This window comes from Arthrobacter sp. PTI12 (genome assembly GCF_056679915.1).
This window is the reverse complement of sequence record NZ_CM155256.1, coordinates 1,413,965-1,644,650: the sequence shown is the minus strand read 5'-3', so window position 1 is coordinate 1,644,650 and position 230,686 is coordinate 1,413,965. Positions and strand designations below refer to the sequence as shown.

Here is a 230,686-nt window from a genome sequence, read left to right as displayed (position 1 = left end):
CCGGTGCCGTCGTCGGACAGGAGCCGGCGCGCGATCTTGATGTGCTCGGCACCGAAGGCCGTGCCGCAGGTGGCTACGGCGGTGCCTACTCCGGCGAGGTGGCACGCCATGACGTCGGTGTAGCCCTCCACCACCACGAGCTGACGTGACTTTGCGATCTCCCGTTTGGCGAGATCGATTCCGTACAGGACCTGCGACTTCTTGTAGAGGGTGGTCTCAGGGGTATTCAGGTACTTGGGCCCCGGGTCATCCTCATACAGCTTGCGGGCGCCGAATCCCACGGTGTCCCCGGTGATGTCCCGAATGGGCCACATGAGCCTGCCCCGGAAGCGGTCGTAGAGCCGGCCCGAGTTGTTGGACGAAACACTGAACATGCCGGTCAGCTTCAGCTCGTCCAGGAGAAACCCGCGGCCGGTCAGGTGATTGAGCAGGCCGTCCCACCCCTGAGGCGCGTAGCCGACGCCGAAGTGTTCAGCGGCGGCCCGGTCGAAGCCGCGCTCCTGCAGGAAAGCGCGGCCGGTCGCCGCCTCTGGTGTCAACAGTTGGTCGCGGTAGAACTCCGCAGCAATCTTGTGTGCATCGAGGAGGCGCTGCCGCTTGCCGGAATCCTCGCGCCGGGGGCCGGTTCCGCCATCCTCATAGCGCAGTTCGAAAGAGATGCGTGCGGCCAGCTTTTCAACCGTCTCCGCGAAGGACGTGTGATCCATCTTCTGCACGAAGGAAATGACATCACCACCTTCACCGCATCCGAAGCAGTGATAGGAGCCCATGTGCGGACGGACATGGAACGACGGCGAGCGCTCATCGTGGAAGGGGCAAAGGCCTTTCCACGACCCCACACCGGCGGACTTCAGGGTGACGTACCCGTCCACCACTTCCTTGATGTCGGTGCGCTGGCGAACCTCATCGATGTCTTCACGCTTGATGAGTCCGGCCATATTATCCAGTCTAGTGTTCGGTCTCCGGTTCCGCCGTCCGGTAGCCCGGCCCTGTGAATACCGCTATCCGGGCGTGTGCATAACCCTCTACCAGAGCGCGGGAACGGGCCCGACAACCCTTTCGTGCAGGGCGAGGGCGGAGGCATCCGTCAGGGATGCCACCTGGTCGATCACCACGCGGAGGCGGGCGTCGTCGTCGTCCGCCTGGCGCCAATCGGAGGCGAACATGGGCTCAAGGAAGCTGTCCCCTGCGGCGGCCATCTGTTGCACCAGCGAGGACAGCACCTCACGTTGCCGCTCATAAATGGGCTGGCGGTGGACGCTGGTCATCACGTAGGTGGTTGCAAGGCCCTTCATCACCGCGATCTCGGTGACCGTGTCCTCGGGAACCACCATCTCGGCGGCGTACCGGGTGAGCGGGTCGGTGCCGTAAATGCCCCGTGTTGTCTGCAGTGCACTGAGGCAGAAACGACCGATCAGCTGGCTGGTCATGTTCTTCAGCGCGGCCATGGCTTTGCGGCTGCCGTCAGCCTCGCGAACCCAGACGTCCGTTGCTTCCAGCCGTGCGAGCGCAGCGTCGACGGCGGCCGGATCGGAGTGCGGCAGGTACCACTGCTGGGTGTACCCGACAACGCGGGCGCGGTGGTCGGGGTTGTCCATCCACTTGAGCTGGAAGTGACCGGCCACGATGGCGTCTTCGACGTCATGGACGGAGTAGGAGATGTCATCGGCCAGGTCCATGACCTGCGCTTCAAGGCAGGACCGGCCGGCCGGTGCCCCCTGCCGCAGCCAGGTGAAGACGGGGAGATCGTCCTCATAGGCGCCGAACTTCGAGGTGCGGTGTCCGTGGATCACCGGCGCGTTCACAGCAGTCCACGGGTACTTGCACGCGGCATCGAGGCTGGCTCGGGTGAGGTTGAGCCCGGCCGGTTCGCCGTCGGCACGGATGACTTTGGGCTCAAGCCGGGTCAGGAGCCGAAGTGTCTGTGCGTTGCCCTCGAACCCGCCGATGGAGTGCGCCAGGTCATTCAACGTGGCCTCGCCGTTGTGCCCGAACGGAGGATGTCCAAGATCGTGGGAGAGGCAGGCGGCGTCGACGATGTCCGGGTCGCAGCCGAGGGAGCGACCCAGCTCCCGCCCCACCTGCGCCACCTCGAGGCTGTGGGTCAATCGGGTCCGCACGAAGTCGTCAGTATCGGGGGCGACCACCTGCGTCTTCGCGCCAAGCCGTCTCAACGCCGAGGAGTGGAGGACGCGTGCGCGGTCACGCTCAAAGTGCGTACGATGCAGGCTCTTGGGCGCTTCATCGACCCAGCGCTGCATGTCCGCATCCGTGTAGCCGGGAGTAATCGGCGCTGCATTGCCGACGGGGGAATTCTGCATGTGCTCAGCCGCCCTATCCACCCGATATGTCGACTTCCGCCGCGGCGATGTCCGCCTGCTGTTCAGGATTGAGCTGGCGGGCCTCGAGCCACTTGTCCGGCAGCGACGTGCGCTTGGGTGATCCCGCACGCCCGCGCGGTCCTTCGGCGTCAGTGCCGGGATACGGAGACGTGCGGTCCAGTTGATCGAGCAGACCGCGCAGAACCTCGAGCGTGGGTACGGCGGCGAGCGCTGCACGCAATTCTCCACCCACCACGTAGCCCTTGAAGTACCAGGCCATGTGCTTGCGGATGTCGCGCAGCGCCATCATCTCGTTGCCGAAGGTGTCCACCAGCAGCTCCGCGTGGCGGTACACCGTGTCCGCCACCTGCCCGAGCCCGGGCTGGTGCCGCTCATCCCTGCCCTCGAAGGCGTTCATGAGGTCACCGAACAGCCACGGCCTACCCTGGCAGCCACGGCCTACCACGACGCCGTCAACACCAGTCTGCTGAACCATGCGGATTGCGTCTTCCGCACTCCAGATATCACCGTTTCCCAGTACCGGAACATCCGGCAGGGCCTCACGCAGCTCGGCGATGGCGTTCCAGTCGGCTTTGCCGGAGTAGAACTGGGAGGCAGTGCGTCCATGCAGCGCAACGGCGGCCACGCCGGCATCGCGCGCGATCTTGCCTGCCTCACGGAAAGTCAGGTGATCCTCGTCGATGCCTTTGCGCATCTTGATGGTCAACGGGATGTTCCCCCGCGAAGCTTCCCGGACGGCCGTCTGCACGATGCCGGTGAAGAGGTCGAGCTTCCACGGAAGCGCCGCTCCGCCGCCCTTCCGGGTGACCTTCGGGACCGGGCAGCCGAAGTTCAGGTCAATGTGGTCCGCGCGGTCTTCCTCGACGAGGATACGAACGGCGGCTCCGACGGTCTTGGGGTCCACGCCGTACAGCTGGACGGAGCGCACCAATTCATCCTCGTCATGGGAGATGATGCGCAGGGACTCCGGATTGCGTTCGACGAGGGCGCGGGACGTCACCATTTCGGAGACGTACAGGCCGCCGCCGTACTCGCGGCACAGCCGGCGGAACGCTGTATTGGTGATGCCGGCCATGGGAGCGAGAACCACAGGGGTATCGACGGTTATCCCGCCCAGGCGCAGCGGCGGCAGGTCGAGCCGCGTGGAGGTAGTAGTCGGTGCAATGCTCACCCAACCATTGTCGCAAGACAGGGCAAATCGAGGGGCGTCAGCCCTGCCTCTGCTCGCGCATCTCCCTGCGGCTCGGCAGCGCGCCCGCCGCAACCTGCCCGCTGTGTGCGCCTTCAGCCGGCTGCCCAGGCGCCTCCTCGGCGGCGAGCGCTGCAGGGGTGGGTGCGCCGTCGTGCTGTTTCCTGGAGACGACCGGACCGGCTCCACGGCCGACCGCCTTGACCACCAGGACGGCAACCAGCGTGGTAACCGGGATGGCAAGAACCAGGCCTATTGATCCGACCAGGGTACGAACCACCTCCTCAACGAGTTCACCGCTGGTCAGGGCGGTCATCAGGGAACTGTCCTGTAGCGACACGAGGATCAGCAGTGGAAGGGCGGCGCCCGCGTAGGCAAAGGCAATCGTGTAGACCGTTGAGGCGATGTGGTCGCGCCCAATGCGCATGGCCCCGGCGAACAGCCGCCGCGTGGACGTTCCTGGCGCCAGTTCGTAAAGCTCCCAGACCGCCGAGGACTGGGTGATGGTCACATCGTTGAGCACACCGAGCCCGGAAATGATCAGTCCGCAGAGGATGATTCCGGAGAGCGAGACCTCAGGCGCTGCATTGATCAGTGCACTTGCGCTGTCATTGCCCACACCGGTGAGGTTCGCGGTGTCCGTGGCCCAGGCTGCCAGCAGCGCGGTGATGGCGAGTCCGAAGATCGTGCCGAGCAGCGCCGTCGAGGTTCGCGCCGAGAAGCCGTGCGCAAAGTAGAGGACCCCGAACATGATGACAACCGAGCCCACCAGCCCCAGCAGCAAGGGAGGTTTGCCCTCGATCAGCCCGGGCAGCATGAACTGTGCCAGGACGAAGAGCGCGCCCACCAGTCCGATGATCGCCCGAAGTCCGCGCCACCGGGCAACAGAAACAACGACGACGGCGTACAGCACCGCGAGCGCTGCCACGGGGAGCGTGCGCACGAAGTCCACGAAAATGTAGGGCGTGCCTGCACCGTTGATGACACCGTCGAGATTGAGGTAGCGGATTGAATCGCCCGGTTCCACCTGACCGGAACGTGCAATTTCAGGGTTGAGTTCCACCGGAACGGCTGAGCCGCCGGAGTCAGGCTCTGTGTAGGCGACCAGGCACTGCTGCGCTTCGCCGCCGGCGTCGACGGTTGGTTGGGAGGACGGGCAGTCCTCCGAAACCACGCGCTGCACCGTACCCACATCCATTGAGGTGCCGGGCGCGGTGGCGAGCGGATCGGCAACGGTGATGCCGGACCGGTCGGCGCCCGGCCACAGCATCATCATCGCGACGAGTGTGATGACGCCGAGCGGAACAAGGATCGCCGCGAGGAGAAAATTCGCCCGCCGGCGCGTTCTTGACAGGGCAGCGATCTGCTCCGGGTTGGGTGGAGGAGCGGCCCCGTCAGAAGGATGGATATGGCTGTGGCCCACTCATCGTTCCTTGCTGTCGGTGTACTACTGGCAGGATGGAAACCGGTCTGCCTGGTGCGGAGTCCCCCGAGGATTCTACGCAGGATGGCGGTCGGGAGCAGGGACGCAGTGCATGGCCTGTGTGTATCCGGATCGGAAGTGAGTGGAGGGTGCATGGCGAAGGAAAGGTTCAGTGAAGCCGACCAGGATGCGGCCGACGGGATGGCGCATGCGCCGGAAGTGACGGTCCGGCCGGCGGCTGGCGCCGTACGCGGGGTTGTGCTGGTGCTGCACGGTGGGCGCTCGAACAGCTTCGAGCCGGTGCGGTCACGACACCTGAGCCCGGCACGGATGATTCCGTTTGCCCGGCTGCTTTCTTCCTGGGGATCCCCGGCCGGGCTTGAGACCTGGAGCCTGCGGAACAGGGTGCGAGGATGGAACGGCGAGCACATGTCCGCGCTGCACGATGCGCGATGGGCGCTGCAGCAGATCCGGAAGCGTCACCCCGGCAAGCCTGTCTACCTGCTGGGCCACTCGATGGGTGGCCTGACGGCCCTGTGCGCGGCGGATGATCCGCAGGTCCGCGCCGTCGTAGCCCTGGCACCATGGCTTGACAGCACAACGCCGCTGCAGCAGGTGTCCGGACGAAGAGTGCTCATCGTCCATGGGGACGCGGACCGCTGGACCTCGCCGCGGCAGTCACTGAGATACGCGCAGCGAATTCAGCACATTGCCGACGACGTCCGGTACGTCACGCTGACCGGTGCCGGACACTTCATGTTCACGAAACTTTCCGTATGGCACGAGCTCAGCGCCTCTTACCTGCTGAAGAGTTTCTCCGACGACACCGGCGCACCGGTGGACGCGAAGTACCTCCGGCGCGCTGCGGACGTGCTCGTTGAACCCTCACCGCTCGGCGTCACGCTGTGAACCCGTTGTCCCTATCCCCCCGTTCGAAGCGGGGCGTCTGAACGATGGCCTGGGTTCCGAAGCAGAGCGTTCGGTTCTACCGCATGCTGGTGCACAGCGGTCTGCTGCTGCGGTGGATCTTCCGGATGCGCGTCATGGTCAGCGGCGAATCACATCTGCCTTCCGCGCACGCAGGCACGGGGGTGTCACGAACGCCTGTGCCTGGAGAGGGAGCGGTGTTCGCTATCACCCACTTCGGTTACCTCGACTTTGCGTTTGCCGAGCTTGTGCTGTGGAAGCATACCCGCGCCCAACTGAAGTTTCTGATTACCAAGGCTGCGGCGTCGCACTGGTTTGCAGGACCGGCCATCTCCGCCTGCGGACACGTGATCGTCGACCGCAGCGCAGGCGCGGCGGCCTACGAGGGTGCGCTCGAAAAACTTCGCGCCGGCGAGTACATCGCCATCCTTCCCGAAGCCGGTGTGAGCCGTAGCTTCACGGTGCGCGAGCTCAAGACGGGCGCGGTACGCCTTGCGGCCGAAGCCGATGTGCCGCTCATTCCCGTGTCAGTCTGGGGAGCGCACCGGCTGATGACCCGCGGTCACGGGTTCTCACTCCGCCGGGCCTGGCGTGCACCAATCCGGGTTCACATCAGCGAACCGATCAGGCATACCCAGGACGCGGACATAGCCCTCGAGACGGAACAACTACGTGCGGAACTGCAGGACGGCATTGACCGCGGGATTGCTGATTTTCCGCTGGTGCCGCCACCTGGCGCGTGGTGGCAGCCTGCCCATCTCGGTGGAGGTGCGCTGACCGAGGCCGAGCGTGCTGCAGCGGATGCACGGGACGCCGCGGCCGGACGTTACCGCCGCGGATGATCTAGGCGACGCGGGTGACGCAGGCGACAGGACTTCGGTCAGTCGCTGACAACCCGCGTTTCCGCCACGACCCTGGCGGCACCAGTGGCAAGCAGCGGATCAAGCACCTCAACCAGCGCGGTCATGGAGTCATCAACCTCCAACTGCACGGGGTACTGATACACCAGCATCGCCAGCAGCGACGCGACGGCAGCGCTCTGCTCGCTGGGCCGCAGGCCTGTGTCGCACCCGATGAGCACGTCTGCCGGCGCGTCCGTTCGGCTCTGTGTGTAGCTCAGCGCGAATGCCGCAATCGCACCGCCGGCGCTCCTGGGCTTGTCACGCAGGACCACGGCACCACCGGCACCTGCCGTATCAGCGAGCAGGAACTGCTGCGCCTGGCCCAGCGTCATATCAGCCGGGTCCCACGAGTGCACCGCGTTGTACCACTCGGTCACCGCCCTGGTGAGCTCAACCGAACCGGTTGCAGCCTCCTCAAGCTGGGGGCCGTCGTCGTCGTCGAAGTTCGGTACCGCGAGCGCTCCGGGTGCAACCTCGATGATCCGCGAGCGCTGGATCTCCCGGAAGCCTGCCGCCGCTGCGAAGGCAGCGCCGTCAGATCCGGGGACCACCTTTGCCCGCAGCGTGGAAACGCCCGACGGCGACGAGCCGGCTTCGTGGCGGAGCATTCCCAGGAGCGTGGCGGCAATCCCTGTTCCCCGATGAGCCTGGCTGACCTCAACGTAGGCCCAGAGCCGCTGATCATGAAGCTTCGGCTCGAAGACGTAAGCGGCAGCGACCGGCACGGCCACACCGTCCATTGCATCTTCTGCCACGATGCAGCGCAGCCACGGGGAATCCGACGACGGCCGGAACAGTGCCCGGGACTGCTCCGCCTGCGGATTCGGCGGGCCTCCCCACACCTGCAGGAGTTCGAGGTCGTCGCCGTCACGCCAGGGGCGGTACTGGATTGCCACTTACGCGCCTACCAACCGCTGCGCCAGGTAGCCCTCGACCTTGTCGAGGGAAACGCGTTCCTGGGCCATGGTGTCGCGTTCACGGATAGTGACGGCCTGGTCTTCGAGCGTGTCGAAGTCCACGGTGATGCAGAACGGGGTACCGATTTCATCCTGGCGGCGGTAACGACGGCCGATGGCACCGGCGTCGTCGAAGTCGATGTTCCAGCTCTTCCGCAGCTGGGCTCCCAGATCCTTGGCCTTGGGCGAGAGGTCCTCGTTGCGGCTGAGCGGGAGAACGGCGGCCTTCACCGGAGCAAGACGCGGATCGAGCTTGAGGACGGTGCGCTTGTCCACGCCGCCCTTCGCGTTGGGCGCCTCATCTTCTGCGTAGGAGTCCACGAGGAACGCCATGAAGGAGCGGGTCAGCCCGGCGGCAGGCTCGATGACGTAGGGGGTGTACCGCTCGTTGGTGGCCTGGTTGAAGTAGCTCAGCTCTGTGCCGGAGTGCTTCGAGTGCGTGGAGAGGTCGAAGTCGGTGCGGTTGGCGACGCCCTCAAGCTCACCCCACTCGGAGCCGGAGAATCCGAAGCGGTACTCGATGTCCGTGGTGCCCTTGGAGTAGTGGCTCAGCTTTTCCTGCGGGTGGACGAAGAGGCGCAGGTTGTCCGGGTTGATGCCGAGGCCGGTATACCAGTCGAACCGTTCCTTGATCCAGTACTCGTGCCACTCATCATCGGTGCCGGGCTCGACGAAGAACTCCATCTCCATCTGCTCGAACTCACGGGTGCGGAAGATGAAGTTTCCGGGCGTGATCTCGTTGCGGAAGCTCTTGCCGATCTGGCCGATGCCGAACGGTGGCTTCTTGCGGGACGTAGTGAGCACGTTGTTGAAGTTCACGAAGATGCCCTGCGCGGTTTCGGGCCGTAGATAGTGCATGCCCTCTTCACTGGCAACAGGGCCGAGGAAGGTTTTCAGCAGACCGGAGAACTCCTGGGGTTCCGTCCACTGGCCGCGGGTGCCGCAGTTGGCGCAGGCAATGTCCGCCAGGCCGTTCTCCGCGGGCCTGCCCTTCTTCTCCTCATACTCTTCCTCGAGGTGGTCAGCCCGGTAGCGCTTGTGGCAGGAGAGGCACTCCACCAGGGGGTCGGAGAATACTTCGACGTGGCCGGATGCTTCCCATACCTGGCGGGGAAGGATAACCGAGGAGTCCAGACCGACGACGTCCTCGCGCCCACGGACCATTGACTGCCACCACTGGCGCTTGATGTTTTCCTTGAGCTCGGCGCCAAGGGGTCCGTAGTCCCAGGCGGAGCGGGAACCGCCGTAGATTTCACCGGCCTGGAAGACGAAGCCGCGCCGCTTGGCGAGGGAAATGATTGGGTCCAGGGCTGAAACCTGCTTGGCCACGATGAATGCCATCCTCTACATGTTTGGACAGGCCGCTGGGTGCGGTCGTCGTTGTGCCGTGCGGAACGGCCCAGCAGCCGGAATTCAACGCGAACTGCCGTGCCGGACCGGGCGGGCGAAGCTACTACCTTAGCCTACCGAAACACGCCTGCCTGCTCGCTGGCGCTAAGGTCGTTCCTGTTGGTCCGGCGCGGGAACCGCCCGGGATTCACCGTTCAAGGAGGAACAGCATGGCAGGGAATGTGGTTGTGGGAGTCGATGGCAGCGAAACCGCTTATAAGGCGGCATCACGGGCAGCGACGCTCGCGCAGGGGCTGGGAACCGAACTGGTCGTTCTGAGCGCGCACATCACCGGCAACACGGAGATCGTCAAGATCGGCAGCGAAACCTGGGTGCTGGATGATGCCGAGCGTGCGCTGGAGATGGCAGAGCAAGTGGCAACCAAACTGCGCGGTGAGCACCCGGGGGTGGAAATTCGCCCTGCTGCCGGCCGCGGGAAGCCCCAGGACGTCCTGATGGAAGAGGCCGAGCGCTCGGGCGCCCAATTGCTCGTGGTAGGCAATGTGGGCATCAAGGGGCTAGGGCGAGTGCTGGGGAGCGTCGCCTGGAGCGTTGTTCACAACGCTCCGTGCGACGTCCTCGTAGTGAAAACAGCTTCCTGACTACCGCCGGTTGAGGATGCTGCGGATCATTCCGCCGACTCCACCGGAACCGGGGCGGTTGGCGCCGCTACGTCCCGTTCGCATCCCGCCGGTCCGCGGTGTGCCTCGGGTTGTTCCGGCGCTGCCTCCGCCTGCGAATCGGCCGGCGGCGCTCCTGATGATGTTGCTTAGGCCCATGGGAAATCTCCTTTGCCTCACATAGTTCCCCGCTTCGGGAGTTCCGACCCTACGCGCCTTGGGGGCGGTTTTCTACCGGTGATGAGGCGGTCTCCCACCGGTGATGAGGGCGGTTTCCACCGGTGATCTACCGGCGGGTAGGGAGCCCTTGACGCGGCGGGACAACTGTCCATAGATTGAACGCACCCCTGTGCCGTGATCCGCGTCACAGGGGTTCGAGTGTCTGCAACCGTAGGCACGCCTTTGCGACAGAAGGAACAACGGTGATCCCAAACGCTCTACTTAAGCGCGCCCATTTTGGGCGAGCATCGCTTGCATTTGCCGGTGGACTCGCGCTCGTTGCCTCGGGAGGGCTGGCGGCAACTGCCGGGCCAACCCACGAGAACAGCAACAACAACACCTCTGAAAAGCTCCGCGCCGCCGTCTCGGTTGACCGGGTGGTCGGTCATCTTGAAGCCCTGGACGCGATCGCCGATGCCAATGATGGCACCCGGGCATCCGGAACCCCGGGATATGACGACTCCGTGGCCTACGTGGTCGGGAAGCTCCAGGCTGCTGGGTACTCCCCCGTTGTGCAGGAATTCATGTTCCCGTACTTCCAGCAGCTGAGCCCTTCGGTCCTCACCCAGATCAGCCCGGAATCACAGGTTTACGCAGCGGAATCCTTCGCGACCATGACCTATTCCGGGGCAGGAGAAGCGGTGGGCGCTATCACCGCCGTCGACACCACCGGTACCGCCGGCGCCAACACCAGCGGGTGTGAAGCCACCGACTTCGATGGATTCGCAGCCGGATCAATTGCGCTGATACAGCGTGGCAGTTGTTCGTTCGCGCAGAAGGCCAGCAACGCAGAAGCAGCCGGGGCCACCGCCGTCGTCATTTTTAATACCGGATCGGAAGGCAGCACCGGTCCGATCAACGGCACCCTCGGGGCACCGGGAATCGAAATTCCGGTCCTGGGAGCAAGCTTCGACGTGGGCGTCAGCCTGATCGGCGAGAACGTCACGGGCACAGTGACGGTGGACACCGTCTCCGAGAACCGCGCGACTTACAACGTGCTTGCGGAAACCGCAACCGGCGACGCCGACAATGTGGTGATGGTCGGCGCTCACCTCGACAGCGTGGTGGCCGGTGCCGGCATCAATGACAACGGCACGGGTAGCGCCGCAATCCTTGCGGTCGCGGAATCGATGCAGAAGGTCAAGACTGCAAACAAGGTCCGCTTTGCCTGGTGGGGTGCAGAGGAACAGGGACTCCTCGGCGCGGAGCACTATGTCGCAGACCTCGCGGAAACGGGAGAGCTGGACAGGGTTGGGCTGTACCTGAACTTCGACATGATCGGCTCCGCCAACTTTGGCCGCTTCGTGTACGACGGTGACAACTCGGCCTTCCCTGTCGGTCCCGGCGCTGCTGAGGGTCCTGCGGGATCCGGTCAGATCGAGCAGGATTTCCACGACTACTTCGCAGCTGAGGGACTGGCCTCAGGTGAAACAGCGTTCAGCGGCCGTAGTGATTATGGACCATTCATCGCAGAGGGCATTCCCGCAGGCGGACTCTTCACCGGCGCAGAGGGAATCAAGACCGAAGAGCAGGCAGTGCTCTTCGGTGGCGTTGCGGGCGCACCCTACGATGCCTGCTACCACGCAGAATGTGATGACCTGAGCAACGTCAGCGTTGAGTCACTCGACCAGATGAGCGACGCGATTGCTCATCTGACCCTCACCTACGCCATGAACACGACCGCGGTGAACGGCGTTGGAGACAACGTGAAGGGTAACTTCAAGCAAAAGGGCGGCTTCGAAGGTAACCCGCTGGGCGGCGGCACCGAAAGCGGCGGCGGGCTCCACCCGGAGCATGACCACGATTCCGAACTGGCCGACCGGTAGTATCCCGGGCTAGCCAAAGGCGGGTCGGGACCACTTCTTTCAGGTGGTACCGACCCGCCTTTTCGTTGCCCGCGATCTTTTCCTGGATCAGCGTCGCAGCAGGCGCCGGTTCCAGGGCAGCGTGGTCAGGATGATGGCCCCCAGTGCGAGGATCGGCCCCGCCACGGTGGCGAAGACGACGACGGTCCCCGGCGTGGGGAGCACAAGGTCCAGTGCCAGCGAACCCAGCAGCTGGCCTGCGATCATTCCGAGGCCGGTAAGCAGCACACCCAGGGATCGCACCAGGAGTGCACCGATACCGATGAAGATGCATCCCATCGGTCCACCCAGGTAATACCACCACTCTGCCGGCAGCGGTTCAGGAGGGCCGGTGAGCACCAGTTTCACTAGCCAGGCGGCGAGGAGCACGACCGATCCGGCAATGAAGTTCATCAGGGTGGCGGTAATGGGTGTGCCGTACTGCACGGCGGCGGTTCCGTTCATGGCTTGTTGGAAGCTCACCAGGATGCCGGCTGCGATGGGAAGCAGGAGCGGAAGGATGAGTGCCGCCGTCGTACCTGTTCCGCCGAGGCGGGGTGAGACTGCCCAGATAACTGCCGCGACCGTCAGCGTCACGCCGATTACCCGCATGATGGTGATTATGCGCCGCCCGCCGGGTCCGATCCCGAGCCTGTCCACGGCGAGTCCGCTCAGCGTCTGGCCCATGACCGCGGCGACCGTAAAGAGCGCGACTCCAAGGACCGAGATGGTGAGCGCCTGCGAGAAAACAAACAACGCACCGATGGTCCCTGCGGCCAGGTAGATGCGGGGAAACCGCCGCTGCCGCACGGCAGGGATCAGCTGGCCGAGGCCCGCCCGTCCGCGCGGAAGCAGCAACGAGATCAGGATCATCAGCACCAATCCGGTACCGAAACTGATGAGCGCGGCTGCAAGTCCGTCGTCGAGCGTTTGCCCCAGTGCTCCGTTGATCCTGCTTTGAAGCGGAATGGCTACGCCGGAGGATATTGCCAGCGGGAGGCCGATGACGGCGGGAAGGTGGGGGGCTCGAGACACCCGTTAAACCCTAGGGCACTGGCCTGTTCCGGCCGGTCACTTCCGGCGGGCAGAATGTAACCATGAGCATAAACGATGAGACCAGCGCCGCCACTGAAGTGCCTATCCGTGACTCGATGATCCGGCTGGGCCAGTTGGTCAAGCTGGCCAATCTTGCCGAGGATGGGGTGGAGGCCAAGGAACTCGTCGAGAACGGCCTGGTGAAAGTCAACGGTGAGATCGAGGATCGCCGGGGACGCCAGATTCATCCCGGTGATTCCGTGACGGTGAACGGCGTTACCGTGACAGTGGTGCAGGGATAACGCAGGCATCGCGGGCTTCGGCTTCGCACACCGCAACGAGAAAGTCCGATGTTGGCGTCCAGGCCTGAAGATCCCACGTGGCCAGGCGCAAGGAGACGGAGAAGCCGGCGCCGGCGACGTCAGTGAAAAACTGGTCGAAGGTGTAGCCGCGCCCGGCGCCGAACCCGACGATCAGGCGTCCACCGCGCGCCAGGTGGCGATGCAGGCGTGCAAGAACCTGTGGCGCCGTGCCCGGAGCAAGGAAGGCGAGGACGTTTCCTGCACAGACAATCACGTCAAAGGACTTGGCCACTCCGCGGGCCGGCAGATCCAGCTCTGTCAAGTCTCCCACCAGCCACACAGTCCCTGGGTGTGCTGCCCTCGCCGCTTCGACCAACTGGGCGTCCGCGTCAACTCCCACCACGGAATGGCCACGCAGCGCCAGTTCCCCGCCAACCCGGCCTTGCCCGCAGCCGGCGTCGAGAATACGCGCATTTCGGGGAGCCATTGCGTCGACGCACCGGGCTTCCCCGTGTAAGTCCGCACCCTCGGATATCAGCTGTTCAAAACGCTGGATGTAGGCGGCTGACCTGTTGGGGTCCGCGCGTTTTCCTGCGTCCCAGAGCGTTTCTTTCTTCACATTCGGGAGTCTAACCCGCCACCGTAACGGCGTTACCGTGACAGTGGTGTCCGGCTGACGCCGGGCACCACCATCTGCAGAAATTCCCGCACATGTCCCAGTTCCTGTGCGTTGATGCTGTGGTACATGCCCGCGTAGAGCACCTTGGTGAGCTTGGTGTGGCGGTTCAGCCAGCCGTGGGTGAACTCGATTCGATCGGCGGGAATGACCGGGTCTTCCTGATCCCGGCCCCAGAAGAACGGCACTGGCTTCGCAACAAGCGCGCTGTCGTTGAAGAACGTGCTGCCGTCGGTCGGCACAACAAACCCTGAGAGCCCGACGACGGCCGCGTAGTCTGCGGGCCGGGCACGCAGCATGGAGCTTGCCACTGCCATGCCCATCGAGAAGCCGAGCAGGGTGACGCTCGAGTGCGACTGCTTGATGGAGTCGACCCAGTCAATGACGTCCTGGACGGCGGCGGTGACCTTGTCGACCGAATAGGCGGCGTCCTGCATCAGCGGGAACCAGGTGAAACCTGCTCCCAGGGCGACCGGTGCACGTACGGATGCCACGGTGAACTCGTCGGGCAGGAAGTCGAGGATACCCATGAGGTCTTCCTCGTTGGCCATGTGTCCGTGCAGCAGCACCAGGAGCGGCGAGCCGGAGCGCTCGTCTTCGGGCTTCGACCAGACGACAGTCGGTGCGGTCGAGGCCGGGCCGGTCCCGGGCGGCCCGGTCTCGGGGGCGGAGGCGGAGGCGGAGGAGGAGGCGGAGGAGGGCGCAGCAGAACCGTCAGTCGAGGAAAAATTCGTCATAGCTCCATAGTGGCATGTTGAACTGTGCCGGCGGCGTGCTGCGGCAGGCTGCGTCTCAGCCCGCGCGCAACCGCAGCGCTGAGGCGCTCTCCTTGACATCGCCGTCGTCGGTGTTGCTATAGAACGCTGCTGCCAGCGCGGGCTCAAGCTGCGCAATCTCGGTGAGGAAGGCATCGTGGCCGATGGGAGATTCAATGGTGTGGACGGCAACGTTCCCGGGCAATGCGGACGCCAGTTCAACGGACTGGCGAGGCCAGTAGAGGCGATCCGAATCCACCGCCGCGACGAAGAACTCTGCCGAGGCAGCTGCGAGTGCAGTGCTGAGGCTCCCCCGGTCACGGGCAACGTCGTGGCTCATGAGCGCTTCAGTGAGGATGACGTAGCTGTTGGCGTCAAACCGCCGGACCAGCTTTTCCGCCTGATGGTCCAGGTAGCTCTCCACCTGGTAGCGGCCGCGCCCGCCCGGCGCCGACGACCCAAAAGGCTCTTCCATACCCTGCGCTGCCCGACCGAACCGGTGTACGAGTTCCGCCTCCGAACGGTAGGTGATGTGCGCGATGCGCCGGGCAAGGCCCAACCCATCCTCGGGACCGGCGCTTCCGTAGTAGTCGCCGCCGGTGAACCGCGGGTCGAGGCGAATGGCCTGCACCTGGGCCTGCGCGAAGGCGATCTGCTCCGCGGTGCTCGCTGCTCCGCACGCGATGACGGCGCACCGTTGCACCCGCCCGGGATAGGTGACAGCCCACTCAAGAGCCCTCGCGCCTCCCATTGACCCACCCAGCACGGAGTGCCAGGAGGAGATGCCCAGCAGGTCTGCGAGCAGTGCCTCGGCACGCACGGAATCGCGGATGGTGACGAAGGGGAAACGCGAACCCCACGGCTTGCCCTCCGGATCAAGCGACGCCGGCCCCGTGGATCCGTAACAGCCGCCCAGCATATTGATGGACACCACGAAGTAGCGGTTCGTGTCGATGGTTCTGCCCGGACCCACCAACCCGTCCCACCAGCCATCCTCGGAGGACTCGCCCCGCGCTACATGTGAGCTGCCGGTGAGTGCGTGCTCGATCAGCACCGCATTGGAGGCATCGGCATTGAGCGTGCCCCAGGTCTCGTAGGCGAGGACGACATCGGGCAAATGGCCGCCTGTTTCCAGCGCCAACGGGCCAATCCGGAACCGTTGCACGACGACGCCGTCAACCAGCCCCGCTTCCGGCTGCGGAACCGCTGTGGTGATGCCTGTCAAAACCCTGCCGCCTCACTGAATCGCGCTTGCTCCTGCACTGCATGCAGGGCCTGGTCTTCACCCGGGGCACCCCGCCGCGAGGGAGGGTTGCCGGACAGCAAGCCGGGGCTGATGGCGGGTGGAACCTGCCGCACTGTCACTCGTTACCTCGTATTAGGAAACCTGACCAGCGCGGGTGAGGGCAACTTGTGTGACTCGCCGTGAAATGAAGCCGACTGGCGTAGTAGCCGTGAAAGGCGCGCGTGCGGCAGAGGATGCTTGAGTGGGGCCGTTCGGCGTCTATGGGAAAACGGTCGGCCCCACTCAAGGGGGACACCCAGTGGGCGTCCCTGGCAGGAAACTCCGGCGGTCTCGGAACCGGGCTTCCTGTGTGAAGCAACTATCCGGCTCTGACCTTGGGTTTTGCTTGGAACATTGTCGCCCGCGGTGTGACTTAGGTAACCCTTAGTCGAGGCCTCCATCACAAAGTGCCAAAATGGGGCCATGCGCCTGGATCATGTGTCTTATGCCTGCGAACCTGACGGACTGACTGCTACTGCGGAACGGATTTCCGACGCCCTCGGAGTTGAATTCGTCAAGGGTGGAATCCACCCGCGGTTCGGTACCCGCAACATGATTTTTCCGTTGGTCAACGGCCAGTACCTCGAGGTAGTCGAGGTCCTTGACCACCCAGCCTCGGACAAGGCTCCATTTGGCCGGGCGGTGCGGGCACGGTCCGAGGCCGGCGGCGGCTGGATGGGCTGGTGCGTAGCCGTTGATGACCTCGCCCCGTTCGAGGACCGCCTTGGCCGCAGCGCCGTCCCCGGTAACCGCAAATTCCCGGACGGGCAGGAGCTGACCTGGCAGCAGATCGGCATCAAGGGCCTCATCGCTGACCCTCAGGTCCCCTACATGATCCGCTGGGATGAAGGCACGGAGTCCCTCCACCCATCCCAGGCGCGCACCGCGTCCGTGCGCCTCAGCGCGCTCACCATCGCCGGGTCGGCAGAGCGCGTCACAGAGTGGCTCGGAACGCCCGTCACCCACCCGTTGGACGACGTCGACGTCGAGTGGATCGCCCCCAACGGCACGCCCGGCATCATGTCGGTAGCGTTCGAAACCCCGAAGGGTGCGGTCCGGATCTAATTGGTTCTTTCGGACGCTGGTTCCCCAGGCCGCGTGGCCGGGGGTTAGCTTCCGATGCCGATAGCCGGGCCGAAGAGCGCGAAGCCGACAAAGCCTGCAATGTCCAGCAGCGCATGCGCTATCACCAGGGGCATCACCCGCTTGGTGCGCGTGTAGGCGTAGCCGAAGATCAGCCCCATGATCACGTTCCCGATGAACGGGCCGATCCCCTGGTACAGGTGATAGCTCCCTCGCAGGAGCGCCGAAGTCACAATAATCACCGGGACTGACCAGCCCAGTTCCCGGAGCCGCTCAAAGAGGTAGCCCACCACAATGACCTCTTCGAGCACCGCGTGACGGATCGCCGAGAGCACCAGCACAGGCAGCGTCCACCAGTAGGTGTCGAGCGCCGTCGGGATGATCGCAGTGGTAAGCCCCAGTGCCCGGCCCGCGGCGTACACCCCGAGCGTTCCCACCCCGATCACCGCGGCCAGCCCCACTCCCAGACCGAAGTCGACCTTCGGTTTGCTGAAGGTGAAGCCAATCCGGCGGAAGGCCGACTTCCCCGGCTGGGTGAGCAGGAACAGCACAAGCACCACGGGAACCAGCGCAAAGAAGATTCCCAGCAGCTGGTAGGTGAGATCGAAGTACTGCCGGTTGTCCAGAACCGGATTGAGCCTGGTGGTCTGCGCAGCCAGCGGCGCACGGGTCAGCTTGTCGATCAACTCCACCACCGCGTAAACCCCGGCCTGGCCGAGGGACAGACCAAGGATAATCAGGATTTCCGCTTTGATCCTCTTCCGGCGGGCGGTCGGGGATAACGACGACGGCTGGCTGGTTTTGGCGGTTGGCATGCCTTCATGGTGCCGTACGCTTCGGTGCTTGCCAAAGCGTACAAAAACGGTTCCCCGGGAGGTTTTTGTCGCCTATCTGCTGTTCTGAGCGTCGTGAAACAGCAACTAGGCGACAAAAACTCAACGGAGGCGCTGCCCGGCGCGCCACACCGCATGGGTCAGCTGCATCCCCGGACGGTAAGCCAGGTGGGTTGCGGACGGTGCGTCCAGCAGTTGCAGGTCCGCGCGGTGTCCGACAGCGAGCGACCCAACGGCCAGCCGGCCGCCGTCGTCGGTTGTTTGTTCGCGGTGGAGGGCAAGCGCACCGCCGTAGGTTGCCGCGCGGACAGCTTCGGCAACCGTCAGTCCCATCTGCAGCACCGCCGTAGCTACGCAGAACGCCATGGACGAGGTGTAGGACGTCCCCGGATTGCAGTTGGAGGCAAGCGCGACGGGTACTCCGGCATCCAGCAGCTGCCGGGCGGGCGCGAGGGGTTGGCGGGTGGACAGATCGCACGCGGGCAGGCAGGTTGCCACCGTGCCCCGGCTGTCCGGATCACCCTCCCAGCCGGACCAGGAACCTGCGAGGGCCTCGATGTCCGACAGCGCCAAATGGTTCACGTGGTCGACGCTGGCCGCTGCCTCCTCCACAGCGATCCGCACGCCCTCCCCCGGGCCGAGCTGGTTCCCGTGCACCCGAAGTCCCAGACCCGCGTCCCGGCATGCGCGAAGCACTTCACGGCTCTGGTCCGGTGTGAACGCGCCCGTTTCGCAAAATACGTCAGCCCACTGCACGTAGGGCCGGACGGCGCTGAGCATGGGTCCGGTGACGGTCTGAACGTAGTCGTCCGCTTTCCACCCCTGCGGAACGAGGTGTGCTCCGAGGAAGGTCACCTCGTCCGCTGTTGCGGCAGCGATCCGTGCGCTGCGGGCTTCTTCCTCGACGTTGAGACCGTAGCCGGTCTTGGTTTCGAGGTAGGTGGTTCCGTTCGCTCCGGCTTCGGCCACCCGCTGGGCCACGAGCGAGCCGAGTTCCTCATCCGAGGCGCGCCGCGTGGCGTCCACCGTCACAGAGATCCCGCCCGCGGCATAGGACTGCCCGGCCATGCGTGCCTCGAATTCCGCGGTTCGGTCGCCGGCGAACACCAGGTGGGTATGGCTGTCCACCCAGCCGGGCAGGCAGGCGCGGCCACCGGCGTCGTACCGGGAATCAGCGGCAGGAGCGTTTGCGGCCGGACCGAGCCAGGCGATCCGCTCATCCTCGAGCACGATCGCCGCGTCCTTGAGAACCCGCTGCTCGGCGTCCTGCGTCATGAGCTCGCCGATGCCGGTGATGATCGTTGTAGCGCCCGTCATGAGAGTGCCTTCCCCGTTGTGGCCTTCGTTGTTGGTGCTGCCTCGTCCATCCGCGCAATCGCCGCGGCGAGCAGCGTGCCCGGACCCCCCAGCCGCACATGGCGCCCGTTCCGGGCCACCACTTCCCCACCGACGACGACGGCGGTGACATCCTGCGCTGTCGCCGTCAGCACGAGCTGGGCCGGAGAAGAGCCGGCCGTGCGTGCGGTTGCGGGATCAAGTGCGACCAGGTCGCAGACTTGTCCCGGTGCCAGACCGGCTGCGGGCCGACCCTGTGCCCGCGCCCCGCCGCTGGCGGCCGCGCGCACCAGCTCGGCAGGTGAGAATCGCCCCCGCCCTCCGCTGGCCAGCCGTTCGCCGTGTTCCAGCGCCCGCATTTCAAGCCAGGGGTCGACGACGGCGTGCTGGTCCGTCCCCAGACTCACCACCGCGCCGGCATCCTGCAGAGCGCGTGCCGGACCGATGCCGTCGGCGAGATCCGCCTCCGTTGTGGGACACATGGCTACGGTGACCCGCGCCTGACCGAGGAGATTCATGTCCTGGGCGGTCAGGTGGGTCGCGTGAACCACCGTCAACCGTTCCGAGAGTAGATCATGCCTGGCCAGCAACCCGGTCGGTGTGGTTCCGGTCGCCTCGAGACAGTCACGGTTCTCGGCAGGCTGCTCGGAAAGGTGAATGTGCAGGGGTACGTCTGCGGGAAGGTGTTGTGCAATGTATGCAAGCGCAGGTTCATCCACGGCGCGCACGGAGTGCAGGGCAGCACCGACAGAGACCTGGGATGCGTCGAAGCTGCCCGTGATGGCGGTGTGCAGGGAGTGCCACCGGCTGAGCCAGGCGTCCGCGCTGCCGTCGGTGAAGCGTGCCTGTTCGGGCAGCACCGGCGCGCCGAAGCCGGCGGAGAGGTAGCAGGTGTCCAGCAGTGTCAGCCTGATGCCGGCGGTGACCGCAGCGCGGGCAAGCGCCAGCTCCATGGCATGCGGGCCGTCGTCGTGCGTTGGTGCTGCCTGCGTTAGTGTTGCGTGCGTTGGCGCTGCGGTTTCTGGCGGCCCGATACGCTGCTTGCCGTACTCGGTGCTGTCCTGCCGGTGGTGCACGTAGTGGAATTCGGCGACGCTGGTCCAGCCGGCCGTGACCATTTCGGTGTAGACGGCGGTCGCAAGTTCCTCGTACAGCTCGGGTGTGAGGGTACCGGCCGCCTGGTACATCGCGTTCCGCCACGTCCAGAACGTGCCCGTGCCGGCATGGGTTCGCCCGCGAAGCACCCGGTGAAATGCATGCGAGTGTGCATTTGCCGCAGCCGGGAAGACCACGCCGTTCAGCCGCAGATCATCAGGTTCCGGTTCAGCACCGCGGCTAACGGTGCGGACAACGCCGTTGTCACCGAACTCGGCCCGCACGCCCGCCGCAATGTCCCCCGGTTCCAGCCAGGCCTGCTCGCACCAGAGTGATTTCACAGCAGCCGCTCCAGGGCGTCGGCGAGCGCAACGGCGCCATAGTCGGCGTCGTCGTTTTCAACATGTTCCTCCGGGGAATGGCTGATGCCGGTCGGATTCCGCACGTACAGCATGGCTGACGGTGCGTGGGCGGCGAGGATGCCTGCGTCGTGACCGGCACCGGTAGGCAGGCCGGGAGCGCCCGGAATGGCGAGCTGCAGCTGCCGTTGGAGTTCTCCATCGAAGGTCACGGTGCCGCTGACGGACTCCCGGGTCAGCGCGGCGGTGCACCCTTCGAACGCCGCAGCCTTCTGCGCCTGGCCGTGGATCGACTCCACCAGCGAGGCCGTGGTGGCGTCGTCGGGATGCCGGATGTCGATCCACAGCTCCACCCGGGAAGCGATTACGTTGGTACCGCCCGGGATCGGCTGCAGCCTGCCCACAGTGGCGCGGGCTTCGGGCGTGGCGGCGGCGGTCTTGCGGATGGCGAGGATGACCTGTGCTGCGGCCACCATGGGGTCCGCGCGGTCCTCCATCAAGGTGGTCCCGGCATGGTTGCCCTGTCCGCTGATGGTCAGTTTCCAGCGGCCGTGGCCGATGATCGAGGTGCCCACGGCGATGGCGGAGTCGAGGTCGATGAGTCCGCGGCCCTGCTCGACGTGGAGTTCCACGAAGTCACCGATCCGGCGAAGCGCGTCCTCGTCCCTGCCCAGATGTGCGGGATCCAGCCCGTTGGCGCGTGCGGCCTCGGCGAATGTGACGCCGTCCGGATCCTTGAGATTCCGGGCTGTATCCGGGTCAATGGCACCGGTCAGCAGCCGCGAACCAAGGCACGCCACACCGAAGCGCGAGCCTTCCTCCTCGGGAAATACTGTGACGGCGAGCGCCCGCTGCGGCTGGACTCCGCGTTCCTTCAGGAGGTCCACTGCAGCAAGGGCAGCGGCGACGCCGAGCGGACCGTCAAATGCACCTCCACCGGGCACCGAGTCGAGGTGGCTGCCGGTGACGAGCGCGCCGTCCCGGGTGCCGCCGTCGTTCCGGTCAGCGCCATCGACATCCCTCCAGGCCCAGAGGATGCCGTTGCGGTCAGTTTCGATATCCAGTCCGCGCCGACGGGCCTCCTGCTCGAACCAGGACCGCAGGTCCAGTTCAGCCGGAGAGAACACAGGGCGGGAGTAGCCGCCGCGGACCGTATCCCGCCCCACACCTTCGATTGATTCCAGCAGGTTGCTTACGCTGTCCATCGGTTTCCCTTCCGGTTCTTCAGAGTTTTCCCAGTGCCACAGGTACCCCTGTGCAGACTGATTGATCAGGCCTAGACTCACCAGCATCTCGCTAACCGATCAATCTGGAGGAGTTCATCGTGGCAGGACGTGTTGTACATTTCGAAATCCCTTTTGACAATGGCGATCGCGCCCGGGAGTTCTACCGCGAGGCGTTCGGCTGGGACGTGACCCAAATGCCCGAGTTCGACTACACCGCCGCCGGCACCGGACCTGCCGGAGAACAGGGTCCCACTGAGCCGGGCTACATCAACGGCGGCATGTTCAAGCGCGACGGCGGCCCGCTCTCCGGTCCGATCATCACGATTGACGTCGAGAACATCGAGGAGTCGATCGCGAAGGTCGAAGCGCTCGGAGGGTCCGCCGTCGGCGAGAAGATGACCGTCGGTGACATGGGGTTCGCCGCCTACTTTCGTGACCCCGAGGGCAATGTGATGGGCCTCTGGCAGAACCCCTGACCTTCCGGGCACGAACCCCGGGTCAGCCCTCCATGGGCACACGGACTCCACGCTCATGGGCCACCTCCCGGGCTCGCTCGTAGCCGGCGTCGACGTGGCGGATGACGCCGGTTCCCGGGTCATTGGTCAGGAGACGTTCGAGCTTCTCTGCTGCCAGCGCCGTTCCATCCGCTACGGACACCTGCCCGGCGTGGATCGAACGGCCGATACCGACTCCGCCGCCGTGATGGATGGAGACCCAGGTGGCACCGGAGGCAGTGTTGAGCAGGGCGTTGAGCAGCGGCCAGTCTGCAATGGCGTCGGAGCCGTCCGCCATGGCTTCGGTCTCGCGGTAGGGCGAGGCAACCGAACCCGAGTCGAGGTGGTCCCGGCCGATCACGATGGGTGCGGACACCTTGCCCTCGGCGACGAGCCGGTTGAAGAGCAGGCCGGCTTTCGCGCGGTCGCCGTAACCCAGCCAGCAGATCCGGGCAGGCAGTCCTTCGAACTCCACGAGCTCACCGGCGGCGTCGAGCCAGCGGTGCAGGTGTTCGTTCTCCGGAAACAGTTCCTTGAGCGCGGCGTCGGTGACGGCGATGTCGGCGGGGTCACCGGATAGGGCGACCCAGCGGAACGGGCCGAGGCCCTCGCAGAAGAGCGGCCGAACGTAGGCCGGTACAAAGCCGGGGAATTCGAACGCCCGCCCGTAGCCGCCCTTGCGTGCCTCATCGCGGATGGAGTTGCCGTAGTCGAAGACGGTGGCTCCGGCGTCCTGGAACCCAACCATTGCCTCGACATGACGGGCCATGGAGGTTTGGGCCTTCTTGGTGAACCCATCCGGGTCCCCTGAGGCTTCCCGCTCCCACTCGTCCATCCCGATGCCCTCGGGAAGGTAGCTCAGCGGGTCATGCGCGGAAGTCTGGTCGGTGACGATATCGATGGTGAACTCACCGTTCCGCTGGCGCTCCAGCAGCGCCGGCAGCACTTCGGCAGCATTCCCGACGACGCCGACAGACAACGCACGCTTCTGGCGTTTCGCTTCGAGGACCTGCTTCAGTCCGTCTTCAAGGTCAGCGGCAACGACGTCGAGGTAGCGCTTGGCGGCCCGCCGGCGCAGGCGGGTCTCGCTGACGTCAAGAATCAGCACCGCGCCGCCGTTCAGTGTGACGGCCAGCGGCTGGGCACCGCCCATCCCGCCGCAGCCGGCGGTGAGTGTGAGCGTTCCCGCAAGAGTCCCGCCGAATCTGGCCGTAGCCACGGCGGCGAAGGTTTCATAGGTTCCCTGCAGGATCCCCTGGGTACCGATGTAGATCCAGGACCCGGCGGTCATCTGCCCGTACATCATGAGACCCTCGGCCTCCAACCGCCGGAACTCGGGCCAGTTGGCCCAGTCTCCCACCAGGTTTGAGTTGGCCAGGAGGACCCGCGGTGCCCAGGGATTGGTGCGGAAGACGCCCACGGGTTTGCCCGACTGCACCAGCAGGGTTTCGTCGTCCTCCAGGTCCTTCAGCGTGGCCACGATGGCGTCGTATGCCTCCCAGCTGCGTGCCGCCCGGCCGGTGCCGCCGTAGACAACGAGGTCTTCGGGCCGCTCGGCCACCTCGGGGTCGAGGTTGTTCATCAGCATCCGCAGGGGTGCTTCTGTCTGCCAGCTTTTCGCCGTGAGTTCGGTGCCACGCGGTGCGCGGATGGTGCGCGACGGATCGTGCTGGGTGAAGGTCATGATTGTGCTCCTGACGTTGAGGACTCGTTCGTGGGAGAGGTTTCAGTTTCCTGCGGGGCAGTGTCTGTTCGGGCGGTGAGAATACCTGTGGCTTCGCCGGCGACCTGGCGCCCGATCCGGCGCGCGCCGTCGTCGGTGATCCGGTAGGAGGGCACAACGACACTCAGCGCTGCCACCACGTGTCCGCCGGACAGCACGGGTGCGGCGATCGCGGTGACGTCGGGTTCGATGCCGTTGCTGACCACCACGTAGCCGTCGTCGGGAGTCTTGCCGCTCAGGACAGCACCGGCGGCGGAACCGTCCAGCGGAATGCTCCTGCCCACCCAGCTGGTGTGACGAACCGAGTGGGTTCCTTCCCGGACGGACAGGTAGATCCCGTGGCCATCGTGGGAGGGCACATTGAGGTAGGCGGACTCCCCCGTTGAGTCGACCAATCGTTCCAATGCGCCCTCCGCCAGCGACACCAGCGATTCGTGCGAGAGCGCCTGCGCGCCGAGCTGGACCACGCGCATGCCGGGCCGGTAGCCGTCGTCGTCCCTGCGGACAAAACCGGTGCCCTCGAGGGTGCGCAACAGCCGTAGCGCAGTCGATGCCGAAAGTCCGGCATCACGGGCAGCATCGGCCAGGGTCACCGAACCACGGTCACAGACCGTGCCGAGCAGGAGCAGGGCCCGCTCAACGGTGCGGGTGGAGGTATCCGCCACGAGTTCTTCCTTGCGTTCGGTGGAAATATGTATTTCACTTATTGAAACGCTCATTTCATCTGTTGGCAAGAGCGGTCGATTGCGGGACGAGAAAAGGGACAGGTCATGCCAGAAGAGAGCACCGTGACAATCGGTTTAGGAGCACTGGCGCCGGCGGAGGTTGTTGCCGTGGCCCGGTACGGTGCGCGGGTGGAGCTCGGCGACGACTCGCTGTCTGCCATGCAGGACAGCCGCTCGGTGATTGATGCGCTCATCGATGATCCGACACCCCACTACGGCGTGTCCACCGGCTTCGGCGCCCTGGCAACCAAACACATTCCCGTCCAGGAGCGCACGCACCTGCAGCGCAGCCTCATCCGCAGCCACGCGGCGTCGTCGGGCGCGGAAGTCGACCGCGAGGTGGTGCGCGGGCTGATGCTCGGGCGGCTCTCCACCATGGCTACCGGCCGGACCGGCGTGCGGCCGGTCGTCGCGCAGACCTACGCGGACCTGCTGAACGCAGGCATCACTCCCGTGATCGGTGAATACGGGTCGCTGGGCTGCTCCGGCGACCTCGCTCCCCTGTCCCACGTGGCGCTGGCCCTGATGGGCGAGGGAGAGGTAAGGAACGACGACGGCGCGCTGCTGCCCGCCGCCGAGGCGCTCAGTGCCGCCGGAATCACCCCGGTCGAACTGCGCGAGAAGGAGGGCCTCGCCCTCATCAACGGCACCGACGGCATGCTGGGCATGCTCGTTCTCGCCTCTGCGGATCTGCACCGGCTGCTGCGGACCGCTGACCTTGCAACGGCAATGAGCGTGGAGGGCCTGCTGGGAACCGACAGTGTCTTCGCGGAGGATCTGCACCAGCTTCGGCCGCATCCCGGACAGATTGTCTCCGCGGCGAACATCCGTCGCGTGCTTTCCGGGTCGCGCCTCATCGGCGAACACGCCTCTGATGAGCGCAAGGCACACCGGTTCACGCGGGTCCAGGACGCCTACTCGCTGCGCTGCGCGCCGCAGGTTCACGGGGCCGCGCGGGCAACGCTGGCACACGTCGAGTCCGTCGCGGCGATCGAGCTTGGCTCCGCCATCGACAATCCGGTGGTGACCGTTGACGGCCGCGTTGAGTCGAACGGCAACTTCCACGGCGCGCCGATCGGCTATGCGTTGGACTTCCTCGCGATCGCCGTTGCGGACCTCGCGTCCATGAGCGAACGCCGGACCGACCGGTTCCTGGACAAGAGCCGAAGCCACGGGCTCAATCCGTTCCTCGCGCATGATCCGGGTGTTGACTCCGGGCACATGATCGCCCAGTACACCCAGGCCGGCATTGTGTCCGAGCTCAAGCGCCTGGCTGTTCCGGCCTCCGTCGATTCCATCCCGTCCTCCGCAATGCAGGAAGACCATGTGTCAATGGGCTGGTCCGCCGGTTTGAAGCTGCGGCGGGCGCTGGACGGGCTGACCCGGGTGGTGGCGATCGAGCTGCTGACCGCGGCCCGCGCGCTGGACATGCGCGACGGCGGAATCAGCACCTCCTGCAGTTCGCCCGCCATCTCTGCGGCGCGGGCCGCGCTCCGGGAGGTGGTGGAGGGACCGGGGACGGACCGGTATCTCGCGCCTGAAATTGAGGCAGTGCGGAAGCTGGTGGAGGCCGGGGCGGTTCTTGCCGCCGTCGACCGCGTGTTGGGCGAGCCGCTCGCCTAGGTCGTCCCCATTACTCCATTACCCCATCGCACGCGCAGTAATGGCGCTTTGAGTAACTCAAAGCGCCATTATGTGACTCCACACGCAGGAGGGTTGGGGGCGGATCCCCTACCAGCGATGAGCCACATCGATGACCAGCCGGGATGAGGTACCCGGCCCGTCGAGTGAAAAGACCCGGAACGGAAGGCGGGCGCGAACGCCGAGGCCAAACGTGGTGCGGCTCTCGAAGCTGTCCACGTAGGCCACCTGCCGGAAGGTTGTGAAACCGGCAACATTGACCGCTTCGGACCTGACGGCCGGACGGTAGGTTGCGTTGCCCCGTCCGTCCTGGGCCGGTGCGTTGACGGTCACCTGGATGTCGGCCCCACCGCGCAGCGGCGTGGCCAGGCCGGAGGTCCCGACGACGGCGCTTACGTACCGGACGGTGTAGCCGGCACCTTTGCCCCGAACATCGATCACGAGCCGGTCAAAACAGGCATGGCGGCCGGCCCGTGCGTTCACCACCGGGGCGCTGGTCTGGGCCGTGCTGGTCTTGGCCAGTGAGCCCCAGGTTATTCCGCAGTAGGGAGCAGCGGAGGCGGAAGACGGCACTACCAGCCCGAACCCGACAATAAGTAGCAGGCTCGCCAGCAGCGCACGGAGTGTGTGCATGATGCACCACCTTTCAAAGAAGTAGGTGGGATCATCGTAGGGCCGCGTTTCCGGGGAAGATCCGGTCTGTGAACCATCGGCGCCCAACCGTTACGGGCGGCGCATGTGCCGGATGTTCACCGGGCTTTTCGGCGGTAAATCGCAATCATTCGGACACCGCAATGACACCGTGTGTGTTGCGGGATCCTGTGTTGCTTCTGCTGGTTTACGCAGGGTTCTAGGCTGGCTGCGGCGTCATGCGTAGGACCAGACGCATGGCTGGTTCTGCGAGCCGTGCCGCAATTGGACCAAGGATGGCCATTAGCAGCACGTAGGCCGTTGCCAGTGCAGCAAGCTCGTCCGTGATGGCTCCGGACGCCACGGCAAGGCCGGCAATGACGATGGAGAACTCGCCGCGGGCGATCAGCGCTGCACCTGCGCGCGCACGGCCCAACTTGCCGACACCCTGCCGTTTCGCCGCCCACCAGCCGGTTGCCACTTTGGTTGCAGCCGTGATGGCGGCCAGGAGCAACGCGTAGCCGAGCACCGGAGGAATGGTCGCGGGGTCAGTATTGAGTCCGAACACCACAAAGAAGATGGCTGCGAACAGATCGCGCAGTGGTTCCAGGAGGCGGGTGGCATTGGTGGCAGTGGCCCCCGAGATCGCAATGCCGAGCAGGAAGGCGCCGACGGCGGCTGAAACCTGCATCGCCGCTGCAAAGCCCGCGACAAGCAGCGCACCGCCGATCAGCGTCAGCAGGAACACCTCGCGGTCCTTGGAGTCAACGATGGCGGAAACTGTGCGGCCGAAGCGGAGCGCGATCACCAGGACGATGGTGACCACCACCAGCGACACGCCGACTGCCTGAAGCCCGCCGGCAAAGCTGACCCCCGCGAGCACCGTAGTGAGGATGGGAAGGTAGATGGCCATTGCGAGGTCCTCGAAGACCAGCAGTGACAGGATGACCGGGGTCTCACGGTTCCCGAGGCGCCCCAGGTCCGTCAGCACTTTGGCGATGATGCCCGACGACGAAATGTACGTCACTCCGCCGAGGACGAGTGCTCCGACACCGCCCCAGCCGAGCATGAGGGCAACAATCGCGCCGGGCAGGAAATTCAGCAGGATATCGAGGACTCCCGCCATCCAGGACTGTTTCAGGCCGGTCACCAGTTCGCCGGCGGTGTATTCCAGGCCAAGCAGCAGGAGCAGGAGGATGACCCCGATCTCACTGGCTATCTCGCTGAACTCCTCCAGCCCGTCCAGCTCGACAAAACCGCCCTGCCCGAAGAACAGCCCTCCGATCAGGTAGAGCGGGATGGGCGAGAGACCGATCCGCCCGGCGAGCCTTCCGAGGATACCGAGGCCAAGGAAAACCGCTCCCAGCTCAATGAGGACCAGCGCGCTGTGATTCTCCACGGGCGGCTCAGCCGCCGCTAAGAATCTCGGCCGCGGCGTCGAGCCCTTCGGAGGTTCCAACGGCCACCAGCAAGTCGCCGGCAGCCAACGTGAAATCCGGTGTGGGCGAGGCCTGGACCTGCCCTCGCCGGAGCACCGCAACCAGCGAGACGCTGGTGCGCGTGCGCATCTTCGTGTCACCGAGTTTGCGTCCGTCATACGGGGAGTCGACATCGATGAGGAATTGCCGGGTGTTGACCCCCGGCAGATCCCGGTGGTCTTCCGTCAACTGCGCCACAATCTCGTGGGCTCCGAGCAGGTTACCCAGCGCAGAGGCCTCCTCGGCAGTCAACGGGATCGATGCCAGACACGCATCGGGATCATCGGCACGGGACACGATCAACTCCGTCTCTCCGCTGCGCTGGGTGACTGTGCCGATCCGGCGGCCCGACGCCGTCACAATGTCCTTGCGCACGCCGATTCCCGGCAGCGGCGTCTCTTCAACCTTCATGGTTTTACTCTAGACCCGCCGGTGCACTCGGGATGCTCAGGATTCCTGATTCAGCGTCCGGCGGCGAGCGCTGAGGCGAGAGACTGGCCGGCGGCGGCTCCTGCTCCAGTGCCGGTGATGAGCCCGGCCGACAGTTCGGCAATGGCCGACGACGTCTGGAACCCGTAGCCGCCCTGGCCCGCCAACCAGAAGAATCCCTCGGCTTCCGGATCGAATCCGACAACCGGGAGACCGTCTGCCACCTGGGTCCGCAATCCTGTCCAGGCGCGCATCACGCTCCCGATTCCGAGTGTGGTCATGGAATCAAGGCGAGCGATCAGTGCCTCCAGGTCCTCGGGACGCGGCTGTGCGTCCTCCGGCACGCTCGGGACCGTCTCGGCAGGTGAGATGAGGAGGCCGTCGTCATCCCTGCGGAAATAGAAACTGTCATCCGCCGCCGCTACCATCGGCGAATCGGGGGCGGGGATATTGTCTGCGCCGACAACCGCTGCCGTCCGTCGGTAGGGCCGCATGCCCTGTGTGGCCACACCGGAGAGGACAGCCAGTTCATCAGCCCACGCGCCTGCCGCATTGACGACGACGGCGGCGTGCACTGCCTGCGAACCGGCACCGACTTCCCAGGCCGTCCGGAGCCGCTGGACCGAGTGAACGCGCGCGCCGGTCATGATCCTGGTGCCGCCTGCCTCCGCTGCCGACCGGTGATGATCCAGCAGGACGTCCGTGTTGCAGCCGACCGCCGTGGTGTCGAGTCCGGCGGCGTTGTAACCCTGCTGCCGGGCGGCCGGCTCGATTTGCGGACAAAGCTGCACTGCTTCTTCCCATGGGAGGCGTTCCATGGCGCCGCTGGCTCTGGCAGCGACGTCGTTGTCCGAACCGATCAGCATGAAACTGCGGGGAGTGAGCACCGGCGAGGGTAGCTCATCTTCACGTTCCCGGATGAGCTGAAGCGTCCGTGCGGTGAGTTGCTGGATCGCCTCGGGCCCGTAACTGGGGATGAGCTGCCGGGCCGACCTCGAGGAGGTGTGGTACGCGAGGGAATGTTCCGCCTCGACGAGGATGATCCTCAACTGTGCCCGCCGGTCCGATGCCAGCGCGGCCGCGAGCGAGAGCCCCGCGATACCGCCGCCAACAATCACAACGTCCGCTGTCTCAGTCATTGCGCTCCTTCGTTCCGCTTCCCTGGCGCTTTCACACCAGCCACAGCTACTCCAGTGCGACGCACAGGACTGAGGCGTCATCGGCCGATTCGCCGATCTCATCCTGTGTGGTCCGCAGCATCAGCATAAGCTCCTGCGCGCCCATCGGAGTCTGTACAGCCTCAAGGAAATCCGCCGGGCCGCTGACCAGCCCGAGGTCCACCGCCCGCCACGCGCCGTCGGATGCCAGCGCCACGGTATGGGCAGGCCCGAGCGTGACCAGCCGGGCGTGTTGCGCCGCTGCCGGTTCACGGCCTGCAACCCAGACCCCTTCCGGCGTGTTTCGCTCCAGCCGTGCCCGGCGCAATTCGTCACGCGATGACGGTCCGTCCAGGGCCTGCCCCACGTGTCTGACCTCCCCGTCATTGAGGGCCGCCACCACGTGGCAGTCGGCGAGGCTGAGGACCGAGAGGGCGCCGTCGTCGTCGGTTGTGACCAGGGAGACCGCGGCGCTCGGGAAGCGCTGGGATTCCGGTCCCACCAACTGGTGGCCGAGCTCGTCCACTTTCGCCAGCGCGGCGGCCAGAACGGCGCGGGGGTCCTGTGGTCCGGCGCTTTCCGCCAGCGCCAGCCCCAGGACCTGCGCATACCAGGAAGGGTTCGACGCGCCGGGGAGATCGAGTTCGTCGAGCAGCGACGTTGCGCCGTCGATCATCCAGGCGGCGTTGGCGCGGTATCCGCATGCGTCTTCCATGACGTGGTTGTCACCCTCGGTCTGGACCCGCGAGACATGTGTGAATTTCATCGGCAAGGCCCTTCGTCGATCAATATGTCATCGGCGAGAACGTCCTCGAGGATGCGGATCCCCATCGTGTGGAAGGCGGGATTGTCATCGGATGTTGCTGCCATGGCTGCGGCGATACAGAGCGCCCAACCGCGTGCCCGCTGCCAGGTCGCGGAATCCACAGACCGTTCCCTGGTGACCGTCTCGATGAAGGTACGCCTTCCAATGCGGTCGAAGACGAGCCAGGCCGCGGCGAGGTCCGTGGCGGGGTCCCCTGCCGTCAGGTCGCCGAAGTCAAGGACGCCGGCGAGCCTGCCCTGCGGATTCAGGACGAGGTTCGCTGCGTGCAGGTCGCCGTGCAGCCACAGCGGCGGTCCGGTCCACTCGGGTTGGTCCCGCAGGACCCGCCAGAGGTGCAGGAGTTCCTCGGGCTGGCCGGCTGCGGCGATTCGCTCCTCCACAACCGCGCTCCGTGTGGACAGTGGTACTCCGCGGACCGTATTTCGTGGGGCGTCAGCCGGTGCCGGGCGGTGGAAAGCGTTCACGAACCGTGCCAGATCGGCGGCCGCGTTGAACCTGTGCGCTGCTTCGATGTCAGCCGCCACGGTCCCCTTCAGCCAGCGCGTGATGGACCAATACCACGGAAAGTACGACGACGGCGTGCCCGTCCGCACCGGAAGAGGCATGACAGTCGCGAGGCCCCGGCTCACTTCCGGCAGCCAACGCTGCTCGTTGCGGATGAGCTCCGCCGCCGCCTGCCGCCGCGGAAGGCGGACAGCGAGCTCGTCACCGAGCCTGAAGATCACGTTGTCCCAGCCGTTGGCCACCTCTAAGAGCGGCAACTCGGCGAAATCAGGGTGCTGGTCAGCCAGCAGGCGCATGACCAGGGCGGCGGTGACGTCCACCTCTGCTGGCGGCATTCTGGTCACGTTGTCCTCACCGCTGAACCTGATCTTCTGCTGATGCCGGCTAGCCCTCAACCCCGAGGCGTTCGAGGATGAGTTGACGAACTCGCCCGGCGTCTGCCTGGCCGCGGGTGGCCTTCATGACCCCGCCCACAATTGCTCCGACTGCCTGCAGCTTCCCGCCACGGATCTTCTCCGCGACATCGGGCTGCGCGGCAAGGGCGCCGTCAATCGCTTCGAGGAGGGCGCCGTCGTCTGACACGACCTCAAGGCCGCGCTGCGAGACTACTTCGGTGGGCGTGCCTTCGCCGGCGAGGACGCCGTCGAGCACCTCCCGGGAGAGCTTGTCGTTGATCTTGCCGGCGTCGATGAGGCCCTGCAGTTCCACGATCAGCGCAGGGGTTACGCCCAACTCGGCGGGTTCAACATCAGCGACCTTGGCTCGGCGGGAGATCTCACCCATCCACCATTTGCGTGCGGTTGCAGGCTTGACGCCGGCAGCGATGGTCTCCTCAATGGCGTCCATGACACCGGCGTTTACCACATCGCGGAACTCAGCGTCCGAGTAACCCCAGTCGGCCTGGAGGCGCTTGCGACGTGCGGCGGGAGGTTCAGGGAGCTCGCTGCGGAGCTTCTCGATCCAGGCGTCGTCGGTAACCACGGGCACCAGGTCAGGTTCCGGGAAGTAGCGGTAGTCGTCGGCATCGGACTTGGGGCGCCCCGCCGTCGTCGACCGTGTGTCCTCGTGCCAGTGGCGGGTTTCCTGCGTGATGGTGCCTCCGGCGTCGAGCACTGCGGCGTGGCGCTGGATCTCGTACCGGACAGCGTGCTCAACGGCACGCAGTGAATTGACGTTCTTCGTCTCGGTGCGGGTGCCGAACTTCTCCTGGCCCTTGGGCTTGAGGGAGACGTTGGCATCGCAGCGGACGTTGCCGCGCTCCATTTTTGCGTCGGAAACGCCGAGGTTCTTCACGATCTCGCGGATAGCTGCCACGTAGGCCTTGGCCAGTTCCGGCGCGCGCTCGCCAACGCCGACGATCGGCTTGGTGACGATTTCCACGAGGGGTACGCCGGCGCGGTTGTAGTCGACCAGCGAGAATTCGGCGCCCTGGATGCGGCCGGTGGCGCCGCCCATGTGCGTCAGCTTGCCGGCGTCCTCCTCCATGTGGGCGCGTTCGATCTCGATGGTGAACACGGTGCCGTCGGCGAGCTCGATGTCGATGGAGCCGTCGTAGGCGATTGGCTCGTCATACTGCGAGGTCTGGAAGTTTTTCGGAGTGTCCGGGTAAAAGTAGTTCTTCCGCGCGAAGTGGCATTTCTCGGCGATTTTGCAGCCCAGTGCCAGGCCGATCTTGATGGAGGATTCGACGGCTACCCGGTTGATGACGGGCAGAACGCCGGGAAGCCCAAGGTCGACCGGTGTGACGTTGGTGTTGGGTGTGTCTCCGAAGGCGTTCGGCGCTGAGGAGAACATCTTGGTGCGGGTGTTCAATTCAACGTGCACCTCGAACCCGAGGACTGGATCGAACTTCTCCATGGCCTCGTCGAAGGACAGAATTTCGGCGGTTGCAGTGCTCATTTACTTCACTCCAGCGATCTCGGGTGCCTGTGCCAGCAAAGGTCCGCCCCAGGTGTCTTCCAGCAGCGCTTCCAGTGCGGCGCCTGCCCGGTAGAGCCGTGCATCCTGGCGCGCGGGGGCGAGGAACTGGATGCCCACCGGCAGTCCGTCAGCCAGGCCGCCGGGGACCGAGATGCCCGGCACGCCGGCCATGTTGGCAGGGATGGTGGCGACGTCGTTCAGGTACATGGCGAGCGGATCGTCCAGCTTCTCCCCCAGCTTGAAGGCCGTGGTGGGAGCCGTGGGCGAGATAAGAACGTCTGCCTGAGTGAAGGCGGCGTCGAAGTCCCGTTGGATCAGGGTGCGGACTTTCTGTGCGGAGCCGTAATAGGCGTCGTAGTACCCGGCGCTCAGTGCGTAGGTGCCAAGGATGATGCGGCGCTTCACTTCGTCGCCGAAGCCGGCTGCGCGGGTGGCGCCCATGACGCGCTCGATCGTGGGAGCGCCGTCGGGCACTACACGCAGACCGAAGCGGACGCCGTCGTACTTGGCAAGGTTGCTCGATGCCTCCGAGGGCATGATCAGGTAGTAGGCGCCCAGCGCGTACTTGAAATTGGGGCAGGAAACCTCGACGACGTCGGCACCCGCTTGGCGCAGCAGGTCCAGTGCTTCAGTGAAGCGTGCCTGGACGCCGTCCTGGTAACCCTCTCCCTGCAATTCCTTGATGACGCCGATGCGCAGGCCCTTGACGTCCGCGTTGCGTGCAGCCTCGGCGAGAGCGCCGACGGGATCAGTCAGCGAGGTGGAGTCGTGTGGATCATGGCCGCCGATGACCTCGTGGAGGAGTGCGGCGTCCAGCACCGTGCGGGTGACGGGGCCGATCTGGTCGAGGGAGGACGCCATGGCGATGGCACCGTAGCGGGACACGCCACCGTAGGTCGGCTTGACGCCGACGGTTCCGGTCACGGCACCGGGCTGGCGGATGGAACCGCCGGTGTCGGTTCCGAGCGCCAACGGCGCTTCGAAGGCGGCGACGGCGGCCGCTGACCCGCCGCCGGAACCGCCGGGGATGCGGTCGAGGTCCCACGGGTTGCGGGTTGGACCGTAAGCGGAGTGCTCCGTGGAGGAGCCCATGGCGAATTCGTCCAGGTTGGTCTTGCCGAGGATCGGCATCTTGGCGTCGCGAAGGCGCCGGACGACAGTGGCGTCATAGGGGCTGTGCCAGCCCTCGAGGATTTTCGAGCCGGCGGTGGTTGGCTGGCCTTTGGTGACGATGAGGTCCTTGACGGCAATAGGGACGCCTGCGAGCGGATGCATCGTATCTCCAATTGACCGCTCCTTGTCCACCTCGGATGCCACACGGAGGGCTTCATCAGTGTTGACGTGGAGGAACGCGTTGATCGCCGGATCCACTTCACCGATGCGATCGAGGTGAGCCTGGACAGCTTCCGCTGCCGACACCTCGCGGGAGGAAAGCTTGCCGGCGAGCTGGGCGGCGCTGAGCCTGGTGAGATCGGTCATTTCTACTCCTCGTCCAGGATTGCGGGGACCTTGAAGCGGCCGGCTGCGTTGTCCGGGGCGCCGCTGAGAGCTTCCTCGTTGGTGAGCGTTTCACCGATGACGTCATCGCGGTAGACATTGCTCAGCGGAATGGGGTGGCTGGTTGCGGGAACGTCATCACCGGCAACTTCGCTGACCGTCTTGATGGAGTCGACGATGACGGAGAGCTCGCCGGTCATCCGGTCCAGCTCCTCGCCGGTCATGTCGATGTGGGCAAGCCGTGCCAGATGCGCGACGTCCTCACGGGTGATCTCGGGCATGTTTCTCCAGGATCTCGAGATGGCTGGGTTTCGGGTTCTAGTCTACGGGCGGGAGGTGACAGTCCTGTCCGGTTGCAGCCCAAGCCTGAAGACCCATAGCTGGATGTCTTCGTCGCGCACCCACCAGTCACGGCCTGGCACGCGTTCGAACCCCAAGGATTCGTACAGTCGGTGTGCCCGCACCATGTCGGAGCCACTGGTCAGGCTGACGGCGTCGATGCCGTCCAGGGCGCGCGCGTAGTCAATGATCCACTCGACCATCCGGCGCCCAAACCCACCACGCTGGACGGCGGGATCCACAGCGAGCATGCGGAACTCCAGCTCCCCCGCGAGTGCGATGTCGGTGTAGCGCTGACCCTCGAACGTAATGGCAAAGGAACCGACGACTACGCCGTCCTCCTCCCCTACCCATACCTCGGCGTGTTCGGCCCTGTGCTCGATATCGGAGAGAATCTGCACGTAGGGGTGGTCTGGGTCGCTGAAGTAGCCGGCGTGAATGTAGGCGTCCCGGGTGATCCGGCGGACGTCGTCGTAATCTGCTGCAGTGACGCGACGGATAGTGAAGGGCATAACGCAAGCCTTGTCGTGGAGTGGGCGGATCTGAAGCGGGCGGAAGATCCGCCTATCTATTGTGACGCACCCGGTTCTTATTACCGGGCTTCCTGGATGAAAGCCGAGGCGCCCTCGCCACTGAATTCATTACGGTCAACCGGACGGCCTGAGACGCTTCCGATGTTGGTGAGGCGAGCTAACGGTTTATCCCGTTACCCACAGCCCCTTTCTTTCGAAGATGTCTTCTAATAGAATGAGGTATGAGCCTGACAGCCGCACTCGACGTCCTCCCCGGCGAACGGCTGCGCGCTCTCCCAGCCTTCGGATTCGATGATCCGGCCGGTTGCTCCGAACCTTCGATCAGCGAGCTGAAGCAGCTCCTTGCCGCGTACACCTCGCGTTTGGTGGCCGAGTTCGCGGGAATGGGACAGGATAAACTCGCCGAGCATTTGACCGGGATCGAGGATCTGTCCCGGACGGTCGAGTACCTTCAGCTCGTTGCGGCAACGGCAGTGGATCGCAGCAGCGCCGCAGCGGGCGGCAAGCCCACCGACACCAACAACACCACGACCGACGACGACGGGACCCCCACCGGTGGTGTCGGTTTCGCGTTCGGTTTGTCCGGTCAGTCCGGTGGGCGTTCGGCCTACCGGTGCACCGCCGGATACCTGCAGGACCGGCTACGGATCAGCAGAAGCGAAGCCAACCGCCGGCTCCGCCTCGGCGCGAAACTCATCCCCCGCACCACACTCACCGGAGAACCCCTACCCGCCGCCTGTGCACACCTCGCAGCGGCGGTCTCAGCCGGAGTGGTGTCCGGCAAAGCAGCCACCATGATCAGCAGCGCACTGGACCGCGCACAGTTCACCACCGAACCAGCCGTGCTCAACACGATCGAAGCCCAACTCACCGCCAGCGCCACCCGCTTCGATCCCGATTTCCTCACCAAACTCATCGGCCGCGTCGAAGCACACTTGGACCCCGGCGGACCGGAACCGAGCGAGAAGGAACTCACCGCCCGCCAAGGCGTATTCCTCCGCGGCAAAAAACGCGGCCTCCACCTACTCGACATCGCCGCCACCGATGAACAATACGAATACCTCACCACCATCATGAACACCGCCACCAACCCCCGAACCACCAACCCCGGAGACAGCGGAAGCGACGCCGCGGCAATCGAGACCAGAACCCGCGCCCAGCTGCTCCTGGACGGACTCGTCGGAGCCTGCCAACTAGCCCTGGCCACCGACAAACTCCCGGCCACCGGCGGGCAGCGGCCGCAGGTACTCGTGACCATCGACTACCAAACACTCCTCGGCGACCTCGAAATGAGTACCGGCACCTTCTCCCCCACCGCCGGGGCATCACTCGCCTACACCGGGCCCGTCAACGCCCGCACAGCCCGCAAAATCGCCTGCGACGCCGACATCATCCCGGTCGTCCTCGGCGGACAAGGCGAAATCCTCAACCTCGGCCGCCCACAACGGCTCTTCACAGCCAAACAACGCAAAGCCCTCATCGCCCGAGACCAAGGCTGCGCCTTCCCCACCTGCACCATGCCCGCCCACTGGACCGAAGCCCACCACATCCAACCCTGGTCACACGGCGGAACCACCAGCACCGACAACGGAATACTTCTGTGCAGCCACCACCACCATCTGATCCATCAAAACGAATGGACCATCCAGATACGGGACCGCCTCCCCTCGTTCATCCCACCCCACACCTCGACCCACACCAACAACCCCAACGCAACCACTACTGGACACTCTGCTGAACAATCGCACCCGGCTGGAAAGCAGACGGCCGAGCAATCACGCGGCTGAGCGATCACGCGCGAGTAGCAGAGGAGCAGTCCCCAGACCTGTCGTTTACAGCTATTGCGGCCGGCTGATGCTGCCTGCGACCATGATGACGTGCAGCCTGAACCAGTCTCTCCACCCGATCTCTCAGCAGTCAGCCTCATGTGGAACGCTTATGCCCAAGCACATCCCGAAGCAGTAGCTGCCTCGCCCGAATACACGGTTGATCACTTTGGTGATTCGAAGTGGTTGGCCGACGAGCTCCTGAGCCTGGTCATCGGCGGTCGGAAACGGGCTACCGCGGATCTCGTCGCTGAATTCCTGGCACGCGGTGACGAGCTACCGCGCATCGGTTCCCACTGGGTTGCGTGCGACAGCGAAGGAAACCCCCGCATCATCATCCGCAGCACAGAGCTTCGTATCGGCCCTTTCACCAGTGCTGACGCGGCCTTCGCCGCCGACGAAGGCGAAGACGACGGAACCCTCGCAAGCTGGCAGCACGAACACCGGCGCTACTTCACACGTGTCAGCGCCGCTAGCGGCCGGCATTGGTCAGAGGATGACGAGATTATCTTCGAGCGCTTCGCTGTCACCTGGCCACCGGAACACGCTGACTGACTCCGGTGAAACCCGCTGACTCCCGGCGGACTCCGGCACTCCGGCGATCCAGCGATCCGACGACACGGCGATCCGACGATCCGGCGAAACGGTCCTAAAGAGTCAACTTGTAGACGTGCAACGCAAAAGTGTCGGACAAGAGAAAGTTCCGGGCAGGAACTCGGACAAAGTCCATTGACTCGTACAACTTGTGCTGTCCATCCATGTTCGGTGCGATGGTCAGGACAACCGCCGACACGTCAGGATCCATGCGAGCCCGCTCGATCACGGCCGCCACCAGCGCGTGCCCGATCCCCTTGTGCTGTTCGCCGGGCTCAACTGCGAGCATCCGAAACTCGAGTTCACCGTCATGCGCGACATCGCTGAAATCACCGCCGGCCCTCGTAACAAAAACCGATCCCATAATTTTTCCGGCCGATTCCGCAACCAGTAATGATGACCCGGAGTACCCCTCCTCAATCGCCGCCAGGATGTGGTTGTATGCGTACTCATCGTCGATGTAGCCGGCATCCGAATAGGCGGCCACAGTGATACGCCGGATCTCTGCGAAATCGTTCCTGTCCGCCGACCTGATATTAATGTCCATGGACGCCTCCTCTTGCGTTGGACGAGCGATGATCTGAGTGTGGCAGACCAACGAACCGCGAGCGCCGGACGAATGCAACGATCAGATTAATTTAGCCGGCAGGCGCTCTCCGGTACCGCGTTCCGTCTGGGTTGCGCACGAGAAACCCGAAGTCGACAAGCGCACGCCGAAGAGTCGGGATGTCCCCCGTAACCGTCGCTATCAATAGGTTCACTGCCGGCTCATCCAGCTCCTGATCAAGCGGGAACAAGCGATCGGCAAGGTGCTCCAGCACCGCCAACCGGTCCTCCTGGCCCGCCGGCAATCCATCGAGTCTGCCCTCGTGAAAGAACCGGTCCACTCCCCGTGGCCGCGCACCCGCCGCAGAACCCAGTACGTCCTTGAACATCCCGTCATTGACGGATCCATCGCTCAACAGCAGCGCCGATTCAACGAGCTTCGAAAACTCCCTGGACCGGGCGCTGACGTCCTCACCAAGAATGGCCCGCGCATACGCTTCCCGAAGAGGTTCTGAGGCCAGCGTCGAAAAGACCTTCTGCCAACTGACCGTCATGTCCTGAGCTCCAGACGTTCCGTAACATCAATAACCGACTGCGGACCAGCCACTGTGAAAGCCGAGAAGCGCTCGGCTTCATCCGGCCCGCCATCGAGGACGGACGTAATGCCGGGCCGACGTACGGCCACGCCTGCTTCCTCGGCAATCAGCGCACCGGCCGCCCAGTCATGCTCGTTCAATCCTCGCTCGACATAGGCATCCAGCGTGCCGTCAGCCACCATGCACAAATCCAGAGCAGCCGACCCGATCCGCCGCAGATCACCGTGCCCCGCCAGCAGCTCACCCAGTTCACCCAGCTGCTGGGAACGCTGCCCCGGGTTGTAGGTGAAGCCACTCCCCACCAGCGTGCCCGGCCTGCCTTCAGCCGGACCGTGCAGCTGCCGCACGGCACCCCGTTCACGTACCCATGCTCCCTGCCCGTGCGATGCCCAGTACACCCGGTCCAGCGCAGGCGCATGAACGACGCCCGCCAGCCACACGCCGTCGTTGTCCACGGCTGCTACAGACGTACCGTAGTAGACGATGTTCCGGATGAAATTGGTGGTTCCATCAAGTGGGTCTATGGACCAGCGGACGCCGGAAGATGATCCTTCAGGCACGGTGGTCCCGTACTCCTCGCCGGTGATCGCATCATGCGGACGGGACCGCCAGATCACATCACGGACGGCCCGCTCGGCTGCCGTGTCGAAAGCCGTCACCCAGTCACTGTCCGAACTCTTGTTCTCCGCCTGAAGCTCACCCTCACCGCGCTTCCGCAACACTGCCGCACCCGCTTCAGCGGCCTGCAACGCGACGTGCAGCAGTTCTGCCGGGCTGGCACTGGTATTCATACGCTTCCCTCCTCAAGCAGCTTCCGGAAACCGTCTTCATCCAGGACCGGCAGTCCAAGCTGCTCAGCCTTGTCCAGCTTGGTTCCCGCGTTTTCCCCCGCCACCACGTAACTGGTGTTCTTCGACACCGAACCCGACGCCTTGCCTCCGCGCTGAATGATGGCTTCTTTCGCTTCGTCACGGCTGAAACCCTCTAGAGAACCGGTGACGACGACGGTGAGCCCCTCCAGCGTGCGTGGCATGGACTCATCCACCTCATCCGCCATGCGAACTCCGTCTTCTGCCCACCGGTCGACGATCTCGCAGTGCCAGTCCTCCGCGAACCACTCCTTCAGAGCTGCCGCGATAGTTGGACCGACGCCGTCGACATTGGCAAGTTCCTCTTCGCTGGCACCGCGGATCCGATCCATCGAACCGAATGCCGTGGCCAGTGCCCGCGACGCCGTTGGCCCGACATGGCGGATGGACAGCGCAACCAGCACACGCCACAGCGGCTGCGATTTGGCTTTTTCCAGCTCCGCGAACAGCTTCCGTGTGTTCGCGGTTGGTTCCGAAGGTTTCTTTGCTGTTCCACGCGTATAGAAATAGGGAACGAGTTCCTGGCCGCTGACCACCCCCTTGATCTTTTTGTCCCGAAGGATTCGCACATCGGCGAGCTTTTCGGGGGTCAGCCTGAACAGGTTCGCTTCGGTGGTCAGCGGCGGTTCGTGAGGTTCAGCGGGCTGGGTGAGGGCGATCGCCGCTTCCCAGCCCAGCGCCTCAATGTCGAAGGCACCGCGGCCTGCTACGTGAAAGACCCTCTCCCGCAGCTGGGATGGACAGGACTTTGCGTTGGGACAGCGGATGTCGACGTCGCCCTCTTTTGCAGGTGCCAACGGTGTCCCGCAGGAGGGACACTCGGTAGGCATCACAAACTCGTGGGGCGGCGGATCCTGCTTCGAGCGAAGCGCCACTACCGGACCGACAATTTCCGGAATGACATCGCCGGCCTTACGGAGCACCACGATGTCACCGATGAGCACTCCCTTGGCCTTGACGACCTCCTGGTTGTGCAGTGTGGCCATCTCCACGGTGGAGCCTGCGACCTTCACGGGAACCATCATGCCGTAGGGCGTCACGCGCCCGGTGCGGCCCACATTGACCCGGATATCCAGGAGCTTGGTGTTCACTTCCTCCGGCGGATACTTGTACGCGACAGCCCACCGCGGCACACGGGAGGTGTGTCCGAGGGCCCGCTGCAGGGCGAAGCTGTCTACTTTGACAACAATCCCGTCAATTTCATGCAGCAGATCATGACGGTGCTCGCCATAGTGCTGAATGAAGTCGAGGACCTCCTGATAGGAACCGAGCACCTTGAAGTACGGCGAGACGGGCAGCCCCCACTGCTCAAGCAAGCCGTAAGTTTCCGACTGGCTTTCGGCTTGCAGACCCTCGCGCGCACCGATCCCGTGCACATACATGTCCAGCGGCCGCTGGGCAGTGAGCGCCGGGTCCTTTTGCCGAAGTGAACCTGCCGCTGCATTGCGGGGATTGGCGAACGGTGCCTTGCCTGCTTCAACCATCGACTCGTTGAGCTGGGTGAATTCCTTCGAGGGAAAGAACACCTCGCCCCGGATCTCCACCTCCGCCGGATGCTCGGAGCCCTTGAGCCTGCGCGGGATTGTCTTGATCGTGAGGACATTGTGCGTGATGTCCTCTCCGGTTGCTCCGTCACCGCGGGTTGCTGCCCGGACTAGTTCCCCGTTGCGGTAGAGAAGGTTGACCGCGAGGCCGTCAATTTTCAGCTCGGTCAGCCACGACACGCCGCTTCCCGGACGCTGCGACTCGATACTGGCCTCGGCACGCCGGACCCATGCCTCGAGCTCATCCGTGGAGAATACGTCTTCCAGGCTGTACATCCGTTGCAGATGCTGCACGGGCGAGAAGGCGGCAGACACATCCCCGCCGACCTCCTGTGTAGGGGAATCATTGGAGATCAGCTCCGGGTGCTCTGCCTCGATCTGTTCCAACCGGCGGAACAGTTCATCGAACTCTGCGTCCGAGACCAGCGGCGCATTCTCGTTGTAGTACGCGAAACGGTGACGCCGAACCTCCTCAACCAGGCTGCCGTATTCCTCCTTCAGGGAGTCATCCGGCACCTCGCCGGCGGGCAGCTCGACGTTGGGACCTGCTTCGGAATGCGCATCGGCGTGTTGGTTCACTGTGGCCACGCTTCCTATCTTGCCCCAGACCTCCGACACTTGCCCGCGTTGAAGGATGGGTCAACGCAAACGGCCCGCAGCCGAAGCCGCGGGCCGTTCAGCCGTCCGAAAGAACCTACGCGTTGGAGGTTGCTTCCTGATCCTGGCGGTTGCGCTGTACGGTTGCGCTGACTTCCTGCAGCTGGGCTGCAATCTGGGTCAGCTGCGCGCGGTGGGTTTCCCACTCGCCGCGGAAGCGCTCGGAATCCGGGCCAACCCAGGCTGTGTTGCCAAGCTGCTGCGTCAGCTGGTTGGCGGTCTGGTTCAGTTCTTCGGACTTCTGGGTAAGCAGCTGTGCCAGCTGTCCCATCTGCTCCGGGTTGTTACCGTGTGTAACGTTGCTCATTGTCCCCACCTTTCGTCTGTGGCGGTCCGGCATTTCCGGAACCGCCTGCCCAAGCCGGGATATCCCTCGCGGGCTCCCCTGCTGAGCGACCAACTACAACCTATCCAAGCCCGCTTGCCGGTGTCGATGGGGACCGCTCCCCAAGCAGCACTCCCCACGTACGGGCTGGATCGGCGTGTCAGTCCAGGCCGCCCATGGTTGTAGCGACCTGTAGCTTGTAGGCCTTTCCACGGCCGATCACGTACCCGCGGCCCGGAATGAAGCGGTTTCCGGCCGTCCGTCCGAGCGACGTGTTCAGGAGCGTGTCGCCGTCGAGCTCGTTCGGGTTGAGCAGAAGCCCCCGCCTGCCCGACTTGAACGGACCGGACAGGTTCCAGGCGCTGGACCAGGTTGAGGTCTCAGCCTCCCCGACCACCCATTGCCCGGCTTTCACTGCAGCCTTCACCAGCGAGCCCAGCTCGAGTTCCGCCAGCGAATCGCTGAACTCCGTCAGTCCCTCGATAAAGAACGCCACCGATCCTTCGGCGCCGTCCGCCAAGGTTGCGAGCCGCGCTAGCTCCGGCTGTACCAGTGCCGCCGTTACATGGGCCTCGTCCCACAGCCCGAGCGACGCCACCGTCGATCGCCGCGCACCGAGGTAGATCCGCCTGACATTCGGCGACGACTTCTGCAGCGCCGCTGCCAGCGTCACGAGCGCGACGGTCCGCCCGGACCCAGGCGGGCCGGACACCATGAAGGCCCCGGTTGCAGCAACGGCTGCAGGCTCGAGGTTGAAGTCGTCGACGCCGATCACTGCTGAACCCGCCTGCGCCTCCGGCAGCACGTCCAGATCGATCGACTCCGGCAGGCTGAGCACGCCGGGCGCCTGCGGAACGCCCTGGCGCAGCATGGCATCACGCATGCGTTCGACCTCGCGAGCCTGGAGTTCCAGGTTGGCGTTGCCGCCGAAGACGGCGAGCTGCACCTCCAGCCCGTCGAGCAGCCCGCGCCCGGGTGGAGACGAGCTCGAAAGTACGTCGCGCGGCACCCCGAGGGTCGAGTAGTCGTCCTTGCCTGCCATCCGCAGGATGATCCGGCGGCTGATCGATGACGCCAACGACGGCGGCAGTGAATTGGTGCGTTCACCGGTCACGACAATGTGCACACCCAGGGGACGGCCATCGGTCGCGATCTGCTGGAACAGTTCGAAGTGGCGCTCCCGCCCCTTGAACTCGTAGGTCTCCCGGAAGGTGGTGATGCCGTCGACCAGGAGCAGGATTCTCGGTTCGTCCGGCCGGCCAGCCAGCCTCCGGTACTCGGAGATACTTCCGGCCCGCACCTCGGCGAACCGGTCTGCACGCTCGGTGATGATTCCGCGCAGGTACCGGAGCAGCCTGCCGATCCGCTCGGAATCATCCCCGTCAAGGATCGCGCCCACGTGGGGCAACTGACCGAGCATCTGCAGCCCATTGGACGCGCAGTCAATGCCGTACACCTGCACCGGACCACCCCGCACCGTCACAGCACACCCGATGGCGAGTGTCCGCAGGGCGGTGGACTTGCCGGACCCACCGGATCCAAGGATCGCCAAATTCCCGTCGACATCCGGCTGGTAGAAGACCGTGGGCTGCTCCTGGTGCTCCGGATCATCAGTGACGCCAAGCAGCAGCGATTCATCGGTACGCGGGTTGGGCAGCTTCGAGAAGTCGTATGCCTCGGCCAGTTCGGCCAGCCAGGGCTTGCGCGGCGGTTTGATGCCAAGCTCCAGCGCCGCCTGGGAAACATTGCCCACGATCCGCGCGATGTCATTCGGCCCACCCGGCTCGGAGACAACCTCATCAGCTGCAGACTCCCACCTCGTGCCTGAGCCGAAATTCATCTCGACCACGTCGATGCGCGGACGCGCAGGCGCACGCGTGGTCCAGCCCCCCGCATAGCCCGTCTGGAAGCTCTGGATGCGGCCGGGCCCCGTCTTGGCAGCACCACGGCCCGGAATGGTGGGGCTGAAGTAGGCAGCCATCGGCGTCCCGAGGATGTCCTGTGAATCATCCGTGTCAGCCATCCGCAAAGCAATCCGGAGGTTGGTGTTGGCGCGCAGGTTGTCCTTGATGACACCGGACGGCCGTTGCGTTGCCAGGATCAGGTGCAGGCCGAGTGACCGACCGCGCGCCGCTATATCGACCACCCCGTCGACAAACTCCGGCACTTCGCGGGCGAGCGCCGCGAATTCGTCCACAACGATGACAAGGGAGGGCGGCGTCTCCGGATCCGCATCCCGCTCCATGGCCAACAGGTCCTTGGCCTTCTTGCGGTTGAACAGGTGTTCCCGGTAGTGCAGCTCGGCCCGCAGCGAGGTCAGCGCCCGCCGCACCAGGTGCGGCGACAGGTCCGTGACCAGCCCTACCGTGTGCGGCAACTTCACGCAGTCGGCGAACGCCGCTCCACCCTTGTAGTCGACAAACAGGAACGTGAGCCGGTCAGGACTGTACGCAGCGGCCATGCCGAGCACCCAGGACTGCAGGAACTCGGACTTGCCGGCGCCGGTGGTTCCCCCGACCAGTGCGTGCGGGCCCTCGGTCTTGAGGTCCAGGTACATCGGCTCGACGCCCTTCGAACCCACCAGTGCACGAAGCGATCCCTGGTGCTTCCGGTTGGGCAGCGCACGGGACGCCACCGAGTTATTCTCCGTCCAGCGGTCGGCGACCGCCGTCGTCGCCTCCACCAGTTCATTCCCCGCCAACGTCACGTAGGAGACTGCACGCGGAAGATCCGAATCATCCTCCACAGGCTTGCCGACGTCGACGACGGGAGTCAGCATCCGCGCCAGCTGCCCTGCCAGCTCAAGATCCACGCTTTCGCAGCTGACCGGCGTCGACAGTTCACCCAACCGCACCTGGCCGCTGACATTCGCCGCGTCGCCGTCGACAAAGAGGAAGTCGCGGCAGGCCGCCGGCAGCGCCGCAACCGTCCCGGCAACCCACACAACATGGACGCCGACGTCCGCTCCTGCCTCGGCAACTCTGGTCAGGCGGGCGCGGTCAACCGTGACATCGTCCTCCACGACCACGAGGACCGACGGCGTGACCGGCACAGGCTGTTCCACTTCCTTCGTGGGGTCCAACCGCCCGCGAAGCGCGACCCCCGAGCGTTCGGCAGCGCGGACCGAGACGAGGTCCTCCAGCCGGGACAACAGCAGTCCCGCCGCGGCCGGTCCGGCCGCCAGATGGTCACCGGTCAACGGGCTGTGGACTGAGCCGGTGTGCGGGAGCCACTGCAGCCAACCCCACCGTTCCTTCGACTGCACCGAGGTCAACGCAACAACGGTCAGCTCGGCCGGTGAATGCAGCCCGATCGCCTGGATGACCAGTCCGCGTGCTACGTCGTCAACGATCCCGCGTGCCCCAGCGACGCCCAGTGCGCCGGACAGACGGAGATTCGCCACGATGGGTACGTCGTCAATGTAGGCGTACTCCTCTGCGGCGTCGCGGATCTCCTCGGAGAACTCGGGCAGTGTGTCTGAGCCGGCAGGTTCAGACAGCTCGATCCGGGACGGTGCACGGCCGGTACCGAACCGCAGGCTCAGGAAGAAGTCGTGCTCCGGGCGGTGCGTCCACAGCAGTGGGCCCAGTTTGTAGACGGCGTCGACCGTGTCCGCCACCGAGGGCGCCTCGGCATGCCGGACGGCACGCTCTACTTTCCGTGTCCTTTCGATGTCGCTGCGGAAGAACGCCATCGAGTCGCGGAACTGCGCCACAGCCTCCCGGAAGGTCCGCTTGGCGTTGATCCGCTGGTCGAGGTAGCTGCCCACCAGGATCATCGGCATCATGAGAATGAAAATCAGGCTGAACGGGCTGCGTGTAATGGAGAACATGATGGCGCCCAGCAGGATCGGCGCAATGAGCAGCAGGTAGGGGAAGCGCATGGGATTCGGCCGCCTCGGGCCCGCCGGAATCTGCTTGGGCTTTTCGACGAAGGCCGGTACAACGCGCGGCGAGCGGTTGAACTCTATGAGCGGGTTGGTGGGATCGGCGGAGTAGGCGCGGGTCAGCGGCACCACTGCAAGGGTGGTGTCTCCCAGCGTGATCTCATCCGCGCTGGTCAGGGTTGTCCGCTCCACCCTCGTGCCGCCCATGAGGAGGCCGTTCGCGGAGTTCGTGTCAATGATTTCAATGCCGTCGGCCACGTTGATCCGCGCGTGCCGCTTGGACATCATCGGATCGGCGAAGCGGATATCGCAGTTGCGGTCCCGGCCCAGGTAGCTGGCGCCGGCCGGCAGCGAAAATTCCTTGCCGGCGTCGGGCCCTGACAGAACCCGTAGCGTGGCGACCGCCGGCCCCCGGTCCTGTCCCGGCACGTTGAACTGGTCGCTGACCCGGCTGATAGTCACGGCGGAGCCGGGCCGCAGACCCGATTCAAACAGGCTGACGTCGGGATTGAGCGTTCGGCCGCGCATGCCGCCGGCAACGTAGGACTCCTCGACTGTCAGGGACAACTGACCAGGAGGTTCAGCCCCCGCACGCGCCGGATCAGCCACATACAGCTCGCGGGCAACATCGCTTACGGTAGCGAGCCCGTCCACGGTGACAGCGAGATCCTTCGCGGGGTCAGGATCACGCCGCAGGGTGAGGCGCAGCAACATGTCAGGAACACTCCGGGTGGTTGAGGTGGACGTCAGGACGGAACGGCGCGGACAGCTCAGTCCTCATCCGCCTTGCCCTTCATGGTTTCGAGCAGATCGAGGTCCTCGGGCGTGACCAGGTGCGAGGTCACGGCATGTTCCACCAGCCGGGCGCGCCGGTTGGTGGCGAGCTTGCCGCCGCCGCCGCGCAGGCCCACGACTCCCACCCGGTCCAGTTTGTCGCACACGTTGTCCAGCTTGCGGTTGAACTTGGTCAGCGCCCAGCCCAACCGTTGCGCAGCCGCCGCAGAGGATGGAATGGAACTGAACCCGGTCCCTTCACGGCGCAGCATCGGTTCAGCGAGCGCTACGATCAGCGCACGCTGCGAATCGGTGAAGCGAACCGGGCCGATCGTCGTTGTCCCGGAGCCGTCGTCGACCTGGCGCTCCTGGCGGAAGGCGGGGGTCTTGAGGTGCACGTCGAACTCGTAGGTAGTGGGGCCGGCCGTGAAGACAACGCGGGTCTGCCCGAAGACCAGCGGAATCCTGGCACCGGGCGCAACCCACGCCTGCATTCCGCCGGTGGTGTCCGCAACGGTGGCCGAGAGCATGGTGCCCACGTTATTGAGCCACCAGATTCCGTTCTGATGGGCAATCTGGAGGAACTTGCGGTGTAGGTACGGATTGTCGTCCACCTCAAGATCGCCTTCGCGACCGATGTTGAACGGCTCTCCGTCCTTCGGCTCATGCCACTCACCGCAATAATCTATTGCCAGTTCCCCCACGGGTATTCCCTTCAACTCACTCAGGCCAGCAGGCGCGTTCGGGCTCGGAAGCAGTTCCGTTTGCCCGCACTATCTGTATATCAGCGCAGGTGCGTCCGTCCGGATTGGCCGCGACGGGCGCCTCGGTCTGCACTGTGCGGTCCCAGTCCCCCTCCTCGGTGACGGTCACGGTCCGGAAGCGGTACACGTCACCTTCCTGCGGATCGGGATTGGTCCAGGTGAAGACAACAGTGTTGCCGGACTCCCCTGCGGTGATACCCGTGGGCGCCGGCACAACGCCCTCAACACCGGCCAGCGCGTCCGGCGGCGGCTGGGTGGGCGGTGCCACGGTCGGTTGGTCTTCCGGTTGCCCGTTCACGATGGCGAATACCCCGATTCCGACGCCGGCCAGCAGCACCAGCCCCAGCAGGATGCCCACCAGTGGGCTGCGCTTGCGACGGACAGGTTCGGCGTCGGCTGGAGCGGCTTCCAGCCCCGTACCCACGGGCCTGCCGAGCGTCGTATCCAGACGGACGGAGTCGCCCTGCGGCTCACCCCCACGGAGGATGGTGCGGTCCCGCCACGCGTGGTCTTCGGTTGCGCTATTGTCTGCCGCGTCCTCCGCTGCTGGAGGTTGGTCGACCCTGGAGGACATGGACGACGACGGCGCGGAGTAGGTGGGCACGGAACCGTGCGAAGGGCGACTGGGCGCGGTGGGTGACGCCGTCGGGAAGGTGGGTGAAAAGGTGGAAGACTCCGGGTCGATGGAGACGACCTTGCGCACGCGGGTGGCTTCGGCGCCGTCGTCGTTCTGATACACGTGTTCGGTGTCATCCAGAACTTCAAACGGGGTGACCGAGATGCCCAGTTCCGTCTGGATCCGCTGCAACGAAAGCGCAAAGGAGTGTGCCGAGCTGTAGCGGGCGGCCGGGTTCTTGGCCATCGCTGTTGCCAGCGCAAGCTCCAGGGATTGCGGCACATCATCCCTGCCGATCGGGGCAAGCGGCATTGACCCGATGCGGTCCATCAACTGGCTCTGCGAATTGTCCAGGCCCGGGAACACGAAGGGCGAGCGGCCGGCAAGAAGCGTGTAGAGGGTGGCTCCGAGGGACCAGACGTCCATCCGGATCCCGTCCACGCTGCCGCCCTCGAATGCTTCCGGCGGGGACCAGGGGATGGACATGCCGAGGTCCTCATCGGCGCCGCCGTCCGTGGTGCCGGAGATGCCGAAGTCCGTGAGCGCAGGGCGGTTGTATTCGGTGACCAGGATATTTGCCGGTTTGATGTCGCGGTGCACGATGCCGGCGCGGTGGGCAGACTCGACGGCTGAAGCGACCTGAATGCCGATCGTCAGTGTTTCGGCCAGCGAGAGCCGCCCCTTGCGGTACCGCACGTCCAGGCTCGGGCGCGAGCAGTACTCCATCGCGAGGTAGGAGTGCCCGTCGTCGGTGATGTTCGCTTCGTAGATCGTGACGATATACGGGTGCGTGGAGAGCTGGGCCATGAGGTTGGCCTCGGACTCGAACGCCTTGCGGGCGCCTTCGGTCAGCAGACCGGACACCAGGACCTTGACGGCTACGCGACGGCGCGGACGGTCCTGCTCGTACAGGTACACGTCGGAGAAACCACCCGATCCGAGCAGGCTGACGTAGCGGTAGCCCGGGATGTGCGGCGGTGGTGCGGCGGCGCGCCGTGAAGTCATCGCAGGCCCTCGAAGCGCAGGAAGATGTCGTCACCGAGCTGGGCGACATCACCATCAAGGAGGAACGCGGTCTCCGATTCGCCCAGGCGGCGTGGCGGCTGGCCCGCGCGAATCAGCACCGTGCCGTTGGTGGCCTTGAGATCGCACAGCAGGACGTGCCAGCCGTCGAGCCGCACCTCGACGTGTGAGCGCGAAATATCCCCGCCGGCGCTGGTGACCTGCACCAGCTTCGGCATACCACGGCCCTGAACCCGTGAGACGGACGGCTGCCGGCCAATGATCAGCGACTGGTCCAGTTCCACCACCTCACCGGTTGAAATGCGCATGGTGCCAAGACTTGGCCGGCGGACCTCACGCGGTTCGCTGTCAAGGGGCTGGGAACAGACTTTGCAGTCCGATGCTTCCGGCGGATTGGCGTGACCCTGCCCGCACAGCCTCGCCAGCACCAAAGGTCCGGTACCGGGACGCGGCTCAGCTGCCGGTTGGGCAGGCTGCTGCGATGGTTGGACCTGCAGGTCGCTGCGCATGATCGTCTGGCCATCGTGATCTTCGGCGTCGGGGAGGTCGCGGGGCTGCTTCGGTGCGGGGGCGTCAGGCGTGATCGACGTGTCAGGCGTGATTGGGGTTGCGGACTTGTTTAAGGTTGCGGGCCCTGTTGCCGTTCCGCCGGTCCCGGCACTCTTGCGTGCCCACGGTACGGAGTCGATCAGCTGCCCGGGTGCAGTCAGCGGTATCGGCGACGCATCGGCCGGCGGCGTGGACGGCTCCGGCTGTGGCTTTGACAGCTCTGATAGCTCTGATAGCTCTGACTGCTCTGACAGCTCTGACAGCTCCGCCTGCTGTGGTCGTTCCGACGGCCGTGACGGTTGTTCCGGCACCTGAGCAACGTCCTCCTGAACGTCTACCTCGTTCGACGGGTTAGCTTCCTCAGGTGGACGCACCGCAGCGTCCTCCACGCGCCGCATGACAGTTTGGTCCCACAGGTGGTCGTAGCCGGTGGTCTGGAGCTCGGGATCCGGTTCGGCCTGCTGGTTCTGGTCCTCACCGATGCTGTCCGCACCGTCCGCCGCACGTTGGCCGTCTTCATCGACGCCGTCAGTGGAGCTCAGATAAAGGCTCGGGTTGATTGTGGCGAGTTCCTCAGCCTCAGCAGCACCCGTCACAGCGCGTTCGGGATCAGCGGGTTCGGGCTCGGCGCGCACGGGATCAGCCGGCCCGACCGGCCCAAAAGACTTAACGGAGACGACAGACGCCCGGACAATTCCTGACTCAAGCGGCAGGGTAGCAGTGTCCCCGCCTGCCCCGGAATAACCGCCTGGGCCAATAGAACCGGCTGCGTCGACAGAGCCGCCGCTCAGCGTGAAGCCGTTTCCGCCGCCGTCGACGATTCGCTCCACCCACGTGGTCACCTGTTGCCCGGACAACTCAACCTGCGCGCCGCCGTCGTCGGTGTCGACACTCAGGTGAACATCGCCTCGAAGCAGTACATGGAGCCGGTCCGTGTGGGACACCACACCGAACGGAGGCATGGATTCGAGCCCCTGCCCAAAACCACCCGCGACGATCGGCAGCACAGCCTGCAAATTGGGGTTCTCCCCCAGTTGGTTCCAGAGCCGGTCGGTCAGCTCAGGTGCGGTGGCAGCAGGGACCAGCACTACGACGCCGGAACGCACCACACTGAGCCACCCCTCCCCTGGAAGGTAACGGACTGCGCTCACGAACGCTCCACCTCGGCGTTGGAAGCATCAGCGTCCGGAGCACCCGGACCATTCGGACCATCCGCAGCAGCGGTATCGGCACCGATCATGCGTGGCGCTGTGGTGTGGAGCTCGGCATCGGGGTCGATCCCGTGGGCGTCGATCACCACCACGGTCACGTTGTCGCGGGCACCATTGCGGAGAGTCTCCTGCACCAGCGCGTCAGCAGCCTGCTGCGGATCGGCCGTGGAACTGAGGAGAGTGTAGATGCGATCGTCGGAGACCTCGGTGCTCAGTCCATCCGAGCAGATGAGGATCCTGTCGTCCTCTTCCACCGGCATGAGCCAGTAGTCGGCCTCGGAATCGTCACCCGTTCCCAGCGCACGGGTGATGACATGCCGTCTGGGGTGGCCAACGGCCTGCTCCTGCGTGATGTGGCCGCGGTCCACCAGCTCCTGCACCTCGGAATGATCAACGGAAATCTGCCCGAACCGGCCCTGACACAACCGGTAGGTGCGTGAATCGCCCACATTGAAGAAGAGCCAGTAGGGCATCCCGGACTCTTCCACCAGGACGACGCCGGACAGCGTAGTGCCCGCCCGGCCTCCCGTCTCTGAGCGGATGTGCTCATCAGCAGTGCGCAGCAATTCCTCGAGATCCGCCGCTGAAAAGTGCGGGGCATGCTCGCCGATGATGCTGCTCTCCGCCAGGGTCCGCACGCAGATTCCTGAAGCGACCTCCCCTGCCTCGTGCCCGCCCATGCCGTCCGCCACCGCGAAGATCGGCTCGGACGCAATCAGGGAGTCTTCGTTCAATTGGCGCTTGAGGCCGCGGTCGGTCGCGTACCCGACGGTGAGTTCGATGTTCCGGTCCTTCATCTGTTCGAAATTGCTCATGCCTGTTCCACCCTGAAGCTGCGGTCGCCGAAGTACACAGTGGAACCGGGTGGCGCCCACGAAGGCTGGCCTCCCGGCAGCGGAGTACGTTCACCGTCCGCACCGCCCACGGCACTGCCGTTGGTTGAATGACGATCGGTCACCCACAGCCTGCCCGCGTCGACGCGCAGGTGAAGGTGGGTTTTCGAGACTGAGCGCCCCTCGTCCTTCACGGGGATCAGCTGTGCCGGCTCGTTGTCCTTCCCTGCAGGGTTGCGGCCGATCAGCGCCACGGATTCCAGCACCAGGTCGCGGCCGTCGTCGAGCAGGATACGCACAGCTTTACGGCCGGCCGGCTCAGCGTACGTTTTCACCGGCGCGGACCCCCGGGACATGACCGTCTCTCCGGCTTCCTCATCGGGGTGCAGGGTGCCGAAGTCAGGAAGCGGGGCCGTCCTGCCCGTTGGAACCTTCTCTGGCTGGAAGAGCACCGGTTCTGCTGTGCGCGCCACCGGTTCAGGCCGGGCAACGACCGGCGACTGGATGGGCTGGACGGCAGGCGGAACCGGTTGCGGAGCGAACGACGACGGCCCGTTGATTCCTCCGGTCAGCAGCGGATTGCGGCCGCGCCGGACATCGAACACAAACGTTCGCGCGGCTTTGTCATACCAGCCCTGACGCTTCCCGTGGGGGTCGAACAGGTTGGAGATCATGACGATCACGAAGCCAAGCACCGGAATGATCCCCGAGAGCGCGATGATGAGGTTGCGCAGAAAGACAGCCAGCCAGCCGGGCGCGAAGCCCTCCTCGTCGGTGGTCCGCAGGCCGAACATCAGGTTGCCAGGGGTCTTGCCGGTTTTCGCTTCCCAGCCCCAGAGGAAGATCCAGTAGCCAAGCGCCAGCAGGCTGCCTGCACCCATCACAACGAAAAACATGGACAGATCGACGACGGCGGAACTCGCCGACACCTGCTCGTAGCCAATCAGTGGCATACCGACCACGGCGGCCAGTCCGCTGATCAGCGCAGGCGGAATACCGTCAACCAGCTTTGCTCCGAGCCGCTTGCCTGCCGAACCGTTCTCAAGGTTGAGCTGAGCCATGGTGCCCCGCGTTCCTCCCTCACCGTTCATCCGGGCATCAGGATGCGCCAACGCACCGCCCGGTGGGTCCACTGTACGGACATGCGGGGCACGATTGGGAATGGAAGCGCCGCAGCGCACGCAATACGCCGTGCCGGCGGCCACCCGTGACGAACAACGCGGGCACTGGAGCCCGTCCACGCTCACGGGTCCTGCCTTCGCTCTGAACCACGGCGTGCTCCCCGGGCAGTGCAGCGCGGACGCACCTTTGACCGCGCCTCCCGGATGAGGGAACGCGGCGAGAAGCGGGCACGCTGCCGCCGGAACCAGCCAACCGAGCCGCGCATACCCTCCAACGATGACTCGACGGCGCTCCAGTACTCCTCGACCTCACGTTCGGTCGGTTCACCGTACGCAAAGATGTTGGCGTCTGCGCGCTGTGCGAGGAGCGTGGTTGATCCTGCGCTGGCGGGAAAAGCCGTTCCGAGTTCATGTGCACTCTCGCGGCGGGTTGCCCTGGCGTTGGTCTCCGCACCGAGGTCCGTAGCGAGGCTCAACACCTCGCTCCATCCTCCGCCGACCCGCTGGGAAGGCGCGCCGATGTTCGCGCGCCGCTTCCGCCGTCGTACTTTCAGCAGAAGAATGAGCAGCAGCGGAAGCAGCAGGACACCCAACGGGATCAGGGCGAGCGCTATGGCGCGGACCAGCGGACCCCAGTCATCCCAGAAGTCCTTGGTGCGGTCTTCGGCGTCCTGGGGCTCCGGTGCGGAATCCGGCGGCAGTTCGGCCGGTTCCTGCGGCGGCGGCGGAGGCTGGAGAACCTGCGGCTTAGGCGAGGACTTGGGCTGCTGTTGCGGCGGCACCGGTTCGTTGTCCTCCGGAGGGGTGGGGTCGAACGGAACCCAGCCGGCATTGTCGAAGGCGATCTCCACCCAGGCGTGCACGTCTTCACCGGTGAGGGCGAGGGGCGCTGAAGGGTCCTCGACCTCGTCCCAGTCGGGGTAGAAACCCATCACTACCCGGGCCGGAATGTTGAGCTTGCGAGCCATCAGGGCCATCGATACGGCGTACTGCTCGTCGTCGCCGACCATCTGCTCGGCGTCAAGAAGGGTGAGCATGCGGGCGGCGCCGTGGCCGGGCAGGGACGGCGCTTCACCGTCCTTGCCGTTGCTGAAGAAGCCCTGCGAGCTGAGCACCTGCTCGAGGCGACGCGCCCGCTCGATCGGGTCGGAAACTTCTCCCACGTATTCGCTCGCCTTGGACGCGATGATGGGCGGCTCGTTCTGGACGCGCGGGAGGCTAAGGTCCGCGAAGTCATACTGGGTGAGCACCTCGTCACCCGGAACCTCCGGGAAGACCACGTTGATGCTGTAGGTGTCGCCCGACTGCACCCCGATGGTGGACAGTGCGGTCAAGGCGTCATTGTTGTAGTACAGGGACCGGTTGAGGTCCTGTGAGCGTGGCCCGTCCAGATCCACGCCGAGCAGCTCGCCTCCCGTGGGCAGCCACACGCCGTTGTACGCCTCGATGGTGATGTCGAGGGTGGCGACGGTGCCCTCGTCCTCCGCGACGTCCGCGCTGCCGAGCTGCTGCGCATCCCCTACCCGGGCAAAGTTCCCGGCAGCCTGCGGATTCACGTTGTACACCACGCCGTCGTAGGCATCCATCGCGGCGAGCCGGATGCGCTGGCCCTCGGGCAGCCCGTCCACGGTCAGGAGCGTCTCATCAGCCTGGTCCTTGACGTACTTGCGGAAGCTGGTCAGTGGGCTGGGGTAGTCGAACAGATCAACCGGAGGCTCGACGACGTCGCGGAGCACATCGCGGTCCGTGTTCCCCGCCAGCACCGGACTCACCACGAGGGTAAGAATGGTGCCGACGGCGAGGACAGCTCCGCCCAGTCCCAGCCGGCGTGCCGTGTTGGAGCGGAGAAGACCGCGAACTCCAACGATTCCGACGCCGGGAGGGTCCGGCTGCGCAGCTGTATTCGCCGACAGCGCTCCGGTCTGGTCAGTTCGTGCAATGTCCCGGCGGTAGGCCAGCCAGGCGGTTGCTGCGACGATCAGCAGGATGCCACGGAGTTCCGGCAGCGCTGCCCGGTTGGTGCCGAAGGCGATGCTGACGAGGAACAGTCCGAGGACCGGCAGGAGCACCCAGTACGGCGTGCGCACGCGCCAGGCCAGCAGCCCGGCGACCGCCGCGAGCAGGAGGGCTGAAAGGAAAGGCACCACAAGCATGCCGCGGCTGATTCCCACCGGGTCCGCGACCGTCAGCAGATCCTTCCAGGAGAAGACGACGCCGGCGATCACGACCCGCAGCGATTCAAGCGTGGGCAGGAACCCGAGGAAGGATTCCACCGGCGCGGCCAGCGCGTGTCCCAGCACCAGGTAGGCGCCCAGCAGGACCCCTGCAGTCGGCCAGAAACCCCAGCGGTGGCGGGTGCTCAGCCAGGCCGTGACGAGGCCGATCGCGATCCCACCGAATCCCGCCGCAAGATAGCGCAGGTCCCCGCCGAAAGTGGGGCCGAATCCAACGATTCCGAGACCGAGAAGGAGGACCAGGGCGCCGATATCGATGCCGGTCTGCAGCCTTCCCGGCAGCGTCCTTGCGGAGCGTCCCGCACGGCGGCTCATGCTGCTGCCTTCCGGAGGATGAGGGCGAGGTCGGACAGGTTGCCGAGGGTGAGCACGGTGAGATCTCCGATCGTGGCCCGTCCCGGATCCTGGTCACTCACGCAACGGATGGCAATGCATCTGATGCCGGGCGGAACCGAGGCGGCTGCGGAGCGGAGCTGGGACGGGGTGACGTGCGGGCCCACCACGAAGAACACAACCGAGGCATTCGGTACCGAATCCGCCGTCGTCCTCGCAAGGTCCACTGCGGTGAGGCGCCGGTTCCGGCCCTCGATCCGCGTCATGTCATCGAGCAGGTTGCGCCCGGTTTCGGAGCGCACGGGGCCGTCCTGGGTGAGCACGCTCAGGTTCCGCTGCTCGCGGATGGCCTGCAGTCCGATGGAACCGGCAACGGACACGCCGAGCTCGAACTCGGCGTCTGATGCGTATTCGGATGTGTTGGTTGAGAGGGCAACGGCGAGGTGGGAGCGGCGGGTTTCCTCGAACTGGCGGACCATGAGCTGGCCGGTCCGCGCCGTCGTCTTCCAGTGAATGTGGCGGCGGTCGTCTCCGGGTACGTAATCGCGCAGCGCGTGGAAGGAGACGTCAGCGCTGGAGAGGTCCTTGGTGGGCAGTCCCTCCAGATCCTTGATGAAGCCGGCCGCCGAGCCGACCAGCGCCACCGTCCGCGGGTGCACGTACAGGTCGGTGGGTTCGGTCCAGAACACCTGGCGGCGCAGCAGGCTCAGCGGATCAGCGCGCACCGAGCGGACCGGCCCCACCACGATGACGGCGCGGCGCTGCGTGGGGATGGTGAACAGGTCTTCGTGCTGCTGGTTCGGCTTGAGTCTTGGCAGGTGGAAAATTGCCGTCGCCGCTCCTACCGGCAGCTCCAGCGAGGCCGGAAGCAGCGCCTTGGCTGAGGTGTTGGAGACGGCAACGCTTCCGACGGCGCGGTCCCCCACCGCCACGCGCGTACGCGTCAGGTCCAGCTCCACAGCGTAGGAGGAGCGGCCGAGAATGAATCCGACGGCCAGGAGAAAGAGAACCGTGCCCAGCAGCGCTGCAACGAGCGCTTCCCGCCAGTCGAAGACAGAGCCGAGTATCCAGAGTGCGGTGACAGTTGCGGCAATGATCCACCCGAGCGGACTGACCACTCCCACTACGGGGCCACAGTATTTCCTCAGTCCGTCGAGGATCCGGCTGGCCACCGGCGCGCCTGCGTCCCGCGCCAGCTGCCAGGCTTCCCGGGTCAGTGACCGTGGGTGGAGACGGGACGACGACGCCGTGCGTTTCTGTCTTCCGGTCCGTTCCGGGGACGGCTGGGACGCCCGACGGCGCGCAGGATCAGCCGCGCGCCGTCGTGAGGCGCTTTTTTCCGCGGTTTCCGTGTTCGTTGCCATGAATCCTCAGGAGTGTCAGGCGGTGGCGCGTTGCTGGGGAGCTGACACGTCGGCAAGCACGCGGCGCAGGACGGCCTCGGGTGTTGCTCCGGCGAACTCCGCTTCCGGGTCCATGACAAAGCGGTGGGTCCACACGTACGGCGCCAGTTCCTTGACGTCGTCGGGCAGGACGTAATGCCTGCCCTGGCCGGCAGCCCAGACCTTCGCTGTGCGGACCATGGCCAGTGCTCCGCGCACACTCACTCCGAGACGCGTCTCCGGTGCAGAGCGGGTCTCCTCCGTCAACCGGGAGATGTACTCGAGCACCGCGTTATCCACGTGGGTTTCCGTCGCCAGATCCGCCATGTCCTTGATGGCCTGGGTGGTGATGATCGGGGTCAGCGCCGCCGAACGGTCACGGGTTGCCGAGCCGCTGAGCAGTTGGACGGTGGAGGCATGGTCCGGGTAGCCGATCATGGTCTTGATCAGGAAGCGGTCAAGCTGCGCTTCCGGAAGACGGTAGGTTCCGGCCTGTTCGATCGGGTTCTGCGTTGCGATCACCATGAACGGGCGGTCGTTGGTGTAGCTCACGCCATCCACTGTGACGCGGGATTCTTCCATGACCTCCAGCAGCGCCGACTGGGTTTTCGGCGAGGCGCGGTTGATCTCGTCTGCGAGCACGATGTTCGCGAAGATGGGGCCCTTGTGGAACTCGAACTCCTGCGTCTTCTGGTCATAGATGGTGATGCCCGTGACATCAGAGGGCAGGAGGTCCGGGGTGAACTGGATGCGGGAGTGCGTTCCCTGCACCGTCGCAGCGAGTGACCGCGCCAGCATGGTTTTTCCGGTTCCCGGAGCATCCTCGAGCAGCACATGACCCTCGGCGAGCATCGCGGTCAGGACAAGCCGTACCACGTGGGACTTGCCGAGGACTGCCTGCCCCACGTTGCCAACCAGCTTGTCAAACGTCCCGGCGAACCACGCGGCCTGTTCAGCGGTCATTGTCATGATGATCTGTTCCTTTTTCTCTTGCGGAATCCGTGCTGCCCACGGGAAAGAATACGTGCAGGACGTCGGCTGTCAGCACTGCGGCAGTTTGCTCTGGGCCGGCCCGCCGACGGTCACGTGGCCGGCGTCGATGTAGCGGCCAACGTTGCGCGGCCCTCCAACAATCCGGTACCACTGACCGGTCCGGCCGTAGCCATCGGTGTGGCTGATCCAGCAACCGACAGCGAACTGGTGCTCGGCGTAGAACCACGGGGGATTATTTCCGCCCACGCCTTCACAGGTGAACTCCTCGGGATCGTAGGTGGCCCGGTTCGCGGGGTCGGTGCAGCTGCGCTGCATATGTCCCAGGAGCCGTGTGTCGAGCTGGCTCGGTTGTTCCTTGCCCGCGCGGGCTGTAGCGTTCGCGATTCCCCCTGCTTCGCCGCGGGAGTTCAGCGAGCGAACCCGAATCTCGTGTTGTTGTTCGAAGTTGCCGCTGACCCGCCTCGAACCGGAATTGGCAACATTCTGCCAACCACCGCCGTCGATGCTGATCTGAATCTGCTTGACGTCATGAGCTCCGGTGTTGGGCGGTGCCCAGTTGAAGGTCACGCTGTTTTCGTTCTGTGTACCGTTCTGTCCGCTCGCCGAAGGCTTCCCGGGGTTGCCGTAGGGGCTTACCTGGTTGGAGGTGGCGGGTGAACTCGAGTAGCTGGCGCCGTCGCTGTTGACGATGGCAGTGACCGTAGCGGTCACTGCGGATCCGTTGGCGAGCCCGCCGATCTCCTGGCCGGGCCTGACCGTCATCTGACGACCATCGCTGAACACCGCCTGGTAACTGACTTCGGACGCTCGTGCGCCGTTGCGCTGCTCCGCGTTGAGTTCGCTGAAGCTGATTTGGACGTGGCGGCCCTCGGCGCCGGTACGAGTCTCCTTCAGGCTCACGTTACTCGGCGCTGCAGGAGAACCAACCGCGCGACGAGGTGCTGATTGGGCACCGTATTCGGTCCAGCCTGCCTTGTTGTAGGCGCGGACAGCGTAGCTGTAGTCAGCTTCGGCGTTGGGCACCACGATGGTCTGCTCGGACGCCTGGACCTCGGGCAGGGTACGCACCAGGGCGCCACCGCGGAACTCCTGCACCTGATACTTCGTCACCGCGTCGCCATTGGGCGTCACGTCTGCCCAGTCGACCACCAGCTGACTCTCCGTGCCCACCGAATCGGCACGCGTCGTCGTCGGCGCAGCAGGGATTCCCGGCAACCCAGCCGGAATCTCAGCTGCGGAGTAATCGCTCCACTCCGACGGATCAGGCGCCGCGTTGCGTGCCTGCACCCGAACCTTGTACGCGGTGCCGTTCTCCAGACCCTCCCACGTCAGCGGACTGCCGGTGGCACTACGCTGCACCGCCCCGTTCGGCGGTGCAGGCGAAATCTGCAGGTCATAACCCTCGATCGGTGAGCCCTCATTGGCCGGCGGAGTCCAGTTGACCGTCAGCGATCCGTCACCGAACACCAGCGCCGGCGGAGCGGGCTGGGCCGGCTGTGTGTCCGGACGCGCTACAGCCGATTCCGGCGACGGATCGGAGGTACCGATGTCGTTGGTGGCGGTGACCGTGAATACGTACTCGACGTTGTTGGTGAGCCCGGTCAGCGTGCACGTGGTCGCCGGGCATTCCTGCGTGAACCCGTTGTTGCTGGTGACTGTGTAACCGGTGATCGGCGAACCGTTGTCGGCCGGCGGATCCCAGGACAGGACCACCGACTTGTTCCGGGTGCTTTCGACCACAGGCGTTGACGGCGCCCTCGGCTTGCCCTTCACCGTCAGCACAATTTGCCCCGTCGCCAGGCGCGACTGGTCAGCCGTCTTGTCCTCCACCGTGTACTGCACCGTCATCGTCCCAACAAAGGACTCATCCGGCGTCACCAGAACCGACTCGCCCTGCTGGGACACGCTGCCGTTCCCGTCAGCGACCACATCGACAATGCGCAGCGGTTCCTCCGGGAACGGGTTCACGTCGTTGGCCAGCACATCCACCGGGACGGGCTCACCCTGCACGGCGTCAGGCACCTCATCGTCATTCGCCACCGGAAGCGGCCGGTTCGACGCCAACACCGCCAACGCAACTGAACTCGCTGCGGTCTCCTCACCGTCAGATACCGAAATTCCCACGACGCCGGTGAGCCCAGCCTCAGAATTCTCACCGGGTGCCACGCTCAGAACCGAGCCGTCGAGGGACACTTCGAACCCGGCGGGTTGATCACCGGTCAGCGAGAACTCCAGGGTGTCTTCCGGGTTCGGATCGGATGCAAGGCCGGCCAGATCCAGGGAGACCGCCGGCTCAGCAACTGCAACTTCCAGCGATCCAGAGTTCAGGGTGGGCGGGATGTTGGGGCCTTCCGCAGCGGGGATCACGTTGGTGAGTACGGTCAGGGTTGAGCTCAACCCTTCGGGGTCGTCGGGGCCGGTGCCGTCGGTGACCTCGAAGGTGATGGAGCCCTTGCCGGCGTAACCGACGTCCGCGGCGTAGCGGAGGTTGTTCGGATCGACCACCCAGTCGTTGGCGTTGCTGGTCCCGATTGCGGAGACCTTCTCGGTCACCGTCAGCCGCGGCGTCCTGCCTTCCCGGACCTCCACCAACTCCCGCAGGTCGAGAGCCAGTTCCTCTCCTGCCTGCACGTCGATCGGTGCGTCACTGATGAGCGTGGGGTACTGCTCGCTCAGTCCCGGCACCCAAATCACGGCGGTGGCAACACCGCCGTCGATGTCCTCCACCGTGTACGGGATGATCTGAGCCTGCTCGGTGAGCTCAACGCGGACTGCGTTCTCCGCTCCCACTGAGGCGGTGACGGCTGCCGGATCGACCCGAACAACGAGGTCCTCGGCCACACCGTCAGGGTCCTCATCGTTTTTCAGGACCGGCACGTCCACAGCCGTCTGGCCGCGGGTCTCTTCCGACTCCACCCGATCATCGCGGGCGATCGGCAACAACAGCGGAGCGTTCTGATCGACGGTGACACTGATATTGCCTGCGGCGGTGCCACCCCGGCTGTCCTGGATGCCATAGCGGACGCTGAAATCACCTTCTGCCTGAGGCGCACTGAACAGCACGCGGCCCTCGACCACCTCCGGAGTCATCTCCTCCGGCGTGCCCGCCAGAGCCTCCGGATCAAGCGCGATCGGGTCACCGTCCGGGTCCGAGTCATTTCGCAGCGCATCGACAGCGATCGCGCGCCCAGGCCGGAGGATCACACCATCGTTCACGGCGATGGGTTTCTGGTTCGCTTCCGCTGCAGGCGCTATGCCCACCTGAATGGTGCCGGTGTTCTCCAGGCCAAGCCGGTCACGGACCGTGTAGGTGAAGGTATCCGTACCCGCTCCGGTGGCCGATGCGGTGAAGTCGATGTAATTGGGGCCGGGAACCGCCGCGCCCATCGTCGGAGCGACGTCGATTCCTGTCAGGAAAGCGGAGTCACCGTCGGCGTCAATGCCGTCCAGCGGAACCGGGATGCGCACCGTCGATCCGGCGATCACACGGGCATCGAGGTTCTTCGGCACGGGTGGGGTATTCGGTGCATCCAACGGTCGGATATTGATCCGTACCTCTGCGGAATCGGTCTGCCCGGTGCTGTCCAACACCTCGTAGATGGCGTAGACAGTCTTCGCCGTGGGTCCAGCCACGAAACGCAGCGAGTTCTCCGACGCGAAGATCCGGCCGTCCGCGAGGTCGATCCCCTGGGCCAGGACAGGACTCAGCGTGAGTTCGTCGCCGTTGGGGTGGGTGTCATTGTCGAGCACCGGGATATTGACGACGTCTCCTGCACGCACTGTGACCTCGTCGGAGTTGGCCTGCGGCGGCAGCAGCGTTTCCGGGCCCTCCACGGGCAGCACGCTCACCTCACCGGTTGCCGAGGCCGTGCCGTTCGACATCGTGTAGGTGATGGTGGTCTGCTCGCTGAGATTCCGCACGTCATGGATGCGCAACACATTGTGATTCAAGATTGCAACGTCCACTGGCGAATCTGCCGGGACTTCGACGGACTGCACCACCAGGACGCCGCCGCCCGGGTCGCTGTCATTTCCGAGAACGTCGACCAACACGTCGCCATTCCGTGGCAGCAGTGCCACATCACGGACGGCGATCGGCGCGCCCTCCGCACCGTCGGCTTTCGCATCGACGCGAATGAGACCGCTGGCGCTCTGCGGGCCGTTGGTCACCAGGTATTCGACGTAATAGGTTCCCGCCGAATTCGGAGTAAAGGCGATGGTGCCGGTGTCATAGTCCGGCGTCACCACTGCATCCCCGCCGGTCAGCTCCGCCTTCGCGAGGCTCAACTGGCCGCCCGCCGGATCGAGGTCATTCTGCAGCGGGCTCAGTTGCGATTCCTGCCCGACGACGGCGGTGAAGTGGTCAAAATTGACCACCGGCGGCAGTGTCCCCGACGCACGCACATCGAAACTGATAACACCGGACACCTCTTCACGGCCGTCCGAGACGACGATGTTGACTTCCTTCACCCCCTGGCCCTTGCCGACATCGCGGAACGTCAACAATCCGTCCGAGCGCGTGCGCACCTGATCCCCATCCGGCGTCGGCTCCGCACTCACCAGGAACAGGTCATCGCCGTCGGGGTCCGTCCAGCTGGAGAGGATGTTCTGGCTGACCGACTTCCCCTCCTCCACAAGGATCTTCGTGGGACGCAGAGGATTTGGCGGCTCATTCGTGTCAGCCCCGCGAACCTCGACGTCGACCTGGGCGGCATCCGTGCCGCCACGTCCGTCCTCGACCTCGTAAGCGAATGTAGAAATACCCACAGGGGCATCTGCCGGCACCACAATCTGCAGTCCTGCACCGTTATAGATGGGCTGCACACTGCCTGCGGCCGGCTGGTCCCCGCTCAATCGCGCCGTGAGCAGGTCACCATCCGGGTCCGTGTCATTGGCGACGACGTTGAGGATGCTGGTCTTGCCTTCACGTGCACCGTAGGAGTCGTCTTCGGCGACCGGAGGACGGTTCTCACCCGTGCGGTCCGGGAGTGTGTTGACCGGGTTCTCACTCGCCGATTCCTGGTCCTCGTCATCGGAATCCTGCTTCGGCGGGATGATGTCGCCCCAGTTGTCCACAAGCTGCATGTTCTGCAGGACCAGCCAGACGTCGCCGGCGTTGACGTCGTTGAGGACCACAACGCTGCGGTTGACCCGGAACACCAGTTCCGATTCCGCACCGAGTTCAGGGATGTCCTGCCGCTGGTCGCTGGCGTCATCCGCGCAGTCGCGGACGTAGACGGCAGGCCCGGCCCACGCCGCGTGGACACAGCCGTCCAACTGCACCGGCGCAGCAGGAACCCCTGTCGCATCCAGCGGTGTGATGACCGGATCGCCACCATTCAGCGGCTGCTTGATCAGCGACGTCGGCGTCGCCACCACCGCAAAGCTGCCCGCCGGTCCGCTCTGCTGCAACCGGCCACCGGCAGCATCCGGCAGGGTGACCGCCTCCCCATCAGGCAAAATGAGCTGCCCGGATTCGCCGTCGAACACAACTGCCTGGTCTCCCACGGCGGCGATCTGCGCGTCACCGAACGTTGACAGCGTTTCCGCCTCGACGACCGTCGGCTCCTCGTAGGTGCCGTCGGGGGCGACCACGTAGGTAGAGACCGTCTTTGCGCCCGGGTCTGCGACCAGCACACGGTTATTCGAGGACACCGCCGCGACCGCACCGGAAGAACCGGTCACCACCGGTTCGGTCTCCTGATCGCTGAAGGCAGCGAGGTTCTGCACCGTTGTAATCCAGACCGCACCACCGGCGCGGTCGGTGACTGCCGCCGTCGTACCGCCCATCGCCACAGCCGCTGAACCGGGAAGCTGTACCTCGGTTCCGCGAACCACGTTGGCGACATCGACGGGGCTGACCTTCGACTGGTCGGAGTTGATGTTGAAGACCGTGGCCTGGTCCTGAATGATGTCGAAGCTGTCGCTATTCGCTGCGTACCCACCGTCCAGAAGCCTGGACTGGTAATTGAGGTGACCCACCATGCCGGTGTTCCGGTTGGTCACCCATACACCGCCGTCGTTCAGATCGACCTCGGCAGTGGCAAAACCGGGATAAAGGAGCGCACCGCCCACCACGGCGATGCTCACTGCGGAAGTGGTCGATACCGACAATGCCCGCTTGTGCCTGGTGCTGAAACGACGCAGGCGATCGAGACCACGATTCATGAGCTGAAATCCCCCCGAAGAATGTACGCCTTGCCCCTCAGGCGTCAAGGACGAGTCTATAGCCTGGCCTGCCGTCCTCCCATCGGCACCGGCACCCATGGGAGGAACGATCGAAGCCTTTGGTACGCGGGAAATCAGCAGCCGCCGTCCCTGCGCGGCATTCCGGCGGGAGGGTTGGCGCCGTGCCCCTGCGCGTGAATCCCCTTCATGATGAGTCCCTGGTTCTTTCCACCGGAGTTCTGGAAGTACCAGACGTTGCCGCCATAGATTACATAGCACCTTGACTTGAAGGACTCGCCGGCATTGATCCAGTGACCGCCGGTGCAGTCTCCCGGCCCGCCGTAGTTTGTAGGTCCGCTGGGAGGATCCATGCAGCTGCGAGAGCTCAACTCCGGTCCGCCGGCCGTGATGGTCCACTCTGTCGGCTTGGGAGGTGGCGGCGGTGGAGCCTCACCGCTTCTGGCTGTTGCTTCAGCAACCGGCCCGAATTCGCCCCGTGAATTCATTGACCGCACCCGGATGATGACACGCTCGTTATAGCCGTCGGTTTTGATGGTGCGGCTATTGGAATTACGGACGTTCTCCCACCCGCCGCCGTTGATCCTGATCTGGATTTGCTTCACATCGTGGGCACCCAGGTTCGGTGGATCCCAGCTCACGGTAACTTCTTTCTGTTCCTTGGCCCCGTCCCGGGCGCCCGCTCTCGCCGCACCGGGGCTGCCGAACGGATTAACCCGGTTGGAGCCTGCAGGTTGGCTACTGTAGTTGGCGCCGTCGCTGTTGACGATGGCGGTGACCGTCGCGGTCACTGCCGTGCCGTTCGGGAACCCGCCGACTTCCTGTCCCGGTCTGATGCCCATCTGGCGGCCGTCGCTGAAGTTCGCCTGGTAGCTCACCTCGGAGGCTCGGGCACCGTTGCGCTGATCAGCGCTGAGTTCGCTGAAGTTGATCACAACGTGACGGCCTTCCGCGTTGGTTCGGGTTTCCTTCAGGCTCACGTTGCTTGGCGCCGCAGGAGAACCAACAGCACGACGCGGCGTGGACTGGGCGCCATATTCGGTCCAGCCGGCCTTGTTGTAGGCACGGACCGCGTAGCTGTAGTCCGCCTCGGCGTTGGGAACGACGATGGTCTGCTCGGACGCCTGCACCTCGGGCAACGTGCGCACCAGGGCGCCCCCGCGGAATTCCTGCACCTGGTACTTCGTCACGGTGTCGCCGTTCGGCGCCACGTCTGCCCAGTCGACCACCAGCTGACTTTCCGTGCCCACTGAGTCGGCGCGCGTCGTCGTCGGCGCCGCCGGTGTTCCCGGCAGGCCGGCCGGAATCTCGGCAGCGGAGTAATCACTCCACTCCGACGGATCCGGAGCGGCATTGCGTGCCTGCACCCGAACCTTGTAGGCGGTGCCGTTCTCCAGGCCTTCCCAGGTCAGCGGGCTGCCGGTTGCGCTGCGCTGGACCGCCCCGTTGGGTGGTGCGGGAGAGATCTGGAGGTCATAGCCTTCGACCGGGGAACCCTCGTTGGCTGGAGGTGTCCAGCTCACCGTCAGCGATCCGTCACCGAACACCAGCGCCGGAGGAGCAGGCTGAGCCGGTTGTGTGTCAGGACGCGCGACCGCCGATTCCGGCGACGGGTCGGACGTACCGATGTCGTTGGTGGCGGTGACGGTGAACACGTACTCGACGTTATTGGTGAGCCCGGTCAGCGTACACGTGGTCGCCGGGCACTCCTGGGTGAACCCGTTGTTACTGGTGACCGTGTAACCGGTGATCGGTGAACCGTTGTCAGCCGGCGGATCCCAGGACAGGACCACCGATTTATTTCGCGTGCTTTCGACCACCGGTGTGGAGGGAACGCCCGGCTTGCCCTTGACCGTGAGGAGAATCTGGGCCGTTGCGACGCGGGACAGTTCCCCGGTCTTGTCCTCAATCGTGTACTGCACGGTCATGTTTCCCACAAAGGACTCACCCGGCGTCACGAGGACTGAGTCTCCCTGCTGGGAAACGCTGCCGTTGCCGTCCGCGATGACGTCGACGATCCGCAGCGGCTCTTCCGGGAACGGGTTCACGTCGTTGGTGAGCACGTCCACCGTCACCGGCTCGCCCTGAACGGCGTCAGGCACTTCGTCGTCGTTAGCGACCGGAACCGGCCGGCTGGACGCCAACACCGTCAGCGCCACCAAACTGTTCGCCGTGTCTTCCCCGTCCGTCACGGAGATTCCGATGGTTCCGGTGGTGCCGACCTCGGCGCCGTCCTGGGCTGCGACGGTCAGCACCGAACCGGCGAAGGAGATATCGAAGCCGGCAGGTTGCTCACCGGTGAGCGAGAACTCGAGGGTGTCCTCAGGATTCTGGTCGGCGGCAAGACCGGCCAGATCGAGCGTGACTGCCGGCTCGGCGATGGCAACTTCGAGGGACCCGGAATCCAGGGTCGGCGGGAAGTTGGGGCTTTCCTCAGCGGCGATCACGTTGGTGAGGACGGTGAGGGTGGAGCTCAAGCCCTCCGGGTCATCGGGTCCGGTGCCGTCGGTGACCTCGAAGGTGATGGAGCCCTTGCCGGCGTAATCCGCGTCCGCGGCGTAGCGGAGGTTGTTCGGATCGACCACCCAGTCGTTGGCGTTGCTGGTGCCGATCGCCGTGACCTTCTCAGTGACGGTCAGGCGCGGCGTGCGGCCCTCGCGGACCTCCACCAGCTCGCGCAGGTCGAGGGCGAGTTCCTCCCCCGCCTGCACATCGATGGGAGCGTTGCTGATGAGCGTCGGATACTGTTCACTCAGCCCGGGTACCCAGATGACGGCGGTCGCGACACCACCGTCGATGTCCTCGACGGAGTACGGAATGGACTGCGGCTCCGGTGTCAGCTCGACGCGGACCACGTTCTCCGCACCCACGGCCGCGGTGGCATCGGCGGGGTCAACGCTGACTTCCAAATCCTCTGCGACGCCGTCCGGATCCTCGTCGTTTTTCAGGACCGGAACGTCCACGGCGGTCTGTCCGCGGGTCTCGGTCACCTCGACCCTGTCATCACGCGCGATGGGCAGGAGCAGTGGAGCGTTCTGGTCGACCGTCACGTTGATGTTGCCGTTGGCGGAGGCACCGCGATCATCAGCCACTGAGTAGCGGACGCTGAAGTCTCCCTCGGCCTGGGGTGCGCTGAACAGCACGCGGCCCTCGACCACCTCCGGAGCCATTTCCTCGGGGGTGGCAGTGACCCCCTCGGGATCAAGCGCGATGGGGTCGCCGTCGGGGTCTGAATCGTTGCGCAGCGCGTCGACGGCAATGGCGCGGCCGGGCCGGAGGATGACGCCGTCGTTGACGGCAATGGGTTTCTGGTTCGCTTCCGCGGCAGGAGCTATGCCCACCTGAATGGTGCCGGTGTTCTCCAGGCCAAGCCGATCGCGGACGGTGTAGGTGAAGGTGTCGGTCCCCGCTCCGGTGGCCGATGCGGTGAAGTCGATGTAGTTCGGTCCCGGGATCGCTGCGCCCATCGTCGGAGCGGCGTCGATGCCGGTGAGGAAGGACGAGTCGCCATCCGCGTCGATACCGTCCAGCGGGACCGGGATCCGGACCGTCGATCCGGCGATGACGCGCGCGTCGAGGTTCTTCGGTACCGGAGGCGTGTTGCGCTCATCGAGCGGCCGGATGTTGATCCGTACCTCCGCCGAGTCCGTCTGCCCGGTGCTGTCCAGCACCTCGTAGATGGCGTACACAGTTTTGGCTGTGGTGCCGGCGACGAAACGCAGTGAGTTCTCCGAGGCGAAAATCCGGCCGTCCCCGAGGTCGATCCCCTGAGCGAGGACGGGATTCAGGGTCAGCTCATCGCCGTTGGGGTGAGTGTCGTTGTCGAGCACCGGTATGTTGACGACGTCACCGGCGCGTACCGTGACCTCGTCGGAGTTGGCCTGCGGCGGCAGGGGCGTCTCCGGGCCCTCCACCGAGAGCACGCTTACTTCCCCGGTGGCCGAGGCCGTGCCGTTTGAAATCGTGTAGGTGATGGTGGTCTGCTCGCTCAGGTTCCGCACATCGTGGATGCGCAACACGTTGTGGTCGAGTACCGCGACCTCCAGGGGTGACCCCGCGGGTACATCCACTGACTGCACCACAAGCACCCCACCCGAGGGGTCGCTGTCGTTGCCCAGAACGTCAACCAGCACATCGCCGTTGCGCGGCAGCAGAGCAACGTCTCGGACGGCGATCGGCGCGCCCTCCGCACCCTCGGCCTTTGCATCAACCCGGATCAGTCCGCTCGCGCTCTGCGGTCCGTTGGTCACCAGGTACTCGACGTAGTACGTGCCGGCGGCGCTCGGAGTGAAGGCGATCGTGCCGGTGTCGTAGTCCGGCGTCACCACTGCATCCCCGCCGGTCAGCTCCGCCTTCGCGAGGCTCAGTTGGCCGCCTGCCGGATCGAGGTCGTTCTGCAGCGGGCTCAGTTGGGATTCCTGCCCGACGACGGCAGTGAAGTGATCGAAATTGACCACCGGCGCCAACGTCCCTGCTGCCCGGACATCGAAACTGATGACGCCGGACACCTCTTCACGGCCGTCCGAAACGACGATGTTTACTTCCTTCACGCCCTGGCCCTTGCCGACATCACGGAAGGTCAGCAGCCCGTCCGAGCGGGTTCTCACCTGATCACCGTCCGGCGTCGGCTCCGCACTCACCAGGAACAGGTCATCGCCGTCCGGGTCCATCCAGCTGGAGAGGATGTTCTGGCTGACGGACTTGCCCTCCTCCACAAGAATTTTCGTGGAGCGCAATGCGTTGGGCGGCTCATTCGAATCAGCCCCGCGAATATCCAGGGTGACCTGCGCGGAATCGCTGCCTCCGCGTCCGTCGGACACTTCATAGGTGAAGGTGGAGTTGCCGGGCGTGGCGTTCGGCGGGACCACAATCTGCAGTCCTGCACCGTTGTAGATGGGCTGCACGCTGCCTGCGGCCGGCGGTTCCCCGGTCAGGGTACTCGTCAGGAGATCGCCGTCCGGGTCTGTGTCATTGGCGACGACGTTCAGAATAGTGGTGCGGCCGGCTCTTGCGCCGTACGTATCGTCTTCGGCTACCGGAGGACGGTTTTCACCGGTGCGGTCCGGGAGCGTGTTGACCGGGTTCTCACTCGCGGATTCCTGGTCCTCGTCATCGGACTCATCCTTCGGCGGGATGATGTCACCCCAGTTATCGACCAACTGCATGTTCTGCAGCACCAGCCAGACATCACCGGCGTTGACATCGTTGAGAACGACAACGCTGCGATTGACCCGGAACACCAGTTCCGATTCCGCACCGAGTTCGGGGATGTCCTGCCGCTGATCACTGGCATCATCGGCGCAGTCGCGGACGTAGACCGCAGCTCCGGCCCAGGCAGCGTGGACACAACCGTCCAACTGCACCGGCGCAGCGGGAACACCGGTGGAATCCAGGGGTGTAATGATCGGATCCCCGCCACTCAGCGGCTGCTTGATCAGCGACGTCGGTGTGGCCACCACCGCGAAACTGCCCGCCGGGCCGCTCTGCTGCAGACGCCCACCCACAGCATCCGGAAGGGTCACCGCCTCTCCGCCGGGCAGGACGAGCTGACCGGACTCGCCGTCGAACACCACTGCCTGATCTCCCACAGCGGCGATCTGCGCGTCACCGAACGATCCCAGTGCCTCCGCCTCGACGAGGGCGGGCTCCTCATAGGTGCCGTCGGGGGCAACAACATAGGTAGACACCGTCGCGGCGGACGGGTCCGCGACCAGAACACGGTTGTTCGAAGAAACCGCCGCAACCACACCGGACGAACCGGTCACCACCGGCTCCGTTTCCTGGTCACTGAACGCCGCCAGGTTCTGCACCGTGGTAATCCAGACCGCACCACCGGCGCGGTCCGTCACCGCCGCCGTCGTACCCCCCATGGCCACCGCTGCTGAACCGGGCAGCTGAACTTCAGTGCCGCGGACCACGTTGGCCACGTCGACGGGGCTGACCTTGGATTGATCAGAGTTGATATTGAAGACCGTGGCCTGGTCCTGAATGATGTCGAAGCTGTCACTGTTCGCTGCGTAGCCGCCGTCCAGGAGCCGCGACTGGTAATTAAGGTGACCCACCATTCCGGTGTTGTTATTCGTCACCCACACACCGCCGTCGTTCAGGTCAACTTCGGCAGTGGCAAAACCGGGATAAAGCAAGGCACCGCTGATCACACCCACGCTGACGGCAGAGGCAGTGGATACCGATAATGCTCGTTTGTGTTTGGTGCTGAATCGTCGAAGGCGGTTCAGTAGCTTCACAATGTTCCCCGGGTGAGACGCTGGACGGCCGCTTCCTCACTCAATAGGAGGCGGCCGGAATACTTGACCGATTAAAGTGTTGCATGACTTCGCAAACCGGCCGACCGGCACTCGTGGGTACTTGTGCCCATCGGTGAGGCGTTGTCAGTCGTGAATGAAACCGTCAGTCGAGAACCAGGCCGGTGCCGGTGCCGCGCGCGAGCGTCACGGGGTGAACTTCCCCGAAACCGCGTACGGTCCGCGCTTTGTGGGGCATCAGCACAAAGCGTTCGTTCTCGCGCAGGGTTGCGGCGGTGGAGGCGTCGATCAACACCGTGCCGGGCTCCGCCAGCGAGGTCAGGCGGGCCGCCAGGTTCACCGTGGGCCCGTAGATGTCACCCAGTCTGGACAGGATCCGGCCCCACACCATGGAGACGCGCGCCGAGGGAAGCAGGTCGTCCTCGGTGAACGCCTTGGCGAGCGCCAGCGAAATTTCAGCGCCGGCCTCGGGCGTCTCGGCAATGTAGAGCACTTCATCGCCGATGGTCTTCACCAGGCGTCCGCCGCCGACAGAGATGATCTCCGCGCTTCGGTTTTCGAACCGCTGCACCAGTTGGGCGAGGGTGCGTTCATTCATCTGCCGGGACAGGCTCGTGTAGGAGACCAGGTCCGCGAACCCGACGGCGCGGGCCAGCGGCAGCGGTGCGTCGTCCTCGGCTCCTTCAGGCCCTCCCGCGCTAGAGGCGAGCCCCGACTCCGAGCGGACGGCCAGCCGTTGGACCGCTGCGTTCATCTGGCGGCGCCACGCGTAGACCAGCGTCTTCTCGAGCGGCTCGAGCAGGTGCGGAAGCTCGGCAACGAGGTTCCGGCGGGCAGCGGAGTCGGAGATTCCACGCTGAACCACCATCTCCTCGACAAGCGCCTCAATCTGCCACACCACCATGCGATCCGTCATCTGCCCGATGGCACGGGTGATGGAAATTGCCGCCGATTCCGTCAGCTGCTCTTTGCGCACCAGTTCGATGATGGTGGTCAGGGCTTCCATGTCCTTTTCGGTGAACGCGACGTCGTCGTCCCCGATGTTGGGAAATCCCATTGCGCGCCAGAGCTTCCGCGCGGACAGCAGGGACACCCCGGCACCTGTTGCCACATCCCTGCGGCGCAGCGTTCGTTCAGCGCCGAGCAGTTCAACCTCGAGGCGCCGGATGGCGTCGCGGTCCAGCTTCTCCGGCGGCGGAGGCAGGTCTGCCCGGTTGAACGCCGGCATGGAAAGGGTCAAGGGGTTGTCGGGGTCATCGGCAAAGGAGCCGGTGCCACCGGCTTCAGTTCCATCCGTGCCGCTGTTGGCGCTCATCACCGCTCCTGTTCCATGCTTCGTCTTCTACCCCGTCCACCGGCTCCGCTTCCATATCTACACCATCGAACATGGCGGTCAGCGGTAGGTCGCTGATCGCAGCCACCATGTACTCCTTGAACGTATGCACCTGCGGAACCTCGCGGAAGGAGAGGATCCGGTCTCGGCCCAGATCAACAAACAACGTGCCTCCACCGGTAAGCCGCTCGACGAGGGCCTGCTCGATGATGATCTGGAAGATTCCCGTCAGCCGAACTTCCCGCTCACTGCGCCTGGTGATACCTGCCCGCCGGATCAGCCGCCGGCTGGTCAGGATATACCGGGTGCCGGCCCAGCGCAGCAGCGGCCGGAGGAAGACGCGGAACAGGAAAAGCAGCATAAGGAGCAGGAATACGGTGACAATCGCCGGGCCCCATTGCTCCCACCCGAGCGGCAGCTGTGACCGGCTGAACCAACCGAGCCCGTAGCCGGCACCGGCCAGAATCAGCAGGGCCAGGCAGAACGGAACCAGCAGGCGCCGCGGGTGTGGCCGGGTACGCACCACCACGTGCTCCCCCGGCTCGAGTCTTATCCGCATGATCGTGCATCCGGTGCGTGCCGCATTGGTCGAGCTCCTCCTTACAGCGTCAGCGGCCGCAGATGTACGACGTCCCCCGCCGAGACCGTATGCCTCTCACCATCCTCATCGCGCACCACCAGGGCACCGTGGGAATCGAGATTCATGGCACGCCCGGTGATGACGCTGCCGTTGGGCAGATCCGCCTGGACATCCTGGCCCAGCGTCACCATGCGTTCGCTGACCCGTGTGAGCAGCGAGGCGCCGCCCTTCCAGGGGCGGGTTGCGTCGCCGTCGACCGCGGTGAAGTCACCGTAATGTGCTGACAGGCGGCGCAGATAGGCCTTCAGGAGGATGTTCCGGTCCGTGGTGGCGGCGTATTCAAGCAGCAGGCTGGTGGCGGTGGGGACCGGCAGTTCCTGATCGGTGAGGCTGACGTTCACACCCGCACCGACGACGACGGCGGGCGGCTCGGCGTTGGCGCCCGGCACGAGCTGGGCGAGGACACCGGCCAGCTTGCGGCCGTCAACGTGGACGTCATTGGGCCACTTGAGTTGGGGAGAGATTTCGGTGCGTTCCTCGATGCTCTCCGAGAGCGCGAGCGCCGCCAGCAGGGACATCCACGCGTAACTCTGCGTTGGTAGGGGCCGGCCCTCCGGATTATGGGGGCGCAGCAGAACGCTGACGAACAGCGAGGAGCGCTCCGGCGCCGTCCAGATCCTGTCCAGCCTGCCGCGGCCGGCCGTCTGCTCCTCGGCGGTGAGCACGCTGAGATCCGGCCAGTTCCCGGGATCCTCGACGCAGTGCTCCGCAAGGTCGGTGTTGGTTGAGCCCGTTGCCTCCACCAGGTCCAGCCTGCCGTAGGGACCCTGCGGGCGGCACAGCGCCTCGCGCAGGCCGTTCTCGTCCAGGCCCGGACGTTCAAGGTTGGAGTAGCGGGATGTCATTGTCCAAGCCTACTGGGCGCCGGAACCGCGCTGGAGACGGCCCGCAGTCAGACGATTCCGGTGGTTCCCAGGAGGGATCCCACGGCGTAGGTGACGGCCATGGCAAGCGCTCCGCCGAGGACGAGCCTCGCCATCGCCCGGCGCCGGGAGCTGCCCCCGACCTGCGCGCTGACTGCACCGGTGATGGCCAGTGCAACAAGAACCGCTACAAACGTGAACGGGATGCGGACACCTGCGGGGAGGATGAGAATTGTCAGGAGGGGCAGGACGGCCCCTGCCGCGAAGGATGCAGCAGACGCAAAGGCAGCATGCCACGGATTGACGACCTCGAGTTCGTCGATGTTCAGCTCCGCTGAGAGGTGCGCGGCGAGGGCATCGTGCTGGGTCAGCTCCTCGGCGACCTGGCGGGCAGTTTCGCTGCTGAGCCCGCGCTGCTCATACAGACCGGCCAGCTCGGTGAGCTCTCCGTCCGGATCATCGCGCAGTTCCTGGCGCTCCTTCTCGATCAAGGCTTCCTGGCTGTCCCGTTGGCTGCTCACCGAAACATATTCGCCGAGCGCCATGGACACCGCTCCGCCGACGACGGCGGCCGTTCCAGCGATGAGGATCGGGGCGACAACATTAGTCACTCCTGCGACACCGACGACGGTGGCGGCAGTCGATACGATACCGTCGTTTGCTCCCAGGACTGCGGCGCGAAGCCAGTTCAAGCGAGCTGCAACCCCGTTGTCATGCGGTTCAGCCGCGTGTCCTCCTGGATCAGTCATGACAGAAGTACAGCACCGATGACCGGTTCCCACCAGGCAGATGCAGGGCCCGGCCGGCGCACGGCTGCCGGGCAGCCGTCAACCTAGAGGAAGATGTCCGGCACCAGTCGGTCCTCGGGAGCGCCGAGGCTGTAGCGGCTGAAGTCGGTGACGCCTTCGGAGCGCAGGACTTCCTCGTCGGTGAAGAAGTTCCCGGTGCACTCGCGCGCCGGCCGGACCAGCACGGCGTGGGCGGCGTCAGCGACGATGTCCGGTGTCCGGGCAGCCTTGATGAGTTCGCTCCCGCCGGGCATGTTGCGGATCGCCGCGGTGTCGATCAACGTGGCCGGCCAGAGCGAGTTGACGGCGATGCCTTCGTCCCGGAGTTCCTCGGCGAGCCCGAGCGTTGTCAGGCTCATGCCGTACTTGGCCATGGTGTAGGCAAGGTGCTTTCCCGCCCAGACCGGATCCAGGTTCAGCGGCGGGGAGAGCGTCAGGATGTGGGCATTCGTAGCCTTACACAGCGCCGGCAAGGCGAACTTGCTCAGCATGAACGTCCCGCGCACGTTGATGTCCGCCATCAGGTCATAGCGCTTCATGGACACGTCGGCCGTTTTCGAGAGGTCGATCGCCGACGCATTGTTGATAACGACGTCGATACCTCCGAATTCGGCGACCGTCGCCTCCACCGCCGAGGCGACGTCGTCGTCGTTTCTTACATCCCCCACGAGGGCCAGTGCTCCGCCGCCGGCTGCGCGGATCTCTTCCGCGGCGGTGTGCACGGTGCCTTCGAGACTGGGGTGGGGCTCGCCCGTTTTGGCGAGAATGGCGACGTTGGCGCCGTCACGCGCCGCACGGAGGGCGATGGCCAGGCCGATCCCCCTGCTGCCGCCGGACATGAGGATGGTGCGCCCTGAAAGGGTGCCGGACACAGGTGCGCCATTGCGGGTCATAGGTGACACCATAATCGGCACAGGGGGTGGGAAACCTAATTGTTACTCGTGGGTAACTTCGGGGCGGGCGCTAAGTCTTTCAAGAAGTTGTTGTAGGTGTTCTACAGCTATGCGGGTCGTTTTGCTTACTAGACTGGGCGAGAAGCCCGGTTCTTTGGAGGAAACCTACTTAAGGCCCCTCGAGACCGGCTACTCGCCCGCCACCAGGACACCAATCGGAAGAGACTCGATGCAACCCGAAACGCTTCCCCTCGAGCAGGGCACCGAAGACGCAGTCGACACCGGGCCAGACCTCCAGACAACCGCAGGCAAGCTAGCCGACTTCCGGCAACGCCAGGAACGGACGTTAGCGCCTTCCGGCCCGGAGGCGATCGAGAAGCAGCATGCCCGGGGCAAGGGCACGGCACGCGAGCGCATCGACCTGCTCGTGGACCCGGGTTCCTTCGTGGAGTTCGACGCCCTTGCCGTCCACCGGTCCACGGCATTCGGCATGGAGAAGAAAAAGCCCGTCGGCGACGGGGTGGTATCCGGCTACGCCACCGTGGACGGCCGGCAGATCGCGATCTACAGCCAGGACTTCACGGTCTATGGTGGATCGCTCAGCCAGGTCAACGGCGAGAAAATCGTCAAGGTTCAGGAATTCGCGCTCCGTAACGGCTGCCCGCTGGTGGGGATCAACGACGGCGGCGGCGCACGCATCCAGGAGGGCGTCGCGTCGCTCGCGATGTTCGCTGACATCTTCCGCAACAACGTGCATGCCTCCGGCGTGGTCCCGCAGATTTCGCTCATCATGGGCCCGTGTGCAGGCGGCGCGGCGTACTCCCCCGCGCTGACCGACTTCGTGGTCATGGTGGACAAGAGCTCGCATATGTTCATCACCGGCCCCGACGTCATCAAGACCGTCACCGGCGAGGACGTGGACATGGAAACCCTGGGAGGCGCGCGGCAGCACAACTCCACCACGGGAACCTCCGCCTACCTGGCCACCGATGAGCAGGACGCCATCGACTTTGTCCGGGAGCTGCTCGACTTCCTGCCGTCCAACAACCTCGCCGAAGCACCGCTGACCGAGTTCACCGAGGACCTCGAAATCAATGAGGCTGACACTCAGCTGGACACGCTCATCCCCGACTCCGCCAACCAGCCGTACGACATGCACACCGTCATCTCAACAATCGTGGATGACGGCCATTTCCTGGAGATGCAGTCTCTCTATGCGCCGAACGTGGTGATCGGGTACGCCCGTGTGGAGGGCCACACCATCGGAATCGTCGCCAACCAGCCGATGCAGTTCGCGGGCACCCTGGACATCGCTGCCTCAGAGAAGGCCGCACGGTTTGTCCGCCATTGCGACGCGTTCAACATTCCCATCCTCACCCTGGTGGACGTCCCGGGCTTCCTGCCGGGCAAGGACCAGGAGTTCAACGGCATCATCCGTCGCGGCGCCAAGCTCCTCTATGCCTACGCCGAAGCCACGGTTCCCAAGATCACCGTCATCACCCGAAAGGCCTACGGCGGCGCGTACATCGTCATGGGTTCCAAGAAGCTTGGCGCGGACCTCAACCTCGCCTGGCCCACGGCGCAGATCGGCGTCATGGGCGCACAGGGCGCGGTGAACATCCTGTACCGCAGTCACCTGAAATCAGTAGCTGACGCCGGAGGCAACGTTGAAGCCGCCCGCAGCGAGGTGATCAATCAGTATGAAGAGGAACTGCTGAATCCCTACCAGGCCGCGCAGTTGGGTTATGTGGACGCGGTGATTGCGCCGTCGGACACCAGGATTCAGGTTGTCCGCGGTCTGCGCGCGCTGCGCGACAAGCGCGCTTCGCTGCCCGCCAAGAAGCATGGGAACATCCCGCTGTGAGCGCGGACCTCTCGCCTACAGAAGAAGCCGAGCCGCTGTTTCAGGTGGTGGCAGGGAACCCGACGGCGGAGGAGCTGGCGGCTCTCGCCGTCGTCGTGCTTGGACTGCAGGCGAACGACGACGGCGCGCGCGGACACGCGCCGCACCGCACCTGGATCCGCCGCGATCAGTTGCGGCTCGGACCCCGGCCGGGCCCGGGATCGTGGCGGCGCAGCGCCCGGCGGTGACTTACACGGCCACAATAGGCAGGATCCTTCCACTTCCGTCGGCAACCACCCTAGGGTGGGGGTACGAGACCGAGCACGGCAATCGCGGAATTGTTCCGGCGGAAGGAAGCTGATGGATTCCAGGGAAGACGAGTGGCGAGGACAGCCCGGCACGCTTCACATGTCGGAGGATCTTTCGGAAACCAGGTGCTGGGCGCTGCTGAGTACGCACCAGACGGGCCGGATCGGTTTCCTCCGGAACGGCGCCGTGCAGATTTACCCGGTGAACTATCTGGTGCACGACGGCGCAATTTACTTCCGCACCCGGGACGACGGGGACATCGGCAGTCTGCTCCCCCTCAACGGTTGCGCTTTCCAGGTGGACGAGGTCCGTTCGGAGGCGATGGCCGGCTGGTCCGTGCTGGCCAATGGAACTGCGGACGCCGTGCGCGACGAGGCGCTGCTGACCGAACTCTGGGGGCGCTCAGCAGAGGAACCATGGGCGGGCGGATCGCGGACAACGTTCGTCGGAATTCAGCCCACACAGATCAGCGGCCGCAGTGTCCAGGCAGTCTGAGGCGGAGGAGCCCATGCAAAAATCGTCACTGACCGCGCTGATGCGGCATCAACTCGAGCTCGCCCGCAACGCTTCGAGCGGGCGCAGCGCCCGGACAGTATTCGGCGGGCATGAGCAGACCCTGCGCCAGACCATGATCGCCCTCGCTGCGGGCTCGCACCTGGCTGAACATGAGAATCCCGGTGAGGCGACGGTTCAGGTGCTGCAGGGCAGGGTAACGCTACGTGCAGGGGACGTGTCCTGGGAAGGGTCTCCCGGGGACCTGCTGATTGTCCCGCAGGCCCGCCACTCGCTGGAGGCGATCGAGGAGTCGATTGTTCTCCTGACGGTGGCGAAACTTTCCTGATTCAGGTCCGGCTCGGGTCCATCACCGTACCGAGGAACAGCGGCATGCCGGTGTCCTCGTGAAGGATCTGGTAGAGGAAGGGCCGGTCGAACGTAATCTCGACGTCCGGCTCCGCGAATCCGCTCTCGGCCATGCTGATCTGCGTCACGGCAGCGGCGATGGTGCCCTTCTCGGCAACAGTGATGTTTGCCGATTGAGCGGCGCCCTCCACGTAGAGTCCGTCGACGCTGATGCCGGTGTAGTCGGGCGTCCTGCCCATCGCCTCCTTCAGTCCCATGGTGGTGAGCACCTCCTTGAGATCCAACTCAGAGGTGTGGTCCCACGAAGGCAGGGTGAGCGCCACCAGTTCTTCACCGGCGTCGTCCATCTTCCCATTGGCCTCCGCGAGGGCAGCCTCGCCCAGGACCGGGTTTGAGCCTTCCTCCGGCAGGAGCAATCGCATCACGAACCCGTTGTGATAGGGCAGGTCAACGCCCTGCCAGCTGCCGCCGTCGACGTACTTCAGCGGGAGCACGGCGTGCATCAGAGGGGTCTGGATCACCCTGCCGCTTGTCCTGAAGGGTCCGGTCTGCGTGCTTTGAGGGTCGAAGGGGGCAGCCCAGGCCGCTGCGAAGTAGACGGTGTTGATGATGTTGAGGCGTGTGTCCGGCGTCGGTTCCAGTGGTACTTCTTCAATCCGCCCGCCGGTGTGCTGCTTCACCCACGCGTTCATTGCATCGAGTGCGTCACCGCTGGGGTAATCCACGGGGTACACACCGGCGCCGAAGTGCTGGGCGAGAGGTTCCAGGAAGTCATCCTCGAGCACGAGGGCCTCCGCCGGGAATAGCCCGTTCGCCAAGTGCAGCAGGGGTTCTTCCGGCGGTTCTTCATCATCGACCGTGGCGGGATCGCCATCATATGCGGCCCAGTTGGTGAGCAGCGCGTTCATCGCCTCGTTCCGGTTTTCCGCCGGGAAGGCGAGAACGGAGTCCAACTCTTCCGCCGTCGTCGTTCCTGCTCCGATCCTCAGCATGGCAAGGGCCGCGAGCGCGCTGACGGGGCTGGTGACCTGGTTGCCCTCGGGATCTGCGGCAAGCATTGCTGCGCCGAGCCGGTAGGAGGAGTCGCGGAGGGCTGCGACGGCGTCGGGATGATCTGTGAGCAGAACGGTTTCCCGCTCCACATCGGCGATCCGCTGTTCTGGCAGCGCCGGTGATCCGCAACCGGTCAGCACCAGCATTCCGGCGGCCAAAATGGAGGTGAGGAGGCGTTTCGGAATGGTGCCCATGGCTGTCTCCCTTGAGTGAACCGCCGGACTTCAAACGTAGGGCACCATTGGGGCCGGCCTCCAGCAGGGCCGGAACACAATCCGGTCACGATCCCGCTGAACTATGGACAGCTCTGTGGCCGTGGGCGATAACGTGCCGTTAGGCTCTACGGGTGATCAACGAGACTTCCACCGCACACCTGACCGCTGAGGCACCCACCCGCGCCCAGACGGCCATCGACGCCGTTGCCGAGGCCTATACGGAGATGCTGCTGCAACTCGATCCCGGGTTTGCCACCCAGCTCGGCTTGCCGGGACACGAGACCGAATACCGCGACTACTCACCCGCTGGGCTGGAGGCGTTCGCTGAAGCCACGAGGGAAACCCTCGGTCGCCTTGATGACCTCGAACCTACCGACGAGGTCGACGCCGTCACCCTCGATGCGATGCATGAACGCCTCGGGTTGGAACTGGAGATCCACGAGACGGGCCTGAACCTCGCGGACCTGAACAACCTGGCCTGCCCGGCGCAGGAAATCCGCATGATCTTTGATCTCATGCCCACTGACACCGCTGAGCAGTGGCATCACATTGCCGGCAGGCTCTGCAATGTGCCGGACGCCATCGGCGGGTACATCACTTCCCTTCGCGAGGGCAAGAACCGCGGCATCCTGCCCGCAGCGCGCCAGATCCGCATCGTCATGGAACAGACCAACGCCTACGCTGCGGACGGCGGCTACTTCGATGAATACGTCAGCGGCGCAACCATGGAGAACGACGGCGGCCTTCCGGACTCCGTACTAACGGAACTCGCCGCCGGCTGCGAGGCCGCACGCAACGCCTACCGCCACCTCAGCACTTTCCTCGAGGAGGAACTGCTGCCCGAGGCTCCGGAGAAGGACGCGGTGGGCCGTGAGCGCTACTCGCTGATGTCACGCCAGTTCCTGGGTGCGGCGGTAGACCTCGAGGAGACCTACCAGTGGGGCGTCGAGGAACTGGACCGGCTGATTGCCGAGCAGGAGTCCGTCGCCAACGAGATCAAGGAAGGCGCATCCATCGAGGAAGCCATGCGCATCCTCGATGAATCGCCCGAGCGCCAGTTGCAGGGCACCGATGCGCTGCAGGCCTGGATGCAGGGACTGTCCGACCGCGCTGTCCGGGAGCTTGCCGGTGTGCACTTCGACATCCCGGACATCATGCGCACCATCGAATGCATGATCGCTCCCACCAAAGAAGGCGGAATCTACTACACGGGTCCCAGAGACGACTTCGCCCGCCCGGGCCGCATGTGGTGGTCGGTTCCGGAGGGTGAGGACACCTTCACCACCTGGAAGGAAACCACCACGGTCTACCACGAGGGCGTTCCGGGACACCACCTGCAGATTGCCACGGCAACCTTCCAGCGCGGGCTCCTGAACTCCTGGCGCCGCAACGCCGTCTGGGTTTCCGGGCACGGCGAGGGCTGGGCGCTGTATGCGGAGCGGCTCATGGAAGACCTCGGCTACCTGAATGATCCGGGAGACCGCCTCGGGATGCTGGATGCCCAGCGGATGCGCGCGGCCCGCGTGGTCTTCGACATCGGCGTCCACCTCGAGCTCGAGATCCCCGAGCGGTGGGGCTCCGGTACCTGGACGCCGGACAAGGGGTACGAGTTCCTGAAGAAGAACATCGCCATCAGTGAGGGCCAGTTGAATTTCGAGTTCAACCGCTACCTCGGCTGGCCGGGACAGGCGCCCTCCTACAAGATCGGTCAACGCCTCTGGGAGCAGATCCGCGACGAGGTGAAGCAGCGTGAAGGCGAGTCCTTCAACCTGCGGGACTTCCACACCCGAGCGCTCAACCTGGGATCGGTCGGTCTCGACACGCTCCGCCGGGCGCTGCTCAGCTAGTCCCCGCTGGTCCCCCAGCGTTGAGTTGGCAGGGCACACCCCGTATCGAGTCTCATAAGGGGTGTGCCCTGCCAACTCATTTAGTTCAGGATGAAACATTTCGCAATAAGCAATTTGTTTGTTAAAGGAACGAACCTACTGTTCTCGGGTGACTTCAGAAACTTCCGCTCCGGCGTCCCGCAGGCTGCCCCGCTGGGCTACCTCCTTCGGACCGCAAATCATCGCTGCCCTCATCGTTGGCCTGGCGCTCGGCCTCGTGGCCAAGTACTCCGGCCACACCGAAGAGACTCCCACCACCCTCGGCACAACCCTCGCGACCATCGGCTCAAGCTACGTCGCGCTCCTGAAGGCCGCCGTCGTACCCCTGATTTTCACCGCAGTGGTGAGCTCGATCGCCAACCTCCGCGCTGTCCACAATGCTGCACGCCTGGCTGGACAGACGCTGCTCTGGTTCGCCATCACCGCGTTGATCTCTGTGGTGATCGGCATCGGGCTTGGAACAATTTTCCAGCCCGGTGCAAACACCAACGCGGCGCCTCCGAGCGAGTACACCGGCCGAACCGGTGATTGGTGGGCGTTTTTGACCGGACTCATTCCCGCAAACTTCCTTGGCCTGCAGGCCTCGTCCAGCGTGGACGACGCCGGCGCCGTCACCACTGGACTCAGCTTCAATGTGCTGCAGGTCCTGGTGGTCGCCGTCGCCATCGGCATTGCCGCCCTGAAGGTGGGCAAGCCGGCCGAACCGTTCCTCGCTCTCAATGCCTCCGCTCTCGCCGTCATCCAGAAGGTGCTGTGGTGGATCATCCGGATTGCACCGATCGGCACCGTCGGCCTGATCGGCAAGGCCGTTGCTGTCTACGGCTGGGACACCATCGGTTCACTCGGCAAGTTCACGCTCGCCATCTACGTTGGTCTTGCGCTGGTGCTGTTCGCCGTCTATCCCGTACTGATCCGCGCCAACGGTCTATCCGTGAAGCAGTACTTCTCAGGCGCATGGCCCGCCATCCAGCTGGCTTTCGTCTCCCGCTCGTCCATCGGCACCCTTCCGCTGACCCAGCGGGTGACCGAGCGCAACCTCGGCGTACCGCGCAGCTACGCATCCTTCGCCGTGCCGCTCGGCGCTACCACCAAGATGGACGGCTGCGCCGCAATCTACCCCGCCATCGCAGCGATCTTCGTGGCCCAGTTCTTCGGCATCCAGCTGGACTTCGGGCAGTACGTACTGATTGCAATGGTTTCCGTACTGGGATCGGCTGCGACCGCGGGCACTACGGGCGCCGTCGTCATGCTTACCCTGACGCTGTCCACGCTGGGACTGCCGCTCGCCGGCGTCGGACTTCTGCTTGCCGTCGACCCGATCCTGGACATGGGCCGAACCGCGGTGAATGTTGCCGGCCAGGCGCTCGTCCCGACGATCGTCGCGAAGCGGGAAAACCTCCTCGACACGGAGCTCTACAACGCAAAGCGCACTGGGGATCCGTTCGTGGATGACACCCCGAGCTCTGACGCAGCGCCTGAGCTCGCGGGGGCCAAGGCCTAACCACCGTCGTTGAGTTGGCAGGACACACCCCTCATGAACCTTCGTAAGCGGTGTGTCCTGCCAACTCACGGGTGTTTGTAGGAGCTCCGGGAACACTAGGCTGGTTCGCATGACCCTCCGGCTGATCCTCGCTTCCGCATCCCCCGCACGCACCAAACTCCTCACCGAGGCGGGCATCGCGCATACGGTCACGGTGTCCGACGTTGACGAGGACGCCGTCACCGCCGCACATGGCTCGCCGAGTCCGTACGACACCGCCCAGCTGCTGGCACGCGCCAAGGCCGAGGCCGTTGCAGCGCTTCCCGAAGCGCGCGGCGCCCTGGTGATCGGCTGCGATTCGGTGTTCGAGTTCGAGGGCGAGGCGCACGGCAAACCGTATGAAGCGCACGTTGCCAGGGAGCGCATCAAGCGCATGTCCGGCTCCTCCGGAACACTTCACACCGGCCACTGGCTCGTGGACACCCGGGAAATGAACGACGGCGGATCAGGCGCCGCGGCGGGCGCAGTCGCCTCTGCTGAGGTTCACTTCATGCCGTTGGATGACGCCGAGATCGAGGCTTACATCGCAACCGGTGAGCCGCTGAACTGTGCCGGCTCCTTCACAATCGACGGACGCGGCGGGGCCTTCATCCGCAAGGTCGACGGTGACCCACACGCCGTCGTCGGGCTCAGTATCTCCACGCTGCGCGAGCTGCTCCGCGCTGCAGAAGTGAGCATCACCGATGTGTGGCAGTAGCAGCGCTTTGTAGCTTCCCTACAAATAATCCCTGCCCAACACGGGGAATCGGCATGGTTTATGGGCAGTAGCAACAAAACCGCGCTAGGCTCCCAACAGATCAAAGGAGCCCCTAACCCATGAGCGAGTCGATGTCCGCACCTGCCGCGCCCGTGACCAAAGTCCTGATTGCCAACCGCGGCGAGATCGCGGTGCGTGTGATCCGGGCGGCCCGTGATGAAGGTATAGCCTCGGTCGCCGTCTACGCCGAGCCGGACCGGGACGCGCTGCATGTGCGCCTGGCCGATGAGGCGTTTGCGCTGGGCGGCAACACCGCTGCCGAGTCCTATCTGGTCATGGACAAGATCCTCGACGCGGCCGCACGCAGCGGTGCGGATGCCATCCACCCTGGCTACGGTTTTCTGTCCGAGAACTCCCAGTTTGCGCAGAGAGTCATCGACGCCGGACTTACCTGGATTGGCCCCTCCCCCTCATCGATTGCGCAGCTCGGTGACAAGGTGCAGGCCCGCCACATCGCTGAGAAGGTCGGTGCACCGCTGGTTCCCGGCACCAAGGATCCCGTCGATTCGACCCAGGAAGTCCTCGACTTCGCCGATGAGTTCGGCCTGCCGCTGGCGATCAAGGCTGCCTATGGCGGCGGTGGACGCGGCATCAAGGTGGTACGTGACCGCGATGAGATTCCCGAGGCCTACGAGTCGGCGGTACGTGAGGCAACTGCGGCGTTCGGTCGCGGCGAGTGCTTCGTGGAACGCTTCCTTGACGCGCCCCGCCACGTCGAAACTCAGTGCCTCGCGGACGCACACGGCAATGTCGCTGTCATCTCCACCCGCGACTGCTCCCTGCAGCGCCGCAACCAGAAATTGGTGGAGGAGGCCCCTGCGCCGTTCCTGTCCGAAGACCAGAACCGCCGGCTGTATGAGGCGTCGAAGGCCATCCTGAAGGAGGCCGGATATCAGGGTGCGGGTACGTGTGAATTTCTGGTCGGTCAGGACGGCACTATCTCGTTCCTCGAGGTCAACACGCGTCTGCAGGTTGAGCACCCGGTCTCTGAAGAGGTCACCGGTATTGACCTGGTGCGAGAGCAGTTCCGCCTTGCCCGCGGCGAGGAGCTCGGCTATTCCGACCCCGAGATCCGCGGCCACTCCTTCGAATTCCGCATCAACGGCGAGGACGCCGGCCGGAACTTCATGCCCGCGCCCGGGACCGTTCAGACCCTGAAGCTTCCCACCGGACCCGGCGTCCGTGTGGACTCCGGGATCGAGGCAGGCGAGACTATCGGCGGCAACTTCGATTCGATGCTCGCCAAGCTCATTGTCACCGGCGCTACCCGCAGGCAAGCCCTCGAGCGGTCCCGGCGTGCGCTGGCGGAAATGCAGATTGACGGCATGCCGACCGTCCTGCCGTTCCACGCCGCCGTGGTCAGCGACCCGGCTTTTGCGCCCGAGTCCGGAACCTTCTCGGTGCACACCCGCTGGATCGAGACTGAGTTTGCCAACACCATCGCGCCGTGGACTCCCGACGGCGGTGCTGCGGCGCCGGCTGATGACGACGACACCCGCCAGCGCGTGACCGTTGAGGTAGGCGGCAAGCGACTGGAAGTTGTGCTTCCCGCTTCCCTCGGAGTCGCCACCGGCAGAGCCGCAGGCAAAGGGGCAGGCAAGCCCGGGAAACCGAAGAAGGTTGCCCGCTCTCGGGCAGGTGCGGCCTCCGGTGCCGGCGGCGATGACCTCACGTCGCCCATGCAGGGCACCATCGTGAAGGTGGCAGTCCAGGACGGCGACGTGGTGTCCGAGGGCGATCTCATTGTGGTGCTCGAAGCCATGAAAATGGAGCAGCCGCTGACGGCCCACAAGGCAGGAACGCTCTCCGGTCTGACGGCGGTGCCCGGAGACACTGTGTCCGCCGGCGCGGTCATCGCGGCGATCAACTAGATTTACCGCCTATATGCGATCGAGACCGTAAACCTGTCCCCTGGCGGACAGCACCTTCCGATCAAGCTTTTCCAGCGATAGACTGCTTATCTGGAAAAAATGGAAGAGGTGGTCTTTCCCGTGAGTACAGCACTTCCCGAACGGTTATCCGCTGAAGCCGAACAGGCTATCGCCAATATGCATAAGAGCATGGCGGCCCTTGGCGCCGCCGTTTCGGCGGTGGAGGTCCCGGTGTCTCCGCAGATGGCCCGCGGTGTACAGGCCACCGAGAATGCCTGGCGCGAGATCGAAGCAGAGTTCGGAATGCTCACCGGGGCCGAAGTCGCCGAACTGCTGGGCTCTCGTTCCAGCAGCCCCACTGGATATGCCACTGACAAGCGGCGCGCCGGGAAGCTGATCGGTGTCCGCCGCCGCAACGCATTCCACTACCCGGCGTTTCAGTTTGATCGGACGGAAGGCACGGTGCTGCCCGTCATCCCCGAGCTGCTGATGGTTGCCAGGAAGTACGGCAAAACGCAAGAGGGTTTGGCGCAGTGGCTGTGCGCGCCAACTGGCCAACTCGACGGTGACCGGCCGGTCGATCATCTGCACCAGGCTTCCCTGGTCCTCGAAGCAGCTGAAAACCATTACGGGGTGGAGTGGTAACGGGGCCGAAGGGCGCCTTCAACCCGCAGAGTTTTGAGCTCGAGTCCTCGTCGGAGCTCTACCGGGTGTTCAGCAATCGATCAGGCCGTCTCGCGAACGTCTTCAACCCTGGCATGGGCCGACCAACTCGCTTCGCATTCTTCGGCGATCCTGTCGTCCCGGTGCTTTATGCAGCCCAAACTCAGCAAGCGGCAGTCTGCGAAACGCTGCTGCACGATGTTCCGGTCGACGGTGGGATGATCAACCACGACGACTACGGCGACCAGGTCATGGCCCGGCTCATCGTGGCCCGCGACCTGAATTTGGCCTCTTTCATGGGGACGGGGCTGCGTCGGCTCAAGGTGGAGGAAACGGATGTCACCGCAACACCGGCTTCCAGGTATGGAGAGACTGTGACTTGGGCCAAGGCAGCTCATGGGGCAGGTTACGACGGAATGGTGTGGACGAGTCACCGCTGCAACACCGACCGAGCCTTCGTCTTCTTCGGCGACCGTGTCAGCTACACCGACCTCCACATCGATCCAGATTTCGCCCGGGTTTTTGAACTTGGTCCTGACCGTGCCTGGCTCTCCGATTTCTGCGCCCCACTCCACGTGGACGTTCGCTGGTAGGGAACGGTTGCGCATATGCGGTGACACAGAATCTCCCCCGGATCCGGGCTAGTCGTCGCTGCTACGGCCGCGGCCGCGGCCCTTGCCGCCGTCGTCGTCATCGTCGTCGTCGTTAGCGGCATCGTTCGCATCATCATCGTCTGCGTCGTTCGCGGGGTCGGCGCCAACGGGGACTGGGACGCTCCGGTTACCCGCACCGCCGTTTGATGAGCTGCCGACGTCGAAACCGCTTCCCGAGGATCCGCTGCCCGAAGAATCCTGAGCGTCGCCCTCCGGCTCGCCCGCCTCCGGGGTGTCGGTGTTCACATTGGGGACCGGCTCGGGCGTTTCCGGCGATACGGGGGCCTGCTGAGGTTCCGGTGCCGCTGAAGGAGCAGGCTCGAGGGTTTTGACAGGTTCGGGCACGGCAGGCGGCGGCACGACCGGCACGGCCGGGCCGGCGAGGGGTTGCGGCAGGTCCGACGCTGCGGGCGCCGCACCGGAGCTCACCAGCCGGTCGATGAGCTGCTCGATCCGCTGCAGGATCACCACCGCTCGGTCACCGGAAATCTCCCCGTTGATTTGCGCAGTCCGCACCCTCGAGGCGAGGCCATGGGCAGCGGCTACGGCATCTGAGGTGTCCCCGCGGGCTGTGAGGACGGCAATCCCCTGCACTTCGGACTGCAGTTCCTGGGCAACGTCGGCCGCAATCGGTGGCGCAGAACACCCACTGAACGTGAGGAACGCGGACACGATCAGCGCGCTGAGACCGGCACGCAGGTTCACGGCTGGACGCTTTCATACAGGCTATCGAGCATTGCGCCTGTGCTGCCGGGCACAGTGGGCAGCGGAGTCGGCCCCGGCCCGGCATTGACGTCGAAGACAGTGAACAGGACGGCAAGCGTCAACCCCACCAACACGACGACGGCGGCCAGCGCACGGGCGCGCAGCCTCACCTTCGCTGCCGCTCGTCGGCGCGGAGGCTCAGGGCGGGATGCCGTCTCCACATCGAAAGACTCGAGCGTGCGGTGACCGGACGGCCGCTGCGCCGGACTCGGGGGCAAGCTCCGCGACGTGGTGGCCGCGGATCGATCTGCGGCTGGCACGGCGGCGGCCGATTCGGCGGGAGCAGGTTCGACGGTTCCTGGCTCGACTGTGCCTGACTCGACGACGGCCGGCGCATCAGCGCCGTCGGTCGCGACAGCGACTTCGCTCCCGGCAGCGAAAGGCTGCGCCGTCGTCGTCGTCGTTTCTTCGGTGCCCGTTCCGGCAGCGAGTCCGGCAGGAAATCCTGCGCCCACGGAAGGGACGTCGATGGCATCGAGGAGCCGCACCACCTCGGTTGCGGTGGGACGCTCAAGCGGATTATCCAACGTCATCCTGGTGAGCAGGCGGTGCCAGCCCTCCCCAAAGCACTCAGGGATCGCCGGCGGGCGGCTCAACCGGGCAAGCGCGCTCTCCAGTCCGGTGCCGGGGAAGGCCGGCTCGCCGGTGAGGCATTCGATCAGCAGTAGGCCGAGTGCGTAAATGTCGGTCGGGGTGCCTACCCGGTCTCCGCGTGCCTGCTCCGGACTGAAGTAGGTTGCGGTGCCGATGAGGCTTCCTGTGGCGGTGACCCGGCTGCTCTCGAAGAACCGTGCAATGCCGAAGTCCGTGAGCAGAAAGCTGAACATCCCGGAGGATGTCTCGCCGTAGCGGGTGAGGACGTTCGAGGGCTTGATGTCGCGATGCACTATGCCCTGGCCGTGGATGTACTCAAGGGTGCGGGCGATGTCCCGGCCGGCCGTCGTCGTGCTGTGGATCGGCAGTGCGCCATCCCTCAGGACTGCGCCGAGGTCCGGGCCCTTGATGTACTCCATGACGAGGTAGGACGGTTCCAGCCTGGCGCACTCGGCGTCCATGTCCAGGACGCGAACCAGGCCGGGGTGGTGGAGGGCGGCCAGCATGCGCGCCTCGCCGGACCCGCGCGCGACACCCTCGGCAGAACCGCGGCGGAACATCTTCACCGCAACATCCCGGTGCAGGCGGGTATCCCGTGCGCGGTAGACATCGGCCATGCCGCCGGCGCCGATCACGCGGTCGAGGACGTACCGTCCGCTCGCGAGCGTTTCCTGATTCATGCCAATTCGCTCCCGCTAGAGAAGGTAAGCCTGTGGATCATTCTGGCCGAGGCGCCCTGCGGAAAACTTGGGAAGTGAGCCCATGCAAAAGGCTCCCGTCCAACCCTTGCAGGTGAACGGGAGCCTTGAAATTGCGGTTCGGGTTAGGCGATGTTGTTCTCGTAGTCGTTGTCCCGGGTTTCACGGGTGAGCCACAGAGCAATGAAGGTCAGCACGGCGGCAGCGCTCAGGTAGAGGCCCACCAGGAACGTGCTGCCGTCCGCCGCCTGCCACAGCGCAATAGCAACGAACGACGCCGGTGCCGCCCCGATCACGCTGGACAGGTTGTAGGCCACCGCGGAACCGGTATAGCGAACGTTCGCGGGGAACAGTTCGGGCAGGATCGCGGCCATGGGTCCGAAGGTAAGGCCCATGAGGATGAAGCCGATGATCAGCAGCGCCATGGCGCCCATGGTTCCGGCACCGAAGAGCGGAACCCAGGTCAGGCCGAAGATTGCAATACCGGTAGTGACGGCCAGCAGCATACGACGGCGGCCGAACTTCTCCGCCAGCGGTCCGGACACGAGGGTGAAGATTCCGAAGAACACGACGCCGATGATCAGCATCCAGAGGAAGTCACCGCGGGCAATTCCAAGACCCGGCACAAAGGCGTCCGGGTTGAAGGGCTTGCCTGCCGCTTCCGCCGCTGCGGAAGCCGTTTCCACCGAGGCCGGCGAGGTGCCGAAGGTCAGCGTGAAGGAGGTCATCAGGTAGAACAGAACGTAGGTGGCGAACATGATAAACGTGCCGAGGAGCAGCGGACGCCACTGCTTCGTGAATACCGAGGCCAGCGGCAGCTTGACGACCTTGCCCTTGTCCAGCACCTGCTGGAATGAGTGGCTTTCGATCAGCTTCAGCCGGACGTACAGCCCAACAATGACGAGCACCGCGCTGGCGATGAACGGAACACGCCAGCCCCATGCCATGAACGCTTCGGGTGAGAGGGTGGCGTTGAGGACAACGAACAGCAGGTTGGCGAGGATGAAGCCGATCGGTGCGCCAAGCTGGGGGAACGTGCCGAAGACGGCCCGCTTGCCCTTGGGTGCGTTCTCCGTGGCGAGCAGCGCTGCGCCGCTCCATTCGCCGCCGAGTGCGAGGCCCTGGAGGAAACGCAGCAGGACGAGCAGGGCCGGGGCCAGGAAAATCCAGCCTGGGTTGTCCTTGGCAACCGGCAGGACACCGATGAGGAAGGTAGCAATACCCATCGTCAAAAGCGACGCCACCAGGGTGCCCTTGCGCCCGATCCGGTCCCCGAAGTGCCCGAAGAGGATGGACCCAAGCGGACGAGCAACAAAGGCAACGCCGAAGACCGCGAAGGACTGGAGCAGCGCATTGGCGGGGGTGGAGTCGGGGAAGAAGAGCGCCGGGAACACCAGCACCGACGCCGTGGCGTAGATGTAGAAGTCGTAGAACTCGATGGTGGTGCCGATGAGGCTGGCGAAGATAACGCGACCACGAGAGTTCAGGGGCTTTGTTGCCGCCGGCTCCACGGTCGAAGATGACGATGACATGGTTGCTTGCTTTCTCGAAGACGGCCGTCGAGGAAACCGAAAGCCGGAGTATTTGGTGCCTATCAATCTCATCACCGGAACCGAAGCGTGAGATAACCCGTCCACATAGTGGACATCTCGCCCCATCGGGAACTTTTGCGCATCTTCGGTGGATTCCGACGGCGTCGAAGTCACCGTAGCTGCGCAAATCTTCCCGTTCGCGGATAGCCGGATGTCACATCCCGTTTACACGCAGCGCCCAGAGTCGAAACGCGCCTTTCCTAGTGTGGCGGTACTGCTCCTTGAATGAAAGGTTCACCATGAGCGTTGACCGCGCAGTTTCCCCGGATATTCCGACGACGACGCCCGGCGGAGCGCTTGCTCAGCGTCCGGGCCTTGCTCAGCGTCCGGGCCGCTGGATCGACAACTGGAATCCTGAGGACGCCGAGCAATGGGAGTCCGGTGGAAAGGCGATTGCCCGCCGCAACCTGCAGTGGTCCATTGTCTGTGAGTTCCTCGGCTTTGTGGTGTGGCAGCTCTGGTCCATTGTGGTAATTTACCTGCCGGCTGCCGGCTTCAACTTCACCACCTCGCAGATCTTCTGGCTGATCTCGATGCCCAGCCTCGTCGGCGCTACCCTGCGTATTCCCTATACCTTCATGGTGCCGCGCTTCGGCGGCAGGAACTGGACGATCGTCTCGGCGCTCCTGCTGCTGATTCCATCGGTTGGCCTGGCGGTCGCGGTGGGCAATCCGGACACACCGTTCGGAGTACTCCTCGGCATTGCGGCGCTTGCCGGCTTTGGCGGCGGCAACTTCGCAAGCTCGATGGCGAACATCACCTTCTTCTACCCGGTCCGCGAAAAGGGCTGGGCGCTGGGACTGAATGCCGCGGGCGGGAACCTGGGCGCCGCCGTCGCGCAGTTGGTGGTTCCGCTGGTGATTGCAGCGGGTGCCGCCGCGACGCTCAACCTGCCGCTGGCGGGCTGGATCTGGGTGCCGCTGATTCTCGTTGCCGCGTTCGGCGCGTGGAAGTACATGGACAACCTGTCCAGCGCGAAGTCCGACCTCGCCGGCTCCCTCGCCGCCCTGCGCGAACCGCACCTGTGGATTATGGCGTTCCTGTATATCGGCACGTTCGGCTCATTCATCGGGTTCTCCGGAGTCTTTCCCAAGCTGATCCTCGATTCGTTCCCGGAGTTCTCCACCTTTGCGCTGGGGCCTGCCGCGCTGTCGCTGGCGTTCCTCGGTCCGCTGGTCGGCTCGCTCGCGCGGCCCTACGGCGGCCGGCTGGCTGACCGATGGGGCGGCGCGCGGATCACAGTCTGCGCGTTCGCCGTCATGGCCCTGACGGCGCTGGCCGTGGTGTGGACCCTACCGCTTGGGAACTTCTGGCTCTTCCTCGGCCTCTTCCTGGTGCTCTTCACCGCCGCCGGCGCCGGCAACGGCTCCACCTACCGCATGATCCCGGTAATCTTCGCGCTCCGCGGACGGTCGGACGCGGCCATGAGTACCGGGCGCAAAGCGGCAGCCGCGCTGGGCCTCATCTCCGCGATCGGTGCCTACGGCGGCTTCGTGATTCCGCAGGTCCTGAACGCTTCCAAGGGCGCAACCGGCACGTACGACGCCGCGTTCTACGGTTTCGTCTCCGCGTACGTCCTGATGCTCGCGGTGACGTGGTTCTTCTACCTGCGCCGCAGCACCTCGAGGGTGGGTCACGTCTAGCATGTGCAGTTCGCCAGGCGCCACCGCCACCCATTGCCCCTACTGCGCGCTGCAGTGCGCCATGACGCTGACTGTGTCCGGGCCGGGGGCCGCGTCTAGTTCGGCTTCGGCTTCGGTCGAAGTAAGCGGCCGGGACTTCCCCACCAACCAGAGCGGCCTGTGCCGGAAAGGCTGGAGTTCCGCCGAGCTGCTGAAGCACCCGGACCGCCTCCGCGAACCCCTGCTGAAGAACGACGACGGCGAGCACCACCCCATCTCATGGGACCGTGCGCTGAGGCTCATCCGTGACCGTGTCCTTGCGACCCGCGCCCGGTACGGCGCCGATGCGGTGGGCGTCTTCGGCGGGGGCGGACTCACCAACGAGAAGGCCTACCTGCTCGGGAAGTTTGCACGCCTGGCTCTGGGTACCTCGCGGATCGACTACAACGGACGGTTCTGCATGTCCTCGGCGGCTGCGGCCGGCAACCGGGCGTTCGGTCTGGACCGAGGCCTACCGTTCCCGCTGACGGATCTCGGGTCCGCGAGGACCATTTTGATGCTCGGCTCCAACACCGCAGACACGATGCCGCCGTTTGTGCAGCATCTGCAGGCCGCGCGGGATGCAGGCGGGCTGATCGTGGTTGACCCGCGCCGGTCCGCCACCGCCGAGCTCACCTCGGAAGGCCGCGGCCGGCACCTGCAGCCCGCACCGAAAACGGACCTCGCCCTGCTGCTCGGGATCACGCACGTGGTGATCATGGAGGGGCTGATCGATGAGCCGTATGTGCACCGTCGAACCAACGGGTACGACAGCATCGTGCGCAGCGTAGCCCCCTGGTGGCCCGAACGCGTTTCCTCGGTCACGGGCGTCCCGGCCCGGCTCATCCGCGAGACGGCACATCGGCTGGCGGAGCCCGGCAGCACGTACATCCTGACCGGACGCGGAGTCGAGCAGCATGCCAACGGCACCGACACCGCAACGGCCGCGATCAACCTCGCCCTACTGCTCGGCCTGCCGGGAACACCCGGAAACGGGTACGGCACCCTGACCGGGCAGGGCAACGGGCAGGGCGGACGCGAGCACGGGCAGAAGGCGGATCAGCTTCCCGGGTACCGGAAGATCACCGACCCGGCAGCCCGGAAACACGTCGCCGGAGTCTGGGGAGTGCCGGAGTCTCTCATTCCGGGACCGGGACTTCCCGCCGTCGAACTCTTGGCGTCTCTTGGCCAGCCGGGCGGGGTGCGCTGCCTGTTTGTGCACGGCGCGAACGTGGCGGTATCGGCTCCGAACGCGTCGAGCGTGCTGATGGGCCTCCGCAGCCTCGACTTCCTGGTGGTGTGCGACTTCTTCCTTTCCGAAACCGCAGCGGAGGCGGACCTGGTGTTGCCGGTGCTGCAGTGGGCGGAGGAGGAAGGCACCATGACCAACCTCGAGGGACGCATCCTGCGGCGCCGTGCAGCGGTGAGCCCTCCCCCGGGGGCACGCAGTGAGCTGTGGATTATGGCGCGGCTGGCGGAGTTGCTGGAGGCGCCGTCGTCGTTTCCTGATGACCCGGAAACGGTGTTCACCGAGCTGCGGGCTGCGAGCGCCGGGGGCCTCGCGGACTACTCCGGCGTGGACTACGCGATGCTCGATGCGGAACTGCACGATGCTGAACTGCACCGCGGGGAACTGCACGGCAGGGAACTGCACGACGGCGGCGCCGGCGCCTACTGGCCCTACCCGGCCGGTTCCAGCGGAACACCGCGACTCTTCCTCGACAGGTTCGCCCACGCGGACGGGAGGGCCGTGCTGCATCCGGTTGCGCCGTCGTCGTCTGCTCCTTTTGCCTCTACTCCAGATGGCGTGCTCACGCTGATGACAGGGCGGTTGCTGGAGCATTATCAGTCCGGCGCGCAGACCCGGCGGGTGAGTGACCTCCACTCCACAAGCAGCGAGCAGGCGCTGCAGATCCACCCGGTAACGGCTGCGGGCCTCGGCATCCTGGACGGTGCGGAGGTTGAGGTCAGCAATGAGCGGGGAATCGTGCGTGCTGTCGCCCGGCTTTCCCCTGCCGTGCGGCCCGACTCCGTCTTCCTCTCCTTCCATTTCCCTGGGACGGGCAACGCGAATGTGCTGACGTCGTCGGAGACGGATCCGGTGTCCGGGATGCCCGAATTCAAGACCACGCAGGTATTGGTGCGGGTGCACCGGCCTGCGCAGAAGGAGGTGGTGGGGGTATGAGTTTTCCCGAGCGCGTTGTGGTGGTGGGATTCGGGCCCGTGGCGGCGCGTTTCATCGACGTCCTGGAGCCTTGCGTGGTTTCGGAAGCCGTGCAGCTGACCGTGATCGGATCCGAGGCTGACGCCGCGTATAACCGTGTGCTGGCCGCTGACGTCGGAGTGGGGCGGACTTCCCCTTCGGCGATCGGGCTGAGTGATGCTGACCGTCTCACCTCGCTGGGGGCGGAGGTGCTGCTCGGAACCGGCGTACGGCGGATCGACCGGGCGCGGCGCCAGGTTCTGCTCGATGACGGCACCGTCCGTTCCTATGACCGCCTGGTCCTCGCAACCGGAGCACGCCCGGTCATTCCGTACCTGGCCGGCTTGAATCCCGATCCGCTGCACCCCGCACTGCCTGACGGCGTCACGGCACTGCGGGACCTGGCTGACGCGCTTGTGCTCCGCGCCGTCGTCGAGCGCCGGGGTGATGTGGTGATTCTGGGTGGCGGAATCCTCGGACTTGAGGCGGCGCTCGCCGCAGCTGAGGAGGGCGCGCGGGTGACCGTGGTGCACCACGGCGACTATCCGCTGGCGCGGAACATTGACGACGGCGGCGGGCTGGTTCTGGCGTCCGTGCTCCGTTCGCAGGGCGTGCGGCTGGTGTCCGGGGCGAAGGCCGTGGGTCTTGAGCAGTCGGGCGGTGGTGCTTTCACTGGCCTGCGGCTCGATGATGGCAGGTTGGTGTCCGGCGACCTGCTGGTGCTGTCCTGCGGAGTGCGGCCCCGGGTTGAGTTGGCCGAGGGCGCGGGGCTTCCGGTCTCGTCGGGCATCCTCGTGGACCACTCGCTGCGGGCGCATCATGACGAGCACGTTTATGCCATCGGAGATTGTGCCGAGGTCCGCTGTGCTTCTCCTTCCTGCGGGAACTGCTCGGGTAACACTGCGCCGTCCGGGCTGATCGGTCCGGGGTGGAAGCAGGCGGAGTGGTTGGCGGAGTCGTTCGCTGCGGATCTGGCCGGCAACGGGCACCGCGCGGCTGGCGGCAGGCTGCGCGCGGCTGGCGCTTCTTCAGGCTCCCGCCGCTATGTGGAGGCGGCTCTCCCACCGGTTTTGATGTTGAAGGCTCGTGGCCTGGATGCCGTGGTGGCGGGTGACGTTTCTGCCAACCCGTGGGCCGCGCACGAGGACGGCACCGCCGTCGCGCTCTGGGCCGATCCGCAGCAGGGCAGTTACGCGAAAATGGTCACGCGAAACGGAGTGTTGCAGGGTCTGGTGTGTGTCGGGATGCCGCGTGCGGGGGCGGAGCTGGTGCTGCTGTTCGAGAGCGGTGCGGTGTTGCCGTTGGACCGGTCGAGCCTGCTGCGGCTGGATGGGGCGGAAGCGTCATCGTCCGCGACTTCTTCGGTTATGGATCCCGCGTCCGTTGTCTGCCGGTGCGCGGGGGTGAGCCGGGGCAGCATCGAGCAGGCCGCCGTCGTCGGCTGTTCGAGTGTGGCGGAGGTGTCGGCGTCAACGCGGGCGGGCACGGGCTGCGGCGGCTGCCACGCGGACATCCGCACGATCATCGAGCAGCACTTCCAACAACCCGCGTCCGTCTGACGCCCTGGCCCGGCCCACTTTCCCCGGGTACAAAGCCTCAAACCGCGTGTCCCGCCCTGACACGCCGCCAAAACAACGACGACGACGCCGGGACCTGGGGAATCCGGCCCGCCTTTCACCGGATTACCCGGCCGGAAAGCACAGCGCGTACCTGCTCGAGAACGGCTTCCTGGTTGAACATGATGTCCTCGTAGCTGTAGCGCAGTACGAGGTAACCGCCGGCGATCGTAGTGTTGTTGCGATGCAGGTCGCGGCGCAGCGCCCTGCGGTCGGAATGGTAGGCAGCGCCGTCGACTTCCACCACCAGAAAACCCTCGAGCAGGAAGTCAACGCGGCCGACTCCGTTGATGGGCACCTGGGTTTCGACATGGAATCCGGCGTTGCGAAACAGGATTCTGGCAACGACCTCAAGCGCCGAGTCGGCGCAGCCTGTCACCAGCTCGAGTGCGGAACGAGCCTTTCCATTTCGGTCTCCCTGAAGTCGTTCAAGCAGGAAGGGCTTCACGGTGTCGCTCCGCCTGAGGGAAGACTCCACCATGACAGCAGCTTCCACCGGTGGAAGGTAATGCAGAGCATGAATCAGTACGTCGACCACTCCGACGAGCGGCAGGTACTCATGCGGGGGAACGGAGCGCTCACGATGGTTTGCGAAACCCCGTCCATGGCCATGCAGACAACTAAGGTGGAGGCGACTATGCGGGTTCAGTAGCCAGAGACCGTAGTGCCGCGAGGCCGATACGCAGGTCAGCAGCCCGTTGTTGATGAGCGCGGCCTTGAAATCGTCAGAGGCTCCGGGCAAAGCCAAGACCCCCTTCCGCAGCCGCATCATCTCACCGCGCGCCACGGCGTTTGCGATCTGCCGCTTACTCAACCCGCGGTCCCGAAGTGTCTGGGTTCGCGCTACCGACCCGACGCTCCGCAACACCTCAACTGCATCCACGATCCCATGCTCACGTGCGCCCACGTCAGCCTGCGGAGGAACAACGACGATGTGAACAAAATGCCCGCATATCGCGGCTTGTGCAGGGACGGTCGACTCCCCGCAGGCGGGCCGGATCCCCCACCTACTGAGCCCCAACCCGCGTGTCGCACGACGACACGCCGCCAAAACAACGACGACGACGGGAGAACCTGGGGGATCCGGCCCGCGGGCGCGAATCAGAGGGATCAGTGGACGTGCAGGCGGCGCGCGGCCTCCGAGATGGACCCGGTCAGCGACGGGTACACGGTGAACGTGTTGGCCACATCATCCACGTGCAGCTTCTTGGTGACGGCGAGCGCCAGCGGGAAGATCAACTCGGACGCACGCGGAGCAACCACAACGCCGCCGATCACCGTCCCCGAACCCTTCCGCGCAATGATCTTCACAAACCCGTCCTTGACGTTCAGCATCTTGGCGCGGGCGTTGGTGCTGAGTGAGAGCTTGAAGATGTCGCCCTGGTACTGGCCGGACTCGACGTCGGCTTCCGAAACACCCACGGAGGCGATTTCCGGCGCCGTGAAGATGTTGGAGGCGACGGTCTTGAGCTTGAGCGGCGACACCGCATCCCCCATCAGGTGCGCCATGGCGATCCGCCCCTGCATCGCCGCCACCGAGGCAAGCGCCAGGACGCCCGTGCAGTCACCCGATGCGTACACATTCGGCGCGGTGGTACGCGAGACGCCGTCCACCTTGATGTGCCCCGACTCGGTCAGGGCAACGCCCGCTTCCTCGAGCCCGATCCCTGCGGTATTGGGAATGGCACCGACGGCAACGAGGCAGTGGCTGCCGTCAACCGTTCGTCCGTCGGACAGCGTGACCCGGACGCCGTCCCCTACCCGCTCCACGCCCTCGGCGCGGGACTTCGACAGCACGGTCATCCCGCTGGACCGGAAGACGCCCTCCAGCACCTCGGCGGCGTCGGCGTCCTCACCAGGAAGCACGCGGTCACGGCTGGAAATCAGCGTCACTTCAGCGCCGAGACCGTGGTAAGCGGAAGCGAACTCCGCGCCGGTCACGCCTGAGCCGATCACGATCAGGTGTTCCGGAACCTCGGTGAGGTTATAGACCTGCTTCCAGTTGAAGATCCGCTCACCATCGGGAACAGCGGTGGGAAGCTCGCGCGGATGGGCGCCGAGGGCCAGGAGGATCGCGTCAGCCTCCACAATGCTGGTGCCGGCGTCCGTTTCAACTTCGAGCCGGTGGTTGTCCAGCAGCTTCCCGGTGCCGATGATGATGGTGACGCCGGCCCGCTCCAGCGCCGCCGAAATGTCCTTGGACTGGTCCACGGCCAGGTCAAGCAGCCGCTGGTTCACCTGGGTGAAGTCGGCGTACGCCGAGGAGGCATCAGCGAATTTCACGCCAAGGCTGTGGGCATTCGCCACGCGCGCCATGGTGTCCGCCGTGGCAATGAGTGTCTTGGAAGGAACGACGTCGGTGAGCACCGCTGAGCCGCCAAGCCCGTTCTGCTCAACGATGGTGACCTTCGCACCCAGCGAGGCAGCGACCATGGCCGCCTCATAGCCGCCCGGACCACCCCCGAGGATTGCGATACGGAGGGCGCTGAAATCCAGTTGACTCGTCACACCTGCCATTCTGTCCTATCAGGCACCAGCCCTCAAACAGCCCGACGGCGCCACGCACCCGCCCGAATCACCGCGCCGAAGCCCCGGACGGGTGGAACAACACGCGCTCGACCGGTAAGTTGGACCGGTGATTGACCAATCCTCGACGGACCCGTTTGCCCTTGCCCGCGATGCCGCGGCCTACATTGCCCGCCAGACGTCGGTAGCGTCCCATGACATTGCCCTGGTGCTGGGCTCGGGCTGGGGTGAGGCCGCCGAGCTGATCGGCGAAACCACGCACACCCTGCAGGCGACGGACATTCCCGGCTTCGCCGCCCCCGCGGTCGAAGGCCACGTCGGCACCGTCCGCTCCATCCTCACGCCGGCCGGCAAGCGCGCGCTCGTACTCGGCGCCCGTACCCACTACTACGAGGGCCGCGGTGTCCGCGCAGTGGTCCACGGTGTCCGGACCGCCGCCGCTGCAGGCGCGAAGACCCTCGTCCTCACCAACGGCTGCGGCGGTCTGCAGGAACAGTGGACCCCCGGCACACCGGTGCTCATCAGGGACCACCTCAACCTCACGGCCGCCTCCCCGCTCGAGGGCGCCACATTCGTGGACCTCACCGACCTCTACTCCCCACGCCTGCGCAACCTGGCCCGGGATGTTGACCCCACCCTGGACGAGGGCGTCTACGCACAGTTCACCGGCCCGCACTACGAGACCCCCGCCGAGGTCCAGTACGCCAAGCGGATCGGCGCGGACCTCGTCGGCATGTCCACGGCACTCGAGGCAATCGCCGCCCGCCACGCAGGCATGGAGGTCTTCGGCATGTCCCTGGTCACCAACCTGGCCGCCGGCATCAGCCCCATCCCGCTCAGCCACGCCGAGGTTCTCGAAGCCGGGCAGGCAGCAGGCCCGCGCATCTCCCGGCTTCTCGCCGACATCATCGGCAGGCTCTAGACATGCAGCCATCCTCCACCGACCTCCTCACCGTTGCCCGCGAATGGGCCGCCCAGGACCCGGATCCCGAGACCCGCGCCGAGCTGGAAGACCTCCTCGCCCGAGCCCGGAACGACGACGACGCCGGCCAGGCCGCTGCCCTGCAGCAGCTTGAGGACGCCTTCAGCGGACCGCTGCTCTTCGGCACGGCCGGCCTGCGTGCCGCGCTGGGCCCCGGTCCCAACCGGATGAACCGGGTCGTCGTGCGCAGTGCCGCGGCGGGAGTGGCCGCCCACGCGCTCAACCTGGCGAAAGGCGCCTACGCGCCGCGCGCCGTCGTCGGCTTTGATGCACGCCGCAACTCGCGCATCTTCGCGGAGGAAACCGCAGCGATCTTCACTGCGGCCGGCCTCGAAACCTTCCTCATGCCCTCTGAACTGCCGACGCCGGTGCTCGCCTACGCGGTCCGTGCACTTGAGTGCGAGGTCGGTGTGATGGTGACGGCGAGCCACAACCCGCCGCAGGACAACGGGTACAAGGTGTACCTCGGCGGCCGTGCGGTGGAGGAGACTGCGCGCGGCGTGCAGATTGTCGCGCCGCATGATGCGCAAATCGCTGAGCAGATTGCAGCCGCTGGCGATATTCAACTGGCGCCGGGCTGGAACGTCCTCCCCGAAAGCATTGAGACGGATTACGTTGCTTCCGTTCTTGCCCTCGCGGACCGGGAGGCGTACCCGTCCCGCGACCTGTCGATCGTGCTCACGCCTCTACATGGAGTGGGCGGGCGGACCGCGCAGAGCGTCCTCGCCTCCGCCGGGTTCGACACCGTGTATGTCGTCGAGGAACAGGCAGAACCGGACCCCACGTTCCCCACGGTCGACTTCCCCAACCCGGAGGAGCCCGGTGCGCTCGACCTGGCGCTGGCCGCTGCGGCTGACCAGGACGCCGATCTTGTGTTGGCCAATGATCCCGACGCCGACCGCGTTGCCGCCGCGGCCAAGGACCCTGCGACAGGTGAATGGCGGATGCTGCGCGGGGATGAAACGGGCGCGCTGCTCGGCCTCCACGTGGCGGCCCGGCTCGCGGGCGATGCGAAGCACGGCGCCGTCTTCGCCAACTCGGTCGTCTCCTCGCGACTGCTCGGCAGGATCGCGGACGCCTCCGGCATCAGCCACGCCCAAACGCTCACGGGCTTCAAGTGGATCTCCCGCGTTCCGGACATCACCTACGGCTACGAGGAAGCACTCGGCTACTGCGTGGCACCGGAACTGGTACGGGACAAGGACGGCCTGTCCGCAGCCCTGCTGCTGGCCGAGTTCGCCGCTGCCTGCAAAGCCGAGGGCAAGACCCTCTTCGACATCCTCGACGAACTGGCACTCGTCCACGGGCTGCACGCCAGCGACCAACTGTCAGTACGGGTAGGCAGCCTGGGGCTGCTGGGAGCCATGATGAACCGCCTTCGCGAGGCGCCGCCGTCGTCGTTTGCGGGTTCAGATGTGGTGGTCGAGGAGGACCTGGCTGAAGGCGTCCATCTGCCGCCCACCGACGGGCTGCTCTACGTCACCCGGGACGACACCCGCGTGATCATCCGCCCCAGCGGCACCGAGCCCAAGCTCAAGTGCTACCTGGAGGTCATTGAACCGGTGGATTCCGCAGCAGAAGTAGCGGACGCGAAAGCAACAGCGCGGACCCGGCTCGATGCCGTGATCCGCGATGTTGAGGAAGCGCTAGGGCTCTAGACGAGCACTTCCACCATTCCGCTGATCACCCGCGTCGGGAAGCTTCGCAGGGCCGTCCCGGATCCCGCTGCGGGAACGCCGGAATCCAGGAAGTAGACCTCCTTGTGCAGGGGCGAGGTGATGGTGAACCTCTGCCCGCGTGAGCCGACAATGCCGCGTGCCATGACCTGTGAGCCGCTGACCGGGTCGCGGTGCGATACCGCGAACACCGTCGCTGAATCCACCCGGAACAGCGCCACCTGACGGCCGTGGATCAGTGCAGCTTCTCCCCAGCACAGCTCGAGGTCCTCAAGCCGGCAGATGGGATACCAGGTGCCGTCCTCGAAAGCAGCGAGCGTCGGTGTGTGATCGAGTTGCAGAGTCATGAGTCGCCCCGTTCGGATTGTTTGATCAGTTGCGATTACTGGTCAACTGAGCCTGCATCCGACGCTACGAACGCCGCGTTACGCGCTCCCGCCCGAAGTGTTGCGGCTGCGTAAAACGCACCTCACCAAGCCGCCTGTCACCGGTGAGTGTGAAGTTAATCTTCGTTTACATAAGCGAAATCGCGGGGCAATTGGGCGTCTGTACGCTCGGTACCTAAGTGCGGCAACCGGCTGAGTTCGGAAGCTGCAAAGCGGCGAAAGGTACCCCTCATGAACTTCCAACAGATCCTCGTCGTCGGCGGCGGCCCGGCTGCCCACCGCTTCGTCGAGGCCATGGTCTCCCGTGGGCTGGACGGGTTCTGCGTCACCGTCCTCACCGAGGAGACCTGGCTGCCGTATGACCGCGTTGCCCTCAGCCAGGCACTGCTCGACGACGTCGACCTCACCCTCGGCGAGCCAACCATGTGGGACCACCCGGCCGTCACCCTCGCAACCGGCTCCCGTGCGGTGTCGCTGGACCGGGAAGCCCGCACGGTCACCACCGAGGCCGGCGAGGTGTACCCCTATGACCAACTGGTTCTCGCCACCGGCTCCAACGCTGCCCGGCTACCGCTTCCCGGCATGGAATCCGCGCATGTCTACCGAACAGTCGACGACGTCCGTACCCTCCGCGCGGAAGTCGCCCGCCTGACGGAGGAGTATGGGCGGACTATCGACGCCGTCGTCATCGGTGGAGGTCTGCTGGGCCTTGAAGCGGCGGGCGGCATGCAGTCCCTCGGCGCCAACGCCGCCGTCATCAACGGAGCTCCCTGGCTCATGAATACCCAGCTGGACCAGGGCGCCGGGCAGGCCCTCGACCGGCTGATCACCGCGAAGGGGCTCACCGTACACGGCGGCGTGTTCCCCGCCGGCTTTGTGCTTGAGGACGGTCGGATGACCGGGGTCGACATGGCCGACGGCCGCCGGATCCCGGCTGACCTCGTGGTCGTCGCGGTCGGTGTCCGCGCCCGCGATGAGCTCCCCCGGGACGCCGGAATGACCATGGGCCAGCGCGGCGGCGTGGTGATCGACGACGCCTGCGCCACCGAGGATCCGAGCATCTGGGCCATCGGCGAGGTGGCCTGCTTCGAGGGCATGTGCCTCGGCCTCGTGGCGCCGGCGAACACCATGGCCGAGATCGTCGCCGACAGGCTGCACGGCGGCACCGCAACCTTCCCCGGCTTCGACACCGCCACCAAGCTCAAGCTCTCCGGCGTGGAGGTCGCCAGCTTCGGTGACGCCTTCGCGAAGACCGAGCACAGCCTCGAGATTGTCTACGCGGACCCGGCCCGCGGCCTCTACCAGAAGCTCGTGGTCACCGATGATGCCAAGACCCTCCTCGGCGGCATCTTCGTGGGCGACGCCGCCCCCTACACGGCACTCCGCCCGCTGCTGGGACGCGAGCTCAGCGCCGAGCCGGGCGCCTACCTCTCCGCCGCCGGCGCAGGTGAGGCCCCCGAGACCGAGCTGCCCGACGACGCCATTCTCTGCTCCTGCAACAACGTCTCCGCCGGCTCCATCCGCGACGCCGTCAACGGCTGCGGCACCTGCGAGGGCTCCGAACCGGTCCGGGAACTCAGCCCGCTGAAGGGCTGCACCAAGGCCGGCACCGGTTGCGGATCCTGTGTGCCGATGCTCAAGAAGCTCCTCGAGGGCGAGCTGACCAAGAGCGGCATCGAGGTCTCCAAGGCACTCTGTGAGCACTTCGCCATGTCCCGCCCGGAACTCTTCGAGGCCGTCCGGGTCCTCGAACTCGACAGCTTCGAGGGCATCATCGAGCGCTTCGGTGTCCCCGAATCAGGGCTCCTCGGCTGCGACATCTGCAAGCCCGTCATCGGCTCCATCCTCGCCTCGCAGCGCGCCGAATACGTGCTCGACGGCGGCCGCGGCATCCTGCAGGACACCAACGACCGGGCGCTGGCCAACATGCAGAAGAACGGCACCTACTCGGTGGTGCCGCGCATCCCCGGCGGCGAGATCACCCCGGAGAAGCTCGGCGTCATTGCCAAGGTGGCCCAGGACTTCAACCTGTACACCAAGATCACCGGCGGCCAGCGCATCGACCTGTTCGGCGCGCGGCTCGAGGAGCTCCCCGAGATCTGGAAGATCCTCGTCGAGGCCGGCTTCGAGTCCGGCCAGGCGTACGGCAAGAGCCTGCGGACCGTGAAGTCCTGTGTCGGCTCGACGTGGTGCCGGTTCGGCGTCCAGGACTCGGTGGCCATGGCCATCAACCTGGAGCTGCGCTACCGGGGCCTGCGCAGCCCGCACAAGCTGAAGTTCGGCGTCTCGGGCTGTGCCCGCGAGTGTGCCGAGGCCCGCGGCAAGGATGTCGGCATCATCGCCACCTCGGACGGCTGGAACCTGTACGTCGGCGGCAACGGCGGCGCGACGCCCGCCCACGCGCAGCTGCTCGCCAAGGACCTCGACGACGACACCCTCATCCGCTACATCGACCGCTACCTCATGTACTACATCCGCACCGCCGACCGGCTGCAACGCACCGCGGCGTGGCAGGCAGAGCTCGACGGCGGCCTCAAGCACGTCGAAGACGTCATCATCCACGATTCCCTCGGCATCGCCGACGACCTCGAAACCGCCATGGCCCGCCACATCGACAACTACGAGGACGAGTGGGCCGCCACCCTCAAGGACCCCGAGCGCCTGCGCCGCTTCCGCTCCTTTGTCAACGCCCCGCATGAGAAGGACGACTGGATCGCCAATGTTCCCGAACGGGGCCAGATTCGACCCGCCACCGACGAGGAACGTGCAGCCGCGCAGGCCGGTACCGGGCCGGTGCTGCTGGGCGCCGGGATCCCGGTCCGCGCCGCACTGCCGCAGAGACCGGGGTCGCTGGAAGCAATGGAGACGCTGGAGGCAGCAGAATGAGCACCGCTGCTGGAATCAACGTCAACGGCATCGAACTCACCCTCGACTGCGCAGGACTGACCGTCCTTATCGCAGGCACGACGACGGCGGCCCGCCACACGGTGCGCCGCTACACCGCCGGTGGAGCGACAGTCCGCCGCATCGCGACGCCGGCCCAGTTCCAGCCGCGGCTGCTGGACGCAGTGAGCCTTGCGGTAGTGATGGACGGCGCTACTGCGGACAGGACGATGCCGGGCTATTCCGGAGCCGGCGGCGCTCCCCTCGGTGAGCAGGATTGGGAACCGCTGCGTGCGGCCTGCCGCGAGCGCCGGATCCTCACCGCTTCCGAGGAACCCGCCACGACGGGCGGGAGGGTCACCCTGATCGGCGGCGGGCCAGGTGTGGAGGACCTCCTGACCGTGCGGGCGAAGCAGGCGCTGCGGGAGGCCGACGTCGTGCTCTATGACCGACTGGGACCGTACCGGACGCTGCCGCAGCTGGCCCCGGGTGCAGAGCTGATCGACGTCGGGAAGACCCCAGGCCACCACCCGGTCAGTCAGGCGGAGATCGAGAAGCTCATGGTCGCCAAGGCGCGCGAGGGCAAGCACGTGGTGCGGCTCAAGGGCGGCGATCCGTTTGTCTTCGGGCGGGGCGGCGAAGAGGTCAACACCTGCCTGGCGGAGGGCATCCCGGTGACCACCGTGCCGGGGATCAGCAGCTCCATTGCCGTTCCGGCGGCCGCGGGCATACCCGTCACCTATCGAGGGGTGGCTCATGCGTTCACCGTCATCTCAGGTCATCAACCGCTCACTGATACCGAGTTTGAGGCGCTGGCGAAGCTCGGCGGCACTATCGTGGTGCTGATGGGAATCGGGACGCTTCCGCAGCTGACGTCCGGCCTGCGCAAGGCCGGACTGGCTTCGAGCGTGCCCGTCGCCATCGTCGAAAAAGGCTACAGCCCCGAGCAGCGGACCACCGTCACCACCCTGGGTGACGCCGTCACAGCGGCGGGGCGGGCGCGCTGCGCGTCTCCCGCCGTCGTCGTGATCGGTGAGGTGGTGCGTCAGCACCGGGACTTTTCCGCCACGCTTGAGCACGTTCTGGCGCAGCCGCTGGGAGCATCGTGACGGTGACAGCGCCCTCATCGACGCCGTCGCCGGAAGCACCGGATCTACCGGTTGAGGGCTCCCTCGCCGGATTCCGAATCGGCGTGACGTCCGATCGGCGTTCGGCTGACCTCATTGACGCGCTGGAGCGGCGCGGCGCTACGGTGATGCACGCGCCGGCGCTCAAGATCGCTCCCGTGGCAGCTGACCTGCCGCTCGTCGAGGACACGCAGCAGATCATTGCAGCTCGGCCGGACTACGCCGTGATCACCACGGCGTACGGGCTACGCCGCTGGTCGGAGGCTGCGGACGCCGCGGGAGTCGGGGAAGCGTTGCTGGCCGTGCTCGGTGAGTCAAAGATTTACGTCCGTGGGCCCAAAGCACGCGGTGCCGTGCGGGCGGCCGGGCTGACGGACGCCGGCATCAGCGCTGATGAGACCACGGCGTCGCTGGTGAACATGATGCTCGGACTGGAGCTGCGAGGAAAGACCGTCGCCGTCCAACTCCACGGCTACACCGATTATCGGCAGCTCGACCGGCTGCGGCGGGCAGGCGCCGACGTTCTGACCGCAACCCCGTACCGCTGGGTAAAGCCCGCCGGCGCGAATCAGTTGCCCCGGCTCATTGAGGCCGTCTGCAACGGCGGGCTGGATGTTGTGACGTTCACCAGCGCTCCGGCCGTCGACGCCGTGCTGAGCACAGCGTCCGAAATGGGCTGCCGGGACGCGTTCCTGGCGGCACTTCGAGGGCCGGTGGCGGCCGCCGTCGTCGGGCCGGTGACTGCGCAGCCGCTGGTGGAGGCGGGAGTGTCGCCGCTGATTCCGGAACGGTTCCGCATGGGAGCGCTGATCCGCTTGGTCGGTGAGTACCTGGGCCAGCATCGCGTGCTGCAGTACCCGAGCCGCTACGGGCTGATCGAGCTGCGTGGGAAGAACCTGCGGATTGACGGGAATCCTGTCGAGTTGGCACCTGCGCCGATGAGCCTCTTCCGAGCGCTGGTCGAGGCCAATGGTGCGGTGCTGTCGCGGGAGCAGTTGGCCGGCGTGCTCGGAGACGGTGCCGGGGAACACGCGCTGGACATGACCATCAGCCGGCTCCGGAAGACGCTGCCCGAGGCGTCTCTGGTGGCGACGGTCATCAAGCGCGGGTACCGCCTGCAGCTCTGACTACACCCATGAGACCTCTGGCCACCGGGTCGCGAACCGGAACTTTTGCGCAGGTACGGCGGGATCCGGACGCCGTCAGCTCACCGGATCTGCGCGAAAGTTCCAGAACGCAGTCGGTGACTCGCCTCGCGGACGGCCTCCGTCATGCGGTTCAGCCGCTCCGAATTCAGCGTCCACGTTTGCCAATGGAGCGGCACATCAACGTGCGCGTCCTTCTCCAGTAGCACCAGGGCCCCGAGATCGAGGTCCGATTCGAGTTGCAGCTCGGGAATCATGCCCCAGCCCAGGCCCGCCCGGAGTGCCGCGAGGAACGCTTCCGACGACGGGATGAGGTGTCGGGGCGGAGGCTGAGTGACGCCGTGGGACAGCAAAAAGCGCTGCTGCAGGTCATCCTTCGCATTGAACTGCAGGACCGGCATGCGGGTGAAGTCGATGCCGTCGTCGTTCAAAAAGCGATTCCGCAGCGCAGGCGTGGCCACGGGCAGGTACCGCATGTACCCAAGCAACTCAGCCCGGCACCCGTTCACCGGGGCGGGATCCGAGGTGATGGCGCCGATGACGTCGCCCTGCCGGAGGAGCCTGCTGCTGTGGTCCTGGTCTTCCACGCGCAGGTCCAGCGTGGTGTCCGTCCAGCCGGCAGCCTCGCCCAGGACGGGGACAAACCAGGTGGCCAGCGAATCGGCGTTGACTGCAACCCGGGTGACGGTTCGGGTTGCTTCACCGTGGCCAAGGGCAGAACGGGTCTCAGCCTCGATGATCTGCACCTGTCGAGCCATGCGGAGCAGCACCGAACCCGCATCAGTCGGAGTGCAGGGTATGCCCCTGCGCACCACAATCTGGCCTACCGAGGCTTCCAGTGCCTTGATGCGCTGGCTGACCGCGGAGGGGGTGATGCGAAGAGTGTCTGCGGCAGCCTCGAAGGACTCCTCGTCGATGATGGCCGCAAGAGCCCGCAACTGTTCGAACTGCATGAAGCAAACCTAATGCATGCGCAGAATCTATCGTTTGTCTACACTGCTTCCGCTGAATAGCGTTGATCCCATGTTGAGCATCTGGGGCACCGGCCTGCTGACGGGCCTTGCCCTGATCATCGCCATCGGCGCGCAGAACGCATTCGTACTGCGGCAGGGCATCCGGCGGGAACACGTGGGAGTGGTGGTGGCGCTGTGCATTGTCAGCGATGCGGCGCTCATCCTCGGAGGCACCGCGGGGATCGGCGCGCTGGTCTCGCAGTTCCCTGCCATCCTCGACATCCTGAGGTGGGGCGGCGCTGTGTACCTGACCTGGTTCGCCGTCCGCTCCTTCCGCTCGGCGCTGAAGCCGGCGGCCCTGACAGCGGAAGCGCCGCGGAGCCGCGGGTCGGTGGTTGCCACCACTCTCGCGCTGACCTATCTCAATCCGCATGTCTACCTGGACACCGTCGTCCTGCTTGGAAGCCTGGCCAACCAGCAGGGAGAGGGGACCCGGTGGGTATTCGCGGCCGGCGCCGTCGTCGGGAGCATTATCTGGTTCTGCGCCCTCGGTTTCGGTGCCCGGGCGCTCTCGGGTGTGTTGAAGAGTCCGCGAACCTGGCGGGTGGTGGACGTGGTCATCGGCGTGGTGATGTTGGCGCTTGCGGTCAAGCTGATCGTGGGCTGAGGCCGGCGTTCTGCCCCGTCCGCACCAGCCCCCGGAAACCTGCCGCGGGCGCTAGAGTTAAGGTAGACAGGCCACGCATCAGATCGAGGAGACTCATGGCACACCCGGTAGGCACAACCCGCGACAAGAACAACAAGCGCCCCGAGCACTCCGGCGAGGGCCACGGCCTGACCGCCGCTGTTGCTTTCGTGGTGATGTTCATCCTCTTCGCCGCGTCCATCTATGTGCTGTCATTTTTCGAGCGCACCAATGTGTGGCCGTTTGCGGTGTGCCTCACACTTTTCTTCCTTGCGTTCTGGATTCCGCAGACCATCATGGGCCGTTCAGATTCCGGCTACCGGATGGCAAAGGGCGACCGTAAGGCCTAACGCCGCGTATTTGGTGAGGAGGGGTCCGCAGAGGCGGGCCCCTTTTTGCTTGCCCTGACCGCCTCAGCGCTATGTTACGCACTGTTACGCGGGGGAATAACGACGCGCCGTCGACTGCTGGAATGGATAGCTCCCGTACCCGGGCAGTCCAAGCTTTCCGTTCAAGCGTCAAAGGATACCTCCATGATTTCTCGCCGTCTTCCGCTGCTCGGCGCCGCTACCGCCATCCTCTTTGCGGTTGCCGGTTGCGGTTCATCTGCTTCCTCCGACACCGCCACGGGCGCGGCCACCGAGTCTGCCGGCGGCACCACGCTCGCTGAGATCCAGGAGTCCGGCGTGCTGACCGTCGGGACCGAGGGCACCTACAAGCCCTTCACCTACCACGAGGGCGGCGCCGGCGAGCTGACCGGCTACGACGTCGAGGTCATCACCGCCGTCGCCGAGAAGCTCGGCGTTGAAGCAGAGTTCGAAGAGACCCAGTGGGACGCCATCTTCGCCGGACTCGAGGCGGGCCGCTTCGACGTCATCGCAAACCAGGTCTCCATCACCCCGGAGCGCGAGGAAGCCTACGCCTTCTCCGAGCCCTACACCTACAGCAACGGCGTCATTGTGACCTCGGCTGACAACAGCGAAATCAGCTCGTTCAAGGATCTCGCAGGCAAGACCACGGCGCAGTCACTCACCAGCAACTGGTACGAGCTGGCGGAGGAAAGCGGCGCCCAGGTTGAGGCCGTTGAGGGTTGGGCGCAGTCAGTGACCCTGCTGGAGCAGGGCCGCGTTGACGCCACCATCAATGACGAGCTCACCTTCCTCGACTACCAGAAGTCCACCCCCAACGAAAACATCAAGGTGGTCGCGGAGACCGACGAGCAGTCCCGCAGCGCGCTGGCTTTCCGCCAGGGCAGCGACGAGCTTGTTGAGGCCGTGAATGAGGCCCTCGCCGAGCTCCGCGAAGAGGGCACGCTGGCCGAGATCTCGGAGAAGTACTTCGGTGAGGACGTCAGCGCCGAGTAATCAGCGCAGAGTAACCAGTACGACGACGGCGGGCACCGGTCGCGAGGCACGCAGCCTCCGCGGTGCCCGCCGTTTGTGTGTGCGTTTTCATGCAGAAATCACGATCAGCCACTGGGATAGCGTAGGAGCTTATGGACATCGACTGGGATCTGGCCCTGACCTCGCTCTGGCCACTCATCGAGGGCGGCCTGAAGGGCACCATTCCCCTGTCGCTGGCGTCCATGGCCCTGGGACTCATCCTGGCGTTGCTGGTGGCGCTCATGCGGCTCAGCAACAACCGGATCGCCTCCGGGATCGGCAGAGCTTACGTTTCCGTGATCCGCGGCACTCCCCTGCTGGTGCAGCTGTTCGTGATCTTCTACGGCTTGCCGTCGATCGGCCTCACCATTCCGCCCTGGCCGAGCGCCATCATCGCGTTCTCCCTCAACGTGGGCGGTTACGCTGCCGAGATCATCCGGGCGGCCATCCTCTCCGTACCGCGCGGCCAGTGGGAAGCCGGGCACACCATCGGCATGTCCCGCACGCTGGCCCTGCGGCGCATCATCCTGCCGCAGGCAGCCCGGGTGTCCGTGCCGCCGCTGTCCAATACGTTCATTTCGCTGGTGAAGGACAGCTCACTGGCATCAGTAATCCTGGTGACCGAGCTGTTCCGCCAGGCCCAGGAAATCGCCGCGTTCAGCCAGCAGTTCATGCTGATTTATGTTGAGGCCGCGGCCGTGTACTGGGTCTTCTGTCTTGTCCTTTCGGCTGGACAATCACGAATCGAGAAGAGGCTGGACCGTTATGTCGCCCACTAATCCTGAGCCGGTATTGAAAGTCGAGGGACTCCGGAAATCCTTTGGGGACAACGAGGTGCTGCGCTCCATTGACCTGTCGGTTGCCCAGGGCGGCGTGGTGGCGTTGGTCGGGCCCTCCGGATCCGGCAAGACCACGGTTCTGCGTTCCCTTAACGGACTGGAAATTCCCGACGCCGGCCGCATCACTTTCGACGGCGGCCCGGTGGTCAACTTCGGATCAGGCGCATCGAAGCGCGAACTCGCAGCGCTGCGGGACCGCAGCGCCATGGTGTTCCAGCACTACAACCTCTTCCCGCACAAGACGGTGCTCGAAAACGTCATCGAAGGCCCGGTGCAGGTGCAGCGCCGGCCTAAGGCGGAGGCTGTTCAAGAGGCAGAGGAACTGTTGGGCCGCGTAGGCCTCGCGGAGAAGAAGGACCAGTACCCGCACGAGCTGTCCGGCGGTCAGCAGCAGCGCGTGGGCATTGTCCGCGCGCTCGCCCTGCGTCCCACGCTGCTGCTGTTCGACGAGCCCACCTCGGCCCTGGACCCCGAACTGGTGGGCGAGGTCCTCTCCGTCATCAAGGAGCTGGCTGACGAGGGCTGGACCATGGTGCTTGTCACGCATGAGCTTGCCTTTGCCCGCGAGGTGGCCACCGAAGTGGTTTTCATGGACGGCGGCGTGGTGGTTGAGCACGGCCCGCCTGAGACGGTGTTGCGCGATCCCGGGGAGGAACGGACCCGGCGGTTCGTGCACCGGTTGCTGCACCCGTTCTAGGGGACGTCCTTCGGCGTACTCATACTGTGTTGGTCCTCGTATCTCGAGACCGCTGAGTCATTTCGGAGTCCGTTGCGGGGCCGGCTGCGTTGGCGGGCGTTCGTGGCCAGGTCCAGGCGGAGCGCAGGATGAAGGCCAGGATCAGCACCTCGATTCCGATGGACAGGGCGTAGAAGGAGGCCCATTCCCAGTCCGTCGAGGCCGCGTTGAACACCATCACGGGGATGTAGAGGGATGCCACGATGAGGTTCACGGCGCGGTTCATCCGGGCTGACAGGGTCATGGAGAGCAGGATCATCAGGGCCGGGATCCCTATGACCACAACGAAAATGGTCAACAAGAACCCGCTGATGTCGAACTCATAGATTTCGCCACCCCGGATCTGGTCGATCGCGCCGGGCTTATAGAGGTGAAAGTAGTCGATGTAGATGACGAAGAACATCAAGCTGGTCCAGGCGGCCGCGAGCTTGGCCTGGACGGGGACTGGAGGGTTGTCGAGCAGTTTCGGGGTGTTCGTTCGGATGGTCATCGGTTTTCTTTCGTGAGGGGTGGTCGGTCCACCAAAGTGGCGGCAGGTCTGGGAGTAATACGTACGGGCTGAGTCGGTCCGGTTCTCAGACGGTGATCACGACCTTCCCTTGGGTGTGGCCGGCCCCGACGTAGCGGAGGGCGTCGGCAGCTTCGTCGAGGGGGTAGGTGCGGTCGATGAGGGGCCTGACCCGCCCGGCCGTGAGCAGATCGGCCAGGGTGAGCAGGTCCTGGCGCTTCCCAAGCGATGTAAAAGGCCTCAGGTGCTGACGGGTGAAGCCGGACAGCACGCGCGCTTTGACAATCCGAGCGATGGGGCCGAGCCAGCGGCCGCCGCGTCCGCTGTTGGGTATAAGGGTGCCGGTAGGCGTCAGCGCTTCACGGACAGCGGCCAGGGGGTGGGCTTCCACGTTGTCGAGGATGACGTCGTAGCGCTTCCCCGTGCGGGTTGAATCGGTGCTCGTGAAGTCGGTGCTCGTGTAGTCCACGACGTGGTCGACGCCGAGCGACCGCACCAGGTCGACGTTGCGGGTGCTGCACACACCCGTCACCTCGGCGCCGAACGCCTTGGCGATCTGGACGGCGAAGGAGCCTACGCCGCCCGACGCGCCCGTGACCAGCACCGTCTGGCCCGGCCGGACATTCGCGATGTCGCGCAATGCCTGCAACGCCGTCATGGCCGAGGTGGGCACCGCAGCCGCCTCCACCACCGACAGATGCGCAGGCATGGGAACAAGGTTCTTCGCCGGGACGCAGGCGTACTCCGCGAGCGCTCCAGCCGTGCTCCAGCCGAACACCTTGTCGCCGGGGCGGAGAGTGGTGACATCCTTCCCGACCGCCGACACCACGCCGGCGAGGTCCATACCAGGGGTGCCGTGGCGTGGCCGTCGGAGCCCGAACGCCAGGCGCACCAGGTACGGTTTCCCGGTCATGACGAAGTAGTCGCCGGGGTGTACCGAGGCTGCGCGTACCCGGACGAGCACATCGCCTCGACCGGGCAGCGGCACCCCGACCTCGGATACTTCGAGGACTGACGGCGGCCCGTAGCGGTGCTGGACGGCGGCCCGCATTGTCGCTCCCCCAGCCAGACTCGCACCGGACATCAGGGATGCACCGGCATTCGATTTTCGTTCGATTCCCACAGGAGCCTCCTCCCGTCCGAGCGGCGACTCTCGCCACCCGTACACCGTACGACGTACGCTGTACGTATACGATGCTCGTACGGTGTACTATTGTCAAGACCTTTGAAAAAGCAAGGAGATCGGTGTCTGCGAAAAAGCAAAGTGAGGTCGCGTCAGGCGCGGGGCTGAGCAAGCAACGGGTGGTAGCCGAGGCGATGCGGCTTGCCGACCGCGAGGGGGTCGACGGGCTGAGCATGCGCCGGCTGGCTGGCGCGCTCGGCGCGGGCGCGATGTCGCTCTATCACTACGTGGCAAGCAAGGAGGAGTTGCTGGATGTCATGATCGACGTCGTATTCGGGGAGATCGAGCTCGCGCCCGTGGAGACCGACTGGCAGTCCGCGATGCGACAGCGGGCCGTATCCACCCGACAGGTTCTCGCACGGCACCCGTGGGCTATCGGCCTGCTGGAGTCACGGACATCGCCCGGGCCCGCGAACCTACGCCACCACGAAGCGGTCACCGCCTGTCTGCGGAGGGCCGGCTTCCCGGTCTTGATGGCGACCCACGCCAACTGGCTGCTCGACAGCTATGTCTACGGTTTCGCTTTGCAGGAAGCCAGCCTGCCGTTTGACACCGCCGAGGAATTCGCGGATATGGGCGAGGAGGTGTACCTGCCCCAGCTTCCTCCTGACGAGTTCCCCTACCTCAACGAGTCCGCCGCGGCGCTCGTCGCTGCCGGCTACGACCCGGCGGAGGAGTTCATCTTCGGCCTCGACCTCATCCTGGCCGCCCTCGAACCCCTACGAGAATCCGCCTAGCTACTGGCGGTGATGCCCCCGCTGTGTACAGGGCGGACTTCGACGCCCCCGGTGGCAGTGCGCACCGCTGGGTTCACGCGGGCAATAGCCATAGCGGCGTCGAGATCCGGAGCTTCGATGACGTAGAACCCGGCCACGAACTGGTCGGCTTGGACAAACGGTCCATGGCTTGTGCCGTCCCGCCGGATGGACACCGCACTAGCTCGAGGGGTCAGGGCATAAGCGAGCGACATGGTGCCGGACGCTGAAAGGTCCTCCGCATGCCGGTCATTCTCTTCGAGTTCGGCCTCCGCTGCGTCGACAGCATGGAGGGACTCGTCTGCGTAGATGAGGATTGCGAATTGCGGCACTGTGATGGTCCTTTCGTGGCGGTGGATTAATTTACGACGAGATTTTGATGCCCGTCGATTAGCTCACGCACGACGTCGAGGTGACCTGCGTGCGTGGATGTCTCTGACAGCACCCGAAAGGCGACTTCGCGCCCCTCGAGCATGGGTGGGGCGGCGAACTCGCTGGCCGGGGGCCACCAGCGTGGCGGTTCATTCAGGTCGACTCTCGCCAGGATTCTGTTGCTTCGCCGGATCTCGTGCTTGTAAATTCTGACCGCTTCGGCGCCGGTCATGGGCCGGGATGCCCATCCGTTGTGGAGGGCTGAAATCGCCTCGGGGTCCCCGCCAAGAACGGCCGAGATCCAAAACATCTCGTCGTCGAAAGCGAGATGGTTCAGCAATCGCGTGACGGTCCATCCTGACGGGACGAGCGTTCTACTCATCTCGGCCTCGGTCAGCCCTTTCACGGCGTTCAGCACATGATCGCGTTCGCTGGCCAGTTGCGTAAGCAGTAGCTCGTCACTCATGCCTGAGGCTCGCAACCGAAGAGTGGTTCAGCCATAGTCAGCACTCCTAACGTGTGAAGAAATGCATTCAGATTTCGAAGCACCGGACATCGTGCACAGCGGGCCAGACAGGATCATTCCCATCGCCCCGGACGACGAGCGTTCCAGTTGTGCCCCAGGACAACTCGTACTGCCCGGCCTCGATCGGACGAACGCCGTCGTCAGCTGTCCAGGAACCGCTGCGCCATCCAATGCCTGCACTGTGCACTGCGTAAATTTCCCCACCACCTGCCATGAGAAATGATGCCTCTCGAACAACTGCCTGACATCCGTCCGACCCCGCCGGCGTCAACACCGTGTACGTAACGCTATACGCTACGTCCCACACAATGGCGAGTACACAACCTGCGACGCCCAGGGTTGTAAGTACGTGGGCAGTGAAGACTCGCGGCCGGCTCTTGCGCAAGCTGCCACTGCCTTCCTGCTTCCTCTGGAGCTTGACGCGGCTTCGCCGATCGAAGAGCGCAAACACAAGTGACATGACGCAGAAGACGGCGCTGATTACCCATGCGGGGACAACAACATCACCGATCACAAATATCAGGCCACCCCAGCTCAGCGCGAGGAGCACAACAGCGGAAAGGCCGCAGAAAGCGATGACGGGAACGAGACGCTCCACAACGAACCGCTGAGCTATGAGTTGATTCGGCGTATCTCGATCGGCCATCGTTTTGCCTCTCCGAGCTGTCCGGCGATTTCGACGGCGCGTTCCATGTCTACACAATCGACGATGTAGTACCCGGCCATGAATTCCTTGGTTTCAATGAACGGACCGTCCGTCACGGTGTACTTGCCGCCGTTCGATGTGACGAACCTCGCCTCCTCGCTCAGCTCATTGGCCTCCACGAACTCTCCGGAGGCCAGCAGCTCCTGTTGCAACGAGGTGTGGGCCTGCATGATCGCATCGATCTCGGCCGGGTCGATTGTCTTCCAGGTGTCAGGGTTGTTCGGAATCAGCAGCAGGTGTTTCATTCTTCTCCTTCGCCCGGTTTCGGGCACTTGTTCTGGTTGACTGCGGATGAGGGGCCCGGGGCTGTTTCCGCGAGGCGCTTGCCGAGGTAGCGGCGCTCGACCTCCGATGGCGCTAGTTCCTGTGCCCGCTGATATTCGCTGTGGGCCTCCGTCCTTCTGCCGAGACGCCGCAGAAGGTCAGCTTTCGCTGCGGGCAGGAGGTAGTACCCGTCAAGAGCTCGTGCCCGCTCCAGCGGCGCAATGAGCGCCAGACCGGCCTCCGGCCCTTGGGACATGGCGACGGCGACGGCACGGTTGAGCTCGATGACCGGCGACGGTGCAATCTGGCCCAGGTGGTCATACAACGCGGCCACCCGTCCGAAGTCCGTGCTGCCGGCGTCGGGGGCGGTCATGTGGCAGGCAGCGATGGCGGCTTGGAGACTGTAGGTCCCGGGCTGGGAACGGCGTGAGATACCCAATTGCTCGGCATCCGCCAGCAGCGCCATAGCCTCCGCAATCGCAGCCCTGTCCCACGAACTGCGATCCTGCTCCTCCAGCGTCACCAAGTCACCCGCTGCGTCTGTTCGCGTCCCTCTCCGGGCATGATGGAACAGCATCAGCGCCAGGAGGCCCAACGCCTCCGGCTCTTGAGGGGAACCGTTGAGTAAGGAAATCAGGAGCCGCGTCAGGCGTATCGCTTCCCGGACAAGAGGCTCGCGGATCAACGTACTGTCTCCAGTGGCCGAATAGCCTTCGTTGAACATGAGGTAGAGCACGGCCAGGATGCCGGCAGTGCGTTCGGAGATCAGTTCCGGTGGCGGCACACGATACGGAATTCCCGAGTTCCGGATCTTGGCGCGGGCCCGGACGAGTCGCTTCGACATGGTCGCTTCCGAGACGAGGAACGCGCGCGCAATCTCACCTGTGGTGAGACCGGCGACCGTACGCAGGGTCAGCGCGACCCTGGCATCGAGCGGCAGTGCCGGGTGGCAACAGGTGTAAATCAGACGCAACCGGTCGTCGTCGGCAGCAGAGTCTGTGCCGGGCTCCTCCGGCAACTCTTCGAGTTCAGTGAGGATCGCGAGTTCGCGCATCACCCTTTTTTCACTGGCAGCACTGCGCAAACGATCGATCGCGCGATTCTTGGCGACGGTGGTTAGCCAGGCCCCGCGGTTTGTGGGAATGCCACGCACCGGCCAATCGACAAGCGCTCGCGCGAACGCATCCTGAAGACAATCCTCGGCAAGGCTCCAGTCGCCCGTGATGCGGATGAGGGCTGCGGTGATTCGCGCGGTTTCGGCGGCGGAGGCCATCTCGATAGCGGTCTGCACCTCCACCTGCCCGGTCACCACTTCAGTATTCGAGATGGGCCGAACGCCTACTCCCCGAGCGGCCACACCGGCCTGATTTCGATCTTGCCGAAGCGCGCCATGGGATGTTTCGATGCCACCTCGATGGCCTCGTCGAGATCGGTGCAGGCGATGATGTCGTAGCCCGCAATCCATTCCTTGGTTTCGGCGAACGGTCCGTCGGAAACCACTACTTCGCCTCCACGAACCGTAACGGTGGTCGCGTCCTCCACGGGACGCAAGCGGTCACCGTGACGGGTGACACCGCGCGCATCCATTTCGGCCCCCCACTGTTCGATGTTGTCCTCAGCGGCCACATATTTTGGCGCTGAAGGATCCGCACAAATGAATAGCATGTACTCCACGATGGCTCCTTCTTTCGGTTGATACACCAGCACGACGTACAAGACATCGCTAAAAGGACACCTGGCGAAAAGAATCTTTCCACACTGCCGCAACCGGGCAATCCATAAGAAGTAACCAAGGCGGTTCTTTTTCGAACAGGGTGCGGTACCTTGGTCTGGCTGGGCAGCCAATCTTTTCCGCCGCCAAGCGAAGGATCACCGTGAAAGCCTCCCGAAAGACCGCACCACCCGCGTTAAGCGCCGAAGCGACGCGCCCACCTGATTCCAAACCCGCCAGAATGCACTGGGCACGCTGGCTCGTGCCGGTTGCCCTGATTATCCTCAGCCTGGTCCCGGTGCTCGCGGGAACAGTTCGCCTGGGTGAACTGGCCGGCGGCGAAGTGACACCCGAGAACGCACGCTTCTTCGATGCCCCGCTGCCTGTGCTGATTCACATCCCAACCGTCACCCTGTACCTGCTGCTCGGAGCCTTCCAATTCATCCCCTCGCTACGCAGCGGCAAACGCGGCAGACCGAGTTGGCATCGCATCTCCGGGCGGATCCTGGTGCCGACCGGCCTGCTCGCTGCCTTGTCGGGACTGTGGATGGCGATCTTCTACGACCTACCGCCGCTCGACGGCGTGCTTCTCCTCGTGCTCCGGTTGGTCTTCGGAACTGCCATGGTGGTGAGCATCATCCTCGGCCTGCTTGCGGTGCGCCGCCACAATTACGTCAGGCACAGCGAGTGGATGACCCGCGCCTACGCGATCGGCATCTCCCAGGGGACCATCGTGGTGGTGACGATCCCCTGGATCCTTCTGATCGGCCCGGTCACCGAGCTGAGCCGGGCGATCCTGATCGGAGCGTCCTGGGTACTCAGCCTGGCGGTCGCGGAGTACTTCATCCACCGGCGCCGGCTGACGGCGTCGACATATCCCGCCAAGCTCGCGCGTTCAGCAGGATAGTCCGGACAATCCCACTGGGCCCGCTCATTCGGTGGGAATGTCTAGACATTCCCACTGAAACCCAGGATCCGGTGGGACGGAGTAACCCCGCCAAGACCCAGAAGGAGCCAAGGCCCAACCGTTAGAGCAGACCCTTCGTGTGCCACACGGTCTTGGTCTCCGTGAAGAACGTGATGCGATCCAGCGAGGGGGCACCGGCGTCGGGGCCTTGCTCCGGCGGAAGCACCCGCTTCAGGGTATCCGCGGCAGCGATCTGCAGGTCCACCCACTCCAGCTCGCCGGCACCGAGCAGGTCCAGCGCGTTGACGTCGGCGTGCGCGGCAAGCCACGGAGCAATCTCCGCCGGTGATCCGCTCAGGATATTGACGACGCCGGCCGGAACGTCACTGGTCGCGAAGACCTCGCCGAGGCTGAGCGCTGCAAGCGGTGCCCGCTCACTCGGAATAACGACGACGGTGTTCCCGCTCACGAGGACCGGCGCCACCGCGCGGACGAAGCCGAGCAACGAGCCCGGAACCCCCGCCCCCTGCGGCGCGATCACCGCCACGACGCCCGTGGGCTCAGGCACGGACAGGTTGAAGAACGGACCGGCAACGGCGTTACCGTTGCCGGCAACCTGCACGTACTTGTCCGCCCAGCCGGCGTACCAAACCCACAGGTCAATCGCCTCGTCCACCTGTGCAGTAGCAGTCGAAAGGGAGACACCCTCGAACGCGGCGATCTCCTCGGCGAACTGCGCACGGCGCCCGTCCAGGATCTCCGCGATCCGGTACAGCACCTGCCCGCGGTTGTAGCCGGTGGTCCCGGACCAGCCGCTGACGGCTCCGCGGGCGGCCACAACGGCGTCGCGGGCGTCCTTCCGGGAAGCCTTCGCGGCGTTGACTGAACTCACCGAAAAGCTCCCCTTCGTGGTTGCAACCTCATACACGCGCCCGGATTCGCTCCGGATGAACTTACCGCCGACATACAGCTTGTAGGTCTTCGGAACAGCCAGGCGGCTCATCGGTTGGCTCCATTCAGTGCCGAGCGGTTAGGAACAGTCGGCGCGAGGTACGCGTGCAGCCCCTGCTTGCCGCCTTCACGCCCGTAGCCGGATTCCTTGTACCCGCCGAACGGCGAGGCTGGATCGAACTTGTTGAAGGTGTTGGCCCAGACGACGCCGGCACGCAGCTTGTCCGCCACCGCCAGGATGCGGCTGCCCTTGTCAGTCCAGATTCCCGCGGACAGACCGTACGGGGTGTTGTTCGCTTTGGCGATGGCCTCAGCCGGGGTACGGAACGTCAGCACCGATAGCACGGGGCCGAAGATCTCGTCCCGAGCAATCCGGGAGCTGGTGGACACGTTGGTGAAGATGGTCGGCGGGAACCAGAAGCCTTCCGAGGGCAGGTTGCAGGCTGGGCTCCAGCGCTCCGCGCCTTCCTGCTCACCGATGTCGGAGAGCTCGCGCATCCGGCCCAGCTGGGACGCGGAGTTGATGGCTCCGATGTCGGTGTTCTTGTCCAGCGGATCCCCCACGCGCAGGGTGGACAGACGCGCCTTCAGTCGCTCAACGACGTCGTCGTGGATGGATTCCTGCACCAGCAGGCGCGAGCCTGCGCAGCAGACCTGGCCCTGGTTGAAGAAGATTCCGTTGACGATGCCCTCGACCGCCTGGTCAATGGGGGCGTCATCGAACACGATGTTGGCGCCCTTGCCGCCCAGTTCGAGCGTGAGCTTCTTGGACGTACCCGCGGTGGAGCGCGCAATCTGCCGGCCCACCGCCGTCGAGCCCGTGAACGCAACCTTGTTGACGTCCGCGTGGTTGACCAAAGCTGAGCCGGTTGAACCGGCGCCCGTGACAATGTTGACGACGCCTGCGGGCAGGTCTGCCTGCTGAAGGATCTCAGCGAACAGCAACGCTGTCAGCGGTGTGGTCTCGGCGGGCTTGAGCACCACGGTGTTCCCGGCCGCGAGCGCGGGTGCGATCTTCCACGCCAGCATCAGCAGCGGGAAGTTCCACGGGATCACCTGCGCGGCGACACCGAGCGAGCGCGGGTTCGGGCCCATTCCGGCGTAGTCGAGCTTGTCCGCCCAACCCGCGTAGTAGAAGAACCAGGCGGCAACCAGCGGGATGTCGACGTCGCGGCTTTCCTTGATGGGCTTGCCGTTATCCAGGCTTTCGGCGACGGCCAGTTCGCGGGCGCGTTCCTGGACCAGCCGCGCGATGCGAAAGAGGTACTTCCCGCGGTCAGCACCTGACATGCGCGACCACGTCTTCTCATACGCACGGCGGGCGGCGACGACGGCGGTGTCCACGTCCTGCTCGTTAGCGCAGGACACTGTGGCAATGTGCTTCTCCGTGGCCGGGGAGATGGTGGTGAAGGACTCCCCGTTGCCGGCGACGAACTCGCCGTTGATGAACAGGCCGTATTCATCGCGGAGGTTCAGGATCGCTGCCGACTCGGGCGCGGGAGCGTAATCGAGGAAATTCATGGCAGGTCCTTTAGTCGATCGTGACGTAGGCCGGGCCGGAGTAGCGGCCGCTGGTGAGCTTCTGGCGTTGCAGGAGCACGTCGTTGAGGAGGCTGGAGGCACCGAAGCGGAACAGGTCCGGCTGCAGCCACTCCTCCCCCACAGTTTCCGCGACCGTGACCAGGTACTTGATGGCGTCCTTGGAGGCGCGGATTCCACCTGCGGGCTTCACGCCGATCTTCTCGCCGGTGAGGCGGTGCCAGTCGCGGACAACCTCGAGCATGGACAGCGTCACGGGCAGCGTTGCCGCCGGGGTGACCTTGCCGGTGGAGGTCTTGATGAAGTCACCGCCGGCGAGGATGCCCAGCCAGGAGGCGCGGCGCACGTTGTCATAGGTGTTCAGCTCGCCGGTTTCGAGGATGACCTTCAGGTGCGCGTACGTACCGTCGGGGCGCTTGCACGCTTCCTTGACGGCGACAATCTCGTCGAACACCTGCCCGTACCGGCCGGAGAGGAATGCGCCGCGGTCAATGACCATGTCTATCTCATCGGCTCCCGCGGCAACGGCGTCGGAGGTGTCGGAGAGCTTGACGGAGCGGGACGCACGGCCGCTGGGGAAGGCGGTGGCCACGGCGGCGACGTTGATACGGCCGGGGGCGCCGTCGTCGTGCGCTGAACCCAGCGCTTCCACAGCGTGCGGCACCATGTCGCCGTACACGCACACCGCAGCGACGCGCGGGGTGGACATGTCATCAGGGTCCGGCACCATGGCTTTGGCGACGAGGGACTTGACCTTGCCCGGCGTGTCCGCACCTTCAAGAGTGGTGAGGTCGGTGAGCCGGATGATGGTGTCCAGCGCCCAGGCCTTGGAGGTGGTCTTGATCGAGCGGGTGCCCAGGGCGGCGGCGCGGGCTTCGAGGCCCACGGCGTCGACGCCGGGAATGCCTTCGAGGTAGCGGCGCAGGCTGCGTTCGGTGAGATCGCCACCGATCACGTCCAGGGCCCTCGACGCCGGTGCAACGGTGGTTCCGGCGCGCGTGGTTTCCATGGTCACAGGTTCTCCATACTTCTACTCGCGGCCATGCGCGGAACGGTTCCCGGCGTACCCGTTTGGCCTTGTTGGGCCGGGGGTATCGATAGCGTCGGGACAGGTGATCGGACCCGCATGGACGCTATGACTTTACCACCGCCCAAACCCGGAAGATTTGTGCACCTCCGGTGACTTCCGAGGGGTCGGAAGTCACCAGACGTGCGCAAAAGTTCGCGGGGGTTAGGCCGCGAACACCGCATCGATCACATTCTGCGCCCACTCGAGGATCGCCGCGTCCGCCAGGTCGCGGCCCCCAAATGCAGCAGTCTTCGGCTTCGGAATCAACGCCGCATTCATCGCAGGCTTCACCGACGCCCCCGGGTACATCCGCTTCAGGCGCATTTCCTTCGACTCGGGCAGATTGGCCGGGGCGAACTTTATGAAGTTGCCCTGCAGCGCCACGTCCGTCAGGCCTACCGACCGCGCCCGCACCCGGAACCGCGCCACGGCCACCAGGTTGACCACCGGCGCCGGCAGATCACCGTACCTATCGCGAAGCTCCTCAACCACCTCGTCAATCGCGGCATCGGTCAGGCACGAGGCAAGCTTCCGGTACGCCTCAAGCCGCAACCGCTCCCCCGGCACGTAATCGTGCGGCAGGTGCGCGTTGACCGGCAGCTCGATCTTCATCTCGGCGGCCTTCTCCTCAGCCTCACCGCGGAAGTTCGCAACGGCCTCACCGACCAACCGGATATACAGGTCGAAGCCCACCCCGGCAATGTGCCCGGACTGTTCCCCGCCCAGCATGTTTCCCGCGCCACGGATCTCGAGGTCCTTCAGTGCCAGCTGCATACCGGCGCCGAGCTCGTTGTGGGACGCCACGGCCTTCAGCCGCTCCAGAGCCACCTCACCCAGCGGCTTCTCCGACGGGTACAGGAAGTACGCGTACGCCCGCTCACGCCCACGCCCTACACGGCCACGCAACTGGTGCAGCTGCGAGAGTCCGTAATTGTCCGCCCGGTCCACGATCAGCGTGTTCGCGTTCGAAATGTCCAGCCCGGTCTCGATGATCGTTGTGCACACCAGCACATCGAACTTCTTCTCCCAGAAGTCCACGATGATCTGCTCCAGCCGGGACTCGCTCATCTGTCCATGCGCGACGGCGACTCTCGCCTCCGGAATCAGCTGCTGCAGGTGGGAGGCCGTCCGGTCAATAGAGGACACCCGGTTGTGCACGAAGAACACCTGCCCCTCGCGCATCAGTTCACGCCGGATCGCCGCGGAGGTCTGCTTGTCCGTGTACGGGCCAACATAGGTGAGCACCGGGTGCCGCTCCTCCGGCGGTGTTGCCAGCGTGGACGTCTCACGGATTCCGGTCAGCGACATCTCCAGCGTTCGTGGAATCGGCGTGGCGCTCATGGCCAGTACGTCCACGTTGGTGCGCATCTTCTTCAGCGCTTCCTTGTGCTCAACGCCGAACCGCTGCTCCTCGTCCACAATCACGAGCCCAAGGTCCTTGAAATGCACTTCGGTGGACAGCAACCGGTGCGTGCCGATGACGACGTCGACCGAACCGTTCTTCAGCCCCTCCACCGTTTCCTTGGACTCCTTGGTGGTCTGGAACCGGGACAGCGCCCGGATGCGCACCGGAAACCCGGAGAACCGCTCCGAGAACGTCTCGAAGTGCTGCTGCACCAGGAGGGTGGTGGGCACCAGCACGGCCACCTGCTTCCCGTCCTGCACAGCCTTGAACGCAGCCCGGACGGCGATCTCCGTCTTGCCGTAACCCACATCGCCGGAGACCAGCCGGTCCATCGGGACTTCCCGCTCCATGTCCGCCTTGACCTCATTGATAGTCGTCAGCTGGTCCGGCGTCTCGATGTACGGAAAAGCCTCCTCAAGCTCCCGCTGCCACGGCGTGTCCGGCGCGAAGGCATGCCCGCGCGAGGCCATCCGCGCCGAGTACAGCCGGATCAGCTCACCGGCAATCTCCTTGACGGCCTTGCGCGCCTGGTTCTTGGTCTTCGACCAGTCGGACCCGCCCATCTTCGACAGCGCCGGCGTATCCCCACCGACGTAGCGGGTGACCTGGTCCAGCTGATCCGTCGGCACAAACAGCCGGTCACCCGGCGCCCCGCGCTTGGACGGCGCGTACTCCAGCACCAGGTATTCGCGGATGGTCTTGGTGGGCCCGGCGCCCGTGGACCGCTGGATCAGCTCGATGAACCGCGCCACACCGTGCTGCTCGTGCACCACGAAGTCACCTTCACGCAACTGCAAAGGGTCGACGGCGTTGCGCCGCTTCGAGGGCATCTTCCGCATGTCGCGGGTCCCCGAAGCAGAAGTGCGACCCAGCAGGTCTGCCTCGGTCAGCAGCCCCAGTTTCAGCCCGTCAAGCACAAACCCGCGGCCCGCGGAGGACGTGGTGATTTCGATGATCCCCGGCTGCGGCGAGCGGTCGAGCGATTCAACGCGCGACGCCGGAATGTCAGCATCGTGGAACAGTTCAGCCAGGCGCTGGGCCGGCCCGGGGCCTTCGGTTGCGACCACCACCCGCCACTGGTCACGGACCCGGCCGCCGAGGAACTCCATCATCTCCGCGACGTCGCCCTGGTATCCGCGCGGCTCACGCGCCGCAACGGTGAAACTGTCGACCTCGGTCAGCAGCTCGTCAGACCCGAAGGACGTCACCGACCACCACGCAACGTCATTCGCCAGCGCGGAGGACCGCGTATCAACCAGCGAGCGGAAGCTCGCCGCTTCCAGATCGGCACCCAACTGACCGCTCAGATCGACCGGCGCCGCACCGCCGTCGGACGCTGTTGCCCACGCAGCCTGGAGAAACTCCTCGTTGGTCGCCTCGAGGTCGTGGGCACGCGCGCGCACCTTCTCCGGCTCGACGACGACGGCAATCGATCCGGCCGGCAGCTCGCCGACAAACGGGACCATCGCGTCAACCAGCACCGGCGCCAGCGACTCCATGCCCTCAACGGCGATCCCGCCGGCAATCTTCTCCAGCATCCCCGCCGCAGCCGGCAGCTGATCCTTTAGATGCGCGGCACGGGACATGACCGACGGCGTGATGAGCAGCTCGCGGCACGGCGGCGCATACAGCTCCGCGGGCGCCCCGCGATCACCGTCGGTCGGCAGCGAACGCTGATCGGCCACAGCGAACCAGCGCATCTGGTCCACCTCGTCGCCGAAGAACTCCACACGGATGGGGTGGTCTTCGGTGGGCGGGAAGACGTCGATAATCCCGCCGCGCACCGCGAATTCGCCGCGGTGGGTGACCATGTCCACGCGGGCGTACGCGGCGTCGGCGAGCGCGCGGACCACCTCGTCGAACCCGCGCTCCTGACCCACCTTCAGCGTGACCGGCTCGAGCTCGCCCAGCCCGGCAACCAGCGGCTGCACGACGGCGCGGATCGGCGCCGTAATCACGCGGATCGGGTCAGCGCCCGGGTGGGCAAGCCGCCGCAGGACGGACAGCCGCCGGCCCACTGTGTCGGAGCGCGGCGAGAGCCGCTCGTGCGGCAGCGTCTCCCAGCTCGGAAATTCTTCAATGCCCGACGCCGGCAGGTAGCTTCGCAGCGCAGCTGCCAGATCTTCTGCCTCCCGCCCCGTGGCGGTGACCGCTACAACAACCGGCGCGCCGCCGTCGTCGTCGTCGTTTGAGGCCGATGCGAGCCCGTCCACCATCTCCGCCAGCAGCGCGGCACGCAGGCCGGTGGGTGCGCCGATCTCGAGATCGGTACTGCGGTCGGCAACCCTGCGGGATGCGTTGGTGCGCACCCGCGCGAAGGAGGCGTCCTCCTGCAGAGCAGCGCGGAGACCGTTGAGGGTGGGTCCGGAGGGGGCCATGGCGTTCCTTCAGGGGTAACTTGAAATGAAGCTGAGCACGGAAAAGACAACACGAAAGACCGAAATTCCAAAGAATCCCGGGGAGTAGTTCAAGCCTACTCGTATTCGGCGGGTCGGCAGGGCGCCTGTGGACGAAGCTGCAAACACCCCAACGAAGGCTCGAAGCCAGCGCTCACATAGGATGTACCGGAAACCCAATAGACCTACCCCGGAGGATTAGTGGCACTCAGCGCCTCAACCACCCTGCCCTACAGCGTCCAGACGGTCACGGACGTTTTCACCGATGAAGCGTTCCTCAAGCACACCAGTGAGCACGTCGGAGGGGAGCTGAAGTCACTGACGGTCGACGGCGACACCTCCGCCGCTTTCACCCTCACCGCTGTGCGCACGCTGCCCACCACGCGACTGCCGGATTTCGCCCGCAAGTTTGTCGGCGAAACCATCACCGTGACGCAGACGGAGAACTGGGCCGCACCGCTGCCTGACGGCTCCCGCGAAGCGAAGGTCACCATGAAGGTCTCCGGTGCGCCCGTGACGGTCGACGCCGTCCAGCGCCTGGTTGCCGAGGGCACCTCCACCCGTGTGGACCTCGAAGGCAACGTGACCTCGTCCATTCCGTTCATGGGCGCCAAGATTGCCGACGCCGCTGAACCGTTCATCGGCAAGGCCCTGAACGTTCAGGCCACCCAGGCGAAGAGCTGGCTGGAGAACCGCTGATGCAACTGCCCCTCGCGCTGTCGATAGTCCTGGTGATCGCCGGGCTCTGGACGCTTATTGTCTGGCCGCCGTTCCTCCGCCGGGTGTTCAAGGACCCGCGGTCCAAGGATGAGAACGGCGCACCCACCCGGTTCCTCAAGGTTCACTTCATGCTGGTGACCACCTCGATGATCCTGGGCGCAGCAACCCTGGTAATCGGAATCCGCACGCTGGCAGCCTGAATACCAACGTAACGTGCGTCACGTCGCTACGGACTCCCCTGCTAGGGTTTTAGAAGGTGCGCCGGGAAGTCTGGTCGGCAATAATTTCTTCCTGCCCTGAAGGAGCCGCTCGTGTCGAGTTCTCAGCCCCGGAACGTCCTCGGACGGTCCAGTTACCCCGAACATCTCCGGATCGGCGAGATCCTGAGGAAAGAAACGGTCGGCGGCATCCTGCTGATCATTGCGGCCGCACTGGCGCTTGTCTGGGCCAACTCGCCGTTCGCGGACAGCTACTTCGCTCTCCGGGACTTCGAGTTCGGTTACGAGCCGTGGCACCTGAAGCTTTCGGTGGGACACTGGGCCGCTGACGGCCTGCTGGCCATCTTCTTCTTCCTGGTCGGGCTCGAACTCAAGCGCGAGTTCGTGGCCGGCGACCTCCGGAACCCCGCACGCGCCATTGTTCCGGTGGCAGCCGCGGCCGGCGGCGTCATCGTGCCCGCTCTGATCTACGTCCTCGTGAACCTCGGATCGCCGGAGACCATTCGCGGCTGGGCCATCCCTACCGCTACGGACATCGCGTTTGCGGTGGCCGTTCTCGCGGTCATCAGTTCCCACCTGCCGAGCGCCCTGCGCATCTTCCTGCTGACATTGGCAGTGGTGGATGACCTGATTGCCATCGCCATCATCGCGTTCTTCTACACGGAAGAGGTGGAGTTCACGTTCCTGCTGCTGACGCTGATCCCGCTGGCGCTGTTCGCGTTCCTCGCGCAGAAAAACCCCAAGTTCTTCGGGAAGAACACATCGGCGGCCTGGTTCATCCTCCTGCCGATCGGTTTTGTCACCTGGGCGCTGATGCACGCATCAGGTGTCCATGCCACAGTGGCCGGCGTGCTGCTCGGCTTCATGGTTCCGGTACTGCGCATCGGCAAGGGCGGCAAGTCCGTGTTGCCCCGGCCAAACAAGCCTGGTCTCGCGGAGACCTTTGAGCACCGCTTCCGCCCGCTCTCCGCAGGCATTGCCGTGCCGATATTTGCGTTCTTCTCCGCCGGTGTGGCAATCGGCGGCGTCGACGGGTTCGTCAACGCGCTCGGAGATCCGGTCACCCTGGGAATCATCCTGGGCCTGGTCCTGGGCAAGCCCATCGGCATCCTCCTGACCACGTGGACAATCACCAAGACCACCAAGGCGACCCTTGACCCCGATTTGAGGTGGGTGGATCTCCTCGGCGTCGGCATCCTCGCGGGAGTCGGATTCACCGTCTCGCTCCTGGTCAATGACCTCAGCTTCGCTCAGGGGTCGGAGCCGAACGACAACGCCAAGGTCGCCATCCTGACCGCATCGTTGCTCGCCGCATTGCTCGCTACCGCTCTACTGCGCTCCCGCAACAAGCGCTACCGCAGGATCGAAGAGGCGGAGAAGGTAGACGCGGACGACGACGGCATCCCCGATCTCTTCGAAGACAATCCTCCGCGCCGCTAACGCCGAACACGCGCGCTAGCGTCGCTGCGCCCCTCACTCGCATACGGGCCGGTCAGCAGTTGGCGGCGAGGACCGCTTCCTCCAAGGCCACCCACGCGAGCATGGCGCACTTCACACGCGCCGGGAAGCGGGAGACGCCGGCGAACGCAGCTGCGTCCCCCAGTACCTCTTCGTCCGGCACGATGGTCCCGCGCGAGCGCATGAGCTCACGGAAACGATCGAGCTGCTCCATCATGTCGTCGCGGGTTTCTCCGCTGACCAGTTCGGTGAGGACCGAGGCAGACGCCATGGAGATTGCGCAGCCCGCTCCCTCCCACGCCACCCGTTCGATGCGGGAGTCAGCAATCCACACCCGCAACGTCAGTTCGTCGCCGCAGATGGGATTGAGCTGGTGCGACGCGCCGGTCGCCAGAGAGCCGGTTGCCGGCGAGCCGGCAACCGGCTCTTCCTCAGGCACCGAACCAGCGCCCGACGCCGGATCGGTGCTTCCCTGCCCCACCCGCCGTTTGGCGTGGTCAAGGATGATCTGCTGGTAGAGGTTCTCGAGTTCGCTGCTCATGCCGAGGCTCCGGACGCCGCTGCTCCAAAGAACGAACGGACTTCGGCAAGAGCCGTAAGGAACGCGTCCACCTCGTCGGTGGTGTTGTACAGGTAGGTGCTGGCCCGGGTGGACGCCGTCAGCCCCAGCCTCCGGTGCAGCGGCTGCGCACAGTGGTGGCCCACCCGCACGGCGATGCCGCGGGAATCGAGGTACTGCCCCACATCATGGGCGTGGACGCCGTCAACATCGAACGCCGCCAGCCCGATCCGGGGCTGACCCGAACGCGGGCCCAGCACCCGGATTCCGTCGATCGCCTCGAGGCCAACCACCAGCCGCTCCCCCAGCAGTCGCTCCCATTCCTCGATCCGGTCCATGCCCGTCTCGGCCAGGTAGTTCACGGCCGAGCCCAGCGCAACCGCCTGCGAGATCCGCTGGGTGCCGGCCTCGAACCTGGCCGGCGGCGGAAGGTACTCGGCACGCTCCATGGTGACGGTGGTAATCATTGAGCCGCCCGTGAGGAACGGCGGCATCGCGTGCAGGTGCTTCGCCCTGCCGTACAGCGCGCCGATTCCCGTGGGCCCGAGCATCTTGTGCCCGGAGAACGCAACAAAGTCCACGTCCAGCGTCGCAACATCGAGCGGCAGGTGCGGCACCGACTGACACGCATCCAAAACCGTCAGGGCTCCGACGCCGCGGGCGAGGGACACCAGCTCAGCCACCGGGTTGATGATGCCCAGCACGTTGGAGACATGCGTGAACGCGAGCAGCTTGGTGCTGCCGTCGATCACCGAGGCGGCTTCCTCAAGGCGGAGGGCGCCGTCGTCGTCGACTGGAATGTAGCGCAGGGAAGCACCGGTACGCGCGGCAAGTTCCTGCCACGGGATCAGGTTGGCGTGGTGTTCCATCTCGGTGACCACTATGGAGTCCCCGGGGCCAAGCGCATACGGGCGTGCGGCGTCACCGCCGAGTCCCAGCGAGGCGTTTGACAGGCTGTACGCAACGAGGTTCAGGGCCTCCGTGGCGTTGGACGTGAAGACGATTTCATCGGGTGAGGCACCAATGAAGGATGCAACGGTGGTGCGGGCGAACTCGTACGCGTCGGTCGCTTCCACCGCGAGGGAGTGGGCGCCGCGGTGCACGGCGGCGTTGCGCTGTTCGTAATACTCCTGCTCGGCCTCCATCACGCTGATGGGGTTCTGGGAGGTGGCTCCGGAATCGAGGTAGACCAGCGGCCGGCCGTTGAGCTCATTGGCCAGTAGCGGGAAGTCATTGCGGATGCGGCCCACTTCCTCATCCGAGAGCGGATGGGATGGAGCTGACAGGATGGGCATGGAACTCCCTCGACGGCGAATGTGCGCTATTCAGTCTACTGCCGGCGGGTTGGTGTGGACCCGTTCACTGCCGGCTGGACCTGAGGCTGGTGAAGGTCTGTCCGTTGTCGTTGGATACCTGCACGCTGTCGTTGGTTGCAACCCAGATGCGCTGGGTCGAGCTGTCGATGACCTGCGTGGCAATGGCTGACGCCTCGCCCTCAACGCTCCCCTGCGCCACCCAGCTCACACCGCCGTCACTGCTCGTGTAGACGCGGCCGTCGGGTCCGATTCCGGCCGCCTTCTCCTCAGACAGTGCCGTGAACACCAGCAGAGGGGCATAACCAACAGTGGCCCACGTTGCGCCGCCGTCTGCGGAACGCTGCAGGCCCTTCTCCGTGGTGGCGAGGACAATGCTGCCCCTCGGCGATCCGGCGAGGTGATGGGTGGGGAACTGGCCATCCGCAGCCTGCCATTCAGTGCCGTCTTCGGTGACCTTGAGTTCGCCATCGAACCCCACGATTCCGCCGTGGGTAGCGGCGAGCGCATGGAAGTCGGATTCGCCCTGCAGGGACAGCGGCTGCCACGTGCGGCCACCGTCAGTGGATCGGATCAGTCCCACAGGATCCGGCAGGTCGGAGCCCGGGCCGGGGTGTCCGGACGCATAGAACTCATCTGGAGCCGCAGCGGTGAAACCCATCAGGTCAATACTGGGCCCGATCTGCACTGCCGGGGACGCCGAGACATCAAACAATCCGGCATGGGTAGCCAGGAGCACCCGGTTGGTGGCCGGATCCACGCTCATCCCGTGGATGTGGGAAGTGGGATAGTGAGACGCACCGGCAGGCGCACTCTCTGACGGGCTGGCCCCGGCACAGCCGGTGAGCACAAGCAGTACGACGGCGATGGCAGCCGAGCCCGACGCCCGCCACCGCGGCAGCCCGTGTGAGTGGGAGAACCACGAAGCTTGGGAGTGCAGGCGGCGGGACATGGAACATTCCTTGGAAAGCGAGGTTCTGACGAGGTAGCCCGGCGAGGAACCTGGCCCTGTAGATGCTACCCACCGCCCCGCACTGCGCCGAAACCCGCGCCGCCCGGAAAACAGTCCGGGACTCGCTGGCGAGCGTAAAAGGAGCCGACGACGGCTGGGGACGAGCCTTAGTCTGGGGAAGGCTTCGACGTCGCCGGCTCCACTCATCACTCTAGGAAAACCACCCACTCCAAACACGAGTAGTAGGTACCCGATTTTCCCTCCCGCTTAGCGCGTAGGGTACTCAGCCGATACTCGCTGGATCAGCCCCCGGCAGCTCATCGCGGCTGGTGATTCCGAGCTTGGCGAAGATGCGGTAGAGGTGGCCTTCAACGGTGCGGACGGACACGCCCTGGGCTTCAGCGATATCCCTGTTGGAATAGCCTTGACCGGCCAGCCGCGCGATGTCCAGCTCGCGCTGGGTGAGCTTCGATGTGGAACGTACCGCCTCGAACTGCGGGCTCTGCAGTCCTTCGAGTTGCCCGATGATCGTATTGAGCTTCTGCTGCACCGTCCGTGACTTGTGCTCTTCCCCGCGCTGCGAGAGGTACCGCACGGCCTTGCCCAGGCACTCGGCGGCCACCAGAAGGTAGCCGGAGGACTGCGCCAGTTCGGCGGCGTCGATCAGCGCGTTCGGGTCCTTCTGGACCGCAGCCTTGGCCATCGCTGTCATCACAGCACCTTCCGGCCCCTCGAAGGATTCAGTGAGCCGGGCCAGCGGTTCAAAGCAGCGCTCATCCCCCAGCCGCCCTGCCAGTTCATAGGCGACGGCGGCCAGAACGGTCATCCCGTCAGTCACCGCCTGCTTCGCCAGCACGTGCAGTTCCTCGATGCTCCGGGCGGCGCCCTGAAACAGTGCGTTGGCCGCGACCACGTGCACCTTGCCGAGGAGCTGCGCCTGGCGGGTGCCGATACTTGCGCCGGCCTCGAACTCAGTGGCATACACCTTGGCGCGGGTGGTGTCCCCCACCATGGTGCACGCGAACGCCGCTAGTCCCAGGGCCATCGGCATGAGCTGGTTGGAGTCGGACTCACGGAGGCCCTCCACGCCCAGAATCAGCGCGGTCCGGGCACTTCCCATGAGGCCCTTGCGCAGCGCTATGAGCCCCTCGGAGAGCTCCGTGATGCCGGTGAAGGAGGAGGGACCGCTGGCTTTGCTCCGCACCAGTGTGTCCAGGAGCTCCTCGATCTCGTCCCAGAGCCCGGCGTGGGCCATTGAGACGAAATGGCGCGTGATCACAAATTCCGAGTGCCCCACGAACTTGTGTCCGTGCGCTGCGATGATCTGCAGGGCTTCCCCGGTTGCCTGAGTGCCTTCGACCGCCTTTCCCATGGAGCCGAGCGCCTCCCCGAGCAGGCTGAGAGCAGCGAGCCGAACCTCATCGCTGCAGTACGGGTCCGCGAGGACCTCCCGGAGGATCTTCTCGGACTCCTGAAACCTGCCTTCGTAATTCAACGCGAAGCTCTCCAGGATCCGGTGGCCGTTGGCGGATACACCCAGGCCGATTGCCACCTGCGGATCATCCGGAGGCTCCATCTCCGACGCGATCCGGTCAGTGATGCGTTTCCAGCGCGCAACATCCTCCCGGATCCGCTCGGCCGCGTTGGAACCGCGTACCCGAAGCGCCACGGACAGCAACGAGGCCTCCTTGGCCAGGGTGAAGCTCTGACACTGATCGAGCACTTCATCGACAATCTCGCGCGCATACGGGAGGTTTCCCCGCGTGGTCTGTGCCCGTGCAATTTCCACGAGCGCGTTGCCGCGGAGCTTCGGTTCGTGCACGGCACGGGCAGCGCGCAGGGCGAACTCGGAATCGTGCAGGCGGTTGGCCACCACCGCCGCCCGCAGCAGCGTCTTGTCATCCGGCGGCAGCCCGCAGTCCAGCCCCCACGCCACAAAACGCAGGAAGCCGTCAGCCGTACTGGAATCGTGGTCCAGAACCTCGAGCACCTTCCGGCGGATGGTCAGGCTGCGGCCGGCGGGCACGTCCTGACGAATCACTTCACCGTAGAGCGGGTGACTGAGGGTGACCAGCCGGTCCCTACCCCCTTCGACGGCAATGAGGCCGTCCTCCTGCAGCGCGGTCACGGCCGGCCGGTCCGTGCAGTGGACCAGTGCGTCCAGCGGCATGGGTTCGGCGAGCGCCAGCGTCTCCAGCACGGACAGCTCGTCCGGCGTCCGGCGCCGGAAACGGACCTTGATCAGGTCCACGAGGCTCACGTCCAATGGCGGCGCCGGACCCACCAGGCGCCACACCTTGTTGCGCACACCCAGATAGCCTGAGCGTTTTCCCTGCCGCAGCAGGGCCAGCAGGAACATGGGATTTCCGCCGGATGTCTGGGCGAGGGTGGCGCTGACGCTTGACAGCACGTCGCCGCCCAGTTCACGCCGGCACAGCTCATGCACCTCGGGCGCACCGAGCGGCCTCACGTGGTACCGGCGCAGCAGCCCGTCCTGGTGCAGGGACCCAAATTCCGACGACGGATTGGGCGCCGTGCGTGCCAGCGCCAGGACGCGTGCCCGCCGGCCTGCGATGAGCTGGGAGAGCAGCACGCTGGTGTTGTCGTCCAGTTCGTGGGAATCGTCCACGAGGAACAGCGGCATTTTCTTTTTCTGGCCGTTGCTGCTGGATTCCAGGTGCGCCATGATGCTGCGGTACACGGCTACGGAGGAGCCGACGTCGTTAATGGACAGCGAGTGCAGGTACGGTGAGAGCGCTCCGAAGGGCACCTTCCGCAGGGAGGGGCTCGCAGAGATGGGAAGCACGGCAACGCTGCCGTCCAGTTCCCTCGCCACGGTCCGCGCCAACGCGGTCTTCCCCACGCCGGCCTCGCCAACGAGGATGGCGCCGAGGTACTGGGATCCGGACAGCACAGAGGCGACTTCTTCGACCAGGTCTTCGCGGCCAATCAGATCCTGGCCGCCGTCGGTGTGTTCCCCCATAAGCCGCCTATTCCAGGAGCAGAGCCAGCTGGCTACGCGATGACACCCCGAGTTTCGAGTAGAGCCGATAGACGTGGCCTTCAATGGTCCGTACGGAAACGCACATAACTTGAGCTATATCACGGTTGGTTCGGCCCTGCGCTACCAGCACGGCAATGCTACGTTCGCGGTCCGTGAGCGATTCGAGTGCGCCCCGCCTGCCGGCAACCCCGGGAGCGCCGACGTCGCGAAGCACCTTTCCGGCGGCGGCCACAGTGACCTGGTCGCCACTTTCCTGGGCAAGCTCGGCCGCCAGCCTCGCTGCGTCGGCGGCCAGCCGGCAGTTTCCAAGTTCTGCGGCTTTCTGCGCGGCGAGCAATAGCTGGTGAGTGTCCTTTGAAGCGATTCCCTTCCCATACAGCGCACAGACCTCCGCGAACGGTCCCTGCGAGGCCAGTGCGGAGGAGACCAGCCTGTCCGCTACCGAGTCGAGGCCCAGCTGGACGCTCTGGCACAGGAACAGAAGCTCGTGACCGTGATTGCCCAGGGCGCGGTCTTCATCGGCGAGCTGCAGCATCCGCTCGGCCACCTCGGCCGGTGCATGCGTGGCGGTCGTGGCCAGTGTCATGAAGTACTCAACGCCGCGCGAAGAGTGCCAGGACAACCGCTCCGGCCGGTGGTCGGCTCGTTCCAGGTGTTCCAGTGAGGCGCGGGCCTCCCCCACCAGAGCGTAGGCATAGGCGGAAGCCGCCTCGGCCACGGGAAGGGCGTGCTGCCGGTCGTGGACCCGCATCTGACTGAGCGCGGGGAGCAGCTTGTCGAGCGCTTCGGAGCCGCGGCCCCCGTACGCGAGCAGGCAGCCTTCGGCGAACTCCGACGCCGAGCCGTCATAGGCGCTCTCCTTGCCGTGGTTCGACGGGGAGGCGGCCATGGCAAGGCACTCGCTCCAGCGACCGGAGACCACGAGCAACTTGAAAACCCGAGCCATCGCAGCTTCCTGCAGCAGGGAGTCCGTGCTGGTGTCCAACAGTCGGGCGACGATGGTTGAGGCCAACCGGACGCCGTCGTCCTGGCGACCGGTCATGGCCAGCGCCTCAGCCAGCCACCCCAGGAGTGCGGGGTTCTGCTGTTCAGCTGCGTAGTCGGTCAGCAGGTGGCCGAAGCTCTCCAGCAGCTCCGCGTAGCGGCCGCTGTAGCCGGCGAGTTCGGCTTCGAGTTCGTCCACATCCCGAATGAGGCCGTTCAGGTCCGCGGAGACCGCCTCCGCTGCAAGCCGTTGCCGGACCTCCCGGAGGAGAGGTTCGGCTTCGGCATACCGGCTGGGATTTTTCATGAGCAGGCGGCACTGCAGCAGCCTGATGTCCAGCCAATCCTCAAAGTGCGGTTCGGCGTGGGTCTCGAGGAGCTGGTCAAGGACGGTCAGGCCGCCGGCGAAGTCGGCCTCGACGCCCATCGCCCTGGCTTCCTCGATTACCGCCTGGGATAGCGCGGAGTAATTGGGGATGGCGTGGATGAAGCGGAGCGCCAGCACTCCCTGGCGGTGCCGGTTAGCGAGGCGGGCGGCGTTGATCAGGTTTTCGGCCGGGATGTCAGCACCGGATTCAATGCACCAGGAGGCGAAGGTCATGCGGGCAAGCGCGGGGATGTCCCACTCCTGCGCTTCCACTGCGAGCGCGCGCATCAATTCACGGCCGCGGCCCAGCGGAACCTGGGTGCGGACCACCTCGCTGACAAGACCATTTGCAATCCTCACCAGCGGCACCTCTGTCCGCTCAACGCGGATGGCCCGTGTGATCTGCAAGGCGTCAACGGCTGAGGAGGGGACAAAGCGGAGCAGGAGGTCCAGTGGAATCGCTCCCACTACGGAGATCAGCTCGATCGCCTCGCGCTGCTCCGGGGGCAACCGGCGCAGGCGGACCATGATCCAGTCCGTCATTGACCGCCGCGTCTTCGGTGCGGATAGCGGCTTGGCCACCCACACGCCGTCGCGCTCCAGCATTTCGCCGGAGTCCACCTGTTCGCGGGTGAGCGCCTGGAGGAAGAGCGGGTTACCGCCAGTGATGTGCCACATGCTTGCCGCGGCGGCCCGGGACACCGGTGCGTCAAGGGCTGCGGAGAGCAGCCTGGTGGTGGAGGCCAGGTCCAGCGGGTCGAGGTCGATCCGCCGCAGTGCGCCGTCCTTCCAGAGGTCGCAGAACTCCTCCGGGGAGGCGTCAATGGACTGGCAGATGGCAATGAGCTTGACCGCGTTGACGCGCACCAGGTGGGCCAGCGCCATGGCGGAGGAGGAGTCGAGTTCCTCGAGGTTGTCGGCGAGGATGAGGGTCTGCCGGCCGTCGTCCCGCTGCGCATAGAGTTCCTGTAATCCGCGCAGCAGCATCAGGGGGTTGTCCACAATCGCGTCGTCGAGATCGCTGAGGACAAAGCTGAGGGCCCCATAGGGCATTTTTGATGCGAGTGCCGAACCGCGGACGTACACGAGTTCAAACGAGTCATCGAGCTGGCGGGCCATCCGCTGCGCCAACGCGGTCTTTCCCACTCCAGAGGGGCCGGTGATGATCACTCCGCGGCAGCTGCTGTCCAGCAGGGCGTCCCGGACGTCCTCCAGTTCCGCATCCCGGCCTACGAGGGGCCACTCGCCGTGAACGTTCAACATTCTGGGATCCCGGCGCTTTGGAAGCTTTCGCCTGGTGGCCATACAGTATCGACCGGCGGTGCTGACAAATCATCGTCAGCACCGGACATCACTAGTTCATTCATCAGTCCGCCCCAACACGTCATGCGCTAGGCCAATAGACTACGCCCGATCATCCGATGCCGCACCCATTGTTTCCTTGATTTATCAACTATGTGTACCAACCGCGCACAGGCACAAAAAAGGGACCGACGTTGGGATGGGGGTGGCCCAGTCTCAGAGGCCGCCCAACGTCGGCCCCCGCTTTTGGGGCCATTAGGCCGTGCAGTCCTGTTCGGGAAATCCAGTTTACCGCTATTTTCCGGCAGAATGAAACTTCTGCTGGGCGGTCAGCAAACCGTCCAGTACAACGCTTTCGACGGCGTCAGCCGCCTCCTCCAACAGGATCGGGAGGTCCTTCTTTTCGGTGGAGCTGAAGTCGCGGAGCACGTAGTCCGCGGCTTCCTGCCGGCCCGGCGGACGGCCTACGCCCACGCGGATCCGCAGGTAGTCCTTGGTGCCGAGCGCCTTGCTCATATCCCGCAGTCCGTTGTGGCCGCCTTCTCCTCCGCCGATCTTGAGCTTGATCGTGTTGAAGGGGATGTCGATCTCATCGTGGACCGCCACCACGTGGTCCGGCTCGATCCCGTAGAACTTCGCCAGCTGCGAAACGGGCCCGCCGGTGAGGTTCATGTAGGTGAGCGGCTTGGCAAGGATCAGCTTGGGCCCGCCTATTCCCAGCCGGCCCTCGAGTACGACGGCGCGTGCCTTGGAAGTGCCGAACTTGCCACCCAGCCGCGCACCCAGCACGTCGAGGACCATCTGGCCCACATTGTGCCGGTTGCCGGAATAGCCGGGCCCGGGATTCCCGAGCCCGGCTATCAGCCAGGTGTTGTCAGGCACTGGTGGGTGCTTAGGACTCTTCGGTGGCCGGAACCACATCGCCGGTGGCTTCCTCAGCGGAGGCGTCGCCGCCGTCGGAGTCAACGCCGGTCTCGGTGGCGGTCTCGCCGAGGTCTTCAACAACCGGTGAGGATACGTTGATGATCAGGGTCTCTGCTTCAGTGAGCAGGGTGACGCCCTTGGGGAGGCGGATGTCCGAGGCGTAGACGTGGTCGCCCACGCCGTGGCCGTCGAGGTTGACGGTGAGGGACTCGGGCAGGTGGGTTGCCTCGGCCTCAACGGTGACGGTGGTCTGCTCGAGGTTGGTGACAACTCCCGGCTTGGGCTCGCCCTCAACGTGGATGTTGACCTCAACGGTGACCTTCTCGCCGCGGCGGACGGTCAGCAGGTCAAGGTGCTCAACGATGCGCTTGAGGGTGTTGCGCTGCACATCCTTGGCGAGGGCGAGGTGCTCTTCGCCGTCAACGTCCACGCTCAGCAGGGCGTTGGCGTGGCGGACTGCCAGGGTGGTTGCCTTGCCGGGCAGCAGGATGTGGATGGGGTCTGCGCCGTGGCCGTAGATGACGGCGGGGATCTTGTTGGCGCGGCGTGCCTGGCGGGCAGCGCCCTTACCGAAATCGGTGCGCAGTTCTGCGACGAGCTTCTGCTCGGACATGATGTCTCCTGAGGTTAGGTTCTTGAGGTTGTACCGAGCGATCCAACGAAGCCCGGCCACCCTCCCCTTACGCGAACATGCGCGTTGTCAGGAAAGCCGCCAGCCACCGTCGATAACGGAACATGCCCTGGAATCAGAGCAGGCGTTCCCTCGCCTAGGCATCAACGGTCAATCCTACAGCATGCCGGCACTGGCCGCGCTCTTCCGCGGGGATACCGGCACCGCTAGGCTGGGGCTCGAAGAGCCGGGTAACCTATGAACGCACCAGCACAACCTGTTATCGAGGCCCGCAGCCTGGTGAAGGACTTCGGCCGCACCCGGGCTCTGGACGGCCTCGACCTCACGGTGGCGTGCGGAGAGGTGCACGGGTTTCTCGGGCCTAATGGAGCGGGCAAATCCACCACCCTGAGGATCCTGCTGGGGCTCATCCGTCCGACATCCGGGGCCGTCCGGGTCTTCGGGCTCGACCCGTGGGCAGATCCCGTGAAAGCGCACCTGGACATCGCGTACGTTCCCGGTGATGTAAGCCTCTGGCCAAACCTGACAGGCGGCGAAGTTCTTGATCTGCTCACTGGGCTCCGCGGCGGTGCCGATGAGAAGCTACGCCGCGAGCTTATCGAGGAGTTCGAGTTCGACCCGCGGAAGAAGGCGCGGACCTACTCGAAAGGCAACCGGCAGAAGGTAGCGCTGATAGCGGCATTCGCCCGCCCTGCGCGTCTATACCTGCTGGATGAGCCGAGCGCCGGCCTGGATCCGCTCATGGATGCCGTATTCCGCCGCCAGGTTGAGCGTGTCAGCCGGGACGGCGCCACGGTTCTGCTGTCCAGCCACATCCTGAGCGAGGTGGAACAGCTGTGTGACCGCGTGACCATCATCCGCTCGGGAACGGCCGTGGAATCGGGCACGTTGGGCGAACTCCGGCATCTCCATCGCACCCATTTCCGGGTCACGGGGCTGGCCGACCCTCTCCGGCTAGCGGCGCTGCCCGGTGTCCACAATGTCAGCGTGGGCACCAGTGCAGTGGAGTTCGACGCCGACTCCGCGGACATCGCAGCCGTCCTGGCCCGCATTGCTGAGCCGGGGATCAGCAGCCTCTCGGTGAGCCCGCCATCCCTGGAGTCCCTGTTCCTGCGCCACTACAGTAACGACAGCTCCAACAGCGAAGACCGAATCAACAGCGGCAATAACAGCACGGGTACTGCAAACAGCACCGACAGCGGGGCCGTGTGATGTCCGGCGTGCTGCAGCTGGTCCTGTTCCAGGCCCGGCGTGATCGCGTGACGCTGCCGATCTGGATAGCGGGCATCGCTCTACTCGGCTTTGCCACGTCCACCGCCGTGGCCACGCAGTTCGCGGATGAGGCATCGCGGGCGGCGATCGTCCAGCTGGCGGCGTCCAATCCGGCGTTCCTCTTCCTTCGCGGTCTGCCGGCTGGAACCGGGGTAGGCGCGGTGGTGTTCTTTCAGGGGTATGCCTTCACGGCGGTCCTGGCCGGTCTCATGAGCACCTTCCTGGTGGTGCGGCATACGCGTGCCGATGAAGAACTCGGGCGGGCCGAACTCCTCGGTGCCGTACCGCTGCCGCGCGCGGCGTCCCTCACCGCGACGCTGGTGCTGGGTACCGCGGCCAACCTGACCCTCGCCGTCTGTGTTGCGGCCGGTTTCATCGCTGCAGGGCTGCCTGCTGGTGGTTCCGTCGCTGCCGGAGCCGCAGTAGGAGGAGTGGGACTCTTTTTCGTGGGCCTTGCCGCGGTCGCTGCCCAGGTGCTGCCCACGGGCAGAAGCGCAAACGGAGCGGCCGCCGGGCTGGTAGGCGCCGCGTATCTGATCCGCGGCGTGGGCGACGCGTTGGGGACCGCTTCTGCAGACTTGCTCTCCGTTGTCGGTGCCTGGCCGTCGCTCCTGTCGCCCATCGGCTGGGGGCAGCGGGTGCAGCCCTTTACAGGTCCCGACCTGAGCGCGCTGTTGGTCCCGCTCGCTGCCGCGGTTGCCTTGGGAGCGTTGGCAGTAGTCAGCCGACGACGGCGGGACGTCGGTTCCAGCCTCCTCTCCCAGGGCAACGGCAGGGAGCGGGCCGGTGTGGGAGGCGGCACTCTCGTTGGCTTGGCCTGGCGGCTGCAGCGATCCGCCATCGCGGGTTGGTGCATTGCCGCTGCCGTGCTGGGTGCCATGGCAGGAGCGCTTGGTCCTGTGGTGTCTGACGCCGTAGCGAGCGTGCCGGCGATGCGGGACCTTCTTGCGCGGCTTGTGCCCGAGGGGCAGTCGGGTCTGGTTGACGTTTTCGTTACGGCGCTGCTGGGCATTGCCGGTGTTTTCGCTGCGGCTGCGGGCATTCAGGCCGTCCTTCGCCTGCGGGCGGAAGAGGCGGACGGCCGGGCCGAACTTCTGCTGTCCGTTCCGGCCTCACGGCTGCAATGGCTGGGCGCGAACCTGATTGCCGCTGCTGCTTCGGCAACCTTGGTGGCCGCTGCGGCAGGTGTTGCTGCCGCAGCGGGCCTGGGTTTGTCCGGCAGTGCCGATGAGCCGGCCTGGTACTTGATTCCGGCGGCGCTGGCGCACCTGCCTGCTGCCCTGGTGTTTGTGGCCGTGGCAGCCCTGGCGTTCGCGGTGATTCCGCGGCTCAGCATCGTTGTGAGCTGGGGCGTGCTCGCGGTGGGCCTGGTGCTGGGCGAATTCGGGGAGCTGTTCGGCCTGCCGGTGTGGCTGCAGGACGCGAGCCCGTTCCGGCACTCCCCTGCCATGCCCGTCGAGTCTTTAACCAGGCCGGTGCCACGGGACTGCTTGCCGTGGCTGCTGCCGGGGCTGTGTTGGCAGCGCTGTCCCTTCGACGGCGGGATGTGGCTGCGTGATGACGGAACCCATGATGAGACGGAGTGCGCCCTGATGAAGATTCTGCTGCTGACGGCCGGAACGCGCGGCGACGTGGAACCGTTTCTTGCCCTGGCGCGCGCCGCCGTCGCCCGGGGGCATTCCGTCCGGACCGCCATCCCGGACAACTCCGGCACTGATACAAGTGGCCTGGACACTGTCAGTCTGGGCATGGACTTCGCCCAGCTCATCAGCGATCAGGGCGTGTCACCAGGAATGGCGGCCAAGAAGTTTCGCACTGTCATCCGGCCGTCATTCGCCCGCCTTCTGCAGACCGCAGTAGGTCAGATTCTTGCTTTCGCACCCGATGTTGTGGTCTATCACCCGAAGGTCCTCAGCGCTCCTATCGCGGCCGAGAGACTGGGCATCCCGTCGGTGCTGGTGGAGACCATTCCGTCATTCACCGCAACCCGCGAGTTTCCACTTCCCATCCTCACCAGAACCAGCCTGGGACCGTTGAACCGGGCCAGCTATCGCCTGGCGGGCGTGGCCAGTCTGATGTTCAAGCGCGAGCTCGCACCGGCCGTGGAAGACCTCCCTCCCGCGCCTCGGACGGGGTCGGCTGGAAGCGCAACGCTCATCCCCATCAGCCCTCTCCTGCTGCCGCGGCCTGCGGACTGGCCGGCCACCGTCCATCTCACCGGCCACTGGACCGGGCATCCGACGCCCGCAGTTGAGGCGGATACAGAACTGGCAGATTTCATCGAGGACGGCGACTTCGTCTACGCCGGATTCGGTTCGATGAAAGCCGGGGATCCGAGGGCACGGGGCGAAGCGATCGTGGAAGCGGCCCGCAGGAATGGCCTCCGGGTCCTGGTGGCCAGGGGCTGGGGCGGCATCGACCTTCCGGCGGAAGCTCAGAGCGACAACCTGCTGGTGCGGGAGTCGGTGGACCACCGTCTGGTCCTGCCACGTGCAACTGCTGCTATCCACCATGGAGGTGCGGGCTCCGCGCATGCTGTGGCGCGGGCAGGCACGCCGTCAGTGGTGGTGCCGTTCATCGGCGACCAACCGTTCTGGGGACATCTCCTGCATCGGCGGGGGCTCGCTCCGGAACCGATCCCGTACCGCAAGGTCACCGTGCACCGGCTGACGGATGCTCTGGCCCAGGCAGGAAACTACAGGGGACAGGCGGCGCGTACGGGGGAACTTCTGCGAAAGGAGGACGGAACAGCCGTCGCACTCGACGTTCTGGAACCCCTTGTGCGCCCGTAACACGGGCATGTGCAGTCGGTCGGAAGGGATCGCCCCGCTACAAGCTCTTCCCATGAAGCCGACCAGCAGCAACGCTGACCGGCCGCCTCCTTGAGATCGAATTTCAGGTGTTGCCGTCAAACAGGCTGGTCACAGAACCATCATCGAAGACCTCGCGGATGGCGCGCGCAATAAGTGGTGCGATCGAGAGAACCGTCAGCTGCGGGAAGCGCTTCTCCGGGCCGATCGGCAGTGTGTTGGTCACGACCACTTCCCGTGCACCAGACTCGGCCAGACGCCGCGCCGCCGGATCCGAGAAGACTGCGTGCGTCGCCGCAATGATGACGTCTTTCGCTCCGGCATTCTTCAGTACCGCAACGGCGCCGGAGATAGTTCCGCCGGTGTCGATCATGTCGTCGATGAGCACACAAGTACGGCCCTCGATCTGACCGACGACTGTTTTGGAGATGGCCTGGTTGGGGACGGTGAGGTCACGGCTCTTATGCACAAAGGCCAGAGGTGCTCCTCCCAGCCGTTCAGCCCACTGCTCGGCTACTCGCACTCGTCCGGTATCCGGAGACACGACGGTGATGTTGTCGGCATCAACACGCCCTCTGATGTAGTCAGCCAGGAGCGGAATAGCCATCAGGTGGTCAACCGGACCGTCGAAGAAGCCCTGAATCTGCGCGGTGTGCAGGTCCACCGACATCAACCGGTCTGCGCCGGCTGTGCGGTACAGGTCCGCGACCAGGCGGGCGGAGATGGGCTCACGCCCACGGCCCTTCTTGTCCTGGCGCGCATAGGGGTAGAACGGGGAAACGACGGTGATGCGCTTGGCAGACGCGCGTTTGAGCGAGTCCACCATGATCAACTGCTCCATGAGCCAGTTATTCAACGGCGCAGGATGGGCCTGAATGACGAAAACGTCCGTGCCACGAACGCTTTCTCCGGAGCGCACATAGATCTCGCCGTTCGCGAAGTCATAGGCCGAGATAGGCAGGAGTTCCGTATCCAGAACACGTGCAATCTCTTCAGCCAGTTCCGGATGGGCCCTGCCCGAGGCGAGAACCAGCTTTTTTTCCCCGCGTGCCGTGATCTCGCTCATGAAGGATCGCTTTCGTCTGTTGATGCAGTGGCTGATGCTGAAGCTTTGGCGGCAGCAGTGCCCGCACGGTTCTGCTCGACCCAACCATCCAGATTCCGCTGGGTCGCAGCGACGATGGCCAGGGCGCCGGCGGGGACATCCTTGCGCACGACGGCGCCCGCCCCTGTGTAGGAGCCGTCACCAATGGACACCGGGGCAACAAATACGGTGTTGGAGCCGGTCCGAACTTCGCTGCCGATGACTGTTCGGTGCTTGTTCACGCCGTCATAGTTCGCAGTGATGTTTCCGCAGCCGATGTTGGTATTCTCGCCGATCTCCGCATCGCCGGCATAGCCGAGGTGGGAGAGCTTGGAACCGCGGCCGATAGTCACATTCTTTGTCTCGTAGAAGGCGCCGATCTTGCCTGTCTCCCCCAGCACCGTGCCCGGACGCAGATAGGTAAACGGGCCCACCGATGCGCCGGCGCCAATACGCGCACCGCTGCCGTGCGTGCGGATCACTGTGGCGCCCTCCTCGATGACGACGTCGGTAAGACTGCAGTCAGGGCCCACAACGGCGTCCCGCGCGACCTGCGTTGAGCCGTGGAGGTGGGTTCCCGGGAGGATGGTGACGTCCTCGTCAAGCTGGACGTCGACGTCGATCCAGGTGTTGTTGGTATCGACAATCGTCACGCCTGCACGCATCCACCGTTCGAGCGTACGCCGGTTGAGTTCGGCTCCAAGCGCTGCAAGCTGTACACGGTCGTTTGCGCCCTCGACCTGCCAGCGGTCGGATGAAACGACCGCCGCTACACGGCCGCCAGCTTTCCGCGCGATTGATGGCACGTCGGTCAGGTACATCTCGCCCTGCGCGTTATCCGAATCCACGCTTGTGAGGCTTTCGCGGAGTACAGCGGCGTCGAAAGCGTAGATGCCTGAGTTGATCTCGGTGATCATGCGCTGGTCATCCGTGGCGTCTTTGTGTTCCACGATGCCGGTCACAGTGCCGTCTTCGGCGCGGACAATACGTCCGTATCCGCTGGCGTCATCGAGGACCGCCGTAAGGATCGTTACAGCGTTGGCGTCCCGTTGGTGCGTGCGTACCAAGTCCTGCAGCGTTGCGCTGTCAAGCAGGGGCACGTCCCCGTAGGTCACGACGACGGTTCCCTCAACTGCGGAGCGCGCGTCCAGCGCGTCGAGTGCGACCTGGACGGCGCGCCCGGTGCCAGGGACATCGTCCTGATCCACGATGAGCGCTCCGGCATCCCGCTCTGCGATATGTGCGGCAACGCGGCCTCGCTCATGCCGGACGACTACGGCGAGCTCCCTTGGAGTAAGCCCACGGGCCGCGGCGAGAGCGTGACCAACCATCGAGGTGCCACCGATGCGGTGAAGAATTTTAGGGGTGCGGGACTTCATGCGCGTGCCGGCTCCCGCGGCCAGAACTATCACTGCTGCAGGCGATGATTCCGCCTGATTGGACTGGTTCTCGTGGCTCACGAAGGGGGCCGCTCCTTGCCTGTCTCTGACGCCTGCTGGCATGCCGTTCCGCCCATAGGATTCGAACCTATACTCCACAGCTCCAAAGGCTGGGGTGCTGCCGTTACACCAGGGCGGACCGCGTGCGAGAAGCTTAAGCTATCCGGTCACGCGACTACCTAGTTTGCCATGCCCGACCGTCTTCCTGCGACTTGGCGTGCCCATAACCAAGCAGTTGCATCAGTCCGCGTGAAGGCGCTCTGCAATGACGTCAGATATGCAGCGACGTCCGGCTGCAAGCACTATCTGCCGGATTCAACCTCTTGCTTCTCCGAGTCACCACTACTACTGATGGGCGGCTCGGAATCGGAATCGCGTCTGGATCGAATCTGGTCAGCCAACCCCAACACAGAATCTTCAACTGCGGTACCGATCACCTTCGGAGCTGATGCGACGCCGCTGCCGATCCCCTGCGCGAGGTCCACGACGGAATTATGCCAGCCGCGTCGCTCGAATTTGTCTGAGATGTTGGGCATCCGCAAGGCTTCAGAGAACGCTATAAGAAGCCTCTGAATCTTCTCTATCGAATCATCGGTCCTGGCTGCTGCCAGCGGATGGACAACGCGGTCTAGGGTATTTTCGCGTCCGGCTTTCACAGCTGCCTCCGCAAGAGCCCGAACTGTGTCTTCCGTTGCTACTCGTCGTTCGTCACTTGCCCGCTGGGTCTGTGCGAAGTAGCTCGCCAGGTACTCCCCATCGTGCTCCTTGGCATGGGCAAGTTCCAAGGCATCCATCCGTGCCAGATTGGCTAGGCAGACGGCGGTGAGTACAAGCCAGTGCTGAAGTTCCCCGCCAGCTGCGAACGCCGCAGCGGATTGTTTTTTCTTCAGCGATCTCGTTGAGAGACCAATAGTCAGCGATTCAATGTGCTCGAGAGCCACCGCGTGGGACTGCGACAACTGCGTCGCGTGAGTTGTCACCTGGTCCCAGAACGTTGCAGTGATCTTTCCGGTCTCCTCAAACATGCCATAGCTCTTGGAGAGTACTTGCGTAACTCCGCGCACGTTACCCAGTTCCCGCGTGCGGGCGTCCTGGAGCAGCTGGTCGAGCTTGATATCCAGGGCCGTGATCAGGTCTTCAAGGTTCTTAAGGGCCATCCGCAGAGCCATAGCAGCCGCAAGAGCCTGTGCATTCGCCGCAGAAGTGGGGTTCAGCCCCTTCGCCTCTACCAGGTCGGCTACCATCGCGAACCGGCCCCCCTCTCCGCGGAACCTCGCGCTGAAGACCCCGTCATTGGCAGGGTTGAAGCGACTCAGCTCGTGGTACTTCGCCAATGAGTCCGGCGTCATCTGGAACCAGTTCCCCTCGGCGGCGACGCCGATCGATCCTAACCCAGCCACCGCTGCCACTGAATCTGCAATCGCCTGTCCCACACGGAAAGACGAAGCAGGATCGACGGCAATCCGGTCAAACAGGGCAGCCAGCGCATGCGGATCACCCACCGCGATGGCTGATTCTCCATTAACATGCACGGCGATTTCCCCGGTGACATCTGGCTCCATAGGCACATTGTCACACAGTGCTAATGTCACTGAAAAAGCCACCAATATTCGGGGAGAGCACCATGGCCGGAACAGGAGACAGGGCAGCAGCTTTTCTTCGGGACGGCGGCGCCAAGGCCAAAGCCGCTGGAGTGAAACTTCAGTCCATAGCCGCCGATCCCGAAGTGCAAGCCAAAGCCAAGAAACTCGTAGCGGGCGGGAAGAAAGTGTATGAGGTGGTGAACAGTCCGGAGGCGCAACGGGCGTACCGTCAGGCCGTAAAAGCGGTCCGGGCTGTACGGAGAAGGTAACGGCAAGTCGCAGTGCCAATTCGGTGTCGGCAACCGGTTTCAGTGGACATTTACTCGACCGGTATCGCGTTCACCGAAGTGCCCTCAAACTCGTGGACCGAAACGCCGTTGAAATTCGACGGGATCTCCTCGCCGGTGAACACCAGGTTCTCGTCACTTAGCGGCGGGACGTCCTCGTCTGTGGGATTGGAGAAGATGAACTCCTGGCCGTCGGTGCCCTGAATGGTAACGCTGGTCAGGCTGACGGGATCCGTGCCGAACGAGTTGTCAACCGAGACTGCGATGCTCGTGACACCGTCCGTGGACGGTATCGAGACGACGCCCTCGGCTCCGGATCGGGTGACAAACGCATAGTTGCCCGGACCCATTGCTTCACCGGTAGATGCGGGCGCTTGGTCCGATGTTGGAGCTGAAGCCTGGTCCGGCGTATCCGTGCAGCCGGTAGCAACGAACAGAAGCACAAGCGGAATCAGAAGTCGCTTCATGGGTCTCCCCAAGGTGACGTCGGCTGACCCGATTCTATCGGCTATTCAGGCGCGTTCCTCTGAAGCGCTGGAATGTTAGCCAGGCGCTCGTCCAGCATGCGGGCACCGGTGAGGACCCCTGACAAGCCACGCTGGCCGGTCAACGGAACCGCCACGAATGCAGCGACCAACAGGATCCATCCAAGTACGCCGGCGGCGTCCGTCCAGGGCGCAGCGCCCGGCAAGTGGGAACAGAACAACAACAGCGCATAGGTTCCTCCCACTGATGCGGCCCGCACTGTTCTGCGACCCCATGAGGCCTTGCCCTTCCAGATCGGGATGAGCCGCAGCGCGTGTTGACCGATTGACGCCCCGGTTCCTCGCCAGGCCGGAAGGAAAAACACGGCAAGGGCCGGCACCAGCGTGAGCAGGATCGCTTCGACGAGAGTGGGCTCGTCCGGTAGCACCGGCCCTTGCGGCAGCAACAGCCGATACATGACCACCAGCGCGAAACCCACCAGGTGAAAGGCCGCCACGTCCACCGCCATGCCCACCCAGCGCCGCAGGTTGGTCACCGGTCTTGGCAACTGCTGACTGGCGCGGAACGTTTGCGGGCGGGGCATCCACCACAGCACCACCGGAGCCACCAAGGCACCGAGCAGCGCTCCGGAAGTATTCAGGATCAGGTCATCGACATCACCCAGCCGGTAGGGGCACTCGTAGAAGCCCCACAGCCCGGTAGCCTGCGTCGCCTCGATCACGAGGGACGCAGCAAGCCCGGTCAGCGTGGCCACCAGGACGGACCGCCCAGCGAAGCCGCGCAGGATGACTCCCCACGGCACAAACAACAGCACGTTGAGAAACACCTGCAGAACGGTACGGCTGGTGAGCAGGCCAAGTGTGCCGGATGCCGACGCCACCTCAGCGATGTCCGATACGAACGAGAACGGCTGCCACTGCGGACTCAGAGTCGGCGCCGGGCACCTGCTCCCGCGGCTGTCGGGCAGCGGTAGCTGCGTGTACGCCACCACGGCAGCTCCATACACACTGACCGCCGCCACTCCGAGCACACGGCGCGCTGTAAACCGTCCATAACGCCGGTACTGATAGGCAAGCACCGGGACCAGAATGACGAGGAAAACGGCCGTGCCGAAGAGAACACCGACGATGGCGGGCCACGTCCACGCGCCCATGACTCCTCCGTTCGGTAGCTAGTCCGTCGGCACTACTCCCCCAGCGCTACTCCCCCAACACTTCGGCAGCCGCCAGCCACTGCTCCTCGAGTGACTCCTGTTCGGCCTGCAGCTCCCGCAGCTTCGCGTCCAAACCGGAGACTTTCTCGAAGTCGACCGTGGCCTTGCTGCCGGCGTCACTCATCTGCTGGTTGATCTTCTCGATCTGCGAGCTTGTCTTCGTCATCTGCCGCTCGATACGGGTGAGGTCCTTCTTCGCCTGGCGGGTCTCTTCCGGTGAGGGACCGGCGGAACCGTCGGCCGCCGTCGTCGTGCCGTTGCCGCTGTCCGATCCCATCGGGGTTCCGGCGAGCTTGTCGCCGGATCCGGCAGCTCGGCGGCGCAGCTGCAGGTACTGGTCCACGCCGCCGGGTAGATCACGGATCTTCCCGTCGCCGAGCAGCGCCAACTGGGTATCGGTGACGCGTTCGAGCAGATACCGGTCGTGCGAGACCACAATCAACGTGCCCGGCCAACCGTCCAGCACGTCTTCCACCGCGGCGAGAGTGTCGGTGTCCAGGTCATTGGTGGGCTCATCGAGCATCAGAACATTCGGCTCCCCCACCAGCAGACGCAGCAGCTGCAGACGCCGCCGCTCCCCACCGGAGAGGTCACCGACCGGCGTCCATTGCCGCTCGTTGGTAAAGCCAAGCTGCTCGACGAGCTGGCTCGCCGACACTTCCTTCCCGCCGACCGACACCACCCGCTTCTCCTGCTCAATCACCTCGGTGACGCGGAGGTGATTGACGTCGTCGAGCTCGCGCACGTCCTGTGACAGGATCGCCGTCTGCACCGTCTTGCCGCGCTTCAACCGGCCGGACGTGGGCGACATCTCCCCATTGAGCAGCCGCAGCAGCGTGGTCTTGCCGGCACCGTTGACGCCGACAATGCCAAGCCGCTGCCCCGGCGCCAGCCGCAGGGTGACACCCTTGAACAGGGACTTGCCTCCGAGCTCCAGCGAGACGTTCTCGAGGTCCAGCACGTCCTTGCCCAGCCGGGCGGTGGCGAGCTTGCTGAGGGCGAGCGAGTCACGCGGCTCCGGGACGTCCGCGATGAGCGCGTTGGCCGCCTCGATGCGGAACTTCGGCTTGGCGGTACGGGCGGGCGCACCGCGGCGCAGCCAGGCCAGTTCCTTCTTCACCAGCTGCTGACGCTTGCCCTCGATCACGTTGGCCATGCGGTCGCGCTCGGCACGTGCGAGGACGTAGGCGGCGTAACCGCCGTCGAATCCGTCCACGATGCCATTGTGGACCTCCCACGTTCGGGTCGAGATTTCATCGAGGAACCAGCGGTCGTGGGTGACCACCAGGAGCCCGCCCTCGGTGGGACGCCACCGCTGCTTGAGGTGCTCCGCGAGCCAGGCCACGCCCTCCACATCAAGGTGGTTGGTGGGCTCGTCGAGCATGATGACGTCGTCGTCCCCTATTAACAGCTTCGCCAGCGCCACGCGGCGCTTCTGCCCGCCGGAGAGGGAGTCCACGCGGGCGTGCCAGTCCACCTCGGCCACGAGGCCGCCCATGACGTCGCGGATCTTCGGGTTGGACGCCCACTCGTGGTCCGCCTGGTCGCCGACGATAGCGGCGCCGACGTCGAGGTGACCCTCGAGCACGTCGTTCTGGTTGAGGTAGCCCACGGTGACGTCGCGGCGCTTGGTGACGCGGCCGTCGTCGGGCGTGGTGCGCTGGGCGAGCAGGCGCATCAGGGTGGACTTGCCGTCACCGTTGCGGCCGACCATGCCGATGCGGTCACCCTCCTCCAGTCCGAGGGTGACGCCGTCCAAAATGGTGCGGGTGGCAAAGGTGACGCTGATGTTCTCAGCACCGAGCAGGTGGGCCAACGTAGATACTGCTTTCGTTATGGGGATCAGTGTCCAACTTAGAACACTCTGGGGGCACACGGGAAAACGCCGCTGGAGTCCGCAGCTAAGAGATCAGGCCTGCCAAGGACCGGAGCTCCCGACCTGCTGTTCCCCCTGTTCATGCTGTACGGTGAAGAAGGAGTTCCAGCTATACGTCCTTTGACGGATTTTGAGTACACAGGATCCGTTGCCGCCCGCACCGCATTCCCGCGGTGCCTGGCTGTGGTTATTCATCACCACCCGGAAGCCACACAGCCGCTTCCCTCCCTGGAGCAGTCCTCCAGAACTTATCCTTCATCCCCGCCGGCACCCGGTCGGAGCGCCTGATCCGCACTTTTAGCGGATCCCCCCTCCTCCCTGCTGCCAGTTCCCGTGACCGCTTCTGGGTCACGTAAGGAGAACCAGCCATGAATTTCAACAGCAAAATCACGTCCAGCCAGCCCTTTCCCGCAAGCCTGCGCGCACTCCCCGACCGCGCCCTGCACGTGCTCAACAGCAAAGTGCACCGCGCGCAGGATGCGGAGTACCTGCTCGGAACCCCTGAGATGGAGACCGAATTCCGGAAAGAAGAACTCCGCGACGAGATTTCACGACGGGAAGCGCTGAGCGCTGCCGCCCCGTACCCGGCGTTGCGGATCGCGACCTAAGAACGCGGTCCGACCCGTCCCTTACAGGGCTTCCCGGAGCGGGCTAGGCGATGTAGTCGCTGACAATCCTCGCACCGTGGGCGGGACCGTGCACCAGTTCGGTGCTGAGGCCGGCGGTGGCCAGGAGCGCGTCCACGGTGGCGGCGTGGTCTTCCGACTCAGCGAGGAACGCGACCGTTGGTCCTGATCCGGAGACGATGCCGGCGAGCGCACCCGCTTCCCTGCCGGCGGCAAGGACGTCCTTCAACTCGGGTGCGAGTTCCAGGGCTGCGGCCTGCAGGTCATTGTGGAGCAGGTCAGCGAGGGTGTGCGCGTCACCGGAGCGCATTGCACTGAGAATCTGCGGATCGATCTCGGGGATCTCCGGCGGCTCCTCACCGCTGGCGATGCGGAGGTCATCGAGCGTCCGGTACACCTCCGGCGTGGATAGCCCGAATGATGATGGCACCAGGACCCAGTGCAGCGGCGTCTTGGAGATCGCCGGCGTGAGCTGCTCCCCCACCCCGACGCCGACGGCGGTGCCGCCGATAAGCGCGAACGGTACGTCCGCGCCGAGGTCGATGGCGATCTTCGCGAGTTCATCCCGGGAGAAGCCGCTGTTCCACAGGGCGTCGCAAGCGAGGAGTGCTGCTGCGGCGTCTGCTGAGCCTCCGCCCATGCCGCCGGCGATCGGGACGCGCTTGGTGATGTTCAGGTGGACCCCGGTGGACTTCTCGCTCAGCTCGGCCAGCAGTGCAGCCGCGCGGGCGGCGAGGTTGCTGGCGTCGAGGGGGATTTCCTCCATCGGGAGGTTGAGGCTGCCCTGGCCGTCCACCGTGACGGTGATGGCGCCGTTGTCCGTGGCTGTAGCGGTGATCTCCTCATACAGGGAGACGGCGAGGTAGACGCTGGCGACGCTGTGGTAGCCGTCCTCGCGGGGAGGACCCACCCGGAGGGAGACGTTGATTTTGCCCGGCGCCTTCACCCGTACGGCGCGGGGGCTCGTTGTGCGCATCCCTGCCGTTCTCCCAGCCACCATGGTGTCCAACTTAGATCACCTCAGCGCTGAGGAGAAACCGCCGGGTGCTGTGACTTGCGGGTTTCAGGGGCGCTGGTTGTCAACCGTTACTTCGACGGGAATGGGCTGCAGGCGCTGTGCGCTGGCCCGGCGATCAAGGATGACCTTGGCCGCTACCGCGAGGAACAGGACGGGGGCGGTGAGAATAGCCATGCCAATTAATAGGTCGATGAGTTCCAAACCGATTGCACCAAGCTTTCGTTTTTCTACGGACGCCTCATCCATGAATAACGTATGTGTTTATAAGCCGGTTCCCAAATTGGGGGACGGTGAGTCGCTTTTGGAGGTGCGGGCCCGAGGTGCTCGGGGCGTGCCCGTGGAGATCAGGTGCAGCTGACCAGCAGGTCCTGCAGTCCGCGGGCGTCGGCCGGATGGCCGAGGAAGTAGCCCTGTGCGCGTTCGCATCCCAGTGCCTGCAGGACGGCGAGTTGTTGGGTGTTCTCCACACCTTCGGCGACCACCCGGAGTCCGAGGCCGCGGGCCAGCCCTACGATGCCTGCAACGAAGGCATCAGAGCCGTCCGGTCCCAGCGTGCTGATGAAGGACTTGTCGATCTTGATCTCGCTCACGGGGAGCCGATGGAGTTGGGTCATCGATGAATATCCGGTGCCGAAGTCATCGATCGAGATACCGACTCCCAGTTCCTTCAGATTCCAGAGGCTGCTGACATCCGCGTTCTCGGAGATCACCTGGGTTTCGGTGATTTCGAGGATGAGGGCTGTGGCCGGGAATCCTGACTCATGCAGGGTCTGCGTGACCAGATTGGCGAAGCATGCGGTGTTGAGCTGCGCTGCGGAAATGTTGACTGCCACGTCGATCGGATGGCCGAGACTGTGCCAGGCCGCTCCCGCACGGCAGGCTTCGGCAAGGACAAAAGCGCCGATCTCACCCATCAGATTGCTCTCCTCGGCGAGCGGGATGAACTCAGCGGGCGAGATCATGCCCAGCTCCGGGTGTCGCCAGCGCAGCAGGGCCTCAGCTGCCGCGACCTTGCGGGTCTCCAGATTCACCTGCGGCTGGAAAAGTACCTGCAACTCACCCCTGGCGGCTGCCCCGCGAAGATCTGTTTCGAGTTGGAGCCGGTACGGGGAGTGCATTCTGCCGGGGGCATGCCCACGGGTCCGGGCCTTCGTCCGGTACATAGCGAGGTCTGCGTATTCGATCAGCCTCCTGGCTGCTTCAGTGACGTCATCCGGTGTGCCGACGGTCAGGTCTTCGCTGAGCGCGGTGCCGATGGCCGCGTCGAGGAACAGCTTCTTTCCGTTCACCTCGAACGGTTCACCGAGGATGAGCCGAATCCTGGCGGCGATGCCCTCCACCTCGGCCTGCACTTCCGCTTCAGTGTCCGCGTGAAGGTTCTCGAGGAGCACGATGAACTCGTCTCCGCTGTAGCGCGACACCATGTCGCCCTCGCGTACCGCACTGGTGATGCGGGCCGCGACCTGTTGGAGGACGAAATCCCCGGCGCTGTGCCCGAGGCTGTCATTGATACGTTTGAACCGGTTGAGGTCGCAGAAGAGAAGACCGACCCGCCCTTCGGTCCACGCAGCCCTGACCAGTGCGGCTTCGATGCTGCTCTCCAGCTTTGCCCGGTTGGGCAGTCCGGTGAGCGGATCGTGGAGGGCCTGCCGCTGGGTCTCCTCCAGCAGGCGTGCATTGTCCAGCGCAACGCCGGCCAGTCCGGCGAGCCCCGCCAGCCGCTCTGTCATCACACCCTCGATGCTTGTTGGCGCGGGACTGTCAGCCCAGTGGGCCAGGATGATCCCCACCAGTTTTCCGTCGGTGGTGATGGGTGTGCCGGCGAAGGCCTGAACTTCGAATTCCTCGACAGTGCGCTGTGCCCACGCGGACCCGTTCCGGTCTGCCAGTTGCGGGAGATTGCTGGCGAGCAGTTCGGCCAGTTCCGGGCTCTCTGCTGCCGTGGTCATGTAGTTCGCGAGCTTGTCCGCCAGGGCGCCCGTCCAACCCACCATCGCGCCGATCCGCACCTCGCCGGCGTCGTCATCCCACAGGGCCACAGCAGAACGGTCCGCGCCGGATAAGGCGGGAACGGCGTCGGCCACTGTCTGGGCCACCGTTTCGACGGTGGACCGTTGGTTCAGGGCGCGCGCCACCTCCAGGAGCAGCTGGGCGGTTTCGCCCTGTTCCCGGGTCTCGATAAACATCCGCGCAATATCCAGGCCGACGGCGGCGTGGTGGGCATAGGCGCTCAGCGTGGCCTCGTCCTCTGGGAAGAACTCCTGGCCGGGATACGCAACGGCGGCCAGTACCCCGTAGGAGTGATCGGCGGAGCTGACCGGGGAGATGACGATGGGCAGACCAGTAAGGCTGGGATGTTTCAGGTTGAGCTCCGTACCGGAGCCCAGTGCCCCGGTCAGCAGGGTGCCTGTGCCGCGGGTACTGATGTGGCGACTGCCGTCCGGAAGGGTTACTGCCAGGAGATGGCCGGGTGCATGCACTGCGACGTTGGCCCTGCTGGCGATCCGTTCGAGCACCTCTGCCAGCGACTCTCCGCTGGTCAGGTCGGTTGCTGCACCCTGCAGCGCGTTCAACCGGCGTTCGGCTGATTCCAGCTCAACCGGTGCACTCTTCCTCCGGCGATCGACCCGGCGTCTGCGGAAGCGTCGGAACGGTTTCTCTTTCCACATCACCTCATAACGGCATTCCTCTGCGCCATCCAACTGGCACAGGTCGTGGGAAACCTGGGCCGGTGCCAGGCCGAAGAGTGCGGGGGCCTGGGCCAGCAGACTGAAGGTGTAGTCGCAGTCGACCTGATGGGGAGCGTGCGGAGGCAGCACCCACCACCTGAGCACGGCCTTTCCGTCCGTCACCTCGTCGGCGCGGATAACGGAGCCCGTGTCCAGGCGGGTTGAGAGCCGGGACGCGCTGCCCAGCAGCACCGAGGTGGAGCCGTGCGCTCGGGCAAGGGTCCGTAGCGGTGCGAGGCCACGGTCCTTGAGGGCGGCGGCGCCGAGCAGCAAACCGATGCGGGGGTTGGAGGTTTCAGCGGTGGCGGCGTCGAACAGCCGCACGGTAGTGGCATGGGGAATCCTCCCAGTCACGCCGCTCAGCTTTGCTTTCTGAGCCTGCAGGCCAGCCCGCCGCAAGACCCGCTCCGCTCCTGATGGCCCGAGTTGGTCCTCGACCACCTGCAGTAAGAGCCGTGTGGTCGCTGTAGAGGTTTCTCCTCCTGTAGCGGCGCCGTCCAGATCTTCCACAGCACTTCTTCCTGCCTATAACGGAACTCCCCGGGGCACAACGCAGTGCCCGCACAACCCTTGAACGGTACCAAGGAGCCGTGGCCGTTTCGCCCGCGTTAGGGAAATCCTGCGGCAAAGCCGCCAGGAACGGTGTTATTCCTGCGCTGGGATCGGGTGGTTGCGGAACGGCGTGGGCCAGGCGGGCGCCGTCGTCGTCTGCTTCTTCGGTAGGCCTCGGCTACGGTGCGACGACTTCGATGGTGGCCCAGCGTCGGGTCTCTTCAATCGACTGTCCGCTGGGCAGCCCGTCCGGAGTGGCCGTCAGCACGCCGTAGGTTCCGGGCGTGATGTCCGGTGACAGCGTGATGGTGAAGCTGTAGCTCCCGGAAGGGCCTGCGTAGGCGGACTGCTCGCCGATGATCGAGTAGTCCGTGCGTGAAGGCCCGAAAAAGACGGTGATTCGCTGGCCCGGCTGGTAGCCGCTGCCGGTGATGGTGAACGCCGTTCCCGCCTGGACGACGGTCTGCACAGAACCCCAGACGGGGCCCGGCGTCACCGTGTTGGGGGCACCTGCGAAGGGGTTGGGCTCACCGTGGGGTGGCGGGACGAATGGCGTGCCCGGGTTTGGCTCGCCGTGCGGCGGCGGAACAAAGGGATCCCCCGGAGCAGCGGGAAGCGGCTCGAGGGTCGGTGCAGGTTCCGCGGGAGCTTCTGTGGCTGGCGGAGTGCTTGGCTCATCGCTGGGCTCCGGAGACGGCTCGGCGCTCGGCTCCGGGGTCTCTGTGGGTTCCTCTGTGGCGGTCTCCTCCGGGGTGGGAGTTGCGGACGGCGATGGAGAGGCGGAAGCGGTGGTGGTGCGGGCTTCGGGTTCACCGGTTGCGTTTGTGCAGCCTACAAGGAGGAGCGTGGTGGTGACGGTGAGGGCGAGGACTGCTGGGAGCTTGGACAAGAGACCGTACTTTCGGAACGAAGTAAATAAGAGGTGGCGTGGAATCGCCGGGCAAGAAACCCTGCAGTGCTGCATCCCCACTGACGGACTTTACTGCCCGGGATGCCTGCCCAACAGCACGGAATCATTACGTGAGCAAACCGTTATGCGGGCTGCGGTGGTCTTCTCCCGGCGCTCATACGGGCGCACACTTGAATTGTGCTCTTCTCGGAGCGGTCAAGCAGCGCGCTGTCCCGGGGAGGGTCACTCGGACGGGCCAGAGGGTAAGTTCTCAACCCTTCCGATCAGCGGTCGAAATGAGTCGTTGGTTCAGCCGCCTGACCGGCGCTGGCGACAATCTGGATTGCCAGTTCGCGCAGCTTGATGTTGCGGTGGGAGGAGGCTTTCTTGAGAAACTCGAACGCCTCGGTCTGGCTGCAGCGGCTCTGGCACATGATGACTCCGATCGCGATGTCGATGGCCGTCCGCGATTCCATTGCTGTTCTCAGGTCCTCGGCTATCTCGCTGTGATGGGCAATCCGCACAGCCAGGCGCAGTGAACGGGCTGCTTCTGCGGCATAGGCGGCAGCTCTCTCTACGGTTTCATCCGTGAACTTGTGCGCCCTGTCCGCGTAGAGATTCAGCGCAGCCTTGGCGTCTCCCATGAGGTCAAAGGGAACAGCGAGAATGGACTGCATTCCGCGATCGGCGACAGCGCCGATGTAGTCCGCCCAGTGTTCTTCCTGATTGACGTCTGCAACGTGGACTGTGGTCTGGTTCCGTGCGGCGGAGAGGCACGGGCCGTCGTCGAACTTGTACTGAACTTCATCCATCTCTCGGGCGCGTTCACTACTGCTGGCTACGGTGGCAGCCTTGCGTTCCCGCAGCAGCGTGATGCCGCAGAGAATCTCTTCACGGTCACCGAGGGCACCGGCGGCATGCCGGCACAACTCGTTCAGGAAGGCCTCAACGTCTGCGGAATCGAGTACTGCGTCTTGCAGTCGGTGGTCGGTGCGTACATCGGAAAGCTCATTGCTGCTCACTGCAGCCTCCGGATCTGTCATGCCAGGCGGCACGGGAAGGTAGCTCAGACCCGCGGCGTAGACGGCGCGCCAAAGGAATGACCTAGCAACCATGACGGCGTAGCTAGTGGCGGCCACTTTTAACCGTAGGTACAGCCTACGTTTCGCCGTCCTCACGCGTCGAATTTTTCCGGACCGTCCCGCCGTCGTCATTCCGTGGCTTCTTCGGTCCCAAGGGCCTTCAGCTGCAGCCGGATCAGGCTCGGCGCTCCGGCTTCAAGGCTGTCCACGCTCAGCTGGATCTGGTGGCCTTCGTAGGTCGCGAGCGCAGAACAGACGCTGCTCAGGCCGATTGATTCGGGGCCTCTCTCGCAGGTTCCCTCGAGCTCGAACTCCCATCCGGAAGCCTCCGCCAAGCGTAGAACGTCTTCGGCTTCCAGCACCCGGTCAGCCTGCCACGTGCGGCTGAGGGTGGGGCAGGACTTGTTGTTGAAACAGATGAACCGTTCCCGCTCGACGTGCTGGGACACCACGGTCCAGCCATGAGGGATTTTCAACTGATCGGCCACGGCTCCCAGCTGCACGGCTACCGAATCGTGGTGCGTCTTGACGAAGAAAAAGGCGCCGGCCCAGACGAGCACCATGATGAGACACAGCCGAATGGCCAGTTTCCGCATGCTTTCCCCCGAGACCGATCGAAGTTTTGTCGAGCATATAGAGGGCGCGGGTGGTGCGGGAAGCGTCGTGACCTAAACGATAGGTTCGCGCTTTCGTCGGTCACCCGCCGTCGGGCGCTGGACGCGCAGGCTTCACGTTCAACACGAGCATGCTGTCCGCACCTTCAACACCAGGAACGCGCCTGCCCAGGCAAGGATCATGCCGATGCACAGCCACCCCGCTACTTTTCTCACGCCCCCCCCCCCCCCCCCCAAGGACGTCCCGGATGGTCTTCAACCTATCGGCGAAGCAACGAATCCCGCGTCCACCGCCGTCGTCGTTCTTGTGCCCAGCCATGGTCAGATGTACCGTCGATGGGTATGGTAAGCATACTGATGAATTGATCGTTCATCTGATGTTCCAATCCTAAGGAGACGCTATGAGCACGAGGATCGAGAAGCAGATTATGGTCAACGTTCCAGTGAGCGTGGCCTACAACCAGTGGACACAATTCGAAGAATTTCCCCACTTCATGAGCGGGGTGAAGAAGGTTGAGCAGCTGACCGACGACCGCCTGCAGTGGGTTGCCGAAATCGGTGGCGTGAAGCGCGAGTGGGAAGCGAAGATCGTTGCTCAGGAGCCTGACCGCCGCGTCGCCTGGGCAGCCACCGAGGGCGCCACCAACGCCGGAGCCGTCACGTTTGAGGACGTCGGCGGAGGCCAGACCACCATCCGCCTCGAGCTTGAGTACGAGCCCGAAGGCATGATCGAGAAGATCGGTGACAAGCTCAACGTCGTCGAGAAGGAAGCCGAGGGTGACCTCAAGCGCTTCAAGGAATTCATCGAGGACGAGGGCTATGCCACGGGCGCCTGGCGCGGGTCCGTCGCCGGTGACACCATGGGTTCCCCAACCGTCACCGACGCCGCCGCCTCACGCGGGGATAGCGGCAAGGCCGGTATCTCGGGCAAGGCAGCAGCCGCAGGTGTTGGCGTGGCCGCCGCAGCCGCCGCCGGTGTCGCGGCAGCAGCGGGAAGCAAGAAGAGCACCGATACGGAGGCGACCACTGTTGATGTACCGGTGGTTCCGATTGAGGACACCACTCCCCCGGATGTCACACCTGTTGTCGGCGGCGCCCCTGTGGACGTGGCACCCGAGACCGCATCCGAGCGGCCCCTCGGTGAGCCCTTCGACCAGACCAACGGACTTACCGACACAACCGGCGACTCCGACGGTCTCGCTGCCAGCGACACCCGCAGTGCAGTCGAGCGTGACGAGGATGATCGGACGGCCGACGGCTACATGCCTCCGGGCAGCCGCCCCGGCGCACCGTAACTCTCACACCCATCACGGCGGCTTCCTTCGGGAGGCCGCCGTGTGGCGTTTAAGGTGCCTGTATTCGAGGTGCTTTGCTTCTCAGAACAACCACTGCGGCTATCAGGGCGAGGGCGGCGACCAGTCCCAATAACATCGCGGGCCCGCCAATGTTTTCGATGGACCCCGCGTGCACGCAGATGCCAGCGACCGTCAATGCCGACAGACACAGCGACGCTGTCATCACATCGATCCACCGCTGTGAGCCATTGGTTAGACTCTGTCGCCTTCTCCTGGCCGTAAGTCGCCATGCTGCCAGCAAGGCAAGCTCGAAGAAAGCGAGCGCAACCACAACTGCAGTGAGATACGGAATCTCCAGGTACGCAACCTCGGGGTAGCGCTCAGCAGCGTCAGCGGCAATCTGCGGAACAACCACAAACTGAGCCAGCAAGGAGCCAACTGCCAGAGCGCCGATGAGGATTCGGGCGAGTGCAATGTGGTGTCTGGTCATGCTTCGATCATCGTCCCAGCCAGCTTCACTGTCCCTCATCAGGGTCCTTCCACCCGCCGCGGTGGGACATTGACGGCACCGCAGGCTCGGGTGCCCTCCAGATGACGATCAGGGCCGTGGCCAGTGGACCCACCACAAGCGAGACCAGGAACCACACGCCCCGCGAACGATTCTTCTGTTCCGCAAGACCCGCGTTGATCAGGGCCAGTGTGAACCAGAAGAAACTCGAGCTCACGTACTCATCCATCGCTCCACCCCCATGAGAGACCATCAGGCATAACGCCTCGAGCCTAGCGGAGGGTCTGGACCGGGACCCGCAGGACCGTCGCTAGACGAGCGGAGGCTTCTTCGCCTCAGCGATGCGGGCAAAAGCATGAATGTCGAGCACTTCACCGCGGGCGGAGGGGTCCACGCCGGCCCGGGCCAACGCCTCACCCGCAAGCACGCCGCTTCCGGCCCAACCGGCCAGGGCGGCACGGAGGGTTTTTCGTCGCTGTGCGAAAGCGGCGTCGATGACGGCGAACACCTCTTCGCGGGAGGCCGTTGTGCGGGGCTGTTCATGCCGTTCGAACGCAACCAGCCCGGAGGCGATCTTCGGCGCCGGCCAGAAGACGTTCATGCCGATCACTCCGGCTTTGCGCATCTTGCCGTACCACTGGGCCTTCACCGACGGCACGCCGTAGACCTTGGAGCCGGGCGGGGCGGCGAGCCGGTCCGCAACCTCGTCCTGAACCATCACCAGTCCATGGCGCAGCGACGGGAAATGTGCCAGCAGATGCAGCACCACGGGGACGGCCACGTTGTAGGGAAGGTTGGCCACCAGGGCGGTGGGGTCGGCGGGAAGTTCGGTGATGCGCATGGCGTCGCCCTCCACCACGTCGCAGAACGCGGCCCGTTCCGGGCGCCACCGCGTGATGGTCTGCGGCAGGCGTGCAGCCAGGACCGGATCGATTTCCACGGCCACCACGCGCTGCGCGGCGTCCAGCAGGCCAAGGGTCAGTGACCCGAGCCCGGGGCCAACCTCGAGCACCGTTTCCGCGGGATCAACGGCGGCAACCGAAACGATCCTGCGGATGGTGTTGCCGTCAATGACAAAGTTCTGGCCGAGCGTCTTGGTGGGACGGATCCCCAGTTCCTCGGCCAGTCTGCGGATTTCGCTCGCGCCCAGCAGGGCCTGTGCCGGGGATGAGCTCGCCTTGTCATTCACCTAGACATCGTAACGGGACCTGCGCCGGAGGCCGGCAGCCGAGGCCGGAACGCAGCAGCGCCCCTACCGATACTGGCAGGGGCGCTGGGAAAGCTGCGGAAGTGTTGCTTACCGCAGGCCGAGCTTCGAAGAGCAGGAGGGCCAGTGGCCCCAGCCGCCGTTCTGCTTGAGCACCTCGGCAGTAGCGATCTGCTCGGCGCGCGATGCCTGGTGCGGCAGCGGTGCGTACTGGCCGCCGCCGGCACCAAGCCAGCTGGACTGGCTGAACTGCAGGCCGCCGTAGTAACCGTTGCCGGTGTTGATGGACCAGTTGCCACCGGACTCGCACTCGGCGAGGGCATCCCAAGCGGCGCCGCCGGATACCACTGCTGCCGGAGCGTGTGCGGGCGTTTCGATCTCCGCCGGAGCGGCGGCCTCGGCTGCAGCCTCAACTTCGGCCTCAGGCGCCTTATCCTCTTCCGGCTCGGGCGTCGGCTCCGGCTCTTCCTCCCGGGTGCCGACGGCGATAATTTCCTCGACGGGCTCGCGGGTGACCTTATCGCTCACGTTCTCCCTCTTACTCTCCTTGCCGTCAATGACGGTCACGGTGAAGACGCGGGTGCGCTCGCCTGCAACCCCGGCCTGGACCACTTCGCGTTCGCCGACGAGCAGCTCCTCGGTTTCCTTTTCGGTGGAGGTGAAGTCGATCGTCTCGGTCTCGGTGATCTTCTTGCCGGTCTCAACTCGGGTGACCTTGAGCCCCATGCCGGTGACCAGCGAGCTGTTCACCGGAACCGAGACGCGGTCTTCCTTGCCGAGCGTGACCTTCGCTTCTGCGAGAAGGTCCGCCACGGTGTTCATGGTGGTTTCGATGCGGGTGCTCTTGCCGTCAACAGCGAGGGTGACGTTCTTCGGCGTCGAAATGCTGAGGGTGGAGCTGAGGGTGACCAGCCTGGTTTCGGCCGGTGCGGAGATGTCCGAGTCGCTGGCCACGCCGAGATCATTGACGAGCTCGCCCACGGTCTCTCCCGTGGTGTGGACAATTGTTTCGGCTCCGTTGAGCCGGACGTCCACGGCGGTGGCCTTGTTGACCTGGATGGCAGCGCCGTCGTCAACCGGGGTTGCAAGAGCCGGGTACACGTCGTCGTTCGCGGTGACGGTCACCTCTGCGGTCCGCAGGACCTCGGCCACGGTGCCGCCGAAGGTCTGGACGGTCTGTGCCTGCCCGTCAACCACCACCTGCACGCTCTTGCCGTTGCCCACGAAGGCCACCAGTCCAACCACCAGAGACAGCATGACCACGCCCTGTCCGGTCAGGACAGCCCAGGCCTTTGCATTCCGCCTGGCTACTCGCTTCGCCACTCTTTTTGCCACAACGTCCCACATTCCCCGCAGTATCCGGGCACGGGGAGAGGGCGCTCTGCAGCCGGCCCAATAAAAGGGGCAGCAGAGAGTGCACAGGCAAATGAACGACGGCGGAGGGCGCCTCAAGCGCACCTCTGACGTTGAGCTGAGCACACCTGACATGCCTCATTCAGGCGCGGCTCAACGCCAGCGGTAATACACAAGGAACCCGTCCACAGCGGACGGCATCAGTCCGAAAGCCTTCCCCGACCCCGGCTAATAAGAGTTCACCGTAATCCAACCGTGATAATAGGGCAAGCTCCGGGCCTGGACTTCTACCGGTCCTGTTGGCCGTCCTTCAGTGAAGAAGATTTGGTGGCCGCCCTTGAACTGATGCAGCGCCCCGCGGCAACGGTCGATCTACCCGCCCACGACAGGGCCTTCTGGGAGAGGCACTCGGGAATTGCGAACCGTACGGCATCAGCGGAGGCATCGGTCGGGAATGTCGTTGCGCAGGTGCGCCTTGAGGCTGATGCTCTGACAGCCGAGGAGGTGGCGCAGCGCCTCCAGGTCGACGCATCCACGGTTCGGCACTATCGGCGTGAGAAGAAGCTGCACGCCTTCACCATGGGTGGCAGGCTGCGGTTTCCGCTCTGGCAGTTCACCAACCATGCGGCGCTGCCGTCCATTGGCCGGGTACTGGCAGTCCTGCCGGAAGATATGCATCCGCAATCTGTGGCCGGGTTCTTCACCACACCGCAACCAGACCTAATGCTGGACGGCGCATCCGTGTCCCCCCGTGAATGGCTTCTCGGAGGCGGATCAGTCGATCATGTGGTCGGACTGGCGGAGGACCTGGCGGCCGGGCACTAATGCCGGGTCAGTACCCGCCAAGTGTTCCCGAACTTCGCCGCATCGGCTGTGACACCCACCTGCTCAGTCAAGGGTCGGTGCTCTGGAGAGTCCACTTCACAAGCTCCCCACACCCCACAGCGTGGAATGGCCTTCGCACGTGGGGGCCCGTACGCAGCTCACGCTGGGACCCGCATCCCGAGCCCGCTCAGGATCACGCACCTCTCGGCGCCGCGTATCTGGGCGAAAGTGTGGACACCTGCCTCGGCGAGGTGTTCCAACTCACCCGCTTCGTCGATGTCGATCGGCACGCCCCCTATGTCACGGCAATCCGCACCGCAGTCGATGTGAGCTTGGTCGACCTCACCGGCCCGTGGCTGACATGCGCCGGCGCCTCCGCACAGGTTGCCCTTCAGGAGAAGGGGCGCACCCGTGCCTGGGCTCGGGCCATCCACGCGGCATGGCCGGATCTCGACGGCGTGCTGGCTCCCTCGGCTCAGCTAAGCCCCAATCAGCTCAAGTGTGACATCGGGGAAGGCATCGGCGAAGTGGCCCAGTTTCCACCGGTCACCGAAGATGGCGATGCATTCGCCGTCCGACCGCCGCAGGATCTCCCCGCCCCGGAAGGAGTCGGGAAGGGAACTCGGTGCAGCCGGGATGCGGCGTGCCAGGGTATAGGACAGCTGCTCCAGGGCAACCGGCGCGTTGAACTCGGTACGCATGCGCTGTTCTGCCACCTCGAACTGGAGCTGCCCGACGGCGGCGAGCACCGGTGCCTGGTCACCGCGCAGCTCAGAGCGCAGCACCTGGATGACACCCTCGTGATCGAGCTGCTCAATGCCGCGCCGGAACTGTTTGTACCGTCCGGGGTCTTTGGCGCGCACGGTGACAAACAGTTCGGGCGAGAAGTGCGGGATCTCCGGGAAGGTCACCGGCTCGTCCTGGTAGAGGCTGTCCCCTACCCGGAGGCTCGTCGCGTTCACCAGCCCGACGACGTCTCCCGGCCAGGCATGCTCCACTGCTTCACGCTCCCGCCCCAGAACGCGGTGCGCATACTTGGTGGCGAAGGGCCTGCCGGTCCGGGAATTGGTGATGACCATCCCCCGCTCGAATACGCCGGAGCAGATTCTGAGATAGGCGATGTGGTCACGGTGGGCGGTGTTGGCGCCGGCCTGGACCTTGAACACGAAGCCGGAAAACCCCGCTTCCAGGGGGCGGTGGGCACCATCCGCAGTAACCCGGGGCGTTGGCGCTGACCCCACGTCCACCAGCAGGTCCACCAGCTGGCGTACGCCGAAGTTCCGGGTGGCCGCAGCGAACAGGACCGGAGTCTGCTGAGCTGCGGCAAACGCTTCAGCGTCGAAGTCTCCGTTGGAGGACGCCACCAGGCCCAACTCTTCGCTTGCGACGTCCCACACCTGTGCGGCGTGGGGATCGAGGTCGGCGGGATCGATGGGGGTCTCACGTGCCGGCTGTGCGCCTCCCTCGACTGCTTCCAGTGCGATCGAGCTGGCGGTGCGCACGTCGAGCAGTCCCTCAAATTCCCCAGCAATGCCTGCGGGCCAGGTCAACGGGACCGGAACCATGTCGGTGCGCTCGCCGATTTGGTCAATCAGCCCCAGCGCGTCCAGGCCGGGCCGGTCCCACTTGTTAACCACCGTCACAATGGGAAGCCCACGTTGCTTGCAGACTTCGAGCAGCTTCACGGTCTGCGGCTCGAAGCCCTTGGCGGCGTCGATCAGCATCACGGCGCAATCGACTGCGGCCAGCACCCGATAGGTGTCCTCGGAGAAATCAGCGTGGCCGGGAGTGTCCACCAGGTTCAGCACCGTATCGCGATACTCGAGTTGAAGTGCCGCCGAGCTGATGGAGATGCCGCGCTCGCGCTCCATGCCCATCCAGTCCGAGACCGTGCCGTGACGGCTGGACTTGCCGTGGGTGACCCCGGCGTCCTGGATGGCGCTCGCGTACAGGGCCAGCGCTTCGGTGAGCGTGGATTTTCCCGCATCCGGGTGGGAAATGACAGCGAACGTCCGCCGCCTGCGCGCCTGCTCAGCGATGGTGGCGGGACGTATCGCCTCCGAGAGGGTGGATGTGTTTGTCATGGGTTCCTCTTTCTACCTCTGAGGACTCCAACAGACCCCGAAATAACTCGACTTAGTGCTTCTTCGGCCGTGCAATGAACGTGCCCGTGCGAAGAAGGTTCTCAACCATCATCTCGCGTTCGGCGGGCATCGAATAACTAGCTCAGGGACATGCGCAGGCGTTCCAGACCGGGTGCGCCTTCGGGTACTAGGCTGACGAGCTCCGGTGAAACGGCCAGATGCCCCAGCATGTGGGCGAGATGGCTGCGCTCTGCGGGCCCGTAAACGATATCGCGCAAATCCGAGGCACCCACTACGGCGGCCAGGGTTAGAAAATCGGTGACATGTCGCTCTTTGCCGGGATCGTCGACGATCTTCAGGGCGGCAGCCTTGCCGATCAGGCAGCCGAGAAGATTCGTTCCGCGCACCCAGCGGTGCTGGTGCCCTTCGAGGGATTCCCCGCGCGGTTCGAAATTGAGACTGAGCAGGAGGGCGGTGAAATCGTGAAGCATCGTCGGGTAAGCGCGTATGTTCAGAGCTATATCGGCATCCTTGGTCGGACGGATGAATGGCGCACCGCGTTCAATGGCATGGAGATAGACGGACTGCCCGCCGACCATAATCCAGCCGTGGGGCCTATTCGAATAGATTTCGAACACGGCCCGACAGGCTTCCTCCTGCTCGATGAGCACGACCGGGAGTTCAATCGGCATGAATTTTCCTGAGAATTTCGCGGGCGGCTTGCTGTTCTCGGACTCCCGGGCGCTCGGCGAGGTCTGCCGCAATCAGCAGCGGAGGCAATTGCTCCGGGACTTCGTTTGCAATGCGAAGAATCACGTTCGGTCGCTGGCCGGGACGGGGCTTCACGAGGAACCAACTCCTGATCAAAGCATCGTAGTCCTTGCGCTTGACGTACGCCTCAACCTCCGAAGTGGAAAGCAACGCCGACGATCTGTGGGAAACACCCGATAGACGCAAACGCGGATCCTCGCGCAGGTCGCCGAGATCACCCGGGCTACTGATGAGCTCCACCCTCTCGGCTCTTTTGGCCAACATGGAGCAGACGAGAGGCAACGGATCAGGCGATCCCCTTAAACGCTCCAGTCGTTGCTTGAGCCGGTGTCGTTCCACGGGTGACAAATCGTGATCGATCCCTGGCATTACGCGGGCAGCAGCGTCACTCCAGGCATTCCACGCGAGCTGCCATGCACTTCGCTCCGACAAGGGCCGTCCGGCGGGAACCCCTCGTCGATATTGGGCGGCGTCCGCTTCCTCAATGACCCATCTACCCCCGACCATTTGGGCAGGGATACGCCCCGATTGAACGAGAAGCCGAGCGCGGCTTTCGTTGACAGAGAGTCGCTTAGCCAATTCTGGAACACTCAGGACCATTACGTAATCATATCGGAAGCGCTATGAATAAGTAATAAGGCGTACGTCACTCCCACTCACCGTACGCGCGGCGGGTGTTCGCGTTGATGGTCCGGCACAGCTCCTCGAGGTCGGTCCCCAGATGTTCGGCCATGAACCGCACCGTGTAGGCAACGGCGTAACTCGCGTTCGGCTGGCCACGGAACGGGTGCGGGGTGAGGAACGGTGCATCGGTTTCGGTGAGAATCAGCGAGGGATCCGCCACGTCCAGCGCGTCCCGCAAACCGCAGGAGTTCTTGAAGGTGACTGTGCCGGAGAAGGACATGAACCAGCCGTTCTCGTTACAGATTCGCGCCAGGTCGGCGTCGCCGGAGAAGCAGTGGAAGACGACCCGCTCGGGAGGTTCCTCCGAGCGCAGGACCTTCACGACGTCGTCGTGCGCGTCCCGGTCATGAATCTGCAGGGCGAGGTCAAGCCGGCGGGCAATGTCCAGGTGCCGGCGGAAGGAGTACTCCTGCCGTTCGCGGCCGTCCTCACCGGTGCGGAAGTAGTCCAGCCCGGTCTCGCCGATCGCCCGGATGCGGGGATGCTGCGCGAGGTGTTCGATCTCGGCGAGCGCATCCTCAAGCGTGCCCGCCTCTGCAAGGACAGGTGCTTCATTGGGGTGGATCGCCACGGCGCCCAGCAGGCGGGAATCACGGTTAACGGCGTCGACGGTGAAGCGGGAGGACTCCACATCCGTGCCCACCTGCACCGCGAAACCGACGCCGACGGCCTCCGCCGCGTCCATGGCGTCCGTCGCGCTGACGGCAACCTGCCCGTCCCGGAAATCAAGGTGCGTGTGGTTGTCCATCACCGGGAACGGAAGCGGCTCCGGTGCCGGCGGATAGTCGAGTTTCCGGCTGCGGCCGCCCGCCTCGGGAGCACGCGACCTGCTGGAAGAATCTTCCGCTGAGGTCTCAACAGGCGTCTCAACAGGGCGGTACTGAACGGGGATCGAACTGGTGCACATGGTCCAACCCTAGACTTTCCTTGCAAAACCCAGCGGAGCTCCGGTGCTTCCTCCTGATCAAAGGAACTTTCCGCCACGAACCCCAGTTGTCCTAGTAGTCTTGAGCTAGTTAGCAACCGTTGCCCCGCGCGTGTTTCACTGACGTATCTCCACACCGAGGTGGTGCCTACGTTCCCGGCAGCGTCTGACGGAAGGTATCGATGGACGCCCACAACCAGTACGCCACTCCGAACGGCACGGCGCCCAGCGCTTCCACAGGAACAAGTGCGGAGGCCGCCCGCCCGCCGATGACGGGCGAGACGTTCCACGACACCAGCACGCGCATCCTGCAGTCCATCAACACCGTGATTGACGGCAAGCCCGACGCCGCCCGGTTGGCTTTGACGGTGCTGCTCGCCGAGGGACATCTGCTGTTGGAGGACGTGCCGGGCGTCGGCAAGACCATGCTGGCCAAGACTCTGGCACGGACCATCGACTGCAGCGTCAACCGCATCCAGTTCACTCCGGACCTGCTGCCCTCCGACGTGACCGGCGTATCCATCTACAACCAGGATTCCCACCGGTTCGAGTTCCGGCGTGGGCCGGTGTTCGCGAACATCGTGATCGGGGATGAGATCAACCGCGCGTCCGCCAAGACGCAGTCCTCCCTGCTCGAATGCATGGAGGAACACCAGGTCACGGTGGATGGCTCCACCCACCGGCTGGCCGAGCCGTTCATGGTCATCGCCACGCAGAACCCGATCGAAATGGAGGGCACCTATCCCCTGCCCGAAGCCCAGCGCGATCGCTTCATGGCCCGCATCTCCATGGGCTACCCGGACATGAGCTCTGAGATGGACATGTTGGAGACCCACCAGTCCGTCTCGCCGTTGCGTTCCATCCAGCCGGTTGCCGGTGTTGAGGATGTTGCGGCGATGATCCGCCAGGTCCGGCAGGTGTACGTCTCCCCCGCGGTGAAGGAATACACGGTCGGGATTGGCCATGCCACCCGCCAACACGCCCAGCTCCGCCTCGGCGCCAGTCCGCGCGGCCTGCTGCAGCTGCTGCGGGCGGCGAAGGCCGGTGCAGCACTGGAGGGCCGGGACTTCGTTCTGCCCGACGACGTCGCTGCCGTCGCCGAAGCCGTTCTGGCACACCGGCTCATCCTGGACCGCAAGGCACTCAGCTCCGGTGAGACGCCGTCGTCAATCATTGCCGGCATCCTCGCCCGCGTGCCGGTGGCACGTGACGCTGCGAGCGCCTCCTCCCGAAACGGCTAGGACCATGTCCCTGGTCGAGCGGCTGCCCCGGGTCCTGACGGCCCGCGGTTGGGGCCTGGCTGCGGCCGGTGTGCTGTCGCTCCTCTTTGCCCAGTTCCTCGGCCGGCGGGACCTGCTGTACTTGGGCATCCTCCTGGTTCTCCTGCCGCTGGCGTCCGTGCTGGTGCTTCACCTCGTCAAGCCGCGGTTCACCGTGCACCGGACCTTTGCACCGCAGAGCATGGAAACGGGATTCACCACCACGGTGACGCTGTCGGTTGCCTCCGACGGACCGTTGGGCGGTTCGGTGGTCATGCGCGAACAACTGCCGCAGCGCTTCGGCGACGCCCCCGAATTCCACTTCCCCGCCCGCCACCCCACTCCCAGCGGTGTGAGCCTGTATGAGTACCGGCTGCGCTCGGCAGCGCGTGGAGTGTACGACGTCGGCCCTGTCACCGCCGGCTTCACCGACCCCTTTGGTCTGGGCATCTCCCGCCACACCCTCGGTGGAACCGACCGGCTGGTGGTCACGCCGAGCCCGCTCGATCTGCCCCATTCTCCGCTGACCGGTGTCCGTGGGACGGACGGCAATGCCGTGACCCGCCGGAACGCCAACCCCAGCGACGACGACGTCATGACCCGCGAATACCGCCACGGCGATCCCATGCGCCGGGTGCACTGGGCGGCGACGGCCCGGCACAACGAGCTCATGGTGCGGCAGGAGGAATCGGTCACTACGCCCGAGGCCACCCTGATCCTCGATCAGCGGCAGGCCAGTTACGGGTCGGGTTTCCTGTCCGCGTTCGGTGGGGATCCGGACACCGATTCCAGCATGCTGTCCTCACCCACGTTCGAGTGGGCGGTGGTTGCTGCTGTCTCCATTTCAGCGCACCTGCTCGAGCGCAGCTACGCGCTGCGGTTTGTCGACGAGACGGGTGCGCCGGCTCTGCAGCGATCGGTGTCAGCGCCGTGGCCCGGAGATGAGGAGTTCTCCGGGCCAGCCGGGCTGCATGGAATCGCGCAGGGGTTGGCCGCGCTGGAGCTGTTGCCGGATCCTGCGAAGCGGTCCACGTCGTCGCAGAAGCGGCGGTCGGTTGCTGACCGGCCGGTTTCTGCGAGATCTGTTTCGGCCCGGTCTGTTTCTGCGCGGTCGGTTGCTGCGCGGTCCGTCGCTGACCGGTCCTCTGCTGTGCCGTTTGGCGATCCGATGCTGGACAAGCTTGCGGGGCTGAAGAACCGGGGGCCGCTGATTGCCCTCCTCGGTGCAATTACCGAGGATGAGGCACGTGATCTGGGCCAGGCAGCCGAGTACGGCTCGCAGTCCCTCGCCATCCTGGTCAGCGAGCGCCCACGGGACCTCCACTCGGTCATGGACATCCTCCGCAGTGCCGGCTGGCACGTGGTGGCTGTGACGCCGAACGCGTCCGTCGCTACCGCCTGGGCGCACCTGGACACACCGCCCGCCACTGTCACTTCCTCTACAGCGAAAACTACTCTCCGCTCAGGAGCTTCCTCATGACCGCCACTCTCTTCCGGCCTCCAGCCGACGGACAGGCACAACGTGTTCTTCCGAACCGGCCGGCCGCTACCCGTCGGAGCCATTGGCACCTGCTGGTTACGGCGGCGTCGTTCGGGGCTGTGATGCTGACGTCCACGAGCCTGTCCGGGGTGATCTTCGGCTGGACCTGGTTCACGCCCGTCCTGGTGACGGTGGGAACGGTGCTGTTCTTCATGGCGCTGACCCGTGTTTCGCGTCTTCCCTCCTATTTCGCTCCCCTGGTGGGCATCCTTGCCCTGGCGGGTTCGTTGATCTGGCAGTTCTTCCCGTCACAGAGCACCTTTGGCTTTTTTCCGGGTGACGGGTTCGTTGGCCGGCTGACCATCCTGCTGGGGCACGCCGAGAACACCGTGGTGTCCCAGGTGGCGCCGGTGTTACCAACGGCCGGGCTCTTCCTGGTGGTCTGTGCCGGCATGGGGCTCATTGCCGTCCTCGTGGACACCCTCGCCACATCGTTGCGTATGCCGGCCACCGCCGGACTGGCGCTGCTGGCAGTGCTGGTGGTTCCCGCCGTCGTACGTATCAACAGCGTTGGCGTGCCGGCGTTCATTGCTGCAGTGGCAGGGTTCCTGCTGCTCCTGGGCTGTGCGCACTGGCGTGAATCGCAGTGGGAATCGGCGTCGTCGGGCGAGTTGTCAGGCGCCCACCTGACCCGGGGAGTGACAATCGGGGCGCTGGCACTGGGCATCGCCGTCGTGCTTCCGCTGGCCATTCCCGGCTTCAACTCGGGGGCGTTTCCACAGGGCGCGCGGGTGAACCTGTGGGGTGCGGCGACGGGGCTGAATCCGATTGTCACGCTCGGCAATGACCTGCGCAATCCCAATGGGTTCGGGCGGATCGAGTACTCCACTACGTCGGATGACCCGCTGTATCTGAGGTCGGTCACGCTGGAGGATTTCAGCGGTCAGCGGTGGGAGCCTGATCAGCGTCTGGGCCAGCGGGTGGCCGGTGTGGACGAACTGTTCTCCGAGAACCAGCCTTTTGCGGCGACCACACTCACGCGGGTCAGTACGGACAGCTTCACCAGCCCGTGGCTGTTGGCGCCGTATGCCCCGGTGTCCGTCGAGGGCCTCAATGGGCGGTGGGCCTATGATCCGGCGAACCTCAGCATCCTTGCAATTGACGGCGGCTCAACGGCGCAGCAGGAATACCTGATCCGCAGTGCCGAGCCGGTGCTGACTCGCGAGCGGCTCCAGGCCATCCCGCCGGCTGATCCCGAGTCCGTGCCCGAGCAGTTCCTCGCCCTTCCCGATTCCGTGCCCGGCATCATCGGTGAGACCACGGCAGCGGTAGTGGATGGCATCAGCAACCCGTATGACCAGGCGATCGCCATCCAGCAGTTCCTGCGCGGACCGTCCTTTGTGTACTCGGTGGATGCGCCGGTGGACGGCGGGTATGACGGCAACAGCCTGGATGTAATGGCGCGTTTCCTCGAGTCGAAATCCGGGTACTGCGTGCACTATGCCGGAACCATGGCAGTGATGGCCCGGCAGGCGGGGATTCCGAGCCGGGTGGCCGTGGGGTACTCGCCCGGAACGCCCACCGGCGACGTTTCGCGTGGACCCAACGACGAACGGTTTGTCGAGTTTTCGGTCAACTCCAAGGATGCGCATGCCTGGCCGGAGCTGTATTTCGAAGGTGTCGGCTGGGTGCGGTTTGAGCCCACGCCATCACGCGGTTCGGTGCCCGAGTACGCGTTCTCGACCGTGGTGCCTACCGGTCCCGTACCGAACGAAGGCAACCTGAACCCGAACGCTCTGCCGGGGACGCCGTCCACTGCGACTCCGTCCCCGCAGGCTGTGGAGGAGGAGTCGCCGCAGGCGGTGCGGGAGAGTGCCGAGCGCAGTTCCGCTCTCGGGGTGATCCTCGGTGGAGTGCTCGTGCTGCTGGCGTTGACGCCGATGGCCTTGCGGCGGATGCGGACCCGGCGCCGTCGTCGTTCTGTCACTGCCAACACCGAAGGAGTGGGCTCAGCAACGGTGGCGTGGGCGGAAACTGTGGAGCTGGCCGCCGATTACGGAGTCCCTCCCCTGCCCACCGACACACCGCGGACGTTCGAGCAACGGTTGCGGGCCGGGTTCGATGAAGCGCCGGCGGCAGCGCTGGCCCGGCTGCGGCGCGCCTATGAGGAAGAGGAGTATGCGGAGTTTGCCGTCTCCGGTGCGCAGCCACGGACGGCGAACAGTTGGGATGACGTGCAGGCCGTCACCGACGCGCTGCATGAATCTGCGACTCCTGCGGCACGGCTGCGGGCCCGGTTCTGGCCCCGCTCGCTGTCGCAGCCGTTCGGGGCGCAGCGGAGCGAAGAGGTTGTTGCTGCTGCTGCTGCTGCCGCTTCGCGCTGAGTCGCGGGCCGTCCTGCCCACCTTCTGAACGCACCGGCGGCGTGTCGGGGGTGACACGCCGTCGTTCTGCGGCTTCACAGGCCAGAAGGTGGGCAATCCGGCCCGGGCCTGAACCCGAAACCGTAGCGGCTTAGCCCGCGGGGTTCAGCTCGCGGTCGGGTCCGCGATGCCCACGTACTGGGTGTAGAGGTATTCCTCGATGCCCTCGTACCCGCCTTCACGTCCCAGGCCCGACTGCTTCACGCCGCCGAACGGAGCCGCTGCGTTGGAGATGACGCCCGCGTTGAGGCCGAGCATGCCGGTGTCCAACCGCTCGCCCATCCGAAGCCCACGGTTCAGGTCGCGGGTGAAAACGTACGCCACGAGTCCGTATTCGGTATTGTTGGCCAGCCGAACGGCGTCGTCTTCGGTGGAGAAGGTGATGATCGGGGCCACCGGACCGAAGATCTCCTCCTGCAGGATGCGGGAGCCGGACTGCACATCCGCGAGCACCGTCGCCGGGTAGAAGTAACCGGGACCATCTATGGGTGAGCCGCCGGAGAGGACCTGCGCGCCGTCGTCGACCGCGTCCTGCACCAGGGAGTGCACGTTGTCGCGGCTCTTGCCGTCGATCAGCGGGCCAAGCTTCGAACTGTCCTCGGTGCCCCGGCCCGGGGTGACGTCCTTCATGCGGGCGGCGAGCCTGTCGGCGAAGTCGGCCGCGACGGACTCGTGCACAATGAACCGGTTGGCTGCGGTGCACGCCTCGCCCATATTGCGGAGTTTGGCGGCCATGGCGCCCTCGACCGCCTTGTCCAGGTCAGCATCCTCAAAGACCAGGAACGGTGCGTTTCCGCCGAGCTCCATCGAGGTGCGCAGGACGTTCTCGGAGGCGTCGGCCAGCAATCGGCGGCCAACCGGCGTCGAACCGGTGAAGGAGAGCTTGCGCAGGCGGCTGTCCTTGATGAGGGGTCCGGTGACCTTACCGGCGCTGGTGGTGCTCACGATGTTGAGGACGCCCTTGGGCAGGCCGGCCTCTTCAAGCACTTTGGCGAACAGCAGCGAGGTGAGCGGGGTCAGGTTGGCGGGCTTGAGCACCATGGTGCAGCCGGCGGCAACTGCGGGTGCGATCTTGCGCGTTGCCATGGCCAGCGGGAAATTCCACGGGGTGATCAACAGGCATGGGCCTACGGGCTTCTTGTTGACGAGGATGCGGGACTTGCCGTCCGGTGCTGTGGAGTAGCGGCCGGACATGCGGACGGCTTCCTCGGAGAACCAGCGGAGGAACTCGGCGCCGTAGGTCACTTCACCGCGGGCTTCGGCGAGGGGCTTGCCCATTTCCAGGGTCATCAGGAGGGCGAAGTCGTCGGCGCGTTCCGTGACGAGTTCGAAGGCGCGGCGCAGGATCTCGCCTCGCTCGCGCGGCGCCGTTCTGGCCCAGCTGTCCTGTGCCTCGACGGCGGCATCCAGTGCGGCCTTGCCGTCTTCGGGACTCGCGTCCGCAATGGTGAGGAGCGTCTTGCCGGTGGCCGGGTCCTCGACGTCGAACGTCTTGCCGTTCGAGGCGTCACGCCACTGGCCGCCGATCAGCAGGCCGGTGGGGACCGAGGACAGAAGTTCTTGTTCGCGCTGGGCGGTGATAGTCATCCGGAAGCCTTTACGATCGACGATGGTGAGTGCAGGAGCCGTTCTTGCATCTTGGCCTTCACGCTAGCCCTGCGTTTTGGGCCCTGTCCATACAAACCTGCACCACGTAGTCCCGGATCTGCTGTTGTACTGCACAGCAGCTCGCCTCCCGTTGAAGGTTACGTCCTCGCGGCCACCACCGCGGCATACAGCTCCCGCTTGCTGACGCGCCGGTCTTCGGCAACGGCAGCAACGGCCTCCTTGAGCCGAAGCCCCTGGCTCATCAGCTCGTTGACGGCATGGACGTGGTCTTCCGGTTCGGTCGGCGCATCTTCCGGTGCACCGCCGACGACGACGGCGATCTCCCCCCGGATCTCGTTGCCTTCCACCCACTCGAGCAAGTGCTGCAGCGGTCCGCGGATCACCTCTTCATAGCGTTTGGTGAGTTCGCGTGTAACGCACGCCTGCCGGTCCGCGCCGAATTCGGAGTGCAGTGCGCGGATCATCGCTTCGAGCCGGTGGGGCGCTTCAAAGAACACCATGGTGCGGCGTTCGGTGCGCAGGTCGGCAAGGCGGGCGGCGCGTTCGCCGGTCTTGCGGGGCAGGAACCCCTCGAAGCAGAAGCGGTCGGTGGGGAGGCCGGAGAGGGCGAGTGCCGTGAGGACGGCGGAGGGTCCGGGGGCAACGGTGACCGTGATGTTCCGTTCGGCGGCGGCTTCGACGAGGCGGAAACCGGGGTCGGAGACGGAGGGCATACCGGCGTCGGTCACGAGCAGGAGGGTTGCACCGGCGTCAACGAGGTCCAGCAGTTCGGGGGTTCGTGAGGCTTCGTTGTGCTCGTGGTAGCTCAGGGTCCTGCCGCGTGGGCTCACCTCGAGGGAACGGATGAGCCGCTGCAGGCGCCGGGTGTCTTCGGCGGCGATGACATCGGCGGATTCAAGGAGCGACACCAGCCGGAACGTGGCGTCGCCCATATTTCCGATCGGTGTGGCAGCCAGGACAATGCTGCCGTTTCCGGGGATCAGCGTCCGGGAGCCCGGGTCCTCGGAGGTGAGGTTTTCCGGAAGGAGCGGGGCGTCGTCGTCGGAATGTTCCGTCTTGTCCGTAGGTTCTGTCACTGGTTCAGCCTAGCTGTCCCGGAACTGTCAGAGCCGCTCGGTACGATGATTCCGTGAGCCAAACCACCACTGCCGCAGCCGTCCCCGAGGGGTCTGGGCGGCAGTGGGTCGTTTCGGCGCGCACGGCGTTTTCCGAGCCGGTGCTGCGGCGCCGTCTGCTGGGTGAGCAGCTTCCGTTCGGCGTGTGGGGCTGGCTGATTCCAGTGGTGGTGGCGCTGATCGGTGGCGTGCTGCGGTTTGTCCGGCTGGGTGAGCCCGGCACTCTGGTCTTTGACGAGACCTACTACGTCAAAGACGCCTACTCCTACCTGCAGTCCGGGTATGAGCGCGAGTGGCCGGAGGAGGCGGATGAGTCCTTCAACGCCGGCAATCCCGGGGTAATCCTGGAGACGGCGGATTATGTGGTGCATCCGCCGGTCGGCAAGTGGATGATCGCGTTCGGCATGTTGCTATTCGGGCCGTCCAATCCATTTGGCTGGCGGTTTACGGCGGCGGTGGTCGGTACGCTGTCCATCCTCGTCCTGGCTCTGGTGGCGCAGCGGTTATTCGGGTCGGTGGTGTTGGGCGGTATTGCCGGGTTGCTGTTGGCGGTCGACGGGCATCATCTGGTCCATTCACGGACGTCCCTGCTGGATGTTTTCCTCATGTTCTGGGTACTGGTTGCGTTTGCGCTGCTGGTGCTTGACCGGAACTGGGCGCGGCGCCGGTTGGCGGTGCTGATGGCCTCTCTGGCGCGTGAGCGTGGCCAACCCACGCGGGAGCAGTTGCTGTACGGGCCGTGGCTGGGATTGCGTCCGTGGCGGATTGCCGCTGGAGTCGCGTTGGGGTTGGCGCTGGGTACCAAGTGGTCGGCGCTGCCGTACATTGCGGTGTTCGGCCTGATGACCGTGCTGTGGGATATGGCCGCCAGGCGCACGGTGGGGGTTCGGCGTTGGGTGCGTGGCGCCGTCGTCCGTGATGGTCTGCAGGCGTTTGTCTCAATTGTGCCGGTAGCGCTGCTGACCTATCTGGCAACGTGGACCGGCTGGTTCCTCTCTTCTGATGCGTATGACCGGCAGTGGGCGGCGGACAATCCCGACCCGCTGTGGGACTGGGTCCCCGCTCCCCTGCGCTCGCTGGCCGAGTACCACCGCAGCGCGTATACGTTCCATGAGGGGCTCAGTTCTGAGCATCCGTATGAGGCAACGGCGTGGTCGTGGCTGGTGATGGGGCGGCCGACGTCCTTTCACTACCAGTCGGACGGGCTGACGTGTGGTGCGTCCGACTGTTCGCAGGCCGTCAGTGTGGTGGGCAACCCGCTGATCTGGTGGGGCGCTGCGCTGTCGCTGCTGGTGGTGCTCTTACTTTGGGTTGGCCGGCGGGATTGGCGGGCAGGTGCCATCCTCGCCGGTTTCGCTGCCGGGTATCTACCGTGGTTCCTGTTTCCGGACCGCACCATGTTTTTCTTCTATGCGATCGTGTTTGAGCCGTTCCTCGTCCTGGCACTGGTCTATGTGCTGGGGCTGATTCTGGGCCGTGCCAGCGATCCGCCGTGGCGGCGCCGGAACGGTATTCTGCTCGTGGGGGGATTCGTTGTGCTCGCAGTGCTGGTATCCGCGTTCTTCCTGCCCATCTGGACGGCTGAAACCATCCCCTACAACCAGTGGCGTCTGCGGATGTGGATGCCGAGCTGGATCTGACGCGGCATAGATTGTCAGTCCAGGCGTCAGTTCTCCGTTCGCCAGTCACCACCGAGGGAAAGCGAGTTGCACGCTATGCGGGAATCCTCCACCGAGCTCATGGTCGATCTGCCGGCCGAGTCCAACGTCACCGACCTCCTCATCACCCAGCACAAACGCGCTCCGAAGGCCCCGCTGTATGCGGTGAAGACGGATGGCATCTGGAAGGACGTCAGTGCCGACTCCTTCCTGGAACAGGTGCGTGCGCTTGCAAAGGGGCTTCTGGCGCGCGGCGTTCAACCGGGTGATTCGGTGGCGGTCATGTCGAAGACCCGCTATGAATGGACCCTCGCTGATCTTGCCATCTGGTTCACCGGAGCCGTCACCGTTCCCATTTACGAGACCTCCTCGGCGCACCAGGTGAGTTTCATTCTGAAGGACTCTGCCGCCGTCGTCGTGCTCATTGAGAACGAGGAGAAAGCGGCGGTGGTACGCGAGGCTGCGCCGGAAGCGCAGCTCGTGCTGATGAATTACGACGACGGCGCTGCCTCCTTTGCATCGTTGGCGTCTGACGGGGAGTCCGTCAGCGACGATGTGCTCGAGTCTGCGCGGAGCAGCCGGGTGCTGGATGATGTGGCGTCGCTGGTGTACACGTCGGGTACTACCGGGCATCCCAAGGGGTGCGAGATCACGCACGGCAACTTTGCACTGTTTGCTGTGAACACCATCGAGTTCCTGCCGGAGCTGCTCAAGCAGGAAAATGCGCGGACCCTGATGTTCCTGCCGTTGGCCCATGTGCTGGCGCGTGCGGTTCAGCTGGTCTGTCTTGGTGCCGGCGTGAAGCTTGGCCACACGTCCAATGCCGCCGAACTGCTGGACGATCTCGCTGCGTACAAGCCCACGTTCCTGCTGGTGGTGCCGCGCATCTTCGAGAAGATCTACAGCACCGCTTCGCAGAAGGCTGAGGCGGCCGGGAAGGGCAGGATTTTCCGGGCAGCGGATGCCACTGCGGTTGCATACTCGAAGGCTCTGGATGCTGCGGCGCGGGGTGGAAGCGGTCCGTCGCTGCTGTTGCGGGCCCGTCATGCCCTGTTTGACCGGGTGCTGTACCCAAAGCTGCGGGGAGTTTTCGGTGGTGAGGTGGTGCATACGGTGTCGGGCGCTTCGCCGCTCAGCGAGCATCTCACGCACTTCTTCCGTGGTGCCGGGATCAACGTGTTGGAGGGCTACGGTCTGACCGAGAGCACGGCTCCCTGTACAGCGAACACGGTGTCGTTGACGCGGGTCGGTTCTGTGGGCATTCCGATGCCCGGGACCACCATCCGTGTCGATGACGAGGGCGAGATACAAGTCAACGGCGTCGGGGTGTTCAAGGGGTATCACAACAATGATGTCGCCAATAAAGAGTCATTCACTGAGGACGGGTTCTTCCGTACCGGTGACCTTGGATCACTGGACGAGGACGGTTTCCTGCGGATCACCGGCCGAAAGAAGGACCTTCTGGTGACGGCCGGCGGGAAGAACGTTGCGCCGGCGCCGCTGGAGGAGAAACTCCGGGAACACCCGCTGGTGGCGCACGCACTGGTTGTGGGCGACAACCGGCCGTTTGTGGCTGCTCTGGTGACGCTCGATGGCGATGCTTTGGATAACTGGGTGAAGGCGAACGGGGCCGATGCTAGTGGGGCGTCGTCGGCAGGGTCGTCGGGTGGGGTTTTGTCGTCTGCTGCCTTGCGAGCGGAACTGCAGACGGCTGTCGATGCTGCAAACGAACTGGTGTCACGCGCCGAACAGATCCGGAAGTTCGACATTCTCGATACCGAATTCACCGTCGATTCCGGCCACCTCACGCCCACCCTGAAACTGAAGAAAGCGGCAGTGTTGACCGACTACCGAGAGGCTGTGGAGAAGCTCTACTCCTGATTCAGTCTTACCGGCTGATTGAGTCTTGCCGGCGCACTCGCGTTGTGCGGGCCCCGCCGCGTCCTGTCGTCGTCCTGCTGCCGTCGTCGGGTCTTGCCGTCGTCGGGTCTTGCCGTCGTCGTCGTGCTTTAGATGCCGTTGTTGGCCCGCCGTGCTGCGTAGGCGTCGGCGGACTTTTCCCGGCGGGCTTTCGTGGGCCAGGTGAGGACGAGGGTCAGTACAGCACCGATCAGTACGATGGCGCCAACGGTTGCCGCGGCGTCGATCCAGAACTGGGCTGGGAAAAGTCGGATGAGGGTGTCGTCGAGGCGGAAGGTCCAGGTGCCGTCGGCGAACAGGAGTGCGTGAACCTGTGTGAAGAAGGTTTCCCAGGCCAGAATCCCGGCAACGGCGAGGGCTATTGCGAGAACGAGCGTTGCGACGGCCCCTGCGAACAGGCCGCGACGGATGCCGCCGGGGTAACGGCGTGCCAGATAGATGCACGCAATGATCGTGAGGATGGCGAGAACGGTTGCGACGACGAAGCCGGTCGACAGGACGCCCTTCACGTCAGCCATGTGGCCGACTTCGCTGTCGAGGAATAGTTGGTCGCCGTCGGTGTTGACGAGGTCGCCCAGGTAGCGGGCGGGAGCCCAGTTGAGGATGTAGTCCATGGCGTACGAGCCATAGGTCATCCGATCTTCCGTGCTGAATCCGTAGCTGTCGGCCGGGAAGCCCGGGCGGTGGTATTCGACCCAGAGGAACAGCGGGGTGGTGACAGCCCGAACCGCTGCGGCGAGAAGGATGATCGGGAAGAACACTGCAACTGCCACCTGCAGGATGCGTGGCAGCAACGGTTTGGCGGCAGCGGCCTCATCACGCTGATTTGCCCGCCGGTTGACCTCCTCTTCGGGAGGGCGAATGGCGAGCGATGAAGTGTCAGGGGCGGCGTCGTCGCTGGTTGCGTCTCTGGTTGTGTCGTCGCGGGTTGCATCTCTGGTTGTGTCGTCGCGGGTTGCGTCCTCGGCAGTTGCTGCACCGGTGGACCCGCCTGAGGTTCTTCCCACCGGGATTGCGGCGATTTGTTGTGTCGCGGGCGATGACGGATCGGCTGTGGGGTGGTCCGGTGGCGAGTAGACCCCTCCCCCGTAGCCGGACCCGATGGTGATGGGATTTTCTTGTCCGGTCGATGTGATTTCGGGTTCAGCAACTCCATGAGAATCACCGCTTCCAGGCGACGTTGTTGAAACGTGGGTTCCAACCGGGGCCGGAGTAACGGAAGTGTCGGTCTCGTTCTTGTCTTCGGTCTCGGCTTCGACCTTGGCCTCGGCCTCGGTCCCGTTCTTGTTTTCGGTCCCGCTCTGGGAAGCCCGCGTGTAAGCCGAAACGTCGGGGAGGGTACTGGCCTTCCGCATGGGGAAGCCGCTCTCGCGAACGCGGGTTGAACCACCGCCGGGCTGGTCCGAGCGCAGTGCTGCGCGGCGCTCGCTCCCTGCAGTTCCGCTCTGATTCTCGTTCTCAGCTTTGTCAGCCACGACTATCTCCTTGCATGGAATTCCTACCTAAGACAGTACCCGCGTGGACTGACAGCGCTGATGTCGGCCACGCCGCAGGGCCTCCCTCGGCATTCCTGTCCGCATTCCATGGGCGTTCGCTGTGGGCATAATTGAGGGCTGCTCGGACGATCCGGTTTTGTCAGTGGGGGGTGATGGAGTGGGTTCATGAGGTTTTCCGAGGAGTTCACGCCAGGTGCTGGTAGTAATGCTGCCAGCACTGTCGGTGCCTCCCGTGTAGGCTCCGCTGGCGACGGCGCCTCCCGTGTAGGCTCCGCTGGCGACGGCGCCTCCTGGTCAGGACTATCGGACCCCGATTCCAGCCGCACAGGCTCCTCCCAGAAGGAGCCTTCCTGGACTGAACCTCAGGATTGGACCGACGTTCCGTTCAGCGGGGCGTTCGAAGGCCAGATATGGGAAGGAACAGACGAACCCGCACCATCGGGTCCGTGGGGTGTTGTTGAGCTGTCCCCTATGAGGGCGTTGGAATCGCTGACCGACGCAGTGGACACGCTGGAACGGTTGAACCAGCTGCAGTGCTGGGCCGATGCGCAAAAGGCCCGGCTAGTGGACCGCATCCGTGAGCTGTACGAACGCGAAGTGCAGCCGGCAAACGAGGACCAGGCCAGCGCTCAGGCGCAAGCCGATCAGGACGAGTTTGTGTTGTCGCTCGCAGCCGAAGAAGTCGGCGCACTGCTGCGAATGCCGTCCGGGTCTGCCAAGAATCTCGTGGCGCAGAGCCGCTTGCTGGTCAACCACCATGAGCGCACGCTGACCAGCATGGAAGCGGGCAGGATGTCATGGCGGCACGCGACCACGATCGTGGAGGAATGCGTCGGTGTCCCAGTTGATTCGGCGGTCCGGTTTGAGCAGGACCTTGTCGAGGTGGCTGAGCAGTCCACGGTCGCGAAGCTGACTCGGCGAGCCCATGGACTGCGGGAGATCCTGCACCCCGAAGCTGCACCGATCCGCAAAGCCCGTTCCGCTGCCGAACGGCGGGTGATCGTCGAGCCGGGTACCGACGGGATGGCATGGCTGAGCGCCTACCTGCCGGCGGAACAGGCGTGTGGAATTTACAACCGGCTCGACGCCGGAGCCCGCGGACTCCAGGCACCGGACGAGTGGCGCACGCTCACCCAACTCCGTGCCGACGTCTTTACTGATCTGCTCACCCACACCTGTTCCGGAGACATCAGCACGGGCACCGGGTTCCGTGGCATCGGGGCAACCGTCCACATCACCGTGCCAGCCCTCACCCTTCTGGACCAAACGCCAGGGGGCGGTGGTGGACGAGGAGCAGATGGCGGATCGCTAGGCTTCATGGCTGACGCAGGAGCCGGGAATGCTGAGAAAGACGGCGTAGCGGATGGTGGCTGGAACCCGCTGGACGGCGGGAACGCAGACGAACATGGCACCTCGAGCGGTTACGGTCTGCCAGACGGTGATAGCAACACCGGTTCCGGTACAAGGCGAAGCCAGCCCGGCTACGCCGTCCTGGAAGGCTACGGCCCGATCGATGCAGAGACGGCAGCACGTCTCGCAGGACACGCACCCTCATTCACCCGGATCCTGACGCACCCCGAAACCGGGGCGGCGCTGTCCATCGGCCGGGCCTCCTATCGGCCACCGAAACACCTCCAGGACTGGGTCCGAGCCCGGGACAAGACCTGCAGACATCCCGGCTGCAACCGGATAGCAAAGGCCACGGAGATCGATCACACCGTCCCTTGGCAAAAGGGCGGGCGCACGGACCACGACAACCTTTCCTGCCTGTGCGCCAAACACCACATGTTCAAGACACACGAGCACTGGGACTACACGCAGCCCGAACCGGGGACCATCATCGCCATCTCACCAGCGGGCAAAACCTACACCACCAGACCGCCACCCTTTTAGCACCCGCCGGGGGTGCGGGGAACCGGCACGGCACGGCGCGGTCGGGGCGGCACGCACGGCACGGTCGGCGCGGCACGCACGGCACGGTCGGCGCGGCACGGTCGGCGCGGCACCGCACCCAGCCTCGCTCACGTTCAGGCAGTCAGCACCGAAGCCCCACGGTCCTCATCCGCAAGATCGCCGGTGTACCCAGCCCTAACTGCACGCCTGCCAAGAACCAGCGTGTAGACCCAATAGAGCGCGAACACCAGAAAACCGATTCCGATCCGCAGCCACACCGGAAGCGGACTCGGCGTCACAAACCCTTCTACGAGCCCGGACACAAACAGCACCAGCACCAATCCCAACGCAACCGTAATGAGCGACCGACCCTCCTCAGCAAGCGCTTGCGACCGCGTTCGTACTCCCGGCGAAACCCACGCCCAAAAGATCCGTAACCCTGCCGCCGTCGCAATGAAGATTGCCGTCAGCTCCATGAAACCGTGCGGCAGGATATAGATGAAAAACACGTCGAGTTTGTCGTAGGAGGCCATCATTCCCCCGGCCATCCCCACGCCCTGGGCATTCTGATAAAGGATGAACGGACCCCAGATACCGGTGATCCCAAAAGCGACCGCCTGAACCGCAATCCATGCATTGTTGGTCCACACCAGGCCCGCAAAGGACGCAGCCGGATTCTCCGAGTAGTAGTTGACGAAGTCCTCTTCGACATACCGCCGAATCTCCTCGTCACTGCCAAGAGCCGCAATGACTCCGGGCGTATTCACAACCCAGGCACCGAACAGCCAGGCAACACCCACAAAAACCACACCCACCACCACAGTGAGCCAGCGGATCCGGTAGAACGCAGCAGGCAGCGAGATCACAAAGAATCGCGCAACATCTTCGAGTACATTCGAGCGTGCACCAGTGAACTTGGTCCGGGCCCGTGACAACCGCATCGACAGTTCGTTGGACAGCGCACTCTCCGGAGCAACGGACCGGATCATCGACAGGTGGGTGGAGGTGCGCTGATACAGGCTGAGCAACTCATCAGCTTCACGGCCACGCAACCGGCGCTGCCGCGTGAGCGAATCCAGCCGGTTCCAGTCACCGCGGTTAACTTCCTCGAATGCGTCCAGATCCACCCGATCAGCTTAGCCGCCGAAACCCACACGCCAACGGCAGCTAAGCTGATTTCATCCAAGGGGAGGACATCCAATGAGCTCGGTCATCACAGGCGAAGCAGTCGTTCTTGAACTGCGCCCGGCATCCTTCGGCGCCCGTGCCGTAAGCCTGATGATCGACGTGCTCGCACAAATTCTGGTGATCATCGGGGTCATCGTCGCCGTCGGAAACACCGTTGGCGGTTCCTTCGACCCTGCACTGACCCAGGCACTCGTTCTGGTGCTCGTGGTTCTTGTCCTGGTGATCATTCCGGTGACAATCGAAACGGTGACCAGAGGAAAGTCACTCGGCCGCCTGGTGATGGGACTGCGCATCGTGCGCGACGACGGCGGTTCCATCCGCTTCCGGCATGCCTTCATCCGCGGAATGCTTGCCGTCCTGGAAATCTACCTTCTGGTCGGCTCGCTCGCTTTCCTCGTTGCAGTGTTCAACGAACGCTCCAAACGGCTGGGCGACCTGCTTGCTGGCACCTACTCAATGCACGAGCGCGTCGTGGTCAAGTCCCGCACACGCGCCGTGTTGCCACCGCAGTTACAGGAGTGGATCGCAACTGCCGACGTCGCCCAGTTACCTGACGCGCTAACCCGCCGGATCTCACAGTTCATCGGCCAGGCAAACCGGCTCACCCCGCCTGCACGCGCTGCCCTCGCAATTGAACTAGCCACCGAAGCATCAGCTTTCGTTTTCCCGACACCACCTGCAGGAACACCACCGGAAGACTTCCTGAACGCAGTCGTATCCGAAAGGCGCGACCGCGACTACGCCCGACTCATGAAACAGCGCGAACGAACCTCACGCACGGCCGAACAGCTTCACAAGCTGCCGTTCAGTTCCTGAGCGCTGAAGCTACAGCGCAAGCAGAAAATCACACCTGCTGCGAGGTCCACTCTGCCCAGGTCAGGTTCCAGTCACCAAAACCGTCCCAGACCTGCACCGGACCGGTGTCCGTATTCCGGATCTCGAGCATGTCGCCCGGACCGAACATGTCATAGAAGTACTTGGCACCCTCAGGGCTCATGCCTACACAACCGTGCGAAACGTTCAATTCACCCAGAATCGGCTGGGCTGCAGGAAGCGCCTCATGAACAAAAGCGCCACCATTCGAAATGCGGCTCGCGAAATTCACCTCAGTCGGCTCGTAGTAGGCGGGATCGCCCGGCTTCAAACCAATGGACTCCGCCGTAAACTTGGTCCGCTCGTACTGTTCCATCACGGTGTAGAACCCGAAGAAGGATGGCCATTCCTCAGTGCCGAGCGTCACGGGGAAGGTTTTCTCCAGCTTGCCATCGATGAAGACCTGCATCTGCTTGGTGGCATTGTCCACCACAGCCAGGCGGTCATTGTGGGTGGAGAAAGACCACGTGTCGTTGAAGTTGCCGATCATTCCATTACCGAAATCAACACCAAACAACTGCACATCAACGGTGATGGTGCTGTTCGGATCCCAGTACTCCTGAGCCCGGTAGCGCACCTCTGAATCGTTCAGCCAGTAGAACGCACCCTCCTGGCCGGACGTGCTGGTGATCGTGATGGCCTTTTCGACCGCATCCTTGTTGATCACCGGCTCGCTGAACGTGATCTCGATCGTCTGGCCGGTCCCAACAGTGGACCCTGGAGCCGGATACATCCAGGCATTGGCCTCATTCTCCGGCTGAACGGTGGTGAACGTCTGCTCCTGCCGGTGCTCTCCGCCGGCCGTGTCGACAAGAACGAACTCGAACGCATACTCCGTGGCAAACGAAAGCGGCCCGTCGGCCTTCCAGGAGGAACCGTCCTCCGACACCGTTCCTGCAACAGGCTCCCCGCCGGCCACAGGCATAAGCGACACGTCCTGGATGGTCGCCTCCTCCACCCGGATCTCCGGAAGCGTGACCGGATTCACCGCTACCGCACCGTCCGTCGGCGTCACACCGAACGTGAATTCCTCAGCAACCGCCGTTTGCTCAGCTTCCGGTTCCCCGGAAGAGGAAGGGGCAGACGACGGAGCGGACGACGACGGCGCTGCCGCCTGCTCATTGCCGAAGTTAGCCCAACTCGGCGCAGTAACGGCAGCCACAGCACCGCCACCGACAACCAGCAGTCCAGCGACAATCAGCGCACCGATCTTCCAACCGCGCCGCCGCGGCTGCTTCCCGTCGGAGAGATTCGACATGCTCTATACCCTGCCTGCTAGTTGCTGTCCAGTTGCCATTTTACGCGCGAGTACCCGGCAGCTCCGGCTGGACACACTTCGGTCCGGTTACGATTCCTGGCCGTACGTCACTGTGCCTGGTGGTCGCAACGCCCGTAACCTGCTGCTCGCCGCAGCGTCAGTACGACGCCGCGGCGTCAGCGCAACGGCTCAGTAGCGGTAGTGATCCGACTTGTACGGCCCGGCCACATCAACATCGAGGTACTCGGCCTGACCCTTGGACAGCTCGGTCAGCTCAACACCCAAGGCGTCAAGGTGCAGCCTGGCAACCTTCTCATCAAGAATCTTGGGCAGCACGTACACCTGCTTGGCGTACTCCGGCGATCCGTCCTCGCGCACCTGACCGTGCTTGCTGAAAAGCTCGATCTGCGCGATGGTCTGATTCGCAAACGAGTTGCTCATGACAAACGACGGGTGACCGGTAGCGTTGCCAAGGTTGAGCAAGCGACCCTCCGACAGCATGATGATGCTGCGCTGCTTGTCAGTCCCCTGATCGAATACCCACTCGTGAACCTGAGGCTTGATTTCCACCTTGGCAACGCCCGGCACGCGAGCCAGGCCCGCGATGTCGATCTCATTGTCGAAGTGACCGATGTTCCCGACGATCGCCTGATGCCTCATGGCCTGCATGTGGTGCGCCATGATGACGTCCTTGTTGCCCGTGGTCGTAATGAAGATGTCACCCACCGAAAGCACCGACTCAAGCTTGGCCACCTGGTAGCCGTCCATCACTGCCTGCAGTGCACAGATCGGATCGATCTCGGTCACGATCACCCGCGCACCCTGGCCGCGAAGTGCCTCAGCCGCACCCTTGCCGACGTCGCCATAGCCACAGACGACGGCGACCTTCCCACCAATGAGGACATCGGTTGCACGGTTCAGGCCGTCCGGCAGTGAGTGGCGAATGCCGTACTTGTTGTCGAACTTCGACTTTGTTACGGAGTCATTGACGTTGATCGCCGGAAACAGGAGCTTGCCCTGCTCGGCCAGCTGGTACAGGCGGTGAACACCGGTGGTGGTTTCCTCGGTGACACCCTGGATGGACGCCCCAATGCGCGTCCAGCGCTGCGGATCTTCGGCCAGGGAGGAACGCAGAACATCGAGGAAGACGACGTACTCGTGCGAGTAATCGACGTCATCTTCGGCCGGCGCAGCGGGTACCGCTCCGGCTGCCTCAAACTCCACACCCTTGTGCACGAGCATTGTGGCGTCACCGCCGTCGTCGAGAATCATGTTGGGCTCGGCGTCAGGCCACTGCAGGATCTGCGTGGTTGCCCACCAGTACTCCTCCAGAGACTCGTTCTTCCAGGCGAAGACCGGCACACCGGCCGGCTCTTCAACCGTTCCACGCCCGACGACGATGGCCGCTGCCGCTTCATCCTGCGTTGAGAAGATGTTGCAGGACGCCCACCGGACTTCCGCGCCGAGAGCCGTCAGTGTCTCGATCAGGACCGCCGTCTGTACTGTCATGTGCAGGGAACCGGCAATGCGGGCCCCCTTGAGCGGCTGGCTCTCGCCGAACTCACGCCGCAGTGCCATCAGCCCGGGCATCTCGTGCTCTGCAAGCCGGATCTGGTGACGACCGGCTTCTGCTAGGGAGAGGTCGGCTACCTTGAAGTCAAACGTCATAGTGATGGGGATTCCTCTGCTGGAGAAGCGGGCGTCGGAGCAGGCGCGGAAACGTTCTCCGCTGCCCTGAGTTCGGGACGAAGCAGCACGGGGATGGATTCGTCGATGGGGTATTCCACATAGCTACCTGCTGCATCCGGAGCTGACGAGCGCAGCGCCTCGCCCTCCTGCACCAGCGCGGATCCGGTCACGGGGCACCGAAGGATAGCCAACAGATCAGAAGAGATATTGGGCAACAGGATGCAGCCTTTCGAGGATTCCGGATGGCGTGCGGGGCAGCAACAGCTGTGACACGTGGGGCGGTATTACAAGGGTATCGCGCAGTGCATCAGCACCGGGAATCCGTGTGGATAGTGCTCACAACTGACAGTGGTCAAAACTCAGTGCTCAGAACTCAGCGGTCGCGTAAAACTCTCAGATGGCCGCGACGTGCACCTGGCTCACCGGGCGGCGGCGTCAGCGGAGACTTCGATCCGGGAGCAGCCGGTTCAGGAACGCTGCGGTCAACCGCAGCTTCACGAACAGCATTCACCAAAGCCAACAGGTCATCCGGGCTGGGTTCCGGCGGTCCGGATGGGAGTGCAAGCCGAAGTACTTCCCACCCACGCGGAACCGTGAGGTTCTCGGCATGGGGGGCGCACAAATCATAGGAGTGCGGTTCCGCGTAGGTGGCCAGCGGACCGAGGACAGCGGTGGAATCGGCATACACGTAGGTAAGCGTTGCCACAGCAGCACGCTGGCACGCTGAACGCGAACATTGCCGGATCGATCCCACGACTGATCAGCCTACCGTGTCCGGTGCCAGTGATGCAGCAGGAACGGGTTCGGACTAGAGTTTCAGCATGCGGGATAGCTCTTTTTCCATTCGTCCGGCTGTACCGGAAGGGCCTGTCGGTGAACAGTCCCGGTACGCCCGCCGGCGGCGTGATCGCCACGGTAGGGGCCTGCGCGGTGAGCTCATCCCGTCACACCTGCCTGGATCCCGCACCCGTTCCGAACGGTTCGAGGATTGGGTTCTGGAATCCGCACAGCGTCTCGAACGATTGTGGGGTGACAAGATCCAGGACGTCCAGATCCTCGTCCTCGAAATCCCTGACGGTCTGGAACAGATGGCCCCTGAAACCGTGCGCGGGCTACTGGGCACTTCCACTCCCGCCGCTGACAGGCAGCCTGCCACCATTACGGTGTTTCGCCACCCCATCGAAATGACCGCGAAGGGCTACGTTCCCGCCAACGAACTGGTGCATGACGTGGTGGTCGAGCAGATGGCCGAACTGTTGGGCATGGCACCCGAAGCGGTAGACCCCGCCTACGGCCGCTCCCGGGCCTGAAGGTAACAGGCCTAAAGGTCCCGGGCCTGAAGGTAACGGGCCTGAGACGGGCGAGCTGCACAATCCAGCCCCGGCCAAACAGCGCCGAAACAACTCAGCTAGAACCCGATATTCACCGAAACGCTCTGCTGGCCTGCACTGCCCGCAGGAATGGGAGCTACGGAAATTCCGGGAGTATCGCCGTCGAGCGTTGTCACCTGCGCACCATAGGCAGGATCACCGGAGACGCCGATCAGCACAGCAACCGTCTCTTTGCCGAGATCAGCAGCAGGCACCGTCAGGGTGGTGCCGCCTGCGACGTCGAACACTTGCTCTTCGCCCAGGGCGCCCTCCGCAGTGACCGGCAGAAGGCGAACCTCCGCCCGGCCGGTGGGCGCACTGAAGACATAGGCTGCGTCCGCTCCGGTAGGTAACGTCGACACGTGCTGGCTTCCGAGGCGCACAGCAGACGGGACCTGTGCCAGGTCGATCGGCTCTTCCGGTTCAGTACCGCGGACAACCCTGGCCGATGCGGAAATCAGGACGTCGGAACTGATGACAGCCGAATAGTTCCCCTCTGGCAGCGACTCCAGCGGGATGGAGGTGACCGAACCGGCCGCCGCCGTAACAACGCCACCGCCGGGCAACTCCACCTCACCGTTTGGTCCGAACACACGGACATCCAACACAGCATCCGTTCCACCCGGCACCGCAACCTGCAGCGACGGCCCGGCACCGGCATAGCCCTCCTGCGCGATGATCGGGTCCATCACATCCGGCGCCTGAATCTGGATGCCCGGAACAACCTGCGATGAAGCGCTCGGCGCCGAGGCCTGGATCAGTTCCACCCCGCCGGGAGTCAGTCCGCGCAACATGCTCTGCTGGATGAATCCGCTGACCCGCCCGCCGTCACTGCGCACGCGAATGGCAACGTTCTCCTCATTCGCCGCAAGGCCGGCAACCACTATCGACTCCGACTCACCGGGAGCAATGAGAATCCCCCGGCCGCCCGGAGCGTCAACCACGCCCTCGGACCCGTACAGGTCCAGGTTGACGGTTGCAGGCGACTGCGACGGATTGTGCAGGTTCAGCACCGCCGTTGCACCCACCGTGGTCACCGCTCCGACCAGCCAGAAATCGTTCGACGGAACCTGACAGTGCGCTACCGCCAGGCCCGAAAGATCGCCATCCGTCGCGGTATAGGTAAACCCGGCACCGGCAGTAGCACGCTGCTCCCCCAGAGCCTGGGCACGCAACACGGCCGCACCCTCGACTGCCTGCCCGGAGACAACACCCGCTACTCGGTTGGTCAGGCCGTCCTCGTTGCTGACCTGCGGGTCCTCCTGCTCGGACTCGGGCACCTGCTCGGCAAGAACCGCCAGCGGATCGCCACCGCCCAACGGAGTGATCGACGAGCCCGGAACAGTGCCGCCTAAATCGCTCAAAGTCATGGCGCTGACTCGGTTACGGGCGGTCTCAGACACCGGACTGAACTCCGGATCGCCGCCGTCCACAGTGCCCTCGAGCAGCCGCAACGGTTCCGGACATACGGCCGAATACTCCCCCGCCGGCACCGCCGCCGTCGGCACCGGGAACGTTACTGCCGCGCCCTCAATGTTCTGCACAATGCTCGCCCCCGCCAGCACGCCCGTCGCAGACACCAGTACGACGCCGGCAGCAACCCCCGCTGCACCGCGCACCCAGGTGCCGCTTCGTTTGGCAGGCACGGCCGTCTCACTAACCTTCTTCGTTGCGCTCATTGTCAGCTGCCGGCCCTTCCGCTGCTCAGGGCAGATTCGCGTTCAGGCGGGTCAGTTAAGTCAGCCGGGTCGGACGCACTAGCCGGGCCGGCTGATTCAGCACTTCCAAACGCGTCAGCACTTCCAGCCCCACTAGCCACAGGTTCCGCCGCCCGCCGCCCGCTCGACACCGGAACCGCTGCCGTTCGATTACGGCCCTGCGGCACGTGGACAAAGCGGGGGCGCGCAGGAATCGGAACGGCCAGCAGAACAGTCAGGCTGAACACGATCGCCTGCGCAATTCCGGACCACGGTTCCCACGCCGTGACGTAGTGAACCTCCAGATCGCCACCCGCAGCAGGCAGCGCAAACGCCTGATTCCATCCGGTAGACGCCGGTTCCAGCCGTTCACCGTTGAGGGTCGCTTCCCAGCCGGGCTCGGACCGCTCATTCAGCACCAGCATCCTGCCCTCAGGGCCTGCCGGAACCGTGCCCGAAGCGGTCGTGGCGTCGGAGTCGAGCACGCTCAGGGTTGAGCCCGCTTCATCAACAATCCGAACCCTGCCCACCTGGGCCTCGGCTACCGAATTACCGGAAGCGGACATCTCTACCCGCCACAACCAGCCGGCCTCGGTGTTGCCCACCGACACAAGTCCGGGAACAGAATCGATCTGGCTGGCGAGAACTTCAGCCGCCGAACCCGACTGCTGCAGCACAACAAAACCCACCCCAAGCCGCTCCAGTTCCTCGCGCGGGTCCACACCGGTGCCGGCCACCAGGGTGGCGACGGTACGCCGCACGTCGGCTGCCGCGTCGTCGTCCTCACGCAATTGGGCGTTCAACAGTGAACCGTGGAGCTGACGGGCAGAGTAGATCTGGGAGAGAGCATCGAGCGTGGTGCCGCCGCCCCGCATGAGCGCGGCACTGACGTTACTGTCGCCGTCGACATTCATCACCAGGGTGGTGCTGCGCTCACCCCTGGTACCGCGGTCAGCGGCGGTCGCCGGAAGTGTACGGGGTGCACTTGGCACCACTGCCTGCCCGGTTCCGAAAGTGGTCGCTTCCACCGCAGGATCCGGGGTACGCAGCTGCGGAACCAGCCAGACGGTCAGGCTTGTTGCCGGGCCCAACGCCAGCACCAGGGCAGCGGCGGTCAACCAGGCCCGGGCACCTAGAACCGGCCTACCGGAACGCCCGGACCTACCGGCACGCAGACGCTGCTGCAGCCATTCGCCGCCCAGCAGCGCAGCTGCCAGAAGCGCCAGGGAGACAATCGAGACCCACGGTCCGGTGAACGGTGTGATCAGCGATGATGAGCCGACGCCGGTCACCACCAGAGAACTCGCTACGCTGCCGAGCAGTGCCAGCAACGCCAGCAGCCACAGCACACGCGCAGCGGCCCTGGCCTTGCCGGGCAGGAAAAGCGCCGTCGCAGCAAGCAGCAGCACCGGCAGCCCAACGATCAGCGAAACAACAAGCGGCCACGGTCCCTCGAACAGGTCCGGAAACGCAGCAAGCCCGCCGAACGAAGGAAAAGCTACCGGATAGCCCAACAGTTGCTGCCACAGGGGCGCAGCGTTGAACGGCAGCGGAAGGCCGGGGTCCCCAAAGACGGCCCAGGGACGGTCGAGTGTGGACGCCGCAAACGGAATGAACAGGGCCAGCGGCGGCAGCAGCGCCCACCAGAGTGTCTTGGCACGGCGGCGTGCAACCAGGGTGATCAGCACAACAGCCAGCACAAAAAACAGCAGCAGCGACGGAGCAGACGCAGTCACCACGGCAAGCATCAGGCCCGCCGCAGCAGCCGCCGTCCAGCTCGGAACACCATTGATGCCCGGCTTGAGCATCAACTGAAGTGAACGCTGGCGCCTGGATGAGTCAACGGCGTCGTTGGTCTGTGATCCGGGCCTACCGGGAGCCTGCCCCACTGCGCGGATGAACGCCAGCGCAACCAACGGCAACAGGAGGTGCACCAGGAGTGCACCGAGCCTTCCGCTACCGGTTGCAACCTGAAGTACCGGCAGCGATCCCCAGAAGAACGCAGCCCACAGCCGAAGCGAACGGCTGCGCACAAAAGCACCCGATCCAAACCAGGCACTCAATCCAGCCAACGGCGCAGCACACAGCATCAGCACGACGACGGCCACGTTGCCGTTGCCGAATCCCAGCACCGATATCAGCCACAACACATAGCTGAATGGATCTCCGTGCCCGGCGAAGCCTGCACCGAGATCGATCCACCAGCGCGATCCATTGGCCCAGATCTCGGCAAGATCTGTTGACAGCGGCAGGAGGGAACCGCCCGCCAGCGCTGAGGCACCGATGAACCGGTGCAGCGCGACCAGTGAAACACCGAGCAGCACTATCGCCGCAGCAATGGCACCCCAACCCGCCCAGATCCGGGAGGGGCCTTCCAGTGCTGCGAAGTCGTCGTTCGCATCGCCCGAGGGTACGTCCACAGCAGTGCTCTGGGCGTAGGACTCGTCTTCGAGTCCGCGTGCTGAAAACGCCTCCACCACTGACTTCCGGTGTGACCACACCTCCCTGCGATCGGTCCGCAACGCACGCACCACTGACCGCGGCAGCCGCCTGGTCCGGGCGGCTGATCGACGGGACCGGTACAAATCGAAGGGCTTCAGCACGGCAGCGATGCTGGCGGTGAGCTGGCCGACGCCGTACCCCGGGTCCTTTGCCAGCAGACCGAGAATCAGGCGGGCGAAGCCGCCCAGCACGGCACCGACCGCAAGGAACGGAACCTTCCACAGCGTTGCGTGCTTGAGGCGCAGATACACTTCGGCACGCCGCGCAGCACCGAGCGTTGCCGCGTGGTTGTCCCGTGAGCCGGCATGGCGCAAAACCGCACCCGGAGCCACCACTACACGGTGACCGGCGAGGCGGTTGCGCCAGCAGAAGTCGACGTCGTCTCCGGTACCGGGAAGCGCGGGGTCAAAACCACCCAGCTTGTCCCACACATCACGGCGGATCAGCATGCCTGCCGAGTTGACGGCAAACATGTCACTGCGGACGTCATACTGGCCCTGGTCCAGTTCGTCGACGTCGATCAGGGTGAGCCGCTCAGCCCACCGGCTGATGGACAGCCCAACATCCACCAGCTTGCGCCGATGCTCCCACTCGACCTGCTTGGCACCGGCAACGGTCACGGACGGCGCCAGCTCGACTGCTCGAAGGAGCTGCTCAAGCGCCGTCGGTTCGGGAGCGGAATCATCATGCAGAAGCCAGATCCAGTCGTGAACCCCGCTGGCGGGATCGGAACTGTCAGGTTCCGATCGGCGGCTGGAAGGAATCTCGGCAAGCCCTGTACGGACGGCGGCACCGAAGCCGCCGCGCCCGGAGGCGCCTACTACGGGGGAACCCACCGGAAGCTGCAGTTGCAGAAGAGACGCCGATTCATCAGATGAACCGGCGTCGACTCCTACATGGAAGTCCGGGGGTCGGGTCTGCTGACCGAGTGCCTTGAGTGTGTCCGGAAGGTACTCGGCGCCGTTGTGGGCTACGACAACGGCTGTGACCCTTTGTTGCGGATGAATCAGACCGCTCGCTTTCGTAAACGGCGGCGCTCGCGCTCGGAAAGTCCGCCCCAGATGCCGAACCTCTCGTCATTCTCCAGCGCATACTCCAGGCACTGCGACTTGACGTTGCAGGAGCCGCAGACCTTCTTGGCATCCCGCGTGGAGCCGCCCTTTTCAGGGAAGAACGCCTCCGGGTCCGTTTGAGCGCACAGTGCGTCAGCCTGCCAGCCCAGCTCGCCTTCATCATCGAAGTCGGAGCCGATGCCCGGAAGACCAATCCATACCGCCTGGTCAACCCGCTCCGGCACGGCCTGGCGGCGTGGTGCCGCTGCGGGCTCGGCATCGAGGAAATTCTCGACGCCGGCACCCTCGGTCAATGCCTCATGGGCCGCCAGGAAGGCGGTTGCCTCATTTTCAAGCGACGAAGTCTGCTGCCTGTACCGCTCAGCAGCGACCGGATCCGCCGGATCGACGTACCAGTCCTGCGGAACGCCGCGCGATCCGTAGCGCGCAGACGCCTGGGCCGCGATGGACGTGCGGTCCTGAATGTGCTCTGCTTGCCCCATACCAGCCTCCCGGTGTAGCAGCTTCGGACAGAAACTAGTGTGGGAGATGTGCCTTCAGCAAGCCGCTGAGAAACCCCGAAATCCCGTCTGCCGAAGCAAATCCGATGACCTAATTACACGCGTGTAAGTAGCATCGAGTCAAGCGGCGAAGGGAATCTTATAGAGTGAATTTCCCAAATGGCGGGCACGCCACGCGAAGCGCACCTCACAATTGTGCAACTGAACCCGCAGGTCAGCACGCTTACCCAACGAAAGGCAGGCACCCAGTGGCACCACTGAAGTCCGTTGCAGAATTATGTGAGTCCCTCCGGTCCGCGTCCGGAGCACCCCGGCTCATTTGGTACGGGCCCGGCTCCGAACGGGTGGAACTCTCCGGCAGGGTGCTCGAAAACTGGGTTGCGAAGACGTCCAACATGCTGGTGGAGGAGCTCGACGCGGTGGCGGGCACCGTCGTCGCGGTTGGAATGCCGCCGCACTGGAAGAGCCTTGTGTGGGCGCTGGCGAGTTGGCAGGTCGGTGCGGTGACAGTGCTCCGGGACGAGACCGTGCGCAACGACGGGACAGCGCCCGGCGACCGGACCGCGCCCGACGACGGTGCCCCCGTAGATGTTCGGCTCACCATGGATGCCGCCCCGGAAGCACCGCGCGTTGGGCGGGAAGGGGACCGCGAGGATGAGTTGCTGGTACTGGTGGCGCCGGGCGCACTGGACATGCGCTGGCCCGGAACGCTTCCCAGCGGTGCCGTGGACTACGCAGCGACCGTCCGCGCGTTCGGCGATGTGTATCTCGAGGATCCCGCTGACAGCGGCGCCGAACTGATCCGTGCCGGCGGAAAGAGTTTCACGTTCAGCGACCTGCTGGACGGAGCGGACCAGCCCGCAGAAGGCATCTGGCTGGTCCCAGCCGCCTTGCCCCTGCTGACCGTCCTGCCGGCCGCCGTCCGTATCTGGGCAGCCGGTGGAACCGTGGTGCTGGTGCACCCGGAGGTCGAGGTGACCGACCGCCTGATGGAGGGTGAACGCGTTACTGCTCGGTTGGCTGTTTAGCTGACGGATGCACCACTGACTGGTTCGCCGGAGGGTATGCCACCGACTGGGGTGACTGGTGCGCCGGAGGGTGCGCCACCGGCTGGGGCGACGGGTGGGCTGATGCGGCGGCGTCAGCCGGAACCGGACCGGTGGCCACCGGCACGGATGATCCGGCGCCGGCACCTGCACCGGCAGTTGCACGGGAGCGGGGGTGGATCAGTTCATGGTCATGAGCGAACGCAGGCTCCGCATCGAGTTCCTCATTGAAGACCCAGAAGCGGTAGGCAACAAAACGAACGGCCGTTGCCAGCACGGTACCCACAATTCCGGCAACGAACAGCCCCGTGCGGTCGGAGATGTCGAGCGGGTACTTGGCGAGCCACACAAAGCCGGCCGCGATGCCCAGGCCGATCGCATTGATCAGCAGGAACATCATCAGTTCGCGCAGGACGTTGGCCTGGCGGCGGTGGCGGAAGGTCCAGTATCGGTTGGCAATCCAGGCGAACACCGTGGCAATAGCGGCGGACACCACCTGGGCCTTGACCTCGCTGTCCTCCATCGGACCGTGGATCAGGATCCAGAACAGTCCCTTGTCTATGATAAACGCCACACCGCCCACGGCACCGAACTTGGCCAGCTCACGCCAGAAGAGGGAGGCGAGGGCCCGGGTCCGGTCAACAACTGTGGTGATCATGACCCTCCGGTCTCTAGGACATTTCGCCGTAGCAGGACCGCGCCGAAGCGAAGTCATTCAGCTGAGGCGCCGCGGGCGCAGCACCGAAGCTGTCCGCGTACGACGTTCCGGAGAACCCTACGCCTGCCTGGCGGACAAACTGAAAATCAGCATCTGATGATCAGCACAACAACTGAGCGTCCATTTTACCGTTCAAGATTGGGACTTTCCTAGGAAGCGGGGGTTGCGAACAGGTCACATCCAAGGACCCCTCCGGCAATAGGTACCCTGAAGGGGTGACTTTTCCCGTAATCGGCGTCGTGGGCGGCGGCCAACTGGCGCGCATGATGGCTCCTCCCGCCGTCGAACTTGGCTTTGAACTTCGAGTGCTGGCGGAGGGACCCGACGTTTCAGCGGTGGCCGCCGTGGCACATTCAGCAGTGGGGAACTACACCGACCTGGAGGATCTGACCGCCTTCGCCAAGGGCGTGGACGTTCTCACCTTCGACCACGAACATGTGCCGGAACGGCACCTCCGCGCCCTGGTGGATTCCGGAATCAATGTCCAGCCGCACCCCGACGCGCTGCGCCATGCCCAGGACAAGCTGGTCATGCGGGCAGCAGTGGACCGGCTGGGGCTGCCCAATCCGCGCTGGAAGGCCGTCTCTTCAGTAGAGGAACTGCGGAAGTTCGGTGACAAAACGGGCTGGCCTGTGGTGTTGAAGACGCCACGTGGCGGCTACGACGGCAAGGGCGTCCGGATCATCAATTCGTACGACGACGCCGCACAGGCAGCCGACTGGTTCACCGGTTCCGAACTGCTCGCCGAAGAAAAGGTGCCCTTCACTCGTGAGCTGTCAGCCCTGGTTGCCCGCTCACCCCGTGGCGAGGCCCGCGCATGGCCGGTGGTCCATTCAATCCAGGTCAACGGCGTCTGCGATGAAGTCATTGCTCCCGCACAGGACCTGCCGGCAGGGCTGGCCCGCGCCGCCGCGGAAGCTGCCCTCCGCATCGCCGACGAGCTCGGTGTCACCGGTGTCATGGCCGTGGAGATGTTCGAAGTTCCCGGCAGCAGCGCCGGATTCCTCATCAATGAGCTCGCCATGCGGCCCCACAACTCGGGTCATTGGACCATGGACGGAGCGGTGACCGGCCAGTTTGAACAGCATCTGCGCGCCGTTCTCGACCTCCCCCTCGGGGACACATCCCTTGCCTCGGGCGTTGTGGTGATGAAGAACATCCTCGGCGGAGACAACGCAGAGCTGTATAGTGCCTATCCGATGGCGTTGCAGGCAGAGCCCGCCGCCAAGATCCACACCTACGGCAAAAGCGTACGGCCGGGCCGGAAGATCGGCCATGTCAACGCCATTGCCCTACCCGGTGACACAATGGCACAGGTCAGGGAGCGCGCCGAGCGTGCCGCGGCAATCCTGCGGGACGGCCGCGATCCCCGGAAGGAAACATCGTGAACAACTCCCCCGCCGGCGCCCTCGTGGGCCTGGTTATGGGCTCCGACTCGGACTGGCCGGTCATGGAGGCTGCCGCTCTGGCGCTAGAGGAATTCGGCATCCCGTATGAGGCTGACGTCGTTTCCGCACACCGCATGCCCGAAGACATGGTCGCGTACGGGCGTGAGGCCGCAGGCCGCGGACTGCGGGTCATCATCGCCGGTGCCGGCGGCGCCGCCCACCTGCCCGGAATGCTGGCATCGCTCACCTCGCTGCCCGTCATCGGCGTTCCGGTGCCCCTCAAACACCTCGATGGCATGGATTCCCTTCTCTCCATCGTCCAGATGCCTGCAGGCATTCCGGTGGCTACCGTCTCCGTCGGCGGCGCGCGCAACGCAGGGCTCCTCGCCGTCCGTATCCTGGCCTCCGGTGAGGGGCAGCATGCTCAGGAGCTCTCCGGCAACCTCACGAGGTTCGCACAGGAACTGCGGCAGACCGCCCTCGACAAGGGCGCGAAACTGCGCAAACACGCTGGTATGCGCACTGCCGACAGCGAAGGCGGCGCATGAGCCGGGCGGTTCACACCGGCCGGCCTTCCGAACGGACCATGCTCACCGATCCTGTGCGCTACCCGGAATCGGCTCCGTCCGGCATCCGCACCAGGCGCGCGTTCCTGCTCCTGGCGCTCACGCTGCTGATCCCGGGCGCCGCCCAGGTGGTTGCCGGAGACCGCAGGCTCGGCCGACGGGCGCTCCGCGTCACTTTCACCGTGTGGCTCCTGGTGATTACCGCCGTCGTTCTTGCGCTGGTTAACCGCCAGCTGGTGGTGAGCCTGCTCGCCAACGAGGTGTTCTCGCTGCTTCTCATTGCGGTGCTCGTGGCGCTGGCAGTCGGCTGGGCACTGCTCTTCATCAACACCCTGCGGATCATCCGCCCGCCGCTGCTGGACCGAGGGATGCGCCCGGCCGTTGCGGCAACGCTCGCCGTGCTGATGATCGTGACCAGCGGCGGGCTGGGCTACGGCGCGTACCTGCTCAACGTCGGCCGGAACACGTTCGGCAACATCTTCCAGGCCGGCCCCGCCTTTGACCCGGTGGACGGGCGCTACAACTTCCTCCTCATGGGCGGCGATGCCGGTGAGGACAGGCTGGGACGCCGTCCGGACAGCATTTCCGTGGTCAGCGTCGATGCTGACACCGGAGCCACCGTTACCTTCAGCATTCCCCGCGATTTCCAGAACGCGCCGTTCTCCGAGGACTCTCCGCTCTGGGAAGTCTGGCCGGACGGCTACAACTGCGGTAACGAGTGCATCATCAACAGCCTCTACCCGGTGGTTGCCCAGAACTACGCCGACCTGTATCCGGAGTCCCAGGACCCCGGCGCCGAAGCCATGATGGACGCGGCAAGCGGAATTCTCGGCATCGAGGTCCAGGCCTACATCCTCGTCGATATGGCCGGGTTTGAGCAGCTCATCGACGCGATGGGCGGTATCACGATCAACGCGGGCGGCTGGGTTCCCATCACATCCGAAGAGATCCCGGGCACCAGCCCCAAGCGGTACTACCCGCCGTCGGCCTGGATCGAGCCAGGCATCCAGACCCTCAACGGTTATGAAGCATTGTGGTATGCCCGCTCCCGTGAGTACGCCACCGACTACGCACGAATCCAGCGCCAGCAGTGTGTCCAGGCGGCGATGATCGCCCAGCTTGATCCCGCAACCGTGCTGACCCGTTTCCAGGACATCGCCGCCGCCGGTACGCAAATCGTCGAGACCGACCTCCCTCGTGACCAGCTGGGCAGCTTCGTAGACCTGGCGATCAAGGCGAAGAATCACGACGTCGGGCGCCTCACCATCGGCGCGCCGGACTTCGGTGACGCGGGCGACCTGTTCTCGACCTACCCGGACATCCCGCTGGTTCATGAGCGGGTGCAGGAGACGCTGGAGGCTGCTTCCGGAGAGGCTTCCGCCGCAGCGCTGGGGGAACTCACGGTGGACCGGGCGGGGCTGGTTGAGGCTCTGCCGGTGCATGCGTCCACGACTCTGCCGGGGCAGCTGCCGGCTCAGAACGTCACCGGCGAGATCACCGTCGACTACCTTCATCAGCTCGCGGTGAATCAGGATTGGACCACGCTCGAATCTCTCTTGGCCGATAACGGGGAATGCACCCCCGCCTAAGGAACGGATATCCCGATGTACCAGCTGGACAACCCGTTGCGTCCCTACACCTGGGGATCCACCACGGCCATTGCGGAACTGCTCGGTCGCACACCATCCGGCGGCCCTGAGGCCGAGCTGTGGATCGGCGCCCACCCTGACTCGCCCTCCACAGTGCTGGGACATGGGGACACTGGTACCTCGCTGGACGCGCTGATCGATTCCGACACTGACCGCACCCTCGGCGCTCCGACGCGTGAGGCGTTCGGTGACCGGCTGCCGTTCCTGATGAAGGTGCTCGCTGCGGCGGCGCCGCTCTCGCTGCAGGTCCACCCCAGTCCGGAGCAGGCGCAGGAGGGGTTCGACCGGGAGAACGCCGCATCGGTCCCGCAGGACGCTCCGCACCGGAACTACCGCGACGCGTTCTCCAAGCCCGAGCTGATCTTCGCGCTCACCGACTTCGATGCGCTGTGCGGATTCCGTGCGCCGACCGAAGCGGCACGGATCTTCACGGGTCTCGTGGACCTGCTCGAGAAGCAGCAGGGCTCGGCGCCTGCCATCCTGAGCGCCGTCGTCGCCGACCTCGGCATTCCGGATGAGGCGGCAGCTCTGCGCGAAGCCTTCACCCGGCTCCTGACCGGCGGTGCGGAGACACGGACGGCCGTTGAGCGGGTGGTCGAGGCATTGGACAAGGGACTTCCCGACTCCGCGGACCCGCTTGTGGCTGCAGCGGCCGCAACCGTCCTGCAGCTCAACGGACACCACGAGAGCGATCCGGGCGTGTTGGTTGCACTCCTCCTCAACAGGGTTACCCTGCAGCCCGGACAGGCGCTCTACCTACCGGCGGGAAACGTGCACGCCTACCTGGAAGGCCTCGGTATTGAAGTGATGGCGTCCTCGGACAACGTCCTGCGCGGCGGATTGACCACCAAACACGTTGATACCGGCGAGCTGCTGAAGACCGTCGAGTTTGCGCCGCTCGCGCTGCCACTGCTTGACCCGGAATCCACCCCGCTGGGACAGGAGCTGTACTGCCCACCGTTTGACGAGTTCCAGCTACAGCGCCTTGAACTTCCCGTTTCCTTCGGGGATGACGCCGCATCAGCCGACATCCCGATCGCTCAGAACGGACCCACGGTGGTGCTGGTGGTGTCCGGAACGGTTGTGCTCGACTCCCCCAAGGGCGACCTCATCCTGCACCGCGGGCAGAGCGCCTTCATCCCTGCCAACGAGTCGCCGGTGATGGCACGCCTCGCGTCGGACAATACGGACACCACAGACGACGACGGCGACAGCACCGCCGTCGCCTTCGCCGTCACCGTGGGTGCCGCCGGAGATTCTAATCCTGGCGGGTTGGGGCCTGTCCGCGGCGGCCGCGAAGAGACTCAGCCTTAGCCCTGAGTGCTGGCAGGACTTTCGTCTTCAGTGCCGGCAGGGCCTTGGTCCTCAGTGCGCCCACCGCGCCGCGTGATGCGGAGAGCCCCTTGCGCGCCAGCGGCATCGCCGTCGCGTAGACCGGGTAAAGCGGCGACAGCGGCTTGTCCCAGGTGCCCATGAGCAGGTTCTCGTGCTTGGCCCAGCCCATCTTGAACTTGGACACGCCGTCATTCAGGAGGCCGTTGAAGTCATAGCGTTCAACCCCGCGCGCCTTCATCTCCCGGATAGCAAGCCATTTAAGGGCGTAGTTCGCGCGCAGCCGCTCGCCCTCCTCCGTCATGCCGCCATACAGCTCGAAGGCCGTGTGTTCGCTGGCCGACAGCCAGAGGAACGCAACCATGGTGGTGCCCTGGAAGGCTGCATATACGGGTGACGCCGACCCGAGGTTCTTGTGGATGTCGAGGTAGTAGCGGTCCTCGTGAATGCCGAAGCCGGCACGTTCCGCTGTTTCCCGGTAGACCTTGAGGCAGTCCGCGATCTCCCCCGGCGTTACCTCACGAAACTCGAGTTCTTCCCGCGCGGACTTGCGGATGTACTGGCGGTGCTTCTTCGACATCTCGGCCAGCAGTTCATCCTCGCTGAGCAACAAGTCGAGGATGAGCGTACGCGGGATAAGGATGGTGTTCTCGGTGGCACGGAAGCCGGCAGCGCGAACTGCTCCCGCGAAATCCGAGTGCGCGTCCCAGTCCGGCTCAATGCTGAGCACGGTCCCGGCATAGGCGTCCCGCGCGTAATTGCCGAGCGCCTCGAGGACTTCCTGTGCGTGCCCTGCCCCGCACACCGGACCACGCGGAATGTAGACGAGCGCGCGGAACGGCAGGGGCAGCCGTCGGATCAGGATCTGGGCGCACGCAATGGTCTCGCCGTCCCTGTTCAGCAGGAGCCGATCGGTCCGCCAACCGTGGTCGGCCTTCGTCTGCCCCCACCCCCACAGCTGCTGCGGGTGACCATTCAGGCGGTTGACCGCTGCGTCCCATTCGGGCGCGTTCCAACACGGAGCAATGACGAGGTTCATGGTGCTAAGCCTACTGGCCGAGGGACCTGCGCCGAGCGCCAGCGGGCGCTGGGGGGCCGACTCGCGATAGCTTTCTCGTCTCGGGATAGCGCTTAGGCCATCCGATAGCGGTTAACCCCTCTCGCATGGCAAATCTGCTATCAGAAGACCAGCGGCGTCGCGTTCTGCGGCACGCCGGCCGCCCGGAGGCACCTCTCCAACGCAGCTGGGGAGACCGCAGCCTCCCAAAGCCAGCGCACTACGTGCCGACCTGTGCTGCGAATGCGGTCTTCCCGGATCTTCTCGTCGATGACCACCTGAGATGCGGTTCGGCCCTGGAGGTACTCGGGTTTGAGGTATTTGGTAAGGCCGTCGAACTCGCCGACGATACCGGAGGCCTTCCAGTAGAAGTCCACAGTTGCGGCATGGCCATCGGAATCGTGAACGTCGTATTGCAGTTCAGGCGCCTCGAAACCGCGAGCCGCCATGTGAACCCTGCTCAGGGACTCACCGGGCAGCATGGCGAGTCCGTTGGCGAAATCGAGCACCCGCGTAGCTTTTCGCCGGGCACGAGCAGTGGGCAAGGATTCTATATAGGTTGCGATTTCGGGTTTGCCGACGGGGTTGGCACGGCGCTCGGCCGGAAGCCGCACCGCATTCAACGCCCTGTCCATCACTGCGACGGCCCAGGGAAGGTCATAACGCAAGGCCAGCTCGACCGCTGTCTGGATCTTTCCCGTCACAGTGAAACCGCCAATCTGAACGCAAGGACCGACCGCAGGCCTGACGATGCGGCGAACACCGTTGCCGGTCCGCCTGCCGGAGCCCTGCGACACAAGGGTGTCCACCATGGTCGGCGTTTCAGGTAGCGGCAAGCCCCACAGGAACGCGGCCGATTCCTCGGCGAAGAGGGGCGCGTTGGTTGACGTCCGAAGCACCGCCTGAAGGGTCAACCGGTATTGCTGGTTGGCGTCCAGGGCCTTCCACTGGACGGCATCGACGTAGCAGCCCTGGCGGATGCGGACTAGGGTTCCGCGCCGCGCACCCCTGGCCAGCCGGCGCGGCCAGTCCTCGTCAAGGGAACGGTCTGCCGCACTCTGGATTGCTGGAAGGTTCACACCCCTTACCCTGCCGGGTGGGGCATGAGCTGCGCCACGGCAAAGGCGGCACATGTGGATAACCGGCAGCCAGCGGACAGGCCACGCGGCGATCATAGGCCAACGCCATCGTACTCCTCGATAGCGTTTGTGCCGTCGGATAGCAGACCGGCCAGGCGGTACAGGTTAACCGCTATCGCTTGGCCGAATCGCTATCGCGAGCGTGGCGCGACGACTGCGCGGCAACCCGGGAGGAAAAGCGCCACCCGGCACGCCGCAAGTGCTAGCTCAGGCGGGCGTAGCTCTCCCACTTGTGAGCCTGGTGCTCACCGTCAACCACACGGATGGTGCCCGACTTCGAGCGCATTACGATCGACTGGGTAAGCACCTTGCCGCCGGAGTAGCGGACGCCGCGCACCAGGTCGCCGTCGGTGATGCCGGTCGCTGCAAAGTAACAGTTGTCGCTGGTGACCAGGTCATTGGTGGAGAGAACGCGCTCAAGGTCGTGGCCGGCGTCGAGCGCTTTCTGCTTCTCCTCGTCGCTGGTGGGCCACAACCGGCCCTGGATCACACCGCCAAGGGACTTGATGGCACACGCAGCAACGATGCCCTCCGGCGTGCCGCCAATGCCCATGAGCGCGTCGATGTCAGTGCCTTCACGGGCAGCCGCGATTGCTCCAGCGACGTCGCCGTCCATCAGGAACCGGGTGCGGGCACCGGCGTCGCGGATCTCCTGGACCAGCGGACGGTGACGGTCGCGGTCAAGGATCATGACATTGATCTGGTTGACCTTTTTGCCCTTGGCCTTGGCAATCAGGTGCAGGTTCTGTTTCACGGGCAGGCGAAGGTCAACCATGTCCGCAGCTTCGGGACCGGTGACCAGCTTCTCCATGTAGAAGACGGCCGAGGGATCAAACATGGTGCCGCGCTCAGCCACTGCCAGAACGGCGAGCGCATTGTTGATGCCCAGCGCCGTCAAGCGGGTGCCGTCGATCGGGTCCACCGCGACATCGCACTCCGGACCACTTCCGTCACCGACCCGCTCACCGTTGTAGAGCATCGGCGCTTCGTCCTTTTCGCCCTCACCAATAACCACAACGCCGTTGAAGTGGACGGTCGAGAGGAGCGAGCGCATGGCGTCAACGGCAGCGCCGTCAGCCTTGTTCTTGTCGCCGAAACCAACCCAGTGCCCACCGGCAATGGCTGCGGCCTCGGTGACGCGCACCAGCTCAAGGGCGAGGTTGCGGTCCGGCTCGTCATCCCCCACGGCAAGAGCCGGGGAAAGGGTGGAATACTGCGCGTTCTTTGCGGTGTCGGACACGTTTACCTCATCGTTGAATTAGCGGTTCCTCTTCGGCAATCATAGTGCGGCTCTGCGCTGCGGCCATTTTCGTGACGGATGCAGCGTGAGGGACAATGGAGGAGTGAGCAATACCCAGGAAAACCAGCAGGAGGCACCGGCAACCCCGGTACTCACGGCCAAGCAGGCAAAGCGCGCCAACGCGTCATCCATCGGCATGTTCATCGCCACCGCCGTCACCCTTGCACTGGTGCTCTTCGTGGTCCTGCTCAACCCAACGCACACGGCCGAGACCTACACGCGGGACATCGACGTCGCTACCGTAGCCTCCCAGGCGGAAGACGCCGCCGGTTACGAGCCGGCCGCCGCTGTTCTCCCGGACGGTTGGACCTCCAACTACGCACGCTGGACGGGCTCCGCATCCGACGGCGTCGCTTTCTGGGAAGTGGGCTACCTCACCCCCGATCGCGAGTTCATCCAGGTCACACAGACCAACAACTCCAACCCCACCTGGTTCTCCCAGCGCCTTGAGGACGCGCAGCCTTCGGGACAACGCGTGATCGACGGCGTCACCTGGGAGCTGCTGGACAGCACCTCCGGCGATGTGTTCCTCACTACCGAACAGGACGGCTTCACGCTCATCCTGAACGGGACCGCGGACCTGGCGCAGTTCGATGTTCTTGGCAGCGCAGTGCTGGAGGACCTGGGCTAGCCCTCAACGTAAAGTCACCAACCGGGTGCCGAAGCGCGATAGCAGTAGAGTGAGAGCCGTGACCAAGCAACTGACTCCCGCTGAAGCCTGGCAGAAACTGCGTGATGGGAATGCGCGGTTCATTTCCTCCTCGTCGTCCCACCCCAACCAGGACGCGTCCCGCCGCACGTCGCTGGTGAACACCCAGGATCCCTTCGCCGTCATCTTCGGCTGCTCGGATTCCCGCCTGGCAGCCGAGATCATTTTCGACGTCGGACTCGGTGACATTTTCGTGGTCCGGACGGCAGGACAGGTGATCGACGACGCCGTCCTCGGCTCGCTTGAATACGGTGTGGGCGTCCTCAATGTGCCGCTGATTGTTGTCCTTGGACATGACTCCTGCGGCGCTGTCACCGCAACAGCCAACGCCATTGACTCCGGCACCATGCCCGTAGGCTTCCTCCGCGACCTCGTTGAACGCATCACTCCCTCGGTGCTCACCTCACGGCGCAACGGAGATCACGAGATCAACGACGCCGTGGAAGAACATATCCGGCAAACCGCACAGCGCCTGGTTGACTCGTCGCGCGTCATCGCGAGCGCCGTCGAAAAGGGGTCTACCGCCGTCGTCGGTGTTACCTACCATCTGGATGAAGGCAAGGCCGACCTCGTGTCGGAACTGGGCGCCCTCTGATTTGTGGGGCTCAGCGCCACAGGCGAGAATTAGCGCATGACAATTGATTCCCAGGACAACGTCGATTACCGCATTGAACACGACACCATGGGCGAGGTTCGGGTTCCTGCCAACGCCCTCTACCGCGCGCAGACGCAGCGTGCCGTAGAGAACTTCCCGATCTCCGGCAAGACGCTGGAGCGGACGCACATCGAAGCCCTGGCACGGATCAAGAAGGCAGCAGCAACTGCCAATGCCGAGCTGGGTGTGCTCGATGACGAGCTCGCACGCGCCATCGAAGCCGCAGCGGACCAGGTTGCATCAGGAAAGTACGACGGCGACTTCCCCATCGATGTGTTCCAGACCGGATCCGGCACCTCGTCGAACATGAATACCAACGAGGTACTGGCCGAACTCGCAACCCGCGCGTTGAAGGACAGCGGAAGCGACAAGGTGGTGCACCCCAATGACCACGTGAACGCGTCACAGTCCTCCAACGACGTCTTCCCGACCTCCGTCCACGTCGCTGCAACCTCGGCGCTGATCAATGACCTGATCCCGGCGCTTGAGTACCTGGCGGAGTCGCTTGAGCGGAAGGCGGAGGAGTTCAAGGGCGTCGTGAAGTCGGGCCGCACCCACCTTATGGACGCCACGCCGGTCACGCTCGGACAGGAATTCGGAGGCTACGCCGCGCAGGTCCGCTACGGCGTCGAACGCATCAACGCTTCGCTCCCCCGGGTTGCCGAGGTGCCCCTGGGAGGCACCGCCGTCGGAACCGGCATCAATACCCCGGCCGGTTTCTCTGCCCGTGTGATCGAACTGCTCGCCCAGGACACCGGCTTGCCGCTCACCGAAGCGCGCAACCACTTCGAGGCGCAGGCCAACCGGGACGGGCTCGTGGAGGCGTCCGGTCAGCTGCGGAACATCGCGTACTCGTTCATGAAGATCAACAATGATTTGCGCTGGATGGGCTCGGGACCGAACACCGGGCTCGGCGAAATTGCCATCCCCGACCTGCAGCCGGGCTCCTCCATCATGCCGGGCAAGGTCAACCCGGTGATCTGCGAGGCAGCCATCATGGTCGCAGCCCAGGTCATCGGCAATGACACCACCATTGCGCTGTCCTCGACCAACGGTGCGTTTGAGCTCAACGTCGGCATTCCCGTGATGGCCGCCAACCTGCTCGAGTCCATCCGCCTGCTCGCCAACACCAGCCGGGTGATGGCGGACAAGATGATCGACGGGCTCACCGCCAATGAAGAACGTGCGCGTTTCCTCGCGGAAGCATCGCCGTCGATCGTCACGCCGCTGAACAAGTACATCGGCTATGAGAACGCGGCGAAGATTGCCAAGAAGGCCGTGGCCGAGGGACTCACGGTCCGGGAGGCCGTCGTCGCGCTCGGGTATGTGGATCGCGGTGAACTGACGGAAGCGCAGCTGGACGAAGCGCTCGACGTGCTGTCCATGACGCGCCCGCCGCAGTGAGCACGCGCGCCCCAAAGTACCCAGCATAAAAAAGCGAGGGTCCCTTATGGATGCAAATCCAGGAGGGACCCTCGCTTTTCAGGTTCCCAAACACCCGTGAGGGGTTAGCGGGGCGGGCCCACCACCTTGAGGCGATCCCAACCCAGCAGCTCATCCCCTGAGGTGTGCACCACCAGACGGTTGTCTCCCGGCCGGGTGTTTTCCGGCGTCGTCACGGTGACTGCGCCGTCGTTGACCAGGTGCCAGCCAAGCGAAACCTCACCGAGGTAGACGTGCACCCATCCCTCCGCAGCCAGGTTCGAAAGCACAACCTCTGAAGCTCCACGGGGGAACTTTTGCTTCGCCAGGCCCAGATCCAGCTGGTTTTCGTCGGTCAGCGAGTCCTTCACCGGAGCGTCCGGCGTGAAGGACGGCTTGACGAATTCACCGGGAGCCGGCTCTTCACCGGTGTACGCGATGCTCGGCGCCTTCGGCTGCTCCATACCCTCGCCCAGGAAGTACGAGGTGTGCGGAGGCTGGTTGTAGGCGGTGTTCTGCCAGGCAACCCCGAGGCGGTAGACCGGATCGGACTGCAGGGTGCGCAGCCGGTGGTCCGTGACGTTCACCGTGGTGGCGATGCGCAGGGCGGTCGAATCGTCGGTACGGGTGACGATCTCCTCGCGCCAGTCACCGAACAGGTCCGCCTGGAGAGCCGGCGTGCCCTTGGTGTCGTTGTTCGTCAACGTTCCCTCAGCACGGTAGAGCACGTCCTCGGAACTGGTTTCGACGTTCCACTTCGAGATGGTGGGCACGCCGGTCCGGGTTTCTTCGGTCCAGTCGTGGTCGGTGATTTCCCGCAGGAGGTCTCCGTCCCACCAGGTGAGGAAGTTCGCTGCCGGAATCTGCTCGGAGATCAGTTCGCCGTCGCTTGCGCGCAGCTGACCCACCGGTGAGTTCCAGGCAGCGTCGCCGCCGACAGCCCAACCTTCAGCACCTGGGTGCCGCGGGTCGATGTCCGCCATGGCAGCTCGTCCGGTGTCCCGGGTTGCCGGGATGGACCAGATCACCTCACCGGTCGCGGCGTCTCGGAAGGTAGCACCATTGTTGCCGGACGCACCCATGTCCTCGTGTGCCGCGAAGACCTCAAGTCCCTCCCGCGCCGGATCGAAGTCCGAAACGTGGAGTGAATCGCCGTGGCCGAGGCCGGTGTTATAGAGCGCCGTGCCGTCGTCGTCGATGGTCATGGACCCGAAGATGATCTCGTCCTTCTGGTCATTGTCGACGTCCGCCACCGAGAACTGGTGGTTGCCCTGACCCCTGTACTCGTCGCCCGACTCGTTCGAGTCGAAGGTCCAGCGTGGTGTGAGCGTTGTGCCGTCGAAGTCATAGGCTGCTATCACCGTGCGCGTGTAGTAACCGCGGCTGAAGACCAGGCTCGGCTTCTCGCCGTCAAGGTAGGCCACTCCGGCCAGGAACCGGTCAACGCGGTTTCCGTAGCCGTCGCCCCACGCACCAACATCTCCACGGGCAGGGATGTAGTCGGCGGTGTCGACCGCCGCACCCGTTGCCCCGGAGAACACCGTCAGGAACTCGGGGCCGTCCAGCACATAGCCGCCCGAGTTCCGGTAGTCGGCACGGGCATCGCCGATGACTGCACCCGTTCCGTCCACGGTTCCGTCGGCCGTCTTCAGAGTGACTTCAGCCGTGCCGTTGCCGTCCAGGTCAAAGACCTGGAATTGCGTGTAGTGCGCGCCGGCCCGGATGTTCTTGCCGAGGTCGATGCGCCAGAGGCGGGTGCCGTCCAGCTCATAGGCATCCACATAGACGTTGCCCGTGTAGCCGCCCTTCGAGTTGTCCTGGGAGTTGGTCGGATCCCACTTGAGCACGATCTCGTACTGGCCGTCACCGTCCAGGTCACCGATCGATGCGTCGTTGGCACGGTAGCTGTAGGGCTGGCCGTCCTTGGTGTAGGCATCGGCCGGCTTGTCCAGCGGAATGTCCAGGGTCTGGGAATCCCACACCGTGAAGTCCTCCGTGGCCCAGCGCTCGGTGCCGTTCACCACGGTGCTGATGCGGTAGGTGGCATCAGCAGCACCCTCGGCGTCGAGCAGGTTGGTGCTGGAGACGACCGGTTCGGTGGTGATCCGCTCACCGTCGCGGTAGACGTGGAATCCGATTTCCTCGGGATCCAGGCCGAGCATGCGCCACCCAACGTAGACCCCCTCTTCGGAAGCAACGGCTACCGGCGAACGGTCAAGGCGCTCTGCCTGCCGCACCAGCGTGGTCTTAGCCGGGGAGGTGACGGTCTCGGACTTTTCCGACACGCCGCCGGCATTGACGGCTGCCACTGCATAGACGTACTCAACAGTGGTCAGAACGTCGGAGTCCGTGTAGGTGGGCTTGTCAGCCCGACCGACAAGTTCAAGCTCACCAACAGAACCGTCTGCCAGCGGATCGGCACGGAACACCTGGTAGAAGAGAGCGCCTTCAGAGGGCTCCCAGTTGAGCGTGACGTCGTTCTTGTTCACGTCACCGAGCGCCAGTCCGGTGGGAACCGGCGCCTTTGCTACGTCCGGGTCCACCGTAGTGAGCTCGAGCGCGTTCGACGGAACCGACTCTGCTCCCGCAGCATCCAGCGCAACAACGGTGTAGGTGTACTCAAGGCCGATATCAGCGGTGGTGTCCACGAAGGACGTTCCATCGACATCGCCGAGCGCTTCCGCTTCCGTAGCTCCAGCGGACTGGCGGTACACACGGTAGCCTGCGGCGTCGTCGTTCCCTGTCCAGCTGAGCGAGACGGCAACGTCGCTGCCATCGATCTGAACGTCGTCGGCCGCCAACTCATTCGGCGCCAGCAGCAGCGGCGTGATTTCCAGACCGTTGAACCAGCCTCCGGCCTTGATGTTGATCTGGCCGTCCGTCACCAGTACGGGCTGCAGAATCCTGTCCGCAATGGTGCCGCGACCGGCGTTGGAGGAACCGTAGTCCTTGCCCTCCGACTGAATTGCCAACCGTCCGCTACCAAGCGGGTCACCGTAGTAAGCCTTGAGCGCGTAGGAGCCGTTGGGAACATCGATGACGAGCTCGTGCTTTGCGGCATCCGGCAGCAGGAAGTCCCGCTGGAGCGCGGTGGGTACGGGATCGAACCCGGTACCGCGATCGCGACCGCTGAGACCCTCAGTAGACAGGAAGCCGTAGCCGATTTCCGGTGTGTAGAGGCTCGAATTGTCCAGCGCGGTATAGCCATCCATGACGGGATTGCCGGCGAGCTGCAGATCGAACTTGTACAGCGGTGCCTTGGTGGTGATGCGGACAGCGTCCGACGGCGGCGAGTCACCTCTCCCATTCACTGCGGCAACGCGAAGGTCGTAAGACACCCCTTCCTCAAGGCCCGTTACGTTGGCAAGCGGGACTGTGGAGGTGGTGACCAGAGCGTACGCATCATCTCCGGCGTCGGCCTTTTTCGCAAAGACCTTGTAGATGTCAGCGCCCTCGACCGCATCCCAGGTGAGCTGTGCACCGGCGTTCGAGATGCTGCCGGCAACCAGCCCCGCCGGCGCTGCAGGTACTTCGGCGGGCGGCTCCGCCGCTTCCACCTCGGCGGCGAGCGGGATGTCCAGCTTGGCGACGTCGGACGCAACCAGCCGGGCCATCTGGATGGCCCCGTACTCCTGGAAGTGCGTGTCATCAGTTGTTCCGTTCGGCCGGCCCGGGTAGACACCGGCCGGAACGTGCAGGAACACCGACTTCGCCGCTTCCGGACCGATCTCGGTCAAGTAGGCCCGGCTCGAGGCGGAGAGGTCAACCAGCGGGGTTCCGGTGTCCGCCGCGATACGCGTTGCTGCGTCCACGTACTCGGGGAAGGACACGTTGGCCTCGCCCGTCTCGGTGTTGTAGGAACGGCGGGAGACCGGCGTCACGATGACCGGCGTTGCACCGCGCTGGGTGGCTCCGTCCACGAAAGTACGCAGGTACTCGTAGTAGTCGCCCGGAGCGGCCCAGCGGTCATCCACGCCGTAGCTGTTGTCGTTATGGCCAAACTGGACGAAGAGGTAGTCGCCCGGCTTGATGTTGAGCAGCACCTCGTCGAGGCGGCCCTGGCTGATGAAGTTCTTGGAGCTGCGCCCGCCGATGGCCTTGTTCTCGACCGTCACCTCATCTGAGAGGAAGCGGTCGATCATCTGGCCCCAGCCGGCCTGTGGCGCGTAACCGGAGGTGTAGGTCTGGACGGTGGAGTCGCCGGTGATCCAGGCGGTCGGCTGCGGGCCGGCCTCCAGTGGAGTCTGCTGGGTCAGCACCAGCGAATTCAGGTTCGCTGCGGTCCCTGCGAACTCGAGGTTCAGCTGGCCATCCACCACTGCGATGTCGAAGGCCATTTCGAGGTACTCGCCGGCCGCCTTCGCGGTCGGCTGCACCTTGGCCATCTGCTCGGCCGTGATCGCGATATCGGTTGCGCCCTCGGCGTCACCGGCAATCAGGTTGGCCGTGTAGTTGCCGTTCGGCAGGTCAACCACAAGTTCGGTGTCGCCGACGGTGACGAAGTCGGAGCGCGTGGCGTCCTCCGTACCGCGGTCGGTGGCGGAAACCTGGGACACGTCTACGAAGCCTGCGCGGTTCTCTGCGGTGTAGGCCGTCGTTTCATCGATCCGGACGGCGCCCGGCGCGGTTTCTCCGTTGCCCAGATCCAGCGACAGCACGCCATTCTCAGGAAGCGCGGGCGCGTCAGTGCTCAGACTGGAGGCAGCCGCGGCCGACGACGGCGAGAGACCGTCAGCGCCGCGCGCCTGCACCTTGTAGTAGCGGACCTTCGTCGTGTCGACGGGGTCGGTCAGGTAGACAGTCCGCTCACCGGTTTCCGCAACCTTCGTGTAGGGACCGTCCACTGCGTCAGCCCGGGAGACAACGTAGGCCGTGGCTCCGCTGACTTCATTCCAGCGCAGGGTCACGGCCTCGGAGGTTACATGGGACATACGCACGGACTGCGGCGCGGCCAGGGTGGAGACCGGCTCTTCGGGTTCGGGTTCCGGCTCAGGCTCCGGTGTTTCTTCAACCTCCGTGATGACGACGCCGTTGACGTAGGCGCCGGCTCCTTCGCCGGTGAAATCCATGGTGAGCTGACCATCTTCAACGGTGGTCTGCCACGTTTGCTCAGCTACGGAGCGGCGCGCCTGGATGGTTCCGGCTGCCGTGCCCTCGAGCGCGACAGTTGTATTGGTGGTGCCGCCGTTGACGAGCTGATCGCCTGAGATGACCCGAACACTGTAGGAGCCGTTCGGGACATCGGCGACGAAGCCCCAGGCGGTTGCGAGCACAAAGTCATTAGCCAGCGGATCCGGGACAGCTGGTGCCCGAAGCCGTGAGATGGGGTTGACTCCACCAACCGGCACTATGCCGTAGCCCGCTTCCGCCGAGTACCGGTTGGTCTCGTCAATACCGGTCCAGCCGTCAGCCACCGGGCTTTCGCTGGTACCGAAGTCGAAGGAACGGGGCAGCGGCTCCTCGGCCGCCAGCGCCGGCGTCGTTGCCGTACAGAGGCCGACGATTGCGGCCCCTGCTATCAGGGCGCGCGCTGAATGCGGACGCGAATTTTCGAGGGTCATGGCATCACACCTTTTAGTTCGACAGTGAAATATCGGTGGTTCTCGGGCCACCCGAGAGGTGCCCGAGGCACTACAAAGGCACGGGCAATGAAACGATTCACGGAGACCAACGAAAATCAGCCTAGCCGTGAGAGCGGTCACATTCAAGCGATCAGGCGATGTTCAGGAAAGCGTTTCCCCAATGTGACGCATCGACAATGGCGATACCTTTCCTGGCTCTTCCCAGATGAGGGTGTAGGTCGGCCGGGCGCGTCGGTCCGCAGATAGACGTCGAGGTCTCCCGACGATGGAGGTTCCTACGCCATCCATCCGAGAGACCTCGACGTGTCCGACGCTACCCCGCCGGCCGGCTTCGGCCGCCCTGACCTAACCGCCTTCGCGGCTCATCCCAATCGACCCTGATCGGGTCTGCTGACCCTCTCGACGAGAACGCAGCGACATCACAGCCACCCAACCCCGACCGTCCGGGAAGCCGGGGCACGTCACATGGCCTGTGCTTCGGGCGTGTCGAGTGGGTCGTCCAGGGGCGACGCAGGAGCGTCGACGCGACGTGCTGAGAGGTGGCTCCAACCGAGCGCTAGGACACAAGCTACAGGCATGGCGATAGGTCAGGAACGGCGTCGCTCCCTGCGCAGGAGGGAGCGCAGAGTCTCGGCGTTCGCGTAGCCGACCCGTAGCGCGATCTCGGCGGAGGTGAGGTCCGTGGTTGCTGAGAGGTGCCGAGCTCGTTCGATGCGAAGCCGTTGGACGAAGCCGAGCGGAGTGAGGTTGAGCGCCGCACGGACTCGTCGTTCGAGGGTGCGCCGGCTGGTGCCGAGCGACTGCGCGACGAAGGCGACGTTGAACGGTTCGTCCAGGCGGGCGCGCACGAAGCGTTCGAACTCGACGACGATCGGGTCCTCGTGCCGGAGATGTTCGTAGGCGACGAAAGCCGCCTGCGACGGGCGCTCGTCGATGATGAGGAGCTTGGCGACATGTTGGGCCAGGTCGGGGCTGATCGATCGCACGAGTGAGAGCGCGAGGTCGATGTGGGCGAAGGCGGCGCCGGCGGTGACGAGGTTCCCGTCGACCACGACCATGGTGTCGAGATCGAGGGCGACGGTCGGATAGCGCTTCAGGAACTCCGGCCCCAGGAACCAGCTGGTCGTCGCCCGCCGATGATGCATCCGTCCGGTCTCGGCGACGGCGAACACGCCGGTGCACGCCGCGGCGATCCGGGTGGTCGCGTCGTCGAGGCGCCCGAGTGAGGCGATGACCGAACGAGCATCTCGGCTCTGGAGGGCGTCGTGGGTCGCGGCGGCCGTGAGGGTTCCAAGCGCAGGGACGACGACCACGTCGAACTCTCCGGACTCCGACAGCGGGTGGTCCACCGACAGGGTCATCGATGCCGTCGTGGTCACTCGCCGTTTCGGTCCGAGGATGGCGAGTTCGATCGGGTCGATCCGCGGGTCGACATCGCCGCGGGCTCCGTCGGCCACCCGCACGATGTCGATGATCGACGCGACCGCCGAACCGAAGCAGCCGTCGATCGCGATCAGTCCGATACGCATGGCGTGTATAATAGCAATACTGCCGTATACGCCACTCCCCATCGGCCCTCGCTCGTCATATGCTGAACTCGCCCCACGAAGAACCCCGACTTCAAGGAGAACCCCTCATGTCCACACCCGCATCGCTTCCGTATGCCTTCGTCGCCAAGATCGTCGCGGCCGATGGACAGCACGACGCGCTCGCCGATCTGCTCGCCGGCGCTGTCGCACTCGCCAACGAAGAAGTAGGAACGATTGTCTGGTTCGCGGCTAGGACCCATGCCGACACCTTCTGGATCTTCGATGCATTCCCCGACGAAGCCGCTCGCGACGCCCACGCCAACGGCGCCATCGTCGCAGCCCTGATGGCCAACCAGCACCTCCTCGGCGCAGCACCCGAGATCCTGGCGGCCGACGTCCTCGCGTCCAAGCTCCCGTAGTCCGCCAACGCACGAGACGATCGCGCCCCGCCGAGTCAGTCCGCAGATAGACGTCGACGTGTCCGACGCTACCCCGCCGGCCGGCTTCGGCCGCCCTGACCTGACCGCCTTCGCTCGACTCGACGGCCTCGGTCTGAGCGTGATCGGCAACGACTTGAACCGGATCGTGCGGTCCTCGCGTGCCGCGTGGTGGAACCAGATCAGTGGTGCCGACGGTGCGGCAGCGAAGGCGCCGCTCGTGACACCGTGATCCGGCGGTTGGCCCACGAGCCGCTGGGCTGGCGACCGACCGTGCTGGAAGTTGTAGTGCGCCGCTACCGCTGTGCCGACTGCGGACACGTGTGGCGCCAAGACACCAGCGCCGCGGCGGAGCCACGCGCGAAGCTCTCGCGCACCGGGCTGCGGTGGGCGCTGGAAGGGATCGTGGTCGCACACCTCACCGTCGCCCGTGTCGCCGAGGGACTCGGGGCCGCGTGGGACACCGCCAACAACGCGGTCCTGGCCGAAGGCAAGCGGCTGCTGATCAACGACCCCACGCGGTTCGAGCCTGGGGTGTCTACCAGCGGATGATCGCCGCCTATCGCCACGAGGACCGGCAACGTGGCCGCGAGCTCATGGAGAAGCTGATCACCGACCTCAGCGCCGGCGTCCCCAAGGTGCTCACCGAGCTCACCACCCTGGGCCGGACCCTGAAGAAGCGAGCCGCCGACGTGCTCGCCTACTTCGAACGACCCGGCACCAGCAACGGGCCGACCGAGGCACTCAACGGACGGCTCGAACACCTGCGCGGCTCCGCACTCGGGTTCCGCAACCTGACCAACTACATCGCCCGAAGCCTGCTCGAGACCGGCGGCTTCAGACCCCAACTCCTACACCCCCGATTGGGATGAGCCCCTTTACTGCCACCCGATAGCCTTCCCGCCACCCGACACCGTTCAACCGCTATCGGATGGCCGAAGCGCTATCGCAAGTTCAGTACCGCGCTTCGTCTCTTCCGGCCCACGGGCGGCAGGCAACCCGCCGCGTCAGCGCACGAAGTTGGGAACACCCGTCGAGTAGCGTGCATTCTCGGCGTGCTTGCGGTGAAGCGGGTTCAGCTCCGGAAGGTCATCGAGTGAGAACCACCGCACGTCCATGGACTCGTCGTCATTCACGCGCGCCTCACCGGAAAGGTACCGGCACCGGAACACCAGGCTCAGGAACCTGCAGACGTCGGAATTCGGGAAAATCACCGGCCCGACGACGTCGACACTCACCAGGTGCTCAACCTCCACTGACACGCCGGTCTCCTCCTGCACCTCACGGACAATGGCCGGGGCGGGCTCTTCGCCCGGCTCAATCATCCCGGTGATGAGGGTCCACTGGCCGGTATCGGCTCGGCGTCCGAGCAGGACGCGGCCGTCGTCGTCATACACCACCGCCGCTGCTCCGGGAAGCCACAGCGGATCATGGCCGATCTTGGAACGCAGGTCCTGGACGAACTCGGGGATAGGCATATTCCTCAGCCTAGTGCGAGGACCAGTCCTGCCCCGACGATCATGAACGGCCCGAACGGGATGGCCGTCTTGGCGTTACCCCTCCGGCTGATGATGAGGAGAACACCCCACAGTCCGCCGAGGAGGAAGGCCGCGAAAGTGCCCCACAGCAGGAAGGACCAACCCACAAAGCCGAGATACAGGCCCAGCACCCCGGCAAGCTTCACATCACCGAAGCCCATACCGGCCGGGTAGATCAGGCGCAGGATGAAGTAGAACACCCACAGCACAGCGGCCCCGCCGGCAAGGGACACCAGCCGGCCCCAGTCCTGTGCCGCGAGCGCCGCAGCTATGAGCAGTACACCGGCCGCCGGATAGGAGGGAAAGATGATCCGGTTAGGCAGCCGGTGGGTTCGGATATCGATGACGCTGAGCCAGATCCCGATCACCGCGAGCAGCGCCAGCGCAAGGGCGCACAGCCAGAACGCAACGGGCGCGGTGTCCCAGTACTCCCCCATCAGCGCCAGCATCTGCCTACCGTAACCGAATCCGGCGCCGGGAACTGAAACGCCTGGCTTACACTGTGGATATGTCCGCCTCAAGCGGTTTGAACCCGGCGAGCCTCTTCCGATCCCTCTGCCGTTCCTCGCCGTGGCGCTGGGAAACGGTACGGTTCTCCGTGTCCTGGATCAGCACCGACGGGGAGTCGGATCCGCTGCGCGCCTGGGTGCGCCGGCCGCAGGCACTGAGGGTTGAGACAGCTGAGGGAGCCCTCCTCCACAGCAGCACCGGCAACGAGCATTCCCGAGACTCGTTCTACGTCAGTGCGAGCAAGAGTTCCTGGCTCGTCGCCCCGAACCTCGTCAGCCCGGTCTACAACGAAACCGGGTACGTCCACCGCCGCCCCAAAGCCGCCTACGGGGAACCGGCGTTCGGTGACCCGCGTTGGTCCGCCATGCTTGACCCCGTGGAACTCGCGGGGGATGCTCCGGTGCCGTATGAGACGCCGTTCGCGAACCGCGTTGAACTCGAGGACATCAGCGAAGACGTCTACGAGGGCCGCCGTGTTCTCGCCGCCACCGCCACCCCGAACATCTCCTACCAGCCATTCACGCCGGGCCGCCCGCTCATCGGAACAGGCCGAACCCGGGTGCTGGTGGACGTCGCCACAGCAATCTGCGTCTCAACAACAGCGCTCGACGGCGAACTCGCAGGCTGCGGCCACCGGCTGGCCATCAGTGGAGTGGATGAGTACATGGTTGATGATTTGTTCACCGACGCCCCACCCACGCTCACCGACGTACGCGACCACATTCCGTGGCAGGTCGGCTGACCCGCCACGGAACGCAAGCCCTAGATTTCGGCACCCTCCAGCAGGTCCGTCACCAGTGCGGCGATCGGCGAGCGCTCGGAACGCGTCAGCGTGATGTGACCGAACAACGGATGCCCCTTGAGCGTCTCGACGACGGCGGCAATGCCGTCATGCCGGCCCACCCGCAGATTGTCCCGCTGCGCTACGTCGTGAGTGAGGACAATCTTGGAGTTCTGCCCGATCCGGCTCATCACCGTGAGGAGCACGTTCTTCTCGAGCGACTGCGCCTCGTCCACGATCACAAAGGAATCATGGAGGGACCGGCCGCGGATATGGGTGAGCGGCAGGACCTCCAGCATGCCGCGGTCCATGACTTCCTCCACCACCTCCTGCGAGACCAGCGCCCCGAGGGTGTCGAAGACCGCCTGCGCCCAGGGGTTCATTTTCTCGCTCTCGCCGCCCGGCAGGTAGCCCAGCTCCTGGCCGCCCACGGCGTACAGCGGCCGGAACACCACAACCTTGCGGTGCTCCTGCCTCTCAAGGACAGCTTCGAGACCGGCACACAGCGCCAGTGCTGACTTTCCGGTGCCGGCACGCCCACCGAGGGACACGATGCCCACCTCGGGATCCATCAGCAGGTCAATGGCGAGCCGCTGTTCGGCGGACCGGCCATGCAGCCCGAAGACGTCGCGGTCCCCCCGGACCAGCCGCACCTGCTTGTCGGCGCCCACCCGGCCAAGGGCTGAACCCTTCCCGGAGTGGAGGATGACCCCGGTGTTTGCGGGCAGTTCCGCGGCGTCCGGCAGGAAGACGGGCTCATGCGCATAGAGGGTGTCGACGTCGTCGTCCAGGGTGTCCAGCTCCGCAACTCCCGTCCAGCCGGAATCCTTGACGAGCTCATTGCGGTACTCATCCGCCTGCAGCCCCATCGCGGAAGCCTTCACGCGCATCGGCAGGTCCTTGGACACCACCGTGACGTTGCGGCCCTCGTCCGAGAGGTTCTTGGCCACGGCCAGGATCCGGGAGTCATTGTCGCCGCTGCGGAAGCCGACCGGCAGCACCTCGGTGGACACGTGATTGAGTTCCACCCGGAGCGTTCCGCCCTCGGTTCCCAGCGGAATAGCCTGGTTCAGCCCGTTGTGCTGCACCCTCAGCTCATCCAGGAGCCGCAGGGCCTTACGTGCGAAGAAGCCCAGCTCGGGATCGTGGCGTTTGCCTTCGAGTTCGGTGATCACCACGATCGGCAGGATCACCTCATGTTCCGCGAAGCGTGTGATGGCCCGCGGATCCGACAGCAGTACCGAGGTATCCAGGACGTAGCTGCGGCTGCCGAGACTCTCGACAGCAGAAAGGCCCGCCGCTGCGAGGAGTTGTTCGTCCTGCGCCGCCGGGCGGGCCTTGGTGTTGCTGGGCGTATCGGTTGCGGATCGCTGGGTTGTGCGAGATGTGGCCACTTCAACTCCACTTCCCCGGGCGAGGAACGCCCGAGAATAATCTAGGGCTTGGGTGAGGCGGGCCGGCCCGAAGGCCGCGCACGGCCTCCCCTTTTCAGAACCGGTGCTGGTGAGCACGGTGCCTGCATAGGTGGCCTCCCCGAACAGCCGGCGGGTGCCTGCTGTTGCAACAGACATTACGCCCGCGAACGACGACGGCGGCACCGGCAATGCGTGCGTGTCGCGTGAATTTTGGGTGACGAAATGCGGAAGGAATGCTACCCGCCGAATCGGCGCTGCCGGCGTCCGTAATCGCGCAGCGCGCGAAGGAAATCGACCCGCCGGAAGTCCGGCCAGAGCGCCTCGCAGAAGTAGAACTCGCTGTACGCGCTCTGCCACATGAGGAAGCCGGAAAGCCGCAGCTCGCCCGAGGTGCGGATCACGAGGTCCGGGTCCGGCTGGCCGCGCGTATACAGGTACTCGGAAATCTGTCCGACCGACAGGTTCCCGGCGACATCGGCCAGCGATGCGCCCTCGGAGTCCGCGTGCATCAGCAGTTCCTTGACGGCGTCGACAATCTCACGGCGCCCGCCGTAACCGACTGCGACATTGACGTGCAGCCCTTCAATGCACGCGGTGCGTTCGGCGAGCTCAGTGACCTTGACCGCGAGGTGTTCCGGAAGGAGATCGAGAGCGCCGACCGGCTGGACGCGAACTGTCCGCGTTTCACCCAGGCGGTCGAGGGTGTTCCCGATGATGTCCAGAAGCTGCTCGATTTCCTCCGCCGAGCGGCTCATGTTGTCCGTGGACAGCATGTAGAGCGTGACCATTTCGACGCCGAGCTCCCGGCACCAGCCGAGGAACTCGAGGATCTTGTCCGCGCCGGCCTGATGGCCGTGCTGCGTCGGTGCGCCGGCGAGCTTAGCCCAGCGGCGGTTGCCGTCCACCATGACGCCGATGTGGTGGGGGATGCGGTCGGCTGCCAGTGACCGCTGGAGTTTGCGCTCGTAGAAGTTGTAGGCAAACGAGGGAAACATCACGGCAGCGCCCACCCGTCCTTCCGATCAGCTAGTGAGATTCAGTTCCTACCGTACCGGCACGAGCCCCGCTGTGTGGGGTGCGGCGCTTGTTACCCGTTAGTAACTTATGGGCCGGTCAGATAGAATTCGGGTCATGAGCCGACGCGTTTCTCCTCCAGCCGGTGCACCCAATCCTCGCCGGCAACCGGACGAATCGGCACCCGTTGACGGCCCCGTGGAATACGCCGTCGAACGCGCTGCAGACGCGCTGAACATCAAGCCGAAGTGGCGGGGATGGATCCACCTCGGAGCCACTCCCCTGGCTATCGCCGCCGGGATCGTGCTTGTTGTCCTGGCACCCACTCCGGCAGGAAAAGTCACCTCCGCGATCTACGCGTTCACCGGTGTCCTGCTCTTCGGCGTGAGCGCCGTCTACCACCGCGGCAACTGGCAGCCCCGCACCAAGGCGGTGCTCAAACGTCTGGACCACACCAACATCATGCTGGTCATCGCTGGCAGCTATACGCCGCTTTCCTGGGCGCTGCTGCCGCAGGACAAAGCCACCTTCCTGCTCTGGCTGATCTGGTGCGGAGCCATTGCGGGCGTGCTGTTCCGCGTGCTGTGGGTCAATGCGCCGCGCTGGCTCTACGTGCCCATCTACATCGCCCTCGGCCTTGCGGCACTGCTGTTCCTGCCGTACTTCCTCGCCGCGAGCGTGCCGGCCACCGTGCTCATCCTGGTCGGCGGAGTGTTCTACATTGCCGGTGCGGTGATCTATGGGCTCAAGCGGCCCAACCCCAGTCCGCACTGGTTCGGCTTCCACGAACTGTTCCACGCGTTCACCGTCGCAGCGTTCGCCGCCCACTTCATCGCCATCCTGATCGCGGTGCTCAACCCGCTTCGCTGAGCGGGCCGCTCAGCGAAGCGTCGAAGCGGAGCAGGCCAGCCAAGGTTTAGGGCGCGTCCGGCCCATACTTGCCGCCGGGAGTACCGCGTTCAGCAGGACCTGTGGGCGGTGTCCGGGACGGCTCGTCCACGGCCTCCGCCCGGCGCGCTTCCCCGCGATGCTCGAGCGGCCGACTCTGCCGAATCTCTTCCGCCTGCCGGGCTTCCTCTTCCTCAAGGAGTGCCATCTCCCGGTAGCGCACACGGCGGATCCTGCGGGTCATGTCACGAATCAGGAAGATCACTGCGATCACCAGGAAGAGAGTTGCCAGGAACCCGAGCAATCCGGGGGTTACATCGGCCGGATCAAGACCGGGGCGCAGTGAGGGTTCATCACCGGGCGCCGGGGTCACGGTTGCGGCCAGATTCAGCAGGGAGAACACTCCAGAGCACCACTTTCACGAGGAGACATGGCATCGATGCCTTAGGCAGACGGCCACAAAATTATTCTATGCCCGCGAAGAAGTCCGTTTCAGGCAATTCCTGCGGCACACGGGAGGAGATCAGCGAGTAGTCCTCCCACGGCCAGACCTTGCGCTGCAGCTCAGAGGAGACCGCAAAGAAGAAGCCCGCCGGGTCCACCTGCGTGCGGTGAGCGAGCAGTGCGCGTTCCCGGTGTTCGAAGAAATCGCCGCAGTCGATCTGCGTCGTGGTGGGATGCGTTGGCCGCGCGGGCTGGTGGCCTTCGGCGTCCGCCTCCAGCCAGGCCGCGATCCGTTCTGCGTAGGGCGACTGCAGGCCGGCCTCCTCCAGCGCGAAGTGCAGGGCACGGAACCGCTCCGGATTGAACGCGCGGTCATAGTAGAGCTTCAGCGGATTCCACGGCTCGCCAAGACCGGCATAGCGGGACGGGTCCCCCGCGGCCTCGTACGCCTCAACCGCTACCCGGTGCGCCATGATGTGGTCCGGGTGCGGGTACCCGCCGTTCTCGTCATAACTCAGGATCACGTGCGGCCGATACTCCCGGACCAGCTTCACCAGCGGCGCGGCTGCCCGCTCGAGAGGCTGCAGCGCGAAGCAACCGGGCGGCAGCGGCGGAAGCGGGTCCCCCTCCGGCAGTCCCGAGTCAACGAATCCTAGCCAGCGGTGTTCCACTCCGAGCGCCGCTGCTGCCTCAGCCATCTCCAGGCGCCGCAGGCCCGCGAGGTCGCGGGCCGCATGCGGCACGTCGGCCATCTGCGCATTCAGGATGTCGCCGCGCTCGCCGCCGGTGCAGGTGGCCACCATCACGGACACTCCGGCTGCGACGTAGCTGGCCATGGTGGCCGCGCCCTTGCTCGACTCGTCATCGGGGTGCGCATGCACCGCGAGAAGGCGGTAGCCGCCGTCGTTCTCTGGATTTCCTGAAGGAGTAGCTGGAATTTGCTCCGGGCTGGGCACTGAATGCTCCTGAATCTTTCCTGGTGTGACTAGGCAAGCGGCCCCGGTCAGGGCGCCGGCTGGAAAATGACGGAAATTCACCTACGCACCGGTTGGTAAACTTGGAACCGATGAGCACCGACCACGCGCCAGTACCAAGAGTAGCCAATCGCTACGGCGCCCCCAAGCCGCAGCGGCCCGCCACCGGGCTTGCTCGCCGGCACAAGCGCTGGCTGATCTGGTTCGCCCTGGCTTCAGCGGTGGTTGCCACGGGTGTTTTCAGTATCTTCGCCGGTACGCCGGAGGTTTCATCAAAGGACGTAGGCTTCAGCATTGAAGGCCCCGCCGTGGCCCGCGTGGACTATGAGGTCACCAAGGATCCGGGCGCCACGGCGCAGTGCGCTGTGCAGGTACTGAACCAGTCCTACGCCATCGTGGGCTGGACCGTGGTGACCATCCCGCCCACCAACTCCCAATCCGTTGACGGTGGCACCTCGTCCCACAGCACCACGGTCCGCACCGAGTCTCAGGGGGTCAGCGGCGGCGTCAACGCCTGCTGGCTCCTTGAGGAATCCTGATTGTCACTGATCCAGAATCCGCCCGGTTATTGGGTATTTGAAGCTTGCTGTCTATAATGGACTGATACGTTCCGCCCCGCCCCGCGGTTGGTTCCTACTGAAGTACTTCAGGAGAAGAGGCCATCACGCAGGCGGGGTCTTTGCTTGTAGATGCGCGCATCACGGCAAAGGCCGCAGCCGAATCCCGCTTGAGGGCTTCGACGTACCTAAGGAGATATCGTGTCCACCAACAGCGCATCCGTCGCCTGGCTCACCAAGGAGTCCTACGACCGCCTTAAGGCTGAGCTGGACCACCTGTCCGGCCCAGGCCGCACCGAGATCGTTTCCCGCATTGAGCAGGCCCGCTCTGAGGGTGACCTCAAGGAGAACGGCGGCTACCACGCAGCCAAGGAAGAGCAGGGCAAGGCCGAGGCCCGCATCCGGCAGCTGACCGAACTGCTGAACAACGCACACGTGGGCGAGTCCCCTGCAGATGACGGCATTGTTGAGCCGGGCATGCTGGTCGAGGCGAACATCGCCGGAGACAAGGAGACCTTCCTCCTGGGCAGCCGGGAAGTTGCCGGGGACACGGATCTCAACGTCTACAGCGAGAGGTCCCCGCTGGGCGCAGCGATCCAGGGTCACAAGGCCGGAGACACCGTGAAGTACACCGCGCCCAACGGCAAGGAAATCACCGTCGAGGTCCTGTCGGCTAAGCCCTACGCGGGCTAGCTGTGCTTCTCAACTAGCGCTGAGGCGGTCGGTCCCTGACGGGGCCGGCCGCCGCTTCAGTATCAGCGCAGCCAGTACTCCGCCGAGAGCCCCGAAGAGGTGGGCCTGCCAGGAGATGTTCGAACCGAACTGCGGCAGCACGCCCCAGAGGAGCGAGCCGTACATCAGGAAGAGCAGCCCGGCGAGCAGGATCTGCTTCCAGTCCCGGTTGTAGAAGCCGCGGACCAGCAGGTAGGCAAACAGGCCGAAGACCAGCCCGGACGCACCGATGGTCACTCCGCCGCCGAAGATCCACACGCCCAGCCCGGAGGCCAGCCAGCTTGCCCCGACTGCCACGGCGAAACGCCGGGCGCCCTCCAGGAACGCCAGAAACCCCAGGACCAGCAGCGGCAGCGTATTGCTGAACAGGTGTCCGGCATCCGCGTGCAGCAGCGGCGCGAACAGCACGCCGTCCAGCCCCTCCACTTCCCGCGGCACAATGCCCAGCAGCCGGATCAGGAAGAAACCGGTGGCCGTGTTAACCAGATGCACAATCCACAGCAGGGCGGCGAAGCCGACGACAGTCGTTAACGCACCCCGCGCCCGCTTTGCCAGCATGTCAGCCCTGGATGACGACGGGTTGGAAGCCCTCTGCCCGCAGGTTGTTCAGCACCTGCTCGCAGTGTTCCTCGCCCTTCGTCTCCATGTTGATGGTGATCGCCACGTCCCCCATGCTGATCGAGCCACCCACCCGCGTGTGATCCACACCGGTCACGTTGGCGTCAGACTCCGCAATGATGCGGGAAATGGTGGCCAGCGAACCGGGCCGGTCATCGAGCAGCATCCGCACCACCAGATACCTGCCTGCAGCAGCGAGGCCGCGCTGGATGACCTTGAGCATCAGCATGGGGTCAATGTTGCCGCCGGAAAGCACGACGACGGTGTTCCCCGGGTTGGCCCCGTTTTCCGTCAGTTTTCCATCCAACAGTGCCGCGACGCCCACCGCGCCGGCCGGCTCCACCACCATCTTGGAGCGCTCCAGCAGGAAGATCAGCGCGCGGGCAAGGGAATCCTCGCTCACCGTGACAACGTCGTCGACGAGTTCGCGGATGATCGAGAACGGGAGCTGCCCCGGCCGGCCCACGGCAATGCCGTCCGCAATCGTGGAAACCTTCTGCAGCGGCACGAGGGCGTCCGCTGCGAGCGACGGCGGATAGGCGGCTGCGTTCTCCGCCTGCACGCCGATCACGCGGATCTCCCGCCCCAGCTCCCTGGCACGGGCCTTGACGGCAACTGAGACACCTGCCAGCAGCCCGCCGCCGCCAACCCCCATGAGGATGGTGTCAACGTCCGGAACCTGCTCGAGGATTTCGAGGCCGATTGTCCCCTGCCCGGCCACCACGTCCACGTTGTCGAACGGGTGGACAAAGACAGCACCGTGCTCATCCGCGTACCGTTTTGCCTCGGTCAGTGCTTCATCCACGTTGTGCCCGTGGAGCACCACCTCCGCACCATGCCCGCGGGTTGCCGCGAGCTTCGGCAGCGCCACACCGAGAGGCATGTAAATGCGTGCCTTGATGCCAAGCCGGGCGGCTGCCACAGCCACGCCCTGGGCATGGTTGCCGGCCGAGGCCGCGACGACGCCGCGTGCCCGCTCCTCCGCGGAAAGCCTGGCCATCCGCGTGTAGGCGCCGCGCACCTTGAAGGAACCTGCGCGCTGCAGGTTCTCGCATTTGAGCGAAACCCTGGCACCGGTCAGCCTGCCAAGTGCGCGGGAGTCTTCGATCGGCGTGTACGCAATGACGCCGTCGAGCATTTTCTGAGCTTCGAGGACGTCCTCGAGGGTCACTGCCAGCTGGGCGAGATCCGTGGTCACGTTGACGCTTCTTTCGTGGAGGGTTCCGGCCCAAGTGGTTCACCGGATGAGTAGGGTGCAGGGACAGAGCCTGGGCTGGGATGTCCAGAGGACGCACCGAGGGCAGGATCCGTCTCCCAGGTGCGGCCCGCTATATAACGAACGACCGTGTTGAGGATCGCCAACAGCGGTACGGAAAACAAGGCGCCGGCAACGCCGGCAATAAGGGAACCGCCCGCAACCGCCAGCACCACTGCGAGGGGGTGCAGCGAGACGGCGCGGCCCATGACGAACGGCTGCAGGATATGCCCTTCCACCTGCTGCACCAGCAGCACGATGGCGAGCATCACCAGTGCGTTGACCCATCCATTGGCCACCAGGGCCAGTAGGACAGCCACCATGCCGGTGAAGAGCGCGCCGAGAATGGGTATGAACGAACCCAGGAAGACCAAAACCGTCAACGGAAGAACGAGCGGCACGCCAATGATGGCGGCTCCCAGACCGATTCCGACAGCGTCAATGAAAGCAACGAGGATCTGCACCCGGACGTAGTTGGCCATCGAGGTCCAGCCCTGGCGGCCGGCACCCGCGATCGCCGCCCGGGCCCGCCGCGGTGCGAGGCCGGCGATGAAGCGCCAGATGGTGTCGCCGTCGTGCAGGAAGAAGATCAGCGCAAACACCGTGAGCAGCAGTCCGGCCAGAAAGTAGCCGGCACCGGATCCGAAGGAGAGCGCTCCGCTGACAATCACCCCGCTGTTGTTGTCCACAGCATTGGCGACTTCCTCGATGAAGCCGTCAATCTGTGACGAGGTGAGGTCCAGTGGACCGTCGGAGAGCCACTCCTGCACCTGCTCGATCCCCGCCAGCGCCTCATCCCAGAGTGAAGCGAACCCGACGGCGAGCTGCTGCCCGACCAGGGAAAGGGTGGCGGCCACGGCGAGCAGGAATCCGAGAACGATGACGGAAACGGCGATTCCCCCCGGCACTTTGCGTGCGCGCAGGAAGGTCACCGCCGGCAGCAGCAGACTCGAAAGAAGGCCCGCAATCATCAGGGGAATGACCAGCAGTGAAATCTGGCTCATCAGCCACAGCACCGCAGCGGATACCACAAGAATCAGGCCGACGCGCCACGCCCAGGCCGCCCCGATCCTCAACGCATAGGGGACATCCTCGCCGGCAGACCGGCCCGAGGGCGCAACAAAGCCGTTCGAGAAGGACTGCTGCGTTTTCCGCCGCGAAGGACGCGTCATGCCTCAATCTTTTCACAACCGTCTGACAGAACCATTTTCGGCCAACTGTTTGAATTTGTTCTAAACCGTTGTATTTTGTTAAGTGTCTTTTCTTCCGCCAACCTACGGAGTCCGCTGATGCTCGCTGCCGACCGGCATGCTGCCATTCTTGCGAAGCTCGGCGTGCGGCGGACGGTCCGCGTCGGCGAGCTGGCCGAGGCCTTGGGGGTCTCGGAAATGACCATCCGGCGGGACATCGACGTGCTCGATTCCGCCGGCGCACTGCGCAAGGTCCACGGCGGCGCAGCATCCCGGACCGCGCTCAGTGCAATCGAACCCGGATTCGGTGTCAACGCAGACCAGCGCATCGAGGCCAAGGAGTCCATTGCCGCAACGGCGGCAGCCCTCATCCAACCGGGCATGACCGTGGCGCTCACCGGCGGAACCACCACCTACCGCCTGGTCGAGCACCTCTCCGGGCCCCTGACCATCCTTACCAATTCCCTGCCCGCCGCCGAGAAGCTGCACCGGGCTGCAACACCTGGCGTGACCGTCCTGCTGACCGGCGGTGAGCGCTCCCCTTCCGAAGCGCTGGTAGGGCCCATTGCCGCAGCCACCGTCCGGTCCTTCAACGTGGACCTGTGCTTCATGGGTGCCCACGGCGTGGACGCCCAGGCCGGGATCACCACCCCCAATCTTGCCGAGGCAGACACAAACCGTGCATTTGCCGAGCAGTGCGGCCGGCTGATCGTTCTGGCTGACTCCACCAAGTTCGGCACGGTGAGCCTTGCCCGCATCACCGGGATCGAGCGGGTGCACTGCATTGTGACCGACTCCGAGCCGGATGACCCGCGCTATGCCCGGACAACGAGCATCCTCACTCCCCCAACCGGCCCATCCCCCAAACCCCAGGACACCCCATGACCCAGGTAACCCCCACCCGCTTATCCGACGGACGCGAGCTGATCTATTTCGACGCTAGCGAGGAAGCGGCGGCGCTGCACCGCGACCCTGCCGCCGTCGCCGATTCCCGTGGTCTCCCGCCCCGCGGCGGTACGGGAGACGTACGCTACGACCCCCTGACCGGCGAATGGACGGCCGTGGCCGCACACCGGCAGACGCGCACCCACCTGCCCCCCGCGGACCAGTGTCCACTGTGCCCCTCCACAGCCGGCAACCTGTCCGAAGTTCCCGCCTCCGACTACGAGGTTGTGGTTTTTGAGAACCGCTTCTCCTCCTTTGGACCCGCGCTCGGTGAGCTGCCGGACCTCCAGCCCGCCAGCACAGGCTGGGGCACGACGACGACGGCCTTCGGACGGTGCGAAGTGGTCGCGTTCGATTCCTCCCACGAGGGCTCCTTCGGGTCCTTGCCGCCGGAGCGGGCTCGCACCGTCGTCGAAGCGTGGGCACACCGGACCGAAGCGTTGTCCGCAATGGAAGGCATCCGGCAGGTTTTCCCGTTCGAGAACCGCGGCGCGGACATCGGGGTGACCCTGCTGCATCCGCATGGGCAGATCTACGCCTATCCGTTCGTTCCGCCTCGCGCGGCGCTGATGGGGCAGGCTGCCCGGCGCTATTTTGACGCCGTCGACGGGCGCGGCACCCTGATGGGCTCCGTGCTGAAGTCCGAGCGTGAATCCGGCGAGCGCATGGTGCTTGAAGGCACACACTTCAGTGCCTACGTGCCGTTCGCTGCACGCTGGCCGCTGGAAGTGCACCTGGTGCCGCACCGTCACGTTCCCGATATTGCCGCACTGACCGGCGAGGAAAAGGACGAGCTGACCACGCTGTACCTCGACCTGCTGGCCCGCGTGGACGGCATCTACAGCACCCCCACCCCCTACATTGCCGCGTGGCATCAGGCGCCCCTGGTTCCTGACCTGCGCGAGGCCGGCTACCTTCACCTGCAGCTGACTTCTCCCCGCAGGGCTGAGGATAAGCTGAAGTTCCTCGCCGGCTCGGAAGCAGCAATGGGTGCTTTCATCAACGACACCACTCCGGAGCAGGTTGCCGCCACCCTGCGCGCCGCAACACCAGCAGGGAAGGTAACAGCATGACTCTCGTTCAGCAGTTTGAGGATCGCTTCGGGCACTCACCTGTCGGCGTTTGGGCAGCTCCCGGCCGCGTCAACGTGATCGGTGAGCACACCGATTACAACGACGGGTTTGTGCTGCCGTTTGCGATCGACCGAGCCACGCAGGTGGCAGCTTCCGTCCGGGAGGACTCCACCGTCCGGGTCAGTTCGACCTTCTCCAGCTCCGGCTCCGGCTCCGGCGAGGTCATCATCAGCGATCTGGATGAACTGGCTGCCGGCGACGTCGAAGGCTGGGCTGCCTACCCGGTGGGCGTTCTGTGGGCCCTGCGGCAGGCGGGCCATTCGGTCATGGGCATGGACCTGCTGATTGACTCGCAAGTTCCGGTTGGAGCCGGCCTGTCTTCCTCCGCCGCCATCGAGTGCGCAGTGGCGGTCGCCGCCAATGAGCTGTACGGGCTCGGTCTCAGCGGCTCGGACCTCGCGCTCATCGGGCAACGCGCCGAAAACGAGATGGTCGGCGCGCCCACCGGCCTGATGGACCAGTCCGCGTCGCTGCTGGGCAAGCTCGGACACGCGGTGTTCCTGGACTGCCGTACGCAGCACGCCGAGCTAGTTCCCCTGCCGTTGCAGGAGAACGGTTTGGCCCTCCTAGTCATCGACACCCGGGTAAGTCACTCCCATGCAACCGGCGGCTACGCATCACGCCGTCGTGCCTGTGAAGTCGGTGCCGATGTCATGGGCGTTCCGGCGCTGCGCGACCTCAGCGAAGAGGACCTCGAGGAGGCATCCGGCCTGCTGGACGAGGAGACGTTCCGGCGGGTACGGCACGTCGTCACGGAGAACGCCCGGGTGCAGGCCGCCGTCGAGCTTCTCCGTAACGAAGGACCACGGGCGATTGCGCCGTTGCTGGATGCGAGCCACGTCTCTATGAGGGACGATTTTGAGATCTCCTGTGCTGAGCTGGACCTCGCCGTTGAATCGTCCCGCGAGGCCGGTGCACTGGGTTCCCGCATGACGGGCGGCGGCTTCGGCGGCTCGGCCATTGCGCTGGTTCAACTGGCGGATCTGGACCGCGTCGGTGCAGCAGTGATGGCGGCCTTTGCCGCAGCGGGTTTCACCGAACCGGCCATCTTCGCGGTGTCCCCGGCGGACGGAGCCGGCCGGGTTTCCTGAGGTTTCTCCGCCACCGCCACCCAACCACCCCAGGAAGATTTGCGCAGGTCCGGTGGGTTCAGCGGCGCTGAACCCACCGGACCTGCGCAAAATTTCCCCTTAACGAGGAAGGCCCCCGGCGGTTGCCGGGGGCCTTCCTCGTTAGACCCAAGTCAGAGCGCTGTGTCGTTTACTCGCTGCCACGCAGGATCGCGATGAGGCGGAGGAACTCGATGTACAGCCACACGAGAGTGACTGTCAGACCGAATGCTGCCGTCCAGGAGTACTTGCGCGGTGCTCCGTTGCGGACGCCTTCGCTGATCATCGTGAAGTCGATGACCAGGGAGAAAGCGGCGAGGCCGATGGCAAACACGCCGATGACCAAGCCGAATGGGATGTTGGTGCCCGGGATGTCCGCACTGCGCAGACCCCACGGGTCATCGCTGACGCCGAAGACCATCAGTCCGAGGTTCACAAGGCTGAACAACGCGTACCCGATCAGCATGATCATGAAGATCTTCATGGCCTTGGGCGTTGCACGGACCTTGCCGTTCTTGAAGAGCAGCAGCGTCACCGCGAAGACGGAGAGCGTACCGATCAGCGCCTGCATGGCGATGTTCGGGAATTGCGCTTCGAGGAACATGGTGATGCCACCGAGGAACAGGCCCTCAAGGAACCCGTAGCCAAGGATCAGCGCAGGCACCGGCTCGCGCTTGAAGGAG

189 protein-coding genes, 1 tRNA gene, 4 pseudogenes and 1 riboswitch (2 of these 195 cut by a window edge) are annotated in these 230,686 nt (G+C 64.9%); of the genes and pseudogenes, 70 read left to right on the top strand and 124 right to left on the bottom strand.

The window, feature by feature from the left end; all coding sequences use genetic code 11:
• The 4 genes from dnaG to AC1MBU_RS07975 form a co-directional block, all read right to left on the bottom strand.
• A protein-coding gene (gene dnaG, locus AC1MBU_RS07990; protein WP_479789699.1) for a DNA primase crosses the window boundary here: on the bottom strand, positions 1-938 show its 5' end (the start). The gene continues 1,000 nt to the left of window position 1, outside the view; the window shows 938 of its 1,938 coding nt (coding positions 1-938); it begins with the start codon at positions 936-938; its stop codon lies off the left edge, out of view.
• Positions 939-1,025: 87 nt separating this feature from the next.
• A complete protein-coding gene (locus AC1MBU_RS07985; protein WP_277359870.1) occupies positions 1,026-2,321 on the bottom strand; it encodes a deoxyguanosinetriphosphate triphosphohydrolase in 1,296 nt (431 codons plus the stop codon).
• 13 nt (positions 2,322-2,334) lie between these two features.
• Complete coding sequence (gene dusB, locus AC1MBU_RS07980; RefSeq protein ID WP_277359871.1) at positions 2,335-3,513, bottom strand: tRNA dihydrouridine synthase DusB; 1,179 nt, start codon at positions 3,511-3,513, stop codon at positions 2,335-2,337.
• Between the two features lie 37 nt (positions 3,514-3,550).
• Positions 3,551-4,954: a YibE/F family protein gene (locus AC1MBU_RS07975; protein WP_479789698.1), complete on the bottom strand. Its 1,404-nt coding sequence runs from the start codon at positions 4,952-4,954 to the stop codon at positions 3,551-3,553.
• A gap of 153 nt (positions 4,955-5,107) precedes the next feature.
• Here AC1MBU_RS07975 and AC1MBU_RS07970 point away from each other — a divergent pair, with 153 nt between their 5' ends.
• Together AC1MBU_RS07970 and AC1MBU_RS07965 are read left to right on the top strand one after the other, a co-directional pair.
• Complete coding sequence (locus AC1MBU_RS07970; RefSeq protein ID WP_479789697.1) at positions 5,108-5,863, top strand: alpha/beta hydrolase; 756 nt, start codon at positions 5,108-5,110, stop codon at positions 5,861-5,863.
• A 44-nt stretch (positions 5,864-5,907) separates the two neighbouring features.
• Positions 5,908-6,723 carry a lysophospholipid acyltransferase family protein gene (locus AC1MBU_RS07965; protein ID WP_277359577.1) on the top strand — a complete coding sequence of 272 codons (816 nt, stop codon included), beginning with the start codon at positions 5,908-5,910 and terminating at the stop codon, positions 6,721-6,723.
• A 38-nt stretch (positions 6,724-6,761) separates the two neighbouring features.
• Here AC1MBU_RS07965 and AC1MBU_RS07960 read toward each other — a convergent pair whose 3' ends face one another.
• Complete coding sequence (locus AC1MBU_RS07960; protein WP_277359576.1) at positions 6,762-7,679, bottom strand: GNAT family N-acetyltransferase; 918 nt, start codon at positions 7,677-7,679, stop codon at positions 6,762-6,764.
• Positions 7,680-9,071, bottom strand: coding sequence for a glycine--tRNA ligase (locus AC1MBU_RS07955; protein WP_056549224.1), 1,392 nt, complete (start codon positions 9,069-9,071; stop codon positions 7,680-7,682).
• A 227-nt stretch (positions 9,072-9,298) separates the two neighbouring features.
• Between AC1MBU_RS07955 and AC1MBU_RS07950 the strand changes: the two genes are divergently transcribed.
• On the top strand, positions 9,299-9,730 hold the full coding sequence (locus tag AC1MBU_RS07950) for a universal stress protein (RefSeq protein WP_277359575.1): 432 nt from the start codon (positions 9,299-9,301) through the stop codon (positions 9,728-9,730).
• Here AC1MBU_RS07950 and AC1MBU_RS07945 read toward each other — a convergent pair whose 3' ends face one another.
• The gene (locus AC1MBU_RS07945) at positions 9,731-9,907 is read right to left on the bottom strand and encodes a hypothetical protein (protein ID WP_157359096.1); all 177 of its coding nucleotides are present in this window, start codon (positions 9,905-9,907) and stop codon (positions 9,731-9,733) included.
• Between the two features lie 263 nt (positions 9,908-10,170).
• On the opposite strand from AC1MBU_RS07945, the gene AC1MBU_RS07940 reads away from it, so the two are divergent.
• Entirely contained in the window at positions 10,171-11,793 is a 1,623-nt protein-coding gene (locus AC1MBU_RS07940; RefSeq protein ID WP_346028846.1) for a M28 family peptidase, read from the top strand.
• Positions 11,794-11,880: 87 nt separating this feature from the next.
• Here the strand turns inward: AC1MBU_RS07940 and AC1MBU_RS07935 are convergent, their stop codons facing one another.
• Entirely contained in the window at positions 11,881-12,846 is a 966-nt protein-coding gene (locus AC1MBU_RS07935) for a DMT family transporter (protein WP_479789696.1), read from the bottom strand.
• A 62-nt stretch (positions 12,847-12,908) separates the two neighbouring features.
• Between AC1MBU_RS07935 and AC1MBU_RS07930 the strand changes: the two genes are divergently transcribed.
• A complete protein-coding gene (locus tag AC1MBU_RS07930) occupies positions 12,909-13,148 on the top strand; it encodes an RNA-binding S4 domain-containing protein (protein ID WP_479789695.1) in 240 nt (79 codons plus the stop codon).
• On the opposite strand, the gene AC1MBU_RS07925 is transcribed toward AC1MBU_RS07930, so the two are convergent.
• The 3 genes from AC1MBU_RS07925 to metX are packed head-to-tail and all read right to left on the bottom strand — an operon-like array spanning position 13,123 to position 15,804.
• The gene (locus AC1MBU_RS07925) at positions 13,123-13,767 is read right to left on the bottom strand and encodes a class I SAM-dependent methyltransferase (protein WP_479789694.1); all 645 of its coding nucleotides are present in this window, start codon (positions 13,765-13,767) and stop codon (positions 13,123-13,125) included. The two genes, AC1MBU_RS07930 and AC1MBU_RS07925, sit on opposite strands and share 26 nt — an antisense overlap.
• A 32-nt stretch (positions 13,768-13,799) precedes the next feature.
• Complete coding sequence (locus AC1MBU_RS07920) at positions 13,800-14,561, bottom strand: alpha/beta hydrolase (protein ID WP_479789693.1); 762 nt, start codon at positions 14,559-14,561, stop codon at positions 13,800-13,802.
• Between the two features lie 55 nt (positions 14,562-14,616).
• Positions 14,617-15,804, bottom strand: a complete 1,188-nt coding sequence (gene metX / locus AC1MBU_RS07915) for a homoserine O-acetyltransferase MetX (protein WP_479789692.1) — start codon at positions 15,802-15,804, stop codon at positions 14,617-14,619.
• A gap of 17 nt (positions 15,805-15,821) precedes the next feature.
• Positions 15,822-15,952: riboswitch (SAM riboswitch) on the bottom strand.
• Between the two features lie 335 nt (positions 15,953-16,287).
• On the opposite strand from metX, the gene AC1MBU_RS07910 reads away from it, so the two are divergent.
• Positions 16,288-16,929 (top strand): VOC family protein, encoded by a 642-nt coding sequence (locus tag AC1MBU_RS07910; protein WP_479789691.1) that lies wholly within the window; start codon positions 16,288-16,290, stop codon positions 16,927-16,929.
• A gap of 44 nt (positions 16,930-16,973) precedes the next feature.
• Here AC1MBU_RS07910 and AC1MBU_RS07905 read toward each other — a convergent pair whose 3' ends face one another.
• From AC1MBU_RS07905 to AC1MBU_RS07890, 4 genes are all read right to left on the bottom strand, one after another.
• Positions 16,974-17,762 carry a CPBP family intramembrane glutamic endopeptidase gene (locus AC1MBU_RS07905; protein ID WP_479789690.1) on the bottom strand — a complete coding sequence of 263 codons (789 nt, stop codon included), beginning with the start codon at positions 17,760-17,762 and terminating at the stop codon, positions 16,974-16,976.
• Between the two features lie 120 nt (positions 17,763-17,882).
• Positions 17,883-19,097, bottom strand: coding sequence for an imidazolonepropionase (gene hutI, locus AC1MBU_RS07900; protein WP_479789689.1), 1,215 nt, complete (start codon positions 19,095-19,097; stop codon positions 17,883-17,885).
• Positions 19,094-20,551, bottom strand: a complete 1,458-nt coding sequence (locus tag AC1MBU_RS07895; RefSeq protein ID WP_479789688.1) for an amidohydrolase family protein — start codon at positions 20,549-20,551, stop codon at positions 19,094-19,096. The genes hutI and AC1MBU_RS07895 overlap by 4 nt, the downstream gene beginning before the upstream one ends.
• Complete coding sequence (locus tag AC1MBU_RS07890; RefSeq protein ID WP_479789687.1) at positions 20,548-21,774, bottom strand: allantoate amidohydrolase; 1,227 nt, start codon at positions 21,772-21,774, stop codon at positions 20,548-20,550. The genes AC1MBU_RS07895 and AC1MBU_RS07890 overlap by 4 nt, the downstream gene beginning before the upstream one ends.
• 119 nt (positions 21,775-21,893) lie before the next feature.
• On the opposite strand from AC1MBU_RS07890, the gene AC1MBU_RS07885 reads away from it, so the two are divergent.
• Complete coding sequence (locus AC1MBU_RS07885) at positions 21,894-22,271, top strand: VOC family protein (RefSeq protein ID WP_277358323.1); 378 nt, start codon at positions 21,894-21,896, stop codon at positions 22,269-22,271.
• A gap of 22 nt (positions 22,272-22,293) precedes the next feature.
• Here the strand turns inward: AC1MBU_RS07885 and hutU are convergent, their stop codons facing one another.
• Positions 22,294-23,973 (bottom strand): urocanate hydratase, encoded by a 1,680-nt coding sequence (gene hutU / locus AC1MBU_RS07880; RefSeq protein WP_277358322.1) that lies wholly within the window; start codon positions 23,971-23,973, stop codon positions 22,294-22,296.
• Entirely contained in the window at positions 23,970-24,731 is a 762-nt protein-coding gene (locus tag AC1MBU_RS07875; protein WP_277358321.1) for an IclR family transcriptional regulator, read from the bottom strand. The genes hutU and AC1MBU_RS07875 overlap by 4 nt, the downstream gene beginning before the upstream one ends.
• A 51-nt stretch (positions 24,732-24,782) precedes the next feature.
• Between AC1MBU_RS07875 and hutH the strand changes: the two genes are divergently transcribed.
• Positions 24,783-26,360 (top strand): histidine ammonia-lyase, encoded by a 1,578-nt coding sequence (gene hutH / locus AC1MBU_RS07870; protein ID WP_479789686.1) that lies wholly within the window; start codon positions 24,783-24,785, stop codon positions 26,358-26,360.
• Between the two features lie 108 nt (positions 26,361-26,468).
• Here the strand turns inward: hutH and AC1MBU_RS07865 are convergent, their stop codons facing one another.
• The 10 genes from AC1MBU_RS07865 to AC1MBU_RS07820 form a co-directional block, all read right to left on the bottom strand.
• Entirely contained in the window at positions 26,469-27,011 is a 543-nt protein-coding gene (locus AC1MBU_RS07865) for an AMIN-like domain-containing (lipo)protein (protein WP_471673213.1), read from the bottom strand.
• Between the two features lie 217 nt (positions 27,012-27,228).
• Positions 27,229-28,407: a cation:proton antiporter gene (locus AC1MBU_RS07860; protein WP_277358318.1), complete on the bottom strand. Its 1,179-nt coding sequence runs from the start codon at positions 28,405-28,407 to the stop codon at positions 27,229-27,231.
• Positions 28,408-28,414: 7 nt separating this feature from the next.
• Positions 28,415-28,897: a cation:proton antiporter regulatory subunit gene (locus AC1MBU_RS07855; protein WP_471673212.1), complete on the bottom strand. Its 483-nt coding sequence runs from the start codon at positions 28,895-28,897 to the stop codon at positions 28,415-28,417.
• Between the two features lie 50 nt (positions 28,898-28,947).
• The gene (locus tag AC1MBU_RS07850) at positions 28,948-30,054 is read right to left on the bottom strand and encodes an NAD(P)/FAD-dependent oxidoreductase (protein WP_479789685.1); all 1,107 of its coding nucleotides are present in this window, start codon (positions 30,052-30,054) and stop codon (positions 28,948-28,950) included.
• A gap of 46 nt (positions 30,055-30,100) precedes the next feature.
• Positions 30,101-30,838: a hypothetical protein gene (locus AC1MBU_RS07845; protein WP_479789684.1), complete on the bottom strand. Its 738-nt coding sequence runs from the start codon at positions 30,836-30,838 to the stop codon at positions 30,101-30,103.
• On the bottom strand, positions 30,835-31,737 hold the full coding sequence (locus tag AC1MBU_RS07840; RefSeq protein WP_277358314.1) for an aminoglycoside phosphotransferase family protein: 903 nt from the start codon (positions 31,735-31,737) through the stop codon (positions 30,835-30,837). The genes AC1MBU_RS07845 and AC1MBU_RS07840 overlap by 4 nt, the downstream gene beginning before the upstream one ends.
• A gap of 49 nt (positions 31,738-31,786) precedes the next feature.
• Positions 31,787-33,301, bottom strand: a complete 1,515-nt coding sequence (gatB, locus tag AC1MBU_RS07835) for an Asp-tRNA(Asn)/Glu-tRNA(Gln) amidotransferase subunit GatB (RefSeq protein ID WP_277358313.1) — start codon at positions 33,299-33,301, stop codon at positions 31,787-31,789.
• On the bottom strand, positions 33,302-34,801 hold the full coding sequence (gene gatA / locus AC1MBU_RS07830; RefSeq protein ID WP_479789683.1) for an Asp-tRNA(Asn)/Glu-tRNA(Gln) amidotransferase subunit GatA: 1,500 nt from the start codon (positions 34,799-34,801) through the stop codon (positions 33,302-33,304).
• A 2-nt stretch (positions 34,802-34,803) separates the two neighbouring features.
• A complete protein-coding gene (gene gatC, locus AC1MBU_RS07825; protein ID WP_277358311.1) occupies positions 34,804-35,100 on the bottom strand; it encodes an Asp-tRNA(Asn)/Glu-tRNA(Gln) amidotransferase subunit GatC in 297 nt (98 codons plus the stop codon).
• A gap of 42 nt (positions 35,101-35,142) precedes the next feature.
• Positions 35,143-35,670: a GNAT family N-acetyltransferase gene (locus tag AC1MBU_RS07820; protein WP_277358310.1), complete on the bottom strand. Its 528-nt coding sequence runs from the start codon at positions 35,668-35,670 to the stop codon at positions 35,143-35,145.
• Between the two features lie 242 nt (positions 35,671-35,912).
• Between AC1MBU_RS07820 and AC1MBU_RS07815 the strand changes: the two genes are divergently transcribed.
• Together AC1MBU_RS07815 and AC1MBU_RS07810 are read left to right on the top strand one after the other, a co-directional pair.
• On the top strand, positions 35,913-37,478 hold the full coding sequence (locus tag AC1MBU_RS07815; RefSeq protein ID WP_479789682.1) for an HNH endonuclease signature motif containing protein: 1,566 nt from the start codon (positions 35,913-35,915) through the stop codon (positions 37,476-37,478).
• A gap of 138 nt (positions 37,479-37,616) precedes the next feature.
• Positions 37,617-38,072, top strand: coding sequence for an ASCH domain-containing protein (locus AC1MBU_RS07810; RefSeq protein ID WP_479789742.1), 456 nt, complete (start codon positions 37,617-37,619; stop codon positions 38,070-38,072).
• A 94-nt stretch (positions 38,073-38,166) separates the two neighbouring features.
• Here AC1MBU_RS07810 and AC1MBU_RS07805 read toward each other — a convergent pair whose 3' ends face one another.
• The 21 genes from AC1MBU_RS07805 to AC1MBU_RS07705 form a co-directional block, all read right to left on the bottom strand.
• Positions 38,167-38,658, bottom strand: coding sequence for a GNAT family N-acetyltransferase (locus tag AC1MBU_RS07805; protein WP_346028834.1), 492 nt, complete (start codon positions 38,656-38,658; stop codon positions 38,167-38,169).
• Between the two features lie 91 nt (positions 38,659-38,749).
• Positions 38,750-39,211, bottom strand: coding sequence for a DUF2087 domain-containing protein (locus AC1MBU_RS07800; RefSeq protein WP_479789681.1), 462 nt, complete (start codon positions 39,209-39,211; stop codon positions 38,750-38,752).
• On the bottom strand, positions 39,208-40,044 hold the full coding sequence (locus tag AC1MBU_RS07795) for an inositol monophosphatase family protein (RefSeq protein WP_346028832.1): 837 nt from the start codon (positions 40,042-40,044) through the stop codon (positions 39,208-39,210). The genes AC1MBU_RS07800 and AC1MBU_RS07795 overlap by 4 nt, the downstream gene beginning before the upstream one ends.
• On the bottom strand, positions 40,041-42,182 hold the full coding sequence (ligA, locus tag AC1MBU_RS07790) for an NAD-dependent DNA ligase LigA (protein ID WP_277358327.1): 2,142 nt from the start codon (positions 42,180-42,182) through the stop codon (positions 40,041-40,043). Before ligA ends, AC1MBU_RS07795 begins: the two co-directional genes overlap by 4 nt.
• A gap of 178 nt (positions 42,183-42,360) precedes the next feature.
• Positions 42,361-42,630, bottom strand: a complete 270-nt coding sequence (locus AC1MBU_RS07785) for a WXG100 family type VII secretion target (protein WP_026544706.1) — start codon at positions 42,628-42,630, stop codon at positions 42,361-42,363.
• A 178-nt stretch (positions 42,631-42,808) separates the two neighbouring features.
• On the bottom strand, positions 42,809-47,248 hold the full coding sequence (locus AC1MBU_RS07780) for an FtsK/SpoIIIE domain-containing protein (RefSeq protein WP_479789680.1): 4,440 nt from the start codon (positions 47,246-47,248) through the stop codon (positions 42,809-42,811).
• A gap of 56 nt (positions 47,249-47,304) precedes the next feature.
• Positions 47,305-48,012: a flagellar basal body rod protein FlgC gene (locus AC1MBU_RS07775; protein ID WP_056548635.1), complete on the bottom strand. Its 708-nt coding sequence runs from the start codon at positions 48,010-48,012 to the stop codon at positions 47,305-47,307.
• Positions 48,013-48,028: 16 nt separating this feature from the next.
• Positions 48,029-49,693, bottom strand: coding sequence for a serine/threonine-protein kinase (locus AC1MBU_RS07770; RefSeq protein ID WP_277358305.1), 1,665 nt, complete (start codon positions 49,691-49,693; stop codon positions 48,029-48,031).
• Positions 49,690-51,411: an FHA domain-containing protein gene (locus AC1MBU_RS07765; protein WP_479789679.1), complete on the bottom strand. Its 1,722-nt coding sequence runs from the start codon at positions 51,409-51,411 to the stop codon at positions 49,690-49,692. The genes AC1MBU_RS07770 and AC1MBU_RS07765 overlap by 4 nt, the downstream gene beginning before the upstream one ends.
• Positions 51,408-52,286, bottom strand: coding sequence for a PP2C family protein-serine/threonine phosphatase (locus tag AC1MBU_RS07760; protein WP_277358303.1), 879 nt, complete (start codon positions 52,284-52,286; stop codon positions 51,408-51,410). The genes AC1MBU_RS07765 and AC1MBU_RS07760 overlap by 4 nt, the downstream gene beginning before the upstream one ends.
• Positions 52,283-53,365, bottom strand: a complete 1,083-nt coding sequence (locus tag AC1MBU_RS07755; RefSeq protein WP_479789678.1) for an RDD family protein — start codon at positions 53,363-53,365, stop codon at positions 52,283-52,285. The genes AC1MBU_RS07760 and AC1MBU_RS07755 overlap by 4 nt, the downstream gene beginning before the upstream one ends.
• A gap of 182 nt (positions 53,366-53,547) precedes the next feature.
• Positions 53,548-55,974, bottom strand: coding sequence for a transglutaminase TgpA family protein (locus tag AC1MBU_RS07750; RefSeq protein WP_479789677.1), 2,427 nt, complete (start codon positions 55,972-55,974; stop codon positions 53,548-53,550).
• Complete coding sequence (locus AC1MBU_RS07745; RefSeq protein ID WP_277358300.1) at positions 55,971-57,356, bottom strand: DUF58 domain-containing protein; 1,386 nt, start codon at positions 57,354-57,356, stop codon at positions 55,971-55,973. Before AC1MBU_RS07745 ends, AC1MBU_RS07750 begins: the two co-directional genes overlap by 4 nt.
• A gap of 15 nt (positions 57,357-57,371) precedes the next feature.
• Positions 57,372-58,343 carry an AAA family ATPase gene (locus AC1MBU_RS07740; protein ID WP_056548647.1) on the bottom strand — a complete coding sequence of 324 codons (972 nt, stop codon included), beginning with the start codon at positions 58,341-58,343 and terminating at the stop codon, positions 57,372-57,374.
• Positions 58,344-58,415: 72 nt separating this feature from the next.
• Complete coding sequence (locus AC1MBU_RS07735) at positions 58,416-64,535, bottom strand: Ig-like domain-containing protein (protein ID WP_479789676.1); 6,120 nt, start codon at positions 64,533-64,535, stop codon at positions 58,416-58,418.
• Between the two features lie 134 nt (positions 64,536-64,669).
• Positions 64,670-70,717, bottom strand: a complete 6,048-nt coding sequence (locus AC1MBU_RS07730; protein WP_479789675.1) for an Ig-like domain-containing protein — start codon at positions 70,715-70,717, stop codon at positions 64,670-64,672.
• Between the two features lie 244 nt (positions 70,718-70,961).
• Entirely contained in the window at positions 70,962-72,044 is a 1,083-nt protein-coding gene (locus tag AC1MBU_RS07725) for an adenylate/guanylate cyclase domain-containing protein (protein WP_235563308.1), read from the bottom strand.
• A 55-nt stretch (positions 72,045-72,099) separates the two neighbouring features.
• Positions 72,100-72,708 (bottom strand): PH domain-containing protein, encoded by a 609-nt coding sequence (locus AC1MBU_RS07720; RefSeq protein ID WP_277358297.1) that lies wholly within the window; start codon positions 72,706-72,708, stop codon positions 72,100-72,102.
• 41 nt (positions 72,709-72,749) lie between these two features.
• Positions 72,750-73,634 (bottom strand): biotin--[acetyl-CoA-carboxylase] ligase, encoded by an 885-nt coding sequence (locus AC1MBU_RS07715; RefSeq protein ID WP_277358296.1) that lies wholly within the window; start codon positions 73,632-73,634, stop codon positions 72,750-72,752.
• 47 nt (positions 73,635-73,681) lie between these two features.
• Positions 73,682-74,401 (bottom strand): VIT1/CCC1 transporter family protein, encoded by a 720-nt coding sequence (locus tag AC1MBU_RS07710; protein WP_277358295.1) that lies wholly within the window; start codon positions 74,399-74,401, stop codon positions 73,682-73,684.
• An 83-nt stretch (positions 74,402-74,484) separates the two neighbouring features.
• Positions 74,485-75,333, bottom strand: coding sequence for an SDR family oxidoreductase (locus AC1MBU_RS07705; protein WP_277358294.1), 849 nt, complete (start codon positions 75,331-75,333; stop codon positions 74,485-74,487).
• Positions 75,334-75,562: 229 nt separating this feature from the next.
• Between AC1MBU_RS07705 and AC1MBU_RS07700 the strand changes: the two genes are divergently transcribed.
• The 4 genes from AC1MBU_RS07700 (at position 75,563) to AC1MBU_RS07685 (ending at position 78,326) form a co-directional block, all read left to right on the top strand.
• Positions 75,563-77,197: an acyl-CoA carboxylase subunit beta gene (locus tag AC1MBU_RS07700; RefSeq protein ID WP_277358293.1), complete on the top strand. Its 1,635-nt coding sequence runs from the start codon at positions 75,563-75,565 to the stop codon at positions 77,195-77,197.
• Complete coding sequence (locus AC1MBU_RS07695) at positions 77,194-77,424, top strand: acyl-CoA carboxylase subunit epsilon (RefSeq protein ID WP_346028822.1); 231 nt, start codon at positions 77,194-77,196, stop codon at positions 77,422-77,424. Before AC1MBU_RS07700 ends, AC1MBU_RS07695 begins: the two co-directional genes overlap by 4 nt.
• A 112-nt stretch (positions 77,425-77,536) precedes the next feature.
• Positions 77,537-77,980, top strand: coding sequence for a pyridoxamine 5'-phosphate oxidase family protein (locus AC1MBU_RS07690; protein WP_346028821.1), 444 nt, complete (start codon positions 77,537-77,539; stop codon positions 77,978-77,980).
• Between the two features lie 13 nt (positions 77,981-77,993).
• Entirely contained in the window at positions 77,994-78,326 is a 333-nt protein-coding gene (locus AC1MBU_RS07685; protein ID WP_346028820.1) for a cupin domain-containing protein, read from the top strand.
• A gap of 1 nt (position 78,327) precedes the next feature.
• On the opposite strand, the gene AC1MBU_RS07680 is transcribed toward AC1MBU_RS07685, so the two are convergent.
• Entirely contained in the window at positions 78,328-79,593 is a 1,266-nt protein-coding gene (locus AC1MBU_RS07680; RefSeq protein ID WP_479789674.1) for a serpin family protein, read from the bottom strand.
• Positions 79,594-79,838: 245 nt separating this feature from the next.
• On the opposite strand from AC1MBU_RS07680, the gene AC1MBU_RS07675 reads away from it, so the two are divergent.
• From AC1MBU_RS07675 to AC1MBU_RS07650, 6 genes are all read left to right on the top strand, one after another.
• Positions 79,839-81,461 (top strand): DUF885 domain-containing protein, encoded by a 1,623-nt coding sequence (locus AC1MBU_RS07675; protein WP_479789740.1) that lies wholly within the window; start codon positions 79,839-79,841, stop codon positions 81,459-81,461.
• A gap of 148 nt (positions 81,462-81,609) precedes the next feature.
• Complete coding sequence (locus AC1MBU_RS07670; RefSeq protein ID WP_479789673.1) at positions 81,610-83,001, top strand: dicarboxylate/amino acid:cation symporter; 1,392 nt, start codon at positions 81,610-81,612, stop codon at positions 82,999-83,001.
• A 109-nt stretch (positions 83,002-83,110) separates the two neighbouring features.
• Entirely contained in the window at positions 83,111-83,737 is a 627-nt protein-coding gene (locus AC1MBU_RS07665) for a Maf family protein (RefSeq protein ID WP_479789672.1), read from the top strand.
• A 119-nt stretch (positions 83,738-83,856) separates the two neighbouring features.
• Complete coding sequence (locus tag AC1MBU_RS07660) at positions 83,857-85,668, top strand: acetyl/propionyl/methylcrotonyl-CoA carboxylase subunit alpha (RefSeq protein ID WP_277359598.1); 1,812 nt, start codon at positions 83,857-83,859, stop codon at positions 85,666-85,668.
• Between the two features lie 120 nt (positions 85,669-85,788).
• Entirely contained in the window at positions 85,789-86,313 is a 525-nt protein-coding gene (locus AC1MBU_RS07655) for a hypothetical protein (protein WP_277359599.1), read from the top strand.
• A complete protein-coding gene (locus AC1MBU_RS07650) occupies positions 86,307-86,924 on the top strand; it encodes an RES family NAD+ phosphorylase (RefSeq protein ID WP_479789671.1) in 618 nt (205 codons plus the stop codon). The genes AC1MBU_RS07655 and AC1MBU_RS07650 overlap by 7 nt, the downstream gene beginning before the upstream one ends.
• A gap of 48 nt (positions 86,925-86,972) precedes the next feature.
• Here AC1MBU_RS07650 and AC1MBU_RS07645 read toward each other — a convergent pair whose 3' ends face one another.
• From AC1MBU_RS07645 to AC1MBU_RS07635, 3 genes are all read right to left on the bottom strand, one after another.
• Positions 86,973-87,689 (bottom strand): hypothetical protein, encoded by a 717-nt coding sequence (locus AC1MBU_RS07645; RefSeq protein WP_479789670.1) that lies wholly within the window; start codon positions 87,687-87,689, stop codon positions 86,973-86,975.
• Positions 87,686-89,023, bottom strand: a complete 1,338-nt coding sequence (locus AC1MBU_RS07640; protein WP_277359602.1) for a serine/threonine-protein kinase — start codon at positions 89,021-89,023, stop codon at positions 87,686-87,688. The genes AC1MBU_RS07645 and AC1MBU_RS07640 overlap by 4 nt, the downstream gene beginning before the upstream one ends.
• Before the next feature lie 143 nt (positions 89,024-89,166).
• Positions 89,167-90,573: an MFS transporter gene (locus AC1MBU_RS07635; RefSeq protein WP_479789669.1), complete on the bottom strand. Its 1,407-nt coding sequence runs from the start codon at positions 90,571-90,573 to the stop codon at positions 89,167-89,169.
• Between the two features lie 299 nt (positions 90,574-90,872).
• Between AC1MBU_RS07635 and AC1MBU_RS07630 the strand changes: the two genes are divergently transcribed.
• From AC1MBU_RS07630 to AC1MBU_RS07620, 3 genes are read left to right on the top strand one after another with little or no spacing between them, the layout of a single operon-like run.
• A complete protein-coding gene (locus tag AC1MBU_RS07630) occupies positions 90,873-92,276 on the top strand; it encodes an MFS transporter (RefSeq protein WP_346028812.1) in 1,404 nt (467 codons plus the stop codon).
• A 1-nt stretch (position 92,277) separates the two neighbouring features.
• On the top strand, positions 92,278-94,479 hold the full coding sequence (locus AC1MBU_RS07625; RefSeq protein WP_479789668.1) for a molybdopterin oxidoreductase family protein: 2,202 nt from the start codon (positions 92,278-92,280) through the stop codon (positions 94,477-94,479).
• On the top strand, positions 94,476-96,056 hold the full coding sequence (locus tag AC1MBU_RS07620) for an FAD-dependent oxidoreductase (protein ID WP_479789667.1): 1,581 nt from the start codon (positions 94,476-94,478) through the stop codon (positions 96,054-96,056). Before AC1MBU_RS07625 ends, AC1MBU_RS07620 begins: the two co-directional genes overlap by 4 nt.
• A gap of 115 nt (positions 96,057-96,171) precedes the next feature.
• Here AC1MBU_RS07620 and AC1MBU_RS07615 read toward each other — a convergent pair whose 3' ends face one another.
• A complete protein-coding gene (locus AC1MBU_RS07615; RefSeq protein WP_479789666.1) occupies positions 96,172-96,996 on the bottom strand; it encodes a DUF559 domain-containing protein in 825 nt (274 codons plus the stop codon).
• Between the two features lie 227 nt (positions 96,997-97,223).
• The gene (locus AC1MBU_RS07610) at positions 97,224-98,621 is read right to left on the bottom strand and encodes an NAD(P)H-quinone dehydrogenase (protein WP_277359827.1); all 1,398 of its coding nucleotides are present in this window, start codon (positions 98,619-98,621) and stop codon (positions 97,224-97,226) included.
• Positions 98,622-98,748: 127 nt separating this feature from the next.
• On the opposite strand from AC1MBU_RS07610, the gene AC1MBU_RS07605 reads away from it, so the two are divergent.
• The gene (locus tag AC1MBU_RS07605; RefSeq protein WP_479789665.1) at positions 98,749-99,561 is read left to right on the top strand and encodes a purine-nucleoside phosphorylase; all 813 of its coding nucleotides are present in this window, start codon (positions 98,749-98,751) and stop codon (positions 99,559-99,561) included.
• Between the two features lie 2 nt (positions 99,562-99,563).
• Entirely contained in the window at positions 99,564-101,279 is a 1,716-nt protein-coding gene (locus AC1MBU_RS07600; protein WP_479789664.1) for a phospho-sugar mutase, read from the top strand.
• Here the strand turns inward: AC1MBU_RS07600 and nirD are convergent.
• Positions 101,276-101,644, bottom strand: coding sequence for a nitrite reductase small subunit NirD (nirD, locus tag AC1MBU_RS07595; protein WP_277359900.1), 369 nt, complete (start codon positions 101,642-101,644; stop codon positions 101,276-101,278). The genes AC1MBU_RS07600 and nirD overlap by 4 nt on opposite strands.
• A gap of 270 nt (positions 101,645-101,914) precedes the next feature.
• On the opposite strand from nirD, the gene nirB reads away from it, so the two are divergent.
• Genes nirB through AC1MBU_RS07580 form a run of 3 tightly spaced genes read left to right on the top strand, consistent with a single transcriptional unit; the run spans position 101,915 to position 106,820 of the window.
• Positions 101,915-104,569, top strand: a complete 2,655-nt coding sequence (nirB, locus tag AC1MBU_RS07590) for a nitrite reductase large subunit NirB (RefSeq protein ID WP_479789663.1) — start codon at positions 101,915-101,917, stop codon at positions 104,567-104,569.
• A gap of 29 nt (positions 104,570-104,598) precedes the next feature.
• Positions 104,599-105,675 carry a uroporphyrinogen-III C-methyltransferase gene (gene cobA, locus AC1MBU_RS07585; RefSeq protein ID WP_471673554.1) on the top strand — a complete coding sequence of 359 codons (1,077 nt, stop codon included), beginning with the start codon at positions 104,599-104,601 and terminating at the stop codon, positions 105,673-105,675.
• Complete coding sequence (locus AC1MBU_RS07580) at positions 105,672-106,820, top strand: uroporphyrinogen-III synthase (protein ID WP_428831058.1); 1,149 nt, start codon at positions 105,672-105,674, stop codon at positions 106,818-106,820. The genes cobA and AC1MBU_RS07580 overlap by 4 nt, the downstream gene beginning before the upstream one ends.
• Before the next feature lie 80 nt (positions 106,821-106,900).
• Here AC1MBU_RS07580 and AC1MBU_RS07575 read toward each other — a convergent pair whose 3' ends face one another.
• Positions 106,901-107,791 (bottom strand): LysR family transcriptional regulator ArgP, encoded by an 891-nt coding sequence (locus tag AC1MBU_RS07575; RefSeq protein ID WP_277359853.1) that lies wholly within the window; start codon positions 107,789-107,791, stop codon positions 106,901-106,903.
• 70 nt (positions 107,792-107,861) lie between these two features.
• On the opposite strand from AC1MBU_RS07575, the gene AC1MBU_RS07570 reads away from it, so the two are divergent.
• The 5 genes from AC1MBU_RS07570 to AC1MBU_RS07550 all read left to right on the top strand — a co-directional run bounded on the left by AC1MBU_RS07570 (position 107,862) and on the right by AC1MBU_RS07550 (position 111,394).
• On the top strand, positions 107,862-108,458 hold the full coding sequence (locus AC1MBU_RS07570) for a LysE/ArgO family amino acid transporter (protein ID WP_056548702.1): 597 nt from the start codon (positions 107,862-107,864) through the stop codon (positions 108,456-108,458).
• Positions 108,459-108,553: 95 nt separating this feature from the next.
• The gene (locus AC1MBU_RS07565) at positions 108,554-108,826 is read left to right on the top strand and encodes a hypothetical protein (protein ID WP_277359852.1); all 273 of its coding nucleotides are present in this window, start codon (positions 108,554-108,556) and stop codon (positions 108,824-108,826) included.
• A gap of 183 nt (positions 108,827-109,009) precedes the next feature.
• Positions 109,010-109,840, top strand: coding sequence for an amino acid ABC transporter substrate-binding protein (locus AC1MBU_RS07560; protein ID WP_056548705.1), 831 nt, complete (start codon positions 109,010-109,012; stop codon positions 109,838-109,840).
• A 131-nt stretch (positions 109,841-109,971) separates the two neighbouring features.
• A complete protein-coding gene (locus tag AC1MBU_RS07555; protein WP_428831057.1) occupies positions 109,972-110,637 on the top strand; it encodes an amino acid ABC transporter permease in 666 nt (221 codons plus the stop codon).
• Positions 110,624-111,394, top strand: coding sequence for an amino acid ABC transporter ATP-binding protein (locus AC1MBU_RS07550; RefSeq protein ID WP_479789662.1), 771 nt, complete (start codon positions 110,624-110,626; stop codon positions 111,392-111,394). The genes AC1MBU_RS07555 and AC1MBU_RS07550 overlap by 14 nt, the downstream gene beginning before the upstream one ends.
• Before the next feature lie 19 nt (positions 111,395-111,413).
• On the opposite strand, the gene AC1MBU_RS07545 is transcribed toward AC1MBU_RS07550, so the two are convergent.
• Both AC1MBU_RS07545 and AC1MBU_RS07540 read right to left on the bottom strand, forming a co-directional pair.
• Complete coding sequence (locus AC1MBU_RS07545; RefSeq protein WP_479789661.1) at positions 111,414-111,923, bottom strand: DUF6326 family protein; 510 nt, start codon at positions 111,921-111,923, stop codon at positions 111,414-111,416.
• An 85-nt stretch (positions 111,924-112,008) separates the two neighbouring features.
• On the bottom strand, positions 112,009-113,064 hold the full coding sequence (locus AC1MBU_RS07540; RefSeq protein ID WP_479789660.1) for an NAD(P)-dependent alcohol dehydrogenase: 1,056 nt from the start codon (positions 113,062-113,064) through the stop codon (positions 112,009-112,011).
• A 122-nt stretch (positions 113,065-113,186) separates the two neighbouring features.
• On the opposite strand from AC1MBU_RS07540, the gene AC1MBU_RS07535 reads away from it, so the two are divergent.
• Entirely contained in the window at positions 113,187-113,861 is a 675-nt protein-coding gene (locus AC1MBU_RS07535; protein ID WP_479789659.1) for a TetR/AcrR family transcriptional regulator, read from the top strand.
• Here the strand turns inward: AC1MBU_RS07535 and AC1MBU_RS07530 are convergent.
• The 6 genes from AC1MBU_RS07530 to AC1MBU_RS07505 form a co-directional block, all read right to left on the bottom strand.
• Entirely contained in the window at positions 113,858-114,211 is a 354-nt protein-coding gene (locus tag AC1MBU_RS07530; protein ID WP_479789658.1) for a YciI family protein, read from the bottom strand. The two genes, AC1MBU_RS07535 and AC1MBU_RS07530, sit on opposite strands and share 4 nt — an antisense overlap.
• A 26-nt stretch (positions 114,212-114,237) precedes the next feature.
• A complete protein-coding gene (locus AC1MBU_RS07525; RefSeq protein ID WP_346028796.1) occupies positions 114,238-114,717 on the bottom strand; it encodes a mycothiol transferase in 480 nt (159 codons plus the stop codon).
• Between the two features lie 67 nt (positions 114,718-114,784).
• Complete coding sequence (locus AC1MBU_RS07520; protein WP_346028795.1) at positions 114,785-115,423, bottom strand: hypothetical protein; 639 nt, start codon at positions 115,421-115,423, stop codon at positions 114,785-114,787.
• Entirely contained in the window at positions 115,390-115,728 is a 339-nt protein-coding gene (locus AC1MBU_RS07515; protein ID WP_479789657.1) for a YciI family protein, read from the bottom strand. Before AC1MBU_RS07515 ends, AC1MBU_RS07520 begins: the two co-directional genes overlap by 34 nt.
• Positions 115,725-117,056, bottom strand: coding sequence for an RNA polymerase sigma factor (locus tag AC1MBU_RS07510; RefSeq protein ID WP_346028793.1), 1,332 nt, complete (start codon positions 117,054-117,056; stop codon positions 115,725-115,727). The genes AC1MBU_RS07515 and AC1MBU_RS07510 overlap by 4 nt, the downstream gene beginning before the upstream one ends.
• Positions 117,057-117,085: 29 nt before the next feature.
• Positions 117,086-117,412: a YciI family protein gene (locus AC1MBU_RS07505; protein WP_346028917.1), complete on the bottom strand. Its 327-nt coding sequence runs from the start codon at positions 117,410-117,412 to the stop codon at positions 117,086-117,088.
• Positions 117,413-117,621: 209 nt separating this feature from the next.
• Between AC1MBU_RS07505 and AC1MBU_RS07500 the strand changes: the two genes are divergently transcribed.
• On the top strand, positions 117,622-118,365 hold the full coding sequence (locus tag AC1MBU_RS07500) for a DUF2306 domain-containing protein (RefSeq protein WP_346028792.1): 744 nt from the start codon (positions 117,622-117,624) through the stop codon (positions 118,363-118,365).
• Between the two features lie 121 nt (positions 118,366-118,486).
• Here the strand turns inward: AC1MBU_RS07500 and AC1MBU_RS07495 are convergent, their stop codons facing one another.
• The 4 genes from AC1MBU_RS07495 to mfd all read right to left on the bottom strand — a co-directional run bounded on the left by AC1MBU_RS07495 (position 118,487) and on the right by mfd (position 125,707).
• A complete protein-coding gene (locus tag AC1MBU_RS07495; protein WP_479789656.1) occupies positions 118,487-119,368 on the bottom strand; it encodes an aldehyde dehydrogenase family protein in 882 nt (293 codons plus the stop codon).
• The gene (locus AC1MBU_RS07490) at positions 119,365-120,837 is read right to left on the bottom strand and encodes an aldehyde dehydrogenase family protein (RefSeq protein WP_479789655.1); all 1,473 of its coding nucleotides are present in this window, start codon (positions 120,835-120,837) and stop codon (positions 119,365-119,367) included. Before AC1MBU_RS07490 ends, AC1MBU_RS07495 begins: the two co-directional genes overlap by 4 nt.
• 10 nt (positions 120,838-120,847) lie before the next feature.
• A complete protein-coding gene (deoC, locus tag AC1MBU_RS07485) occupies positions 120,848-121,864 on the bottom strand; it encodes a deoxyribose-phosphate aldolase (protein ID WP_479789739.1) in 1,017 nt (338 codons plus the stop codon).
• Positions 121,865-122,086: 222 nt separating this feature from the next.
• A complete protein-coding gene (mfd, locus tag AC1MBU_RS07480; protein WP_479789654.1) occupies positions 122,087-125,707 on the bottom strand; it encodes a transcription-repair coupling factor in 3,621 nt (1,206 codons plus the stop codon).
• A 219-nt stretch (positions 125,708-125,926) separates the two neighbouring features.
• Between mfd and AC1MBU_RS07475 the strand changes: the two genes are divergently transcribed.
• The 3 genes from AC1MBU_RS07475 (at position 125,927) to nhaA (ending at position 128,103) form a co-directional block, all read left to right on the top strand.
• Complete coding sequence (locus AC1MBU_RS07475; protein WP_479789653.1) at positions 125,927-126,424, top strand: DUF2505 domain-containing protein; 498 nt, start codon at positions 125,927-125,929, stop codon at positions 126,422-126,424.
• The gene (locus tag AC1MBU_RS07470; RefSeq protein ID WP_056548728.1) at positions 126,424-126,645 is read left to right on the top strand and encodes an SCO4848 family membrane protein; all 222 of its coding nucleotides are present in this window, start codon (positions 126,424-126,426) and stop codon (positions 126,643-126,645) included. The genes AC1MBU_RS07475 and AC1MBU_RS07470 overlap by 1 nt, the downstream gene beginning before the upstream one ends.
• A gap of 111 nt (positions 126,646-126,756) precedes the next feature.
• Entirely contained in the window at positions 126,757-128,103 is a 1,347-nt protein-coding gene (nhaA, locus tag AC1MBU_RS07465; protein WP_346028788.1) for a Na+/H+ antiporter NhaA, read from the top strand.
• Positions 128,104-128,155: 52 nt separating this feature from the next.
• On the opposite strand, the gene sufU is transcribed toward nhaA, so the two are convergent.
• The 7 genes from sufU to AC1MBU_RS07430 all read right to left on the bottom strand — a co-directional run bounded on the left by sufU (position 128,156) and on the right by AC1MBU_RS07430 (position 138,139).
• Positions 128,156-128,662 (bottom strand): Fe-S cluster assembly sulfur transfer protein SufU, encoded by a 507-nt coding sequence (sufU, locus tag AC1MBU_RS07460; protein WP_479789652.1) that lies wholly within the window; start codon positions 128,660-128,662, stop codon positions 128,156-128,158.
• Complete coding sequence (locus tag AC1MBU_RS07455) at positions 128,659-129,975, bottom strand: aminotransferase class V-fold PLP-dependent enzyme (RefSeq protein WP_479789651.1); 1,317 nt, start codon at positions 129,973-129,975, stop codon at positions 128,659-128,661. Before AC1MBU_RS07455 ends, sufU begins: the two co-directional genes overlap by 4 nt.
• A gap of 64 nt (positions 129,976-130,039) precedes the next feature.
• Positions 130,040-130,945: a F510_1955 family glycosylhydrolase gene (locus AC1MBU_RS07450; protein ID WP_479789650.1), complete on the bottom strand. Its 906-nt coding sequence runs from the start codon at positions 130,943-130,945 to the stop codon at positions 130,040-130,042.
• Positions 130,946-131,228: 283 nt separating this feature from the next.
• Positions 131,229-133,928 carry a LuxR C-terminal-related transcriptional regulator gene (locus AC1MBU_RS07445; protein WP_479789649.1) on the bottom strand — a complete coding sequence of 900 codons (2,700 nt, stop codon included), beginning with the start codon at positions 133,926-133,928 and terminating at the stop codon, positions 131,229-131,231.
• 7 nt (positions 133,929-133,935) lie between these two features.
• Positions 133,936-136,563: a helix-turn-helix transcriptional regulator gene (locus AC1MBU_RS07440; protein WP_479789648.1), complete on the bottom strand. Its 2,628-nt coding sequence runs from the start codon at positions 136,561-136,563 to the stop codon at positions 133,936-133,938.
• 333 nt (positions 136,564-136,896) lie between these two features.
• Positions 136,897-137,484: an aminoacyl-tRNA hydrolase gene (gene pth / locus AC1MBU_RS07435; protein WP_479789647.1), complete on the bottom strand. Its 588-nt coding sequence runs from the start codon at positions 137,482-137,484 to the stop codon at positions 136,897-136,899.
• A 10-nt stretch (positions 137,485-137,494) separates the two neighbouring features.
• Entirely contained in the window at positions 137,495-138,139 is a 645-nt protein-coding gene (locus AC1MBU_RS07430; RefSeq protein WP_277359317.1) for a 50S ribosomal protein L25/general stress protein Ctc, read from the bottom strand.
• Between the two features lie 255 nt (positions 138,140-138,394).
• Here AC1MBU_RS07430 and AC1MBU_RS07425 point away from each other — a divergent pair, with 255 nt between their 5' ends.
• Positions 138,395-139,369 carry an ATP-binding cassette domain-containing protein gene (locus AC1MBU_RS07425; protein WP_479789646.1) on the top strand — a complete coding sequence of 325 codons (975 nt, stop codon included), beginning with the start codon at positions 138,395-138,397 and terminating at the stop codon, positions 139,367-139,369.
• Between the two features lie 8 nt (positions 139,370-139,377).
• On the top strand, positions 139,378-142,221 hold the full coding sequence (locus AC1MBU_RS07420) for a glycosyltransferase (RefSeq protein WP_479789645.1): 2,844 nt from the start codon (positions 139,378-139,380) through the stop codon (positions 142,219-142,221).
• Positions 142,222-142,324: 103 nt separating this feature from the next.
• Here AC1MBU_RS07420 and AC1MBU_RS07415 read toward each other — a convergent pair whose 3' ends face one another.
• The 4 genes from AC1MBU_RS07415 to AC1MBU_RS07400 all read right to left on the bottom strand — a co-directional run bounded on the left by AC1MBU_RS07415 (position 142,325) and on the right by AC1MBU_RS07400 (position 146,324).
• Positions 142,325-143,305: a ribose-phosphate diphosphokinase gene (locus tag AC1MBU_RS07415; RefSeq protein ID WP_346028778.1), complete on the bottom strand. Its 981-nt coding sequence runs from the start codon at positions 143,303-143,305 to the stop codon at positions 142,325-142,327.
• Positions 143,302-144,702: a bifunctional UDP-N-acetylglucosamine diphosphorylase/glucosamine-1-phosphate N-acetyltransferase GlmU gene (gene glmU, locus AC1MBU_RS07410; protein ID WP_479789738.1), complete on the bottom strand. Its 1,401-nt coding sequence runs from the start codon at positions 144,700-144,702 to the stop codon at positions 143,302-143,304. Before glmU ends, AC1MBU_RS07415 begins: the two co-directional genes overlap by 4 nt.
• A gap of 127 nt (positions 144,703-144,829) precedes the next feature.
• Positions 144,830-144,901: transfer RNA gene (locus tag AC1MBU_RS07405), tRNA-Gln, on the bottom strand.
• Between the two features lie 163 nt (positions 144,902-145,064).
• Positions 145,065-146,324: a hypothetical protein gene (locus AC1MBU_RS07400; protein ID WP_479789644.1), complete on the bottom strand. Its 1,260-nt coding sequence runs from the start codon at positions 146,322-146,324 to the stop codon at positions 145,065-145,067.
• A gap of 62 nt (positions 146,325-146,386) precedes the next feature.
• Here AC1MBU_RS07400 and AC1MBU_RS07395 point away from each other — a divergent pair, with 62 nt between their 5' ends.
• Positions 146,387-146,614 (top strand): hypothetical protein, encoded by a 228-nt coding sequence (locus AC1MBU_RS07395; RefSeq protein ID WP_479789643.1) that lies wholly within the window; start codon positions 146,387-146,389, stop codon positions 146,612-146,614.
• A 50-nt stretch (positions 146,615-146,664) separates the two neighbouring features.
• Here AC1MBU_RS07395 and AC1MBU_RS07390 read toward each other — a convergent pair whose 3' ends face one another.
• Genes AC1MBU_RS07390 through AC1MBU_RS07380 form a run of 3 tightly spaced genes read right to left on the bottom strand, consistent with a single transcriptional unit; the run spans position 146,665 to position 150,147 of the window.
• Positions 146,665-147,099, bottom strand: a complete 435-nt coding sequence (locus AC1MBU_RS07390; RefSeq protein ID WP_479789642.1) for a hypothetical protein — start codon at positions 147,097-147,099, stop codon at positions 146,665-146,667.
• A gap of 41 nt (positions 147,100-147,140) precedes the next feature.
• Positions 147,141-148,271, bottom strand: coding sequence for a VanZ family protein (locus tag AC1MBU_RS07385; RefSeq protein WP_479789641.1), 1,131 nt, complete (start codon positions 148,269-148,271; stop codon positions 147,141-147,143).
• Between the two features lie 46 nt (positions 148,272-148,317).
• Positions 148,318-150,147, bottom strand: coding sequence for an ABC-F family ATP-binding cassette domain-containing protein (locus AC1MBU_RS07380; RefSeq protein WP_479789640.1), 1,830 nt, complete (start codon positions 150,145-150,147; stop codon positions 148,318-148,320).
• A 428-nt stretch (positions 150,148-150,575) separates the two neighbouring features.
• Between AC1MBU_RS07380 and AC1MBU_RS07375 the strand changes: the two genes are divergently transcribed.
• A complete protein-coding gene (locus tag AC1MBU_RS07375) occupies positions 150,576-150,815 on the top strand; it encodes a hypothetical protein (protein ID WP_479789639.1) in 240 nt (79 codons plus the stop codon).
• Positions 150,816-150,858: 43 nt separating this feature from the next.
• Here the strand turns inward: AC1MBU_RS07375 and AC1MBU_RS07370 are convergent, their stop codons facing one another.
• The 6 genes from AC1MBU_RS07370 to AC1MBU_RS07345 all read right to left on the bottom strand — a co-directional run bounded on the left by AC1MBU_RS07370 (position 150,859) and on the right by AC1MBU_RS07345 (position 157,699).
• Positions 150,859-151,809, bottom strand: coding sequence for a 4-(cytidine 5'-diphospho)-2-C-methyl-D-erythritol kinase (locus AC1MBU_RS07370; protein ID WP_479789638.1), 951 nt, complete (start codon positions 151,807-151,809; stop codon positions 150,859-150,861).
• 87 nt (positions 151,810-151,896) lie between these two features.
• Positions 151,897-152,025: a hypothetical protein gene (locus AC1MBU_RS07365; RefSeq protein ID WP_479789637.1), complete on the bottom strand. Its 129-nt coding sequence runs from the start codon at positions 152,023-152,025 to the stop codon at positions 151,897-151,899.
• A gap of 170 nt (positions 152,026-152,195) precedes the next feature.
• The gene (locus tag AC1MBU_RS07360) at positions 152,196-155,090 is read right to left on the bottom strand and encodes an EAL domain-containing protein (protein WP_479789636.1); all 2,895 of its coding nucleotides are present in this window, start codon (positions 155,088-155,090) and stop codon (positions 152,196-152,198) included.
• 220 nt (positions 155,091-155,310) lie between these two features.
• Positions 155,311-156,021: a hypothetical protein gene (locus AC1MBU_RS07355; protein WP_479789635.1), complete on the bottom strand. Its 711-nt coding sequence runs from the start codon at positions 156,019-156,021 to the stop codon at positions 155,311-155,313.
• Positions 156,022-156,305: 284 nt separating this feature from the next.
• Entirely contained in the window at positions 156,306-157,160 is an 855-nt protein-coding gene (locus tag AC1MBU_RS07350) for a GAF and ANTAR domain-containing protein (RefSeq protein WP_479789634.1), read from the bottom strand.
• A gap of 71 nt (positions 157,161-157,231) precedes the next feature.
• On the bottom strand, positions 157,232-157,699 hold the full coding sequence (locus AC1MBU_RS07345) for a hypothetical protein (RefSeq protein WP_277359070.1): 468 nt from the start codon (positions 157,697-157,699) through the stop codon (positions 157,232-157,234).
• Between the two features lie 419 nt (positions 157,700-158,118).
• On the opposite strand from AC1MBU_RS07345, the gene AC1MBU_RS07340 reads away from it, so the two are divergent.
• Positions 158,119-159,012, top strand: a complete 894-nt coding sequence (locus AC1MBU_RS07340) for an SRPBCC family protein (RefSeq protein WP_479789633.1) — start codon at positions 158,119-158,121, stop codon at positions 159,010-159,012.
• 49 nt (positions 159,013-159,061) lie between these two features.
• Here AC1MBU_RS07340 and AC1MBU_RS07335 read toward each other — a convergent pair whose 3' ends face one another.
• The 4 genes from AC1MBU_RS07335 to AC1MBU_RS07320 all read right to left on the bottom strand — a co-directional run bounded on the left by AC1MBU_RS07335 (position 159,062) and on the right by AC1MBU_RS07320 (position 162,050).
• Positions 159,062-159,502: a DUF2975 domain-containing protein gene (locus tag AC1MBU_RS07335; protein WP_162252855.1), complete on the bottom strand. Its 441-nt coding sequence runs from the start codon at positions 159,500-159,502 to the stop codon at positions 159,062-159,064.
• 25 nt (positions 159,503-159,527) lie between these two features.
• Entirely contained in the window at positions 159,528-159,737 is a 210-nt protein-coding gene (locus tag AC1MBU_RS07330) for a hypothetical protein (RefSeq protein WP_235563285.1), read from the bottom strand.
• A 93-nt stretch (positions 159,738-159,830) separates the two neighbouring features.
• A complete protein-coding gene (gene rsmA / locus AC1MBU_RS07325) occupies positions 159,831-160,709 on the bottom strand; it encodes a 16S rRNA (adenine(1518)-N(6)/adenine(1519)-N(6))-dimethyltransferase RsmA (protein WP_479789632.1) in 879 nt (292 codons plus the stop codon).
• Between the two features lie 108 nt (positions 160,710-160,817).
• The gene (locus AC1MBU_RS07320; protein ID WP_479789631.1) at positions 160,818-162,050 is read right to left on the bottom strand and encodes a transglycosylase family protein; all 1,233 of its coding nucleotides are present in this window, start codon (positions 162,048-162,050) and stop codon (positions 160,818-160,820) included.
• 357 nt (positions 162,051-162,407) lie between these two features.
• On the opposite strand from AC1MBU_RS07320, the gene AC1MBU_RS07315 reads away from it, so the two are divergent.
• Both AC1MBU_RS07315 and AC1MBU_RS07310 read left to right on the top strand, forming a co-directional pair.
• Positions 162,408-162,905: a helix-turn-helix domain-containing protein gene (locus AC1MBU_RS07315; protein ID WP_479789630.1), complete on the top strand. Its 498-nt coding sequence runs from the start codon at positions 162,408-162,410 to the stop codon at positions 162,903-162,905.
• Positions 162,836-163,336, top strand: a pseudogene (locus AC1MBU_RS07310) (RES family NAD+ phosphorylase); the annotation flags it as partial. The gene AC1MBU_RS07315 and the pseudogene AC1MBU_RS07310, both read left to right, overlap by 70 nt.
• A gap of 48 nt (positions 163,337-163,384) precedes the next feature.
• On the opposite strand, the gene AC1MBU_RS07305 reads toward AC1MBU_RS07310, so the two are convergent.
• The 5 genes and pseudogenes from AC1MBU_RS07305 to AC1MBU_RS07285 all read right to left on the bottom strand — a co-directional run bounded on the left by AC1MBU_RS07305 (position 163,385) and on the right by AC1MBU_RS07285 (position 167,351).
• A complete protein-coding gene (locus tag AC1MBU_RS07305; RefSeq protein ID WP_479789629.1) occupies positions 163,385-164,989 on the bottom strand; it encodes a peptide chain release factor 3 in 1,605 nt (534 codons plus the stop codon).
• Between the two features lie 137 nt (positions 164,990-165,126).
• Complete coding sequence (locus tag AC1MBU_RS07300) at positions 165,127-165,681, bottom strand: hypothetical protein (RefSeq protein ID WP_479789628.1); 555 nt, start codon at positions 165,679-165,681, stop codon at positions 165,127-165,129.
• Positions 165,671-166,099 (bottom strand): hypothetical protein, encoded by a 429-nt coding sequence (locus AC1MBU_RS07295; RefSeq protein ID WP_479789825.1) that lies wholly within the window; start codon positions 166,097-166,099, stop codon positions 165,671-165,673. The genes AC1MBU_RS07300 and AC1MBU_RS07295 overlap by 11 nt, the downstream gene beginning before the upstream one ends.
• A 192-nt stretch (positions 166,100-166,291) precedes the next feature.
• A pseudogene (locus AC1MBU_RS07290) lies at positions 166,292-166,360 on the bottom strand (hypothetical protein); the annotation flags it as partial.
• Positions 166,361-166,406: 46 nt separating this feature from the next.
• The gene (locus AC1MBU_RS07285) at positions 166,407-167,351 is read right to left on the bottom strand and encodes a TatD family hydrolase (RefSeq protein WP_479789627.1); all 945 of its coding nucleotides are present in this window, start codon (positions 167,349-167,351) and stop codon (positions 166,407-166,409) included.
• Between the two features lie 200 nt (positions 167,352-167,551).
• Between AC1MBU_RS07285 and AC1MBU_RS07280 the strand changes: the two genes are divergently transcribed.
• The 3 genes from AC1MBU_RS07280 to AC1MBU_RS07270 are packed head-to-tail and all read left to right on the top strand — an operon-like array spanning position 167,552 to position 172,492.
• Positions 167,552-168,610: an AAA family ATPase gene (locus AC1MBU_RS07280; protein WP_277359063.1), complete on the top strand. Its 1,059-nt coding sequence runs from the start codon at positions 167,552-167,554 to the stop codon at positions 168,608-168,610.
• A gap of 4 nt (positions 168,611-168,614) precedes the next feature.
• The gene (locus AC1MBU_RS07275; RefSeq protein ID WP_479789626.1) at positions 168,615-170,108 is read left to right on the top strand and encodes a DUF58 domain-containing protein; all 1,494 of its coding nucleotides are present in this window, start codon (positions 168,615-168,617) and stop codon (positions 170,106-170,108) included.
• On the top strand, positions 170,105-172,492 hold the full coding sequence (locus AC1MBU_RS07270) for a transglutaminase TgpA family protein (RefSeq protein ID WP_479789625.1): 2,388 nt from the start codon (positions 170,105-170,107) through the stop codon (positions 172,490-172,492). The genes AC1MBU_RS07275 and AC1MBU_RS07270 overlap by 4 nt, the downstream gene beginning before the upstream one ends.
• A 144-nt stretch (positions 172,493-172,636) precedes the next feature.
• Here the strand turns inward: AC1MBU_RS07270 and AC1MBU_RS07265 are convergent, their stop codons facing one another.
• Both AC1MBU_RS07265 and rsmI read right to left on the bottom strand, forming a co-directional pair.
• Positions 172,637-174,118 (bottom strand): NAD-dependent succinate-semialdehyde dehydrogenase, encoded by a 1,482-nt coding sequence (locus AC1MBU_RS07265; protein ID WP_479789624.1) that lies wholly within the window; start codon positions 174,116-174,118, stop codon positions 172,637-172,639.
• A gap of 158 nt (positions 174,119-174,276) precedes the next feature.
• Positions 174,277-175,071 carry a 16S rRNA (cytidine(1402)-2'-O)-methyltransferase gene (rsmI, locus tag AC1MBU_RS07260; protein ID WP_479789737.1) on the bottom strand — a complete coding sequence of 265 codons (795 nt, stop codon included), beginning with the start codon at positions 175,069-175,071 and terminating at the stop codon, positions 174,277-174,279.
• A 197-nt stretch (positions 175,072-175,268) separates the two neighbouring features.
• Between rsmI and AC1MBU_RS07255 the strand changes: the two genes are divergently transcribed.
• On the top strand, positions 175,269-176,894 hold the full coding sequence (locus tag AC1MBU_RS07255; protein ID WP_479789623.1) for a dolichyl-phosphate-mannose--protein mannosyltransferase: 1,626 nt from the start codon (positions 175,269-175,271) through the stop codon (positions 176,892-176,894).
• A gap of 75 nt (positions 176,895-176,969) precedes the next feature.
• Entirely contained in the window at positions 176,970-178,793 is a 1,824-nt protein-coding gene (locus AC1MBU_RS07250; RefSeq protein ID WP_479789622.1) for an AMP-dependent synthetase/ligase, read from the top strand.
• A gap of 128 nt (positions 178,794-178,921) precedes the next feature.
• Here the strand turns inward: AC1MBU_RS07250 and AC1MBU_RS07245 are convergent, their stop codons facing one another.
• Positions 178,922-180,307, bottom strand: coding sequence for a DUF1461 domain-containing protein (locus AC1MBU_RS07245; RefSeq protein WP_479789621.1), 1,386 nt, complete (start codon positions 180,305-180,307; stop codon positions 178,922-178,924).
• A gap of 186 nt (positions 180,308-180,493) precedes the next feature.
• Here AC1MBU_RS07245 and AC1MBU_RS07240 point away from each other — a divergent pair, with 186 nt between their 5' ends.
• A complete protein-coding gene (locus AC1MBU_RS07240; RefSeq protein ID WP_479789620.1) occupies positions 180,494-182,221 on the top strand; it encodes an HNH endonuclease signature motif containing protein in 1,728 nt (575 codons plus the stop codon).
• Between the two features lie 134 nt (positions 182,222-182,355).
• On the opposite strand, the gene AC1MBU_RS07235 is transcribed toward AC1MBU_RS07240, so the two are convergent.
• Positions 182,356-183,348 carry a stage II sporulation protein M gene (locus tag AC1MBU_RS07235; RefSeq protein WP_479789619.1) on the bottom strand — a complete coding sequence of 331 codons (993 nt, stop codon included), beginning with the start codon at positions 183,346-183,348 and terminating at the stop codon, positions 182,356-182,358.
• A 73-nt stretch (positions 183,349-183,421) separates the two neighbouring features.
• Here AC1MBU_RS07235 and AC1MBU_RS07230 point away from each other — a divergent pair, with 73 nt between their 5' ends.
• Positions 183,422-184,225 (top strand): RDD family protein, encoded by an 804-nt coding sequence (locus AC1MBU_RS07230; RefSeq protein ID WP_056548834.1) that lies wholly within the window; start codon positions 183,422-183,424, stop codon positions 184,223-184,225.
• A 28-nt stretch (positions 184,226-184,253) separates the two neighbouring features.
• Here AC1MBU_RS07230 and AC1MBU_RS07225 read toward each other — a convergent pair whose 3' ends face one another.
• The 4 genes from AC1MBU_RS07225 to AC1MBU_RS07210 all read right to left on the bottom strand — a co-directional run bounded on the left by AC1MBU_RS07225 (position 184,254) and on the right by AC1MBU_RS07210 (position 187,983).
• Complete coding sequence (locus AC1MBU_RS07225) at positions 184,254-185,540, bottom strand: L,D-transpeptidase (protein ID WP_479789618.1); 1,287 nt, start codon at positions 185,538-185,540, stop codon at positions 184,254-184,256.
• Between the two features lie 189 nt (positions 185,541-185,729).
• The gene (gene ahcY, locus AC1MBU_RS07220; RefSeq protein ID WP_277358860.1) at positions 185,730-187,208 is read right to left on the bottom strand and encodes an adenosylhomocysteinase; all 1,479 of its coding nucleotides are present in this window, start codon (positions 187,206-187,208) and stop codon (positions 185,730-185,732) included.
• Positions 187,205-187,399, bottom strand: coding sequence for a hypothetical protein (locus AC1MBU_RS07215; protein ID WP_318533026.1), 195 nt, complete (start codon positions 187,397-187,399; stop codon positions 187,205-187,207). Before AC1MBU_RS07215 ends, ahcY begins: the two co-directional genes overlap by 4 nt.
• Positions 187,400-187,602: 203 nt before the next feature.
• On the bottom strand, positions 187,603-187,983 hold the full coding sequence (locus tag AC1MBU_RS07210; RefSeq protein WP_082566093.1) for a DUF3499 domain-containing protein: 381 nt from the start codon (positions 187,981-187,983) through the stop codon (positions 187,603-187,605).
• 67 nt (positions 187,984-188,050) lie between these two features.
• On the opposite strand from AC1MBU_RS07210, the gene AC1MBU_RS07205 reads away from it, so the two are divergent.
• Positions 188,051-188,539 carry a metallopeptidase family protein gene (locus AC1MBU_RS07205; RefSeq protein WP_277358858.1) on the top strand — a complete coding sequence of 163 codons (489 nt, stop codon included), beginning with the start codon at positions 188,051-188,053 and terminating at the stop codon, positions 188,537-188,539.
• 98 nt (positions 188,540-188,637) lie between these two features.
• Here AC1MBU_RS07205 and AC1MBU_RS07200 read toward each other — a convergent pair whose 3' ends face one another.
• Genes AC1MBU_RS07200 through AC1MBU_RS07190 form a run of 3 tightly spaced genes read right to left on the bottom strand, consistent with a single transcriptional unit; the run spans position 188,638 to position 194,353 of the window.
• Positions 188,638-190,245 carry a DUF5719 family protein gene (locus AC1MBU_RS07200; RefSeq protein ID WP_479789617.1) on the bottom strand — a complete coding sequence of 536 codons (1,608 nt, stop codon included), beginning with the start codon at positions 190,243-190,245 and terminating at the stop codon, positions 188,638-188,640.
• Positions 190,246-190,280: 35 nt separating this feature from the next.
• A complete protein-coding gene (locus tag AC1MBU_RS07195) occupies positions 190,281-193,805 on the bottom strand; it encodes a glycosyltransferase family 2 protein (protein ID WP_479789736.1) in 3,525 nt (1,174 codons plus the stop codon).
• Positions 193,805-194,353: a WhiB family transcriptional regulator gene (locus tag AC1MBU_RS07190; RefSeq protein ID WP_479789616.1), complete on the bottom strand. Its 549-nt coding sequence runs from the start codon at positions 194,351-194,353 to the stop codon at positions 193,805-193,807. Before AC1MBU_RS07190 ends, AC1MBU_RS07195 begins: the two co-directional genes overlap by 1 nt.
• Positions 194,354-194,619: 266 nt before the next feature.
• Between AC1MBU_RS07190 and AC1MBU_RS07185 the strand changes: the two genes are divergently transcribed.
• Positions 194,620-195,399: a TIGR03089 family protein gene (locus tag AC1MBU_RS07185; protein ID WP_277358855.1), complete on the top strand. Its 780-nt coding sequence runs from the start codon at positions 194,620-194,622 to the stop codon at positions 195,397-195,399.
• Between the two features lie 124 nt (positions 195,400-195,523).
• Here the strand turns inward: AC1MBU_RS07185 and AC1MBU_RS07180 are convergent.
• A pseudogene (locus AC1MBU_RS07180) lies at positions 195,524-196,075 on the bottom strand (GtrA family protein); the annotation flags it as partial.
• A 323-nt stretch (positions 196,076-196,398) separates the two neighbouring features.
• Here AC1MBU_RS07180 and AC1MBU_RS07175 point away from each other — a divergent pair.
• From AC1MBU_RS07175 to manA, 4 genes are read left to right on the top strand one after another with little or no spacing between them, the layout of a single operon-like run.
• Entirely contained in the window at positions 196,399-197,523 is a 1,125-nt protein-coding gene (locus tag AC1MBU_RS07175) for a 5-(carboxyamino)imidazole ribonucleotide synthase (RefSeq protein WP_479789735.1), read from the top strand.
• A gap of 35 nt (positions 197,524-197,558) precedes the next feature.
• Complete coding sequence (gene purE / locus AC1MBU_RS07170) at positions 197,559-198,071, top strand: 5-(carboxyamino)imidazole ribonucleotide mutase (protein WP_277358865.1); 513 nt, start codon at positions 197,559-197,561, stop codon at positions 198,069-198,071.
• Complete coding sequence (locus tag AC1MBU_RS07165; RefSeq protein WP_277358853.1) at positions 198,068-199,678, top strand: LCP family protein; 1,611 nt, start codon at positions 198,068-198,070, stop codon at positions 199,676-199,678. The genes purE and AC1MBU_RS07165 overlap by 4 nt, the downstream gene beginning before the upstream one ends.
• Positions 199,679-199,693: 15 nt before the next feature.
• Entirely contained in the window at positions 199,694-201,052 is a 1,359-nt protein-coding gene (gene manA, locus AC1MBU_RS07160) for a mannose-6-phosphate isomerase, class I (RefSeq protein ID WP_277358852.1), read from the top strand.
• On the opposite strand, the gene AC1MBU_RS07155 is transcribed toward manA, so the two are convergent.
• The 3 genes from AC1MBU_RS07155 to glpX all read right to left on the bottom strand — a co-directional run bounded on the left by AC1MBU_RS07155 (position 200,997) and on the right by glpX (position 204,506).
• The gene (locus AC1MBU_RS07155; protein ID WP_479789615.1) at positions 200,997-202,109 is read right to left on the bottom strand and encodes a lipid II:glycine glycyltransferase FemX; all 1,113 of its coding nucleotides are present in this window, start codon (positions 202,107-202,109) and stop codon (positions 200,997-200,999) included. The genes manA and AC1MBU_RS07155 overlap by 56 nt on opposite strands.
• Before the next feature lie 140 nt (positions 202,110-202,249).
• A complete protein-coding gene (locus tag AC1MBU_RS07150) occupies positions 202,250-203,206 on the bottom strand; it encodes a hypothetical protein (RefSeq protein WP_479789614.1) in 957 nt (318 codons plus the stop codon).
• A 262-nt stretch (positions 203,207-203,468) separates the two neighbouring features.
• Complete coding sequence (gene glpX, locus AC1MBU_RS07145; protein ID WP_056548853.1) at positions 203,469-204,506, bottom strand: class II fructose-bisphosphatase; 1,038 nt, start codon at positions 204,504-204,506, stop codon at positions 203,469-203,471.
• A 103-nt stretch (positions 204,507-204,609) separates the two neighbouring features.
• Between glpX and AC1MBU_RS07140 the strand changes: the two genes are divergently transcribed.
• The 3 genes from AC1MBU_RS07140 to AC1MBU_RS07130 are packed head-to-tail and all read left to right on the top strand — an operon-like array spanning position 204,610 to position 207,334.
• The gene (locus AC1MBU_RS07140) at positions 204,610-205,197 is read left to right on the top strand and encodes a DUF4245 domain-containing protein (RefSeq protein ID WP_277358849.1); all 588 of its coding nucleotides are present in this window, start codon (positions 204,610-204,612) and stop codon (positions 205,195-205,197) included.
• Between the two features lie 58 nt (positions 205,198-205,255).
• On the top strand, positions 205,256-205,870 hold the full coding sequence (locus AC1MBU_RS07135) for a carbonic anhydrase (protein WP_056548856.1): 615 nt from the start codon (positions 205,256-205,258) through the stop codon (positions 205,868-205,870).
• 36 nt (positions 205,871-205,906) lie between these two features.
• Complete coding sequence (locus AC1MBU_RS07130; RefSeq protein WP_346028458.1) at positions 205,907-207,334, top strand: class II fumarate hydratase; 1,428 nt, start codon at positions 205,907-205,909, stop codon at positions 207,332-207,334.
• Between the two features lie 104 nt (positions 207,335-207,438).
• Here the strand turns inward: AC1MBU_RS07130 and AC1MBU_RS07125 are convergent, their stop codons facing one another.
• A complete protein-coding gene (locus AC1MBU_RS07125; protein ID WP_479789613.1) occupies positions 207,439-212,913 on the bottom strand; it encodes a rhamnogalacturonan lyase family protein in 5,475 nt (1,824 codons plus the stop codon).
• Between the two features lie 608 nt (positions 212,914-213,521).
• Positions 213,522-214,463: a GlxA family transcriptional regulator gene (locus tag AC1MBU_RS07120; RefSeq protein WP_479789734.1), complete on the bottom strand. Its 942-nt coding sequence runs from the start codon at positions 214,461-214,463 to the stop codon at positions 213,522-213,524.
• 107 nt (positions 214,464-214,570) lie between these two features.
• Here AC1MBU_RS07120 and AC1MBU_RS07115 point away from each other — a divergent pair, with 107 nt between their 5' ends.
• The gene (locus AC1MBU_RS07115) at positions 214,571-214,882 is read left to right on the top strand and encodes a putative quinol monooxygenase (protein WP_006247389.1); all 312 of its coding nucleotides are present in this window, start codon (positions 214,571-214,573) and stop codon (positions 214,880-214,882) included.
• A 58-nt stretch (positions 214,883-214,940) separates the two neighbouring features.
• Positions 214,941-215,772: pseudogene (locus AC1MBU_RS07110) on the top strand (transposase).
• A 135-nt stretch (positions 215,773-215,907) separates the two neighbouring features.
• Here AC1MBU_RS07110 and AC1MBU_RS07105 read toward each other — a convergent pair.
• Both AC1MBU_RS07105 and AC1MBU_RS07100 read right to left on the bottom strand, forming a co-directional pair.
• A complete protein-coding gene (locus AC1MBU_RS07105; protein WP_479789612.1) occupies positions 215,908-216,378 on the bottom strand; it encodes an NUDIX hydrolase in 471 nt (156 codons plus the stop codon).
• 5 nt (positions 216,379-216,383) lie between these two features.
• Positions 216,384-216,887: a prepilin peptidase gene (locus AC1MBU_RS07100; protein ID WP_277358845.1), complete on the bottom strand. Its 504-nt coding sequence runs from the start codon at positions 216,885-216,887 to the stop codon at positions 216,384-216,386.
• A gap of 59 nt (positions 216,888-216,946) precedes the next feature.
• Here AC1MBU_RS07100 and AC1MBU_RS07095 point away from each other — a divergent pair, with 59 nt between their 5' ends.
• The gene (locus AC1MBU_RS07095) at positions 216,947-217,690 is read left to right on the top strand and encodes a hypothetical protein (protein ID WP_479789611.1); all 744 of its coding nucleotides are present in this window, start codon (positions 216,947-216,949) and stop codon (positions 217,688-217,690) included.
• A 20-nt stretch (positions 217,691-217,710) separates the two neighbouring features.
• Here the strand turns inward: AC1MBU_RS07095 and AC1MBU_RS07090 are convergent, their stop codons facing one another.
• Positions 217,711-219,123: a PhoH family protein gene (locus AC1MBU_RS07090; protein ID WP_428831038.1), complete on the bottom strand. Its 1,413-nt coding sequence runs from the start codon at positions 219,121-219,123 to the stop codon at positions 217,711-217,713.
• Between the two features lie 257 nt (positions 219,124-219,380).
• On the bottom strand, positions 219,381-220,142 hold the full coding sequence (locus AC1MBU_RS07085; RefSeq protein WP_277358863.1) for an isoprenyl transferase: 762 nt from the start codon (positions 220,140-220,142) through the stop codon (positions 219,381-219,383).
• Positions 220,143-220,275: 133 nt separating this feature from the next.
• On the opposite strand from AC1MBU_RS07085, the gene trhA reads away from it, so the two are divergent.
• Positions 220,276-221,028, top strand: coding sequence for a PAQR family membrane homeostasis protein TrhA (trhA, locus tag AC1MBU_RS07080; RefSeq protein ID WP_479789610.1), 753 nt, complete (start codon positions 220,276-220,278; stop codon positions 221,026-221,028).
• 46 nt (positions 221,029-221,074) lie between these two features.
• Here trhA and AC1MBU_RS07075 read toward each other — a convergent pair whose 3' ends face one another.
• Together AC1MBU_RS07075 and mca are read right to left on the bottom strand one after the other, a co-directional pair.
• The gene (locus AC1MBU_RS07075) at positions 221,075-221,449 is read right to left on the bottom strand and encodes a hypothetical protein (protein ID WP_479789609.1); all 375 of its coding nucleotides are present in this window, start codon (positions 221,447-221,449) and stop codon (positions 221,075-221,077) included.
• Positions 221,450-221,510: 61 nt separating this feature from the next.
• Positions 221,511-222,428, bottom strand: coding sequence for a mycothiol conjugate amidase Mca (mca, locus tag AC1MBU_RS07070; RefSeq protein WP_471673548.1), 918 nt, complete (start codon positions 222,426-222,428; stop codon positions 221,511-221,513).
• A 128-nt stretch (positions 222,429-222,556) separates the two neighbouring features.
• On the opposite strand from mca, the gene AC1MBU_RS07065 reads away from it, so the two are divergent.
• Together AC1MBU_RS07065 and greA are read left to right on the top strand one after the other, a co-directional pair.
• The gene (locus tag AC1MBU_RS07065) at positions 222,557-223,003 is read left to right on the top strand and encodes a DUF4307 domain-containing protein (protein WP_277359517.1); all 447 of its coding nucleotides are present in this window, start codon (positions 222,557-222,559) and stop codon (positions 223,001-223,003) included.
• A 216-nt stretch (positions 223,004-223,219) separates the two neighbouring features.
• Positions 223,220-223,714, top strand: coding sequence for a transcription elongation factor GreA (gene greA, locus AC1MBU_RS07060; protein ID WP_056548871.1), 495 nt, complete (start codon positions 223,220-223,222; stop codon positions 223,712-223,714).
• A gap of 9 nt (positions 223,715-223,723) precedes the next feature.
• On the opposite strand, the gene AC1MBU_RS07055 is transcribed toward greA, so the two are convergent.
• The 3 genes from AC1MBU_RS07055 to AC1MBU_RS07045 are packed head-to-tail and all read right to left on the bottom strand — an operon-like array spanning position 223,724 to position 226,798.
• Complete coding sequence (locus tag AC1MBU_RS07055; protein ID WP_479789608.1) at positions 223,724-224,311, bottom strand: rhomboid family intramembrane serine protease; 588 nt, start codon at positions 224,309-224,311, stop codon at positions 223,724-223,726.
• Between the two features lies 1 nt (position 224,312).
• Entirely contained in the window at positions 224,313-225,509 is a 1,197-nt protein-coding gene (gene ilvA / locus AC1MBU_RS07050; RefSeq protein WP_277359527.1) for a threonine ammonia-lyase, read from the bottom strand.
• 56 nt (positions 225,510-225,565) lie between these two features.
• Positions 225,566-226,798 carry an AI-2E family transporter gene (locus AC1MBU_RS07045; protein WP_479789607.1) on the bottom strand — a complete coding sequence of 411 codons (1,233 nt, stop codon included), beginning with the start codon at positions 226,796-226,798 and terminating at the stop codon, positions 225,566-225,568.
• Positions 226,799-226,915: 117 nt separating this feature from the next.
• Here AC1MBU_RS07045 and AC1MBU_RS07040 point away from each other — a divergent pair, with 117 nt between their 5' ends.
• Genes AC1MBU_RS07040 through galK form a run of 3 tightly spaced genes read left to right on the top strand, consistent with a single transcriptional unit; the run spans position 226,916 to position 229,985 of the window.
• On the top strand, positions 226,916-227,701 hold the full coding sequence (locus tag AC1MBU_RS07040) for a DeoR/GlpR family DNA-binding transcription regulator (RefSeq protein WP_479789606.1): 786 nt from the start codon (positions 226,916-226,918) through the stop codon (positions 227,699-227,701).
• A complete protein-coding gene (gene galT / locus AC1MBU_RS07035; protein WP_479789605.1) occupies positions 227,698-228,834 on the top strand; it encodes a galactose-1-phosphate uridylyltransferase in 1,137 nt (378 codons plus the stop codon). Before AC1MBU_RS07040 ends, galT begins: the two co-directional genes overlap by 4 nt.
• Positions 228,831-229,985: a galactokinase gene (gene galK, locus AC1MBU_RS07030; RefSeq protein WP_479789604.1), complete on the top strand. Its 1,155-nt coding sequence runs from the start codon at positions 228,831-228,833 to the stop codon at positions 229,983-229,985. The genes galT and galK overlap by 4 nt, the downstream gene beginning before the upstream one ends.
• A 169-nt stretch (positions 229,986-230,154) precedes the next feature.
• Here galK and AC1MBU_RS07025 read toward each other — a convergent pair whose 3' ends face one another.
• A protein-coding gene (locus AC1MBU_RS07025) for a Bax inhibitor-1/YccA family protein (RefSeq protein ID WP_479789733.1) crosses the window boundary here: on the bottom strand, positions 230,155-230,686 show its 3' portion. The gene runs 323 nt beyond the window's last position; only the last 532 of its 855 coding nucleotides appear in the window; its start codon lies off the right edge, out of view; it ends in the stop codon at positions 230,155-230,157.

Bases quoted from the DNA above. Each gene is read 5' to 3' on its own strand.
- AC1MBU_RS07930 (WP_479789695.1), top strand. From the start codon at position 12,909: ATGAGCATAAACGATGAGACCAGCGCCGCCACTGAAGTGCCTATCCGT.
- AC1MBU_RS07750 (WP_479789677.1), bottom strand. From the start codon at position 55,974: ATGAGCCGCCGTGCGGGACGCTCCGCAAGGACGCTGCCGGGAAGGCTG.
- AC1MBU_RS07125 (WP_479789613.1), bottom strand. From the start codon at position 212,913: ATGACCCTCGAAAATTCGCGTCCGCATTCAGCGCGCGCCCTGATAGCA.
- AC1MBU_RS07920 (WP_479789693.1), bottom strand. From the start codon at position 14,561: ATGACGAATTTTTCCTCGACTGACGGTTCTGCTGCGCCCTCCTCCGCC.
- galT (WP_479789605.1), top strand. From the start codon at position 227,698: ATGACCCAGGTAACCCCCACCCGCTTATCCGACGGACGCGAGCTGATC.
- AC1MBU_RS07840 (WP_277358314.1), bottom strand. From the start codon at position 31,737: ATGCCGCCAGCAGAGGTGGACGTCACCGCCGCCCTGGTCATGCGCCTG.
- AC1MBU_RS07795 (WP_346028832.1), bottom strand. From the start codon at position 40,044: ATGAATACCAGTGCCAGCCCGGCAGAACTGCTGCACGTCGCGTTGCAG.
- AC1MBU_RS07300 (WP_479789628.1), bottom strand. From the start codon at position 165,681: ATGCCGATTGAACTCCCGGTCGTGCTCATCGAGCAGGAGGAAGCCTGT.
- rsmI (WP_479789737.1), bottom strand. From the start codon at position 175,071: ATGGGCGACGCCACGTTCCGGCTGGTGTCGCTCCTTGAATCCGCCGAT.
- AC1MBU_RS07665 (WP_479789672.1), top strand. From the start codon at position 83,111: ATGACCCTCCGGCTGATCCTCGCTTCCGCATCCCCCGCACGCACCAAA.
- AC1MBU_RS07905 (WP_479789690.1), bottom strand. From the start codon at position 17,762: ATGCCAACCGCCAAAACCAGCCAGCCGTCGTCGTTATCCCCGACCGCC.
- AC1MBU_RS07525 (WP_346028796.1), bottom strand. From the start codon at position 114,717: ATGAGTGACGAGCTACTGCTTACGCAACTGGCCAGCGAACGCGATCAT.
- AC1MBU_RS07375 (WP_479789639.1), top strand. From the start codon at position 150,576: ATGAATTTCAACAGCAAAATCACGTCCAGCCAGCCCTTTCCCGCAAGC.
- AC1MBU_RS07805 (WP_346028834.1), bottom strand. From the start codon at position 38,658: ATGGACATTAATATCAGGTCGGCGGACAGGAACGATTTCGCAGAGATC.
- AC1MBU_RS07305 (WP_479789629.1), bottom strand. From the start codon at position 164,989: ATGACAAACACATCCACCCTCTCGGAGGCGATACGTCCCGCCACCATC.
- AC1MBU_RS07285 (WP_479789627.1), bottom strand. From the start codon at position 167,351: ATGTGCACCAGTTCGATCCCCGTTCAGTACCGCCCTGTTGAGACGCCT.
- AC1MBU_RS07385 (WP_479789641.1), bottom strand. From the start codon at position 148,271: ATGGGCGCGTGGACGTGGCCCGCCATCGTCGGTGTTCTCTTCGGCACG.
- AC1MBU_RS07660 (WP_277359598.1), top strand. From the start codon at position 83,857: ATGAGCGAGTCGATGTCCGCACCTGCCGCGCCCGTGACCAAAGTCCTG.
- AC1MBU_RS07165 (WP_277358853.1), top strand. From the start codon at position 198,068: ATGAGCCGGGCGGTTCACACCGGCCGGCCTTCCGAACGGACCATGCTC.
- AC1MBU_RS07280 (WP_277359063.1), top strand. From the start codon at position 167,552: ATGGACGCCCACAACCAGTACGCCACTCCGAACGGCACGGCGCCCAGC.
- AC1MBU_RS07970 (WP_479789697.1), top strand. From the start codon at position 5,108: ATGGCGAAGGAAAGGTTCAGTGAAGCCGACCAGGATGCGGCCGACGGG.
- AC1MBU_RS07575 (WP_277359853.1), bottom strand. From the start codon at position 107,791: ATGCAGTTCGAACAGTTGCGGGCTCTTGCGGCCATCATCGACGAGGAG.
- AC1MBU_RS07440 (WP_479789648.1), bottom strand. From the start codon at position 136,563: ATGTTGAACGTTCACGGCGAGTGGCCCCTCGTAGGCCGGGATGCGGAA.
- AC1MBU_RS07780 (WP_479789680.1), bottom strand. From the start codon at position 47,248: ATGTTGCTGCGCCTCACCCTGCGGCGTGATCCTGACCCCGCGAAGGAT.
- AC1MBU_RS07865 (WP_471673213.1), bottom strand. From the start codon at position 27,011: ATGCACACACTCCGTGCGCTGCTGGCGAGCCTGCTACTTATTGTCGGG.
- AC1MBU_RS07505 (WP_346028917.1), bottom strand. From the start codon at position 117,412: ATGCTATTCATTTGTGCGGATCCTTCAGCGCCAAAATATGTGGCCGCT.
- AC1MBU_RS07415 (WP_346028778.1), bottom strand. From the start codon at position 143,305: ATGAGCGAGATCACGGCACGCGGGGAAAAAAAGCTGGTTCTCGCCTCG.
- gatA (WP_479789683.1), bottom strand. From the start codon at position 34,801: ATGACCGATCTCACCAGGCTCAGCGCCGCCCAGCTCGCCGGCAAGCTT.
- AC1MBU_RS07770 (WP_277358305.1), bottom strand. From the start codon at position 49,693: ATGACTTCACGGCGCGCCGCCGCACCACCGCCGCACATCCCGGGCTAC.
- AC1MBU_RS07785 (WP_026544706.1), bottom strand. From the start codon at position 42,630: ATGAGCAACGTTACACACGGTAACAACCCGGAGCAGATGGGACAGCTG.
- glmU (WP_479789738.1), bottom strand. From the start codon at position 144,702: ATGAAGTCCCGCACCCCTAAAATTCTTCACCGCATCGGTGGCACCTCG.
- AC1MBU_RS07570 (WP_056548702.1), top strand. From the start codon at position 107,862: ATGTTGAGCATCTGGGGCACCGGCCTGCTGACGGGCCTTGCCCTGATC.
- AC1MBU_RS07910 (WP_479789691.1), top strand. From the start codon at position 16,288: ATGCGCCTGGATCATGTGTCTTATGCCTGCGAACCTGACGGACTGACT.
- AC1MBU_RS07710 (WP_277358295.1), bottom strand. From the start codon at position 74,401: ATGACTGATCCAGGAGGACACGCGGCTGAACCGCATGACAACGGGGTT.
- AC1MBU_RS07725 (WP_235563308.1), bottom strand. From the start codon at position 72,044: ATGCCGGCGTTCAACCGGGCAGACCTGCCTCCGCCGCCGGAGAAGCTG.
- AC1MBU_RS07675 (WP_479789740.1), top strand. From the start codon at position 79,839: ATGCTGCTGCAACTCGATCCCGGGTTTGCCACCCAGCTCGGCTTGCCG.
- AC1MBU_RS07565 (WP_277359852.1), top strand. From the start codon at position 108,554: ATGGCACACCCGGTAGGCACAACCCGCGACAAGAACAACAAGCGCCCC.
- AC1MBU_RS07950 (WP_277359575.1), top strand. From the start codon at position 9,299: ATGGCAGGGAATGTGGTTGTGGGAGTCGATGGCAGCGAAACCGCTTAT.
- AC1MBU_RS07175 (WP_479789735.1), top strand. From the start codon at position 196,399: ATGATGGCTCCTCCCGCCGTCGAACTTGGCTTTGAACTTCGAGTGCTG.
- AC1MBU_RS07845 (WP_479789684.1), bottom strand. From the start codon at position 30,838: ATGAAATTCACACATGTCTCGCGGGTCCAGACCGAGGGTGACAACCAC.
- ilvA (WP_277359527.1), bottom strand. From the start codon at position 225,509: ATGCTCGACGGCGTCATTGCGTACACGCCGATCGAAGACTCCCGCGCA.
- AC1MBU_RS07555 (WP_428831057.1), top strand. From the start codon at position 109,972: ATGGACATCGACTGGGATCTGGCCCTGACCTCGCTCTGGCCACTCATC.
- AC1MBU_RS07945 (WP_157359096.1), bottom strand. From the start codon at position 9,907: ATGGGCCTAAGCAACATCATCAGGAGCGCCGCCGGCCGATTCGCAGGC.
- ahcY (WP_277358860.1), bottom strand. From the start codon at position 187,208: ATGACGTTTGACTTCAAGGTAGCCGACCTCTCCCTAGCAGAAGCCGGT.
- AC1MBU_RS07095 (WP_479789611.1), top strand. From the start codon at position 216,947: ATGTCCGCCTCAAGCGGTTTGAACCCGGCGAGCCTCTTCCGATCCCTC.
- AC1MBU_RS07965 (WP_277359577.1), top strand. From the start codon at position 5,908: ATGGCCTGGGTTCCGAAGCAGAGCGTTCGGTTCTACCGCATGCTGGTG.
- AC1MBU_RS07240 (WP_479789620.1), top strand. From the start codon at position 180,494: ATGAGGTTTTCCGAGGAGTTCACGCCAGGTGCTGGTAGTAATGCTGCC.
- AC1MBU_RS07745 (WP_277358300.1), bottom strand. From the start codon at position 57,356: ATGGCAACGAACACGGAAACCGCGGAAAAAAGCGCCTCACGACGGCGC.
- AC1MBU_RS07470 (WP_056548728.1), top strand. From the start codon at position 126,424: ATGCAACTGCCCCTCGCGCTGTCGATAGTCCTGGTGATCGCCGGGCTC.
- AC1MBU_RS07635 (WP_479789669.1), bottom strand. From the start codon at position 90,573: ATGTCATCGTCATCTTCGACCGTGGAGCCGGCGGCAACAAAGCCCCTG.
- AC1MBU_RS07040 (WP_479789606.1), top strand. From the start codon at position 226,916: ATGCTCGCTGCCGACCGGCATGCTGCCATTCTTGCGAAGCTCGGCGTG.
- AC1MBU_RS07680 (WP_479789674.1), bottom strand. From the start codon at position 79,593: ATGGGCACCATTCCGAAACGCCTCCTCACCTCCATTTTGGCCGCCGGA.
- AC1MBU_RS07800 (WP_479789681.1), bottom strand. From the start codon at position 39,211: ATGACGGTCAGTTGGCAGAAGGTCTTTTCGACGCTGGCCTCAGAACCT.
- AC1MBU_RS07550 (WP_479789662.1), top strand. From the start codon at position 110,624: ATGTCGCCCACTAATCCTGAGCCGGTATTGAAAGTCGAGGGACTCCGG.
- AC1MBU_RS07630 (WP_346028812.1), top strand. From the start codon at position 90,873: ATGAGCGTTGACCGCGCAGTTTCCCCGGATATTCCGACGACGACGCCC.
- AC1MBU_RS07265 (WP_479789624.1), bottom strand. From the start codon at position 174,118: ATGACTATCACCGCCCAGCGCGAACAAGAACTTCTGTCCTCGGTCCCC.
- AC1MBU_RS07390 (WP_479789642.1), bottom strand. From the start codon at position 147,099: ATGAAGCGACTTCTGATTCCGCTTGTGCTTCTGTTCGTTGCTACCGGC.
- AC1MBU_RS07395 (WP_479789643.1), top strand. From the start codon at position 146,387: ATGGCCGGAACAGGAGACAGGGCAGCAGCTTTTCTTCGGGACGGCGGC.
- AC1MBU_RS07820 (WP_277358310.1), bottom strand. From the start codon at position 35,670: ATGCCCTTCACTATCCGTCGCGTCACTGCAGCAGATTACGACGACGTC.
- AC1MBU_RS07340 (WP_479789633.1), top strand. From the start codon at position 158,119: ATGAGCACGAGGATCGAGAAGCAGATTATGGTCAACGTTCCAGTGAGC.
- AC1MBU_RS07445 (WP_479789649.1), bottom strand. From the start codon at position 133,928: ATGGGGGAACACACCGACGGCGGCCAGGATCTGATTGGCCGCGAAGAC.
- AC1MBU_RS07625 (WP_479789668.1), top strand. From the start codon at position 92,278: ATGTGCAGTTCGCCAGGCGCCACCGCCACCCATTGCCCCTACTGCGCG.
- AC1MBU_RS07545 (WP_479789661.1), bottom strand. From the start codon at position 111,923: ATGACCATCCGAACGAACACCCCGAAACTGCTCGACAACCCTCCAGTC.
- AC1MBU_RS07120 (WP_479789734.1), bottom strand. From the start codon at position 214,463: ATGCGTATCGGACTGATCGCGATCGACGGCTGCTTCGGTTCGGCGGTC.
- hutH (WP_479789686.1), top strand. From the start codon at position 24,783: ATGCCAGAAGAGAGCACCGTGACAATCGGTTTAGGAGCACTGGCGCCG.
- nirB (WP_479789663.1), top strand. From the start codon at position 101,915: ATGAACTTCCAACAGATCCTCGTCGTCGGCGGCGGCCCGGCTGCCCAC.
- AC1MBU_RS07115 (WP_006247389.1), top strand. From the start codon at position 214,571: ATGTCCACACCCGCATCGCTTCCGTATGCCTTCGTCGCCAAGATCGTC.
- AC1MBU_RS07105 (WP_479789612.1), bottom strand. From the start codon at position 216,378: ATGCCTATCCCCGAGTTCGTCCAGGACCTGCGTTCCAAGATCGGCCAT.
- AC1MBU_RS07875 (WP_277358321.1), bottom strand. From the start codon at position 24,731: ATGAGCGTTTCAATAAGTGAAATACATATTTCCACCGAACGCAAGGAA.
- AC1MBU_RS07370 (WP_479789638.1), bottom strand. From the start codon at position 151,809: ATGCGCACAACGAGCCCCCGCGCCGTACGGGTGAAGGCGCCGGGCAAA.
- AC1MBU_RS07155 (WP_479789615.1), bottom strand. From the start codon at position 202,109: ATGAACCTCGTCATTGCTCCGTGTTGGAACGCGCCCGAATGGGACGCA.
- AC1MBU_RS07250 (WP_479789622.1), top strand. From the start codon at position 176,970: ATGCGGGAATCCTCCACCGAGCTCATGGTCGATCTGCCGGCCGAGTCC.
- nirD (WP_277359900.1), bottom strand. From the start codon at position 101,644: ATGACTCTGCAACTCGATCACACACCGACGCTCGCTGCTTTCGAGGAC.
- AC1MBU_RS07055 (WP_479789608.1), bottom strand. From the start codon at position 224,311: ATGCTGGCAAAGCGGGCGCGGGGTGCGTTAACGACTGTCGTCGGCTTC.
- AC1MBU_RS07715 (WP_277358296.1), bottom strand. From the start codon at position 73,634: ATGACATCCCGCTACTCCAACCTTGAACGTCCGGGCCTGGACGAGAAC.
- AC1MBU_RS07425 (WP_479789646.1), top strand. From the start codon at position 138,395: ATGAACGCACCAGCACAACCTGTTATCGAGGCCCGCAGCCTGGTGAAG.
- sufU (WP_479789652.1), bottom strand. From the start codon at position 128,662: ATGAGCAGCGAACTCGAGAACCTCTACCAGCAGATCATCCTTGACCAC.
- AC1MBU_RS07455 (WP_479789651.1), bottom strand. From the start codon at position 129,975: ATGCCCATCCTGTCAGCTCCATCCCATCCGCTCTCGGATGAGGAAGTG.
- trhA (WP_479789610.1), top strand. From the start codon at position 220,276: ATGAGCCGACGCGTTTCTCCTCCAGCCGGTGCACCCAATCCTCGCCGG.
- AC1MBU_RS07225 (WP_479789618.1), bottom strand. From the start codon at position 185,540: ATGTCGAATCTCTCCGACGGGAAGCAGCCGCGGCGGCGCGGTTGGAAG.
- AC1MBU_RS07755 (WP_479789678.1), bottom strand. From the start codon at position 53,365: ATGGCTCAGCTCAACCTTGAGAACGGTTCGGCAGGCAAGCGGCTCGGA.
- manA (WP_277358852.1), top strand. From the start codon at position 199,694: ATGTACCAGCTGGACAACCCGTTGCGTCCCTACACCTGGGGATCCACC.
- AC1MBU_RS07490 (WP_479789655.1), bottom strand. From the start codon at position 120,837: ATGAATTTCCTCGATTACGCTCCCGCGCCCGAGTCGGCAGCGATCCTG.
- AC1MBU_RS07230 (WP_056548834.1), top strand. From the start codon at position 183,422: ATGAGCTCGGTCATCACAGGCGAAGCAGTCGTTCTTGAACTGCGCCCG.
- AC1MBU_RS07815 (WP_479789682.1), top strand. From the start codon at position 35,913: ATGAGCCTGACAGCCGCACTCGACGTCCTCCCCGGCGAACGGCTGCGC.
- AC1MBU_RS07520 (WP_346028795.1), bottom strand. From the start codon at position 115,423: ATGGCCGATCGAGATACGCCGAATCAACTCATAGCTCAGCGGTTCGTT.
- AC1MBU_RS07700 (WP_277358293.1), top strand. From the start codon at position 75,563: ATGCAACCCGAAACGCTTCCCCTCGAGCAGGGCACCGAAGACGCAGTC.
- AC1MBU_RS07400 (WP_479789644.1), bottom strand. From the start codon at position 146,324: ATGGAGCCAGATGTCACCGGGGAAATCGCCGTGCATGTTAATGGAGAA.
- AC1MBU_RS07045 (WP_479789607.1), bottom strand. From the start codon at position 226,798: ATGACGCGTCCTTCGCGGCGGAAAACGCAGCAGTCCTTCTCGAACGGC.
- AC1MBU_RS07740 (WP_056548647.1), bottom strand. From the start codon at position 58,343: ATGACAATGACCGCTGAACAGGCCGCGTGGTTCGCCGGGACGTTTGAC.
- deoC (WP_479789739.1), bottom strand. From the start codon at position 121,864: ATGGAAACCACGCGCGCCGGAACCACCGTTGCACCGGCGTCGAGGGCC.
- AC1MBU_RS07690 (WP_346028821.1), top strand. From the start codon at position 77,537: ATGGATTCCAGGGAAGACGAGTGGCGAGGACAGCCCGGCACGCTTCAC.
- AC1MBU_RS07190 (WP_479789616.1), bottom strand. From the start codon at position 194,353: ATGGGGCAAGCAGAGCACATTCAGGACCGCACGTCCATCGCGGCCCAG.
- AC1MBU_RS07270 (WP_479789625.1), top strand. From the start codon at position 170,105: ATGACCGCCACTCTCTTCCGGCCTCCAGCCGACGGACAGGCACAACGT.
- AC1MBU_RS07600 (WP_479789664.1), top strand. From the start codon at position 99,564: ATGCAGCCATCCTCCACCGACCTCCTCACCGTTGCCCGCGAATGGGCC.
- AC1MBU_RS07345 (WP_277359070.1), bottom strand. From the start codon at position 157,699: ATGCGGAAACTGGCCATTCGGCTGTGTCTCATCATGGTGCTCGTCTGG.
- AC1MBU_RS07450 (WP_479789650.1), bottom strand. From the start codon at position 130,945: ATGTCCCGCCGCCTGCACTCCCAAGCTTCGTGGTTCTCCCACTCACAC.
- AC1MBU_RS07620 (WP_479789667.1), top strand. From the start codon at position 94,476: ATGAGTTTTCCCGAGCGCGTTGTGGTGGTGGGATTCGGGCCCGTGGCG.
- hutU (WP_277358322.1), bottom strand. From the start codon at position 23,973: ATGACCTTCACCCAGCACGATCCGTCGCGCACCATCCGCGCACCGCGT.
- AC1MBU_RS07985 (WP_277359870.1), bottom strand. From the start codon at position 2,321: ATGCAGAATTCCCCCGTCGGCAATGCAGCGCCGATTACTCCCGGCTAC.
- AC1MBU_RS07735 (WP_479789676.1), bottom strand. From the start codon at position 64,535: ATGAATCGTGGTCTCGATCGCCTGCGTCGTTTCAGCACCAGGCACAAG.
- AC1MBU_RS07130 (WP_346028458.1), top strand. From the start codon at position 205,907: ATGACAATTGATTCCCAGGACAACGTCGATTACCGCATTGAACACGAC.
- AC1MBU_RS07705 (WP_277358294.1), bottom strand. From the start codon at position 75,333: ATGACCCGCAATGGCGCACCTGTGTCCGGCACCCTTTCAGGGCGCACC.
- hutI (WP_479789689.1), bottom strand. From the start codon at position 19,097: ATGACGGGCGCTACAACGATCATCACCGGCATCGGCGAGCTCATGACG.
- AC1MBU_RS07810 (WP_479789742.1), top strand. From the start codon at position 37,617: ATGTGGAACGCTTATGCCCAAGCACATCCCGAAGCAGTAGCTGCCTCG.
- gatC (WP_277358311.1), bottom strand. From the start codon at position 35,100: ATGCCCGAGATCACCCGTGAGGACGTCGCGCATCTGGCACGGCTTGCC.
- AC1MBU_RS07275 (WP_479789626.1), top strand. From the start codon at position 168,615: ATGTCCCTGGTCGAGCGGCTGCCCCGGGTCCTGACGGCCCGCGGTTGG.
- AC1MBU_RS07100 (WP_277358845.1), bottom strand. From the start codon at position 216,887: ATGCTGGCGCTGATGGGGGAGTACTGGGACACCGCGCCCGTTGCGTTC.
- AC1MBU_RS07065 (WP_277359517.1), top strand. From the start codon at position 222,557: ATGAGCACCGACCACGCGCCAGTACCAAGAGTAGCCAATCGCTACGGC.
- AC1MBU_RS07515 (WP_479789657.1), bottom strand. From the start codon at position 115,728: ATGAAACACCTGCTGCTGATTCCGAACAACCCTGACACCTGGAAGACA.
- galK (WP_479789604.1), top strand. From the start codon at position 228,831: ATGACTCTCGTTCAGCAGTTTGAGGATCGCTTCGGGCACTCACCTGTC.
- AC1MBU_RS07760 (WP_277358303.1), bottom strand. From the start codon at position 52,286: ATGAGCAATTTCGAACAGATGAAGGACCGGAACATCGAACTCACCGTC.
- purE (WP_277358865.1), top strand. From the start codon at position 197,559: ATGGGCTCCGACTCGGACTGGCCGGTCATGGAGGCTGCCGCTCTGGCG.
- AC1MBU_RS07430 (WP_277359317.1), bottom strand. From the start codon at position 138,139: ATGTCCGAGCAGAAGCTCGTCGCAGAACTGCGCACCGATTTCGGTAAG.
- AC1MBU_RS07205 (WP_277358858.1), top strand. From the start codon at position 188,051: ATGCGGGATAGCTCTTTTTCCATTCGTCCGGCTGTACCGGAAGGGCCT.
- AC1MBU_RS07365 (WP_479789637.1), bottom strand. From the start codon at position 152,025: ATGGCTATTCTCACCGCCCCCGTCCTGTTCCTCGCGGTAGCGGCCAAG.
- AC1MBU_RS07640 (WP_277359602.1), bottom strand. From the start codon at position 89,023: ATGAATCAGGAAACGCTCGCGAGCGGACGGTACGTCCTCGACCGCGTG.
- gatB (WP_277358313.1), bottom strand. From the start codon at position 33,301: ATGAGCACTGCAACCGCCGAAATTCTGTCCTTCGACGAGGCCATGGAG.
- mfd (WP_479789654.1), bottom strand. From the start codon at position 125,707: ATGGCCCCCTCCGGACCCACCCTCAACGGTCTCCGCGCTGCTCTGCAG.
- AC1MBU_RS07855 (WP_471673212.1), bottom strand. From the start codon at position 28,897: ATGAAGGTTGAAGAGACGCCGCTGCCGGGAATCGGCGTGCGCAAGGAC.
- AC1MBU_RS07495 (WP_479789656.1), bottom strand. From the start codon at position 119,368: ATGAGCCGCCTGGCTGTTCCGAAGACCTACAAGCTGTATGTCGGCGGT.
- AC1MBU_RS07335 (WP_162252855.1), bottom strand. From the start codon at position 159,502: ATGACCAGACACCACATTGCACTCGCCCGAATCCTCATCGGCGCTCTG.
- AC1MBU_RS07720 (WP_277358297.1), bottom strand. From the start codon at position 72,708: ATGCGGATAAGACTCGAGCCGGGGGAGCACGTGGTGGTGCGTACCCGG.
- AC1MBU_RS07560 (WP_056548705.1), top strand. From the start codon at position 109,010: ATGATTTCTCGCCGTCTTCCGCTGCTCGGCGCCGCTACCGCCATCCTC.
- AC1MBU_RS07850 (WP_479789685.1), bottom strand. From the start codon at position 30,054: ATGACTGAGACAGCGGACGTTGTGATTGTTGGCGGCGGTATCGCGGGG.
- AC1MBU_RS07890 (WP_479789687.1), bottom strand. From the start codon at position 21,774: ATGGACAGCGTAAGCAACCTGCTGGAATCAATCGAAGGTGTGGGGCGG.
- AC1MBU_RS07685 (WP_346028820.1), top strand. From the start codon at position 77,994: ATGCAAAAATCGTCACTGACCGCGCTGATGCGGCATCAACTCGAGCTC.